General features: G+C 67.6%; 179 protein-coding genes and 2 pseudogenes (1 of these 181 cut by a window edge). 73 read left to right on the top strand and 108 right to left on the bottom strand.

The genetic code is table 11. From position 1 onward, the window contains the following. The 4 genes from NWF34_RS04540 to fdhD form a co-directional block, all read left to right on the top strand. On the top strand, positions 1-77 hold the end of the coding sequence (locus NWF34_RS04540; protein ID WP_159404898.1) for an SIMPL domain-containing protein. It extends 670 nt beyond the left edge of the window; 77 of the gene's 747 nt are visible here — the last part of the coding sequence; the start codon falls outside the window, past its left edge; it ends in the stop codon at positions 75-77. Positions 78-239: 162 nt separating this feature from the next. Then, positions 240-755, top strand: a complete 516-nt coding sequence (locus tag NWF34_RS04535) for a hypothetical protein (protein ID WP_258324302.1) — start codon at positions 240-242, stop codon at positions 753-755. A 55-nt stretch (positions 756-810) separates the two neighbouring features. Next, positions 811-1,260 carry a D-aminoacyl-tRNA deacylase gene (gene dtd / locus NWF34_RS04530; protein WP_159404900.1) on the top strand — a complete coding sequence of 150 codons (450 nt, stop codon included), beginning with the start codon at positions 811-813 and terminating at the stop codon, positions 1,258-1,260. 16 nt (positions 1,261-1,276) lie between these two features. Next, positions 1,277-2,134: a formate dehydrogenase accessory sulfurtransferase FdhD gene (fdhD, locus tag NWF34_RS04525; protein WP_006360186.1), complete on the top strand. Its 858-nt coding sequence runs from the start codon at positions 1,277-1,279 to the stop codon at positions 2,132-2,134. On the opposite strand, the gene NWF34_RS04520 is transcribed toward fdhD, so the two are convergent. The 15 genes from NWF34_RS04520 to rpsH all read right to left on the bottom strand — a co-directional run bounded on the left by NWF34_RS04520 (position 2,124) and on the right by rpsH (position 15,708). Further along, positions 2,124-3,236: an ABC transporter ATP-binding protein gene (locus NWF34_RS04520; protein WP_024497742.1), complete on the bottom strand. Its 1,113-nt coding sequence runs from the start codon at positions 3,234-3,236 to the stop codon at positions 2,124-2,126. The two genes, fdhD and NWF34_RS04520, sit on opposite strands and share 11 nt — an antisense overlap. Positions 3,237-3,292: 56 nt before the next feature. Next, the gene (locus tag NWF34_RS04515; RefSeq protein WP_258324301.1) at positions 3,293-4,609 is read right to left on the bottom strand and encodes an ABC transporter substrate-binding protein; all 1,317 of its coding nucleotides are present in this window, start codon (positions 4,607-4,609) and stop codon (positions 3,293-3,295) included. A gap of 52 nt (positions 4,610-4,661) precedes the next feature. After that, positions 4,662-5,498: a carbohydrate ABC transporter permease gene (locus tag NWF34_RS04510; RefSeq protein WP_024497740.1), complete on the bottom strand. Its 837-nt coding sequence runs from the start codon at positions 5,496-5,498 to the stop codon at positions 4,662-4,664. Beyond that, positions 5,495-6,412 (bottom strand): carbohydrate ABC transporter permease, encoded by a 918-nt coding sequence (locus NWF34_RS04505; protein ID WP_006360190.1) that lies wholly within the window; start codon positions 6,410-6,412, stop codon positions 5,495-5,497. The genes NWF34_RS04510 and NWF34_RS04505 overlap by 4 nt, the downstream gene beginning before the upstream one ends. A 130-nt stretch (positions 6,413-6,542) precedes the next feature. Beyond that, the gene (locus NWF34_RS04500) at positions 6,543-8,636 is read right to left on the bottom strand and encodes a bifunctional lysylphosphatidylglycerol flippase/synthetase MprF (protein ID WP_258324300.1); all 2,094 of its coding nucleotides are present in this window, start codon (positions 8,634-8,636) and stop codon (positions 6,543-6,545) included. Positions 8,637-8,638: 2 nt separating this feature from the next. Next, positions 8,639-10,030: an alpha/beta hydrolase-fold protein gene (locus tag NWF34_RS04495; RefSeq protein WP_309148625.1), complete on the bottom strand. Its 1,392-nt coding sequence runs from the start codon at positions 10,028-10,030 to the stop codon at positions 8,639-8,641. 101 nt (positions 10,031-10,131) lie between these two features. Then, on the bottom strand, positions 10,132-10,926 hold the full coding sequence (gene map, locus NWF34_RS04490) for a type I methionyl aminopeptidase (protein ID WP_024497737.1): 795 nt from the start codon (positions 10,924-10,926) through the stop codon (positions 10,132-10,134). A gap of 23 nt (positions 10,927-10,949) precedes the next feature. Further along, a complete protein-coding gene (locus NWF34_RS04485) occupies positions 10,950-11,504 on the bottom strand; it encodes an adenylate kinase (protein WP_024497736.1) in 555 nt (184 codons plus the stop codon). Beyond that, complete coding sequence (secY, locus tag NWF34_RS04480) at positions 11,501-12,829, bottom strand: preprotein translocase subunit SecY (protein ID WP_024497735.1); 1,329 nt, start codon at positions 12,827-12,829, stop codon at positions 11,501-11,503. The genes NWF34_RS04485 and secY overlap by 4 nt, the downstream gene beginning before the upstream one ends. 202 nt (positions 12,830-13,031) lie before the next feature. Continuing rightward, positions 13,032-13,472, bottom strand: a complete 441-nt coding sequence (gene rplO / locus NWF34_RS04475) for a 50S ribosomal protein L15 (protein WP_004023566.1) — start codon at positions 13,470-13,472, stop codon at positions 13,032-13,034. Positions 13,473-13,475: 3 nt separating this feature from the next. Then, a complete protein-coding gene (rpmD, locus tag NWF34_RS04470; protein WP_005197622.1) occupies positions 13,476-13,655 on the bottom strand; it encodes a 50S ribosomal protein L30 in 180 nt (59 codons plus the stop codon). A gap of 2 nt (positions 13,656-13,657) precedes the next feature. Further along, entirely contained in the window at positions 13,658-14,305 is a 648-nt protein-coding gene (gene rpsE / locus NWF34_RS04465; protein ID WP_006434614.1) for a 30S ribosomal protein S5, read from the bottom strand. 46 nt (positions 14,306-14,351) lie between these two features. Continuing rightward, a complete protein-coding gene (gene rplR / locus NWF34_RS04460) occupies positions 14,352-14,756 on the bottom strand; it encodes a 50S ribosomal protein L18 (RefSeq protein WP_258324298.1) in 405 nt (134 codons plus the stop codon). 3 nt (positions 14,757-14,759) lie between these two features. Beyond that, positions 14,760-15,296 (bottom strand): 50S ribosomal protein L6, encoded by a 537-nt coding sequence (gene rplF / locus NWF34_RS04455; protein ID WP_006434616.1) that lies wholly within the window; start codon positions 15,294-15,296, stop codon positions 14,760-14,762. A gap of 13 nt (positions 15,297-15,309) precedes the next feature. Further along, positions 15,310-15,708 (bottom strand): 30S ribosomal protein S8, encoded by a 399-nt coding sequence (rpsH, locus tag NWF34_RS04450; protein ID WP_005197628.1) that lies wholly within the window; start codon positions 15,706-15,708, stop codon positions 15,310-15,312. Positions 15,709-15,975: 267 nt separating this feature from the next. Between rpsH and NWF34_RS04445 the strand changes: the two are divergent. The 20 genes and pseudogenes from NWF34_RS04445 (at position 15,976) to NWF34_RS04350 (ending at position 41,165) form a co-directional block, all read left to right on the top strand. Further along, positions 15,976-17,054, top strand: a pseudogene (locus tag NWF34_RS04445) (PQQ-dependent sugar dehydrogenase). A 144-nt stretch (positions 17,055-17,198) separates the two neighbouring features. Further along, positions 17,199-17,825: a hypothetical protein gene (locus tag NWF34_RS04440; protein WP_258324297.1), complete on the top strand. Its 627-nt coding sequence runs from the start codon at positions 17,199-17,201 to the stop codon at positions 17,823-17,825. Positions 17,826-18,082: 257 nt separating this feature from the next. After that, the gene (locus tag NWF34_RS04435) at positions 18,083-18,412 is read left to right on the top strand and encodes a cupin domain-containing protein (protein WP_006360202.1); all 330 of its coding nucleotides are present in this window, start codon (positions 18,083-18,085) and stop codon (positions 18,410-18,412) included. Positions 18,413-18,595: 183 nt separating this feature from the next. Beyond that, on the top strand, positions 18,596-22,381 hold the full coding sequence (locus NWF34_RS04430; protein ID WP_258324296.1) for a nitrate reductase subunit alpha: 3,786 nt from the start codon (positions 18,596-18,598) through the stop codon (positions 22,379-22,381). Continuing rightward, a complete protein-coding gene (gene narH / locus NWF34_RS04425; protein WP_258324295.1) occupies positions 22,381-24,072 on the top strand; it encodes a nitrate reductase subunit beta in 1,692 nt (563 codons plus the stop codon). Before NWF34_RS04430 ends, narH begins: the two co-directional genes overlap by 1 nt. Next, a complete protein-coding gene (gene narJ, locus NWF34_RS04420) occupies positions 24,069-24,764 on the top strand; it encodes a nitrate reductase molybdenum cofactor assembly chaperone (RefSeq protein WP_375295621.1) in 696 nt (231 codons plus the stop codon). Before narH ends, narJ begins: the two co-directional genes overlap by 4 nt. 3 nt (positions 24,765-24,767) lie before the next feature. Then, positions 24,768-25,517: a respiratory nitrate reductase subunit gamma gene (gene narI / locus NWF34_RS04415; protein ID WP_258324293.1), complete on the top strand. Its 750-nt coding sequence runs from the start codon at positions 24,768-24,770 to the stop codon at positions 25,515-25,517. Next, the gene (locus NWF34_RS04410; RefSeq protein WP_006360207.1) at positions 25,514-26,722 is read left to right on the top strand and encodes a NarK/NasA family nitrate transporter; all 1,209 of its coding nucleotides are present in this window, start codon (positions 25,514-25,516) and stop codon (positions 26,720-26,722) included. Before narI ends, NWF34_RS04410 begins: the two co-directional genes overlap by 4 nt. 91 nt (positions 26,723-26,813) lie before the next feature. Beyond that, positions 26,814-27,413, top strand: coding sequence for a DUF4262 domain-containing protein (locus NWF34_RS04405; RefSeq protein ID WP_258324292.1), 600 nt, complete (start codon positions 26,814-26,816; stop codon positions 27,411-27,413). Positions 27,414-27,536: 123 nt separating this feature from the next. Continuing rightward, entirely contained in the window at positions 27,537-28,937 is a 1,401-nt protein-coding gene (locus NWF34_RS04400; protein ID WP_258324291.1) for an O-antigen ligase family protein, read from the top strand. 32 nt (positions 28,938-28,969) lie between these two features. Then, positions 28,970-29,935, top strand: coding sequence for a glycosyltransferase family 1 protein (locus tag NWF34_RS04395; protein WP_258324354.1), 966 nt, complete (start codon positions 28,970-28,972; stop codon positions 29,933-29,935). Next, a complete protein-coding gene (locus tag NWF34_RS04390) occupies positions 29,932-31,452 on the top strand; it encodes a flippase (protein WP_258324290.1) in 1,521 nt (506 codons plus the stop codon). Before NWF34_RS04395 ends, NWF34_RS04390 begins: the two co-directional genes overlap by 4 nt. Further along, positions 31,449-32,543: a glycosyltransferase family 4 protein gene (locus NWF34_RS04385; protein ID WP_258324289.1), complete on the top strand. Its 1,095-nt coding sequence runs from the start codon at positions 31,449-31,451 to the stop codon at positions 32,541-32,543. The genes NWF34_RS04390 and NWF34_RS04385 overlap by 4 nt, the downstream gene beginning before the upstream one ends. A gap of 50 nt (positions 32,544-32,593) precedes the next feature. Continuing rightward, the gene (locus tag NWF34_RS04380; RefSeq protein ID WP_024497722.1) at positions 32,594-33,691 is read left to right on the top strand and encodes a cellulase family glycosylhydrolase; all 1,098 of its coding nucleotides are present in this window, start codon (positions 32,594-32,596) and stop codon (positions 33,689-33,691) included. A 114-nt stretch (positions 33,692-33,805) separates the two neighbouring features. Next, on the top strand, positions 33,806-35,281 hold the full coding sequence (locus tag NWF34_RS04375) for a hypothetical protein (protein WP_258324288.1): 1,476 nt from the start codon (positions 33,806-33,808) through the stop codon (positions 35,279-35,281). Next, positions 35,271-36,377 (top strand): glycosyltransferase, encoded by a 1,107-nt coding sequence (locus NWF34_RS04370; protein WP_024497720.1) that lies wholly within the window; start codon positions 35,271-35,273, stop codon positions 36,375-36,377. The genes NWF34_RS04375 and NWF34_RS04370 overlap by 11 nt, the downstream gene beginning before the upstream one ends. Then, positions 36,364-37,617, top strand: coding sequence for a hypothetical protein (locus NWF34_RS04365; RefSeq protein WP_258324287.1), 1,254 nt, complete (start codon positions 36,364-36,366; stop codon positions 37,615-37,617). Before NWF34_RS04370 ends, NWF34_RS04365 begins: the two co-directional genes overlap by 14 nt. Before the next feature lie 83 nt (positions 37,618-37,700). Continuing rightward, a complete protein-coding gene (locus tag NWF34_RS04360) occupies positions 37,701-38,894 on the top strand; it encodes a lipase family protein (RefSeq protein WP_258324286.1) in 1,194 nt (397 codons plus the stop codon). Between the two features lie 55 nt (positions 38,895-38,949). Next, positions 38,950-39,585 (top strand): GAF domain-containing protein, encoded by a 636-nt coding sequence (locus NWF34_RS04355; RefSeq protein WP_035760271.1) that lies wholly within the window; start codon positions 38,950-38,952, stop codon positions 39,583-39,585. 98 nt (positions 39,586-39,683) lie between these two features. Continuing rightward, on the top strand, positions 39,684-41,165 hold the full coding sequence (locus NWF34_RS04350; protein WP_024497716.1) for a sugar transferase: 1,482 nt from the start codon (positions 39,684-39,686) through the stop codon (positions 41,163-41,165). Between the two features lie 17 nt (positions 41,166-41,182). Here the strand turns inward: NWF34_RS04350 and NWF34_RS04345 are convergent, their stop codons facing one another. Both NWF34_RS04345 and NWF34_RS04340 read right to left on the bottom strand, forming a co-directional pair. Next, the gene (locus NWF34_RS04345) at positions 41,183-41,323 is read right to left on the bottom strand and encodes a hypothetical protein (protein ID WP_191834497.1); all 141 of its coding nucleotides are present in this window, start codon (positions 41,321-41,323) and stop codon (positions 41,183-41,185) included. A 257-nt stretch (positions 41,324-41,580) separates the two neighbouring features. Then, positions 41,581-42,391: pseudogene (locus NWF34_RS04340) on the bottom strand (HNH endonuclease). A gap of 145 nt (positions 42,392-42,536) precedes the next feature. Here NWF34_RS04340 and NWF34_RS04335 point away from each other — a divergent pair. Next, positions 42,537-43,928, top strand: coding sequence for an AIM24 family protein (locus NWF34_RS04335; protein WP_258324285.1), 1,392 nt, complete (start codon positions 42,537-42,539; stop codon positions 43,926-43,928). A gap of 15 nt (positions 43,929-43,943) precedes the next feature. Here the strand turns inward: NWF34_RS04335 and NWF34_RS04330 are convergent, their stop codons facing one another. From NWF34_RS04330 to NWF34_RS04310, 5 genes are read right to left on the bottom strand one after another with little or no spacing between them, the layout of a single operon-like run. Further along, entirely contained in the window at positions 43,944-44,435 is a 492-nt protein-coding gene (locus tag NWF34_RS04330; protein WP_258324284.1) for a hypothetical protein, read from the bottom strand. Then, positions 44,432-45,289 carry a ParA family protein gene (locus tag NWF34_RS04325; protein WP_258324283.1) on the bottom strand — a complete coding sequence of 286 codons (858 nt, stop codon included), beginning with the start codon at positions 45,287-45,289 and terminating at the stop codon, positions 44,432-44,434. Before NWF34_RS04325 ends, NWF34_RS04330 begins: the two co-directional genes overlap by 4 nt. Positions 45,290-45,313: 24 nt before the next feature. Further along, a complete protein-coding gene (locus NWF34_RS04320) occupies positions 45,314-48,244 on the bottom strand; it encodes a Z1 domain-containing protein (RefSeq protein WP_096274511.1) in 2,931 nt (976 codons plus the stop codon). Further along, entirely contained in the window at positions 48,241-49,686 is a 1,446-nt protein-coding gene (locus NWF34_RS04315; RefSeq protein ID WP_096275000.1) for an ATP-binding protein, read from the bottom strand. The genes NWF34_RS04320 and NWF34_RS04315 overlap by 4 nt, the downstream gene beginning before the upstream one ends. Beyond that, positions 49,683-51,716 (bottom strand): hypothetical protein, encoded by a 2,034-nt coding sequence (locus tag NWF34_RS04310; protein ID WP_096275001.1) that lies wholly within the window; start codon positions 51,714-51,716, stop codon positions 49,683-49,685. The genes NWF34_RS04315 and NWF34_RS04310 overlap by 4 nt, the downstream gene beginning before the upstream one ends. A gap of 205 nt (positions 51,717-51,921) precedes the next feature. Between NWF34_RS04310 and NWF34_RS04305 the strand changes: the two genes are divergently transcribed. Together NWF34_RS04305 and NWF34_RS04300 are read left to right on the top strand one after the other, a co-directional pair. Then, on the top strand, positions 51,922-52,377 hold the full coding sequence (locus tag NWF34_RS04305; protein ID WP_096274513.1) for an SRPBCC family protein: 456 nt from the start codon (positions 51,922-51,924) through the stop codon (positions 52,375-52,377). 378 nt (positions 52,378-52,755) lie between these two features. Next, the gene (locus NWF34_RS04300; RefSeq protein ID WP_258324282.1) at positions 52,756-56,097 is read left to right on the top strand and encodes a hypothetical protein; all 3,342 of its coding nucleotides are present in this window, start codon (positions 52,756-52,758) and stop codon (positions 56,095-56,097) included. A 320-nt stretch (positions 56,098-56,417) separates the two neighbouring features. On the opposite strand, the gene NWF34_RS04295 is transcribed toward NWF34_RS04300, so the two are convergent. The 4 genes from NWF34_RS04295 to rplN are packed head-to-tail and all read right to left on the bottom strand — an operon-like array spanning position 56,418 to position 57,872. Next, positions 56,418-56,603 carry a type Z 30S ribosomal protein S14 gene (locus NWF34_RS04295; RefSeq protein WP_005197641.1) on the bottom strand — a complete coding sequence of 62 codons (186 nt, stop codon included), beginning with the start codon at positions 56,601-56,603 and terminating at the stop codon, positions 56,418-56,420. A 1-nt stretch (position 56,604) separates the two neighbouring features. Beyond that, positions 56,605-57,183, bottom strand: coding sequence for a 50S ribosomal protein L5 (gene rplE, locus NWF34_RS04290; RefSeq protein ID WP_096274515.1), 579 nt, complete (start codon positions 57,181-57,183; stop codon positions 56,605-56,607). A gap of 1 nt (position 57,184) precedes the next feature. After that, the gene (gene rplX, locus NWF34_RS04285; protein ID WP_005197643.1) at positions 57,185-57,502 is read right to left on the bottom strand and encodes a 50S ribosomal protein L24; all 318 of its coding nucleotides are present in this window, start codon (positions 57,500-57,502) and stop codon (positions 57,185-57,187) included. Position 57,503: 1 nt separating this feature from the next. Further along, positions 57,504-57,872, bottom strand: coding sequence for a 50S ribosomal protein L14 (gene rplN, locus NWF34_RS04280; protein ID WP_006434640.1), 369 nt, complete (start codon positions 57,870-57,872; stop codon positions 57,504-57,506). Between the two features lie 600 nt (positions 57,873-58,472). Here rplN and NWF34_RS04275 point away from each other — a divergent pair. From NWF34_RS04275 to NWF34_RS04245, 7 genes are all read left to right on the top strand, one after another. Further along, positions 58,473-72,281 (top strand): amino acid adenylation domain-containing protein, encoded by a 13,809-nt coding sequence (locus NWF34_RS04275; protein WP_258324281.1) that lies wholly within the window; start codon positions 58,473-58,475, stop codon positions 72,279-72,281. Next, positions 72,278-72,535, top strand: coding sequence for an MbtH family protein (locus NWF34_RS04270; RefSeq protein WP_159404916.1), 258 nt, complete (start codon positions 72,278-72,280; stop codon positions 72,533-72,535). The genes NWF34_RS04275 and NWF34_RS04270 overlap by 4 nt, the downstream gene beginning before the upstream one ends. Further along, positions 72,513-73,766 carry an ABC transporter ATP-binding protein gene (locus NWF34_RS04265; RefSeq protein WP_159404917.1) on the top strand — a complete coding sequence of 418 codons (1,254 nt, stop codon included), beginning with the start codon at positions 72,513-72,515 and terminating at the stop codon, positions 73,764-73,766. Before NWF34_RS04270 ends, NWF34_RS04265 begins: the two co-directional genes overlap by 23 nt. Then, on the top strand, positions 73,756-74,538 hold the full coding sequence (locus NWF34_RS04260) for an ABC transporter permease (protein WP_096274524.1): 783 nt from the start codon (positions 73,756-73,758) through the stop codon (positions 74,536-74,538). Before NWF34_RS04265 ends, NWF34_RS04260 begins: the two co-directional genes overlap by 11 nt. Positions 74,539-74,585: 47 nt before the next feature. Then, positions 74,586-75,194 carry an ECF RNA polymerase sigma factor SigK gene (gene sigK, locus NWF34_RS04255; RefSeq protein ID WP_096274526.1) on the top strand — a complete coding sequence of 203 codons (609 nt, stop codon included), beginning with the start codon at positions 74,586-74,588 and terminating at the stop codon, positions 75,192-75,194. After that, complete coding sequence (locus NWF34_RS04250; protein WP_024497709.1) at positions 75,187-76,023, top strand: anti-sigma factor; 837 nt, start codon at positions 75,187-75,189, stop codon at positions 76,021-76,023. The genes sigK and NWF34_RS04250 overlap by 8 nt, the downstream gene beginning before the upstream one ends. 169 nt (positions 76,024-76,192) lie before the next feature. Further along, positions 76,193-77,152, top strand: a complete 960-nt coding sequence (locus tag NWF34_RS04245; RefSeq protein WP_236577618.1) for an alpha/beta hydrolase family protein — start codon at positions 76,193-76,195, stop codon at positions 77,150-77,152. Positions 77,153-77,194: 42 nt separating this feature from the next. Here the strand turns inward: NWF34_RS04245 and NWF34_RS04240 are convergent, their stop codons facing one another. Continuing rightward, positions 77,195-77,572 carry a LuxR C-terminal-related transcriptional regulator gene (locus NWF34_RS04240; RefSeq protein ID WP_024497707.1) on the bottom strand — a complete coding sequence of 126 codons (378 nt, stop codon included), beginning with the start codon at positions 77,570-77,572 and terminating at the stop codon, positions 77,195-77,197. A 242-nt stretch (positions 77,573-77,814) separates the two neighbouring features. Then, positions 77,815-78,507: a LuxR C-terminal-related transcriptional regulator gene (locus NWF34_RS04235; RefSeq protein ID WP_035760270.1), complete on the bottom strand. Its 693-nt coding sequence runs from the start codon at positions 78,505-78,507 to the stop codon at positions 77,815-77,817. A gap of 368 nt (positions 78,508-78,875) precedes the next feature. On the opposite strand from NWF34_RS04235, the gene NWF34_RS04230 reads away from it, so the two are divergent. Next, on the top strand, positions 78,876-79,631 hold the full coding sequence (locus NWF34_RS04230; RefSeq protein ID WP_024497705.1) for an acetoacetate decarboxylase family protein: 756 nt from the start codon (positions 78,876-78,878) through the stop codon (positions 79,629-79,631). Positions 79,632-79,681: 50 nt separating this feature from the next. After that, on the top strand, positions 79,682-80,689 hold the full coding sequence (locus NWF34_RS04225; protein WP_024497704.1) for a pirin family protein: 1,008 nt from the start codon (positions 79,682-79,684) through the stop codon (positions 80,687-80,689). Here NWF34_RS04225 and NWF34_RS04220 read toward each other — a convergent pair whose 3' ends face one another. Then, complete coding sequence (locus NWF34_RS04220; RefSeq protein WP_024497703.1) at positions 80,690-81,376, bottom strand: FMN reductase; 687 nt, start codon at positions 81,374-81,376, stop codon at positions 80,690-80,692. It abuts the gene before it with no gap. Then, positions 81,373-82,479 carry an LLM class flavin-dependent oxidoreductase gene (locus tag NWF34_RS04215; RefSeq protein WP_024497702.1) on the bottom strand — a complete coding sequence of 369 codons (1,107 nt, stop codon included), beginning with the start codon at positions 82,477-82,479 and terminating at the stop codon, positions 81,373-81,375. The genes NWF34_RS04220 and NWF34_RS04215 overlap by 4 nt, the downstream gene beginning before the upstream one ends. A 179-nt stretch (positions 82,480-82,658) precedes the next feature. Here NWF34_RS04215 and NWF34_RS04210 point away from each other — a divergent pair, with 179 nt between their 5' ends. Beyond that, the gene (locus tag NWF34_RS04210; RefSeq protein WP_024497701.1) at positions 82,659-83,192 is read left to right on the top strand and encodes a DUF4878 domain-containing protein; all 534 of its coding nucleotides are present in this window, start codon (positions 82,659-82,661) and stop codon (positions 83,190-83,192) included. A 78-nt stretch (positions 83,193-83,270) separates the two neighbouring features. Further along, a complete protein-coding gene (locus tag NWF34_RS04205; protein WP_258324280.1) occupies positions 83,271-83,924 on the top strand; it encodes a DUF4190 domain-containing protein in 654 nt (217 codons plus the stop codon). 125 nt (positions 83,925-84,049) lie between these two features. On the opposite strand, the gene NWF34_RS04200 is transcribed toward NWF34_RS04205, so the two are convergent. The 7 genes from NWF34_RS04200 to NWF34_RS04170 all read right to left on the bottom strand — a co-directional run bounded on the left by NWF34_RS04200 (position 84,050) and on the right by NWF34_RS04170 (position 124,959). After that, positions 84,050-84,364 (bottom strand): hypothetical protein, encoded by a 315-nt coding sequence (locus tag NWF34_RS04200; protein WP_024497699.1) that lies wholly within the window; start codon positions 84,362-84,364, stop codon positions 84,050-84,052. Positions 84,365-84,650: 286 nt separating this feature from the next. Next, complete coding sequence (locus tag NWF34_RS04195; RefSeq protein ID WP_024497698.1) at positions 84,651-84,878, bottom strand: MbtH family protein; 228 nt, start codon at positions 84,876-84,878, stop codon at positions 84,651-84,653. A gap of 160 nt (positions 84,879-85,038) precedes the next feature. Continuing rightward, positions 85,039-113,319 (bottom strand): non-ribosomal peptide synthase/polyketide synthase, encoded by a 28,281-nt coding sequence (locus NWF34_RS04190; RefSeq protein WP_375295620.1) that lies wholly within the window; start codon positions 113,317-113,319, stop codon positions 85,039-85,041. Further along, entirely contained in the window at positions 113,316-121,451 is an 8,136-nt protein-coding gene (locus NWF34_RS04185) for an amino acid adenylation domain-containing protein (RefSeq protein WP_258324279.1), read from the bottom strand. Before NWF34_RS04185 ends, NWF34_RS04190 begins: the two co-directional genes overlap by 4 nt. Before the next feature lie 333 nt (positions 121,452-121,784). After that, positions 121,785-122,648: an ABC transporter permease gene (locus NWF34_RS04180; protein WP_258324278.1), complete on the bottom strand. Its 864-nt coding sequence runs from the start codon at positions 122,646-122,648 to the stop codon at positions 121,785-121,787. After that, positions 122,645-123,460, bottom strand: coding sequence for an ABC transporter permease (locus NWF34_RS04175; RefSeq protein ID WP_375295623.1), 816 nt, complete (start codon positions 123,458-123,460; stop codon positions 122,645-122,647). The genes NWF34_RS04180 and NWF34_RS04175 overlap by 4 nt, the downstream gene beginning before the upstream one ends. A gap of 38 nt (positions 123,461-123,498) precedes the next feature. Next, entirely contained in the window at positions 123,499-124,959 is a 1,461-nt protein-coding gene (locus NWF34_RS04170; RefSeq protein ID WP_258324277.1) for an ATP-binding cassette domain-containing protein, read from the bottom strand. A 333-nt stretch (positions 124,960-125,292) separates the two neighbouring features. Here NWF34_RS04170 and NWF34_RS04165 point away from each other — a divergent pair, with 333 nt between their 5' ends. From NWF34_RS04165 to NWF34_RS04140, 6 genes are all read left to right on the top strand, one after another. Further along, the gene (locus NWF34_RS04165) at positions 125,293-126,306 is read left to right on the top strand and encodes a polysaccharide pyruvyl transferase family protein (protein ID WP_258324276.1); all 1,014 of its coding nucleotides are present in this window, start codon (positions 125,293-125,295) and stop codon (positions 126,304-126,306) included. Positions 126,307-126,543: 237 nt separating this feature from the next. Beyond that, positions 126,544-127,428, top strand: a complete 885-nt coding sequence (locus tag NWF34_RS04160) for a glycosyltransferase (protein ID WP_258324275.1) — start codon at positions 126,544-126,546, stop codon at positions 127,426-127,428. Between the two features lie 35 nt (positions 127,429-127,463). Beyond that, the gene (locus tag NWF34_RS04155; protein WP_232513014.1) at positions 127,464-128,537 is read left to right on the top strand and encodes a hypothetical protein; all 1,074 of its coding nucleotides are present in this window, start codon (positions 127,464-127,466) and stop codon (positions 128,535-128,537) included. Positions 128,538-128,637: 100 nt separating this feature from the next. Continuing rightward, a complete protein-coding gene (locus tag NWF34_RS04150; RefSeq protein WP_258324274.1) occupies positions 128,638-129,720 on the top strand; it encodes an asparagine synthase C-terminal domain-containing protein in 1,083 nt (360 codons plus the stop codon). A gap of 72 nt (positions 129,721-129,792) precedes the next feature. Beyond that, positions 129,793-130,284, top strand: coding sequence for a phosphoribosyltransferase (locus NWF34_RS04145; RefSeq protein ID WP_024497689.1), 492 nt, complete (start codon positions 129,793-129,795; stop codon positions 130,282-130,284). Positions 130,285-130,288: 4 nt separating this feature from the next. Further along, complete coding sequence (locus NWF34_RS04140) at positions 130,289-130,672, top strand: GNAT family N-acetyltransferase (protein WP_024497688.1); 384 nt, start codon at positions 130,289-130,291, stop codon at positions 130,670-130,672. On the opposite strand, the gene NWF34_RS04135 is transcribed toward NWF34_RS04140, so the two are convergent. The 4 genes from NWF34_RS04135 to NWF34_RS04120 are packed head-to-tail and all read right to left on the bottom strand — an operon-like array spanning position 130,660 to position 135,498. Next, entirely contained in the window at positions 130,660-131,832 is a 1,173-nt protein-coding gene (locus NWF34_RS04135; RefSeq protein WP_024497687.1) for a hypothetical protein, read from the bottom strand. The two genes, NWF34_RS04140 and NWF34_RS04135, sit on opposite strands and share 13 nt — an antisense overlap. Continuing rightward, on the bottom strand, positions 131,829-133,079 hold the full coding sequence (locus tag NWF34_RS04130) for a sensor histidine kinase (protein ID WP_024497686.1): 1,251 nt from the start codon (positions 133,077-133,079) through the stop codon (positions 131,829-131,831). Before NWF34_RS04130 ends, NWF34_RS04135 begins: the two co-directional genes overlap by 4 nt. After that, positions 133,076-134,173, bottom strand: coding sequence for a hypothetical protein (locus NWF34_RS04125; RefSeq protein ID WP_096274546.1), 1,098 nt, complete (start codon positions 134,171-134,173; stop codon positions 133,076-133,078). The genes NWF34_RS04130 and NWF34_RS04125 overlap by 4 nt, the downstream gene beginning before the upstream one ends. Further along, positions 134,170-135,498: a sensor histidine kinase gene (locus tag NWF34_RS04120; protein ID WP_035760247.1), complete on the bottom strand. Its 1,329-nt coding sequence runs from the start codon at positions 135,496-135,498 to the stop codon at positions 134,170-134,172. Before NWF34_RS04120 ends, NWF34_RS04125 begins: the two co-directional genes overlap by 4 nt. Positions 135,499-135,663: 165 nt before the next feature. Between NWF34_RS04120 and NWF34_RS04115 the strand changes: the two genes are divergently transcribed. Beyond that, positions 135,664-136,428 carry a glycosyltransferase family 2 protein gene (locus tag NWF34_RS04115; protein ID WP_024497683.1) on the top strand — a complete coding sequence of 255 codons (765 nt, stop codon included), beginning with the start codon at positions 135,664-135,666 and terminating at the stop codon, positions 136,426-136,428. Between the two features lie 65 nt (positions 136,429-136,493). On the opposite strand, the gene rpsQ is transcribed toward NWF34_RS04115, so the two are convergent. The 11 genes from rpsQ to rpsJ are packed head-to-tail and all read right to left on the bottom strand — an operon-like array spanning position 136,494 to position 141,808. Beyond that, positions 136,494-136,784, bottom strand: coding sequence for a 30S ribosomal protein S17 (rpsQ, locus tag NWF34_RS04110; protein ID WP_024497682.1), 291 nt, complete (start codon positions 136,782-136,784; stop codon positions 136,494-136,496). After that, positions 136,781-137,014 (bottom strand): 50S ribosomal protein L29, encoded by a 234-nt coding sequence (gene rpmC, locus NWF34_RS04105; RefSeq protein WP_006434677.1) that lies wholly within the window; start codon positions 137,012-137,014, stop codon positions 136,781-136,783. Before rpmC ends, rpsQ begins: the two co-directional genes overlap by 4 nt. Beyond that, positions 137,014-137,430, bottom strand: coding sequence for a 50S ribosomal protein L16 (gene rplP / locus NWF34_RS04100; protein WP_004020548.1), 417 nt, complete (start codon positions 137,428-137,430; stop codon positions 137,014-137,016). The genes rpmC and rplP overlap by 1 nt, the downstream gene beginning before the upstream one ends. A 3-nt stretch (positions 137,431-137,433) precedes the next feature. Beyond that, entirely contained in the window at positions 137,434-138,240 is an 807-nt protein-coding gene (gene rpsC / locus NWF34_RS04095; protein ID WP_004020549.1) for a 30S ribosomal protein S3, read from the bottom strand. A 2-nt stretch (positions 138,241-138,242) separates the two neighbouring features. Beyond that, a complete protein-coding gene (gene rplV / locus NWF34_RS04090) occupies positions 138,243-138,653 on the bottom strand; it encodes a 50S ribosomal protein L22 (RefSeq protein ID WP_006434678.1) in 411 nt (136 codons plus the stop codon). Beyond that, on the bottom strand, positions 138,653-138,934 hold the full coding sequence (rpsS, locus tag NWF34_RS04085) for a 30S ribosomal protein S19 (protein ID WP_004020551.1): 282 nt from the start codon (positions 138,932-138,934) through the stop codon (positions 138,653-138,655). The genes rplV and rpsS overlap by 1 nt, the downstream gene beginning before the upstream one ends. A 17-nt stretch (positions 138,935-138,951) precedes the next feature. Beyond that, positions 138,952-139,788 carry a 50S ribosomal protein L2 gene (gene rplB, locus NWF34_RS04080; RefSeq protein WP_005194639.1) on the bottom strand — a complete coding sequence of 279 codons (837 nt, stop codon included), beginning with the start codon at positions 139,786-139,788 and terminating at the stop codon, positions 138,952-138,954. 30 nt (positions 139,789-139,818) lie between these two features. Next, positions 139,819-140,124, bottom strand: a complete 306-nt coding sequence (gene rplW, locus NWF34_RS04075; RefSeq protein WP_006434679.1) for a 50S ribosomal protein L23 — start codon at positions 140,122-140,124, stop codon at positions 139,819-139,821. A gap of 1 nt (position 140,125) precedes the next feature. Beyond that, the gene (rplD, locus tag NWF34_RS04070; protein ID WP_096274548.1) at positions 140,126-140,827 is read right to left on the bottom strand and encodes a 50S ribosomal protein L4; all 702 of its coding nucleotides are present in this window, start codon (positions 140,825-140,827) and stop codon (positions 140,126-140,128) included. Then, positions 140,824-141,483: a 50S ribosomal protein L3 gene (gene rplC / locus NWF34_RS04065; protein WP_096274550.1), complete on the bottom strand. Its 660-nt coding sequence runs from the start codon at positions 141,481-141,483 to the stop codon at positions 140,824-140,826. Before rplC ends, rplD begins: the two co-directional genes overlap by 4 nt. A gap of 19 nt (positions 141,484-141,502) precedes the next feature. Beyond that, positions 141,503-141,808, bottom strand: coding sequence for a 30S ribosomal protein S10 (gene rpsJ / locus NWF34_RS04060; protein WP_003938093.1), 306 nt, complete (start codon positions 141,806-141,808; stop codon positions 141,503-141,505). Positions 141,809-142,296: 488 nt separating this feature from the next. Between rpsJ and NWF34_RS04055 the strand changes: the two genes are divergently transcribed. Beyond that, positions 142,297-142,773 (top strand): hotdog fold domain-containing protein, encoded by a 477-nt coding sequence (locus NWF34_RS04055; RefSeq protein ID WP_024497680.1) that lies wholly within the window; start codon positions 142,297-142,299, stop codon positions 142,771-142,773. Positions 142,774-143,408: 635 nt separating this feature from the next. On the opposite strand, the gene NWF34_RS04050 is transcribed toward NWF34_RS04055, so the two are convergent. Beyond that, entirely contained in the window at positions 143,409-144,677 is a 1,269-nt protein-coding gene (locus tag NWF34_RS04050) for a hypothetical protein (protein ID WP_159404921.1), read from the bottom strand. 249 nt (positions 144,678-144,926) lie between these two features. On the opposite strand from NWF34_RS04050, the gene NWF34_RS04045 reads away from it, so the two are divergent. From NWF34_RS04045 to NWF34_RS04030, 4 genes are all read left to right on the top strand, one after another. Then, positions 144,927-146,726, top strand: a complete 1,800-nt coding sequence (locus tag NWF34_RS04045) for an N-acetylglutaminylglutamine amidotransferase (protein ID WP_159404922.1) — start codon at positions 144,927-144,929, stop codon at positions 146,724-146,726. Beyond that, positions 146,723-148,636 (top strand): prolyl oligopeptidase family serine peptidase, encoded by a 1,914-nt coding sequence (locus NWF34_RS04040; protein ID WP_159404923.1) that lies wholly within the window; start codon positions 146,723-146,725, stop codon positions 148,634-148,636. The genes NWF34_RS04045 and NWF34_RS04040 overlap by 4 nt, the downstream gene beginning before the upstream one ends. After that, complete coding sequence (locus NWF34_RS04035) at positions 148,633-149,337, top strand: GntR family transcriptional regulator (RefSeq protein WP_236577614.1); 705 nt, start codon at positions 148,633-148,635, stop codon at positions 149,335-149,337. The genes NWF34_RS04040 and NWF34_RS04035 overlap by 4 nt, the downstream gene beginning before the upstream one ends. Positions 149,338-149,477: 140 nt before the next feature. Beyond that, positions 149,478-151,094 carry an NCS1 family nucleobase:cation symporter-1 gene (locus tag NWF34_RS04030; RefSeq protein ID WP_159404924.1) on the top strand — a complete coding sequence of 539 codons (1,617 nt, stop codon included), beginning with the start codon at positions 149,478-149,480 and terminating at the stop codon, positions 151,092-151,094. A gap of 25 nt (positions 151,095-151,119) precedes the next feature. Here the strand turns inward: NWF34_RS04030 and NWF34_RS04025 are convergent, their stop codons facing one another. From NWF34_RS04025 to mftE, 6 genes are read right to left on the bottom strand one after another with little or no spacing between them, the layout of a single operon-like run. Further along, the gene (locus tag NWF34_RS04025) at positions 151,120-151,983 is read right to left on the bottom strand and encodes an LLM class flavin-dependent oxidoreductase (protein ID WP_159404925.1); all 864 of its coding nucleotides are present in this window, start codon (positions 151,981-151,983) and stop codon (positions 151,120-151,122) included. 41 nt (positions 151,984-152,024) lie between these two features. Further along, positions 152,025-152,705 carry a hypothetical protein gene (locus NWF34_RS04020; RefSeq protein ID WP_375295619.1) on the bottom strand — a complete coding sequence of 227 codons (681 nt, stop codon included), beginning with the start codon at positions 152,703-152,705 and terminating at the stop codon, positions 152,025-152,027. After that, on the bottom strand, positions 152,692-153,123 hold the full coding sequence (locus NWF34_RS04015; protein WP_159404926.1) for a PPOX class F420-dependent oxidoreductase: 432 nt from the start codon (positions 153,121-153,123) through the stop codon (positions 152,692-152,694). Before NWF34_RS04015 ends, NWF34_RS04020 begins: the two co-directional genes overlap by 14 nt. Positions 153,124-153,132: 9 nt before the next feature. Beyond that, entirely contained in the window at positions 153,133-154,482 is a 1,350-nt protein-coding gene (gene mftG / locus NWF34_RS04010) for a mycofactocin system GMC family oxidoreductase MftG (RefSeq protein ID WP_258324273.1), read from the bottom strand. Continuing rightward, the gene (gene mftF, locus NWF34_RS04005) at positions 154,479-156,017 is read right to left on the bottom strand and encodes a mycofactocin biosynthesis glycosyltransferase MftF (protein WP_159404928.1); all 1,539 of its coding nucleotides are present in this window, start codon (positions 156,015-156,017) and stop codon (positions 154,479-154,481) included. Before mftF ends, mftG begins: the two co-directional genes overlap by 4 nt. After that, positions 156,014-156,724: a mycofactocin biosynthesis peptidyl-dipeptidase MftE gene (gene mftE / locus NWF34_RS04000; RefSeq protein ID WP_024497675.1), complete on the bottom strand. Its 711-nt coding sequence runs from the start codon at positions 156,722-156,724 to the stop codon at positions 156,014-156,016. The genes mftF and mftE overlap by 4 nt, the downstream gene beginning before the upstream one ends. A 178-nt stretch (positions 156,725-156,902) precedes the next feature. Between mftE and NWF34_RS03995 the strand changes: the two genes are divergently transcribed. Then, positions 156,903-158,012: a CaiB/BaiF CoA-transferase family protein gene (locus NWF34_RS03995; protein ID WP_006434696.1), complete on the top strand. Its 1,110-nt coding sequence runs from the start codon at positions 156,903-156,905 to the stop codon at positions 158,010-158,012. A 190-nt stretch (positions 158,013-158,202) separates the two neighbouring features. Here NWF34_RS03995 and NWF34_RS03990 read toward each other — a convergent pair whose 3' ends face one another. The 5 genes from NWF34_RS03990 to mftA all read right to left on the bottom strand — a co-directional run bounded on the left by NWF34_RS03990 (position 158,203) and on the right by mftA (position 162,282). Then, positions 158,203-159,015 carry a mycofactocin-coupled SDR family oxidoreductase gene (locus NWF34_RS03990; RefSeq protein WP_024497673.1) on the bottom strand — a complete coding sequence of 271 codons (813 nt, stop codon included), beginning with the start codon at positions 159,013-159,015 and terminating at the stop codon, positions 158,203-158,205. 136 nt (positions 159,016-159,151) lie between these two features. After that, a complete protein-coding gene (gene mftD / locus NWF34_RS03985; protein WP_159404930.1) occupies positions 159,152-160,348 on the bottom strand; it encodes a pre-mycofactocin synthase MftD in 1,197 nt (398 codons plus the stop codon). Between the two features lie 95 nt (positions 160,349-160,443). After that, positions 160,444-161,736 (bottom strand): mycofactocin radical SAM maturase, encoded by a 1,293-nt coding sequence (mftC, locus tag NWF34_RS03980; protein ID WP_006434700.1) that lies wholly within the window; start codon positions 161,734-161,736, stop codon positions 160,444-160,446. Positions 161,737-161,806: 70 nt separating this feature from the next. Continuing rightward, a complete protein-coding gene (gene mftB / locus NWF34_RS03975) occupies positions 161,807-162,175 on the bottom strand; it encodes a mycofactocin biosynthesis chaperone MftB (RefSeq protein ID WP_096274557.1) in 369 nt (122 codons plus the stop codon). Beyond that, positions 162,175-162,282, bottom strand: a complete 108-nt coding sequence (gene mftA / locus NWF34_RS03970; RefSeq protein WP_096274559.1) for a mycofactocin precursor MftA — start codon at positions 162,280-162,282, stop codon at positions 162,175-162,177. The genes mftB and mftA overlap by 1 nt, the downstream gene beginning before the upstream one ends. A gap of 160 nt (positions 162,283-162,442) precedes the next feature. On the opposite strand from mftA, the gene mftR reads away from it, so the two are divergent. The 3 genes from mftR (at position 162,443) to NWF34_RS03955 (ending at position 164,697) form a co-directional block, all read left to right on the top strand. Then, positions 162,443-163,072: a mycofactocin system transcriptional regulator gene (gene mftR / locus NWF34_RS03965; protein ID WP_096274561.1), complete on the top strand. Its 630-nt coding sequence runs from the start codon at positions 162,443-162,445 to the stop codon at positions 163,070-163,072. Between the two features lie 127 nt (positions 163,073-163,199). Next, on the top strand, positions 163,200-164,258 hold the full coding sequence (locus NWF34_RS03960; RefSeq protein WP_096274564.1) for a ferredoxin--NADP reductase: 1,059 nt from the start codon (positions 163,200-163,202) through the stop codon (positions 164,256-164,258). A 100-nt stretch (positions 164,259-164,358) separates the two neighbouring features. Further along, on the top strand, positions 164,359-164,697 hold the full coding sequence (locus NWF34_RS03955) for a DoxX-like family protein (protein WP_096275005.1): 339 nt from the start codon (positions 164,359-164,361) through the stop codon (positions 164,695-164,697). A 19-nt stretch (positions 164,698-164,716) separates the two neighbouring features. Here NWF34_RS03955 and NWF34_RS03950 read toward each other — a convergent pair whose 3' ends face one another. The 10 genes from NWF34_RS03950 to NWF34_RS03905 form a co-directional block, all read right to left on the bottom strand. Continuing rightward, positions 164,717-165,463: a DNA alkylation repair protein gene (locus tag NWF34_RS03950; RefSeq protein WP_096274566.1), complete on the bottom strand. Its 747-nt coding sequence runs from the start codon at positions 165,461-165,463 to the stop codon at positions 164,717-164,719. A gap of 5 nt (positions 165,464-165,468) precedes the next feature. Continuing rightward, positions 165,469-166,674, bottom strand: coding sequence for an NAD(P)/FAD-dependent oxidoreductase (locus NWF34_RS03945; RefSeq protein ID WP_096274568.1), 1,206 nt, complete (start codon positions 166,672-166,674; stop codon positions 165,469-165,471). 67 nt (positions 166,675-166,741) lie between these two features. Then, the gene (locus NWF34_RS03940) at positions 166,742-167,305 is read right to left on the bottom strand and encodes a hypothetical protein (RefSeq protein ID WP_096274571.1); all 564 of its coding nucleotides are present in this window, start codon (positions 167,303-167,305) and stop codon (positions 166,742-166,744) included. Beyond that, positions 167,302-167,955 (bottom strand): hypothetical protein, encoded by a 654-nt coding sequence (locus NWF34_RS03935; protein ID WP_096274573.1) that lies wholly within the window; start codon positions 167,953-167,955, stop codon positions 167,302-167,304. The genes NWF34_RS03940 and NWF34_RS03935 overlap by 4 nt, the downstream gene beginning before the upstream one ends. Positions 167,956-167,959: 4 nt before the next feature. Next, positions 167,960-168,469: a hypothetical protein gene (locus NWF34_RS03930; protein ID WP_096274575.1), complete on the bottom strand. Its 510-nt coding sequence runs from the start codon at positions 168,467-168,469 to the stop codon at positions 167,960-167,962. Continuing rightward, positions 168,466-169,062, bottom strand: coding sequence for a hypothetical protein (locus NWF34_RS03925; protein WP_096274577.1), 597 nt, complete (start codon positions 169,060-169,062; stop codon positions 168,466-168,468). Before NWF34_RS03925 ends, NWF34_RS03930 begins: the two co-directional genes overlap by 4 nt. A 14-nt stretch (positions 169,063-169,076) precedes the next feature. Next, complete coding sequence (locus NWF34_RS03920) at positions 169,077-169,976, bottom strand: SDR family oxidoreductase (RefSeq protein WP_096274579.1); 900 nt, start codon at positions 169,974-169,976, stop codon at positions 169,077-169,079. A gap of 99 nt (positions 169,977-170,075) precedes the next feature. Continuing rightward, positions 170,076-170,723, bottom strand: coding sequence for a TetR/AcrR family transcriptional regulator (locus NWF34_RS03915; RefSeq protein ID WP_096274581.1), 648 nt, complete (start codon positions 170,721-170,723; stop codon positions 170,076-170,078). Positions 170,724-170,727: 4 nt separating this feature from the next. After that, positions 170,728-172,065: a cytochrome P450 gene (locus NWF34_RS03910; RefSeq protein ID WP_096274583.1), complete on the bottom strand. Its 1,338-nt coding sequence runs from the start codon at positions 172,063-172,065 to the stop codon at positions 170,728-170,730. A 115-nt stretch (positions 172,066-172,180) separates the two neighbouring features. Then, entirely contained in the window at positions 172,181-173,164 is a 984-nt protein-coding gene (locus NWF34_RS03905) for an o-succinylbenzoate synthase (RefSeq protein ID WP_191835025.1), read from the bottom strand. A gap of 100 nt (positions 173,165-173,264) precedes the next feature. Between NWF34_RS03905 and NWF34_RS03900 the strand changes: the two genes are divergently transcribed. Continuing rightward, on the top strand, positions 173,265-174,200 hold the full coding sequence (locus tag NWF34_RS03900; RefSeq protein WP_096274585.1) for an oxygenase MpaB family protein: 936 nt from the start codon (positions 173,265-173,267) through the stop codon (positions 174,198-174,200). A gap of 69 nt (positions 174,201-174,269) precedes the next feature. On the opposite strand, the gene NWF34_RS03895 is transcribed toward NWF34_RS03900, so the two are convergent. Together NWF34_RS03895 and NWF34_RS03890 are read right to left on the bottom strand one after the other, a co-directional pair. Next, the gene (locus NWF34_RS03895; RefSeq protein ID WP_096274587.1) at positions 174,270-175,025 is read right to left on the bottom strand and encodes an alpha/beta fold hydrolase; all 756 of its coding nucleotides are present in this window, start codon (positions 175,023-175,025) and stop codon (positions 174,270-174,272) included. A gap of 87 nt (positions 175,026-175,112) precedes the next feature. Further along, a complete protein-coding gene (locus NWF34_RS03890) occupies positions 175,113-175,709 on the bottom strand; it encodes a TetR/AcrR family transcriptional regulator (RefSeq protein ID WP_006434717.1) in 597 nt (198 codons plus the stop codon). 145 nt (positions 175,710-175,854) lie between these two features. Between NWF34_RS03890 and NWF34_RS03885 the strand changes: the two genes are divergently transcribed. Beyond that, positions 175,855-177,522 carry a long-chain-fatty-acid--CoA ligase gene (locus NWF34_RS03885; protein ID WP_096274589.1) on the top strand — a complete coding sequence of 556 codons (1,668 nt, stop codon included), beginning with the start codon at positions 175,855-175,857 and terminating at the stop codon, positions 177,520-177,522. A 249-nt stretch (positions 177,523-177,771) separates the two neighbouring features. On the opposite strand, the gene tuf is transcribed toward NWF34_RS03885, so the two are convergent. The 8 genes from tuf to NWF34_RS03845 all read right to left on the bottom strand — a co-directional run bounded on the left by tuf (position 177,772) and on the right by NWF34_RS03845 (position 185,730). Beyond that, positions 177,772-178,962, bottom strand: coding sequence for an elongation factor Tu (gene tuf, locus NWF34_RS03880; protein WP_006434719.1), 1,191 nt, complete (start codon positions 178,960-178,962; stop codon positions 177,772-177,774). A 114-nt stretch (positions 178,963-179,076) separates the two neighbouring features. Continuing rightward, positions 179,077-181,182 carry an elongation factor G gene (gene fusA / locus NWF34_RS03875; RefSeq protein ID WP_096274592.1) on the bottom strand — a complete coding sequence of 702 codons (2,106 nt, stop codon included), beginning with the start codon at positions 181,180-181,182 and terminating at the stop codon, positions 179,077-179,079. 89 nt (positions 181,183-181,271) lie between these two features. Beyond that, positions 181,272-181,742, bottom strand: coding sequence for a 30S ribosomal protein S7 (gene rpsG, locus NWF34_RS03870; RefSeq protein WP_006434721.1), 471 nt, complete (start codon positions 181,740-181,742; stop codon positions 181,272-181,274). A gap of 6 nt (positions 181,743-181,748) precedes the next feature. After that, on the bottom strand, positions 181,749-182,120 hold the full coding sequence (gene rpsL, locus NWF34_RS03865; RefSeq protein ID WP_004020596.1) for a 30S ribosomal protein S12: 372 nt from the start codon (positions 182,118-182,120) through the stop codon (positions 181,749-181,751). A gap of 411 nt (positions 182,121-182,531) precedes the next feature. Continuing rightward, positions 182,532-183,335, bottom strand: coding sequence for a hypothetical protein (locus tag NWF34_RS03860; RefSeq protein WP_096274594.1), 804 nt, complete (start codon positions 183,333-183,335; stop codon positions 182,532-182,534). A gap of 10 nt (positions 183,336-183,345) precedes the next feature. Next, entirely contained in the window at positions 183,346-184,005 is a 660-nt protein-coding gene (locus NWF34_RS03855; protein ID WP_096274596.1) for a class I SAM-dependent methyltransferase, read from the bottom strand. Positions 184,006-184,089: 84 nt separating this feature from the next. Beyond that, positions 184,090-184,692, bottom strand: coding sequence for a hypothetical protein (locus NWF34_RS03850; RefSeq protein WP_258324271.1), 603 nt, complete (start codon positions 184,690-184,692; stop codon positions 184,090-184,092). A gap of 162 nt (positions 184,693-184,854) precedes the next feature. Continuing rightward, positions 184,855-185,730: an exodeoxyribonuclease III gene (locus tag NWF34_RS03845; protein ID WP_258324270.1), complete on the bottom strand. Its 876-nt coding sequence runs from the start codon at positions 185,728-185,730 to the stop codon at positions 184,855-184,857. 68 nt (positions 185,731-185,798) lie between these two features. Between NWF34_RS03845 and NWF34_RS03840 the strand changes: the two genes are divergently transcribed. Beyond that, on the top strand, positions 185,799-187,460 hold the full coding sequence (locus tag NWF34_RS03840; RefSeq protein ID WP_024497653.1) for a sigma-54-dependent Fis family transcriptional regulator: 1,662 nt from the start codon (positions 185,799-185,801) through the stop codon (positions 187,458-187,460). Between the two features lie 27 nt (positions 187,461-187,487). On the opposite strand, the gene NWF34_RS03835 is transcribed toward NWF34_RS03840, so the two are convergent. Next, positions 187,488-188,663 (bottom strand): HPP family protein, encoded by a 1,176-nt coding sequence (locus NWF34_RS03835; protein WP_258324269.1) that lies wholly within the window; start codon positions 188,661-188,663, stop codon positions 187,488-187,490. A 259-nt stretch (positions 188,664-188,922) separates the two neighbouring features. On the opposite strand from NWF34_RS03835, the gene NWF34_RS03830 reads away from it, so the two are divergent. Both NWF34_RS03830 and NWF34_RS03825 read left to right on the top strand, forming a co-directional pair. Then, positions 188,923-190,419 (top strand): aldehyde dehydrogenase family protein, encoded by a 1,497-nt coding sequence (locus NWF34_RS03830; protein WP_258324268.1) that lies wholly within the window; start codon positions 188,923-188,925, stop codon positions 190,417-190,419. 53 nt (positions 190,420-190,472) lie between these two features. Further along, entirely contained in the window at positions 190,473-191,591 is a 1,119-nt protein-coding gene (locus NWF34_RS03825) for an NDMA-dependent alcohol dehydrogenase (RefSeq protein ID WP_258324267.1), read from the top strand. On the opposite strand, the gene NWF34_RS03820 is transcribed toward NWF34_RS03825, so the two are convergent. Further along, positions 191,575-193,740 (bottom strand): FUSC family protein, encoded by a 2,166-nt coding sequence (locus NWF34_RS03820; RefSeq protein ID WP_258324266.1) that lies wholly within the window; start codon positions 193,738-193,740, stop codon positions 191,575-191,577. The two genes, NWF34_RS03825 and NWF34_RS03820, sit on opposite strands and share 17 nt — an antisense overlap. 56 nt (positions 193,741-193,796) lie before the next feature. Here NWF34_RS03820 and NWF34_RS03815 point away from each other — a divergent pair, with 56 nt between their 5' ends. Next, on the top strand, positions 193,797-194,411 hold the full coding sequence (locus NWF34_RS03815) for a Pr6Pr family membrane protein (RefSeq protein ID WP_258324265.1): 615 nt from the start codon (positions 193,797-193,799) through the stop codon (positions 194,409-194,411). Between the two features lie 8 nt (positions 194,412-194,419). Here the strand turns inward: NWF34_RS03815 and NWF34_RS03810 are convergent, their stop codons facing one another. The 5 genes from NWF34_RS03810 to NWF34_RS03790 all read right to left on the bottom strand — a co-directional run bounded on the left by NWF34_RS03810 (position 194,420) and on the right by NWF34_RS03790 (position 199,536). Then, on the bottom strand, positions 194,420-195,097 hold the full coding sequence (locus NWF34_RS03810; RefSeq protein ID WP_096274598.1) for a TetR/AcrR family transcriptional regulator: 678 nt from the start codon (positions 195,095-195,097) through the stop codon (positions 194,420-194,422). A gap of 3 nt (positions 195,098-195,100) precedes the next feature. Next, entirely contained in the window at positions 195,101-196,273 is a 1,173-nt protein-coding gene (locus tag NWF34_RS03805; protein ID WP_006434732.1) for an acyl-CoA dehydrogenase family protein, read from the bottom strand. Between the two features lie 46 nt (positions 196,274-196,319). Then, complete coding sequence (locus NWF34_RS03800; protein WP_258324264.1) at positions 196,320-197,483, bottom strand: acyl-CoA dehydrogenase family protein; 1,164 nt, start codon at positions 197,481-197,483, stop codon at positions 196,320-196,322. Between the two features lie 61 nt (positions 197,484-197,544). Continuing rightward, positions 197,545-198,348, bottom strand: a complete 804-nt coding sequence (locus NWF34_RS03795) for a TIGR03084 family metal-binding protein (RefSeq protein WP_258324263.1) — start codon at positions 198,346-198,348, stop codon at positions 197,545-197,547. Between the two features lie 246 nt (positions 198,349-198,594). After that, positions 198,595-199,536: a PaaI family thioesterase gene (locus tag NWF34_RS03790; protein WP_024497645.1), complete on the bottom strand. Its 942-nt coding sequence runs from the start codon at positions 199,534-199,536 to the stop codon at positions 198,595-198,597. Positions 199,537-199,639: 103 nt separating this feature from the next. Here NWF34_RS03790 and NWF34_RS03785 point away from each other — a divergent pair, with 103 nt between their 5' ends. The 5 genes from NWF34_RS03785 to NWF34_RS03765 all read left to right on the top strand — a co-directional run bounded on the left by NWF34_RS03785 (position 199,640) and on the right by NWF34_RS03765 (position 204,948). After that, positions 199,640-200,101, top strand: a complete 462-nt coding sequence (locus tag NWF34_RS03785; RefSeq protein WP_024497644.1) for a hypothetical protein — start codon at positions 199,640-199,642, stop codon at positions 200,099-200,101. A gap of 112 nt (positions 200,102-200,213) precedes the next feature. Continuing rightward, positions 200,214-201,803 carry a fatty-acid--CoA ligase FadD1 gene (fadD1, locus tag NWF34_RS03780; RefSeq protein WP_024497643.1) on the top strand — a complete coding sequence of 530 codons (1,590 nt, stop codon included), beginning with the start codon at positions 200,214-200,216 and terminating at the stop codon, positions 201,801-201,803. Between the two features lie 4 nt (positions 201,804-201,807). Then, positions 201,808-202,890, top strand: coding sequence for a TIGR03857 family LLM class F420-dependent oxidoreductase (locus NWF34_RS03775; RefSeq protein ID WP_024497642.1), 1,083 nt, complete (start codon positions 201,808-201,810; stop codon positions 202,888-202,890). 13 nt (positions 202,891-202,903) lie between these two features. Beyond that, positions 202,904-203,959 (top strand): phosphotransferase, encoded by a 1,056-nt coding sequence (locus tag NWF34_RS03770; RefSeq protein ID WP_024497641.1) that lies wholly within the window; start codon positions 202,904-202,906, stop codon positions 203,957-203,959. Next, entirely contained in the window at positions 203,956-204,948 is a 993-nt protein-coding gene (locus tag NWF34_RS03765) for an NAD-dependent epimerase/dehydratase family protein (protein WP_024497640.1), read from the top strand. The genes NWF34_RS03770 and NWF34_RS03765 overlap by 4 nt, the downstream gene beginning before the upstream one ends. Before the next feature lie 209 nt (positions 204,949-205,157). On the opposite strand, the gene NWF34_RS03760 is transcribed toward NWF34_RS03765, so the two are convergent. The 8 genes from NWF34_RS03760 to NWF34_RS03725 are packed head-to-tail and all read right to left on the bottom strand — an operon-like array spanning position 205,158 to position 212,096. Further along, a complete protein-coding gene (locus NWF34_RS03760) occupies positions 205,158-206,051 on the bottom strand; it encodes an SDR family NAD(P)-dependent oxidoreductase (RefSeq protein WP_258324262.1) in 894 nt (297 codons plus the stop codon). Beyond that, entirely contained in the window at positions 206,048-207,316 is a 1,269-nt protein-coding gene (locus tag NWF34_RS03755) for a hypothetical protein (protein ID WP_024497638.1), read from the bottom strand. Before NWF34_RS03755 ends, NWF34_RS03760 begins: the two co-directional genes overlap by 4 nt. A gap of 6 nt (positions 207,317-207,322) precedes the next feature. Beyond that, on the bottom strand, positions 207,323-207,868 hold the full coding sequence (locus tag NWF34_RS03750) for a nuclear transport factor 2 family protein (RefSeq protein ID WP_024497637.1): 546 nt from the start codon (positions 207,866-207,868) through the stop codon (positions 207,323-207,325). A gap of 11 nt (positions 207,869-207,879) precedes the next feature. After that, entirely contained in the window at positions 207,880-208,077 is a 198-nt protein-coding gene (locus NWF34_RS03745; RefSeq protein ID WP_024497636.1) for a ferredoxin, read from the bottom strand. Then, positions 208,077-209,444 carry a cytochrome P450 gene (locus NWF34_RS03740; RefSeq protein ID WP_258324261.1) on the bottom strand — a complete coding sequence of 456 codons (1,368 nt, stop codon included), beginning with the start codon at positions 209,442-209,444 and terminating at the stop codon, positions 208,077-208,079. The genes NWF34_RS03745 and NWF34_RS03740 overlap by 1 nt, the downstream gene beginning before the upstream one ends. After that, a complete protein-coding gene (locus tag NWF34_RS03735) occupies positions 209,441-210,271 on the bottom strand; it encodes an SDR family oxidoreductase (protein WP_258324260.1) in 831 nt (276 codons plus the stop codon). The genes NWF34_RS03740 and NWF34_RS03735 overlap by 4 nt, the downstream gene beginning before the upstream one ends. Next, complete coding sequence (locus NWF34_RS03730) at positions 210,271-211,515, bottom strand: cytochrome P450 (protein WP_258324259.1); 1,245 nt, start codon at positions 211,513-211,515, stop codon at positions 210,271-210,273. Before NWF34_RS03730 ends, NWF34_RS03735 begins: the two co-directional genes overlap by 1 nt. After that, positions 211,515-212,096, bottom strand: coding sequence for a TetR/AcrR family transcriptional regulator (locus tag NWF34_RS03725; protein WP_006434747.1), 582 nt, complete (start codon positions 212,094-212,096; stop codon positions 211,515-211,517). Before NWF34_RS03725 ends, NWF34_RS03730 begins: the two co-directional genes overlap by 1 nt. Positions 212,097-212,160: 64 nt before the next feature. On the opposite strand from NWF34_RS03725, the gene NWF34_RS03720 reads away from it, so the two are divergent. The 5 genes from NWF34_RS03720 to NWF34_RS03700 all read left to right on the top strand — a co-directional run bounded on the left by NWF34_RS03720 (position 212,161) and on the right by NWF34_RS03700 (position 217,198). After that, complete coding sequence (locus tag NWF34_RS03720) at positions 212,161-213,627, top strand: aldehyde dehydrogenase (protein ID WP_258324258.1); 1,467 nt, start codon at positions 212,161-212,163, stop codon at positions 213,625-213,627. Between the two features lie 223 nt (positions 213,628-213,850). Continuing rightward, the gene (locus tag NWF34_RS03715) at positions 213,851-214,591 is read left to right on the top strand and encodes an SDR family oxidoreductase (RefSeq protein WP_024497631.1); all 741 of its coding nucleotides are present in this window, start codon (positions 213,851-213,853) and stop codon (positions 214,589-214,591) included. Further along, positions 214,588-215,463 carry an NAD(P)-dependent oxidoreductase gene (locus tag NWF34_RS03710; protein WP_024497630.1) on the top strand — a complete coding sequence of 292 codons (876 nt, stop codon included), beginning with the start codon at positions 214,588-214,590 and terminating at the stop codon, positions 215,461-215,463. The genes NWF34_RS03715 and NWF34_RS03710 overlap by 4 nt, the downstream gene beginning before the upstream one ends. Beyond that, positions 215,460-215,849 carry a carboxymuconolactone decarboxylase family protein gene (locus NWF34_RS03705; RefSeq protein WP_024497629.1) on the top strand — a complete coding sequence of 130 codons (390 nt, stop codon included), beginning with the start codon at positions 215,460-215,462 and terminating at the stop codon, positions 215,847-215,849. Before NWF34_RS03710 ends, NWF34_RS03705 begins: the two co-directional genes overlap by 4 nt. Beyond that, positions 215,846-217,198: an alpha/beta hydrolase domain-containing protein gene (locus NWF34_RS03700; protein ID WP_258324257.1), complete on the top strand. Its 1,353-nt coding sequence runs from the start codon at positions 215,846-215,848 to the stop codon at positions 217,196-217,198. Before NWF34_RS03705 ends, NWF34_RS03700 begins: the two co-directional genes overlap by 4 nt. 307 nt (positions 217,199-217,505) lie before the next feature. On the opposite strand, the gene NWF34_RS03695 is transcribed toward NWF34_RS03700, so the two are convergent. The 4 genes from NWF34_RS03695 to NWF34_RS03680 are packed head-to-tail and all read right to left on the bottom strand — an operon-like array spanning position 217,506 to position 222,590. After that, entirely contained in the window at positions 217,506-218,678 is a 1,173-nt protein-coding gene (locus NWF34_RS03695) for an alpha/beta hydrolase family protein (RefSeq protein ID WP_258324256.1), read from the bottom strand. Then, entirely contained in the window at positions 218,675-220,120 is a 1,446-nt protein-coding gene (locus NWF34_RS03690; RefSeq protein ID WP_191835026.1) for a wax ester/triacylglycerol synthase domain-containing protein, read from the bottom strand. Before NWF34_RS03690 ends, NWF34_RS03695 begins: the two co-directional genes overlap by 4 nt. A 3-nt stretch (positions 220,121-220,123) precedes the next feature. Next, on the bottom strand, positions 220,124-221,773 hold the full coding sequence (locus tag NWF34_RS03685; protein ID WP_258324255.1) for an AMP-binding protein: 1,650 nt from the start codon (positions 221,771-221,773) through the stop codon (positions 220,124-220,126). A gap of 19 nt (positions 221,774-221,792) precedes the next feature. Then, entirely contained in the window at positions 221,793-222,590 is a 798-nt protein-coding gene (locus NWF34_RS03680; RefSeq protein WP_074854327.1) for a lysophospholipid acyltransferase family protein, read from the bottom strand. 194 nt (positions 222,591-222,784) lie between these two features. Between NWF34_RS03680 and NWF34_RS03675 the strand changes: the two genes are divergently transcribed. The 3 genes from NWF34_RS03675 to NWF34_RS03665 all read left to right on the top strand — a co-directional run bounded on the left by NWF34_RS03675 (position 222,785) and on the right by NWF34_RS03665 (position 225,441). Continuing rightward, positions 222,785-223,426: a PaaI family thioesterase gene (locus tag NWF34_RS03675; protein ID WP_258324254.1), complete on the top strand. Its 642-nt coding sequence runs from the start codon at positions 222,785-222,787 to the stop codon at positions 223,424-223,426. 4 nt (positions 223,427-223,430) lie between these two features. Further along, a complete protein-coding gene (locus tag NWF34_RS03670; protein WP_258324253.1) occupies positions 223,431-224,438 on the top strand; it encodes an alcohol dehydrogenase catalytic domain-containing protein in 1,008 nt (335 codons plus the stop codon). A 103-nt stretch (positions 224,439-224,541) separates the two neighbouring features. Beyond that, entirely contained in the window at positions 224,542-225,441 is a 900-nt protein-coding gene (locus NWF34_RS03665; protein ID WP_258324252.1) for an amidohydrolase family protein, read from the top strand. A 122-nt stretch (positions 225,442-225,563) separates the two neighbouring features. On the opposite strand, the gene NWF34_RS03660 is transcribed toward NWF34_RS03665, so the two are convergent. The 5 genes from NWF34_RS03660 to NWF34_RS03640 all read right to left on the bottom strand — a co-directional run. Then, positions 225,564-226,400, bottom strand: coding sequence for a mycofactocin-coupled SDR family oxidoreductase (locus tag NWF34_RS03660; RefSeq protein ID WP_024497620.1), 837 nt, complete (start codon positions 226,398-226,400; stop codon positions 225,564-225,566). 73 nt (positions 226,401-226,473) lie between these two features. Beyond that, on the bottom strand, positions 226,474-227,232 hold the full coding sequence (locus NWF34_RS03655; RefSeq protein ID WP_258324251.1) for an SDR family NAD(P)-dependent oxidoreductase: 759 nt from the start codon (positions 227,230-227,232) through the stop codon (positions 226,474-226,476). A 78-nt stretch (positions 227,233-227,310) separates the two neighbouring features. Continuing rightward, on the bottom strand, positions 227,311-228,579 hold the full coding sequence (locus tag NWF34_RS03650; RefSeq protein WP_024497618.1) for an acyl-CoA dehydrogenase family protein: 1,269 nt from the start codon (positions 228,577-228,579) through the stop codon (positions 227,311-227,313). Next, a complete protein-coding gene (locus NWF34_RS03645) occupies positions 228,576-229,031 on the bottom strand; it encodes a nuclear transport factor 2 family protein (protein WP_024497617.1) in 456 nt (151 codons plus the stop codon). Before NWF34_RS03645 ends, NWF34_RS03650 begins: the two co-directional genes overlap by 4 nt. 234 nt (positions 229,032-229,265) lie before the next feature. After that, a partial coding sequence (locus NWF34_RS03640; RefSeq protein ID WP_258324250.1) for an aldehyde dehydrogenase family protein occupies positions 229,266-230,686 on the bottom strand: 1,421 nt, incomplete at its 5' end.

Here is a 230,686-nt window from a genome sequence, read left to right as displayed (position 1 = left end):
CCGCAGCCCCCGTCCCCATCGAACCCGGCGAGCAGGAGCTGACCTTCACGGTCACGGTGACGTTCGCGCTCAACTGAGCTCGTTCGACGTGATGCGCACCCGAATTGCCCGGTGCGCGAAGAATCTTCGCCACGGATCGACAACAGCTGGGTCACAACCCGATAACACCGCCGGAACGCGGTTTCTACCGTGAGGGGGGCCGGGGAATAGGAGAGCGGAGTCTAGCGAAGGAGATTGTCATGACGGGTATCCGAGTACGCGCACTCACCGCCACCGGTGTCGCCGCAGCGGCCGCACTGGTCGCGACCCTGGGGGTCACCGCGCCGGCCGACGCCGCCGAGACCAAGTCGCTGAAGGTCTCCGGCGAACTCGAGATCGCGCCGGACCTCGAGATCCTCGAGATCACGGCCGAGGGCACCACCGACGCGGAGGGCAAGACCACCGGAACCTACGTCGCGACCCTGCTGGCCGGTGACGACGACAATCCCCTCCCGTTCAAGGTGAAGGGACCGATCACGTGCATCCACACCGAGGGCAACACGGCGTCGCTGGTGTACCCGATCACCGGCACCGAGCCCAACCTCGTCCCCGCTCCGCTGAAGGACGCACTCGCGGTGCAGATCACCGTACGCAAGGGCGCAGGCGAGGACGACAACAAGGTCGGGGTGAACGGCCCGGCACCCACCGCCTCCTTCCGTGGATGCAAGCCCGCGGCCACCCCGTACGAGTTCGACGGGGACATCGAGATCAGGTAGCTCTCCGGGTCTCCCCTGTCGCGAAAGAGCCACGCGCGCCTGGCATCCTGGACCGGTGCGAGCCGTCATCCAGCGAGTCAGTCAAGCCCGCGTGAGCGTCGACGGCGAGGTCGTCGGCGAACTCGACATCCCGGCCGGCGGTTCGGGCCTGGTCGCGCTCGTCGGCGCCACCCACGACGACACCGCCGACCATGCCGCGAAGCTGGCTGACAAGATCTGGCGGTTGCGGATCTTCAACGGCGACGACGGCCCCGAGAAAGCCGCCGCCGACATCGACGCCCCGATCCTGGTCATCAGCCAGTTCACCCTGTACGCCAACACCGCCAAGGGACGACGCCCGTCCTGGAACGCCGCGGCCCCGGGCCCGGTGGCCGAGCCGCTGGTCGACGCGGTCGCCGACGCCCTGCGCGCCGCCGGGGCAACCGTCGCCACCGGCCGGTTCGGAGCGAACATGCAGGTGAGCCTGGTCAACGACGGACCGGTCACCCTGATTCTCGACGTCTGACGACTAGGGTCGAACCGTGGGACGAATAACCGCACGCCGGCGCGTCACCCGCATCCGACGCGATGCGGCCCCGACGCAGCGTGCCGACACCCTCGCCGTCGAGGAACCGTTGGAGATCCGCGTGGGCGGTCGACAGCTGAGCGTCACCATGCGTACCCCCGGCCACGATTTCGAACTCGTGGCCGGATACCTCGTCTCCGAGGGTCTCATCATCGCCGGCAGCGACTACTCCACCGCGCGGTACTGCGCGGGTACCGACTCCACCGGCGCGAACACCTACAACGTCGTCGACGTCTCGCTGGCCGCCCACGTTCGGCCGCCCGCATCCGGCGTCGTCCGCCACAACACCATGACCAGTGCCTGTGGTGTCTGCGGGAAGGACAGCATCGAGTCCGTCCACACCGCGTCGGCCCACGACCCGGCGGCCGACACCTTGACCGTCGACGTCGACACGCTGCTGGGTCTCCCCGACCGTCTACGCGTCGAGCAGGACGTCTTCGACAAGACCGGCGGGCTCCACGCGGCGGCGCTCTTCGACGCCGACGGCGAACTGCTCGTCGTCCGTGAGGACGTGGGCCGGCACAACGCCGTCGACAAGGTCGTCGGCTGGGCGGTCCTCGCCGACCGACTCCCGTTGACCGGCACCGTCCTCCAGGTTTCCGGCCGGGCGAGCTTCGAACTGGTGCAGAAGGCCGCGATGGCGGGCATCCCGATGCTGAGCGCGGTGTCGGCGCCGTCCTCGCTCGCCGCCGATCTCGCCGACGAGCTCGGCATCACCCTGATCGGGTTCTCCCGCGGCGAGTCGATGGTGGTCTACACGCGGCCGGATCGGGTCGTCGCCGTCGACGAACACGCCGGGATCGTCACGAGTTGAGGTCGTGGCGCAGCGGATCGTCGAGTGCGGCACCGGTGACCGGGTCGAACCAGTAGGTCTCGGAGGGCTCCGGCACCAGACCGACCACGTCACCGACATCGATGGTGCGCCGATGGTCGACGCGAACGACGATACGGCTGTTCCGCAGCGGGACATCGGCACTGCAGTAGACGAACTGTTCGGCGCCGAGTTCCTCGACCAGATCAACCGTCCCGCGCAGCGCCCCGTCGTGCGAGACCGTCGAGACCGTCCACGATTCGGCGCGGAGTCCGACGACCACCTCCGAGGAGTTCGCAGCGGCGAGGACGGAGTCGGGCACCGGTAGGTGTGCCGCGCCCAGACGCACGACACCGTCGTCGATGCGGCCGTTGATCAGACACATCTGCGGCGACCCCATGAACGATGCGACGAACAGATTCGACGGCCTGGAGTAGATCTCCCGCGGAGTGCCCACCTGCTGCAACACACCATGGTCGAGGACGGCCACCCGGTGCCCCATGGTCATCGCCTCGATCTGGTCGTGTGTCACGTACAGCGTCGTGACACCCAGTTCCCGCTGCATCGCGGCGATCTGCGCGCGGGTGCTGACCCGCAGCTTCGCGTCGAGGTTGGACAACGGCTCGTCCATGCAGAAGACCTTGGGACGCCGGACGATCGCACGTCCCATCGCCACCCGCTGCCGTTGTCCCCCCGACAGTTTGGCGGGCTTCCGGTCGAGAAGATGTGCGATGTCGAGCATTTCGGCGACTTCGGCCACACGCTTGCCGGTGTCCGGCTTGCTCATACCGGCATTGCGGAGGGCAAAGCCCATGTTGTCGGCGACCGTCATGTTCGGGTACAGCGCATAGTTCTGGAACACCATTGCGACGTCGCGCGCCTTGGGGGCCATCCCGACGACGTCGACGCCGTCGATCAGGATGGCCCCCGATTCGACCGACTCCAGGCCCGCGACCATCCGGAGGCTGGTCGACTTACCGCAACCCGACGGGCCGACGAGCACCATGAACTCGCCGTCGGCGACGTCGAGATCGAGCGAATCCACCGCGGGTGGTAGGTCGTCGGCGAACCGCCGGGTCGCCGCGTCGAAGGTCACTGAAGCCATGAACTATCGAATCCTGCCCTGTGTCTTGCTGTCAGAGATGGTTACGGGGTGCGTGATCAGTTCGGCAGCTTGGACTTGATCTGTCCGTCGTAGATCCGCTGCAGCTGCTGCTGCACATCGCCGAGGGTCTTGGTGACATCGGCGTTGCGCAGACCGATCTGCTCGTAGCCGGTGCCGATCACCTTGTCGGCGCCGGGCAGGAACACCCGGGCGTAATCCTGCGACTTGGTGTTCGGCAGCTGCTCGATGGCGGTCTTGAAGTTCGGGTTCTCGGCCAGGAACTTCTTCATCGACGGGTCGTCGGCCGCCCCGGTCCGCACCGGCATGTAACCGACGTTCTGCGAGAAGTACGCGGTGTTGGCGGTGTTGGTGAAGAAGTCGATGAACCTGAGCGCGTTCACCTTCCGCTCATCGGAGATCTTCGCCGGGATGGCGAGGCCGGCGCCGCCGGTCGGGCAGCCCTTTGTTCCGTCCGGCGCAGGCAGGAAGGCCGTGCCGAAGCTGAACTTGGCATCCTTGGTGACACCGGAGAGGTCACCGGTCGACGCGATGGTGGACGCGATGATCCCGGCACTGAAGTCGGCGGCGATGTCGTTGGAGATCGCGGCGTACTTGTCCTTGTTGATCGAGTCGGACAGATACTGCGCGGCCTCGATCGTCTTGGGATCGGTGAACTTCAGGTCCCACTGGTCGGAGTAGGCACCACCGAAGGTCCAGGTGGGACCCTCGAAGGTCCAGCCCAGGTAGTCGGTGGCGTTACCCCAGCCGTGGGCCTTCTTGCCCGAGCCGACGACCTGCTGGATCCGCGGACCCCACTCACCGAACTCCTGCCAGCTGGCCGGACCGCGATCGGGCAGTCCGGCCTTCGCCCACACGTCCTTGTTGTAGTAGAACAGCGGCGTCGACCGGGCGTACGGCAACGCCCAGTGCTGATCATTCCAGTTGTAGTCTTCGACCAGCGAGGCAACATATTCCGAGGTGTTGACGCCGGCCTTGCCGAACAGGTCGTCGAGCGGCGTGATCGCGCCCTGCAGAGCGAAGTTGAACCACCACACATCCGACAGGACGACGATGTCGGGCACCGATCCGCCGGAGAGCGCCGCATTGAACTTCTGGGCGACCTCTTCGTAGTTCTTGCCGCCGTCCACGAGCTTGACCTTGATGTCGGGGTTGGCGGCCTCGAACCGGCTGATCAGTTCCTTCTCCACATCGGCCGATTTACCGGGGTGATTCGACCAGAAGGTGAGGGTGTTGGCGTCTCCGCCGGCGGAATCGCCCCCGCTGTCTCCGGAACCGGCACAGGCGGCCAGAGTGAGACCGGCGGCTGCGGCGGCTGCCGCGGCGAGAAAGCCCCGGCGCGAGAGATCGGTCATGGTGTCATACCCCTTTGTTCGTTGTTCGTCGGATACGTGGAGCCCGTGCTGGTCATCCTTTGACCGCACCGGAGGTCAGGCCCTTGATCATCTGGCGTTGCAGTACCAGGAACACGATCAGGATCGGGAGCATCGCCAGGACGGTCGCGGCCATCACCGGTCCCCAGTTGGTGACGCCGTCGTTGTTCTGCAGCTGCGTGAGACCTACCGGCAGCGTTGCCACCGAGTAGTCGTCGGCCATCAGGAACGGCCACAGGTACTCATTCCATTCGTTGACCAGGGTGATGAGCGCGAATGCGACCATGGTCGGGATCGAGATCGGCAGTACGACCCGCAGCAACAGCCGGACATGACCCGCGCCGTCCATCCGAGCGGCCTCGATGATCTCGGCGGGGATGGACAGAAAGTGGTTGCGCATCAGGAAGGTGCCGAAGGCGACACCGGCGAGCGGGAGGATGATGCCGATGAAGGTGTTCCGGAAGCCGAGTTGCGCGACCAGGGAATAGTTGGTGATGACGGTGATCTGATTGGGCACCATCAGCGCTGCGATGATGAGGATGAACACGACGTTCTTGAAGGGAAACCGCAAGAACACCAGCCCGTAGGCGCTGAGCACGCCCAGGACGAACTTCGCCACGGTCAGGACACACGTGACGATGACGGAGTTCCGCAGGAACTGCCAGAACGGCACGGATGTCGTTGCCTCCGTGTAGTTCTCGGGGTGCCAGCTGGACGGCCACCAGACCGCCGGCTGGACGTAGATCTCGGAGCGGTCCTTGAACGACGCCAGGACGATCCACACCAAGGGCAGCGCCACCACGACCACCACCAGCACCATGGCCGCGTAGCCGCAGGCGGTCACCAGACGATGCCTGCTCACGTCGTTCATCGACTCTCCCGATCCATGACACGCACCTGCGCAACGGTGATCACCAGCAGGACGACGAACATGATGGTCGCGACCGTGGCACCGTAGCCGGCTCGAAAGTTGCGGAACGACTCCTCGTAGACCTGGTAGACCATCGTGGTGGTGCCGTTACCCAGAGGTCCTCCCCGCGTCATCACGTTGATGATGTCGAAGACCTGTAACGAGTTGAGCATCACGGTGATCGACAGGAAGTACGTCGTCGGACGAAGCTGCGGCAAGAGCACCCGGCGGAAATGGGTTGCCGCACTGGCACCGTCGATCTGGGCGGCTTCGTCGAGGTCGACCCGTCGCGCCTGCAACGCGGCCAGGTAGATGACGAACGTGTAGCCGATGTTCTTCCAGAGATAGGTGACCGTCACCATGAACAGTGCCCAGCCGGGCTGCTGGTAGAAGTCCGGTGCCGAGCCGAGGCCGAATCGGGTCATCAGGTCGTTGATGAGACCGAAATGCGGATCGAAGACGAACTGGAACGCGATGCCGATCGCCGCACCGGAGATCACGAACGGCGCGAAAACCACCGAACGCACCAGGTTCCGACCTCGGAGCGCCCGGTCGAGCAGCATGGCGAGCACCAGTCCGATCAGCATGCTCCCCGCCACCGCGACGACGGTGAAGACGACGGTGTTCGAGACGATCGTCCAGGTATCGGAGCGCGTCGCCCACTCCCGGTAATTCGACCACCCGATGAAGGTTGCCCCCGGCGACGAGATGTTCCAGTCGTAGAACGACATTCGGATGTTCTCGATCAAGGGACGGTAGGTGAACACCCCCAAGAGCACGAGATTGGGGCCCACGATCGCCAGAAAGAGCGCATAGGTGCGCCACGGACGTCGGCGCCCCACTTGGGGAAGGACTCGTTCGGTGACCGCGGGCACCCGGGGGAGTATTCAGATCGATTCGGACATCCCGCGAACGAGTCGGGGGTGATCCGGTGACAACTGGGTGTCCGGTGGGTGTCACAACCGGTACGGTCGTCCAGGTCGAGCATACCGGTTGCCGGGCGGCCTACGCCTCCTTGCCGGCCGCCGCGAGCTTGAGCAACTGCCCGGCGGTGGCGTCGGGCAGATAGGCGCGCGATACGGCCAAACCGATGCGGGGAAGATCACCTTCGTCGCGAACAGCCAGGTACACGGGCTCGTAGCGCGGATTGAACTTCTTCTTGAACGTGTGCAACGACCGGAAGCCGTAGTAAGGTTCGAGCGCTGCGCCGAGCGCGTCGAGCAGTTTGTCGAGCGGCTCGGGATCGAAATCCCCGGTGCGGGCCAGCGGCGCACCCGACAGCGAGATGAACTGTGCGCCCTCGTCTTTGAACGCGACAGCCGAGGAGGCGATGAGGTACTCGACGACGGGACCGAAACCGTCGGTCCGCCGCCGCATGATGTCGAGGGTCCAACCCGCAACCCCGCCGCCGGGCCCGTACACGGGGAGCCACGACAGCACACCGTGGACGTTGCCGTCCGGATCGACGGCGAGGGCGACCCGCACCGCGGGGTCCATCGCCTCCTCCACACTGCCGAGCGTGAAACCCATCTCCGGTAAGCCCTTGTCCCCCACCCATTCCTCGGAGATGGCGCGGACCTGGGTACGCACGGCGAAGGACTCGTCGGCGAGGGTCACCATCTTCATCGAGATGTCCTGCTTGCCGGCCTTGTTCATCGCCGACCGCACGTGTTGCCACGGCTTGCCCTTGAACTCGAGGCCGGGCAGGTCGACGATCGTGTCCTCCGCGATCTGCACGCTGAGCCAACCGCGTTCGGTGACGATCTCCGATGTCGACGACCCGATGGAGAACCAGCACGGCGTCGCACCGGATCGCTCCGCGAGCTCGATGAAGGCGTCGACCGCCGCCTTGCCCCGCTCCGGTGCGCACACCGGATCTGCCAGTGCCAGAAGGGTCCCGACGTGGTTCTGGTAGGTGACCACCGACTGCCCCGCGGAATCATCCGCACTGCCGGTGAACTGATAGGAATTGCCGGGCCAGGTCGTCATCCACGACATCGTGCCGCCGCCGTGTTCACGCAGGAGCGCCTTGACCCGGTCGACCGGGTCGGCGTCGGCGTCATCTCCCGCGCCCACATGCCGCACCCGCCACGGGACGGCGAACGCGAACCGGCCGGGGATCAGGATGGCGAGCAACAACGCCCACAGCAATGTGGTTCCCAGTGTCACCGCCCCCTCGGTGGAGACGTCGGTGAAGATGACGAGGACGACCGTCAACACCGTCGCGACGACGTTCACTGCGCCGATCACGACCGCGACCCACCAGGCCCAGCGCTTTCCCCGCCGCAGCTGGTCGGCGATCAGCACGTTGATCACCAGACCGATCAGCATGGTGAACACGGAGGCGTCGCCCGCGTCGGTCGGGCCCAGCGGGCCGTCCCCGGGGAACAGGAAGACCATCAGGTTCGCCGCCGCGATCACCAGCAGCGCGGCACAGCCCAGCATCCGGACCTCACGCCGAGTGCGCGGCATGTAGCCGCGTTCCTTGGTGGCGAAGAACTTCTCCCCGATCACCAGCATGATGACCGCTGCGAGAACGTATTCGACGGAGGCGAGCGTCCCCTGGAACAGGAAGGCGATGGCGACAACCGCACCCATCAGCACACGCACGCGCAGGCGCCACGGTGACCGGACGGTCGCCGAGGCCACCGCGACCGCGGACACGACCAGGGCGCCGACACCGGTCCCCCGCGAATCGGCCAGCTCCTCGGCCCACCGCCAGGAGGTGACCTCGGTCGACAGCAGCCACAGCAGACCGACGGTCAGGAAGCCGGCGACGAGGTGGCCGCCGACGCCGACCAGGATCGCCTTCACGGTGCCCAGTTGCCACTCGGCCCAACCCATTCCGACGATCACGACCACGAACGCGATGACGTACAGCCACGGGCCGGGTTCGACGAAGGCGGAGCTGATCGGCGTCCACCACTTGCCCTCACGCAGAGCGGGCAGACCGAAGGCCACCTCGTGATACCAGGCCTTGTCGTTCGCCCGGCTCCAGAGCGACCCGGTCGCCACCCCGACGACCGCAAGCGCGATGGCGAGCGCGGCGGTGAACGGCAACCGGCGGACAGCAGAGGACCACGACACGTCGAAGTGCATGGTCAACCGTACGACGGCGCGCTGCCCCGCAGTGCCTCCTTGTTCGGCAATGTCCCGTATTCGATGCGCTCCGGGCGATTTCGGCGCACAACTGGACCATGCGTCGGCTGTCCGGGTGGCCCGAGCCCGAGACGTTGGGCGAGCCATGGCGTCTGTTGCCGGAGAGCAACCGCCCACGCCGTGAAAGTATGCCCACCGGGAACCTCGGAGTAGTGGACGTCCATGCCGGCCGCCCGCGCCGCCCGGTACGACGTCACCACCGCCGGCCGTGTGGAACGGTCACCGCGTCCGACGACGAACGCCCCCGCCGACTCGGGGTAGCGCCGGCTCGCCAACAGATGGAGGGGTGTCACCGCCCGGAAGGCCGCCGCGTCGCCCCCGAACGCCGCGTCGACTGTGGTCTTCGTGGAACCGAGAGACGGTTCGGCGTCGCCGGAGAGGTCCAGGAACGTCGGGTACATCCCCGGACGGGTCGTGGCCAGCTGAAGTGCGCACGTGCCGCCGTACGAAAGCCCGCCGATGGCCCACGCCCGCCGGTCCGTCTCGGCGACGGGAAGTGTCCTGCGCGCCCAGCTCGCGACATCGTCGGTCAGATATGTCGCGACCCTCCCCAGCCGGGAATCCAAGCAGAGCGGGTTGCCGAAGATGCTGCCGGTGCCGTCGGCCAGGATCACGATCGGTGCCAGGCCGTCGTGAGCGCTCGCATAGGAGTCCATGGTCGCCGCCAGCCGGCCCCCGAACAGCCAATCCTCCGGCGAACCGGGCTGACCGGCCAGCAAGACCAGGACCGGAAGCCGAGGTGAGACCGGATCGAAGACGGCCGGCGGCAGGTAGACCTTGGCCGGTCTGGCTCGGAAACCCGAAACGCTACCGGGAATCCCGGCCGTCAGAATCCTCCCGTGACGTCCGATGTCGCGGGACGGGCGCCACTCCGGCAGATCGACGACTCGCTGATGGTGAGCGACCTGCGCCACCGAGACGGTCGGGGCACCCTCGTCGTGAATGAGCGCACCGACGGTCGGGTACCAGGCATAGAACGTGTTGACGTGCGAGAGCCCGAGCACGACAGCCAGCACTGCGGCCAGTACGGTCACAGATCTCTGGACGACGCCGCGTCCGGCGACGAGACGGGGCACCGACAGCAGCAGGCCGAGAACGCCGGCCGCACCCCATGCGCACACCGCCACGGGAACCGATTCGCCCCAGGAATGTTCGATGAAACGACGCACCAGCAGGGCCAGCACGACTGTCACGGCAATTGTCACCGGAACCACCACGAACAGATGGCGCTTCCGGGGCGAGAGAATCAGCCAGAGGACCGCGACCACACCGAGGACCGTCACCGTCAGCGGAATCCAGCCGCCGATGATCGACAGACCTACGGCATCACCCATCGCCATGGACCTCCCCAGCAGATGACCCGGCCAGGTTAGCACTGCGGGACGCCGGCAGCGGGGGGCCGATGGCGGCGTTCAACACCCAGAGGGCGAGAACCTCATTCCGGGCGGGGAGTCAGAATCCGCGGACCGTCGGCGGTGACCGCGACCGTGTGTTCCCAGTGGGCGGCGCGAGATCCGTCGTCGGTGACGACCGTCCAATCGTCGGAGAGGACAGTGGTGTCCACGGTGCCGAGAGTCAGCATCGGCTCGATCGCGAGCGTCGACCCGATCACCAGCAGCGGGCCCTTGCCCGGCGCGCCCTCGTTCGCGAGGAACGGGTCCATGTGCATCTCCCGGCCGATGCCGTGACCGCCGTACCCGTCGACGATGCCGAAGGGACGGCTGAACTTCTCCTCGGCGGCGCGGGTACCGAGTTCGATCGCATGGGAGATGTCGGTCAGGCGGGCGCCGTCGACCATGGCGGCGATACCGGCCTCCATCGAGAGCCTGGTGGCCTCGGACAGCTCCGCATCGGCCTGCGACAGCTCTCCGACACCGAAGGTCCAGGCCGAGTCGCCGTGCCAGCCGTCGAGGACCGCACCACAGTCGATGGACACCAGATCGCCTTCGGCGAGAACGACATCGGCCGACGGGATTCCGTGGACCACGACCTCGTTCACCGAACTGCAGATCGATCCCGGGAAGCCGTGGTAGCCCTTGAAGGACGGCACGGCCCCGGCTTCGCGGATCACCGTCTCGGCGACCTCGTCGAGATCGAGGGTGCTCACCCCCGGCTTCGAGGCGGCGCGAACGGCCACCAGGGCTGCTCCGACGACCGCGCCCGCCGCCGCCATCGCATCCAGCTCGCCGGCAGAGCGGAACGGGACGCGCTTACGTTTACGAAAGCCCATGAGCGGACGCAGTCGGCGGGACGTCAGGAAACGCCGGCGCCGAGAGCGCTCAGCACACGCTGGTGGACATCCTGGATGTCGCCCACCGCGTCGATGGTCTTGACCTGATCGCCGTAGTAGTCGAGCAGGGGCGAGGTCTCCTTGGTGTAGACGTCCATCCGGTTGCGGATGACCTCTTCGGTGTCGTCGGCGCGACCACGGGCCAGCATGCGCTCCACGACGACGTCGGTGTCGACGACGAAGGACAGCACGGCGTCGAGCGAGGCGTCGAGGTTGGCCAGGATCTCCTTGAGCGCGTCGGCCTGCTCGGTCGAACGCGGGAATCCGTCGAGGATGAAGCCCTTGGTCGCATCCGGCTCGCTCACGCGCGCACGGACCATGTCGACGGTGATCTCGGACGGGACCAGGTTGCCTGCGTCGAGGTACTTCTTGGCCTCGATGCCGACCGGGGTGCCCTGGGAGATGTTGGCGCGGAACAGGTCACCGGTGGAGATGTGCGGGATGCCGAGGGCTTCGCTCAGCAGTTCCGCCTGGGTGCCTTTACCTGCGCCGGGGGGGCCGAGAATAACGAGTCTCACTTGAGGAATCCTTCGTACTTGCGTTGCATCAACTGACTGTTGATCTGTTTCATCGTGTCCAGACCCACACCGACCATGATCAACACGGCCGTGCCCCCAAATGGCAGGTTCTGGACGTTGCCGCTGTTACCGATCTCGAGGAACAGGTTCGGCAGCACCGCGATGATACCGAGGTAGATCGAGCCCGGCAGAGTGATGCGGCTGAGCACGTAGCCCAGGTACTCCGCGGTCGGGGCGCCCGGCCTGATGCCCGGGATGAAGCCACCGTACTTCTTCATCTCGTCGGCGCGTTCCTCCGGATTGAACGTCACCGCCACGTAGAAGTACGTGAAGAAGATGATCATCAGGAAGTAGACCGCGATGTAGACCCCGTTGCTGGGATCGGTCAGGTACCTGGTGACGTATTCCTGCCAGGTCGACTGCGTGCCGTCGGTGCTGCGCGTCAGTTCGACGATCAGCTGCGGCAGGTACAGCAGCGACGAGGCGAAGATGACCGGGATGACGCCGGCCTGGTTCACCTTCAGCGGCAGGTAGGTCGACGACCCGCCGTACATCTTGCGGCCGACCATGCGCTTGGCGTACTGCACCGGGATGCGGCGCTGACCCTGCTCGATGAAGACGACGCCGGCCACGATGATCAGCGCGGCGACACACACCAGCGCGAAGACGAGTCCGCCGCGGGAGTTCAGGATGGTGCGACCCTCGGCCGGGATGCGAGCGGCGATACCGGCGAAGATCAGCAGCGACATGCCGTTGCCGATGCCGCGTTCGGTGATGAGCTCGCCGAACCACATGACGACACAGGCGCCGGCGGTCATGACGAGCACGATGATCGCGAGACCGAAGATGCTCGAGTCGTTGAGGACCTCACCGCTGGTCGCACAGGACTGCGGGAGGAGCTGACCGCGGTCGGCGAGGGCGACGATGCCGGTCGACTGGAGAAGTGCCAGCGCCACAGCCAGATAACGCGTGTACTGCGTCATCTTGGCCTGACCGGCCTGGCCTTCCTTGCGCAGCTGCTCGAACCGTGGGATGACCACCGTGAGCAACTGGACGATGATGGACGCCGTGATGTACGGCATGATGCCGATCGCGAACACCGACAGCTGCAGGAGCGCGCCGCCGGAGAACAGGTTGATCAGGGAGTAGACCGAGCTCGACTCACCGTTCGAGACCTCGTCCAGACATGCCCGCACGGCCTGGTAGTCCACGCCGGGCGACGGCACGGTCGCACCGAGGCGATACAGGACGATGATGCCGAGAACGAAGAGGATCTTCTTCCTCAGGTCCGGCGTCCGTATGGCCGCGAAGAGGGGGGAAAGCACTAACTCCTCCTAGGAACGACCACGCGAGGTCTGTGTTCCGGGTCGGTGGCGACCCGATCCCCCGTGTGCTCGGCAGTCGACAATGTTCGGGATGCGGCGATCTGTGCGGATGCGGCAGACAACGTCTGAAACTCTAACAGTGACGCCGAAACGCCCCGGTCGGGCGGCAGCTCTGCTGCCGCCCGACCGCGGGTCTGTTCCGTCAGAGTTCGGTGACGCTGCCTCCGGCAGCGGCGATCTTCTCCTTGGCGGAGGCGGTGAACTTGTCGGCGGTGATGTCGACCTTGACCGACAGGTCGCCGTCGCCGAGCACCTTCACCAACTTGTTCTTGCGCACCGCGCCGGCTGCGACGAGCTCGTCGACGCCGATGGTGCCGCCCTGCGGGAAGAGGCGCGCGATGTCGCCGACGTTGACGACCTGGTACTCGATCCGGTTGCGGTTGGTGAAGCCCTTGAGCTTCGGCAGCCGCATGTGGATCGGCATCTGGCCACCCTCGAAACCGGCCGGCACGTTCTTGCGCGCCTTGGTGCCCTTGGTGCCGCGGCCCGCGGTCTTACCCTTGGATCCCTCACCGCGACCCACGCGGGTCTTGTCGGTCTTCGACCCCGGTGCGGGGCGAAGGTGATGGAGTTTGATGGTCATTGCTTAAACCTCTTCGACTGTCACGAGGTGACGAACCGCGTTGATGAGGCCGCGGTTGATCGGCGTGTCCTCGCGGGTGACGGTCTGGCGGATGCCCTTCAGTCCGAGGGTCCGCAGGCTGTCACGCTGGTTCTTCTTGGTACCGATGGTGCCCTTGACCTGAGTGATCTTCAGCTCTGCCATGATCAGACTCCCTGTCCTGCGCGAGCGCGCAGCATACCGGCCGGAGCGACGTCCTCGATCGGCAGACCGCGGCGGGCCGCGACCTCCTCGGGACGCTGCAGCATCTTGAGAGCGGCGACGGTGGCGTGGACGACGTTGATGGCGTTGTCGGAGCCGAGGCTCTTGGCGAGGACGTCGTGGACGCCCGCGCACTCGAGCACGGCACGCACCGCGCCACCGGCGATCACACCGGTACCGGGGCTGGCCGGGCGCAGCATGACGACACCGGCAGCGGCCTCACCCTGAACCGGGTGGGTGACGGTGCCACCGATCAGCGGCACGCGGAAGAAGTTCTTGCGAGCCTCTTCGACGCCCTTCTGGATCGCGGCCGGGACTTCCTTGGCCTTGCCGTAGCCGACGCCGACCATGCCCTGGCCGTCGCCGACCACCACGAGAGCGGTGAACGAGAAACGACGTCCACCCTTGACCACCTTCGAGACGCGGTTGATGGTCACCACGCGCTCGAGCTGGTTGCGGTCCTGGTCGCGGCCGCCGCGATCGCGGCGATCTCCGCGGCCACCGCCGCGACGGTCGTTGCCGCCACCTGCGGTGTTCTGGTTGCTGTCGTTACCGGCGGGTCCGTTTCCGCCGTCACGCTGACGTCCGGGCATCAGAGGTTCCCTCCGGTCATGTGGGTGTAGCTGGTGAAGATGGTCATCAGAAGCTCAGGCCTCCCTCACGGGCGGCATCCGCGAGCGCGGCGATACGGCCGTGGTAGTCCTTGCCACCACGGTCGAACACGACGGCGTCGAAGCCGGCGGCCTTGGCACGAGCGGCGATGAGCTCGCCGACCTTGCGGGCCTGCGCCGACTTGTCGCCGCCGGCCGCACGCACGTCGGACTCGATCGACGACGCGGCGGCCAGCGTCTTGCCGGCCAAGTCGTCGATGAGCTGCACGTGGATGTGGCGCGAGCTGCGCTTGACGGCGAGACGCGGACGCTCCGGGGTTCCGCTGACCTTCTTGCGGAGACGGAAGTGCCGGTTGGCGGTCGCGGTGCGACGACGCGTCGACACGTCCTTGCCGAGGGGCTTACGGCTGGTCTTGGTAGCTGTGTCACTCATGGCTTACTTACCCGTCTTTCCGACCTTGCGACGGATCTGCTCACCCTCGTAGCGAATGCCCTTGCCCTTGTAGGGGTCCGGACGACGCAGGCGGCGGATGTTCGCCGAGATCTGGCCGACTTTCTGCTTGTCGATACCCGAGACCGAGAACTTGGTCGGGGACTCCACGGCGAAGGTGATGCCTTCGGGGGCCTCGATCGGTACGGGATGGCTGTAACCGAGGGCGAACTCGAGGTCCTTGCCCTTCGCCTGGACGCGGTAGCCGACACCGAAGATCTCCATCTTCGTGGTGTAGCCCTGCGTGACGCCGATGACCAGGTTGTTGATCAGCGAACGGCTCAGGCCGTGCAGCGCGCGGCTGCGACGCTCGTCGTTGGGGCGGGTCACGACGACGGAGTTGTCCTCCTTGGCGACCTCGATGGGCTCGGAGACGGTGAGCGAGAGCTCACCCTTCGGGCCCTTGACGGAGACGCGCTGTCCGTCGACGGTGACGTCGACGCCCGCGGGGATCTCGATGGGGTTCTTACCGATACGCGACATGTCGTTTCCTCCCCTACCAGACGTAGGCGAGGACTTCGCCGCCCACGCCCTGGTTGGCTGCCTGGCGATCGGTGAGCAGACCCGACGACGTGGAGATGATGGCCACGCCGAGGCCGCCCAGCACCTTGGGCAGGTTGGTGGACTTTGCATAAACCCGGAGACCCGGCTTCGAGACGCGGCGCAGACCTGCGATGGAGCGCTCACGGCTGGGGCCGTACTTCAGGGAGACGATGAGGCTCTTGCCGACCTCCGCATCCTCGATGCGGTAGTCGGTGATGTAGCCCTCACGCTTGAGGATCTCGGCGATGTTCACCTTGATCTTCGACGACGGGAGTTTCACCTCGTCGTGGTACGCCGAGTTGGCGTTGCGCAGACGTGTCAAGAAGTCTGCGATCGGGTCAGTCATGGTCATGGGTGACCGTCAACCTTTCTCGTGGCGGTTCCCATACAGCGCCGATGAGAGGGAAATCCCTCTGACCTGCGGTGGGCCTTCCACGAAGTGGATAGTTTTCTGAAGGTTCTCGCCGCCGGTGCCCTTGGCTTTTCGCCGGCACCGGAGACTATTCAGTTGTGTCCCGGGCACCTGAGGTGCACAGGCAACCGGTCTAGTGTAGGGAATCTGCTGGCCAGACCCAAATCGGGCCCGGGAGCGCCACCGAGATCGGGCACCATCGAGGGTATGGATCGCCGCCAGCTTCTCACCGCCGGGCTGCTCGGGTTCACCGGCGCCGTACTCACCTCCGGCTGCTCGGGCGCCGGCGGCGTCCGCCCCTCACCGTCGCGCGACGGGCAGAGAGGCACCGAGGACACGGGGAGGACAGCCGTCGAGGTGATCGCCTCGGGACTGAACGTTCCGTGGGCAATGGGATTCCTCCGCGGCGGCGATGCGTTGGTCACCCAACGCGACGACGCCACGATCGTGCGGGTGTCCGGGTCGGGCGAGGTCCGGACCGTCGGCGAGATCGGCGACGCCGCGCCTCGCGGCGAGGGTGGGCTGCAGGGCATCGCGATCGCCCCGGGCGCCGAGGACGCGGTGTTCGTCTACTACACCACCGACTCCGACAACCGGCTCGTCCGGCTGGACTTCGACGGCCGGCGACTCACCGGTCCGCGCACGCTCCTGCGCGGCCTCGACGCCGCCTACAACCACCACGGCGGTGCGCTCGTCTTCGATGCCGACGGCAGCCTCTTCGTCGCGGTCGGCGATGCAGCCGAACCCGCTGTCGCACAAGACATACGGTCCCTCAACGGCAAGATCCTACGTGTGGACACCGAGGGTCGCCCATGGCCCGGCAACCCGTTCGGCAACGAGGTCTACTCCTACGGCCATCGCAACGTGGAAGGGTTGGCATTCGACGCCTGTGGGCAACCGAGTTCGGCCAGAACAAGCGCGACGAACTCAACCTCATCCGGCGCGGCGGCAACTATGGCTGGCCCGAGTTCGAAGGCGAATCCGACGATCCTCGGTTCATCGCCCCGAAGGTCACCTGGACCCCGCAGGAGGCCTCGCCGGCCGGCCTCGCGATCGTCGGTGATCGCGCGTACGTCGCCGCGTTGCGCGGCCGGAGGCTGTGGGAGGTGTCCCTCGACGGAGAGTCGGCCGGTCAACCGGCGAGTCACCTCACCGACGACTACGGACGGATCCGAGCGGTGGCCGCGGCACCCGACGGTTCGCTCTGGGTGAGCACGAGCAACACCGACGGCCGCGGACAGCCCACCGATGACGACGACCGCATACTGCGCGTGATTGCCGGCTGACACGACGCCGTCGACAGCAGTCTCGCCGAAATGTCCATTCGCCCACCGCGCGTTGGTGCGATGTGTTTACGGTGGGTCTCGGATGAGGGTCCGTCGGACGGGATCTCGCCAACCGCGCGGGACGTCGGACCCAGAGAGGTCGCGATGAACCGAAGGATCACCACCACTCTCATAGCCGGTGCAGCAAGCCTGACAGTCGCCGCATCAACACTCGCCGGCGCGGGCAACGCCGCCGCACAAGGCAAGGGAGTCGAGATCACCGCCGTCGACAACAAGAACTGCACCGCCACCTTCACACTCACCAACTACACGAATTCAACTTTCTACCAACCAGATTGGTGGTTCAAGCAGGAAGCGAACCAGGACTGGATCAATGCCACCGGGAACGTCGGAGACCTGACGGCTCCGTGGCGGTACGTCAACGGGATCCCGTGGCCCATGGCCCGCTGGGTCCAACGAGAAGACGGCACCAAACTGTTTTCCCAACTCGCGCCCGGCGTGCCCCCGGCTGGTGGCGGTGTGCCGTACAACAGCAGTGCCCAACCGGACGGTTTCGTCAGCACGGCGACGGTCAATCTCAAGACCGTCACCAATCCCGCGCCACCGGCACCCTCGCCGGAGGGCACCCAAACCATCTACTACCGCATCAAGTCGGGCCCCCAGACCGCTGACCGGCGGCCGACCCCGCAGGAACTGGTTGTCACCGGCTGCCAGTCGGGATCCGGCTCTCTCGACTGGGGCTCTCTCGATTGGGGCTCTCTGCGTTTCTGACCCGCCACACGGACGCGGCCACGATCGTCGTCCGACCACTCCGTGGCCGGCGCGGGCATCCCCGGCGGTCACCGGTTTCCGCAGGCACCATGACGACATCGCGTATTCAGCGCGAGTTCCGCCCAGGGCAGCGCACTATTCACCAGGCCGCACATGTATATGCCGGCGAAAGCTCCGGCAGTGTTCCGGTCGGCAACAAATCGGCGTCGATCGGCAGAACCACAACCATCGTGCGCGCCGTATGCCATCGTCGAGCCATGCACTCGACCCGGCTGCCCGAACTCGTCGACGAGCTCCTGACCACCGCACATGGGGCCAGGAGCCGTCGCGCTGCGCACACACTGTACGGCGACTCCTCACGGCACCTGCGACAGACGGTTATCGCGCTGGTCGCCGGAGCCACGTTGTCCGATCACGAAAGCCCCACCGAGGCAACCCTTCACGTCCTCCGGGGCCACGTCTCCCTCAAGACGGGCGAGCACAACTGGGATGGCCGGCAGGGCGACCTCGTCACGATCCCTCCCGAGCGTCACGGACTCACCGCCCGCGAGGATTCCGCGGTGCTGCTGACAGTCGCCACGCACTGACCCACGACGCCGAAGCACGTCAGACCTACGCAATCGATGAGCGCAACCTGCCCTGGGGTCCGCAATTGTTCGAGTGTGCGGATTTGATTTCCCGACACACCATTCTTGAGATTGTCTGTCGCATTCGCGTCGAATCGAGGAAATGGCAGATATCGCCTGACACAGATCCGTATCGTTGCGCGCATGGCCCGGTCCGGCGACACTCAGGGCACTGCAGCCACTGCCCTTCTGAACATCGGCAAGTTCTTCACCCGTTGGGACGAGACCGACGACCGTCGCGCAGTATTCCGTGACGGTGGGCGCGCCGGCGACGTCTTCTATCGAGACCGGTGGAGCCACGACAAGATCGTCCGTTCCACGCACGGGGTGAACTGCACCGGTTCGTGCTCGTGGAAGGTCTACGTCAAGGACGGGATCATCACCTGGGAGACCCAGGAAACCGACTACCCGTCGGTGGGACCCGACCGACCCGAGTACGAGCCACGCGGATGTCCGCGCGGCGCCGCATTCTCCTGGTATACCTACTCCCCCACGCGTGTTCGGCACCCGTACGCGCGAGGTGTTCTCGTCGAGATGTACCGCGAGGCGAGAGCCCGGCTCGGTGACCCCGTCCTCGCCTGGGCCGATGTCGTGTCCGATCCGCTCCGGCGCCGCTCCTACCAGCAGGCCCGGGGCAAAGGCGGCCTGGTGCGGGTGAGCTGGGACGAAGCCACCGAGATGGCGGCCGCGGCACATGTCCACACCATCAAGACCTACGGGCCCGACCGGTGTGCGGGATTCTCACCGATCCCCGCGATGTCGATCGTGAGCCACTGCGTCGGCACGCGCTTCATCCAGCTCATCGGCGGCGTCATGACGTCGTTCTACGACTGGTACGCCGACCTGCCCGTGGCGAGTCCGCAGGTGTTCGGCGACCAGACCGACGTCCCGGAATCCGGGGACTGGTGGGACGCGACCTACCTGATGATGTGGGGATCGAACGTGCCCGTCACCCGTACCCCGGACGCACACTGGATGGCCGAGGTTCGCTATCGCGGCACCAAGGTGGTCGCCGTCAGTCCCGATTACGCCGACAACACCAAGTTCGCCGACGAGTGGCTACCGGCGCAGGCCGGCACCGACGCCGCTCTCGCGATGGCCATGGGCCACGTCATCCTGACCGAGTTCTTCCGCGACCGCACGACCGACTTCTTCGACTCCTACGTCCGCACCTACACCGACCTCCCGTTCCTCATCCGCCTCGACGAGCACGACGACCAGGACACGCTGGTGGCGGGCAAGTTCGTCACCGCCGACGAAGTCGGCTCCAGCCCCACCGCCGACGAAGTCGGCTCCAGGCCCACCGCCGACGAAGTCGGCTCCAGCCCCACCGCCGACGAAGTCGGCTCCGGTCACACCGCCGAGGACGTCTGGAAGACCGTGTTCTGGGACGAGGACCGCGACGGTCCCGCGGTGCCGAACGGTTCGGTGGGGTTCCGGTACGCCGAGTCCGGCGTGGGACGGTGGAATCTCGACCTCGAGGGCGTGCGGCCCGCCCTGACTCTCCTGGGTCCCGACGCGGAGCTCGTCTCGGTGTCCTTCCCGGTCTTCGACGCACCGGACGGCAGCGGCTCGGTGGTCCGCCGCGGTGTCCCGGCCCGGCGGATCAACGGCCGCCTCGTCACGACCGTCTTCGACCTGATGCTCGCGCAGTACGGCGTCGCCCGGGACGGGCTTCCCGGCGAGTGGCCCACCGGCTACGACGACGCGACCACGCCATACACCCCGGCGTGGCAGGCCGAGATCACCGGCGTCCCGGCCGAGGCCGCGATCCGCGTCGCCCGCGAATTCGCTGCCAATGCCGAAGAGTCGCAGGGCCGCTCGATGATCATCATGGGCGCCGGAATCTGCCAATGGTTCCACGGCGACGCGACCTACCGCGCGATCCTCTCGCTGCTCATCCTCACCGGCTGTATGGGCCGGAACGGGGGCGGCTGGGCACACTACGTCGGGCAGGAGAAGTGTCGTCCGATCACCGGTTGGGTGTCGCTGGCGAACGCGCTCGACTGGTCGCGTCCGCCTCGGACGATGACCGGGACGTCGTACTGGTACATGCACACCGGGCAGTGGCGCAACGATGGATATTCCACCGCGTCACTCGCCTCGCCGCTGGCGCGCGGCTCGATGAACCACGAGCACACCGCCGACGCGATCGCACAGTCCGCGCGGCTCGGGTGGATGCCCTTCTACCCGCAGTTCTCGGCGAATCCCCTCGACGTCGCCGACGAGGCCACCGCAGCGGTCGACCGTGGAGACGCCGACGACGTGGCCGGTTACGTCGCCGACCGTCTGCACACCGGCGACCTGACACCCGCCATCTCCGATGTCGACGCGCCGGAGAACTGGCCGCGAACTCTCGTCCTGTGGCGGTCGAACCTGCTCGGTTCGTCGGCCAAGGGCAACGAGTACTTCCTGCGGACTCTGCTCGGCACACATCACAACGTGCTGGGGACCGAAGATCCCGAGGCACCGCGTCCGAGCGAGATCCGGTGGCATGACCGGCCTCCCGAGGGGAAACTCGACCTGCTGCTGTCCGCCGACTTCCGCATGACCTCCACGACGCTGTTGTCCGACATCGTGCTGCCTGCGGCGACCTGGTACGAGAAGTACGATCTCTCGTCCACCGACATGCACCCCTTCGTCCACGCGTTCACCCCGGCCATCGCTCCCCCCTGGGAGGCGAAGTCGGACTTCGAGCTGTTCCACCGGCTCGCCCGCAAGTTGTCGGAGCTCGCGCGGACGCACCTCGGGACACGTCACGACCTCGTGAGTGCGCCGATGCAGCACGACACCCCCGGGGAAACCGCCCAACCGCACGGGCGGGTCGTCGACTGGCGCGACACCGGCGTGCGTGGCACACCTGGTCGGAACATGCCGAACTTCAGTGTCGTCGAACGTGATTACACGGCGATCGCCGACAAGCTCGCGACGATCGGACCGCTGGCCGACACTCTGGGCTTCACCGTCAAGAGCGTGACCTACCCTCTCGAGGAACACACGCGGACGCTCGCCGAGGCCAACGGCGTCATGCCGAGCGGTGCCGGCGAAGGCCGCCCGGCGATCGACACCGACGAGAAGCTCGCCGAGGCGATCCTCACGCTGTCCGGCACCACCAACGGCGCACTCGCGGTGGCCGGTTTCGAACAGCTCCAGACCCGCGTGGGTGTGCAACTCGACGACCTCGCACGAGGTTCGGAGGAGAAGCGGATCAGGTTCGCCGACACCCAGAAGGCACCCGTTCCGGTGATCACCTCGCCGGAATGGTCCGGCTCCGAGACCGGCGGTCGGCGGTACGCCCCGTTCACCGTGAACATCGAGCGGCTCAAGCCTTTTCACACACTCACCGGACGCATGCACTTCTACCTCGATCACGACTGGATGATCGACATGGGCGAGTCGCTGCCGATCTACCGACCCCCACTGGACATGCACCGCCTGTTCGGCGAACCGCGACTCGGTCCCGACGGCGCGCGCGAGATCACGGTGCGTTACCTGACGCCGCACAGCAAGTGGTCGATCCACTCCGAGTACCAGGACAACCTGTTCATGCTGTCGCTGTCGCGTGGTGGTCCGGTCGCCTGGCTGAGTCCGCAGGACGCCGCGTCGATCGAGGTGTCCGACAACGACTGGATCGAATGCGTCAACGCCAACGGGGTGTTCGTCTGCCGCGCGATCGTGAGTCACCGGATGCCCGAGGGCGTCTGCTACGTACATCACGCGCAGGAGCGCACCATCGACGTACCCAAGTCGGAGGCGACCGGGCGCCGCGGCGGAATCCACAACTCCCCCACCCGACTTCTCGTCAAACCCACTCACCTCATCGGTGGATACGCCCAGTTGTCCTACGCCTTCAACTATCTCGGCCCCACCGGCAATCAACGCGACATGGTGTCGACGATCCGCAAGCGCAGCCAGGAGGTGACGTACTGATGCGAGTCATGGCCCAGGTCGGGATGGTGATGAATCTCGACAAGTGCATCGGATGCCACACCTGCTCGGTGACCTGCAAGCAGGCCTGGACCAACCGGTCGGGCACCGAGTACGTGTGGTTCAACAACGTCGAAACCCGTCCCGGGCAGGGTTATCCACGGCGTTATGAGGATCAGGACACCTGGCGCGGTGGATGGCGACTCAACCGCAACGGGAAGTTGCGGTTGCGCACCGGGGGACGGCTCCAGAAGCTGTTGACCCTGTTCGCCAGTCCCGTGCAGCCCACGATCAACGACTACTACGAGCCGTGGACCTACGACTACCAGACGCTGATCGATGCCCCGCTCGGTGACGACTTCCCCGTCGCGCGTCCCAAATCCCTGCTCACCGGCGAGGACACCAAGGTGACCTGGTCGGCGAACTGGGACGACAACCTCGGTGGCGCAACAGAACACGTGCCGCACGACCCCATCGTCGAGAAGCTCCGGCGCGACAGCGAGGACGCGGTCAAACTCGGGTTCGAACAGACCTTCATGTTCTATCTGCCGCGGATCTGCGAGCACTGCCTCAATCCTTCGTGCATGGCGTCGTGCCCGTCCGGGGCGATCTACAAGCGCAGCGAGGACGGGATCGTGCTCGTGGACCAGGACCGGTGCCGCGGCTGGCGTCAGTGCATCACCGGATGTCCGTACAAGAAGATCTATTTCAACCACAAGTCCGGTAAGGCCGAGAAGTGCACCCTGTGCTATCCGCGCATCGAGGTGGGTCAACCCACCGTGTGTTCGGAGACCTGCGTCGGACGCCTGCGCTACCTCGGGATCTTCCTGTACGACGCCGACGCCGTCACCGCGGCCGCGTCCACCCCGGATGAGCAGGATCTCTACGAGGCCCAACTCGATCTGATGCTGGACCCCGACGACCCCGAGGTCCTCGCGGCGGCTCGGGCCGACGGGATCCCCGACGACTGGCTGGCGGCGGCGCGCCGCTCACCGGTGTACGCGCTGGCCAAGAAGTATCGGGTCGCACTTCCGCTGCATCCGGAATATCGCACCATGCCGATGGTCTGGTACGTCCCGCCGCTGTCCCCGATCGTCGACCTGCTGGCCGAGCAAGGACACGACGCGGAGAGCCCGGGAACCCTCTTCGGCGCCATCGAGGCGCTGCGTATCCCGGTCGAGTACCTCGCCGAACTGTTCACCGCCGGTGACACCACGGTGGTCGACGCGGTGTTGCGCCGCCTGGCGGCGATGCGTGCCTACATGCGTGATGTCACGCTCGGCCGGGAACCCGACGGTGCCATCCCCGCGGCGGTGGGGATGACCGAGGAACAGATCTACGAGATGTACCGGCTGATGGCCATCGCGAAATACGATGAGCGGTACGTGATCCCGACCGCACATCTCGAACAGGCCGAGAAACTCGACGAAATGGCCTGTGCGCTCGACTACGACGAGGGTCCGGGCATGTTCGACTCGTCCGCGTTCGGTGAGGCGAGTGGCCGTCCGGCACCGGTCTCGGTGGAGACCTTCCACGCGCTGCGGCAGCGACAGACCACCGACACCGCGGCCGGCTCGCACACGCTGGCCGGACGCACCAACCTGCTGAACTGGGACGGGAACGGTGTTCCCGCGGGGATGTTCCCCGACCGCGCGGAGCACGGGCGAGAGAATGAACGGGGCGATCGCGGATGAGGGCCTTCCCCCGGTTCGACCGCGCCGCGAGAACATCGACCGGAGTCCGGGTGATCCACCAGATCAGCTCCTGGTGCCTCAGCTATCCCGACGACGACGTGCTCTCGCGCATCGACCTCATGCGCGCCGCTCTCGACGAACAGCGCCGGGACGCCGCGGTGCAGTTGCTCGGACGCACCGTCGACCACCTCGCCGGCGAGGACGCGATAACCCTGCGTCGCAACTACATCGATCTGTTCGACCTGTCGAAGCGATCCACGCTGTACCTGTCCTATTGGTCGGACGGCGACACCCGCCGGCGCGGATCCTCGCTCGGCGAGTTCAAACAGGTCTACCGGGACAGCGGATTCCTCGTCGACCTCCACGGCGAGCTACCCGACCATCTGCCGATCGTCCTCGAGTTCAGTGCGCGCGCCGATCCCGGACGGGGCGTCGAACTCCTCGAAAAACACCGCGCGGCACTCGAACTCATCAAGTTCTCGTTGCTGGAGGCGGACTCACCGTACGCCGGCGCGGTGGCCGCGGTGTGTACCACCCTGCCCAGTCCGTCCCCGCCCGACCGCGAGACGGCGATGGCACGATGCCGGCCGGTCCCCACCGAGACCGTGGGACTGGAACCCTACGATCCCCGGCTTCTCCCCATCGATCCGACGTCATCACGACCCCCGATCCCGAACCCGACCGTGAGGTGACGCGTGGACATCTTCCTCTGGGGCGTACTGCCGTACGTGACGCTCGGACTGCTGATCGGCGGCACGATCTGGCGATATCGCTATGACAAATTCGGCTGGACCACGAGATCCTCGGAACTCTACGAATCCCGCCTGTTACGAGTGGCCTCGCCGCTGTTCCACTACGGGATACTCGTGGTCATCATCGGACATGCGATGGGTCTGCTGATCCCGGAGTCGTGGACCGACGCGGTCGGTGTCAGCGAGACGACCTACCACTGGGGCGCGGCGATCTTCGGGCTGCTGGCCGCGGTCGCGACGCTCGTCGGAGTGGGCATGCTCGTCTACCGCCGCCGCACCGTCGGCCCGGTGTTCATGGCCACCACCCGCAACGACAAGGCGATGTATCTCGTGCTCACCACGGCGTTGATCGCGGGCACCTACATCACGATCATCGGCGCGACGGACCCGCACGCGCACGGCGTGAACTACCGGGAGACCGTGTCCCCGTGGTTCCGATCGATCTTCGTCCTCCAACCGGACGTCTCGGCGATGGTGCAGGCCCCGTTGCGCTTTCACGTGCACATTCTGATCGGGATGCTCCTGTTCGCGATGGTGCCATTCACCCGGTTGGTACACATCTTCACCGCACCCGTGCACTATCTGTTCCGGCCGTACATCGTCTACCGGAGCCGCGACCGTCGACCGGCACCGGGTAGCCGGCCGTCTCGGCCGGGCTGGGCCCCGGTCGGAGTGAAGGACCGTGATCGATGACCACCGACACCGCAGCCACCCGGGCAGCCACCGGGTCGCAGTCGATCAACCTCACGCTCGCGACGCTGGCCTTCACGATCAGCTTCTGGGCATGGAATCTCATCGGCCCCCTCGGAGTGGTGTACACCGATCAGCTGGACCTGTCGGCAAGCCAGAAGTCGATCCTCGTCGCGATCCCCGTTCTCGTGGGGTCGCTGGGCCGGATCCTGACCGGAGCCCTGACCGACCGGTTCGGTGGTCGTCTCATGTTCACGGTGCTTCTGGTCGTCACGATCCCGTTCGTGTTGCTGGTGGCGGCGGCCGGTCGCCTCGCGAGTTACCCGCTGCTGCTCGTCGCCGGGTTCCTCCTCGGCGTCGCCGGTACGACGTTCGCGGTGGGCATTCCCTTCGTGAACGCCTGGTACGACAAGTCACGTCGTGGCTTCGCGACCGGGGTGTTCGGCGCGGGAATGGGCGGCACCGCGCTGTCGGCGTTCTTCACCCCGCGATTCGTGTCGTGGTTCGGATACGTCGCCACCCACGTCGTCATCGCGGTGGCGCTGGCGGCGACCGCGGCGGTCTGCTGGATGTTCATGCGCGACTCACCGCGCTGGGTTCCGTCCCACGACTCCGTGGTGCCGAAGCTCGCCGCCGCCGCCAAGTTACCCATCACCTGGCAACTCGGTTTCCTCTATGCCGCGACGTTCGGCGGTTTCGTCGCGTTCAGCACCTATCTGCCGACCTACCTCAAGGACGTCTACGACTTCGACCTGCAGGCGGCCGGCACCCGAACCGCGGGTTTCGCGATCGCGGCGGTGCTCGCCCGACCGCTCGGCGGCATCCTGTCCGACCGGTTCGGACCGCGGATCATCACGGTGATCTCGTGCGGCGGCGCGGTGGTCCTCGCCGCCTGGATGATCACCACACCCCCGGTGGAGATCCCGGCAGGCATCGATTTCGTGCTGATGGCGATCTGCATGGGCCTCGGATCGGGGTCCGTGTTCAGCTGGGTCGCACAGGCCGCGCCGGCCGAACGCGTGGGCTCGGTGACCGGGATCGTCGGAGCCGCGGGCGGGGTCGGCGGCTTCTTCCCGCCACTGGTCATGGGGGCCACCTACGACGCCGCCACCCATAGTTACACCACCGGCCTCGTCCTGCTCGCGGTGTTCGCCGCAGGTGCGATGGTGTTCACGATCTTCGGCATCCGCGGAAGGCCGGCCGACTGAGCCCGCGCCCGACCGGCACTCGGCTTCGACGACCAGAGTTGTCGGACCCCCGTGGTGTCATGGTCGCACCCTTCGAACAAAGGAGCGATCCATGTCAGACCACGCTGCCGCAATCCGAGGTCTGCCCCGGTGGCATCCCAATCCCGTCATCCGCTCGACCCTCGAGACCATCCGCCGCTGCGGCTGGCAGGTGACCTCCGTCGGCGAAGGGTTCCCCGAGGCCGGCAGCCGCGAGGCCGACTGCGGGTTCTCCTACACCGCGGGCCTCTCGCTGCACTCGATCCCCGAACTGGCCATCTACGGTGCCGATCCGCTCACCGCGCACCACATCCTGAACGAGCTCGGCGACCTGCTCCACCGCGAGGACTGGCGCGATCTGGTCGCGACCCAGACCGACATCCGTCTGCAGACGGTGGCGGTGTCGGTGCGGCTGATCGAACAGGTCGACAAGGACGAGCTCGTCCTCGCGAATCTGCTGTTCCCGGATTACCCGACGCTGCAAGTCGTCTGGCCCGACGAGTACGGCCGGTTCCCCTGGGAGGAGGGTTACATCCTGCTGCCGATGCATCAGCCCGTGAAGGGCATCCCGGACCTCTCGGCACACGCACGGCGGACCGCTCACCTGGTCACCACCGAGTCGGGCTCCGACCGCACCCGACCCCGCCGGGGCCGCCGGATCTCCGGCCACTGACACGCCGGTGTCGTCCGTGGCGACACGCCCTATCTGGGGGTTGCCACGGACAATCCGGCGCCGAGGTGCCAACATTGTTCACCGGGGGTAACAACCGACGGGGTGCGAGGAAGGCGGACGCGCGTGCAGCACCTCCCCGTCGTGCTCGCCGTTCTGTGTCTCGTCGTCGCCGGCGGAGTTGTCACCGCCGCCATCTATCAACGGCCCCAGCGAGGAATCCTGCTGCTCGCGGCGCTGACCCCTCTCGACGGCCTGCTCGACGTCACACCCGTGCCGGGGATCGCGGCGGCCTGGAAGGAAGGCCTCCTCGCGCTCACCCTGATCTGCGCGGCAAACCGCCGTGTCCGCCCGTCCGCACGGACCGGACCTCCACTCCACATGCCGTGGTGGCCTGCGGCGACCGGGCTCGTGGTCTTCGGATTGATCTCCGCGGCGTGGGTCTACGGACCTGTCGGGCTCTACGGCATCAAGGTGACCTTCTTCTATCTGTTCGCCGTTCTCGCACTGTGGCTGACACCGTTCGACGCCCGCGACCGCGATCGGCTCGTGTCGATCATCATGGCGCTCGGCGTGATCACCACCGTCGTGGGCATCGCGCAGCAGATCATCGGCCCGGCGAAACTCGTCGAACTCGGCTACACCTACGGCGAACAGGTCCGTTCGAGCGGACCGCTGTTCCGTACGTTCAGCACGTTCAACCAGCCGTTCGGTTTCGGGTTGTTCGTGACGATGGCCCTGCTGGTCGGCGGCGCGGTGGCCCTGTCCGACATGACCCGTCGGCGCAATCAGTTGTTCCTCGCCTGCTGGCCGGTCATGGCGATCACGATGGCGACCTCGGTGGTCCGCGCGGCCATTCTCGGCCTCGCCATCGGCGTGATCTGGCTCGCGGCGTTACGATTCCGGCGCCTCGTCGCGCCGATGCTCGCGATCGCCGCGCTCGCCCTGGTGTCCCTGCCGTTCCTGCCGCCATCGATCACGAGCGTGTTCTTCTCGTCGAGCAGCCTGAGCCAGCGCGGTACCGGGTGGAGCGAGATCTTCTCCAGCATCGGCGTGCACCCACTGGGTCGTGGGCTCGGTTCCAGCGGGTCGGCGGCCGATGCGATGTCGGCGGCCCGCGGGGAGGACACCCAGACGGTCACCGCTGGTGCAGGCGGAACCGTTCAGGGGATGTCGTCGAACTATCAGCCGGACAACTACTACGTGAAGCTCCTGCTGGAGCTCGGACCGCTCGGGCTGTGGCTCTTTCTTGCGATGATCGTGACGGCAGTGATCTGGTGTGTGCAGTCCGCCCGCCGGCTCCCCGACCCCGACGGGGCGTTCGTCCTGGGTGTCAGCGCCTCGATCGTCGCGGCGATGGCAGCCAGTCTGGTGGCCACCTATTTCGAGATCTTTCCGCTCGACTTCTACTTCTGGATGCTGTTGGGAGCTGTGGGATGCGCGACTGCACAACACGAATCACGTACGGTGCGCTTGCACTTCGACCCGGAGGAAGCGGCGTCCAGACCTACATCCGCGAACTACTGAGCGCGCTGCCGGCGCATCTCGGTGACATCCCGCTGGCCGCGGTCGTCCAGGACGACGCCACCGGAGAGCTGCCCCCGTCGGTCGCCCCGCTACGCCGGCCGGTGGCCGACGGCGTCCGACGCGCCGTCCACGGGGTACTGCCCACGCGACGCGGCGGGGTGTTCCACGGCTTGGACGTCGATCTCCCGGTCGCCGGCCCGACGACGACCGTGGCCACGGTGCACGATCTGTCGGTGCTGGACATGCCGTCGGCGTCGAGCCGGTTTCGCGCTGCGGGCGAGTCCGTACTGGTCCGCGCCACGCTGCGGCGGGCCGACGTCCTGATCGCGGTTTCCGAGTTCACCGCCGAACGCATCCGCGAAGTCTGCGGACGCGATGCGTACGTCACCGAACTCGCGCCGGCAGCCTGGGCACGGCCGCCCGGCACCGCGGACATCGAGCGGGTCCGTACGAAATACGAACTGCCCGAACGTTTCGTCCTGCAGATCGGCACCGTCGAGCCACGTAAGAACGTGGCGCTGGTCGCGTCCGCCGCCCACCGACTCGGCATCCCGTGTGTTCTGGGTGGTGCCGGATCCACCGGTCCGGACGCCCCGTCGTCCACGCTCGGTCTCGGATACGTCGACGTCGACGATCTTCCCGGGCTCTACGCCGCGGCCACCGTGACCGCATATGCGTCGTTCTACGAGGGCTACGGGCTGCCGCCGGTGGAGGCGATGGCATGTGGCGGCGCCGTCGTCGCGAGCGCCGTCGGCGCACTTCCCCAGGTCGTCGGCGACGGTGCCGTGCTCGTGGAACGACACGACGAGGACGCCTGGGTCCGCGCCCTGGAACCCCTCGTCCGGGACTCGGAGACCCGCCGCGGACTGGTGGATGCGGGCACCCGTGTCGGGGCATCGCTGAGCTGGGACACCACGGCCCGGCGCACGGTCGAGGCGTATCGCGCGGCCGGAATCGACGTGCCCGCCCCGCTCCCGCGTCCGGGGACATCGCCGTGAGCCCGGACGTCACCGGGCCGCTGCCCTCCGACCTCGAGATCGAGCGGCAGGTCCTTGCACCGCCCCCCGCCCATCCGGCATCCGACGCTCGGGCGGCGACGCGCGCCACCGCGGCGATGTTGCTGAGTCGCATCGTGATCGCCGCCCTCGGCTGGACCGGCAGTGTCATCATCGCGCGCACGCTGTCCCCGGAGGACTGGGGCAGCTACTCGTTCGTCTTCGCACTCCTCGGGCTGACCGCGATCGTCACCGACCTCGGCGTGGGCCGGGCGGTGATGGCCCGGCTCATCTCCGACGACGCCGAAGACGTCGCCAGGACCTCGTCCGCCTTCATCGCGTTGCGGATACTCCTGGGACTCGTCGGGTACGTGCTCGCCGTTCTCTACGTCGTCGTGCTGCAGTATCCGGGCGAGGTCATCCGGGCGACCGCGATCGCCGGACTCGTCGTCGTGTTCGCCACTCCGGGGCAGGCACTGACGGTCATCTTCCAGAGCCGGCATCGGCTGCTGCTCACCGCGATCGCCGAGAGCCTCGGCCAGGTCCTGCAACTCGCGATCACCATCGCGGCGGCGTTCGCCGCACCATGGCTGCTGGTGTTCGTCCTCGCGCCCGTCGCCAACGAGATCTTCGCGCTGGTCGTGAAGGTGGCCGGGATCGCCCGCCGATCGTCGGGGCTCCGGCCGTCCCGGGTCGTCGAGTGGTCACGGTGGAAACCGATGCTCGCCGACGCCCTGCCACTGGCGATCGGGTTCGCGCTGACCATCGCACTGCAGAAGATCGACGTGCTGTTGCTGAGCCTGCTCGACTCGCTCGACGCGGTGGGCATCTACAGCATCGGCTACAAGTTCTCCGACATCATGGACACGCTGATCCTCGCTGCCGTCGGGCCGATCAGCACACTGCTGGTGGCGGCCTGGCCGCACCGTCCGGCCGAACTCCGCCGGCAATGCCGAACCGCAGCGATCGCTTTCGGCGCGGCCGGCGCCGTCACGGTGGCGGCGTTCTGGCCGAGCGCCGGACAGATCATCGAACTCCTCTACGGCCGCCGCTTCGTCGACGGCGCCGACGCCGCGCGGTTCCTGGTGCTGGGGGCCGCGATCATGGCCTTCGTCGTACTGGGGATCTTCCTCCTCGCCGCCACCGGATCCGCGAGACGGTATCCATGGATCGCGGTCGCCGGCCTCGCTCTCAACGTGGCCCTCAACGTGGTGCTGATCCCGCGGTACTCCTACACCGGCGCGGCGATCACGACCGTTATCACATTCGGCGTGTGCGCCGTGGCGCTGTGGGTCGTCGTGGCCCGGACGCTGCCCGTCGCCGAGTTGTTGCCCCTCGGCGCACTCATCGCGTTGGCGCTCCTCACCGCCGCCGTCTGCGTCGTTGGGGTCTGGGCCGTCGACCCGGTGCCGTGGCCCGTCGTGTCCGTCATGGCCGCGCTTGTCGTCGCCCTGCCCGCGGCCGCCCTGCTACGGCTGACCACCGTTCCTGCCGGCCGCCACGCAAAGGTGATGCGATGACCGAACCAGTGATGTCCACCGGCACACTCGTCTTCGTCGCACACACCGGGCAGGTGTCGGGGGCGGAGAAGGTGATGCTCGACCTCATCGACGTCGCGCTCGAGCGCGGACGGCGGGTGGTCGTCGTGTGTCCCGACGGCCCCCTGCCCGACCGGTTGCCGGACGGTGTGCAGCACGTGCCGATCCCACCGCTCGGGCTGAGTGGTGAACGCGGGCTCCGCCGTCTGGCCGGGGCCTCGCGTCTCCTGGTGGACTGGGTTCGCGCCGGACGCATCCTCCGCCGCATCACCCGGCACGACGCCACGACGATCGTGAACTCTCTGTTCGCCTTGCCCGCGGCACGGGTCGCGAGTCCTCCCGGCCGCGCGTCGTGGCTGGTGCACGACACGTTGTCCTCCGGGCGTCAGCGTGCGGTGGTGCGTCTCAGCGCGCCGGCGCTCCGACGTGCGGTGGCGGTCTCGGAGGCAACCGCGGCGCCGCTGACGGCGATGGGCCTGCCCACGGTGGTGGCACACAACGGGGTCCGGTGGCCGGTACCCGCACTGTCGACCGAACTCCACGACCCGCCCGTCGTCGGAATCCTCGCGCTGCTCACCCCGTGGAAGGGTCACGCGGTCCTGCTCGAGGCCGTCGCCTCACTCCCCGGAGTCGAACTGGAGTTCGCCGGCGGGTCCTTCCCCGGGGACGCCGACCACGTCGCATTCCTGCACGAGCGTGCCGGACAACCCGATCTCGCCGGTCGCGTGCGATTCCTCGGTCACACCGATCCGGAGGACGCGCTCGAGCGGTGGGATGTCGTCGTGTCGGCCAGCGTGACCCCCGAGGCCGGTCCGCTCTCGGTGCTCGAGGCGATGGCCTACGGTAAGCCGGTCATCGGCACCGATCACGGCGGCACGACCGAGTTTCTCCGCGGAGGCGCCGGAATCCTCGTGCCACCATCTGATGCGCCCGCATTGGCCGCGGCCATCACACGAGTTCTCGACGATGCGGACCTCCGGCGAGCAATGACCGCGCAGGCCCGTGACCGGATCGGCACCAAACACGACAAATCAGTCACCCTGCCGCTTATGCTGCACGAGTTGTCGTCGTGACGACGACACAGAGGTGGCGCGCGCTGCACTCCTTCCTAGATAGGCTGCCCATGAACCAGTCCCTCTCCCGCCGACGGAAGACCTCCCGGTCGGTGCTGGCGTTCACCTGCGTCCTGCTCGCGACCCTCGCCGGCATCGTGTGGGTGCACAGCGACGCCCACTCGGCGCCGGTCACCTGCGCGTTGTCGAGCGGCAGCCACAAGGTGGCGGCCTCGCCCGGAGCCTCGATACTCGCCGCGTCGGACGCCGACCTGAACCGGGAACTGTCGCTCGCCGAGGATCTCGACATGTGGGCGGTTCGGATCGACGTGGACTGGTCGGTCGTCGAACCCCGTCGCGGCCAGCGCAACTGGGCGCCCATCGACCGAGTGGTGAATGCCGTCGTCGCCCACGGCATGTGCCCGGTCGGTCTGGCCACCTACACCCCGCTCTGGGCCGCACGGCCGCTCGACTTCCCGCGCAACTCCCACTACCGGCCCGCCGACCCCAATCTGTTCGCTTCCTTCGCCGCGGCGGCCGCCCAGCGCTACTCACAGTCGATCGCGGTGTGGGAGATCTGGAACGAGCCCAACCTCGCCAACTACTGGCTGCCCCGGTCCAACACCACCGAGTACGGGCAGCTCCTCGCGGCGTCCTACACCGCCATCAAGCGGGCCGTCCCCGAGGCGGCGGTGATCTCGGGCGGCCTCGCCCCCGGGACCGACAACGGTCGCGACATCGCACCGCTGACCTTCGTCCGCAACCTCTATCAGGGCGGATTCAACCGATCCCTCGACGCGCTGAGTGTGCACCCCTACACCTATCCGGCGCTCCCCAATGACCCGGCGGCGGCATCGTGGAGCACGGCCGCACGGATGTGGGACATGCGCGACGTGATGGTCGCGGCGGGTGACGGCGACAAGAAGATCTGGATGACCGAGTTCGGCGCACCCACCGGCAGCGGGACCAACGCGGTGTCCGAGGAGATCCAGGCTCAGAGCATCCAAATCGCGATCGGCGCGCAGAACGATGCGCCGTGGCTCGGGCCGCTGTTCATCTATTCCCTGCGCGACGCGGGGACCGACCCGAACAACCTGGAACACAACTTCGGCCTGGTGCGCCGCGACTGGTCGCCCAAGCAGGCGTACACCTTTCTGGACTCGCGCTAGACGTCACGTCACACATGAGGGCAGGTCGTTAGCTAAAGTGAACCGAAAGTCGACCGACGGCAAGATCATCGGGCGGCGGCCGCCGGGGGGCACCCAACACCACAGGAGAGATGTGTGACCTCCAGTCTGGACTCCGCCGGACGCCGCGACGCGCCACCGTCGGTCGATCTCTTCGGGCATTTCCGCGATCTCGCCCGTGTCGCCCTGCCCGCCATTCTGATCGGTCTGCTCGTCGGCGCGTGCGTGTTCGGTCTGCGCACCGCGCTCGTACCCAAGGAGTACTCGGCGACCGTGGTCGCCGAGATCACCCCGTCCGGCGACATCATCCCGGGAGACGCCTACATCGAACAGATGCGTGCCCCGTTCATCGCGCTCTCGACCGACGAGAACGTGCTCCAGCAGGTCCTGACCCAGGTCGACACCGGTTGGGACACCACCGAACTCCGCGAGCACGTCACCACCGGACCGGGTACGACGCCCTCGCTGCTGCTGTTCACCGCGACGGCACCCTCATCCGATCAGGCCGAGAACGTGGCACGCGCCATGGTGACCGCGATCTCGGCGGCCGCGGTCTCCAACCACGCCCGCGACATCAGCCGGGTCGTCGACCAGCTTCGCGCCCAGATCACCGCCGAGCGGGCACGCAACCGCGCGCTGCCCGATCGGGGCGACTCCAAGGCGGAGTCCAACGCCACCTTGGCGGACCTCAACTCACAACTGACCCGCCTGCAGAACTCCTCGACCGACAGCCTCGCGATCCTCGCCGCCCCCTCGGCGGGCGCGAAGCCGATCGCCCCGAATCCGACGCAGGAAGGTGCCGTGGCCGCCATCGCCGCAACCATCCTCGCCGCCGAACTGCTCGTACTGATCCGGGGCAGAGCCGGGCGGACACCGAATCCCATCTGGGCGAGGAGAATCGCCCACAAGTACGGGGCGCAGCTCTCCTACGACGACGCCACCGCCGGCCCGGGACTGCCGGACACCGTGCTGCCCGCGCTCGCCCAACGACACCGACGCGCACAGGTCGCGCTCATCCTGACCGGCTCCGGTGTGGATGCGGACGGCCTCGTCGACCGGACCGCCCCGCCCGCCGACGACGCCGCTGGACATCCGATGCGCCTCGAACGGCTCCCGCTCACCGAACCGTGGTGGCAGCGTGTCGATCCGGGTGACCTCGCGCTCGCAGTGGTCGCCGTCTCGACCGCCGGCACCGACCGGTCACTCGCCGAGCGGGCGCTCGCCCAGTTCGCCGAGATCGGCATCAACCGTCACCTCGTCGTACTGCGACGTCCTCCCGTCGGTGCCGACGACACTCCGTCCGACGACGCTCCGCCACCGGGTCCCGGTGTCGATGTCCACGCACCGCGAGCCCACGTAGACCCCTTCCCCAGCGGCGACGTGGCCACGACCGCGGTGCCGTCCCAGCCGCCACGCACACCGGCCCACCGGCACTCGCACGGTCGGCCGTTCGACTCCGACCGGTTCCGTGTGTCCCCGCTGGACGCGTCCCCGCGGGACCCTCGTCCTCAGGAGCCGTTCTCCCCGAACCGGAACGGCACCACGTGGGACATGGGTGACCATGCCCGGTGATCGCATCGCCGTCGTCCACGAACGGCTCACCGAGATCGCCGGATCCGAACACGTCGTCGAGCAGCTCGCCGCGACGTGGCGCGAGGTCGAGGTCCACGCACCCATCGCCCGCGCCGAAGGGATCCCGGCGGGTCTGTCCGACCCCCCGGTCACCACGCCACTCAACCGCGCTTACCGGTTGCTCCACGAACGCAGTTACGCCCCGCTGCTTCCCCTGATGCCGTGGGCTTTCCGCCACATGCACCTCCGCGACGCGTCGGCGGTCGTGGCCAGCCACCACGCGTTCGCGACACAGTCGGTGTTCGCCACCGACGCACCCGTCATCGCCTACGTCCACAGTCCCGCCCGGTGGGCCTGGGACCCGTCGCTGCGCGCAGGCGAAGGCGGTGGGGCTGCCGGTGCCGCGATACTGTCGGCCCTGTCGGTCGTCGCGCGCCGGTGTGAGGTCGCCGCCGCACCGGAACTCCACACCGTGGTCGCGAATTCCTCGGCCGTGGCGGCACGTATCCGCGAACACTGGGACCGCGACGCGATCGTCGTCCACCCACCCGTCGACCTCGAGGGATTCACTCCCGATCCGGCGGTGGAACGCGAGGACTTCTACCTCCTCGCCGGGCGCCTGGTGCCCTATAAACGTCCCGATCTCGCCATCGCCGCTGCCGCGAAAGCCGATGTCCGGCTGGTGGTCGCCGGAGACGGCCGCGCCATGCAGCAGTGCCGTGAACTCGCCGGCCCGAAGACCACCTTCCTCGGGCGGGTTCCCCACGAGACGCTCCTGAACCTGCACCGCAGCGCGCGTGCCGTCCTGATGCCCGGCATCGAGGATTTCGGGATCGTGCCGGTCGAGGCCATGGCCACGGGCACGCCGGTCATCGCTCTCGGCGAGGGCGGGGCGCTGGACACCGTCATCCCCGGGTCGACCGGACTCCTCGTCGAACCCGGCTCCGACGAGGACATCGTCGACCGGTTCGCCGCAGCCATGCGCGACTTCGCCGTCGCCGACTACGACCGCACCGAGATACGGGCGTGGGCCGAACGATTCCGCCGGGAACGCTTCCGCGCCGAGATGCGGGAGGTCGTCGGTGCCGCGATCTGACACGACGCGTTCGACGGTCCTCGATCGCGCCCTCGCGACATCTCGCACGATCGCGATGACCGGTCCACTGGCCTCAGTCGACGCCGACCGCATCCGCGAGCGCCTCGCACCCGCGCTGACCCCGACCTCGCGCCTCACCGTCGTCCCCGACCCGGCATCGAAGACGTGGGCCCACGACGTCTCGCCGATCCCCATCTCGGTGCGGCCCGATCTGGCCGAGCTGTCCCCCGGCGAGATCCTGACACGGCTGCGGAACGCTCCGGTACCGGCGGGACGCCCCGAGTATCTGCTGTGCGGGAGCTGGCTCGTTCTCGAACACAGCCACGGGATCGGCGACGGCCGGGTCAGTCTGGAGCAGTTCGCCGGGCTGGCCGGCCGCGACGACGCCGCGATGGCGGCCAACCTGGAACGGTCACTCCCGGCGAACTCGGCGTGGCACGCCGCCCGCAGGTACCTGTTGCGCAACCCCGGACGGCTGCGCGAGATCGCCCGCCTGCGCGCGGCGAACGCGGCCGGCGCTCCGGCGGGCCCCACCCGTTCGCTGTCGGGCTGGCGCACCACGCGCCACGTCGTGGCCACCTCGATGCCCGCCGACCGGGCACGCGCACTACGCGCCGCGGTCGCCGACAGCGGGATGAAGGCGTCCTCGGCCGCCGTGACCGTTGCACTATGGCGTGCCGCCGTCACCGCGCAGGGCGTCGCGATCGACGATCGCACGCAAGTGTTGTTCGACTGCCGGCGCTACCTCGACCCAACACACGCCGCGGATCACGGCAACCTCGCCGTCGGCATCCCGATCCGCTTCCCTGACGGGGCGACGCCGCCCGAGGTCGGCGACCGCATTCGCGCGGTCGCCGGTTCCGGGTGGCCGGCCGCCATCCTGGCCTCGGCGGAACTCCGCGGCCTGCTGCCCAAGTCGGGGGCCGGGATCGAGCCGGAGGCATCCGACGACGTCCAGGTGCCCGACCGACTGCGTCTCTCGGTCAGCGACATGGGGCGGATCGACATGTTCGACGACGTCGACTGGGACCCGACCGCGCCGTCGCACCACCTCTACGCCTCCCTCGAACCGGACGGTCCGGATGCGGCGACCACCTTCGTCAGCGAGATCGGCGGGGTCCGCTCTCTCACCACCACCTTCTACCGCGCCTTCATCGACCCCGCCCTGATCGAAGCCGCCCAGCAGCACCTCTGCGACGATCCGGTGTCGCTTTTCGAACGGCTCCTCACCCGATCATGAGTGCACCCGGCCCCAGGTTCCGTGGCCCACGATCGCTCCGCTCGGGAAGATCCTCACCCCTGCGCTCGGGAACATCCTCACCGTTGCGCTCGGGAATCATCTCGACCGTCCTGTTCCTCACGACCCTGCTGGTCGCCCTCACCGGGACGTCCTGCGCCACCGATGGCTCCTCCGAGTCCGGCCCGTCCGGGAGCACGGTGCCGGAGGGGGCGTCGCCCGGCGACGTCATCGGCACGGCCTCCGACACCAGCGAGTACCGCTCACTGGCCAAGATCGCCGAGCGCGCGCTGCGTTTCCGGTATCGCTCGGAGCATCCCGTCACCGGCGAATTGGTGCCCGTGTCGGCGGCCGCATTCGTGCCCCGTGGAACGGCCCCCGCCGGCGGCTGGCCCGTCATCGCGCTCGGTCACCCGACGACCGGCGTCGCGAACGACTGCGCACCGTCGTTCTACGGCAACCTGCTCGGCACCGTCGATCTCGTCGCCACCCTCCTCGAGCAGGGATTCGTGGTCGTGCAGACCGACTACCAGGGTCTGGGCACCCCGGGTGATCACGCCTACCTCGAACCCACGGTTGCCGCACGCAACATCATCGACTCGGTGCGCGCAGTGCGCTCGATCGTCCACGACACCACCGACGACTGGTGGGGATTCGGTGTGTCCCAAGGTGCGCACGCGGTGTTCCGGGCGAACGAGATCGCCGATTCCTATGGCGACGGACTGAACCTGATGGGGACGGTCAGCATGAGTCCGGCACTCGACATCCGCCCCCTCGCCGACTCCATGGCGGCCGGCACGCTGACACCGGATCAGATCGCGTTCCTTCCGGTCATCCTGACGGGACTGAAGACGGTCCACCCGGAACTGAACATCGACGACTACCTCCGCGGTCCCATCCGCGACACGTTCCGGGTCTTCCTCGAATGCAACGACGCCGCGCGGGTGCAGAAACAGGACATCGTCGAGATCACGGAACCCCCCGACTACCGTCCGATCGACGCCGCTGCCACCGAACGACTGCGGGGGTGGCTGGGTGAGGCGAGTCTGCCGCAGGGTCGGGCGAGCGCTCCGATGCTGATCTCCTACAGCTCCGAGGACAAGGTGATCCGTCCGTCGTGGACCGCGGGCGCGATAGAGCAGGCCTGCGCTCGAGGTGATGTGATCAACACGGTGATCGTCAGGGGGCAATCGCACGGCATACTCGACGTCGGCTCGAAAACAGCAGACTGGGTGAAGGCCGTGTCGAACGGGGATCCCGTCCGGAACGACTGTCGATGACCCACCACCCGCCGTCGGGGCAAGCGCGGTGTGGCTCGCGAAGTGGAGACCTCTCATGAACACCAACCCGAACGAGGCGGACGACCGCGAAGCGGACGCGTCCGCAGATCGACTGTCGTCGGTACTGGGCGTCCCGGGCGACTCGACCATGTCGGCCATCTTCGACGCGGTTCGAGGGGCAGATGAGAAGACCGCGGCGGCATTACGCGAACTGCTGTCCGACCCGGCCCGCGTGCGAGCCATCGAGGAATCGGGGCTTCTCTCCGGTCAGCCACATCCGGCCGTCGATGACGCGATCAGCCTGACGATCAATGCGCTTGGCGTCGCCTACGCGGCACTCAACGTGGTCACCGCCGAAGGACAGACCAACGCGTCGATCGCCTGGCAGTCCGGAAAGCCGGGGCACAAGGGTACGCGGCCGCTGCTGGACTCTCTGTGCGTCTACCCCGTTGTGAGTGACGCAATGCTGGTGATCGACGACATCGCCGACCATCCGGTCCTGTCCGAGCACTCGACCGCACGCAACGGCGAGGTGGCCTCCTACCTCGGCATTCCGCTGCACGCGGGCGACGGACACGTCATCGGTACCTTCTGCGTCTGGGATACCGAACCGCACCACTGGTCGTCGACCGACATCGCCCTGCTCACCGATCTGTCGGTGGTGGTGAGGGAAGCCGTGTTCCGCGACTGAGCGCGACTCGCCGGCAAATGTGAGGCCGAGTCGCATGTTTCCGTTAGCCACCTTTACAATTGGCGGTGACCGGGGGGCCGTTCATCGATGGAGTGGACTTGGCTACCCATACCTCGGAGGTCGAGGCGCTGCCCAGGTCGGGCAGGCCTGCCGACTCCCCTGATTCTCGGCGCTCACTCGGCGACCTGGTGCGCGATGATCCGCTCAGTACCGCCATCACGGTTTCCATCGACGTCGTGACCTCGGCGATCGCCACAGCTGTCGCCATCTGGTGGATCGTCCTTCGCCAGTCCGACTATCCCCCACTCTGGACCATTGCGCTGTACCCGGTCGCCCTCGTGGGCGTCTTCGGGTTACGAAAGATCTACCGGCGCGGACTCAATCGCCGATTCCTGGACGAGGTCGGCAAGGTCATGACCGGTTGCACCGTCGCGGCGATGGTCCTGCTGTCGCTGATGCTCCTGGCCGGCCTCGACGAACGTCCGGGCGCGGCCACGACGAAGCTCTGGATCTCCGCGTTGTTCTGGGTCCCGTTCGGGCGGCTGGTCCGGGATCTCGTTCAGCGCAACCTCCGCCGCCACGGACACCTGATGGCACCGACCCTGATCATCGGCGATGGACCGGTCACCGAGCAGGTGGTCGGGCGCATGGTCGCAGCGCCGGAGCACGGCCTCAAGCCGGTCGGTGTCCTGGCCGCCGGGGCACCGCCGCGTGACCGGGACGAACGCGCGTCCCGGGTTCCTCAGCTCGGGGGTGTCGACGACCTCGACCAGGCGATCCGGGCGACGAATGCCGAAATCCTCGTGGTCGCCTTCGCGGTCACGAACGTCGAGCGATTGACCGCGTCGGTCCGCATCGCACACCGGCACGGGGTCAAGGTGTGGATCGTTCCCCGCATGTTCGACGTCATCGGCCGACGCAGCCGCGTCGACCACATCGGTGGCCTCCCGTTGATGTCGGTTCCTCACACCAATCCGCAGGGATGGCAGTTCCGGACGAAGCACATCGGCGACCGTGTGGTTGCAGCGCTGATCCTCGCCGCGATCTCGCCCGTGTTCCTGACACTCATGTTGCTGGTGCGCCTGAGTTCCCCCGGCCCGATCTTCTTCGCCCAGCCGCGTGTGGGCCGCGACGGCCGGGTCTTCGACTGTCTCAAGTTCCGTTCGATGCGACCCGAGGACCCGACGGCCGAGAAGTTCCGGCCCGCGGCCGGCAACGCCCCCGGCGGCGTCGAGGGCGTCGACCGGCGCACCAGGATCGGCAAGATCATGCGTTCGACGTCGATGGACGAGTTGCCACAGCTGCTCAACGTCGTGCGCGGAGAGATGAGTCTTGTCGGGCCCCGCCCGGAACGCCCCGAGTTCGTGTCCCTGTTCGAGGTGCAGATCCGCCGCTACGGCGAACGGCACCGGGTCAAGGCCGGCGTGACCGGCTGGGCCCAGGTGCACGGTCTCCGCGGTCAGACCTCGATCGCCGACCGCGCCGAATGGGACAACTACTACATCGAGAACTGGTCGCTGTGGCTCGACGTCAAGATCCTGCTGCTGACGGTCCTCGCAGTACTCAAGCGCGCCGAATGATGGCCGGCAGCTGATACTCAGAGGCTCGGACGCCGGGTGTCGTACGCGTCCTGGTACCTCACCCGCCGACGACCGTCGCCGGCGACGACGAGAACCGTGCGGATGATGATCGCGAGCAGGATGAGGCCGCCCACGATCGCCAGTAGAACCACGGTCATGACGACCTCCTCACCGCCGGCCACCACAGACGCGAACTGCGTTGCGGCAGCGTCGAATCACCACGGACATCGCCGTGGACGCACTGTCGGTGAACATGGTGCGGCGTCACCGCCCACGAGCGCCACTGATTTTCCGGCGCCTTCACACTGTGGAGTTGTCAAGGAACAGATGCGGTCCCGACATGTGGCGGACCCCGCTGCTGGTTGAGTACGCGAGGAGCTTGCGACGAGCCGTATCGAAGCCGGCTGCGCGAAAGTCAGGCGGCGTCGTCGAGTCGCATGGTGCGCCGCTTGTAGGCGGGTAGGGCGCGCCGTTGCGGATCGACGTCGGCGGGCGGGATGAGCCGCGGGCGGCGGTCGAAGCCCAGCATGATGTCCCAACCGTTGTGGTGGACCTGGGTGTGGCAGCGTTGACAGAGCAGACACCCGTTGTCGAGGTCGGTATCACCGTCGTCGGACCAGTGCTGGATGTGATGGACCTGCGTATGGGACGGCGGCGCACCGCATTTGATGCAGGTCTCGTCGCGCAGGATGATCGCCTTGCGCAGGTGTGCCGGGAACAGTCGTCGTTCGCGACCCATGGCCAGGGGCACGGTCTCGCCGTCTGTGAATCTCGGTGGGCGTGGCACCCGACAAGGCTTGGGTGAGGAGTTCGGTTTCGTAGATCGTCCGGTCGCCGTCGGAAAGCGCTGCAGATGAACGTCTCTCGATCACCGCGATGCCCCGGACGATGGCATCGACGACTTCACCCGAGAGACGACCATCGGCAGCGCAGGCCTCGACCTTGCTCAGCGCGCCGAGAGCGTCGGCGATCCGAGTGGTGCGAGTAGCCGCTGCGGGCGGGGAACCCCATCTCGATCAGCAGCTTCTTGGTGGTCGAACCCGCCTTTTCCGCGACGCCAAGGTCGTCGAGGTTGCTGCGTGCGTGGCGATCTGGCGATCGGCCACGTTGCGGATCAACCGCCAATACTCCAGCTGCTCGTACGTCAGACGGCCGGTGGGATCGTCGGCGGGCAGGGTGATCTCGACGAGTTGGTCAAGGACCACGTTGAGTGAAGTGGTGTCGATCCGCGGGAGCTCGCGACTCACTGGCCCCTTCACTGACGCACACCGCGTAACTCACGGTGCCGTGGGTCCTGAAACGCCGCGGGACGGCCCACAGGTGACGTCAGTCGGTATACAGGCAGTTCCCTCGCGCGTCCGACTTGGCACAATGGACGACGTGCTCACCCTGTCCGCCGGAGAGAACCGCCCGTTGCCGTCGTCGGCTGTGACGGTCTCGGTGCGTTCGGCATCGCCGGTCAACACCTCGGCGATCCTGCTCACCGATGCCGGTCGCGTCCGCTCCGACGCCGACCTGATCTTCTACAACCAGCCGGCCGGTCCGGGCGTCGGCTACCGGTCCGCCGGGGCGGTCGACATCGTCACCGTCGACACCGCCGCGCTACCCCGCGACATCACGACCGTCGTCGTGGCCGCGAGCCTGGACGGCAGCGGGCCGTCCACCTTCGCGACCGCCGGTGCGCTGACCGCGACGCTGAGCGGCGGCGGCGAGGAACTCACGTTCGCGCCCACGGGCCTCACCAGCGAGGCCGCCGTCGTCTGCCTGGAGATCTACCGCCGCAACGACACCTGGAAGGTCCGCGCCGTCGGTCAGGGCTACGACGCCGGGCTCGCGGGTCTCGTCTCGGCGTTCGGCATCGAGGTCGAGGACGACCCGGCACCACCACCCGAGCCCGGCCGGCCACCGCGGGTGACCGATCCCCAGCCGTGGCCGCCCGCCTCGCAACCACAGTCACCACCCGCGGCCGCGCCGTCACCCGTCACCCCGGCTCCGGCCACCACCCAACCCACGGGAGTCCCCATGCACAGCGATCTGTTCGCCCCGTCCCACGCCGAGGTCAGCGGCCAGGGAATCCAGAAGCAGGGCAGCAAGATGTGCCGTATCGGTCTCTCGGGTGAGGTGATGGCCCGCACCGGGTCGATGGTCGCCTACCAGGGTGACCTCAACTTCGAGGCCCTCGGCTCCGGCGGGCTGGGCCGGATGATGCGCCAGGCCATGACCGGCGAGGGTGTCCCGCTGATGAAGGTCACCGGACGCGGCGACCTGTTCCTCGCCAACGCCGCGTCGGACGTCCATCTCATCGACCTCGACGGCACCGACGGCCTGACCATCAACGGCGCGAACGTCCTGGCGTTCGACTCGACCCTGCGCTACGACATCCAGCGTGTCCAGGGGGCGGGCGCGATGAGCAACGCGGGCCTGTACAACTGCGTGTTCACCGGTCGCGGACGCATCGCCATCACCACCGACGGCACCCCGGTGGTGCTCAACGTCGACGCCGCGACCTACGCCGACCCACAGGCCGCGGTCGCCTGGTCGTCGAGTCTCCGCACCTCGGTGAAGTCCAACGACTCGTTCAACCTCGGCACCCTGATGGGGCGCAGCACCGGCGAACGTTTCACCCTCGCCTTCTCCGGTCAGGGGTTCGTCGTCGTGCAGCCGTCGGAGCTGCCGCCGGGCGGCTTCATCGGCGGCACGGGCGGCGGCGGGGCCGCGGGCTCCGGCGCCGGCGGGATGCTGGGCGGCATCCTCGGGCGCTGACCCCGGCGTCGACTCCTACCGGAAGACGCTCCCCTTGTTCTCCGACGCCTCGACCCGTTCGACGATCCAGGCAACCAGCACCTCGGCCTTCCGCTTGCGGCCGGTTTCCTTACGGGTGTCGAGTTCCTGTTCGGCGATGATGTCCCGGAGCTGCTCGATGGTCAGCTCGCCAAGCCGCGCCGCCAGGTCCTGCCCGCCGCTCTCGCGGTAGACGACGAACGGGTCGAACGCACCCGGTTGACGCGTCACCCGCTTCTTCGGCGCCGCGGCACGCTTCCGCGGCGGCGGCACCGGTGCTGCGCCGAGCACACCGTCGGGCGGACGCAGTGCGTCGACGACTCCGGTCAGCGCGGCGGCGAAGCGGGAGGACCGCTCGGCTTCCGCGACGATCACCGTGGTCAGTCCGGCGATGAGCTGTGCGGCTTGCGGATTCTTGGCGTCCAGCTGCGCGAGCGCCCCGCCGACGGCCTGGTACTCCATTCGACGGCGGGTGTCGTCGGAACTCATCGGATCTTCTCCTGCGCCTCGGTCATCACGTCCATGGCCAGCCCACGGAACTGATCGAACTGTCCTTGATTGCCGTACTTGACCCGGAGCGTCCCGTAGGGCGTGAACTCAGCAGCTGCCGCAACGGAATTCGCCTCATTGATGTAGCTGGGCAGCACATGCTGGATGGTGGGATCACGGCGCAGACGCAGGGCCGTCGACCGGTGCACGGCCGAGTTCGCCTTGTACTTGGTGATCACCACGCCGAGTTCGACGATCGTCCGGCCGATCTCGTCACCGATCTTGCGCACGCGGGTCTGGATCTGGGGAATACCGTACGTGGACAACACATCCGGGATCGTCGGGATGATGTAGGCATCCGCGGCGGCCAGACCGTTCAGCGTGACGGGTCCGATGCTCGGCGGGCAGTCGATCAGCACGTAGTCGTAGAAGTCGACCACCGGTGCGATCGCTTCACGCAGGAACTGGGTTCCGTTGCCTCGAGCGCGCCCCTCCACCCGCAGTGCACTCAGTTCCTCCTGGACCTCGATGAGATCCAGGGACGACGCCAGCAGGTCGACGGTATTCACCTTCTTCACCGGGGAGACACCCCGTTCGATCGCGTCGTTCAGCCGGAAGTACTGGGTACCGTTGATCGCGTCGGAGAACAACGTGGCCAGCGTGCGGCCATTCGTGTTCAGCTCGAACCATCGCTCCTCGCTGATCATCATGGTGGTCAGATTGATCTGCGAGTCGAGATCGATGAGCAAGACCCGCTGCCCGAACTCCGCCGCCATGAACTCGGCCAGCCCGGCGGTCACGGTCGTCTTGCCGACACCGCCTTTCAGGCTGATCGTCGCGATCACCTTCGCCATCGAGAATTCCTACCTTCCATACGGTCATGCATCGACGATTGCCCCCGCCCCTTCCTTGCGTACCGTGAACCCGACCTTCGGGGAGGGATCAGCAAGATACGGAAGCGCATACGAGAACAGGGTCGCCACGTCACGCGGATCGGCCCTGCCTCGCCTGTGCGACTTGAAGTGGCGACTCCCCTTGGGCGGATCGCTGGCGAACAGGAGGATCATCGCTCCGCGGGTGGGCGACCGGAGCGCGTCGGCCAACCGGCCGCCGACGAGCTTGCTCGGGTTGCCCGCGATGTGTTCGATCGCGTCGCGTTCGCGCACCGCGGTTCCGGTGAAACCCGTGCGATAGTCAGCCTCTTCGCGTTTGCGGTTGACGAGCGGAAGTTCCGTCGGGTAGTCGCCGATCGTCGCAGGCTTCTTCGTCTTGGGGATCGGCAGCAGGATCGCCATGTCCTCCAGCGCCCCGCGTTTCATCGCCGATTCGAAGGCCCGACGATGCGGTTCGAAGTCCCAGTTGGCATCCCACACGAACCGGGTGATCGTCTCCAGAACGACCTCGGCGTCGACAATCCCGTACCGCGCATGGAACATCCGTGACGTGGAATCCTTGTCGATGAACGAGAACTCGCCCGACTCGTCAAGGGCATCGAGCAGTGGCCGCACCGCCGCGAAATGGGTGGCGTTGTACGAGCCGTCGCCGCGGGGTGCCTGCATGGTGAAGCTGAAACTCTGGCCGCCGACGCTGCGATAGCTCAGTTCGGCGTTGTACATCTTGTTGGTCGCGGTCGGCCGCAGCCACGGCAACCGCTGGAACACCATCGGTGGTACATCGCGCGGGGTGATCATCGGCTCACCGGCCTCATTCACGCCTTTGAACCGACGGAGTTCGTCGCGGAACTCCTCCTCGTCGGCGACGACGGCCTCGAACGCCTCGTACATGTCCACGATCCGGCCGCCCGGTCCCGGCACCTCCCGGCCGATGAACAGCCGCACCAGATCTCGGTAGCCGGGGCGGAAGCCGAACCAGCGTCCCATCTGCATCAGCGTGTCGGCCTGCGCGGTTCGCCGGGTGTAGTAGGTCGTCGTGAGCCCCTCCACCGTGAACCCGCGGCTCAGCTTGGTTCCGCCGACCAAGATCTTCCACACGGGATGCTCCTGGAAGTCCAGCGGCTCCTGGATGTAGTCCTTGTCGGCCGCTCCGTTCACCACGATGACCGGGCTGACGCCCGAACCGATCCGGTCACACGCCGCGCCGATGAACACCTCGAGCTCACCGAATGACGCCGGACTTGCCGTCGACGGGTCGGCTCGCACCGCGGACACCCGACGGAAGTCGTCGTCCCACAGGTTCTCCAGCCGCGCCAATCCGTGCGGCTGGCTGTACCCGGCTCTCTTCCACACCATTTCGAAGTCGTCGGCCAGCGCCTTGTGCTCGGCCTGCTTCACCGACTCGTGGACCAGCATGGTGTGGTGGTGGAAATCCCCTGGTACACCTCGACTTTGCCGGTACAGTTTGATCGCGCCGGCCAGGACGAACGAGTCCAGCGCACGCCGCATCTCGGCGGTGCGATCCTCATCGCTCTGCGCACGTAGATCCCGGACGAACGCCTTCTCGTTGGAATTCGCGGGCGTTTTCTCGACCCCGTCGTCGAGTTGATCGGCGTCGTGGAAATCGGCTCCGCCCATGTACTTCTCGGGCCGGTCGAGACTCACGATGAAGTCGTTCGGGAAGATGTTCACCGAGTCGTCGGGATCGACGAAGACATTCGCGAACGGCGTTGCCGTGTATCCGATGTACTGGCTGCGTTTGAGGGTGTCGAGTAGACGCGAGATCTGCTCGTTGATGGCGGTCCGTTCGATCCGGCCGGCGGCGAAGTTCTTCGGATTCTGGGTGTTCACCGACGCCTGGTCGGCCTCGTCGTCGATGATGAGGGTCGGGATCTGTTCCAGAGGCGTCGGGATTCTCCCGACGTCGGCGACGAGTTTGCGCAGCACGGCAGCGTTCTTCTTGACCACCGCCACCCGGACGTTGCTCGAGTACAGGTTGACCGGATCGAAGAGCGGCCGTGAATGATCAGCGAATTCGTAGTGCAGGGTGCCGATCCCCTTGGCCAGAGCCTGGTAATCGTCGACGCGGCCGGTCAACCTGCGGATCGCCGGGGCTTCGTTGGAGTGGTTCGGGTCCAGCACATGATCGAGGAACCGACCGGCATGCCAGTCTTCGTCATTTTCGTACTCGGCGTCGTCGATGTTCTGCATGCCGATGAGTTCCATGTCGAGTCGGCGCTGAGTCTGACTGCGCAACAACTCGATCGTGCCGGTCAGCACGATGACCAGCCGGTAGCCGGCGTCGATCGCCTTTGCGATCACCCCGGTGAAATTCGCGGTCTTCCCGCTCTGGACGTGACCCACCACAAGTCCTTTGGACTGGTAGGGCTCGTCACGGGTCGGATCGGCGAGACGCTGGACGACGGCGGTGGTCGCGACGTCGAGACCGGTGATGACCTCGGGTTCCCAGCCCTTAACGGCGAGCACGCGTCGATAGGCCGACCAGTAGAAGTTCTGTGCCACACGACGTTCGGGCACATACCAGGGTTCCCATGGCTGCGGGGCGGCGATCACAGTGGGGCCGACCGCGATCGGGAACGCGGCGGTGAGCGCTTCGAAAGCGACTTCGGGAATGCCCAGGAGTGTGTAGATCAGCGTCCGACGCCCGTCGGTCTGCGGTGCGGTTGCCGCAGTCCACTCCGCGGCTCCTTCCGCGTCCCAGCGTGTGAGCGACGATCGGACGGCCGACCGCACCGCCGAAGCCCGGTCGTCGACGATGATGTCGATCAGGGCTTCCATCGTGACCGGACCTCCGCCGGCGTCCAGGACACGTCCGGCCACGGCACCGAGGAAGCGAGCCGGAGCGAGATCGGTCTTGAACTCGCGCACCAGAGCGTCGATCACCACGTCGATCACTCGTCACCCCCATCCTCTGCAGCCAGTGCAGCGATCAGCACCCGTTGCCAGGCGTCGATCTGCTCGACCTGCCTGGCACTGTGCCGCACCGCGTCGAACATGTCCTGTGCCAGCAGGAACACCAAGGTCCGCAATACCGGGAGGTCAGCGCCGTTCGAACGTCGGCGGCCGCCCAGCTTCCTGCGGAGACGCGCATTCAGCCACAGTGCACGGGATTCGAGATCGATTTCGAAGAAGCGATCCTGCGGCAGTACCCGCCATCCGATCTGGACGGGTTCTGCGGTCTCCACGAAGGTGAAGGTGTCCGCGAACTCGTCTGCCACCTCATCGGGCAGCCCGGTCCCCGGTTCGACCACGGTGATCGGACGACGCTGAACCCGCCGCGCGGCGACGGCGGTCGCCGCCGCGTCGTCGAGGTAGTTGCCCAATGCGTCGTGAAGCGCCGTGGCGAGTGTGGCGTCGAGCGTCACCCCGGCCTTCTCCGGATTGATCGTGATGTGTTCGGCCAGAAGGGGGTCGATGTCTATCGCAACCCGCGCCAGCGCCCACTCGGGTCGTGGACGCAACACGCCCAGCCATCCACCGGCCTGTAACAGTCGGCCATTGCGATACACGAAGAACCCCTGGGAATCCCGGCCGGGTCGCCCATCGAGTTTGTAGTCGGGCGAGGTACTGCGTGCGGGCCAGATGTGTGCGGTCACCACGTCGCTGCCGAGAACGGACACGGACTTCGGATAGCCCGTGCCGCCACTGGTGCGATAACCGAACGGGTCGACCGGCCGCACCGACCTTGGTACACCGGCCCGCCCGGCCAACTCGTCGGCGACATCGACGGTGATGGTGAGGCCGTCGGCGATCAGACGGTGGAACACCAGGCCTAGCCACGCCTGCAGATCGGCGACCGTGACCTCCAGCCAGGCACCCTGTTCCTCGGTGGCGACGCCGTTGGGAAAGGTCCGAATCCCGCGCCATTCGACGATGGTTCCCGACCGGAACGGGAACCGCGGTGCGGCCGTGTCGATCACCCTGGCCGCGTCGGCATCGTCGACGACATCGAGCCGGGGCGCATCGTGGCGAGCCTCGACGGTGAGCCGCCGGCCGACCGGATCACCCTGTACGGCATGCGAATACACCGTGACCTGGTCCGCCTGGCTGAGGGATGCGGCTTTCAGACCGACTCCGAAGTGGCCTTGTTCGTCCCCGCGGTAGGCACGCTGGGTGCCGTACCGCATGGCGGCGTCGATGGTGACCGGATCCATGCCGAGTCCGTCGTCGACGATCCGCAGTCCGCTGACCCGTTGTCCGGACTGCAGGAACCGCACCAGCACATGCTGCGCCCCGGCATCCACGCTGTTGTCGATCAGATCGGCCACTGCCGTGAGCAGGGTGTGGTGCAGCCCGAGCGCGCGGATGGTCGGGGTTTCCGCCGATTCTGCGGTCATCGAACGGCCACCGTCCACGCAGACTCCAGCAGAGTGGCGACCGCGTCGTCCCGTGCCTGGTAGCGACTGAGGATTCGGCGGGGTTTGGCGGAGGCCTCCATCCCGATCGCGCTCGCGAGCAACGGAACCGCCTCGTTGTCGGACACGGTGTCCGGCTGCGCGACACCGACGAGTGCCAGCGCACCCCGGACGGGGTCTTCGAGCGTCGCGACGCAGGGAACAACCCCGAATCCACCGGTGGCCGAGTAAGTGAGGAACACGTAGTCCGTGGGCGCGACCTGTTCCTCCACCAGAAACCGCCGGATGGTCCCGCACGTCGGGTTGATTCCGGTCCACCGGATCATCTGTGGACCGAGCGGACTTCGCAGCTCACGCGTCTCACCCCTGTTGCAGCCGAATGCCTGTGCCACGCCAACCGGAATCGTGAAGCCCGATCCGCGCAGGTGCTCGGTGGTGACCCGCATCCGGAAGCACCAGGTGTCGCCGATTCGGTAGAGGCGTCGCGTGGGACGGACGGAGTCCATGCCGGCGACTCCGTCGACAGCACCGGGTTCACCTGCGACGTCGAGGAGGGCGGGCCGCCTGGGCACGGACCCCACGCCGCCGGCAGCGATTTCCCGTCCGGCCAGACGCCACAGCCCGGAAGCGGTGGTCTCGAACCGTTCGTCGTCGGAGAGCCGGCGGGCGACGTACTGTTCGGAACGATCGGTGTCGACCAGGTCGACCAGTGTGCGGATGTCGACGGGTCCGCCGACCACCTCCAGGACTGCTGCGGCATGGTCGACGAGGCGTCGGGTGGACAGCAGCACATGGTCGTCGAGGACCGGGATCCCGCAGTACTCCAACCACTGTCGTGTCTCGTCGGGCGTCAGCTGCAGCGTTTCGGCGGCATCGTCGACAGGGACGACCCCGTTGCCGGATTCGAACTGCTCGAGCATGACGATCGTGCGCCCGGTGGCCGAACGGAGGTCCGGTGCGATCGCCCACGGCCCGGTGACCTCGAATCCGTCGTCGAGCCGATCGAGCGCCAGCCACAACGGCACGCCCAGTGACGGGACCTCGGTCCGGAGCACGGGCTGCATCTCGAGCAGCCTGATCAACGGGGTCACCGGCCGGATCTGCCCTCGCATGCTCGCCAACAGACCGCCGGCCGTGGTCTCGTACTCACAGGCCGAGGCCAGGTCCTGCCTGAGCTTCGCCACGATCCCCGAAGCACGACTCTTGCTCACGTGCAGCCGTACGCTCAGCTCGCCGATCGTGATCGGGTCGGTGGCCATCACGAAGGCGGTGAGGGCAAGGGTCTCGCGCTCGTCGAGTTGCTCGATCAGGTTCTCGAGTTCGTCGACCGGATTCGACTCAACCGTGCGCGCGAAGTCCCGCCCGGTGATCGCCGAGATACGCGCAGCGACCTCCTGCACCTGCTCGGGCGTCTCGTCCTCGATGTCGATGCGGATCAGGGGTGCGTCCTGCGCACCGCGGAGCCCACGCCATCGCGCCAGTACCCGCAGGTCGTCGACGAGTTGGGTGACGACGGGATCGACGGTGTTCTCGTCCTCGGGCAGACCGTCCTCGGGGTCGACCAGGATCGAGGCACCCAGGACGCCGGTGGCGACGTCCTGCACGGTCTCTGGACTCGTGCCCCTGAGGTCGAACAACGACCCGACGGTCGTCGACAACAAGCCCTCCACCCGGTCCCGGTCGGTGAGTCTCCGCACGACGGTCTCGGCTCGCGGACCCAGACGCAGTGCGACGAGGCTCGCCGACGGGTCGATCCCCGGCGCGAGTTCGCCGAAGGTCGCGGTTCGGTGCCGACGGACGGCCAGACGTGCCAGGCCGGCGACCAGTTCGTCGAGTGAGGTGTCCGCCGCGGTCTCGCGCGGGGAATCGGCGATCCACCAGTCAGGGACGTTCGGCACGAGGGCTTCGAGGTGCGCAGCGTCCGATGACTCGTAGGTGTCGAGCCACGGAAACAGGTCGACCCAGGTGGTTCCGCGCAACGCGGCCGCGCCGATCTCCGAAAACGCGAACATCACCTTCGAGCTCCAACATTCCGCCACCACACACTGCGGTGATGATCCCGTCGTCGGAGCATATCCAATGCCCGCGATCACGCACGACGAGCGGGTGTGGAGCTGTCCCGATTCCCACCATCCTCGCTGCGGTATCCGTCGCGAAAATGCGCGCCATATCCCAACTTTCGCTACGGATTCCGGGGTCACGGGTAACGTCGCGCCCATGCCCGTTGCCTCCGCCTCCGTCGTGATCAAGCAGTCGGTCGAGACCGTCTGGGAGTATTGCCTGGTCCCCGAGCACGTCGCGGCACTCACTCCGGGTGTCGTCGGCATCGTGCCGGTGTCGGACGGGCCCATCCGTGTCGGCACCACGTGGAAGGGCCAGATGAAAGCGCTGGGGCGCACGGTCGGCTGGGTCGGCGAGTTCATCCGCGTCGACCCCGCTGAGGCGACCGAGTTCACCTCCACGGAGTCGCCCGTCGGGTTCACCATCTCCGCCACCTTCGATGACGCGCTGGACGGAGTCCGACTCACCTACCGTGTCCACAACGATGGTGTCGGCGGCGGAGCCATCGGCCGGGTCGCCGACGCGCTCGCCATCCGTGCTTTTCAGCGCTCGTTGTCGGCCAGCGCCCGAGAGCTGCCGCGCCTCGTCGACAACTGGGCGGCAAGACGCTGATCTCTGTCGCGAGACCATCCGGACGACACGATTCGGGTGTCGTCCGCTCGGACGGTTTTCGTGTCGCACGCCGGAGCGATCGGAGGTCGCATCAACGGTCACGTCGCCGGTCGTCGAACTGAGCCGTGGCCCCGCCGAGCACCGGAAGCACTGCACCACAGCACAACCCGGATGGCCCCCGTTCGGGGGACGCCGCGAGCCCGGCGGCGGGTCCATCACACGCGGGACTCCGACCAGGTGAATCGTTCGCGGAACTGTTCGTGACCGCCGCCGCGAACGACTACCGTCAGAGACGTCGGCTGGGTCCGCGGTGGTGATCTGTTCACCCATCGTCGTTCACAGCGATATGTGCTGCTTCGTATCGAAGGTCTCCCGAAGATGACCATGACCACTGCGCGACCCCGCCGCGTCCGGGTGCTCGCGGTCGCAGCTGCCGTGGGTCTGGCGCTCTGCTTCGGCGGGCAGGCACCCGCGACGGCCGAACCGAGCGACTCCGGCGGCGGCTCGCACAGCGTGGACGCCCCTGGTTCCGGAGGGGACTCGAGCAGCGGTGGCGAGTCGGGCAGTGGTGACTCGGCCGGCAGCGCCTCCGGCGGTAGCGGCGCGGGGGGCGGTGGAGACTCCACCGGCAGCGGTTCGGGCGGCACCAGATCCGGCGGCGACTCCAGCAGCGGCGACTCCGGCGGTGGCTCCGCCGACAGCACACCCGACCCCGGGTCGAGCACGGATTCCGATGCCGGCGATTCCCCAGCGGAACCCTCGAGCTCCCTCTCGGAGAACGACGTCGTCCCGGTGGACCCCACCCCACCATCCGAGACCGAGGGGTCCAGCGCGGGCGAGCCCAGCGCGCCACCTGCCGTCGAGGTGACCGAGCCCGACCCGGAACCCTCCTCCGACCCCGCCCCGAACACCGCAGTCGCGGACGTCGACGTCGACATCCACCGAAATCCGGTGCCGGACCAACCCGACGACGCCGACCGCGACGGCGCCGACGGCACTCCGCCGCCCGGAGCCGAACGCCGGCCCGGGGACTCTCCGCTTGCCGCACGATCGGCCGGGGCCACCGGATCACAGTTCGATCGTCGCGTGTCGCCCTCCGGCGACCCGCCTCCGTGGGCCCCCATGCTCAAGACCTCCACCCCGCCGGTCGCCGTGGCCCCGCAGCCGTACAAGACCGGCGCCTTCGGGCTCCTGACGTTCCTGGGGATCCACATCCTCGGAGGAGGAAGCACCGGCGCAGTCAGCCCGGCACCGTGGACCCTCCTGTGGTGGATACGGCGTTTCGGCACCCCCGGCCCGGTCGCCACCGCCGAATCTCCCCTCACCCCCTACACAACCGGCCTGGTGACAACCGATCCCGACCAGTTCCTCGGCTCGGCCGAGGGGTCGGGAACGAACAGTCCCGTCCCACAGTCCGCGCTCGTCGGCGGTCTCGTCTTCGGTTCCGCGCTCCTCACCAGAAAGCGCATGGCGGCCGCGGTGACGGTCACGGCGAACGACCCTGCGTCGACGATCCCGGTACCACGCCACACTCATGCAAAGACGGTGGCAGCACCCGCTCCCTCCGGCGTCCTGCACGGTTCCTTGCGGTTCACCGATCCGGACGGAAACCCGATCCCGACGACGCTGCACGGCGTGACACGGACGAGCGACCAGACCTTCCTCACCGCGAGCGGCAGCGTGCTCGCCTACGACGCGTCGACCGGCACGTACACCTACACGCCCGGCCTGCCGGCCCGCGTTGCAGCAGCCGCACCGGATGCCCCGGAATCCGCTCGCTTCGACTCCGTGGTGATCACGGCGGCCGACGGCCGGGGCGGTACGACACCGATCACCGTCGCCCTGCCGATCACGAGTCCGTACACCCTCGGGCAGGTGACGGTACCCGGCTGTCAGATCGACGACGTGGTCATCGGCCACGACGACGCCGCGTTCGTGACCACCCGACGCGGCGACGGTTGCACCCAGGTCTCCGTGGTCCGGCCGAAGACCATGACGGTGGCAACGGTCCCCATCGCGGGGTCGCCGGCGGAGCCGAACCGTGGCGTCGTCCTCGGCCCCGACGGCCGCGCCCATCAGCTCACAGAACTCGCGGAGATCGCCGACGAGACCCTCAGAACATCGGTGCGCGTCACTCGAGTGGATCCGTCCGGCGCCGCGTCGACCACCCGACCGATCCTCGGCCAACCCGCAGATCACCTACTGTTCGACGGCGCCGGCGTGGGCTACCTGCTGACCACGTGGTCCGACGACGACGGCCGGGCCTACACTTACCTGACCGCCCTGGACCACGACGGCACCGCCTTTACGTTCCCGCGTATCCCCGGCGCCGGCAGCCGCCTCTTCCTGTCCTCGTCGGGAAAGGTGTTCGTCTCGACGTCGGATGCCGATGGAACCAGTCTCTACGAGGCCGGCCTTGCTGGACTCTCGCCCATCGGGCCGGTGTTCGACGGCGAGGGCGGCGACATCTGGGCGCGGCGCGGGGACACGCTGTACTTCGTGCGCCATCACGGCGATCACGTCGGCCGGCCGGTCGCCACCCTCGCGATCCGCGACCTCGGGGGTTCGATGACCACCGTCTGGGAGATCCCCGGGCTCGTGTCCTCCGTGGTGCCGACCGATGCCGCCGTGTATGTGGTCTCACGGTCTCCCGAATCGGTTCATGTCACCGCAGTCCGTTCCGAGGGTCAGATCTCGACGGTCGATCTCGCCGGCACCGACGACGGCGGCGCCGTTGCCGGACCCGGCGACCACCTCTTCCTCGCGCTGACGGACCCCTCAACCGGGATGAGCACCGTCGTCGGGATCTCACCGGACGGCGTCGCGAAGATGGTCGCATCGGGAATCGGGCAGGCGTCCGTCCGGGCAGGCGAGTCCGGCGCAGTCTTGCTGACGGCGACGACCACCACGCCGGCGGGCGAGGACACCACGACGGTCACCCTCATCCGCGGTGACGGCATCGTGGACGACGGGTACGTCGTCCACGGGACCCCGGTCTCGGTCCACTTCGACCGGACCGGCGCCGCGCATATCCCGATGCTCGCCACCGACCCGGTCAGCGGGGCCCCGCTCATCTCCCTCGCGGTGATACGTCCGGACGCCACGACCGTGGTGTCCCCACCGGTCTTCGGGGAGCCGGCCGGCACCCCGGCGATCGCCCACGACGGCCGGACATATCTGCCGCTGACCCGCTTCTGTCCCCAAACCCGGCGACCGACAACGACTCTGGTCGTTTTCCACACCGACGGTTCGGTCGTCGAGGCCGGGGAGTTCCACGGCCATTCGACGCACGGCCCGGTCATCTCACCCGATGGCGACGTCATCCTTCTCACGCACGACGCCGGTACCACGACGATCCGTCCGATCAGGACGACCGCCCACAACAGTCACAGCGTCGAGAACCCGGCCCCCGCCTTGGTTTTCGAACTCAGACCTACCATCTCGGCCATCAACCCGAAAACGGGCGCCGTGTCGGGTTCGGTGGCCGAGACGACCGGCCAGACCTGCGCTCTCCGTTATCTGACCACCGACTCCCAGGTGATACTCGATTCCGGCAGCGGCACATTCGTTTTCACGCCTACCTCAGCGCAGCGCCACTGGACCACGGGGTCGGCCTCACACGATTTCGCCGTTCTGGTCTCCGATGCGTCGGGGTCATCCACGGTGATCTCGGTGAGCGTCCCGATCATGCCTGCGACCACCCTCGATCCACTCGATTAGACTGCGCGGCAACGACTTCGACGCACCGAAACGGATGAGCACACATCCACAAGACGCACTCGAATCTGGAGGAGACCTCCGACGGCGTCCGTATGACCAATCACGTCGAGTCCAACGGTTTCGGCGGTGTCTTCGGCAAGATGGCCGACCCGATCGTCATGCGCATCTAGCAGCGCCCACTCACCGCATCGATCGAGAGCGTCCCTGATCTCATCGAGGAGTGGCTGGCCCGGAAAGGTTGACCACAGGCACGAAACGGCCCCGATCTCCGCCAGACGGAGATCGGGGCCGTTCGTCAAAGCGTCAGCCTCGGGGAAAAGTCACCAGCTGGACTTCTGCACGCCCGGGAGCTCGCCCGCGTGCGCCATCTCGCGCAGGCAGATTCGGCACAGGCCGAACTTGCGGAACACCGAGTGCGGACGGCCGCACTTGTTGCACCGGGTGTAGCCCCGCACGGCGAACTTGGGCTTCTTGTTGGCCTTGTTGACCAGAGCCTTCTTTGCCATGTCAGTTGTCCTTAACGTTGTTGTCCTTGAACGGGAAGCCCAGGGCACGAAGCAGTGCGCGGCCTTCCTCGTCCGTGCGGGCAGACGTCACGACGGTGATGTCCATACCCCGCGGGCGGTCGATGTTGTCGATGTTGATCTCGTGGAACATCGACTGCTCGTTCAGACCGAACGTGTAGTTGCCGTTGCCGTCGAACTGCTGGTCCGACAGACCGCGGAAGTCGCGGATACGCGGGAGGGCGATGGACACGAGGCGGTCCAGGAACTCCCACATGCGGTCGCCGCGCAGGGTCGCGCGGGCACCGATCGGCATGCCCTCACGCAGCTTGAACTGCGCGATGGACTTGCGAGCGCGGCGGATCTCCGGACGCTGACCGGTGATCTTGGCCAGGTCCTCGACAGCGCCGTTGATCAGCTTCGCGTCACGGGCGGCGTCGCCGACGCCCATGTTCACGACGACCTTCACGACGCCGGGGATCAGCATCACGTTGGAGTATTCGAACTCTTTGTTCAGCGCATCCTTGATCTCCTCGCGGTAGCGAGTCTTCAAGCGCGGCTGGATCTTCTCAGTAGTGGTCATCTCAGATGTCCTTCCCGCTCTTGCGCGAGATCCGGACCTTCTTGCCGGTCTCTTCGTCGACGCGGTAGCCGACGCGGGTCGGGTTGCCGTCGGAATCGACGACCATCACGTTCGAGACGTGGATCGAGGCTTCCTGGGTCACGATGCCGCCGGAGGAGGCACCGCGCTCGTTGGCCGATGCGGCGGTGTGCTTCTTGATTCGGTTGACGCCCTCGACGAGGACACGCTGGGTCTTCGGGAAGGCCTGGATGACCTTGCCCTTGGCTCCCTTGTCCTTGCCCGAGATGACGATCACGGTGTCACCCTTGTGCACCTTCATGTCAGATCACCTCCGGTGCCAGCGACACGATCTTCATGAACTTCTTCTCTCGCAGCTCGCGGCCGACCGGGCCGAAGATGCGGGTACCGCGGGGGTCGCTCTCACCCTTGAGGATGACGGCGGCATTCTCGTCGAAGCGGATGTAGCTGCCATCCGCACGACGGCGCTCCTTGGTGGTGCGCACGATGACGGCCTTGACGACCTCACCCTTCTTGATGTTGCCGCCGGGGATGGCGTCCTTGACAGTGGCGACGATCACGTCACCAATGCCGGCGTAGCGCCGCGAGGAACCGCCGAGCACGCGGATGCACAAGATTTCCTTGGCACCGGTGTTGTCGGCGACCCGCAGGCGAGATTCCTGCTGAATCACTCGTTAGTCTCCTTGACCTGGCTTCTTATGTACGGCGGATTTCCGACCCGACGCACACGGTCCGCTGCCACCGAACACACGCCTGCCTGGGGTTTTCCACCAGGCTGTGACACCTGGACGGATCGCCCAGTGGGTTCGTGAGCCGATTCGCGACACAGCAGTGCCGCAGGCAACCCCACAAGTGTAGGGGAACGCCCTGGTCGAGGCCAAATCCGCGGTCCGGCGACTCTGACCGGGGCGCCGGAAGAATCGCCGATGATGCTTCTGAACGGTTTCAGGTATCCCGCTCGGGGGAAAGTTTTTCGGAGACAGACCCATCTGGTGCCCCTCGCCACACGAAGCACCCGTGGGACAAGACCTATCAGCTGGTGAGCCTGTTCCGGATCAAGCAATGATCCGGCGGTTCACCAGCGGGGACGTGACGTGTCGGGGGAGAGCAGCCCCTTTGCGGGCCGAACGATCACTACGTCCTCCCGGAGCTGAAGAAGGTCAGTTCGCTCAGCGCAACCCGACCGCAGCAAGCAAAGCACTCGACGTGGGGCAATGCCCCGTGTTCGTCGATGCCGAGTACGGGGCGCACCGCAGTCAGGGGAGGCATGTGTGACCACAGACGACGCGATCCGGCACATCACCGACACCGATCTCGCGATTCAGATGACAGCCGCACAACGCGGTGTCTTCTATGCGCAGCAGCTCGAACCAGACGTGCCGATGACCATCGATGCCTTCATCGAGTTCCGTGGGGACACTGCGCGTGACGGCGGTGCGGACGGAGACAACCCGCTGGTCGACGTCGACCCGGAGATCATGCAGCGTGCTGCCACACTCACGGAGATGGAGACCGAGGCGTCCATGCTGCGCCTCGTCCCCACCGAGGACGGCGAGCCGTTGATGACGATCGACCATTCGCGGTTGGTCGTGCTGGGCCGGCAGGACTTCTCCGACGAGACCGATCCGCGCGCGGCCGCGCTCGCCTGGATCGATCACCGCCGGTCGCAGGCGACCGACCTGTTCGCCGATCCCCTACTCGAGACCCATCTGCTGAAAGTCGGCCCGGGGCACTCGATCTGGTACTGCCGTGGGCATCACATCGGTTATGACGGATATGCCGCCATGTACCTGATGTTGCGGGTCGCCTCGCACTACACCGCGATCGCCAACGGCACCGAGCCGCCGCTGGCAGACACCGCCACCATGGCCGACATCGCCGAACTCGACCGGGCATACCGCTCCTCGGAGAAGTTCGCCGCCGACCGTGAGCACTGGACCCGGCACCTCGCCGATCTCCCCGAGATCACCACCCTGACGAGCCTCTCCGGCCCGGCGTCTCCGTTGTCGGATGTGCGGTCGGCAGTGCTCGACGACGACCTGGTGGCGCGAATCCGCACCCTGGGCCACGACTTTCGCGTGCGTCCGGCGTCGATCATCGCCGCGGCGGTCGCCGCCTACGTGGCCCGTTTCACCGACCGGGACGAGGCAACGCTCAGCCTCCCGGTCGCCGCACGTGATCGCGACATCCTGCGCACGTCGGCGGGACTCATCTCGAACGTCGTGCCCCTACGCATCCCGCTCGACGATTCGGCCACCATCGCCGAACTGCTGAAGACCGTGAACTGCGAGATCAAATCCGCCGTGCGTCACCAGAAGTTCCGGCACGAGGACATCGTCTCGGAGATTCTCGGTGCCGCCGGCGCACGGCGCGGCTTCTTCGGGCCCCTGGTCAATGTCATGTTGTTCTTCGAACACATCGACTTCGGTCCGCTCCACGGCGAGCTGAACGTCCTGTCCACCGGCCCCACCGAAGACGTGTCGGTGAACGTCTACGACAGCTTCAACGGCGGTATGAGCCTCGATCTCGAGGCCAACCCCAACATCTACTCCCCCGACGAGATCACCAGGCACCACCGCCGTCTCGTCGACTTCGTGTCCGCGCTGGTCACCGCCCCGGTGAGCACCCCGATCTCCCAGCTGCGCATCCTGACCGACGACGAGCGCACAGCCCTCGCCGAACACACCACCGGCGAGCAGGTCGACCTCGGTCAGACGACCCTGGTCGATCTGCTCGACCAGGCAGCGGCCGCACACGCCGATGCCACCGCCGTCGTCGACGCAGACGGCGCACAATCGCTGACCCATCACGAGGTCGCGGCCCGAACACGCTCCATTGCAGCAGCTCTCGCCGATCGTGGCGTCGGCCCGGAGAGTGTCGTCGCAGTGCAGCTCGCGCGCAGCGTCGACCAGGTGCTGGCCCTGCACGGTGTCGTCCGCGCGGGTGCGGCGTTCCTGCCGATCGACCCCGCCGAACCCGCCGACCGCCTCGCGCACATCCTCGAGATCGCCGAACCCGACCTGATCATCACCGACGCAGTCCTCGACGAGTTGCACGCAGCAGGCGACGACATCGCCGGCCGCCCTGCGCCGGACGCGGTCCCCTCCGCCGACCAGGCGGCCTACGTGCTGTTCACCTCCGGCTCGACGGGCAAGCCCAAGGGTGTCGTGATCAGCCATCGCGCCATCGTCAACCGGCTCGCGTGGATGCAGTCGCGTTATCAGCTCACCACCGAAGACCGGGTGCTGCAGAAGACACCGTCGACCTTCGATGTCTCGGTGTGGGAGTTCTTCTGGCCGTTCATCGCCGGTGCCGGCCTCGTCGTCCCGAGCGCCGACGGACACCGCGATCCGTGGTACCTGCGGGACGTGATCGCCGAGAACGGTGTCACCACTGTCCATTTCGTCCCATCGATGCTGGCTGCGTTCACCGCCGCGCTCGATTCGGCGGACGCTTCCCGGCTGACATCTCTTCGTCGGATCTTCACCAGCGGCGAGGCCCTGACAACCTCGACCGTCGGCGCGACCGCACGGCTCACCTCCGCGCCGATCCACAATCTGTACGGTCCCACCGAGGCCGCGATCGACGTGACCCATCACGACTCCTGCCGTCCCGATGCGGCACTCACCCCCATCGGATCACCGGTCTGGAACACCGGCGTCCACGTACTGGATCATCGCCTACGGTCCCAACCGGTCGGCGCGGTCGGCGAGCTCTACCTCAGCGGTGTACAACTCGCTCGCGGATACCGTTCCCGCCCCGACCTCACCGCAGCGCGTTTCGTCGCGTCTCCGGACGGAGATGGTGAACGGCTCTACCGCACCGGCGATCTCGCGCGCATCCTCCCCGACGGTGAACTGGAATACCTGGGTCGAACCGATTCGCAGGTCAAGATCCGCGGTCAGCGAGTCGAACTCGGTGAGATCGAATCCGCCCTCTCCCGCCTCGACGGGGTCACGTCGGTGGCAGCGACCGTCCGCAACGACCTCGCCGGCGACGAACCCGCGATAGCCGGCTACGTCACCGGCGACGGCCTCGACGATCGCGACCTCCGCGCCGAACTCCGGACGGCCCTGCCGGAGCACATGATCCCGGTGGTGGTCATGGCGCTCGACGCACTGCCGACGACAGTGAACGGCAAGCTCGACCGCCGTGCCCTCCCCCGCCCCGAACTTCGCAACGACCGCGAATTCGTCGGGCCGGCAACCGCGTTGGACCGGCTCGTCGTCCGCACCGTCGCCGACGTCCTGGGCGCCGACGAGCTCGCGGACGACGCCTTGGGTCCGGGCTCTGATGCCGACCCATCCTCCATCTCCATGCGCGACCGCTTCTTCGACGTCGGGGGGACATCCCTGTCCGCGACACGCGTCGCGTCCCGTCTGTCCAGGGCCACCGGCAAGCGCATCGGGATCCGGACGATCTTCGATGCCGACGACATCGGCGGTATCGTCGACGCGCTGGCCGAGATGGGCGTCGACCGCGACGAGGCGGGCCGGTCCACCCCGGCCCACCCGGACGCGGAGGTCCGCACGGCCTCCCCTGTCGACTCCGCGGTCCCGCTTTCCCCCGCACAGCACCGGCTGTGGCTCGCGGGGCGGCTCGATCCGGCCGCCGCCGCCACCTACAACATGCCGTTCACGGTCCGCCTGGTCGGCGCACTCGACACCGATGGTCTCCGGCAGGCGCTCGTCGATGTCATCGCCCGGCATGAACCACTGCGAAGCGTGGTCGTCGAGCAGGACGGTGTCGCGTGCATGTCACCGCGCCCGGCGGACCGGGTCGACATCGACCTACCCGTCCTGGACTCCCAGGATCCGAACCTGACCTCCGATCGCGACTTCGCCTCGCGCACATTCGATCTCGATACCGAACTGCCCATCCGTGCGCGCCTCGTCCGCACCTCCGCCGACGATCACCGGCTTACTTTGGTGGTCAATCACATCGCCGCCGACGGATGGTCACTGGCACCGCTCGCCGCCGATCTCGCGACGGCCTACCGCGCCCGGCTGGAGGGCTCCGAACCCGACTGGGCGGCACTGCCGGTCACCTATTCACAGGTCAGCGCCGAACGCCACACCTGGCTCTCCGAGAGCGCCGACGCGACCGCCGAACTCGACCACTGGCGCGACACTCTCGCCGGCGCCCCGAAAGAGACCGATCTGCCCCTCGACCGTCCGCGCACCGGTCGCCAAGACGCCACGGGCGCCGCAGTGACCCGCACGCTCTCACCAGACACCCACCGTGCCATCCGAGAACTGGCGGGCGCGACCGGCACGACCGTGTTCATGGTGTTGCACGCCGCGGTGGCCGCACTCCTGCGCTCGCTGTCCCGGTCATCGGACATCGTCGTCGGGACCCCGGTCTCCGGACGTGGGGACGCCGACCTCGACGGCGTCGTCGGCATGTTCGTCAACACGCTGGCACTGCGCACGTCCGTCGACAAGGATGCCGGGTTCGTCGACCTGCTGGCGCACGTGCGTGACACCGATCTCAGCGCCTTCGACAACGCCGACCTGCCCTTCGACCGGGTGGTCACCGAACTCAATCCGGACCGGTCGTCCCACGTGCACCCGTTCTTCCAGGTGTCCCTCGCCCTGGAGGACCGTTCGGCCATCCGACTCGACTTCGCCGGACTGAGCGCCACCGCGTCGCGGGTCGACACCGGGTACACCACCTTCGACCTCCAACTCACCTTCACCGAGCTGCACGACACCGACGGCGAGCCGGCCGGGCTCGCTCTCGAAATCGGTTATGCCATCGCCCTCTTCGACCGGTCCACGGTGAGCGCGCTGGCCTCACGTCTCGACCGGGTGCTCCGGGCCGCCACCGCTGCCCCGGATTCGGCGGTCGGGGATCTCCCGGTTCTCGATCTCCACGAACGGCTCGATCTCGTCCCTGCGGTCGGCGAGGGCAGCCGTCCGGTCGAACATCTGACGACGCTGTTGTCCACGGCGGCCGAGTCCTCTCCGCATCGAATCGCCATCACCGACGGCAATCGCTCGCTGACGTACCGGGAACTCGACGAGGCGTCGAACCGGCTCGCGCGTCTGCTGATCGACCGCGGCTCCGGACCCGAACGCCATGTCGCGGTGGCACTTCCCCGCGGAGTGGACTGGATGATCGCGATGTGGGCGGTCGCCCGATCAGGCGCTGCGTGGGTGCCCGTGGACCCGGCCTACCCGGCGGCGCGCATCGCGCATATGCTGACCGACTCCGGTTCCTGCCTTCTGCTCACCGACGAGTCGTCGGATCCTCGGGCGGCGCTGGTCGACGAATCCGCCGCAGTGGTCCCGCGGACCGTCGTCCTCGACGATCACGCGGTCGTCGAATCGATCGCCCGGAAGCCCGCCGCACCGGTGTCGCCGTCGGAACGGCCCGGCCCACTGGATGTCGACCAGCCCGCCTACCTGATCTACACGTCCGGCACCACCGGCAGGCCCAAGGGCGTGGTCGTGAGCCATCGCGGCCTCGCGGATTTCGGTGCACAACAGGTCACGCAGTACGGGATCACGGCCGACAGCCAGACCATGCACATGGCGTCGCCCAGCTTCGACGCCTCCGTGCTCGAGATATTGATGGCTGTCGCGGCCGGTTCGACCATGCACATCATCCCGCCCGGCGTCGTGGGTGGAGCCGAACTGGCGCGGCTGATGCGGGAGGGTCGCATCACCCACGCATTCCTGACTCCCTCCGTCCTGACCACCATGGCGCCCGACGATGTCCCGGACCTCGAGGCCCTCGTCATCGGCGGCGAGCATCCGAATCCGGAAGTGGTGCGTACGTGGTCGACCGGGCCGAAACTGTTCAACGCCTACGGGCCCACCGAGACGACGGTCGTCGCGGCGGTGTCGGCACCCATCGAACCCGATTACACGACGCTCACCATCGGCCGACCCATCCGCGGCGTCTCCGCACTCGTACTCGACGAACGCCTGCAGCCAGTCGCTCCCGGCGCGATCGGCGAACTGTACATCGCCGGTGAGCATCTCGCCCGCGGGTATCACGGGGTGCGGCCGCTGACCTCGAAGCGGTTCATCGCCAACCCGTTCGGCGATCCGGGCGAGCGGATGTACCGCACCGGCGATCTGGTGCGATGGACGACCGATCACGAACTCGAGTTCCGCGGACGTGCCGACCACCAGACCAAGATCCGGGGCCACCGCATCGAACTCGGTGAGATCGATGCCGTTCTGGTCGCCGACGCCGCTGTCCGCGGGGCGGTGACCACCACTCACGGCGAAGGCGACCGCGCCCACCTCGTCTCGTACGTGACGATGGGGTACGACACCTCCGACGCGGTCTCCGACGTCCGCGAACGATTGGCCAATCGTCTTCCCCGACACATGATCCCGTCGATGATCGTCGAACTCGACGAGATCCCGACCACGCCGATCGGGAAGATCGACCTACGGGCGCTGCCCGCTCCGGACACCCTGCCGAACGACAACGGCACCGTGTTCGTCGCACCGATCACGCCGATCGAACAGACTGTTGCCGACCTCATCGCCGAACGCCTCGACCTCTCACCCGGCACGGTCGGCCGGCACCACGACTTCTTCGACCTCGGCGGGAACTCCCTGCTGGCGACCCAGATCGTCGGGGCTCTCGAGCACCTGACCGGTCGCCGGGTACCGGTACGTGAGATCTTCGATCATTCAACCGTCGCCGACATCGCCCGGCTCGCGGACGGTGGCGGCCTCGCCCGCCCGGGTGCGGACGAGGCGCGTGTCCCCCGACTCATCCACGACCCCGACGCACCTGCGGAGCCCGGTGCCGCCCAGCAGCAACTCTGGTTCCTCAACCAACTCGCCCTCGGCGCGGTCGCCGAGGAAAACCACTCGGCGACCGCGGGTTACGCGATCGCATTCGCGCTCGACCTCCGCGGTCGACTCGACGTCGACGCGCTCGGTTCCGCGATCCGCCGAGCCGTCGAGCGCCATGTGATGCTGCGAACCGTCTATCCCGACGTCGACGGCAGGCCCGTTCTGGATGTGCGCCCGGCCGAGGAGGTCGCTCTCGACCTGGAGGTCACCGACACCACGGCGGCGCGGTGGCCGGAGCTTGCCCGCGCTCTGGCCGCCCGACCGTTCGATCTGACCACCGACCTGCCCCTGCGGACCGCGCTGCACCGATTCGACGGAGATCCGATGCACCATCGGCTGTCGGTCGTCATCCATCACATCGCCGCCGACGGGTGGTCGATGATCCCGCTGCATCGCGACATCATCCTCGCCTATGGCGAACTCCGGAGTGGAGCTGCGACGAACGCGGAAGCGGGTGCCGACGAGCCCGGCACCGCGATCGACTACCTCGACTACCTGCGGTGGCAGGCCGGGAACCTCGCCGACGACGACGAGCTCGGCCGTTGGTGGCGACACGAGCTCGACGGAGTCGACACCGGTCCCATCCTGATCCCCGACGCCCCGGCCGGCCGGACACGACGCGCCGAGGTCGTCGAGGTGGAGTTCAGCACCGACGTACGACGCCGTCTGACGGCTGTCTCCGCTGGGCGCGCAACCGAATTCATGAGCGTTCACGCACTGTTCGCCGCACTCCTCCACCGTCTGCACGCCGATCCCGGCACCCACGTCGCGGGTGCCGCCTCCGACATCGTCATCGGCACCCCGGTGGCCGGGCGAAACGACCCGCGACTCGCCGACGTCGTCGGGATGTTCGTGAACTCGGTGGTCTTGCGGACCCCGGTGGACGGTCGGGCGAGCTTCACCGAGCTCCTCGACTCCGTCCGCCATCGCGACCTCGAAGCGCTCTCTCAGTCCGACATGCCGTTCGAGCGGATCGTCTCGATGGTCAACCCGCCTCGCAACGGCCGGCATCCGATCTTCCAGGTCGCTCTCGTCTTCGACGCCCAGACATCCGATGCCTCCGCTTCGGGGACGTCCGCGTCCGGGACATCCGGGCTCCTCGACCCTGCCGACCTCGAGGATCTCCGCATCGAGGCGGAGGCGATCGACACCGGCGCAGCCCGTTTCGATCTCGAGCTGCGCATCCGGGACGGCCGCGCGCTGTTCACCTACGCCACCGACGTGCACTCCCGCGACCGCGTCGAGTCCCTGGCCCGGATGTTCGCCGACCTCGCCGAGACCGTGACGGCACACCCCGAGGTCCCGGTGGACGATCTCCCGCTGGCCACGTCGACGATCCACTCCCGCCAACCGGCGGATGAACCCACGATCACCCCGCGCCACCTCGCCGACATCATCACCGCCACCGCGCGCCGGCATCCGGATCAGGTGGCCGTGGAGGACGGCGACCGCCGGCTGACCTACGGCGAGATCGACGAGATCTCGACGGTCTGGGCGCACAACCTGCGAGCCTTCGAGGTCGGCAGCGACGACGTCGTCGCCGTCGCCCTCGACCGCAGCCTCGAGTCGGTGATCGCGACCTGGGCGGTCGCCAAGAGCGGCGCCGCGATCCTCCCCGTCGACACCCGTTACCCCGCTGACCGGATCGCCCACATGATCGCCGATTCCGGGGCGTCGCTGGGCATCACGACCGCGGATCGGTTCGCCGACGTGCCCCAGGACGTCCGGCGGGTGACCCCCGGCACGCTGGGCACCCCCGGGGAGAGCCGAGCCCCGGAGGAGCGAACGAGTCCCCGCCACACCGACTCGCTCGCCTACATCGTCTACACCTCCGGGTCCACCGGAAAGCCCAAGGGCGTCAGCGTGACCCACCGCGGGCTCGCAGCGTACGCGACGACGCAACGCGACCGCTACCGGGTGTCTGCCGGCGACCGCACACTGCACTTCGCGTCGCCGTCCTTCGACGCCGCCATGCTCGAGTTCCTGCTCGCATTCGAGGTCGGCGCGACGATGGTGATCGTCCCGCCGGCGATCTACGGCGGCGACGAACTCGTCGACTTCCTCGACCTGCACGCGGTGACCCACGCATTCATCACCCCGGCCGCGCTGGCCACCGCCGCGCCGCATCCCCTTCCCCATCTGCGCACGCTCGGTGTCGGCGGGGAGGCCTCCACGCCGGACCTGGTGGCGCGCTGGGGCTCCGACCGCAGGTACGTCAACTCCTACGGACCGACCGAGACCACGATCGTCGCCGTCATGTCGTCGCCGCTCCGGCCGGGTATGCCGATCACCATCGGGACACCGGTCACCGACTGCACCGCACTGGTCCTCGACCATCGCCTGCTCCCGGTCCCCGACCATGTCCCCGGTGAGCTGTACCTCAGCGGTCCGGGCGTCGCCCGCGGCTATCTCGATCGTCGTGGACCCACCGCCGCGCGATTCGTCGCCCGGCCCGATGGGTCCGGTGAGGTCATGTACCGCACCGGCGACATCGTCCGGCGCGACGCGGACGGCGCGCTGATCTACCACGGCCGCAGCGACAACCAGGTCAAGGTCCGCGGTTTCCGCATCGAACTCGACGAGGTCACCGCGGCGCTCACCGCCGCCGGGGGGGTCGACTTCGCCACGACCGTCGTCCGCGGCGAGGGCGCCGACGCGGTACTCGTCGGTTACGTCACCCTCACCGGACCGACCGACGCACCGGATTCCGCGGCCATCCTCGACGCCGCCCGGCAACGGCTGCCGCGCCACATGGTCCCGTCCGCGGTTGTCGTACTCGACTCGATCCCGTTGACCCGCAACGGAAAACTCGACCATCGCGCGCTGCCTGATCCCGCGACGACCGCGCAGCCGTCGACCGGCCGAGCTCCGCGTACCGTCGCCGAGTCTGCGCTGACGCGGATCCTCGCCGACGTTCTCGACCTCCGCCCCGACGACGTCGGCGCCACCGACGACTTCTTCCTCCTCGGCGGCACGTCGCTGCAGGCGACCACGCTCGTCAGCCGGATCAACCGGGTCCACGTCGGCGAACGACTGCTGGTCCGGAATGTCTTCGACCACCCGACGCCCGAATCGCTTGCGCCGCTCCTCACCCTTCCGGCGGGCTGGGACGTCACGGCTCTGGACGAGAACGAAGCCGACTCGGCCGAGGCGGCGTCCGAACATCCGGGCGCCGAACACATCTCGGATCGTCCCGCCCAGTTCCCACTGGCACCGATCCAGCGACGGCTCCACTCGATGGCCACGGCGAATCCGGAGTCCACCGAGTACCTGATGCCGTTCGTGCTGCGCCTGCGGGGAGAACTCGATGTGCCGGCCCTACGCGGCGCGCTCGTCGACATCGTCGCCCGGCACACCAGTCTGCGCACGGTCTTCGAACCCGGCGCGAACGGCCCGGTGGGCCGCGTTCTCGACGACCCGGATGTGGTGATCGGCGACCTCCGGGTCCAGCGGACCGACGACGTCCACGCCGAGATCGCCCGGTGCGCAACGCGCCCCGTCGATGTCAGCCGCCAGGCACCGATCACCGCGACGCTCGTCGTGGACCGTCCGACCCCGGGTCCGGAGACCGAACACCTCCTGGTGCTCGTTCTGCATCACATCGCGGCCGACGGGGCCTCGCTGCCAATCCTGGTGGCCGACCTGGCGCGCGCCTACGACGAGCGGCGGCGTGGTCGTACCGGGAACTGGGCCCCGGCCGCCGTCGACTACCGCGACCATGCGCTCGAGAGCGACGATGTGGCTCGTCTGGCCGCAGACCTGCGCTATTGGGAGGAGACCCTCGCCGACGCCCCGGCCGAGACCACCGTCGCATCGCCGGCGATCGATCGACCGCCGTCCGCGGCCGGCGCGCGCTCGGTGAGTCTCGCGCTCCCCGCGCACACCCGGGCGGGCCTGCTCTCCTTCGCCCGCGAACAGTCGACCACGCCGTTCTCGGTTCTGCACACGGCGCTGGCGATCCTGTTGCACCGCCTCGGTATCGGCCACGATCTCGTCGTCGGCAGCCCGGTCGCCAACCGCGACGGTTCCGCCGCGGGCCGCGACTACAGCGGTGTCGTGGGTATGTTCGTCAACGTCGTGCCCCTGCGGACCCGACTCGACGCCGCCGACACGGTGGCGGGGCTCGTCCGCCGGGTTCGTGACGCCGACATCGATGCGCTCGACCATCGGGGTCTGCCCTTCGACGACATCGTCTCGTCGCTGAACCCCCCGCGCACACCCGGGCGTCATCCGCTGTTCCAGGTGGCGCTGTCGGTCCACGACTTCGCGGCCGGGACCACTTCGCAGCCAACCGGCGGCCTGCCCGAGACCACCTTCGAGATGGCTCCCGGACTGCACGCTTCGATCACCGAATTCGAATCCCCGGCCGCCAAATTCGATCTCCAGTTCACCGTCACCGGGATGCGCGACGGCGACGCCGCCCTCCAGGTCACCTACGACACCGCCCGCTACCGTCACCAGGACGCCGAACTCCTCGCCACCCGCCTGATGCGAGTCGTGCGCGGCATGCTGGGTGACCCGGGCCGGTCGGTCGGCGACATCCGGGTCACCGACCCGCTCGAGATCGTCGAGCGCACGCCAGCGCTCGGCCCTCCGGCCCAGATGCCCACCACGCTCGACCGACTGTTCGCGCAGGCGGTGCAGCGGAACCCCGATGGCGTGGCCGCGATGGCGGGATCGCCGGAGGCTCCCGAGACCATCACCTACGCTGAGCTCGATTCCCGTTCGAACCGGCTGGCGCGCGTCTTGTTGGGTCGGGGCGTCGGCGCCCCGGACGCCGAACATGTGGTGGCGATGGCGGTGCAGCGTTCGATCGAGTCCCTCGTGGCGATCTGGGCCATCGTGAAGACCGGTGCGGCCTACGTGCCGATCGACCCGACCTATCCCGCCGACCGGATCGCCCACATGCTCGGCGACAGCGGCGCGCGACTCGTCGTGACCACCTCGGCCGCAAGGGAGTCGATCTCCGCGGGTATGGCCGGGGACCCGATGCCGATGCTCGTCCTCGACGACGCGGCGACGGTCACGCGCATGCAGCACTCGTCTCCGGCGCCGGTCACCGACGCGGAACGCGGGTCGACGATCCGGCCCGATCAGCTCGCGTACATCATCTACACCTCCGGTTCGACCGGTCGCCCGAAGGGTGTACTGGTACCTCACTCCGGACTGCGCCCGGTACACGACGAACTGGCTCATCGCCTGGCACCGGCGCCGGAGTCGCGGGTATTGCACTTCGCCTCGCCGAGTTTCGACGCCTCGGTCCTGGAAATGCTGCTCGCACTGGCCGGTTCGGCAACCCTGGTCATCGTGGGATCGCAGGTGTACGGCGGCGATGCGCTCAGCTCGGTCATCGACTCCGCGCAGGTCACCCATGCGTTCATCACTCCGGCAGCCGTCGCGAGCATGTCGCCGTCCGCGGTGCCCTCGCTACGAGCACTGGCCGTGGGTGGCGAGGACTACGGCGCGGATCTGGTGCGGCGGTGGGCACCCGGACGCACCCTGATCAACGTGTACGGCCCCACCGAGACCACGATCATCATCACCGGTAGTGAATCCCTCACGCCCGAGCGGCAATTGACGATCGGTACACCGAACAACGGGGTGGGTGCGCTCGTTCTGGACGAGCGCCTGCACCCGGTCCCGGCCGGCGTCGTGGGCGAGCTCTATCTCATGGGGCCGCAGATCACCCGCGGATACCACCGACGGCCGGGCCTCACCTCGACCCGGTTCCTGCCGGTGCCGATGGTCAGCGGTCCGCGGTTCGCCGGTCGTCGCATGTACCGCACCGGCGATCTGGTCCGGTGGACCGAGGACGGCCGTCTGGTCTACGCGGGCCGCGGCGACACCCAGGTCCAGGTGCGCGGCTTCCGGATCGAACTCGGCGAGATCGACGACGCCCTCACAACCGAACCGGATGTCGATTTCGCGGCGACCCTCGTCGACGGTGCCGGCGCGACGGCCACGCTCCGCAGCTACGTCACCGCGGCCGACGGAGCCACCCCGGAACCCGCGGACCTACGACGCCGGGTGAGCCGCAGGCTTCCACGGCACATGGTGCCGACCTCGGTGACCCTGCTCGACGCCATCCCGCTGACCCCCACCGGCAAGCTCGATCGCAAGGCCTTGCCCGCGCCCGCCGAGGACGCGAGCAGGCGCGCACCGAGCCCGGGTGGGGAAACGACGATCGCGCAGGTCTTCGCCGAGGTCCTGGAGGTCCGTCCGGACACGATCGGCGCCGACGACGGTTTCTTCGACCTCGGCGGCAACTCGCTACTGGCCACCACCGTGACGTCGCGGCTGACCGAACTCATCGGTCGCCAGGTGTCTGCGCAGTCCCTGTTCGGCGCGCCGAGCCCCGCGGAACTCGCTGCGGCGCTGGGCATGGACGGAGAGAACCCGGACCCGTCGGAGCCGGCCGGCACGCCGGGGTTGGACATACTCCTTCCCCTTCGTCGCAGCCGCAGTACGACCGCCGAGAGTCCCGACGCACCACCGTTGTTCGTCGTCCATCCGGCGATCGGCCTCTCCTGGAGCTTCACCTCGCTCCTACCCCATCTAGCCTCCGGTCGGGCGCTGTACGGACTGCAGCATCCGGCACTGTCCGGAAAGCCGTGTCCGCGCTCGATCGGTGACCTCGCCGCCGAGTACGTCGCACAGATCCGCACCGTGTATCCGGAGGGCCCCTATCACCTGCTGGGCTGGTCACTCGGCGGTCTGATCGCGCACGAGATGGCCGTACAGCTGCGGGAGGCCGGCGATGAGGTCGCCCGGCTCGTCCTGCTCGACAGCTACGTCATCTCCGAGCGACCCGACCTCGACGTCGGGGTCTCGATCACCGCTCTGATGCGCGAATTCGGACTCGACGTCGACACCGAGCTCCCCTCCGGCACCGCCGAACTGACCGTCGACGACGCGTATCGCATCATCTCCTCGATCGGGGGCGCACTTGCCGGTCTCAGCCGGGAGACGCTGGGCACGGTCCACGAGGTCTTCCGCCACGCCTCACCACTGGCGGAAGGGTGGCGGCCACGTCTCTACGACGGCGACCTGACCTTCGTCACCGCGACCGTCGACCCCGAGCCCGGAGCGCCCGCCGTCGAGGCCTGGCATTCGAAGGTGACCGGACGGGTCGTCGACGTCGGGGTACGCAGCACGCATGCACGAATGATGCTGCCCGAGCACGTATCCGACTGGGTACACGCGATCAGTGAACCGCCGGCAACGCCGGCTACCGCCCCACGAGAGGAGAAGCGATGACCAACCCCTTCGACGACACCGACGGAACCTTCCGGGTGCTCGTCAACCACGAGAACCAGCATTCGCTGTGGCCGGACTTCGCACCCGTGCCCGACGGCTGGCGCACCGTCTTCGGCCCGTCGGGTCACGACGAATGCCTCGAGTACGTGGAGCAGAACTGGCGGGACATGAGGCCCGCCAGCCTGATCCGGACGATGGAGAGTTCACCGGACGACGAAAGCGAGGTCACCCGTGGGGCGGCACAGTATCGCTGACGACACGCCGGCCGGGAAGGACACCGGCTACGCGCTGGAACTGCGCGGACTGCACAAGACCTTCCGTACCGGACTGTTCGGCCGCGGGCCACGTGTTCACGCCCTCAACGGGCTGGACCTGACGGTCCCCACCGGAACGGTGCACGCCCTCCTCGGCCCCAACGGTGCCGGGAAGACGACCGCGGTGCGCGCCGTCGCGACCCTGATGACCCCCGACGAGGGTTCGGTGCTCGTCGACGGTGTCGACGCCATCGCCGATCCCGGCGCCGTCCGGAAGATCGTCGGGGTGTCGGGCCAGTACGCGGCCGTGGACGGAAACCTCACCGGCTTCGAGAACCTGCGCATGGTCGGTCAGTTGTACGGGCAACCACGGGCCGTTGCGTCGGAACGCGCGCGTGAACTGATCGCGGAACTGAACCTCGAGGACGCCGCGGATCGACCGATGCGGACCTACTCGGGCGGGATGCGTCGTCGACTGGACCTGGCCGGGGCACTCATCAACCGCCCGTCGCTGGTGATCCTCGACGAGCCGACGACCGGACTCGACCCTCGCGGGCGACGCCAGATGTGGGAGGTCATCGCCGAACAGGTCGGCTCCGGTGCGACGGTTCTGCTGACGACGCAGTACCTCGAGGAAGCCGACGCGCTGGCCGACGAGATCACGGTCATCGACCACGGCACGATCCGGGCCCAGGGAAGCCCGGCCGATCTGAAGGCCTCGACGGGCGGATCGATCCTCACCGTCGAACTCGCCGTCCCCCACACGGACGACCCCCACGACGAGCAGATCTCGGCCTCCCTGACCGAGATCGGTGTCGGGCGACCCGAACGTCTCGAATCGGGCGGCGAAAGTGGCGGCGCCGATGCCGAATCCGTGCGCTGGTCGGTCCCCGTCGCCGACGGGACCCGCAGTGCGGTCGCCGCGGTCCGGGCGCTGTCGTCGGCCGGGATCGAGGTCGTCGACGCGTCCGTCACGACACCGACCCTCGACGACGTCTTCCTGACGCTCACCGAACGCGCCGGCACCACCGATTCGGATACGGCTGTCGATGTCGAGATCGCGGACATATCAAGCGATTCGGACATCACGGTCGCCAAATCGGGCATTAATGGTAAGGCGGTCAACGGTTCTGGGGGGTCGATCGATCACGCTGTCATCGGAACAGGTGACACCGAGGCGGACGTACCGGACACTCTCCCCAACCGAACGGAGCGCGCTAGTGTTCACTGACACCGCGGTACTGGTCGAGCGAAACCTGCTGACCGTCAAACGCATACCCACGCTTCTCATCAGTGCGACGATCCAGCCGCTGATGTTCGTCTTCCTCTTCGCCTATGTCTTCGGCGCGACGTTCGGCGGCGGTTCGTACCGCGAGTTCCTGATGGCCGGGATCTTCACGCAGACCGTCGTGTTCAACGCCGCCTTCACCACTGTCGGCCTGGCGAACGACACCTCCGACGGAATCATCGACCGCCTCCGCTCGCTACCGATGTCGCGACTGGGCGTCATCAGCGGCCGGGTCTCCTCCGACATGCTCCTGTGCGCCGTCGGGCTGGTGGTGATGGTCGCCTGCGGACTTGCCATCGGATGGCGGGTTCAGGGCAGCGCCGCCGACGCCGCGATCGCCTTCGGCATCATCGGACTCTTCGCTGTCGCGATGGCCTGGGTCGGCGCCGTGACCGGTCTTGGAGCCCCGAATGTCGAAGCGGCACAAAGCATCGGCTTTCTCTGGATGTTCCCCCTGACGTTCCTGTCGAGTGCGTTCATCTCCGCACAGAGCCTTCCCGGCCCGCTACGCGCCATCGCGGAGTGGAACCCGGTGACCGCGGTGGCGACCGCATGCCGGCAACTCTTCGCCAACGAGGCGCCACCGAATTTCCCGGCCGCCACCGGGTGGGTGGCCGACCATGCCGTGGGGTATGCGGTGGGCTCGTCTCTGGCCATCCTCGCGGTGTGCATCCCTGTCTCCCTTGTTCTTTACCGACGCTCAGCAAATCGGTGATTGCAGATCGCCGGAGAACTCCCGCCTCTTTTGGTTACCGTGGACCAGTGACATCGGACGACGGCAGCGCGACCCCCGATGCGGACCACGGACGTGGACACGAATCTCGTTTGTTGCGCGATCTTCTCGAATCGGCCTCCACCGGGGACCGAGCCGCGTTCACGCGTCTGTACGACCTGACCAGCTCGCGCATCTACGGACTCGCGTTCCGTGTCATCCGCGACCGCGAGTACGCCGAGGAGATCGTGCAGGAGGCGTATCTGCAGTACTGGCAGAAGGCGAGCGACTACCACCCCGCACGTGGTTCGGTCATCACCTGGATGATGACCATCGCCCACCGTCGCGCCGTCGATCGCGTGCGCACCGAACAGCTCCAGCAGGAGCGGATGTCCGATTACGGCGCCGCTTCCGTCGAAACTCCGCGCAACATTCCGCTCGAGGTGGTTGTCCACGCCGACGAGGCGCGTACGCTACGAACATGTCTCGGCGAGCTCACGGACTTGCAACGGAGCTGTATCGAGATGTCCTACTTCGGCGGCCTGACCTACCCGGAGGTGGCATCACAGACCGAGACCCCCTTGCCCACCATCAAGTCCCGGATCAGAGATGGCTTGCGCCGCCTGAAAAAGTGCTTGGGGACGCAGGAGGATGTCTGAACTGACCATGACAAGAACCGACGCGGACCCCGACGACGGCATGTCCGCCTGGCTCGATGACCACATCGAGTTGTACGCCGTATCCGCCCTGACTCCCGAGGAGACCCTCCGCGCGGAACGGGAACTCGCCGCGCTTCCCGCGGCGAAGCGGTCGTCCTACGAGGCACGCATCGTCGAGATCCACACCGCCATGGCCGGATTCGCCAGCACATACGCCCTGGAGGCGCCGTCCGATCTCCGACGCCGCGTGCTGTCGCACATCTTCGACGGCACCGCGCGGTTCGGCTCGTCGCCATCGGCACAGACAACGACACCCGAGCCCGTGGATCGACACCGTCAGAGGAGCACGCAGGGGCCACGGCGGAAGACGGCCGTGCTCGCGGCGGCCGCGGTGACCGTCGCCGTGGCACTCGGCGCCGGCGTCCTGATCGGCCGTACGACGGCACCGGAACCCTCGCCGTCCGCGACGGCGGTCGGCGGGGGGCAGCAGGAGGTCCTCGAGGTCCTCGCGGCCGGTGACTCGACCGTCACCGCAGAAACCCTGGCGGACGGCCACGGGACGATCACGGTCATCGCCTCCGAGACGGTCGGCCGCGCGGTGACACTCATCCGGAACCAGCGCCGTCCGATCTCGCCGGACAGCGCGTTCCAGCTCTGGCTGGTGGGCGGAGCGGAGAACCCGGTACCCGCCGGCCTGATCCCGGGAGGTGACACCGAACCGGTCGTCGTCGACGGACTCGGCGACGCGCAGGTCCTGGCGGTGACCATCGAACCAGCGAGCGGCTCCGCGCAGCCGACGACGCCGATCCTGGTACAGGTCCCACTCTGAGCCCACGGCACCGAGCAGACGCACGCCTACACTGACGACGGGGGTACTCCGCGGGACGACTGCGGCGTTCTGCGTCGCGACACATCGTTGGGACGGATCGAGGATGACAGGCGGGGACGTGGTGTACGTGCACGGTGGTAGATGGTTCTGGTCGGCCATGCTGGCGACGATGGCGATGCTGGGTGCGCTCGTCGTGGTACCCGCGTCTGCCGCCGACGCGGCGCCGGGATCTCGAGTCGTCGACAGGTACGTCGACGATCCCCAGCAGACGACTCTGCTGGTGCACTCGGCGGCGATGAATCGCACGGTCGCGGTGACCGTACTGACCCCACGCGACCGGTCGCGTCCGGCCCCGGTGCTGTACCTGCTCAACGGTGCCGGCGGTGGCGAGGACTCGGCGACCTGGGATGCGCGGACCACCTACAAGCGGTACTTCGCCGACAAGAACGCCTATGTCGTCACGCCGATCGGCGGCGCCTTCTCCTACTACACCGACTGGCAGCGCGACGACCCGGTACTCGGCCGCAACAAGTGGCAGACGTTCCTGACCAGGGAACTCCCGCCCGTCATCGACGCCGAGTTCCCGACGACGGGCGCGAACGCCATCGCCGGAATCTCGATGGCGGGCACCTCGGTGCTCAACTTGGCCATCGCCGCACCCGGCCTCTACCGGTCCGTCGCTGCGTTCAGCGGATGTGCACGGACGAGCGATCCGGCCGGCCAGCAGTACATCCGGATGGTCGTCGAGGATCGTGGCGGCGGGAACGTGGTGAACATGTGGGGTCCGCTCAACGGTCCCGGCTGGCGTGCGAACGACCCCTATCTGAATGCCGAGAAACTGCGCGGGACCAAGGTGTACATGACCAGCGGGACCGGCGCGCCCGGTGTGCATGAGCAACTCGGGGACCCGGGCATCGACGGCAATGCCTTCGATCTGGCCAATCAGGCCATCGTGGGCGGCGGGATCGAGGTCGCGATCGACATGTGCACCCGCCAGATGGTCCAGCGGATGCGGTCCCTCGGACTGCCCGTTCAGGTGAATCTCCGGCCGACCGGCACCCACTCATGGGGCTACTGGCAGGACGACCTGTACGCGACCTGGCCCAACCTGGCGCGCGACCTGCGCTGACCCCCTTCTCCGAGGATCACCGCAGACCACGCGTGGTGATGATCACCAGCGATCGAGGCTGGTGTACCCGTCCTGGAGGGCGCGCGCGAAGAGATGTGTCTTGGTCGGGGCCGGACGGCCCACCGCGGTGTATTTGGCACGGATTCGTGCGAGGTGGGTGCTCACGGTCGACGCCGAGATGAAGAGTCGGGCTGCCGCCTCTTCTTTCGACTCGGCGGCGAGCCAGGCGAGCAGAACCTCGACCTCACGGTCGGACAGGCTCGGTCGCGGCAGCGCCGACGGTGCGCGGTCACCGGCCGTGCGGTAGTCGGAAAGCCGGGCGATTCCGTTGTGTAGCATCGTTTCCGGCGAGCCGACGCGACGCTGGTCCACGGCCCCCCGGGACTGTGCGGTTCGATAGAACTCTGAAGTGGCCGTCACTGGTCCATCCCCTAATTTCTGGCGCAATGCTCACGTCCCCCGACGCCGTACGCTCCGCGCATCATTCCCAATGATTCTGAAAGTAGTGCTGCTGCCGATGACCCGGTAGACCCAGAATTGGGGACTTCTACTGTTCTGACGTCGATCGACTGCCGATTCCCCACCGTTCCCCTTTTCTGCCTACTGATTCCGCACCTGAGTCGTCCTTTGCTAGGGCCGAAGTTCCCTATTATCAGTGACTTTCACCGACCGGGATCGGTGCCGCGACTCCGGTTCCGCTGGGGCACCGGCAGCCACCCGTCCTCCACCGCACGCTTGAACAGGTCGACCTTGGTCCGGGTCGGCCTGCCGGCGTCGGCGTACTTCTGCCGTATCCGCTTCAGGTACTCGTTCACGGTCTCCGCGGACACACCCAGAGCAGCTCCCACCCGAGCCGACGTCTCCCCCGACGCGTACAGGGCCAGAACCTTCTGCAGCTGTGGCGACAGATCGACTGCGGCCAGCTCGGGGTCGCCGTCGATGGCCGCGGCCCACTCGGTCGTGAGCACCGCCCGACCCTCGGCAGCCGCTCGGATCGCGTCGATGATGACCGATTCATCCGCCGACTTGAGCACGACGCCGAGCGCGCCTGCCCGAGCCGCCGAACGCAGCAGCGCGGTGTGTTCACCGGATGTGTACACGACCGTGGCGACACCGGCAGCGGAGAGCGCGTTGACGTTCTCCCTGGGCGTGGTCCCGTCGTCGAGGCGCAGATCGAGCAGGACGACGTCGAGGGGCATCCCCGCGAGCACACTTGTGACCGTGGATGCCGAACAGACCAGCGAGATGTCGTCGACCGGATCCAGGACCCGCTCGATCCCCCAGATCGGCGAACGGTGATCGTCGACCATCCCGACCCGGATGACGCGATCCACCGGAGCCTCGTCTGCCGTCATCGCGCGCACCACGTCATCGGCACCCGGCCCGGTGCCGCACTCCTCCGGTGTGGCGACGCGACGTTCCCCTCGGGCATCGACGGTGCCCCCTTTCGTCGGCTCACCGTGCAGCCTTCTCGCGCCTTCAGCAATTACACAGCGCTCCGGGGCCACACACTGGGCGAACCGTATACGACAAGTCGGACATCGACCGTTGGATTGCCTGGACCAGCGACAACCCGTCACGTTTTCCACCGTCGATGTCCACAGGATGGGGGACATCCGCCTTCTTCGACCTCTCCGCACCCCGGTCATGCCAGACTAGAACACGTTCTAGTGTTCGTCGATGCGGCCGACCACCCGCATCCGACCAGAAGAAGGAAGTACCGGTGACAGCACCTTCGTCCCACGACATCCTCGGCACCACGGTGACCATGCCCGTGGAGATCCGGCATGCGCGGTGTTTCGTCGCCGGCTTCACCGCCGACGCCGCAGCCGTCCAGCGTGCGATCGACAGCGAGTCCGGACGGCCCGGCACACTGCGTCCGCTGCGGATCCGTCCAGGACGTGCGATGTGCATGCTCGTCTTCGTCGACTACATCGACGGCGACCTCGGGCCGTACAACGAGTTCGGTGTCTGCTTCCTCGTCGACGACCCCTCCCGACCGCCGGCCTCACCCGTCCGAGCGCTCCGCGCTCTTGCGAAGGGCGACGCGCGGGCCCTCGTCCACCGGCTACCGGTGGACGGCGACTTCACCCTGGCCGCCGGACGTGGGATCTGGGGTTTCCCGAAGACGCTGGCCGAGTTCGACGTCGATCACGGCTCATCGGTCCGGCACGGCCGCCTCGAGGCCGACGGCGCGCTGATCGCGGACCTGCGGATCAAGCCCGGCATCAAGGTCCCGGACACGACCGCCGACACCGTCCTGCACGCCTACTCGCAACTCGACGGCATCACCAGGCTCACTCCCTGGCGGCTGACATCGGTGACCGGCACCCGCACCCGTCTCGGCGGGGCGGATCTCGAGCTCGGCGACCACCCGATCGCCGCCGAACTCCGGTCGCTCCGACTCGGGCGACGCGCGCTGATGACCAGCTCGGTGGAGAAGATCACGATGCTGTTCGAGAACCCGACACTCGTCTGAGGACACGCGTCTGGCCACATCGGCCCCCCACCCCGGGGAGAATGGTCGCCATGAGCAATCTGGAAGCCCATCCGGCCGAGGTCGAATGCCACACCGACACCGGCCGGGCGACGGGCGCCGGACACCTCCGCATGGAGGTTCTCACCGCCCGCGACGTGCCCCTCGGCGGCCCTCGCGCGATGACCGTCCACCGAACCCTCCCCCAACGCTCGAGATCACTCATCGGCGCGTGGTGCTTCGTCGACCACTACGGACCCGACGACGTGGCGAGCACCGGCGGGATGGATGTGGCGCCGCATCCGCACACCGGCCTGCAGACGGTCAGCTGGCTGTTCACCGGCGAGGTGGAGCATCGCGACACGATGGGCAACCACGCGATGGTCCGGCCCGGCGAGATCAACCTGATGACCGCGGGACACGGCATCGCGCACACCGAGGTCTCGACCCCACCGACCACCATCCTCCACGGCGTCCAGTTGTGGACCGCGCTTCCCGCCCACGCCGCCGACACCCCAAGGGATTTCGCCCATCATCGCCCGCACGACGTGGTGCTCGAAGGGGTCACGGCCAAGGTGTTCCTCGGCGAGCTGTTCGGCACCCGCTCACCGGTTCACACGTTCACCCCGCTGCTCGGTGCCCAACTCGACTTCGCCCCCGCCGCCACCGTGGACATCGACGTCGATCCCGCCTTCGAACACGGCATCCTCGTCGACGTCGGGACCATCGAGGTCGCCGACACCGGCGCCGCGCCTCTCGAACGCACCGAACTCGGCTACCTCGGGGTGGGTGCCTCACGACTGACGCTCACCAACACCTCCGACGACGCCGCGCGGATGATCCTGCTCGGTGGCACCCCGTTCGGCGAGGACATCGTGATGTGGTGGAACTTCATCGGTCGCACGCACGACGAGATCGTCGGGTTCCGCGAGGAGTGGATGGCCCACAGCGAACGGTTCGGGCAGGTGCAGGGATACGAGGGACCGATCCAGCACCTACCCGCACCCGCACTGCCGCACTCCCGGCTGCGCCCGCGGAAGAACACGCCGGGCAGCGCCTGATCAGGAGCCACCCAGCAACCTCGCGAAGTTGGCGATCCCCGCCGCTTCGATCGCCTGCTGTCGCGCGCCGGGTCCCCCGACGCGCGCGCCCGCCGGTGCGGCCTCGGTTCCCGGACGCGGAGTCGACGCACGCGGCCGGATCAGGGACGCGAGTTCGGTTGCCGCACGGTCGATCCGGTGGTTCAGCCCGGTGTCCCCGGGCCTCTCGGCGCCCGCCCAGTCCTCCGACGCCGCGTACACCCCGGTGGGCACGACGACGGTTCGGAGATACGAGAACAGCGGGCGCAGCGCGTGATCGAGCACCATGGAGTGCCGCGGGCTACCACCGGTGGCGCCGATCAGCACCGGCTTACCGGCCATCGCGTCCACGTCGACCAGGTCGAAGAACATCTTGAACAGGCCGCTGTAGGACGCGTTGAACACCGGCGACGCGACGACCAGCGCGTCGGCGGACTCGATCGCGTCGAGCGCGGCACGGGTCTCCCCGGAGGCGAAGCCGACGGCCGTCGAACGTCCGAGATCAACGGCCAGATCCCGCAGGTCGATCACCTCGACGTCGGCGGCCACCCCGCGACCGCTCAGCACGCCGGTCACCGCCGTCGCCATCCGATCGATCAGCATCCGCGTCGACGACGGCTCGGACAGCCCGGCGTTCACCGCAACGACGCGCAGGACACCCTCGCTCATGACCGCACCTCCACCTTCCCCACTTCGTCGGACTCCTGGCGACCGGCCACCAGGGACGCGTGGGTCGGCGCGTCGGGTACATCGGCGGGCCTGCCCTGAGCGAACCCCTCGCGCAGCTCGGGCAGGACCTCGCCGAGTAGATCGAGCTGTTCGAGCACGACCTTCAACGGCAGTCCCGCGTGATCGACGAGGAACAGCTGGCGCTGGTAGTCCCCGAAGCTCTCGCGGAACGACAGTGTCTTGTCGACGAACTCGGCCGGACTGCCCACCGTCAGCGGCGTCTGCGACGTGAAGTCCTCCAGCGACGGACCGTGGCCGTACACGGGTGCGTTGTCGAAGTACGGACGGAACTCACGCACCGCGTCCTGTGAGCGGGGCCGGATGAAGAACTGGCCGCCCAGGCCGACGATGGCCTGGTGGGACTTGCCGTGGCCGTAGTGTTCGAATCGCTCGCGGTAGAACGTGATGAGCCGCTGGAAGTGTTCCTTGGGCCAGAAGATGTTGTTGGCGAAGAAGCCGTCCCCGTAATACGCGGCCTGCTCGGCGATCTCCGGACTGCGGATCGACCCGTGCCACACGAACGGGGCCACCCCGTCGAGCGGACGCGGGGTCGAGGTGAACGACGTGAGCGGCGTACGGAACCGGCCCTCCCAGTCGACGACGTGCTCGGTCCACAGCCGGTGCAGCAGGTGGTAGTTCTCGATGGCGAGCGGGATACCCTGGCGGATGTCCTGCCCGAACCACGGATAGACGGGCCCGGTGTTCCCACGTCCGAGCATCAGGTCGACCCGGCCGTCGGCGAGGTGCTGGAGCATCGCGAAGTCCTCGGCGATCTTCACCGGATCGTTCGTGGTGATGAGCGTGGTCGCGGTACTGAGCTGAAGACGTCGCGTCTGCGCGGCGATGTAGGCGAGGGTCGTCGTCGGCGAGGACGAGAAGAACGGCTCGTTGTGGTGCTCACCGATCGCGAACACGTCGAGCCCGATGTCCTCGGCCTTCTTCGCGATCTCGACGATCGCCTTGATCCGTTCGTTCTCGCTGGGCGTCCTGCCCGTGGTGGGGTCCGTCGTGATGTCGCTGACGCTGAAGATTCCGAACTGCATGTCGCGCCTTCCGTTTCCTGCCGATAGCGCTGCCGTGGCAGCCTCGTCCACCATAACCGGACCGCGGTCCGATTAATTCCGATGGCCCCGCCGCCTGAACCGAGTGGTCGAGGAGTTGGGTTAGTGTGGGCTCACTACTCCGCGGTACCGATCCGCGGGGGCGTCGTGAAGGGGAATCAATGAAGATCCGGAAGTCCGTCGCCGCCATCACTCTCGCGGGAGCCGCGCTGTTCGTCGCCACCGGCTGCTCTGATTCGTCCGACACCGTCGACGAAGCGACGAGCAAGGTGTCGACCGCAGTCCAGTCGGCCGCGTCCGAGGTCTCCACCGCCGCCGGTGACGCCATCGACCAGGTCACCGGCCTGAACGAGTCCAAGGCTCAGGACATCCTGCGCAAGGCCATCGACCCCGCCACCCCGGCCGAGGAGATCGACAAGGTCGTGGACGTCTCGAACCCGGTCACCAAGACCACCGTCATCGCCTTCGCGAAGGGCGCCTCGGCTGCGGGTTACACGCCCGACAAGTTCGAGGTCAAGGACGTCGCCAAGGACGGTGACACGAAGGCGACCGCAACCGTCGCGGTGACCAGCCCCAACTCCACGGCACCGGTCGACATCCAGCTCGCCTACGTCAAGGTCGACGGAGACTGGAAGCTCAGCAGCGACGCCGTCACCCAGCTCGCGAGCATGGCTCAGGGGCAGCAGGGGAACTGACACACCGAAGCGGACGCACCTCCTCGGTAGACTTGCCCGGACGGCCCGATGCCCGGGCCGACGGGTGAGGAGGTGGGAATGCGCATCGACGATTCGACCCAGCCGTTCCCGCCGGCCGTCACCGATCGCCACGCACTGTGGCCGGCGGTCAACGATCTCGACGACAACGTCCTCCCGAGCCTGGGGGACGCATACGATCCGACGCCACCACCGGCACGAGAGTCGCCCGTGGTGGCGTCGGCGCATCCGTCCACGCGCGTCACGACAGGCACCCGTCTGCATCCGGAGGAATATGCGGCCCTCCCACCGGTCGGAGACTTCTGGGGACTACAGAACGCCGCTCTCCAGAGGCCCGCGGACAACTTCACCGCAGGAACATCCGCTCGGCCATCGGTCCGTCGGCCGGTGCCGGTCACGAGTCTTCGAGAGTCCTCGGCCGTCTCCCTGCCGCCCTACGCCCCGCCGGCCCCGCGTCGCACGGTTGCGCCCGCCGCTTCGCTCGCGCTGACCACCGGCCTGCTCGCGGTCCCGATGACGCTCGCCCTCGGACTCGGTGCCGTTCTGGGAATGATCGCTGTCGTGTCCGGCGCCGTGGCGATCAAGCAGATCAACCGTGAACCCGCCGCGCGTAAAGGGAAGGGTCGTGCGATCACCGGCATCGTGTGCGGTGCCGGAAGCGTTGCGGTCGGGGGTCCGATCCTGCTGTTCCTGGCGTTGCTCGTAGGCCTCTGACCCGACACCGCCGGGCAGAGACAGCAGAAGCGCGGATCGCCGCCGGACGTACGAGAGCACAAGGACGACGAGACCCGCCCGGTGTGCGCCAGGCGGGTCTCGCCGTCGAGACGTGCGTACGCGGTCTAGCTGACGGCGCGAAGGCGGGGCCGCATCGCGGCGACCTCTCCGCGCTCGCGTCCGAGCCACGCCTGGATCTCGCCGATGACCTGCAGCCGTGCCTCTACCGGCCGGATCTCCGCCAGCGACGGCATGCAGTGCAGCAGCGCGGCGTAGAAAGCAGCGGTGTGGGACAGACCCTGCTCGGCGAGCACGATGTCATAGTCCTCGATGCGATCGGCCAACTCACCGTAGGTGAGCGCCGTATCGCCCAGCCGCACCGCAGTAAGGTGCGGCGTGATCGCACCACGATTCTGGATGTCGTGCAGCAGATCGTCCATGGTCAACTACCTTTCCCCCCGCCTAACCGGCGTGACCGCGGCGTCCCCGCCTCCCCAGACGTTGGTACGTTGCGGCCCTTCCACACAGTGTGCCCTACCTCATGGAATTTGAGGACTCTTGCTTCAGCATCTGTGGCACATTCCACAAGCAAACCTGCAAGGAAAATGTAACTTGATGTTACTGCTGTGACTCCAGTTACGGAAGTTCACTGCGAGTCCTTGCTTAACTTGTTATTCACAAGCGATCGTCCCGACATTCCGGTAGATCGATACCAGACAAAGCGGTTTAGGAGCCGGCGCCCTTGTCGGCCTCCATGGCCTCGATGAGGCTCTTGGGCCGGAGGTCGGTCCAGTTCTGTTCGACGTATTCGAGGCACGCCGCACGGCTGTCCTCACCGAACACCTTTGTCCAGCCGGCCGGGATGTCGGCGAAGGTCGGCCACAGCGAGTGCTGGTTCTCGTCGTTGACGAGCACGTAGAAGCGGCCGTCTTCGTCGTCAAATGGATTCGTCATGTGGATCCTTTCTCCATCGGCCGGATACCCGGCCAGTTGTTTCCGTGGGCGACGGCGTCGCCCGTTTCTCGTCGTTCGGTTGTTCCCGGGCCCGCGGGTCCCTCAGGACCCGCTCCCAGGCGTTGGTCGTCGTCATGACGATGATGTCATGGCGAGCTCCTCACTCGGTCGTCCTTCGACCGTCTTCGATCGAGGGGTCGACGGCGGCCAGTTGCCGGTCGAGTTCCGGGCCGATCACGGCCAGGGCCTCGGCGTTGGCCATTCCCAGATGGTGGGTGGGCACGTCGACGTTGTCGACGGACCCGCCGACGAAGGGCCGCCAGGCGGCGGCCAGCTGAGCCGGGTCGTCCTTGTCCTCGGTGGCGGTGAAGACATGCACATCGCCGTCGAAGACATCCGGGCGGTAGTCCAGCACGACCTGCGTCGACGAATCGAAGCTGTCCATGATCCGCTCCACCTGCTCCTCGGCCAGCAGTCCCATGCCTGCGATCTGCGCCCGGATGATCGCGGTGACCTCCTCGGACGTACTGGCTTGCACGTCGTCACCGAGGTCGAACAGATCTCGCCAGCCGCCCAGGACGTCGACCACGGTCGCGGCGTCGGGTTCGATCACGGCCTCCTCAGCCACCGGCCGGTCGTGGCCGACGACGACCGGCTCGTCCTCGGGTCGGGAGTCCATGATCCCCAGGTAGGCCACGGACTCCCCCAGTTCGCGCAGGTGGGTCGCCATCGCGTGCGCGATGACACCGCCGACCGACCACCCGAGCAGGTGGTACGGCCCGTGCGGCTGGATCCGCCGGACCTCCTCGACGTAGCGCCGCGCGAGTTCACGGGCGTCGGTGATGCTCGGTTCGCCGGTCACCACGTGCGGGTCCTGCAGACCGTGGATCGGGCGATCGGTGAGATACGGGGCGAGGCCGCCGTAGAACCACGCGAGACCGCCCGCGGGATGCACGCAGAACAGCGGTGCCTGTGCCCCCTCCGCACGCAGGGTGATCACGATGTCACTGCTGACCTCGTTGTCCGCGGCGATGCGCCGGGCGAGACCGCGCACCGTCGGGTCACTGAACAGCCAGGCCAGTTCGATGTCCAGACCGTGTCCCTCGCGCAGGTGGGCCGCCACCCGGGTGGCCGACAACGAGTTGCCGCCGAGGTCAAAGAAGCTGTCGGACGCACCGACCTCGCCCAGACCCAGCACGTCCGCATAGGCGTCGGCAATGGCCTGTTCGATGGCCGTCTCCGGTGCGACGAACTCGGCGGCAGTGACGTCCGGTTCCGGGAGTGCCGCGCGGTCGAGCTTGCCGACCGGGGTCAGCGGGAACTCGTCCAGGACGGTGATCGACGACGGCACCATGTGCGCGGGCAACCGTCCCACGAGATGTTCACGTACCGATTCGGTCTCGATGCGGTCTCCGACCACATAGGCGGCGAGCGACGTGGCCACCGATCCCCCGATGCCGACGACGACCGCCGACGTCACACCGGGAGCCGACCGCAGCACCGCCTCGATCTCACCGAGTTCGATCCGGAGGCCGCGCAGCTTGACCTGGTCGTCGCTGCGTCCCGAGTACTCGAGCGTCAGCTCTCCGGTCGCGGTGTACCGCCAGCGCACGACGTCGCCCGTGCGGTACATCCGGCTGCGCGTTCCGCCATGGCGGCTCGGGTGCGGACTCGCGACGAACCGCGAGGCCGTCAGCCCGGGCTTGGCGAGGTAACCGCGGGACACGGCGGGCCCGAGCACATAGAGCTCACCGGCCACTCCGACGGGCACGGGCCGCAGTGCCGCGTCGAGCACGAGCAGTTCGACACCGGGCAGGGGTCCGCCGAGACGTACCGGTTCCCCGGGCGCTGCCGGCCTGCCGACGGCAACCATGATCGTGGTCTCGGTCGGCCCGTATCCGTTCTGGATACGCGTGTGCGGGGACCACTCGTCCATCAGCGACTGCGGCACGGCCTCGCCCCCCACCGACACCGCGGCCAGACTCGGCAGGCCCGCCGGGTCGAGGGTCGCCAGCACCGAGGGCGTGAGGAACGTCGTGGCGATCTCGTGCCGGATGATGAAGTCCTGCAGTTCGGTTCCGCCGACAGCGGTTGCCGGACGGTAGACCAGCGCTCCGCCGTTGACGGTCGCGAGCAGGTATTCGAGCACCGACGCGTCGAAGCTCGGTGAGGCGAATCCCATCACCACGACACCGTCCTCGAGACCGAGCGCCTCGGACTTGCGCACCGCGAAGTTGTACAACCCCTCGTGCGAGACCGCGACGCCCTTCGGTCGCCCGGTCGAGCCCGAGGTGTAGATGACGTAGGCGACATTCTCCGGCCGGACCGGAAGCGGGAGTTCGGTGCGTTCCAGTGGTGCCGTGTCGAAACCGGCGATCTCCTCGGCGATCGACTCGTCGTCCAGCCGAGTCCAGCCGAACCCCTGCTCCGGCAGGTCACCCGCCGCGGACACCGACAGTCCCAGGCCGGCGCCGGAGTCCTCGACCATCGTCGCGACGCGCTCCGGCGGATAGTCCGGGTCGACCGGCACGTAGGCACCACCGGTCTTGGCCACCGCCCAGATCGCCACCAGCAACTCCACCGAGCGTGGGATGGCGAGGGCGACAAGGCTTTCGGTGCCCACTCCGCGCCCGATCAGCCACCGCGCGAGCTGGTTGGACCGTTCGTTGAGCGCCGCGTAGGACAGGCTGGCCCCCGACGCGTCCACGACGGCCGTGCGTCGCCGGTAGCGTGCACCGGCGGTCGCGAACATGTCGCCCAGCGTCACCGGGTCGGCCGCGGCGACCGCGCCCACCGGCACGAGCACGTCCGCCTCGCCGTCGAGGAGGATCGACGACGCGGCCACCGGCGATGCGGGGTTCGCGGTCAGAGAGTCCAGCAACTGGTTCAGCCGCGCCGCGAATCCGGCCGCGGTGGACTCGTCGAACAGATCGGTGGCGTATTGCAGAGCCCCCGACCACGGTTGGCCCGCATCGGCTTTCGCCACCGAGAACAGCAGGTCCACCTTCGCGGGCACCTCCCCGGCGTCCACACCGGTCACCGCGATGCCACCGAGGTCGGCGCTCAGATCGCGGCCCGCGAGTTCCGCGACCGCGCTCTGGTCGAACGTCAGCCACACCTGCGCCAACGGCGCGAACGACTCCGACCGCACCGGGTTGAGCCGGTCGACAAGCGTCTCGAAGGGCACGTCGGCGTGCGCGAACGCATCGAGGTCGATGGTGCGGACCTGCTCGAGAACCGCGTCGAAGGTGTCGCCCGGCGTGTGCGCGGTGCGCAGCACGAGGGTGTTCACGAACATGCCGACGAGCGGGTCGAGGACCTCGGCGCCACGACCGGCGACGGGCGTGCCGACCGCGACGTCGTCGGTGCCCGCCAGATCCGCGAGCAGGACCGACAACGCCGCGTGCACCACCATGAACGGTGTGATGCCGTGGCTTTCGGCGATCTGCGCCACGCGCGCGGTGACCTCGCCCGGGATCGTGAACGAGGTACGCGCGCCCCGCTGCGAGGCGACCACCGGACGCGGGCGGTCGGTCGGCAACTCCAGCAGATCGGGGAGCCCGGCCAGTCGCGACGTCCAGTAGGCGAGTTGGGCACCCACCGGCGACGACGGGTCGTCGACCTCGCCGAGGACAGCACGCTGCCACAGTGCGTAATCCGCGTACTGGACGGGCAGCGGGGCGAACGTCGGCGCCCCGCCTGCCGCACGAGCGAGGTAGGCCGTGGTCAGATCGGTCACGAGCGGACCGAGCGACTCCCCGTCCGACGCCACGTGATGCAGCACCACGACGAGGATGTACTCGTCCGCACCGATCTGGACGAGACGCGTCCGCACCGGCCAGTCGACGGAGAGGTCGAACCCGGTGGTGACGGCCCGAGCGACCTCGTCGTTCCAGCTGTTCTCGCCGGCGTCCGCGAGGAGCGGGAGGAACGCGTGGTCGAGGTGACCGGGGATCTGCTCGACCCCGGCGATCGCCTGCACCGGGACTCCCTCGATCTCGGGATACGTCGTGCGCAGGATCTCGTGTCGGGCAACCACATCCGCGATCGCGGACCCCAGCGCCTCGGGGTCGAGGTCGCCGGTCAGGCGCAGGACCGCCGGGATGTTGTAGGCCGCCAGCGACGGATCGAAGCGGTTGATGAACCACATCCGCTGCTGCGCGAAGGACAGCGGGATTCGCTCGGGCCGCGGTCGAACCGCGACGATCGGGGCGAGCCCGCTGCCACGTCCACCGAGTAGCTCGGCGAGGAGCCGCGGCGTCGGCGCCTCGAATACATCGCGGACGGTCACGTCCGCACCGAGTGCCTCACCGATGCGTGCCGCGGCACGCATCGCCGACAGCGAATTGCCGCCGATCTCGAAGAAGTTCGTGGTCGCGCCGACGGCCTCGGTGGACACCGACAAGAGTTCGGCGTACACGGCGGCCACCGCCGCCTCGCGTGGTCCGTCGACCGGGACCACCGCCGACAGGTCGATCTCCGGCGCGGGTAGCTCCTGGCGGACGATCTTGCCCGCGGTGCTGAGGGGCATCTGTTCCAGCAGGACCCACATACCCGGCCGCATGAACTCCGGCAGAGATTGTGCGACATGGTGTTTGACGGCCTCGAGGTCCACGGTCGCGGGCGCGAGGTAGCCGACGAGCTGCTGCCCCGCCGGCGTCTCGACCACCGCGGCCGCGGCGTGCACGACGTGCGGAGCCGAGGCGAGCGCGGACTCGATCTCGCCCAGCTCGATGCGCTGTCCACGCAGCTTCACCTGGAAGTCGGTGCGCCCCAGATACTCCAGGGCGCCATCCGCGCGCCACCGCACGAGATCGCCGGTCCGGTACAGACGCGCACCCGGCTCGCCGTGCGGATCGGGGATGAAACGCTCGGCGGTGAGGACCGGGCGCGACGCGTAGCCGCGCGCGAGCTGGGCGCCGCCGAGGTAGAGCTCGCCGGTGAATCCGGGCGCGACGGGGCGGAGTCGTTCGTCGAGGACGAGGGCCTCGGTGTTGGCGACCGGAACACCGATGGAGACCTCCTGACCGGCGGTCACGGTCCGCGACACGGTCGCGTAGATGGTGGTCTCGGTCGGACCGTACTGGTTGTGCAGACCGACGCCGGGCAGCAGCGTGTGGACGGTGTCGGCGACGCTCTGCGGCAACGCCTCACCGCCGGTGTGCAACCGGAAGGACGACGAGACGCGACGCAGGTCCGCCGGATCGGCGACCTCGGTCAGCACCGACAGCATCGACGGCACGAGCGTCGCCGAGGTGACCCCGAAATCGGTCAGGTAGCGCAGGACGGCCACCGGATCGCGATGCTCCCCCGGCGCCATGACGACGACCCGGCCGCCGCACAGCGACGGCCGCAGGATCTCGCCCGCCGACGGGTCGAAGGTGAGCTCGAGCACCTGGAGGATCACGTCGTCGCGGCCGAATCCGTAACGGCGCAGATCGTATTCGAGGTGCGACCGCAACGCACGATGACTGACGGTGACGCCCTTCGGACGCCCGGTCGAGCCGGACGTGAAGATCGTGTACGCGGCGTTCTCCGCACGCACCGGAGCCAGACGCTCGGTCGGGACGAAGAGGTCTCCGGAGACCGGCACGGACGCGTCGACGCCGAGCACCCGCACGTCGTCACCCAGCACCTCGACACCGGCCGGTACCGCACCCGGACCGACGAGCACGACCGCCACCGCGGCGGTGTCGACGAGGTAGTCGACCCGGTCGGCCGGGGTCTGCGGATCCATCGGCACGAACTGCCCGCCCGCGGTGAGCACGGCGTGCACGGCGACGATCATCTCGATCGAACGCGGGATGCAGACACCGACGGCCACGTCCGGGCCGACGCCGAGCGCCACCAGCCGGCGGGCGAGATCGCTGACGTGCCCACCCAGTTCCCCGTAGGTGAGTTCCTTCGACACGGTCACGACGGCCGGGTCGGCGGGCGCAGCGGCGACTCGATCGAGCAGGAGATCCGCCACATGCGAACCGGGCAGAGCCAGTTCCACACCGGTCGACCATTCGTCGATCCGGGCGATGTCCTCGGCCGACATCGGTTCGATGTCGCCGATCCGGGTCTGCGGTTCGGCGGCGATCGACCGCAGGATCGTCTCGAGGGTGCGGGCGAACACCGCGACCTGGTCGTCGTCGAAGGCGTCGGGCAGGTAGGTCAGCCGCACCGAGATCCCGCCCGCGCTCGGCGAGGTCGCCAGGTTCAGCGGGTAGTGGGTCGCGTCCGAAACCTCGACGTCTCGGATCACCAGTCCGACAGCCGAACTCGCGGCGCCGCTGGAGAGAGACTCGTTGTCGACGGGATAGGACTCGTGGACGGTCAGCGTGTCGAACAGCGCCGGACGGCCGACGTGGGTGAGGATCTCCGGCAGCCCGATGTGCTGATGGTCGAGGACCGCGGTCTTGTCGGACTGCAGCGCACCGAGCACTTCCGCGATCGTCGCGTCCGGGTCCACGTCGACCACCGCGGGGAGCGTGTTGATGAAGAGGCCCACCATCGACTCGACGCCGTCGAGGTCGGCGGGTCGACCCGACACCGTCTCACCGAAGCTGACGACCCGGTTCTCCGTGAGTCGCGACAACAGGACTGCCCAGGCGAGTTGCAGCACCGTCGCCATCGTCGTCCCGGAGGTACGTGCGGTGCGCTCGAGACCGGCTACCAGATCGGTGTCGAGGACCCAACGACGCTCGCGCGGAAGGTGTTCCGCGGAGTCCTGGTCCCCGTCGACGACGACCGGCGCCAGCCCGGGTGCGACCAGGGTCGGACTCTCGATCGGCTGCAGGACGCGCGCCCATGCCGCAAGCCCCTCGGCCTGATCGGTCTCGGCGATGCGCGCCAGGTAGTCGCCGAAGTCGGTGCGGGTACCGGCGTCCTGACCGGTGAACGGACTGCCCGTGGCGTACAGGGCCAGCAGGTCCGCCAGCACCAGCGGCCCCGACCAGCCGTCGAAGAGGATGTGGTGGTTGGTGATGACCACACTCGACCCACGAGCGTGTCGCACGATCACCGCGCGCAGCAGCGGCGGGTCGGACAGGTCGAACGGATCGGTGCGCTCCTGGGCCGCCACCGCTTCCACGGCGACGCGGACGTCGGCGTCCTCGACCTCCCGCAGTCGCCCCGCATCGTCGGCGATGTCGACGACTCGCCACCGCAGCGGGACGGTGGGCGGCACGACGGCCACGACCGCACCGCCGGGGACGTGGACGAAGCCGGACTTCAGGGTGGGATGGTGATCGAGCAGGGCGACGACCGAGTTGCGGAGACGATCGAGATCGACATCGCCCTCGAGGTGCAGAACCGCTTGCGTGACATAGACGTCGAGCTGGTCGTCGCCGGCGAACTGGGACTGGAAGTACAGGCCGCGCTGCAGCGGCGACAGCGACCAGATTCGGGCACCGGGGAACCGCTCGACGACGGAATCGAGGTCCGCCTGGGTGAGTTCGACACCCGGGACGTCGGCCGGGGAGGGGCCGACGTCGGTGCCCGACTCCACGAGACGTGCCACCGACTCGAGTTCGGCCGACCACCGGTCGGCGATCGCCTGCGCGTCCGCCGGCGACAGGATCGCCTCGGGGAACTGGATACTCGCCGACAGCACGCGACCCGCCGATGAACCGGTGACGCTGGCGTTGATGGTCAGCGCACTCATGGCGGCCACCCCGGCCGACACCGTGGCCGGCAGGAATGGTGCGTCGGGCGCCGGGAGGAAGGCGGTCTCCGCCGCCGTGCCCGGCCCGGCCTCGACCTGGTCACCGGCGCCCCCACCCCGGTTGCCGAGGTAGTTGAAGGCGATCGACGGGAGCGGGTGGGCATCGAGCCCGTCGCCGGCGCCGTCGACCGGGTACCGGAGCAGGCCGTAACCCACGCCCTGCCCGGGCATGCCGAGGCGTTCTTCCTTGGCGGCCTTGACCGCGTGGACGATGTCGCCCGCCGGGTCGACGGCCAGCGGTGCGATGGTCGTGAACCAGCCGACCGTGCGCGACAAGTCGGCGCGTCGCGGGTCCTCGCCGTCGAGGAGGACTTCCTCATAGCGTCCGTGACCCTCGGACAGCACCGTCACCGGCGACTCGTCGACGATGCCGGCCGCATGCTGCCAGGACCGCACCGCGCGGGCGAGCGAACCGAGCAGAACATCGGTGACGGACGCCGAAAAGGCTTCGGGCACAATCGTCGTCACGGCTTCGGTGATCGACGGGTCGACCCGGTGGACGATCGTCGTCAGGTTTCCGTAGCGGTCACGGACCGGATCGAGCGGCGCACCGAAGTCGGTGGGCACGAGCGGGGCCCGGTCCGCCCAGTGCGCGAGCTCGGCCCGTCGTGCGTCGGTCTGCGCCGCGAGCGCCTGCTGCCACGCTCGCTGCGAGGTCTCCACGGCGCGGACCGCGATGGGTTGACCGGCGTCCAGCTGTGCGTGAACGGTCAGCAGGTCTTCGATGAGGATCGGCCAGGACACGGCGTCCACACCGAGGTGATGGATGACGAGCACGATCCGACCGGCGCCGTCGGCGCCGGTGACGATGGTGGCGGCCACCAGCCGGCCCGTTGCCGGGTCGAGGCGGCGTGCGGCATCGGCGTGCGCGGCGACGACGGCGTCGGTGAAGTCGTCCGACCCCACTCCTGCGTCGACACCGACCGCGCGCACGGCGGTCCCGGCATCGAAGGGCGTGCCGGTCTGCAGGGTCCAGCGTCCGTCGGTGCGCTGCAACCGTGCCGAGAGCATCGGATGAGCCGTCACGACCGCGGCGAGGATCTCCCCGAGATGTTCGACCGTCAGGCCCGCCGGCGCGGACAGCACCATCGACTGGTTGAAGTCCGCGAGGTCCGCAGGCGTCTGCGCCGCCTCGACGAGCCAGGAGACGATGGGCGGCAACACGACGTCGCCGACCCCCCCGCCCTGGGGTTCGTCGAGCATCGGGACACGGGCCCCCGAGGCCGACGCCACCCGGGCCATACCCCGGACGGTCTTCTCCTCGAAGATCTCTCGCGGCGACAGCGGCAGCCCGGCCGCCTTCGCGGCGGAGGCCAGCTGGATGGACATGATCGAATCGCCGCCGAGGGCGAAGAACGATTCCGTCACCGAGACGGTGTCGACGCCCAGGAGGCCGCCGACGATCGCGGCCAGCGTCTCTTCGGCGTGCGTCGCCGCGGCCACGAGGCCGTCCGCCGGCGCGATGAACTCGGGCGCCGGCAGTGCGCGGCGGTCGAGTTTGCCGCCCGGCGTGACCGGGAGTTCGTCCAGCACCATCGCATGGTGCGGGATCATGTGTCCGGCAAGACGATCCGCGGCACCGGCGAGGACGGCGTCGGCGTCGAGCCCGTCGGACTCGCCCACCAGGTACGCGACCAGGCGGGTGCGCCCGTGCTCGTCGTCGACACCGAGCACGACGACCGAACCGACTCCGGGCTGGTCCCCGAGGACGGACTCGATCTCGCCCAGTTCCACCCGCTGGCCGTTGATCTTGACCTGATGGTCGGCACGACCGGCGAATTCGATCTCGCCATCGGCGGTGATCCGGACGAGGTCGCCGGTGGCATACATCCGGCGGCCCGGCTCGGCGGCAAACGGGTCGGCCACGAACGACGTGGCGGTGAGGTCGGGCCGGCCGAGATATCCGCGAGCCAGTGAGACCGCACTGGACAGATACAGTTCGCCGACGACTCCCTGCGGTACCGGATGCAGCCGGGCGTCGAGAACGTAGGCGGCGAAACCCCGAACGGGTCGGCCGATCGTCACCGGACGACCGACCTCCGAGAGGCCCGTGGTGGCCCAGACGGTCGCCTCCGACGGACCGTAGAAGTTGTACATCGTGCGGCCGGACTCCGCATCCGCCGGCGAGTTCCAGCGCGCCACCAGTTCCGGCGGGCACGCCTCACCACCGGTGACGAGGTTGCGGATGAAGCGCCCGTGTCGCGGGTCGACGGTGGCGAGCACTGTCGGAGTGATGAGAGTGTCGGTCACCCGCTCGCGTTCGAGGACCCGACCCAGCGCCTCGCCGGCGTACTCCGACGCCGGCGCGATGACGAGCGTGTGACCGATCGCGATCGACCACATCATCTCCAGCACCGACGCGTCGAAGCTCGGTGAGGCGACGTGCAGGACACGGGTGTCCGGCGCCTGTTCGGGCGTGCCGGTGACCTCGGTCAGCGCGTCGACGAAGTTGGCGATGCCACGGTGCGTCACGCCGACCGCCTTGGGACGGCCGGTGGAGCCCGAGGTGTAGACGAGGTACGCCAGGTCGTCCAGTCCCACCGGGGCGCGCCGGTCGGCGTCGGTCAGCGGGGTCGCGGTCACCGCGGGATCGTCGAGGTCGTCGAGCGACAGCCAGTCACAGGCGGACTCGCCGAGGCGATGACGCGTCCCGGAGTCCGTGAGGCCGAGTCGCACACCGGAATCGGCGACCATGTAGGCGATCCGGTCGTCCGGATAAGCGGGGTCGATCGGCACGTAGGCCGCGCCCGACTTGATCACGCCGAACACGGCCACGACCGAACCGATCGATCGTTCGAGGCCCACCGCGACCACGTCGCCCGGCCCGACGCCGCGTGAGATCAGTTGCCGGGCAAGACGGTCCGTGCGAGCTTCGAAATCGGCGTAGGAGACCTCGATGCCGTCGAAGACCAGGGCCGCGCGCTGCGGATCGAGAGCTCGACGCGCCAGCAGTTCGGTGAGCGCCACCGGCTCCGAGACACCGCCGTCGGCGGCGGGCTCGAGCCCGCCGACCGAGTTCCGGCTCGGTGCGGACAGCGCAGTGGCATCGATGCCGACGATGTCGATGTCACCGACCGGCAGGGCCGGATCGGTGGCCATCGCGGCGATCACCTGACGGAAGACGTCGGTGAACCGCCGGATGGTGGCGGCGTCGAACAGCGAGGTGGCATAGAGGAAGTCGGCCCGCATCGGCGAGGACGCGGTGCGCTCGGCCACCGAGACGGTGAGGTCGAATTTCGCGACCGGTTCGGCGACGCCGAGCGGTTCGGCACTGAGTCCCGACATCTCGATGCGGTCGAGGTCCTCGGGCCGTCCGCTCCCGGACACCAGGGTGTAGGCGATCTGGACCAGCGGCGGGTAGGAGGTCGAACGCTCCGGTGCGAGTTCCTCGATGAGGTCGTCGAACTGGGCGTCCGCGTGGGCGAACGCGTCGAGGTCGACGGCCCGGACGGCGCCGATGAGGTCGTTCGCCGACGACGCCGGGTCGACGGCCGTCCGCAGCACGAGGGTGTTGACGAACATGCCGACGAGGTCGTGGAGCGCGGCATCGGTCCGGCCGGCGATGGGCGTGCCGATGACGACATCGGTCGTGCTCGCGAGACGCGCGACGGTCACGGCCAGCGCGGCGTGGAGAACCATGAACAGGGTGACGTCGCGTTCCCGCGCGAGTCGTTCGAGCGCTTCGGTGAGCGCGTCGTCGACGGTGACGGTCTCGACCGCCGCCGCGGTGTCGAGCACCGCGGGACGGGGCCGGTCCATCGGCAGATCCGTGACGGCCGGGAGTCCGGCGAGCACGTCGCGCCAGTGGTCGAGTTGACGCCCCATGGGCGCCCCGGGATCGTCGGCCGCGCCCAGGTACTCCTGTTGCCACAGAGCGAAATCGGCGTATTGGATCGCCGGCGCGGCCACCGCCGGACCGCCCTGCGTGCGGTGCAGATAGGAGGCGAGCAGGTCGCGGACGAAGACCGGGGTGGACTCGCCGTCGAAGGCGATGTGGTGGACCGTGATGACCAGGTCGACGGTGCCCTCGTCGCGGCGCCGCACCCGGACGCGTAGCGGAAACTCCCTCGCGACGTCGAAACCCGTTGTCGCGGAGGCGAACAAGTCTCCGTCAGTGTCGACGACCCGCCAGTCGAGGCGTTCGCGCGCGGTCTCGGGATCGGTGACGAGCTGCAGCGGACCCTGGTCGTCACTCGGATACGTGGTGCGCAGGATCTCGTGGTTGGCCACGACGTCGCCGACTGCGCCGGCCAGCGCGTCGAGATCGAGCTCGCCGGTCAACCGCAGCGCCATCGGGATGTTGTAGGCAGCCGATGAGGTGTCGAACTGGTTGATGAACCACATCCGGCTCTGAGCGGTCGACAGCGGCAACCGGTCGGGACGCGGCATGGCGGTGACGCGGGGGACGCTGCGTCCACGGCCCGCCACCAGCGCGGCCAGCTCGCGTACGGACGGCGCGTCGAACAGGTCGCCGACGGAGACATCGACATCGAGCAGATCGGCGACGCGTGCGGCGACCCGCGCCGCGGACAGCGAGTTGCCGCCGAGATCGAAGAACGACTGGGTCACGCTGACGCGATCGGTGCCGAGTACGTCGGCCACGACTGCGGCGATCGAGGTCTCGACGTCGGATTCGGGAGCGGCGAACTCCGCGACGGCGATTTCCGGTGCGGGCAGTTGCCGCCGGGCGACCTTGCCCGCGCTGTTGAGCGGCAGACGCTCGAGACTCATCCAGACCGTGGGCCGCATGTAGGCCGGCAACGACTGTGCGGCAACGGCCTTCACCTGATCGAGATCGGCGGTCTCGGGCGAGATGTAGGCGACGAGGTGGGACTCGCCCGACACCTTGGCGACATTCGCCGCAGCGTGCAGGACACCGGGCGCCGACATGAGGACGGCCTCGACCTCACCGAGTTCGAGACGCTGGCCGCGCAGCTTCACCTGGAAGTCGGTGCGGCCCAGATACTCCAGCTGACCACGCGCGTTCCAGCGCACCAGGTCGCCGGTGCGGTACAACCGCCCACCGTTCTCGCCGAAGGGGTCGGCCACGAAACGTTCCGCGGTCAAGCCGGACCGGGACGCATATCCGCGGGCGAGCTGGACGCCGCCGAGATAGAGCTCACCGGGCACACCCGAGGGGACGAGCTGCAACCGGGAGTCCAGGACGAAGGTGGTCGTGCTCGGGACCGGCACACCGATCGGCACCGACTGCTCCCCCGCCACCACATGATGCGCCGTCACATCCACCGCGGCCTCGGTCGGCCCATACAGGTTGTGCAACTCCACATCCGGCAACACCGACAGCAACGACTGCGCCACCGCCGCCGTCAACGCCTCACCCGAGGTGAACGTCAACCGCAACGACGACAACTCGCCCACCCGATCACCCAGCACATCGAGGAACACCGACAACATCGACGGCACGAAATGGATCACCGAGACCCGCTCCGCAGCAACCAGATCCGCCAGATACCGCGGATCACCATGCCGATCCGGCTCGGCCACCACCAGAGTCGCCCCCACCGCGAACGGCAGGAACAACTCCCACACCGACACATCGAACGTCACCGGCGTCTTCTGCACGAAGACATCCGAATCGGAGATCGAATACCAGTCCCGCATCCACTCCAGACGATTCATCATCGCCCGGTGCGACACGGTCACACCCTTCGGCCGACCCGTCGAACCCGAGGTGAACAGCGTGTACGCGGCATCGTCCGGCCGGATCGCCCGACCGCGTTCGGCATCGGTGACCGGCGCGGCCGTCAGATCGATGACCTCGCCGGCGTCGTAGGTGACGATCTCGACCTCGCCGAGATCCTCGACGGCCGAGGGAATGCGGCCGGCGGCGACCACGACACGTCGTACACCGGCGGTGGTCAGCATGTACTCGACGCGGTCGCGCGGCGCGGCCGGATCGATCGGCACATAGTGCGCGCCCGCCGCGATCGTCGCGTGGACGGCGACGAGCAGTTCCACCGACCGCGGGAGGCACAGTCCCACGGCGTCACCGGGGCGCACCCCGGAGGCGAGCAACGTGCGTGCGAGGCCCCACACCCGTGCACCGAATTCGCCGTAGGAGACCGTGCGTTCGCCGACACGTAGCGCGGGCGCGTCGGGCGTCGCGGCGACGACGTTCGTGAGGTCGTCGTACACCGACGACGGCAGGGTCATCAGGTCGCCCTGCTCGGCAGCGGAGATGACCGCCAGCTGCTCGGCGTCGACCAGCGGGATGTCGCCGACCGGCGCGGCCGGCCTGGTGACGAGGTCGCGCAGGACGTCGACGAAACGGCGTCCGAAGTCGGCGACCGTGGACTCGTCGAACAGTTCTGTCGCGTAGATGACCGAGACGTCCCACGGATTGTCCGCACCGTTCGCGGTGATCGTGAACGTGAGGTCCATCTGTGCCGCCACGGAATCGCGTTCCACCGGAGCGATCCCCAGCTCGGCGACATTCTCCACCGCGGCACCGGCCGATGCGGCCGGGTCGAAGGACAGCATCACCTGGGCGAGTGGCGAGAAGGACTCGGAACGAACGGGATTCAGCTTCTCGACGAGTGCCTCGAAGGGCACGTCCGCGTGTGCGAACGCGTCGAGGTCGGTGGTCCGCACCTCGGCGACGAGGTCGTCGAAACTCATCTTCGGGTCGATGTGCGACCGCAGGACGAGCGTGTTGACGAACATGCCGACGAGCGGATCGAGTTCGCGCTGGCCACGACCGGCGATCGGAGTCGCCACCGCGATATCCTCGGTCGCCGAGAGGCGCGACAGGAGCACGGCGAGCGCCGCGTGCACGACCATGAACGCGGTCACCCCGCGCTCGGCGCGAAGCGCCTCGACGGCGGCGGTCACGTCGGCCGGGATCTGCAGGCCGACCTGTGCGCCGATGTGTGAGGCGACCGCGGGTCGCGGCCGGTCCGCCGGGAGGTCGATCACCTCGGGGAGACCGGCGAGCTGTCCGGTCCAGTAGCTGAGCTGCCGGCCGATGATCGACGAGGCGTCCGAGGGGTCGCCGAGGACGGCGTGCTGCCAGATCGCGTAGTCGGCGAATTGCACCGCCAGCGGCGCGAACTGAGGTTCTTCACCCGAGCGGCGGGCCTGATACGCGGTGATGACATCGGTCACCAGCGGCGCCAGCGACTCACCGTCGGCACCGATGTGGTGGATGACGATCGCCAGGACGGACTCGGTGTCGGAGATCTGCCACAGTCGCACGCGCATCGGCCACTGTGCCGTGACATCGAAGCCGGTGGCGGCGGCCGTCTCGAGGTCGGCCGCGGAGTCGACGATCGCCCAGTCGAGGCGGTCGGCGACGGAGTCCGCCGGGTGGATCAGCTGATACGCCACGCCGGCATCGTCCGGGAAGGTGGTCCGCAGGACCTCGTGCCGGATGACGACGTCGGTGAACGCGGCGCGCAGCGCCTCGATGTCGAGCGGACCGGTCAGCCGCAGGACCGCCGGGATGTTGTAGGCAACCGACTCGGGCTGGAAGCGGTTGATGAACCAGATACGACTCTGCGCGAAGGACAAGGGGATCCGGTCGGGACGAGGCGAGGCCGCGACGACCGGTGGGAGGCTGGCGCCACGTCCGGCGACCGCGAGCACGAGATCACGGACCGAGGGCGACTCGAACACGTCACGCACCGACACCTCGGCACCGAGCGCATCGGCGGCCCGGGAGGCCAGACGGGTGGCCGACAACGAATTGCCGCCCAGGTCGAAGAAGCTCGTGGTCACGCCGATCTCATCGAGGCCGAGGACCTCGGCGAAGACCTGTGCGACGGTCGTCTCCTCCGGAGTTGCCGGGGCCACCACCTCGTCGACGACCGCCCCCGTCTCGGGGATCGGTAACGCGTTCCGGTCGAGCTTCCCGTTCGCGGTCAACGGCAGGGCGCCGATGCCGACGATCTGGTCGGGCACCATGTACGCCGGCACCGATCGGCCGGCGATACGACGGACCTCGGCGGCGTCGACCGGCTCGCCGGCCTCGACATCGTGAACCAGGTAGCCGATGAGTTGTTCACCGCGGCCGGGGATCTCGACGACCCGTGCAGCCGCCGCACTCACCCCGGGCACCGCCAGCAGGGCAGCCTCGATCTCACCGAACTCGATGCGGTAGCCGCGCAACTGCACCTGCGCGTCGCCGCGACCGAGGTATTCGATGTCGCCGGCGACACGGCGGGCGAGGTCGCCGGTGCGGTACATCCGCGTCCCGGGCTCGCCGTAGGGAGACGCCACGAAACGCGTGGCGGAGAGACCGGCGCGCTTCAGGTAGCTCTGTGCCAACTGGCCACCGGTCACGTACATCTCGCCGACGACGCCCTCCGGCACCGGCCGGAGGCGGTCGTCGAGCACGTGGATGCCCAGCGAGACCAGCGGACGTCCGATGAAGCTCGCGTCGTCGGCGGCCACCGATGCCGGATCCAGCGGACGGAAACTGACATGCACCGTCGTCTCGGTGATGCCGTACATGTTGACCAACTGTGTGGTCTCGGCCGGATGGTCGTCGAACCAGCGCCGGACCTGCTCGAAGCTGAGGGCCTCACCACCGAAGACGATGTAGCGCAACGACAGTGCCACCGGTCGACGCCGGCGCGCTTCGGCCAGCTGATAGAACGCCGACGGAGTCTGACTCAGGACCGTGACCTGCTCGCGCACGAGGAGTTCCAGGAACTCCTCCGGGGAACGGGCCAGGTCGCGGTCGACGAGGACCAGACGGCCACCGGTCAGCAGCGGACCCCACAGTTCCCAGACGGAGAAGTCGAACGCGTACGAGTGGAACAGCGTCCACACATCGGTCTCGTCGAAGCTGAAGTCACCTGCGGCGGTGTCCATCAGGGTCACCACGTCGCGATGAGTGATCTCCACGCCCTTGGGGCGCCCGGTCGAGCCGGAGGTGTAGATCACGTACGCCCGGGACTCGGGAAGCACCGAAACCGGGGCCGGGCGCCCACCGGCTCCCTCGGCGGCCAGTTCGGCCACCGAGACCACCGGCGTCGTCTCCAGCTGTGACCACAGCTCGAAGTCCGCGGTGGAGTCGTCGATGATCACCGCACTCGGCGCGGCGTCGGTGACGATGAAGTGCAGGCGGTCGACCGGGTTCGTGGTGTCCAGCGGCAGATAGCCCGCACCACAACGCAACACACCGAGAATCGAGGTGACGAGATCCACCGACCGGGACGGCGCCACCGCCACCAGATCGCCCGGACGGACACCACGCGCCTGAAGAGCGGTCGCGATCTCGGCCGAACGCACGTCGAGCTCGGCATAGTCCACGGTCGAGACCGTGTCGGTCACCGCCGGATGCCGGCCGAACGCGGCGACAGTGCGGCCGAACAACTCGGCCAACGACGAATCGGTGTTGCGGGTACGCGTCTGCGGCGGGGTGAGGCCGCGACGGTACTCCTCCTCGTCGAGAAGCGTGATCGAACCGACCTCGACCGACGGGTCGGCGACCACGGCGGACAGGATCCGGATCAGAGCCTGCGCGTAGACATCGACCTGACGGTCGGTGAAGGCGGCGGGAAGGTATTTGAGCTTCAGCTCGAACCGGTCCCCGATGACTCCGGTGACCAGGTTGAGCGGGTAGTGCGTCGAGTCGCTCGCCTGGAGGTCTTCGACGCCGATGCCGCCGGCGTCGGCGCCCTGTTTGAGCGACTGCGCGTCCACGGGATACGACTCGTGGACCGTCAGGGTGTCGAACAGCTGCCCGCGTCCCACGAGCGCGGTCAGCTCCGGTAGACCCAGATGCTGGTGGTCGAGAACCTTGACCTTGGCAGCCTGCATGGCCGACAGGACCTGCGCGGCGGTCGCGTTCGGATCGACGTCCGCCACCGCGGGCAGGGTGTTGATGAACAGACCCACCATGGTCTCGACCCCGTCGAGATCTGCCGGGCGTCCGGAGACGGTCTCACCGAAGACCACGGCACGCTGACCGGTGATCCGCGACAGCAGAACCGCCCACGCGAACTGCATGACGGTCGACACGGTCACGCCGCTCGCCCGGGTGAGGTCCTCGATGGCTGCGGTCAGCTCCGGCGAGAGCATCGTGCTGGCGTCGCGCGGCAGCTGATCGGTGGTCGCCTCGCGACCGGCGCCGACCAGTGTCGGCTCCTCGACGATCTCGAGGACCGACCGCCATGCGGCGAGGCCGGCCTCGGTGTCGGAGGCCGCGATGTGGCGCAGGTAGTCGAGGTAGTCGCCCTCGCTACCCGACTGCGCCGCAACGGTTCCGGTGTAGGTCTGGCCGGTCGCGTACAGCGCGAACAGGTCGGCGAGGATCAGCGGGCTCGACCAGCCGTCGATGAGGATGTGATGACTGGTGACCACGAGGGTCGAGGTATCGCCACGACGGACGAGCACGAACCGCATGAGCGGTCCGGACTCGAGGTCGAACGGCACGCCGCGCTCGGACTCGGCGACAGCCTCGACCCCGTCCGTGGCGGTCGAGTCGAGATCGACGATGCGCCAGGGGATGTCGACGGTCTCGGGTACCACAGCGACGACCTCGCCGCTCGGGACGCGGACGAAGCTCGACCGCAGGACGCGGTGGTGTGCGAACACCTCGCGCACGGCATCGGACAGGCGCTGCGCGTCGACCTCGCCCCTCAGCGTGAGCACGGCCTGCGCCGTGTACACGTCCACCGCACCGGCATCACGGCCCGCCGCGGCGAGCTCGGCCTGGAACTGGAGGCCGCGCTGCAGCGGCGACAACGGCCAGACATCGGCGCCCGGGAATCGGCGGGCGAGCGTGTCGAGGTCGTCCTGGGTGAGGCGGGCACCCACGACGTCGGACGGCGACAGTCCGGGGTCGCCCACGCGCGCGACCTCGGCGACCACGTCGGCGAGTTCGGCGTCCCAGAGCTGTGCCAGATCGGCTACTGCCTCGACATCGAGAACCGCACGCGGGAAGGAGAATCCGGCCACGAACTCGCGGCCCTGCGCCGACACGGTGGTGCCGGCATTGATGCTGAGGACGTTGGGCGCCACCATCGCCCCGGTCACCGTGCCGGGCAGACGGGGCGCGGCCGGATCGGGCAGGAAGGCGAGTCCCGCGGCATCACTCTCGGCGCCGACCGCGTCGGCACCGGTCCCGGCGACGTTGCCCAGATAGTTGAACCCGATACTCGGCAACGGGCGCCGTGACAGTTCGGTGCCGGCGTAGCGCAACAGCCCGTAGCCGATGCCGTTGTCGGGCTGGCCGACCCGTTCTTCCTTGGCGGCTTTCACGGTTCGGATGGCGGTGCCGTGGACGTCGACGGCCACCGGCGCGATGGTGGTGAACCATCCCACCGTGCGGGAGAGGTCCACCGATCGGGCGCCGGGCCCGTGGAGCAACGCTTCCTCGTAGCGCCCGTGACCTTCGAGCATGATGGTCACCGGATGATCGTCGGCGATACCCCGGGCCTTCTGCCACGCCCGGACGGCGCGCGCGAGAGCGCCGACGAGGGCGTCGTTGACGTTTCCGCGGAACGCGGTGGGAACGGTCGTGAGCAACGCCTCGGTGACCGAGGAGTCGACGGTGTGCACATAGGTCTCGGTGGTCGACATCCGGTCACGGGCGCGATCGAGTTCTCCGCCGAGATCGGTCGCCGTGCGTGGCGAGCGGGCAAGCCAGTAGCCGAGTTCGACTGTGCGGTCGGCACGCTGGGCGTCCAGCGCCGCGACGAATGCGCGCGCCGACGTCCCCTCGGGCCGCAGTTCGTAGGGGGCGCCGCTGTTGCGCTGGGCCCAGGCGGTGAGCAGGTCCTCGATGATCACCCGCCACGAGACGGCGTCGACACCGAGGTGGTGGATCACGACGACGAGTCGTCGGTGTCCGTCGGGGTCGGCGACCAGAACTGCCGAGACCAGCTGTCCGCGAGTGGGATCCAGACGACGCGAGGCCTCCTCGAAGGCCTCCACGAGGACCTCCTCGAAGCCGGCTTCGCCGATGCGGACCGGACTCGTGCGCCCGGACACCGCGGCGGCGTCGAGCGGCGCCACGCCTGTGCGCAGGGCCCACGCACCCGGTTCGTCGCCGGGTTCGACGGCTGCGCCGAGCATCGGGTGAGCCGCGACGACCTGCGCGAGGAGCTCGGCCGCGACGTCGGCGGTCAGCTCGTCCGGTGCGGTCAGGACCATCGACTGGGAGAAATCGGCGAAATCCTCGACACGATCGGTGAGCTCGAGCGCCCAGGAGACCACCGGGGGCACGACCATCGGTCCGGTCCCGCCGCCGGGCAGTTCCTCGAGCGCCGGGACCCGATCGGTCCGGCTGCCGATCGCGCGGGCAATGCCGCGAACGGTCTTGTGCTCGAAGATGTCTCGCGGCGTGACCTCGATGCCCGCCGCGCGGGCGCCCGAGGCGACCTGGATCGACATGATCGAGTCGCCACCCAGGGCGAAGAAGGAATCGGTGACGCTGATCCGCTCGAGCCCGAGAAGGCCGGCGATGATCGCGGCGAGCTGCTGTTCGGTCGGCGTCTCGGGTTCGACGTGATCGGATTCGACGTCGATGGTGGGTGCGGGCAGGGCCCGGCGATCCAGCTTGCCGACCGGGGTCAGCGGGAGCTCGTCGAGGACACCGATGCTGGCAGGCACCATGAACAACGGCAGGCGTGCCGCGAGATGGTCACGCAGCGAGCCGAGTTCGACCTCGGATGCGAGCACGACGTAGGCCGCGAGCGCCGACACCACGGACTGTCCGCTCGACGCCAGCTGACCGTCTGCCCCGACTCCGACGACGACCGCGGAGGCGACCGCGGGATGATCGGTCAGTGCGCTCTCGATCTCGCCGAGTTCGATACGCAGGCCACGGAGCTTGATCTGGTCGTCGCTTCGTCCGACATAGTCCACCGACAGCGTGCCGTCGGCTTCGACGACCCAGCGCACGACGTCGCCGGTGCGGTACATCCGGTCGCCGGGTGTCCCGAACGGGTTCGCGACGAAACGTTCGGCGGTGAGTCCCGGGCGGTTGAGATAACCCTGCGCGAGAGCGGGTCCGCTGACGTAGAGCTCACCCGCGACACCGACGGGCACGGTGTGCAGCCGGGAATCGAGGACGAGGAGGTCGATTCCGTCGATGGGCGGCCCGATGAGGACCGGTTCGTCGGACCGCATCGGCACACCGATGGTGACGCCGATGGTGGTCTCGGTCGGACCGTAGAGGTTCTGGAACCGCATCAGCGGCGCCCACCGCTCACGAAGGGACTCCGGCACCGCCTCGCCGCCGGCGTAGACGGTGTACAGGTCCGGCAGTTCGGCCGGGTCCAGGGACGCGAGCACCGTGGGCGTCAGGAAGGTGTGGGTGATGTGCTGTTCACGCATGAACTCCTGAAGTGGCGCACCCGCCACCGCATCCCGGTGGCGGTAGATGACCGACGCGCCTGCGGTGAAGGCCAGCAGGTACTCCAGGACGAAGGCGTCGAAGCTCGGCGACGCGAAGCCGAGCACCCGTGAGGCCTCGACGATCCCCGACCGCTTGGCCGCCTCGAACCCGAAGTTGCGGAGTCCGCCGTGGGTGACCGTGACGCCCTTGGGGAGACCGGTCGACCCGGACGTGTAGATGACGTAGGCGGTGTCGGCCACGTCGATGCGCGCCCCGCGTTCGGCGTCGGCGATGGTCGTATCCGAGTGCCGGGCAACGCTTGTCACGACATCCGGGGCGTCGAGGTAGGTCCATTCGCCACCGAATGCCTCGACGTCGGCGGCGCCGGACACGGTGAGCCCGACCCCTGCGCCGGAGTCGGTCATCATGTGGGTGACGCGGTCCGCCGGGTAATCGGGGTCGATCGGCACGTAACCGGCCCCGGTCTTGGTGACGGCCCAGATGGCGACCATCAGGTCGACCGAGCGCGGGATCACCAGCGCGACAAGACTTCCGCGGCCGATGCCGCGCGCGAGCAGATACCTTGCGAGACGGTTGGATTCGGCGTCGAGTTCCCCGTAGGTGAGTGCACGGTCGAGATCACCGACCGCCAGGTTCTCCGGGACACGCGCGGCGGTCTCGGCGAACAGTTGGGCGAGCGGCACCGCCGGGGCCGCGGGGACGCGACCCACCGGGGCGAGCTGTGCGTGCTCGGCGGGGTCGAGGAGTGCGACATCACCGACGGCGACGTCCACGTCGGCGACCAGCGCATGGAGCAGCATCGCGTAACGCGCCATCATGCGTTCGACGGTGGTCGCGTCGAACAGGTCCTCGGCGTAGTTGGCGCGGCCGATCCACACTCCGCCTCGGCCACCACGGAGTCCGACCGTGAGGTCGACCTTCGCCGAGGTCTCCGGGGTGTCGACCAGTTCGACGGCGAGATCGTCGATGTCGGCCAGCAGTGCCGACGGTTCGGTGACCTCGGGATCGAAGGTGAGCAGGATCTGGGTGAGGGGCGCGAAGGCCTCCGAACGGACCGGTGCCACGGCGTCGACGACAGCCTCGAAAGGCGCATCCGCGTGTGCAAAGGCGTCGAGGTCCACGACCCGGACGGCGTCGAGCAACTCGGCGAACCGGGCGTCCGCGTCGACCGCGGTCCGCAGGACCAGCGTGTTGACGAACATGCCGACGAGCGGATCGAGCGCGGCGTCGCCGCGTCCCGCGATCGGGGTGCCGATCGCGATGTCGTCGGTGGACGACAGACGCGCGAACAGCACGGCGAGCGCCGCGTGGACGACCATGAACTCGGTGACGCCACGCTCGGCGGCCACCTTCCGCACGAGTTCGGCGGTGGCGGCTGGGATCTCGAATTCGACCTCGGCACCCCGCATCGATGCGACGTGCGGCCGGGGCCGGTCCGTGGGGAGGGCCAGGACGTCGGGCAATCCGGCAAGCTGGGTACGCCAGTAGTCGAGTTGCGCCGCGACCCGGGACTCCGGATCCGACACCAGACCCAGCTCACGCCGCTGCCAGAGCGCGACGTCGGCGAACTGCACGTCGAGTTCGTCGAAGTGCGGTGCGCGACCCTGGGAACGGGCCACATAGGCGGTCACGACATCGGTCACCAGCGGACGCATCGACTCGCCGTCGCCGGCGATGTGGTGCAGGACGATCAGGACGATGTGCTCGAGGTCGTCGACGCGGTGGACGCGAACGCGAATCGGCCGTTCGACGGTGACGTCGAAACCTGTTGCGGCGGCGACGAACAGATCTGACTCGGCATCGACCGTCGCCCAGTCCAGATCGGCTGCGGCAGTGGTGGCGTCACCGATGACCTGGCGCGGTGATCCCTCGACCGACGGGAAGACCGTGCGGAGCACCTCCTGGCGTTCCACCAGATCGACCATCGCCGAGCGCAGCGCGGCCAGGTCGAGCTTGCCCCGCAACCGCAGGGCGATCGGGATGTTGTAGGCCGGCGAGCTGGTGTCGAACTGGTTGATGAACCAGATCCGTTGCTGCGCATAGGACAGCGGGATCTCGTCGGGACGAGGGCGCACCGCCGTGACCGGTGGCAGACCGGGGACCCGGCCGGCCACGCGCTGGGCGAGTTCGCGCACACTGGGCGCTTCGAACAGGTCGCGGACGCTGACCTCGACACCGAGGGCGGCACCAGCTCGGGCAGCGACGCGCATGGCGGCGAGGGAGTTGCCGCCGAGGTCGAAGAACGATTCGACCACGGAAACCTCGGGCACCCCGAGAACCTCCGCCACCACGGCGGCGATGGCACGTTCGGCGGGGGTCGCCGGCTCGACGATCTCGGCCTCACTCACCACCGGCGCGGGCAGGGACAGTCGGTCGACCTTGCCGGAGGCATTGCGCGGCAGGTCCTCGAGAACCATCCACAGGCTCGGGCGCAGGTGTGCGAGAAGACGTTCGGTGGCGTACGCGCGCACCTCGTCGGCGTCGGGAGCGGTACCGGGATGACCCACGAGGTAGGCCACGAGCGCGTCGCCTGCGCCGGTGGCCACGACCGCGGCAACGGCCTGCACCACGCCCGGCGCCGCGCCGAGCACGGCCTCGATCTCGCCGAGTTCGATTCGCTGACCGTGGATCTTGACCTGGAAGTCGCTTCGGCCGAGGTACTCGATCTCGCCGTCCGACCGCCAGCGCGCGAGGTCGCCCGTGCGGTAGAGCCGCGCGCCGGCCGGGCCGGTCGGATCGGCCACGAAGGACGCGGAGGTCAGTCCGGGCGCAGACGCGTAACCGCGCGCCGTCTGGACGCCGCCGAGGTACAGCTCGCCGGCCACACGCGGCGGGACCGGACGTAGACGGGAGTCGAGGATGCGGGCCGTGAGACCGGGCGCGGGACGGCCGATCGTGACGACGTCCACCGGTTCGGAGAACGTGCGGACCGTCGCGTCGACGGTCATCTCGGTGGGACCGTACTGATTGACGATCACCGCACGCGGTGCCGCGGCGAGAGTCTGCTGGGTCAGTGCCGGGGTCAGCGCCTCACCACCGGTGAAGACCTGGCGCACCGACTGCAGAGAGGCAGGGGCGTCGAAGGTCTCGTCGAGGAAGACGGCGAGCAGCGAGGGGACGAACTGGACGCTGGTCACCTGCTGGTCGGCGATCACGCGGGCCAGGTGCGCCGGGTCCCGGTGACCGTCCGGGGCAGCGAGAACTGCTCGCGCGCCGGCGATGAAGGGCCAGAACAACTCCCACACCGAGGCATCGAAGGTGTACGGCGTCTTGACGAGCACACGTTCCTGCGCGGGATCGCCGACGTGCGCCCCGAACCAGCCCAGCATCGCGTTCAGGCCGCGGTGGGTGACGGTGACACCCTTGGGTCGCCCGGTCGAGCCGGAGGTGAACAACGTGTAGGCCGGGCTGTCGAGGTGCGGCGCCGCGCGCCGCCGAGCGGCGGCGGGGGCCGGTTCCGACGCCGCGAGGGACACGGGGTCGACGGTGATGACGGTGACGGTGTCATCGAGATCGGCGACCACGGCGGGCGCCTCGCTCGCGACCACCATGATCTCCGCGCCCGACATCGCGAGCTGGTGACGGACGACGTCCGCCGGTGCCTCGGGATCGACGGGCACGTGGTGTCCACCGGCGAGCACGCTGCCGTGGACGGCGACGAGCATCTCGACCGAACGCGGAACACAAACGGCGACAGCCACATCGGGGCCGACACCGGCGTCGGTCAGGACATCGGCGAAGGCGTTCACCAATGCGCCGTACTCGGCGAAGTTCAGTTCACGACCGCCGTCGTGGACGGCGACCCGGGTCGCGTTCGTCACGAACGACTCGGCCAGGGCCTCCGCGACGGTGCGGACCGGGACCTCGAGTCGCGGTCCGGTCGTCCACGACTCGAGCAGCTGCGATTCGGCGCTCGTGACGAGGTGGATGTCGCCCACGACCGCGCCCGGCCGGGCGGTCAGTTCGTCGAGGACACGCACGAACCGGTCGGCGAAACCGCGAACCGAATCCGCGTCGTAGATGTCGGTGGCGTACACCACCGAACCCGTCCAGGTGTCGCCGTTGTCGGCGATCCCGACGGTGAGATCGACCTTCGCGGCGATGTCGTGCGGCTCGACCGGGGTGACGTGCAGTCCGCCGCTCTCCCCCACCGTCAAGGTCTCCGAGGCCAATTCGGCGATCGCGGACTGATCGAAGGACAGCCAGACCTGCGCCAGCGGTGCGTACGCCTCGGTGCGTACGGGATTGACCCGTTCGACGACGGCCTCGAACGGGATGTCCGCGTTGGCGAATGCCTCGAGATCGGTCCGGCGCACCTGGTCGAGCAACTGCTCGAAGGTCTGCCGTGCGTCGGTGTCGGTCCGGAGGATCAGCGTGTTGACGAACATGCCGACCATCGGGTCGAGGATCGACTGCCCACGGCCTGCGATCGGGGTGCCGACGGTGATGTCCTCGCCGGCCGACAGTTTGCTCAGCAGCACCGCCAGCGCCGCGTGGGCGACCATGAACGGGCTCGCACCGTGGTCACGGGCGATCCGCGAGACGCGCTCCGAGATCTCCTGCGGGACGACGAATTCGATACGGGCGCCGCGCAGTGAGGCGACGGCCGGACGCGGCCGGTCGGTCGGCAGGTCGAGGACATCGGGGGCGCCGTCGAGCTGGCGTGCCCAGTACTCCAACTGGGCACCGATCATCGACGTCTCGTCGGTGGCCGAACCGAGCACGTCCTGCTGCCACAGGGCGACATCGGCCATCTGCACCGGAAGCGGCGCGAACTGCGGCGGCGCACCGGCGACGCGCGCGGTGTACGCCGTGATCAGGTCCGTGACCAGTGGTGCGAGCGATTCGCCGTCGCAGGCGATGTGGTGGGCCACCAGACCCAGGACCGCCTCGGATTCCGACAACCGTGCCAGTCCTACTCGAACCGGCAGTTCGGCGACGAGATCGAATCCGGTCAGCATCAACTCCGGCAGGTCGCCCTCGGAGACCGATCGCCAGTCGAGCATCACCTCCGCGGCATCGGTGTCGTGTACCAGCTGATGGGCGTCACCATCGATCTCCGGGTACGTGGTCCGCAGCACCTCGTGACGCGCCATGACGTCGAGCAGTGCGCGCCGGAGCGCCTCGGCGTCGACGTCGCCGGACAACCGGAGCACCATCGGGATGTTGTAGGCAGGCGACGCCGGATCGAACCGGTTGATGAACCACATCCGTTGCTGGGCAAGGGAAAGCGGAATTCGCGCGGGGCGGTCGGCCACCGGCTCGATCGGGGGCAGTGCCGGCATCTTGGATCCGGCGGCCTCCGCGAGGTCGCGGATGGTCGGTGCGTCGAACAGATCGCGCACGGTCAGGTCGACGCCCAGCGACTCGGTGGCGCGGCCCACGATCCGGGCGGCGAGTAGCGAGTTGCCGCCGACGTCGAACACCGACTCGACGACGCTGATGTCCTCGAGTCCGAGGACATCGACGAAGATCTCCTTGAGAGCCGCTTCGGTGTCGTTCGCCGGTGCGATGAACTCCGTCGTCGCGGCAAGTCGGGGGCGTGGCAGCGACTTACGGTCCAGCTTGCCGTTCTGGGTCAGTGGTATCCGCTCGAGCGACACCACCACATCCGGGACCATGTACTCGGGTACGGCGATGGCCACCCGGCGGCGAACCGCCTGCTCGTCGATCTCGACACCGGGTTCGGCGACCACGTAACCGGCGAGGATCTCGCCGCGCTCGGGCAGCTCGACGACGTGCGCGGCCGCCGCGGCGACACCCTCGACGCCGAGGAGTGCGGCCTCGATCTCGCCGTACTCGATACGGAACCCGCGCAGCTGCACCTGGGCGTCGCCGCGGCCGAGGTATTCGATGTCGTCGCCGACGCGGCGCGCGAGGTCGCCGGTGCGGTACATGCGGCTGCCCGTGGCAGCGGCATCCGCGAACGGGTTGGCGACGAAGCGGGTTGCGGTGAGCCCGTACCGTTCCCGGTAACCCTGTGCGAGCTGGTCACCGGTCACATAGATCTCACCGATGACCCCTTCGGGCACCGGGCGCAACCGTGAGTCGAGGATGTGGATCTCGAGATCGGACAGTGGACGGCCGATGAACGACGCATCTCCCGCCGACACCGATTCACGGTCGAGCGGCCGGTAGCTGACGTGCACCGTGGTCTCGGTGATGCCGTACATGTTGACCAGCTGGGCGCGGTCGTCCGGGTTGTCGTCGAACCAACGCCGTACCTGCTCGAAACTCAGTGCCTCGCCACCGAATACGACATAACGAAGGTCGAGTTCGGCGCGACGGCGACGCTGTGCGGCGATGAGCTGGTAGAACGCCGAGGGCGTCTGGCTGAGCACGGTGACGCCGCGATCGACGAGCAGCTCCAGGAAGGCGTCGGGATCTCGGGTCGTGTCCTGGTCGACAACGACCACGTGACCGCCCGTGATCAAGGGTCCCCAGAGTTCCCACACCGAGAAATCGAAGGCGTAGCTGTGGAAGAGGGTCCACACATCCGTCTCACCGAACGTGAATTCCTCGGCCGCGGCCTTCATCAGGGCGACGACCTCGTGATGGGAGACGACGACGCCCTTGGGCCTACCCGTCGAGCCCGAGGTGTAGATCAGGTAGGCGGGCAGGCGGTCGTCGAGAACCGCGGGCGCGTCATCTCCCTCCGGTCCCCGCGGATTCGCGGCGACGATGTCGGCGGGTGCCGCGAACCGGGTGTCGATCTCGGCCCAGGTGTGCGCGATGTCCTCGTCGGCGAGCACCAGCAGAGGCTGCGCGTCGTCGACGATCGACGCGGCACGGGCGACCGGCTGCGATCGATCGAGCGGGAGGTAGGCCGCTCCGGTCTTCAGGATGGCCAGCAGGGCGACGACCAGTTCGGTCCGCCGGGCCAGTGCGACGCCGACGAGCTCGCCGGGAGCGGCGCCCGCCGCCCGCAGGCCGCGCGCCAGCTCGTCGGTGCGCTCGTCGAGTTCGCGGTAGGTCAGCGGCGTCCCGGCGGAATCACTGACGGCCGGCCGGTCACCGTGCCGGGTGACGGCGGACCGGAACAGTCCGGTGATCGAACCGAGGTCGGGGCTGCCGACGAGTTCGAGAGCACGGGCGCGCATGTGCGCGACGGCGTGGCGGGTGGCGTCGGCGATGTCGGCCGGTGACCGTCCCGCAGCCGCCTCGGTCTGGGTGACGCCGGCACCGACCGCGGCCTCGGTGTCGAGGCCCTGGGCGGCGAAGATCCCGGCCGTGGTCGAGACACGGCTGTAGAGCTCACCGAAGGTGACCGGACCGGACGCCGACTCATAGGCAGTCTGAGCGGGCGCGACGCTGGCCGCGAAAGCGATCAGGTGAAGTGTCGAAGGCCGCGAGCCCCAGGTGAGAGAGATGTCAGAGGCTGTTGATTCGACATCGGTCACGTCTGGGTCATTCCTTCGGTCGGCGGAAAGGCATCGTTGCCGTGCGGAACGCCACCGCCGGCAAAGGACTCGATCGCGGTCGCGGCGTTGGTGCGGAGCCCGGCGAGCACCTCACCGAGTGCATCCGGGGAGGACGCCGCCAGGCCGGGCATGAGGCTCATCAGTGCGGTGGCCAGCGCAGAATCCGGATCCGGGAGCGCGGCGGCCATGGCATCGCACATCGAGGACAGGACCGCGAAGGTCACCTCGGTGCCGCTGTGCGCAGCCGCCACGGCGTCGGGCGCGGCGACGGAGGCGCGGGCGACCAGGTCGGGCAGCGGGATGGTGGTCTCGGAGCGGACCGCCGACTGCGATGCAGCGTCTTCGTCAGCGGTGGCGATGGTGATGTCGCCGACCAGCGCCTGGGGATTCTCCGCGACCTCTTCGAGGACGCGCAGGTAGCGCTGGGCGTAGGTCTCGACGGTGCCCTTGGTGAAGACATCAGCCGCGTAGATCAACTGGCCCGTCATAGAATCAGTGTCCTTTGCTGCAGGTGCGCCGAAGTCGTCGGGGTACAACGTGAGCTGCAAGTCCACCTTGGCTGGGGTCAGCTGCTCGGATATCGGCGCGATCGTCATGTCGTGCATGTCGAGCCTGGGGATGGTGAAGTTCTGGTACGCGAACATCACCTGGTAGATCGGGTTGTAGCTGGTCGGGGGCGAATGAAGAACAGATGACACGATGGTATCGAATGCGATCTCGGCGTTCGCCATGTCCGCCAGGTCCTCGTCACGGACACGATGCAGGAGTTCGGCGAATTTCTCCTCGTCCTGCAGGCGCGTACGCAGGGCCAATGTGTTCACGAACATGCCGATCACACCGTCGAGTTCGGGCTGGCCGCGTCCCGCGAACGGAGTACCGATCACGATGTCGCGCTGGGTGGTGAGACGACTCAGAAGGACCACCAGTGCGGTCTGCATCACCATGAACAGGGTGGCGTTGTTGTGCCGGGCGACCGTGTCGAGTTTGCGGACCAGCGCCCCGTCGATCTCGAAGCGCACCTCGCCGCCGCTGAAGGACGGCGTGCGGGGTCGGGCGTGGTCGGTCGGTAGCTCGAGTCGGGCGGGCGCGTTCCGTAGGCGATCGACCCAGTACGCGAGCTGCCGGTCGGCTTCGGTGGTGTCGTCGGGACCCATGACCGCGAGCGACTCGAGCTGCCAGAGCGTGTAGTCGAGGTACTGGACCTCGAGCGGAGCCCAGCCGGGCCGCTGCCCGGCCACGCGGGCCGAGTACGCCGTCATCACGTCACCGGCCAGCGGCAGCATCGACGCACCGTCGGCGGAGATGTGGTGGACGACGAACACGAGGATGTGCTCCTCGGCGGTCAACCGGAGCAGCACCATCCGCAGCGGCGGCGCCGCCGTCACGTCGAATCCACGACCGGTGAATTCGGCGATCACCGGGATCGGGTCACCCTCGACGTCGACGACACTCCGTTCGAGCAGTTCGAGGGCCGCGCTCGTCTCGAGGACCACCTGCATGGGTTCGCCGTCGACCAGCGGGTACCTGGTGCGCAGCGACTCGTGACGCTCGACGAGGTCCTCGATCGCCGCACGGATCGCAGTCGTGTCGAGCCGCCCAGACAGACGCAGAGCCATCGCCACGTTGTACGCAGGCGAGGCGGGGTCGGCGCGGTTGATCAGCCACATGCCCCGCTGCACCGGCGACAACGGCGCGGTGTGGCCGCCGTGCCGAGGTGCGAGCCGCGGACGGCGAGACGGCGCGCCGTGTTCGGCGAAGGCGGCCATCTGACGTACCGACGGGGCGTCGAAGACCGCGACGACCGGGATCTCGACCTGGAGTTCCGACGACACCCGCGCGGCCACCTTGGTGGCGGACAGCGAGTTGCCGCCGAGGTCGAAGAACGATTCGGTGACGCTGATCTGATCCACGCCGAGGACATCGGCGAAGACGTCGGCGATCGCGTGTTCGGTGTCGGTGGCCGGGGGCACGAACTCGGCGGCCTCGATCACCGGCTCCGGCAACGCTTTGCGGTCGACCTTGCCCGCGGAGTTCAGCGGCATCTGCGCCAGCGGCATCCAGATCGTCGGCACCATGTACTCCGGCACCAACCCGGTCAGATGAGCTTGCGCGACATCCGGTTCCACGGTGTCGGGCGAGTAATAGGCGACCAGACTCTGACCGGCCCGGAGGTCGGCCACGGTCGCAGCCGCATGCACGATGGCCGGAACCGACATGAGGGCGGCCTCGATCTCGCCGAGCTCCAGACGCTGACCGCGCAACTTGACCTGGAAGTCGTTGCGCCCGAGGTACTCGATACCGCCCGCAGAGTTCCACCTCACCAGGTCGCCGGTGCGGTAGAGCCGGTCGCCGGGTTCGCCGAACGGGTCCGCGACGAAGCGCTCGGCGGTCAGCCGGCCCTGGGCCGCGTAGCCGCGCGCGAGTTGCACGCCGCCGAGATACAGCTCGCCCGGGACGCCGATGGGCACGGGACGCAGGTGAGAGTCGAGGATCCGGGTGGTCGTGTTCCACACGGGCCGTCCGATCGGGACCGTGGTCTCCCCCGGCGCGACGGTGTGTTCGGTGACGTCGACCGCGGCCTCGGTGGGCCCGTAGAGGTTGTGGAGTCCGATCTCGGGGAGCGCCGCGATCACGGCCTGCGCGGTCGTCACCGTCAGCGCCTCACCCGAGGTGAACATGAGTCGCAGCGTCGTGAGGTCCGCGAGGGCGTCGCCGAGGACGTCGACGAACGTCGACAGCATCGACGGAACGAAGTGAACCGTGGTGACCCGGTGCCGGTCGATGAGGTCGGCCAGGTATCGGGGATCGCCGTGCCGCCCGGGTTCGGCGATCACGAGTCGAGCGCCGGTCATCAACGGCCAGAACAGTTCCCACACCGAGACGTCGAAGGTGACCGGCGTCTTCTGGAGTACCGTGTCCGCCGCTGACAGCGGATGTCCGTCGTGCATCCAGGCCAACCGGTTCACCAGCGCCTCGTGCGAGACCGTCACCCCCTTGGGCCGACCGGTGGAGCCCGAGGTGAAGAGCGTGTAGACGGCATGGTCGGGACGCAGGACTCCCGGGCGTTCGGACGCGGAGAGCGGTGGGGTCGACAGGTCGACATCGGCGTCGGCGTCCACGGTCACGACGTTCACCCGGTTGCCGAGGTCGGCCACCATCGACGGGAGTACCCCGGGACCGACGACGATCACCTCTGCCCCGGCGGTCGCCACCATGTACTCACCGCGCTCGATCGGTGCCTCGGTATCGATCGGGACATAGTGACCACCCGCCGCGGCGATCGCATGGATGGCCACGAGCAACTCCACCGAGCGCGGAACACACACCGCGACTGCGACATCCGGGCCGACACCGGCAGAGATCAACGAACGGGCGAGGACCGCGACGCGGGCGCCGAACTCGCCGTAGGTCACCGTCCGGTCACCGAAGACCAGAGCGGGCGCATCCGGCGCGGCGCGGACCTGATCGGCCACGGCGTCCGGGATCAGTTGCGGCGACACCTCGACGGACGGGCCGGCCGACCACTCCTCGACGCGGGCCAGTTCACTCGCGGGGAAACGGAACACGTCGGCGACCCGCGCCGAGGCGGTGGCCTCCTGTGAGCCGGCCAAGGCATCGAGAACCTCGTGGAAGTAGCGGGCGAATCGTTCGATCGTCGTGCGGTCGAAGAGATCCTCGGCGTACGTGAAGCTGATCGAGACCTTGTCCGCGTGAGGACCGCTGTCGCCGAAATCGACCACACTCAGCGAGAGGTCGTACTTGGCGAACGGGGTACGTGCGTCGATCAGGTCGAGTTCGGGTTCGGAGTCGAGCAGCTGCTCGACCTGGTCGTGCTGGAGCACCAGCTCGACCTGGAACAGGGGTGAATGCGACCGGGACCGGCGCGCGCCGACGGCGTCTACGACCAGTTCGAACGGGACGTCGGCGTTGCTCAGCGCCTGGGCCCGGGTGTGATGGGCCGACCGCAGCAGTTCCGCGATGGTCGCATCCGGGTCGATACGGGTCCGCAACACCACGGTGTTCACGAACATGCCGATGAGATCGGCGAGTTCGGGTTCGTCGCGACCCGCGATCGCGGTGCCGATGGCGATGTCCCGGGTGTCGGAGACGCGCGACAGCAGCAGTGCGAGGGCGGCGTGGAAGACCGCGAAGATGGTGACCTCGGACTCGGCGGCGACTGCGCGGAGTCGCGCCACCGTCCGGGCGTCGAGCCAGGTGTCGAAGTGCCCGCCCGCGCCGGTGGGCACGGTCGGCCGGGGACGGTCCGCCGGCAAGCTGATGAGCTCCGGCATTCCGTGCAGTTCATTGCGCCAGAACGCGATCTGCTGTCCGGCGAGTGACGACGTGTCGCTCTCGTCCCCCAGCAACTCACGCTGCCACAGGGTGAAGTCGGCGTACTGCACGGGAAGCGGCGACCACACCGGCTCGACGCCGTGTGCGCGCGCGAAGTAAGCGGAGAGCACATCCTTGATGAGCGGCCCCAGCGACGCACCGTCACTGATGATGTGGTGCATCACCAGCACCAGGACATGGTCGGGCTGCCCGTCCTCGTCGATCGTTCGGAGCAGGCGTACCCGGACCGGATAGTCGACGGCGAGATCGAAACCTGCCGATGCCAGTTCGTGGATGGCGGCGTCGACCGCGGACGGTTCCACCTCGTCGACCCCGAACAGACCGGCGGCCGCGGCCTCGGCGACCGGGTGGATCAGCTGGAAGGTCTCGCCGTCGTGGTCCGGGAATGTGGTCCGCAGCGGCTCGTGTCTGGCGACCACGTCCGCGATCGCCGCCGACAGCGCATCGGCATCCACCTCGCGCCCGAGCCGGACGGCACCCGGAACGTTGTATGCGCCACTGGCCGGATCGAGCCGGTTGATGAACCAGACACGATTCTGGGGATAGGACAACGGAATTCGGTCCGGACGGGGCATCGGGGCCAGTTGCCGAACCTGAGCGGCGGCACCCTCGAGCGGCTTGGCCGCCGCGATCAGCGCGCCGACGTCGCGGCTCTCGAAAATGTCGGTGAGACTCACCCCGACGCGACCGACGGTGCGCAGCCGGGATGCCAGACGGGCCGCGACCAGAGAGTCGGCGCCCAGGGTGAAGATGTTGTCGCGCAGGCCGATTCGGTCGACCCCGAGGAGTTCCTCGATCAGTCCGACGACCTTGACCTCGAGCGGGGTCGACGGCGGGACGTAGGGGGTGTCCTCGCTGCGTCCGACCACCGGGGTCGGTAGTGCCTTCCGGTCCAACTTGCCCGAGCTGTTCACCGGGAACCGATCGAGTACGACGACTCCGGCCGGCACCATGTGCGAGGGCAGACGCCGACGGCACCATTCGAGCGCGTCGGCATCCTCGACCCCGTCCGAACCAGCGGTGACGTATGCCACCAGCATGGGCGCGCTCGACAGATCCGTGCGAGCCACGACCACGGCGCCCTCGACGGCCGGCATCTGGCACAGGACCGCCTCGATCTCGCCGAGCTCGACACGCTGACCGCGGATCTTGACCTGGAAGTCGGACCGGCCCAGGTATTCCAGTTCGCCGTCGTGGCTCCACCGTACGAGGTCACCGGTCCGGTACATGAGGTGACCACGCTTGGGTGAATACGGATTGGCAACGAATCTGGATGCGGTCAGGTCGGGGCGGCGCACGTAGCCCGACGCGAGCTGACAGCCCGCGAGATACAACTCGCCCGCAACACCCTTGGGCACCGGTCGAAGTGCTGAATCGAGCACGTACACATCGGAGTTCGCCACCGGAGTGCCGATCGGCACGGTCGGATCGGAAGCAGCGACGACATGTTCGGTGATGTCCACCGCCGCCTCGGTGGGGCCGTAGAGGTTGACCAGCTTCGCGTCGGACTGTTCGAGGACACGATCGGCGAGCTGGCGGCCGAGCGCTTCTCCGGAGGTGAAGATCTGCCGGACGGATTCCCCGAAGGCACGACTGCGTCCGGCGGCGTGGGCGACGTCGACGTAGGCGTGCAGCATCGACGGCACGAAGTGCAGCACACTGATCCGGCGATCCTCGATGAGCCGGGAGAGGTAGTCGGGGTCCCGGTGGCCACCGGGATCGGCGATCACCATCGATGCGCCGATCTGCAGCGGCCACAGGAGTTCCCAGACGGATACATCGAAGGTGAACGGCGTCTTGTAGAGCACGACGTCAGCGGGTGAGATCGGGTGGTTGCGCTGCATCCAGGCCAGGCGGTTGATGACCGCCTCGGCGCGCACCTCGACCCCCTTGGGGGTTCCGGTGGAACCGGAGGTGAAGATCACATAGGCCGGCATGTCCGGCACCTTCGGGCGCGACACCGGACCACTCGGGCGACCGGGCACTCCGCTGCCGGCGTCGAAGCCGACCCGCTCCAGATACTCCTCGTCGATCACGAGAGCCGGCTGGGCGGTGTCGACGATGTGCCAGCGCCGTTCGTCGGGCTGGGTCGGGTCCACCGGAACATAGGCCGCACCGGCAGTCATCACGGCGTAGATCGAACTCACTTGCGCCACACCACGATCCAGCGCGACGACAACCCGGTCACCGGGACGCACACCGTCGGCGATCAACTGGTGGGCCAGCTGATTTCGCAGCACGTCGAAGTCACGGTAGGTCCATTGCCGATCACCGGAGACCAGCGCGACCGCGTCGGGCACCTCGAGTGCGCGAGCGGCGAAGGCGTCGAGTACGTCGCCGTCCAGGGGCCAGTCCACGCGCTCCCCCGTGCCCATGCGGAGCAACGCGGTGCCCTCACCGGGCAGCAGCAACTCGATGTCGGCGACGCGCGCGTCGACATCGTCGATGAAGCGCCGCAGGAAGGCGAGGAAATGCCGGTGATGAGCGGCCATCTGCGCCGAGCTGTACAGATGCGGATTGCCGTGCAGGTCGACGACCAGAGGCGCACCGGGGCTGGACTGGTACAGGTTGATCAGCAGGTCTTCGAGAATGCCGGACGTGAGAATCCGGTACTCCATCGAGGTGCCGTCGATCGCGACGTCATCATCGAAGAAGACCATGTTGATGGTCGGACCGAAGGAGACCGAACTCCCGTCGAGACCGGCATCCCGGCGGATGTCGTCGGAACGATACCGCTGGTGGCGCAGCGCGCCCGTCAGTTCGAGCTGCGCAGATCGGATGAGGTCGCGACCGGAGTGCTGGGAGACGTCACGCAGGCGAATCGGGAGGATGTTGGACAGCATGCCGCCCGCCGCCTTGATCTTCGCGGTCGCGCGGCCGGTCACCGGCAGGCTCATGACGATGTCGTCGGTCCCCGCCATACGGGACAGGAAGGCCCCGAAGGCCGCGGTCAGCACCACCGCGATCGAGCTGTTGAGGTCAGTGGCGATCGCTTCGAGCCGCGCTTGCAGCGCCGGCGCGAGCTCGTCGCCGACGACGACGTTGTCGAAGGACAGCGGCGCGGACGGGACGGATGTGGACAAGGTGACCCGTTCGGGCAGATCGGTCACCCGCTCCAGCCAGTGCTCACGGTCCGTGTCGCGACGTGAGCTGGTGCGGTAGGCGTCCTCGTACGCGACGATGTCGGCCATCGTGGCCGGCAGCTTGTCGTGCGGCTGCTCGCCGCGTCGAAGCGCGTTGTAGCGGTCGACGGTGCGTCGCATGATGGACAGCGCCGCGTAGCCGTCGATGATGATGTGGTGCGCGCGGTTGTACCAGAAGGTGCGATCGTCGGCGACCTTGATGATCGTGATGACGATGTACTGATCGATCAGCAGGTCGACCGGACGGCGGTACTCCTGCTGCATCCACGCCAGGGCCGCAGCCTCGGGGTCTGGCTCATGACGCAAGTCGAGGATGTCGACCTGCTGGTCGAAATCCAGATCGACGTACTGAACCGGAACGCCGTCGACTTCGGCCAGTCGGACGTACGGCGACTCGACCAGTTTGCCGACCTCGACGCAGCAACGGGCGAGCAGGTCGTAGTCGAGCGCACCGGACTCGTGCCGGATGTCGACGTACTGGGCGATGTTCACCGAATAGTCGGAGGAAAGCGACTCGGCAAACCACATGCCGCGCTGCGCCGCAGTGAGAGGAAGGACGTCGTCTGTCCCATCCACGTCACCCGACGTATTCACGCGGAAATTGGCGATTGCCACGTCCTCTGACCACTCCTTCGCTAGTCCTGCCCTCGGTGAAGAACCTCACGACACGCGCGTTGGTGATCCTTCAGATGTGCAATCCAGTTGGTTCGGGCAAGTACTTCATCCTATTTCACATTGAGGAGCATGCCACGTGCGGGAGCAACGACACGGCCGTCGTATTTAATCGTGGCAGCTAGACGTCTCGTTACGCCGAAACGTCGGTTCGACGACGTACCCGATGTGTTGTCTACCCGATTCCCTTCGAGGGCACTCACAGCGAGCTTTTATTCATGATCACAAATCCCCGATCGGATCATAGTTAATACGCCGGATTCCGGTACGCCCCTTTCACCTGTCGCGCGCCGCCTTGCGGTAACCGCGTAGTGCCGGATAGATCGACAGTGAGATGATCAGCACCGTCCAGATCGCGACCTTGACGAGGCTCTCGGTCAGCGGACCACCGGCCGCGAGGCTACGCATGGCGTCGATCGCCGGGGTCATCGGCTGATTGGCCACGATCGGCTGCAACCACGTGGGATACGCCTCGACCGGGGAGAATCCCGAGTTGAAGAACATCAGGAGACTCGAGAAGAGCCCGAGGTACGGCACCAGAGGAGCACCAGGACCGGCGTTGACCGCCAGAGCCAGGGTCATGCAGGCGAACGCCGCGCCGTAGGCCATCGCCACCAGGACCAGGCCGATCGCCGGTCCAACGCCCTGCGTGAAACGGAACCCGATGAGGTGTCCGGCCAGCAGCAGGGCGATCGTCGTCCCCAGGATACGGATCATCTCCGACGCCACCCGTGAGGTCAGATCGGCGGCCCGGTTGATCGGCAGGACGTACAACCGGGCGAGCAGGCCGGTCGATCGTTCCCGGTTGAGGCGTGTCGCGGAGGCAATCGACCCGAACATGGCCGCGACCAGGACCACGAGCGGCACCGTCCGGTAGGCACTGTTCTGGCCGGTCGCCGATCCGATGGCGTCACCGAGGACCACCTTGAACATCACCATGCTCAGCGCCGGGAAGATCAGCGACTGGAGGAGCGTCGGGTAGTCGCGGACGTAGACCATCACCTGGCGTCCGGTCAGGGGCTTGCTGTGCTCCCACCAGCCGCGTATCGACGACTCCGGCACGGGCGAGGTCGTTGGAGCCTGTACATACGGGTGCGCAGCTGTCCCGTGCTCGCGCTCGGCTTCGGGTGCTGTCGTCATGATCGGAGCTTTCGGTTGCCGAGGATGAGCAGCACAACCGCCGCCGCTGCGAGTGCGGCACACCACCACAGCGAGGGACGCACGAGCTCCCAGGTGGCCGTCCCACTGTCGAAGGCGCGCATGGCAGTGGTCAGCTGCGAGATCGGTTGGTTCCGGGCGAAGGGCTGGATCCACTCGGGAAACTGGGTGATCGGGACGAACCCGGTCGACAGCATTCCCAGAATCAGCGTGGGCAACGCCATCGCCTGGCTCGTCGCCTCCGGCGATCCCGCGACGAGCCCGATCCCGTCGGCGAGCAGTGCGAACATCAGACCAAGGAGGGCGACGAGCCCGACCAGCGCGAGCGTCCCCGTCACACCTCCTTCCGGCCGCCAGCCGATGAGCAGGCAGGCCACCGCCCCGCAGACCAGGGAGATCGCCAGAAGCATCGCATTCGTAGCAGTACGGGCGAGCATCGGGACCGCAGCCGGCATCGGCAGGACACGGAACCGTGTGTTGATGCCCTGCGCACCGTCGAACGCGGATCGCATCGCAGCCGACGACGCGGCGAAGCTCACCGACTGCAAGATGATGATCGGCATGAGGAACTGGCCGTAGTTCATGCCCGGCGTCGCGTCCATGATGCTCTTGAGGGGCAGGTAGAAGCACACCGCCAGGAACATCGGGGAGATGAACGCGAAGATCACCTCACCGTTGCGGAAGACCTTGGAGACACCGCGACCGGTCAGCGCCCACCACTGCTGCACGGGCCGGCTCTGCGCTTCGTGCTGACCCGACAACCGCGGCGCGTCGACCGAGTCGGACGGCCGCACCGGATCTCCGGAGCGCTGCTCCGTCGTCACGCCTGCGCTCACGTCGTCGGTCTCCGATCCCGCCGGGGATCGGTGAGAGCGAGGAACACCTCGTCGAGTGACGGACGGCGCAAAGCGATGTCCGACAACGGGATGCCCGCCGCAGCGGTCCGCTGGATCACGTCGACCAGCGTCTCCGGCCCGCGCGGGGCGGGCACCGCGACCATGTGGTCGTACTCGTCGGATACCGCGCCCGCCGGGATCAGGTCGGCGAGCACGTCACGCAGGCGGGGCAGGTCTGCGGTGAGCTCTGGGGTGACCTCGCAGTACGCTGCACCGATCGAGTCCTTGAGCTCGTCGGACGTGCCCTCGGCCACCACCCGGCCCTTGTCGATGACGACGATGTTGTCGGCGAGTGTGTCCGCCTCCTCCAGATACTGCGTCGTCAGCAGGATCGTGACGCCCGATGAGCGCAACTTCTCGACAAGCGACCACACCTCCTGTCGACTGCGCGGATCGAGGCCGGTGGTGGGTTCGTCGAGGAACACCACCTTGGGCGCGGTGACGAGTCCACAGGCGATGTCGATGCGGCGGCGCATGCCGCCGGAGTATTTGCCGACCTTCTTGGCGCCCGCGTCGAGGAGCGAGAAGGTGTCGAGCAACTCATCGGCGCGGGCTCGCGCGGCCGACTTGGACAGGCCGAGCAGACGACCGAACAGGATGAGGTTCTCGCGGCCCGTCAGCGACTCGTCGAGAGCGGCGAACTGACCGGTCAACATGATCGACTTGCGCACCGCCGGCGCCTCGGACACGACGTCGTGCCCGTGCACCGTCGCAGATCCGCCGTCTGGTTTGAGAAGGGTGCACAGCATGTTGACGGTCGTCGTCTTGCCGGCACCGTTGGGCCCGAGGATGGCGACGATGCTCCCCGGCTGGACGGTGAAGCTGACGTCCTCCACCGCGACGGTGTCCTTGAAACGCTTGTGGAGGCTCCTGACCTCGATCGCTGGGGCGGCGCCGCCCGCGGCGAACGGCGCGGTCCGACCCGGGGCGTCGGACTCGGCGGCCCGGTCTGCTCCGGCGACCACCGCCATGCTCTCGGTGACTGCCGAGTCACTCACCGAGCTATCGGGAGCTGCCGGTCCCTCGAAATCTGCGGCCACGGGACCTCTCTCCGACGTCTGCCATTCCGGAATCGTGATCGCGGAAGACTGCCGAGCCTGCCGATCGTAGGGGGCGTCCTCGAACCGGGTAGCATCTCCGTTCCAACCGGGCTCCGCATACGGCGAAGGCGACTCCGTCTCGGACGGCACGGGCTCCGCGGCGTCTGCCGGATCATCTGGCGTCGGCGAGTGGCCGTTGTGGTCAGCACTCGGCTCTTCCCGTTCCGCACGCCAGCGCCGCAATTTTTCCTCGACAGGGTCCGGCATCTCGAACGGGTCGACTCCGGCCTCGGATCCGGCGTCACGTCGGCGATGCCGTGGCTCTTGCGCGGCGACGCGCTCTGTGGCCTCGGGCATGTCTTCCTATCTTTGCACGGACATCACGGCGAACTCTGTCACCAGACTAGCGTTCGCAGACCCTTCGGCGAGAGACCGCGTACTGCTGTTCAATGACACCGATCTTCATCGGTCGGCGGCCGCGAGAAGTTAGCCAGAACGCACTCCAACGCATCCGACCTGGGGAAACACACGTTTCCCGAAGACGCGGCGGATCACTCCGAGCACGGTTGGCGCGCAACGTCTCGGCGTACCGCTCGGGGGATTTCACCTGCCCACCCCGGCGTGCCTCCCCGGGATATCTCCGCCCCCGCACTGCGACGCGGAAGACATCGGCCGTCTATGTTGGTGGGGATGGACGCATCTGCGATCGACCATATACAGCAACGTACGCGAGAAGTCCTGCAAAAGGTGATCGGCCCCGGCTCGGGTGTCGCCCTGCTCGATTTCCCGAATCATGCCAATGCCGGCGACGTGCTGATTTACCGAGGACAACTCGCCTACCTCTCCCAACTCGGGTGTGACGTGCAATACCTTTGCGCCTACAACACCTACGACCGGGCCGTCATGGACGAAAAGGTCCCGAATGGGCCGATTCTGCTTCAGGGCGGCGGGAGCTTCGGCGACAGATATCGCGTGTATCAGGAATTCCGCGAGCGGGTCATCGCCGAGAATCCGGATCGCAAGATCGTCCAGATGCCGCAGACCTTCGAGTTCTCCGACCAGGATTTTCTGGCTCGCACACGCGAGATCTACGCCCGCCACCCCGATCTGACGATCCTGATCAGGCACCGCCACGATCTGGATCGCGTCGCCGAACTCTTCCCGCAGAATCGTGTCGTGTTCTGCCCCGATGCCGCATTCGGCGCGGGACGCCTGCAACCGGCGACGGAACCCGACCACGACCTGGTGATCATGAAGAGGGTCGATACCGAGTCACTCGAAGACCCCGAAGACCTGTCTCCCGACCTCGTAGGTGACGCTTTCGTCACGGACTGGCGGTTGGAGTGGTTCGGCGGTGACCTGCGTTGGTGGCCCCGTTCCTTCCTGATCGTCCTTCTGAGTACGCGGGCTCGCTTTCGCCCCCGTATCGCGGACTTCAGCCGCCGAGCGTTCGATCGGCAGTCAGAGATCATCGTGGATCAGGCGGTACGGACCCTCTCGCGCGGACGGGTGGTGGTGACCGACCGCCTCCACGGGGCCATTTTCGGACTGCTCCTGGGAAAGCCAGTCGTTCTGGTCGACAACGCGAACCGCAAGGTTTCAGCCGCATACCGTGATTACTTCAGAGAAGCCGGCACCGTGCATTTGACAGATGACTTCGACGCCGCGATCACACTCGGCCGTGAATTGGCACACAGCACTTGATCCAATTCACACCTTGAGATCATGAATTGTTTGTCCCTCAATTCGCGACACCTCGGGGCAATTCATTCGCACCCCTAAACGACATCAAACACATGCGATAACCCGTCGCCGATCCCAAAATCTACGCAAACAATACAGTTTGCGACTCGATGTGTGAAACGATCGGAGATGGGGTAAAAAGAGTGACGTTGTCGCCGGAAGCCATCCTCTTGGTCAACGAAAGCTCGAAGGAGCCCCATGTCCACCCTGAGCGTCGCGATTCCTGCATACAACGAGGAAGCCAACCTCGCGGAATGTCTCGACAGACTGCTGGAGCAGACGAAGCCGATCGACGAGATCATTGTCGTCGACAACGGCTCGACGGACCGAACGGCCGAGATCGCCCGTGCCTATTCAGCCAGATTCCATTCCGTTCGGCTGGTCAGGGAGGCGGCCCGCGGCATCCATCACGCCCGCCGCCGCGGCCTCGACTGCGGGACAAGCGAAGTCCTCGCAAAGGTGGACGCTGACACGAGGGTGCCGTCCGACTGGGCAGAGAACGGCATACGGTTCTTCACATCCGGCCAGGGGCACGACACCGACTTCGCAGCACTCACCGGGCCGTTTCTCATGCACGATGCGCCCATGATGGAGCGCCAGAAGCGTCTGGCCGAGAAGAGCTATCGCAAGCTGAAGGACGGAGGGCCCATCGGTTCCGTCCACGGGCCCGCGTACTTCATCCGGCGGGACGTATGGCGCCGGATTCGCGACGACCTCCACGACAACGAGCCGGTCTGGGAGGACCTCGACATCGGCCTGACCCTCGGCAAACACGGATTCCGCGTCTACTTCGATCCCCGTCTACTCGCGGAATCATCCTGTCGCAGACTGCAATACGCGCCCTGGCGGAATATCGGCTACGGCCTCGGCGGACTACGAACCGCACGCGCACACCGCAACCGCCGAATGATCGTCTCGATGTCCGTTGATCTGCCGATCCGGCTCGCCACCTATGCCTACTTCTGGTTGCTCTTCCGCCCCTGGGACCACCAGTCACGGACCTGGCGGCCGCATCGCTACCTGCTCCCGCTCGACAGCACCGCACGCCGGCGGCCCGCGGACGAAGAGCGTCTCGCTGCGTGAATGCTCTCGAGATAATGGATCGCAGGACCGCGACGATGAATGTCGCGCCGTTCTCCCGTGGCCCGCAGCACATCGGCGCGCGGATCACCGCCGCGCAGGGGAAGTCTTTCGTCGTCGACACCGAATCGAACTATTCGCTCGACGATTCCGCCACCCCCTGGTTGTCCGCCGCATTGCCGGTCGCCATGAAGGTGAATGTGCCGATCGAATTCGACGGCACCATTGACGAGGTCGCAGCCGAGAACTCGAACGGCGCTCAGAACATCTTGGCCGAGTGGTATCCGCGCCACTACCATCGGACGACTTTCGGATCCCGGAATGCATCGTCGACGACTGGTCGTGCACCCGGTGTCGGTTGTTTCTTCAGCGGTGGCGTCGACAGTTTCTACTCCGCGATCACTCAACACGACCGCATCACCCACCTGATCTTCGTCCACGGGTACGACATCCGACCCGACGACGAGACTTTGGGAACCCGTGCACTGGAAGGTGCGCGCGCAGCCGCGTCCGAGCTCGGCAAGCCGTTGATCGAGGTCCGCACCACCCTTCGGTCCGCTTTCTCGGACGCGTACCGCGTGCCCTGGGGGCACGTCTACCATGGCGCTGCCCTCGCCCACGTCGCGACTGCATTGTCCCCTCATCTGGGAACGGTCATCGTGCCATCGTCCTATCCCCTGCATGAACTCAGACCGTGGGGCTCTCATCCCGATCTCGACCCCACCTGGTCGACTTCGGCCGTCACCATCGAGCACGGTGAACTCGACGCGGGCCGCTTCGACAAGATCGCCCGGATCGTCGATTCACCGACGGCGATGAACCATCTCCGCGTCTGCTGGGAGAACCGGGATGGACGCTACAACTGCGAACGGTGCTTCAAGTGTTTCCGTACCCGCCTCGGAATCATGCTCGCCGGGGGCGAGTGCGCGACGCTGTCGAGTCCGATCGATCCGACGATGGTACGGCGGATGTACATCGAACCCGCTCGACGGCGACGCTTCCGCGAGGCCCTCGTCGAACTGGACGAGCGCGGCTTCGACGAGCCGGAGCTCGAGAAGGCGATGAGGTCCGCAATCCGGCGAAGCTATCTCCTGCAGTACTTCCCGCGCTGAAACGGCTTCGACGTTCATCCTCCGGTCGGTCGCGGATTCGTCCCAGAATCACCCGCCGGTAGGACATCGGTGGGCGAGCGCCACTGACATACTCGGCCGCGTGACCATCTCTGTCGAGCCGTTCACCAAGGGCTCACACCATATCGGCGCACGGATCGCCGGCCCCGGAGGACGGTCTTTCACCGTCGAGACCGAGTCGAATCACGCGCTCGACGGTTCCGCCACACCGTGGCTGTCGGCAACGCTCCCCGTGGCGATGAAACTCGGCACGACCCTCCGTCTCCGCGGGGCGACCGATTCGGTGGCCTTGGACAATGCCCGTCGGGCTCAACAGATCCTGTCCGGCTGGTATCCCCGCCACTACCGTCCGGTCGAGGTCGAGGTCGAAGCCCAACGACTCCCGGAGACCACCCCCGCGTCCGGCATCGGTTGCTTCTTCAGCGGAGGTGTCGACAGCTTCTACTCCGCGGTGACCCAGCACGACCGCATCACTCACCTGGTCTTTGTCCACGGGTACGACATCAGACCCGACGACGAGGAACTGGGCAGGCTCGCCTTGGACTCCGCCCGCAAGGCCGCCGCCGAGCTCGGCAAGCCACTGATCGAGATCCGCACGACGCTGCGGTCGGACTTCGCGGACCCGATGCGGGTGCCGTGGGACCACGTCTATCACGGTCCGGCGCTCGCCCACGTCGCCGCCCCGCTGTCGTCGCACGTCGGTACGGTCATCGTCCCGTCCTCGGACACCTACGAGACCCTGGAACCATGGGGTTCACATCCGGACCTCGACCCCTGTTGGTCGACGTCGAGCGTCACGCTCGAACACCGCGAACTCGACCACAACCGCAAGCAGAAGACCTTCCGGATCGTCGAATCCCCGGTGGCGATGAACCACTTGCGTGTGTGCTGGGAGAACAAGGGGGGCGGTCTCAACTGCGAGCGGTGTTTCAAGTGTTTCCGGACCCGGCTCCACATCGACCTGGCGGGCGGTCGATGCGCGACCCTGCCGAATCCCATCGACCCGGACACCGTTCGGCGGATGTACATCAATCCCAGCCGACGTGGTCTCCTTCGCAAGTCGCTCGTCGAGATGGACGAACACGGCTACGACGCCCCCGAACTCGAGCAGGCCATCAAGTCGGCGATCCGCCGGAGTTATCTCCTGCAGTTCTTCGTGCGCTGAACGGCGACGAAGCGATGCCGACATCCGGGGTCTCGCGGGGCGCTCGCGCTCTGATGTTGGCAGAGTGTCCCCATGACCACTTCTGACACCGACCGCGAGATCCTCACCTGGGAACTCAACGGCGTCGCCTGCCGGGAACTCGCCCAACAGGTCGCTGACGACGGATTCGTGCCCGACATCATCCTGGGCATCGCCCGCGGCGGCCTGATCCCAGCCGGCGCGATCGCCTACGCCCTGGACTGCAAGCTGATGATCTCGCTGAACGTCGAGTTCTACACCGGTATCGGCGAGACCCTGTCGGAACCGGTCATGCTGCCGTCACTTCTCGAGTCGAGCGGTCTGATCGACCAGCGGGTTCTCGTCGTCGACGACGTCGCCGACACGGGCAAGACTCTCAAGTTGGTCAACGACTTCTGCGAGGAACAGGGCCGCGTCGCCGAAGTACGAAACGCGGTGCTCTACAAGAAGCCGCACACCATCATGGTCCCCGACTACAGCTGGCGCACGACCGACAAGTGGATCAACTTCCCGTGGTCCGTCCAGGGTCCGATCGTGGCAAGGTGACACTGTGACCTCCCATGAGCCGACCACCGACAAGACCGGCGCCGCGACCTCGGTCCGCGACAGCGCCTCCGCCCAGCGCTACGAGATCACCGTCGACGGGACAGCGGACGGCGTCGTCGCCGGCTTCGCCGAGTATCGGGACCGCGTCGACGGCGCCGACACCGAACGGGTCTTCTTCCACACCGAGGTCGCCGACGAGTTCGGCGGCCGCGGACTCGCGACGATCCTGGTCCGGGAGGCACTCGACGACGCCCGCGCACGGGGGCTGGTCATCGTCGGGGTGTGCCCTCTGGTGGCAGCGTTCCTGGAAAAGCACCCGGAATACGCCGACGCCGCCCGGCCGGTCAGCCGCGACGTCCTCGGCTGGCTTCGGCGTCAGCAGTCCTGATCGGCCGTCTCCGCCACGGTGGTGTCCGGGCCCGCGCCCGTCGGAGCCCCGGGCACGCCACCGTCCGGTGGGAGGTCGGTGGTGACACTGCCGTCGGGGTGTACCTCCACCCGGCGCAGGTGCGGACCGACGTCGACCACGATCGAGGCCAGCACCTCGCGCCCGGCCGGGAGAATCCGGGCGGTCACGCTGCCCTGATCTGCCGTCGTCGCGTCGAGCGAGGTCAACTCCTCGACGAGGATCCGACGCGCGAGGTTCCCGCGCGAGTGTTTGTCGTCGGTGTCGTACTCGTCGAGAGCTCCGTCGTCGAGCAACCGCACCGAGACACCTCGACGACGGATGGCCCACACCGACGTGCTCACCTCCGGTGAGTCCCATCCAGGTGCGCGGATGATGTCGCGAAGCTGTGCCTCGATCAGCCGGACGTCGAGCGCCTCGTCGAGACCGAACGCATGTCCGTCCGCGATCTGCTCCAGGATCGGACGGGCTCCGGCATCGAGTCGTTGCAGTTGGCTTCTCCGTTCGGACGCCGCCGCCGCCGTCGCGGCCTCCTCCGCAGCCTGCGCGAACGCCTGTTCCCGCAGGCTGCGGAGACGATCGGGCATCGGGATCGCCATCAGGCCGAACAGTGTCGCGAGCACGAGAACCGGGTAGCAGAAGACGGTGTTGCCGGCACCGACGGCGTAACCGATCCCGGTCAGCTCGCCACCCACCGCGGACAGTCCCGTGGCGCAGAGCGCCCCGACCCACGCGAAACATGGCCGCCGGTAGAGCACCACCATTGCCAGGATGATGGTCATCGCCGAGGTGACCGGCGTGGTCTGCAGGGTGAGGTAGGTGTCCAGTGGCAGACTCCAGAACGACGTCGTCAGACCTGCGACGGTCAACGTCGTCACCAGCGCGGCGGTGCGCCGTGGGAGCGTCGACCGCCCGTAGTGCATGAGCATCGCCGCCGCAGCCACGAACAGGACGAATCCGGCCGTCAACGCGGCCCAGGTGGCGACCGATCGGATCTGCCATCCCGCGCCGATCACCACGATCACGTAGATGCCCGCGAAGATGACCAGTGCCCTGATGAGCAGCGGAGAACCCAGTCCGAAGAGGTTGACGGTCGTCTCGTCGAGATCGATCGGGTCGTCCTCGCGCCTATCCGAGGTCATGGCCGCCTCCACTCGACCGTGACGACTGTGCCGCGTCCGGGCGCGCTCTCGATCTTCGCTCTACCTCCTGGCAGTCCGGCCATCCGCGCGCGAATACCGACCGCGATACCGAATCGGTGGGAATCGATCGATTCGGGATCGAATCCGACTCCGTCGTCGGACACGCTCACCCGCACGGCCCCCTCGCCGAACTCAGCCCTGACGTGGCACTGCGAACTCGGGCCGGCATGACGAACGCAATTCCGCGTCGCCTCGGCCACACAGTCGGCGACGTCGTCCACCACCTGTTCCGGGTAGGTAGCCGAGGGCGAGGAGATCGCGTGCGTGCATGATCCCCGTTCGCCCAAGGCGGCGACGGCCTGATCGATCCGCGCGGCGAACGCCGCCGCCGTGAATTCCGAAGGCGATTCGGTGCTGCGGTCCAGTTCGTCGAGGGCCGAGGCCGCTTGCGCAGCCAGTCGCGGATCGGGCGGCCCCGCGCGTACCGCCAGCAGTGTCGCGATGACGTGGTCGTGGATCAGCGCGGCAAACCGGGAACGTTCCGCCTCCTGCGCCGCGTTGGCGGCGGCCGTGGCCGTCATCGCCAGGACGGCCGGATGCCTCTCATCCAGCGCCCGCACGTTTCGCACCGCGGCCAGCGCAACCGCAAGGAACACCCCGGCGAGCGCCGCCGACAGCGGCACGCTCAACAGCTCGACCGGACGGAGCTCCCCGTAGCGCGCGATCTGATTGGCCGTGTGCACGGCAGCGGTGGCGACGACGAGATTCGTCAGTGCCAGGCCGGTGCGGAGCATGACGACCAGCCCGAAGCTCGGGACCGAGGGGAACTGCAGCAACCAGATCGCCCACCGAGCCGACTCGTCGGGGGCGCCGAGCCAGGCCGGGTACCACAGCAGCGTCGCGGCGAGATATCCCAGGGCGCAGGCACAGACGAGCGTCAACAGCGCTCGTGGCACGGTCAGAAAGGTGGATGCCACCAACATCATCGCCGGCACGACGACCAGCACCAGGCTCACCGGCGTCCACCACGCGGCCGCGAGATCCGCGCGGGCGATCGCGACCGGGAACATCACGGCGCAGAACGCGAGCAGCCCGGAACCGACGAACCTACAGCCGATCCTTTTCTGCCGATCGAGATCGGACGCATCCTCTCGGATGCCTCGACCGAGGCCTCGGCGAATGCGATCGACGACGCGTGTGGCGCTCACCGCCCGGGCCGGTCTGCCGGTCGCGGCCCTGGTGATCATCGGACCAATCCCCGCTCCCCGGAGATCGACTGATGCGCCGAGCCGGTGGTCGTGAACTCGACCAGCTCGACCTGATCGTCGGTGTCGATGCCCACCGATGCCAGGGTCTCACGTCCCGGAGGATGGATGCGGACGGTCACGCGACCGCTCTCGGCGTCCTCGAGCAGCTCGGCAACCGCGGTTCCGAGACGGTCTCGTGCGCGGGCCGCGTCATCGTCGGCGAGGACGGACAGACCGCCGTCATCGAGAAGCACCACCTTGACCCCGCGCCGGCGGGCGCGCCAGGCCGCGTCCCGCACTTCCGGCACATCGAGATCGGACGCCCGGATGCTGTCTCTGAGCTGGGCTTCGATGAGGCGGGCGGCGGCGACCTCCTCGGCACTGAACTCGCGCCTCTCCGCGATCCGGGTGAGGATCGGGCGGGCCCGTTCGTCGAGTGCCGCGAGTCGCCGGTCCCGCACGTCGGCCGCCGCGGCCGCCGCCGCGTCGAGCGCCGCCCGCCGTTCGTTGGCTTCACGCAGCGCGTACAGCTGCCTGGCCATCGGCCGCAGCATGAGCGAGAACAACGACCCCATGATCATGATGGCGTAGCCGGGCAGGGTCACGGCCAGACCCCACATCGCGTCGCCGATCGCGACATGCGCCCAGCCTGCCGCGACCACCGAGATGGCGATGCTGGCGAGCCACGCCGCCAACGGACGGCCGCGCACCGCGACGAACGCGAGGACGATGACCGAGGCCCCCATCGGGGGTCCGGTCTGCATCACGTGCGTCAGTGGGAACGGCAACGAGAACAGCGAGGCGCTCACACCGGCGACGGCGAGGACGGCGCTCACCAGCGTGGTCGGCACGGGCAACGGGTCCCCCGGCGCCTCGACGATGAGTACCGCGCCGGCGGCGAAGAACAGAAAGCCCGCGATGAGCCCGATCCACTGCCACACTCCGGTGCCATCGGCGTTCGCGTACACCGTGACGACGAGGTATCCGCAGCCGAACGCCGACATCGTCAGCCGCAGAGGCAAGGAACCGATCCCGAACGCGTTGTCGACCGCGCCCCGCTCCACGTCCCGTCCGTGCTCGCAGTTCCCGATCACGGACGCTCCCAGCCGATCTGCACGGTGGTGCCGCGGCCCGGGCGACTTCTCAGCACGGTGTGGCCGCCGCGCAGTCGCGACATCCGGCCGTGGATGCTGACCGCGATCCCCACCCGCCCCGGCCCTACGGAGTCCGGGTCGAAACCGGTGCCGTTGTCGACGACCGCCATGCTCAGTGCGTCGGCGGTCAGTTGCACGATCACCGCGCAGTCGGCGTCCGGTCCGGCGTGGCGGAGCACGTTGCGCAGTGCTTCCGACATCGCCTCGACCACTGCCTCCACGACGTCGACCGGATAGCCGACGCGGTCCGACTCGACGTCCCTGGAGTTGTCGGAGGCGGTCGATGCGCCGAGGACCTGGACCTCGAATCGTTCGGACAGGTCCGTGGCCGCCGACCGGATCCGCCGGAGTGTCTCCGCCCGCGAGACGATCTCGGCATCGCCGGGGCTCGGCACGCGCACGAGTTCGTCGAGGGCGGACCGGGCCTGTGCGGCGAGACGGTGGTCCGGCGTCCCCGGCTCGACCGCGAGCAGGGAGGCGATCACGCGATCGTGCACGATGGCGTCGAACCGCGCCTTCTCGACCTCGCGGGCCGACGCCGCGGCGACGTTTGCGGCGGTGCGGTAGGTCTCCTCGCGTGTCTCGTCGAGGTGCCGTCCGGTCCGGGTGGCCACCAGGACCACGGCGAGGAAGACCGCGGTGAATACGACGGACCACATGATCTCGAAGGGGAGATCAGAGGTCAGGCCACCGAACCGTCCCCATTGCTGCGAGACGTGCGCGGCCACGCACGACACGACGAGACTGATCACACCCAGGGGCGCGTGGACGAGCATCAACACCATGCTGGGCATGCCGCAGAACGCGATCATCCACTGCGCCACGTCTTCCGGATCGGTCAACGTCGATCCCGTCCACGCCGGGAACCACAGGGCGATGGCCAGGAGGTAACCCGCCCAGGTGCCGAGTGCCAGCGGCCGCAGCCACGACGTTCCCCGTCGAAAACTCCCGACGACGAGGAGGATGCCGGGACCGACGGACAGCACGATGCTCAACGGAATCCACCACGAGGCCGTCACCGATCCCGACGAGGCGATCGCGGCGACCGAGACCACCGGATAGCCGATGAACCCGAGCCCCAGGAAACGCGCGCCGATCCGGCGGACGTGGTCGAGATCCGGCTCGGCCGAGTCGGATTCGAAGATCCGACGCACCCAAGCGGGCCCCCGCCCCGAGCCCGACGTGTTACGAACGGCCGCCGCACTTCCTGCTGCAGCATTCGGGGACGGGTCCGCCGGGGTCGAGAACGAGGCGGGCACGGACATTCCGCTAACACTCGCACCGGGTGGCATGGGGGTCAATACTCCGCTGAGACGAACTCGTCGACCATCCGCGAATCAAGGTCGCCGAAGCACCCCGGTTGACTTCGTCAGTGGTCGGGTAAGGCGGAGGTCGGTGACAGACCGGCATCAACCAGAAAGGGAGAACGAGTGGGTGGACAACTGCTGATCGCTGTCCCCGTCTACGGACAACAGGACATGACCCACGATCTGGTCCGAGACCTGCAGCGCGAGGAGGCGGACTTCGTGATCATCGACAACCGCGGCGATTACCGCCCGCTGGGCGACGAACGCGTCGAGCGGCCGGGCCAGAACCTCGGCTGGGCCGGCGGGTCCAACCTCGGCTTCCGACTGGCCTTCTCGGAGGGTTATGCGAACGCGATGACGTTGAACAACGACACCCGCCTCTCGCTGGGATATGTCGCGGCCCTTCTCGACCCGGCGCTGCCGGCCGACCTGGGAATGGTCGCGACGGTCTACGACGACAAGTACGCCATCTCGAAGATGCTGTCTGACTACGACGGACCGGCCGAACAGTACGTGCCCCGGCACCGATACCGCGAGATGACGTTCATCGACGGCACCGGGCTTCTGATCACGCGGGACGCCTGGCGCGCCGTCGGCGGACTGGACGAGCGCACCTTCGGGGATTACGCGTGGGGCGCGGATCGCGATCTCAGTGCGCGGGTGCGAGACGCCGGTTTCAAGATCTACGTCACCGAGCGGGGTTTCATGAATCATCTACGCCAGAAGACCGTGTCGACCATGACGTCGGCCTCGCGCTACAAGCTGCGTGCGTACCGCGAGATGACGGCAGGAATGCGTCGTATCGGCATGAGGCACAGGCTGAAGGCGGACGACGAAGCGCCGTATGTGGTTCACGACTTCGATCACCGGGTCGATCAGATTCGATGACGAACGGCCCGTCCCCCTCGAAAGGGGAACGGGCCGTTCGGGTGTAGATCTCGCTGGGAGTCGGCTTACTTGGCCTTCTCCAGCACCTCGACCAGACGCCAGTGCTTGGTCGCCGACAGCGGGCGGGTCTCCATGATCCGCACGCGGTCACCGACGCCGGCATCGCCGTTCTCGTCGTGTGCCTTGACCTTGCTCGTGGTCCGGATGATCTTGCCGTAGAGCTTGTGGCTCTTACGATCTTCCAGCTCGACCACGATGGTCTTCTGCATCTTGTCACTGACCACGTAGCCGATGCGCTCCTTGCGGCGTGCGCGCTCGGTGGTCTGGGTTTCGCTCACCTTCTGGTCCTCACTCATGCGTCGTCACCTTCCGGTCCGGACGCCAGGCCCAGCTCACGCTCGCGCATGACCGTGTAGATACGTGCGATCTCGCGACGCACGGTCCGCAGGCGACGGTTGTTGTCGAGCTGGCCGGTGGCCATCTGGAACCGAAGGTTGAACAGTTCTTCCTTCGACTCTTTCAGGCGGTCGACCAGATCAGCGTCGTTGAGCTCGCGGAGCTCGTTCGCAGCAACTCCGAGGGACATCAGAACTGCTCCTCTCTGGTCACGATCCGGGTCTTGATGGGGAGCTTGTGCTGTGCGCGGCGCAGGGCCTCGCGAGCAATCTCCTCGTTCGGGTAGGTCATCTCGAACAGCACGCGACCCGGCTTGACCGGGGCGACCCACCACTCGGGCGAACCCTTACCCGAACCCATGCGGGTTTCGGCCGGCTTCTTGGTGAGCGGGCGGTCCGGGAAGATGTTGATCCAGACCTTGCCGCCACGCTTGATGTGCCGGTTGATCGCGATACGAGCGGACTCGATCTGACGGTTGGTGATGTACGCGCCTTCCAGAGCCTGGATGCCGTAATCGCCGAACGTCACCTTGGTGCCGCCCTTGGCCTGCCCCTTGAGGCTGGGGTGATGCTGCTTGCGGTGCTTGACCCGACGTGGGATCAACATGGCCTAGCCCTCCTGCTTCTCAGCCGCACCAGCAGTGGCCTCGGCGGGAGCGGCCTCGGCCGCGCGTGCGGCGTCGGTGCTCGTCGCAGTGGTGCCCGAGGCACCGCTACGCCGGGGCCGGCTGGGCCGGCGCGGACGGCGATCCTCGGCTGCCGGAGCGGCCGCAGCCAGCTCGCGGCGTCCACCGACGATGTCGCCCTTGTAGATCCACACCTTCACGCCGATCCGGCCGAAGGTGGTCTTGGCTTCGTAGAGTCCGTAGTCGATGTCGGCGCGCAGCGTGTGCAGCGGCACGCGACCCTCGCGGTAGAACTCACTGCGGCTCATCTCAGCGCCGCCCAGACGACCCGAGCACTGGACCCGGATGCCCTTCACGTTCGGCTGACGCATCGCCGACTGGATCGCCTTGCGCATCGCGCGGCGGAAGGCCACACGGTTGCTCAGCTGCTCGGCGACGCCCTGGGCCACCAGCTGGGCCTCGGACTCTGCGTTCTTGACCTCGAGGATGTTCAGCTGGACCTGCTTACCGGTCAGCTTCTCCAGGTCGCCGCGGATGCGATCGGCCTCGGCGCCACGGCGACCGATGACGATGCCCGGACGCGCGGTGTGGATGTCGACGCGAACCCGGTCACGGGTGCGCTCGATCTCCACCTTCGCGATGCCGGCGCGCTCGAGCCCCGTGGAGAGGAGCTTGCGGATGGCGACATCCTCTTTAACGTAGTCCGCGTACTGCTTGTCGGCGTACCACCGCGACTTCCAGTCGGTGGTGATGCCCAGACGGAAGCCGTGCGGGTTGATTTTCTGGCCCACTACTAGGCTCCCTTCTTCTTCGGCTGACGCGAACGGCCACGGCCGGCGGCTGCCTTCTCCGGCAGGCTCTCCACGACCACGGTGATGTGGCTGGTGCGCTTGCGGATACGGAATGCGCGGCCCTGGGCACGCGGCTGGAAGCGCTTGAGGGTCGGGCCCTCGTCGGCGAACGCGGTGGCGACGACCAGGGTCCGGCGATCCAGATCCAGGTTGTTCTCGGCGTTCGCGACAGCGCTGGCCAGCACCTTGTACACGGGCTCGGACGCCGACTGCGGGGCGAACCGCAGGATGTCCAGGGCCTCGTCCACGTTCTTGCCGCGGATGAGGTCCAGCACACGGCGGGCCTTCATCGGCGTGACGCGCACGAAGCGTGCGGTGGCCTTGGCGGTCGGATTATCGGTCTGCGTAGTCATCAGCGGCGCTTCGCTTTCCGGTCATCCTTGATGTGACCCTTGAAGGTGCGGGTGGGGGCGAACTCGCCCAGCTTGTGCCCGACCATCGAGTCCGAGATGAACACCGGCACGTGCTTGCGTCCGTCATGGACGGCAAAGGTGTGACCGATGAAATCGGGGATGATGGTCGAACGACGGGACCAGGTCTTGATGACCTGCTTGGTGCCCTTTTCGTTCTGAACGTCCACCTTCTTCAGGAGGTGGTCGTCGACGAACGGGCCCTTCTTGAGGCTGCGTGGCATTCTCTTACCTCCTCCTGTTATCGCTTGTTCTTGCCGGTGCGACGGCGACGGACGATCAGCTTGTCGCTGGCCTTGTTCTTACGGGTGCGGCCCTCGGGCTTACCCCACGGCGAGACCGGGTGGCGACCACCGGAGGTCTTGCCCTCACCACCACCATGCGGGTGGTCAACCGGGTTCATGACGACACCGCGGACGGTCGGGCGCTTGCCCTTCCAGCGCATACGGCCGGCCTTGCCCCAGTTGATGTTGCTCTGCTCGGCGTTGCCCACCTCGCCGACGGTGGCGCGGCAGCGCACGTCGACACGGCGGATTTCGCCGGAAGGCATACGCAGCGTGGCGTAGGCGCCTTCCTTACCGAGCAGCTGGATCGACGCGCCGGCGCTACGTGCCATCTTGGCGCCGCCGCCCGGGCGCAGCTCCACGGCGTGGACCTGGGTACCGGTCGGGATGTTGCGCAGCGGCAGGTTGTTGCCGGGCTTGATGTCGGCGGCCGGACCGCTCTCGACGATGTCGCCCTGCTTCAGGTTCTTCGGCGCGATGATGTAGCGCTTCTCGCCGTCGACGTAGTGCAGCAGCGCGATTCGCGCGGTGCGGTTGGGGTCGTACTCGATGTGAGCGACCTTGGCGTTGATGCCGTCCTTGTCGTTACGACGGAAGTCGATCAGACGGTAGGCACGCTTGTGGCCGCCACCCTTGTGACGAGTGGTGATGCGGCCGTGAGCGTTACGGCCACCGCGCCCGTGAAGCGGACGCACCAGCGACTTCTCCGGATGGTCACGGGTGACCTCGGCGAAGTCGGAGCCGCTGGCCCCACGACGACCCGGGGTCGTCGGCTTGTACTTACGAATAGCCATGAGTCTCTAGTCCTTCTCTGGAAGCCCCGGTCAGCTGACCGAGCCTCCGAAGATCTCGATGGGCTTGCTGTCTGCGGTCAGCGACACGATGGCGCGCTTGGTGGACTTGCGCTGGCCGTAGCCGAAGCGGGTCCGCTTGCGCTTGCCCTGTCGGTTCGCCGTGTTGACGCTGGCAACCTTCACACCGAAGATCTTCTCGATCGCGATCTTGATCTCGGTCTTGTTGGACTCCGGGTGCACCAGGAAGGTGTACACGTTGTCCTCCATGAGTCCGTAGGACTTCTCGGAGATCACGGGCGCCAGGATGATGTCGCGCGGATCGGCAACGGTCGTCATGTCAGGCCTCCTCTGCTGTCTTCTCGACGGCAGCCTTGGCATCCGCCGTGTTCTGCTCGATGAAGGCGTTGAGCGTCTCGACGCTGAACACCACCTCGTCCGAATCCAGGACGTCGTAGGTGTTGAGCTGATCGGGCGCGATCGGCAGCACGTTGTTCAGGTTTGCCACGCTCTTCCACGCCGTCAGGTCCTCACGGCCGAGCACGACCAGGAACTTGCGACGATCGGAGAGGCTCTCCAGGAACTCGCGAGCCGACTTGGTCGAGGGGGCCTGCCCCGCAACCAGTTCGGTGATCACGTGGATGCGCTCGTTGCGAGCGCGATCGCTCAGCGCACCGCGGAGAGCGGCGGCCTTCATCTTCTTGGGGGTGCGCTGGCTGTAGTCACGCGGCTGCGGGCCGTGGACGGTGCCACCACCGGTGAACTGCGGTGCACGGGTCGAGCCCTGGCGTGCGCGGCCGGTGCCCTTCTGGCGGTACGGCTTGGCGCCACCGCCGCGGACCTCGCCGCGGGTCTTGGTGGCGTGCGTGCCCTGGCGAGCCGCGGCCTGCTGGGCCACGACGACCTGGTGCATCAGCGCGATGTTGGCGGGGGCGTCGAACAGCGCGGCCGGCAGGTCAACGGTTCCGTTGGTCTTGCCGTCGGCGGTCTTGACGTCCAGCGTCAACTTGGTCGTGGTCTCGGTGCTCGCTGTGTTGCTCATTTCTGGGCACCACCCTTCACTGCGTCGCGGACCATCACGATGCCGCCCTTGCGACCCGGGATCGCTCCCTTGATCAGCAGCAGGCCGGCCTCGGCGTCCACCTTGTGGACGGTGAGGTTCTGCGTGGTCACCTTGTCGTTACCCATACGACCGGCCATCCGCATGCCCTTGAACACGCGACCCGGGGTGGCACAGCCACCGATCGAGCCCGGTGCGCGGTGCACGCGGTGAGCGCCGTGGCTGGCGCCCAGACCGGCGAAGCCGTGGCGCTTCATGACGCCGGCGAAACCCTTGCCCTTCGAGGTGCCGGTGACGTCGACCAGCGCGCCGTCGGCGAAGATCTCGGCGGTCAGTTCCTGACCGACCTCGAACTCGCTGACATCGTTGACGCGGATCTCGGCCAGGTGGCGGCGCGGGGTGACCCCGGCCTTCTCGTACTGGCCGGCGACCGGCTTGGTCACCTTGCGGGGATCGATGGCACCGTAGGCGAGCTGGACGGCGGTGTAGCCGTCACGGTCCTGCGTACGGAGCTGGGTGATCACGTTCGGGCCGGCCTGGATGACCGTGACCGGAACGACGCGGTTGTTCTCGTCGAAAACCTGGGTCATGCCGAGCTTGGTGCCCAGGATGCCCTTGGATGAACTCTGGTTGCTCATGATTTATCTCGCCCCCGTCCTACTGGATGTTGACGTCGACACTTGCCGGCAGGTCGATGCGCATGAGCGCGTCGACCGTCTTCGGGGTCGGGTCGAGGATGTCGATGAGTCGCTTGTGTGTACGCATCTCGAAATGTTCGCGGCTGTCCTTGTACTTGTGCGGCGAACGGATGACGCAGTACACGTTCTTCTCGGTGGGCAACGGCACCGGGCCAACGACACGTGCACCCGTACGGGTCACGGTCTCCACGATCTTGCGCGCCGAAGCGTCGATCGCCTCGTGGTCGTAGGCCTTGAGCCTGATGCGGATCTTCTGTCCCGCCACGCTGTGTCCTCTTCCGTCAGTTGTTCTCGACAGACAAACACCGCGTGACCAGGGGCAGGCTCTCGCCGGCTGAGCACATGACCACCGTGTGAGATACGGCAATCGACGCTGTTCATCTGTCGTTGTACGTTGGCTCGTCGCTGGTACGAGCCGGTTTGCTCCGGCACCCGCGGTCGGGCGTGTCGAGTCCGTGAACCTGATTCGGAGCACGCGTTACACGCCCAGTCCCCGTAAACCGGGCCTGGGAGTCATTCACCTGACGGCTTCCGCGGTGTCGGCACAGAGTGCGACCTGCGTCCGCCGGTCAAGGCAACCCGACAAGTATGCAACAGAGCCGGTGCCGATTCAAATCCGGCTTGGTCACACCCCTGCTCCTGGCGATCGCTCACCGAATCCGTTCCCGCTCACCCCTGCCTGCAGGCTGAGCGGGAACGGACATCGTGAGCGCGCGCGGGCGCACCTAACTGACCGGTGAGTAAGATACGCGCATGGCTGCACTCAACCCCACCTTCGCCCTGCGCAAGAAACTCCCCGCCAACCCGCTCGGCAACGTGCTCTTCTCGCTCGGCATGGTCGCGAAGGTCCCCTACTTCGGCACCGTCCTCCCCCTGGTCCAGGAGATGGAGCCCGGGTACTGCAAGGTCACCGCACCCAACTGGTTCGGCGTGCACAACCACATCGGCACCTTCCACGCGATCGCTGCCTGCAACCTCGCCGAAGCTGCGATGGGCATGCTGATGGAGGCCACCACCCCGACCACACACCGATGGATCCCGAAGGCGATGCAGACGAGCTACCTGACCAAGGCGACCACGCGGCTGACCGCCGAAGCGCGTCTCGCCGACCCCGTCGACTTCGGCGCCATCACCACTGGGACCGACGTCACGGTGTCGGTGAGCATCGTCGACACCAAGGGCGTCGAGGTCGTCCACTGCGACATCACCACCTGGGTGACGCCGAAGTAGCGGTCTCTGCTCGACGTCTCTGTACTCGCAACTGCCGGATCAGGACCCCTACCACCGAGACGAGGACCCACAGCAGCGGCGCCCAGGCATAGCAGGACATTCCGTACCAAGCAGAGACGACGACCAGGCCCTCGGCGGCGCTCGTCGTCGCGGTGTCGGCCGCGACAACATAGGTCCATCCCCAGAACGCTACGAAAACCAGGTAGCTCAACGGCAAGCAAACGACCGCGAGCCTGAGTGAGTACGGGCGGAACCATCGTCGGATCAATTACCGCCCACCTTCACGTCGTGGTGCCCCGGCAGGTGCATCAGGGGACCCCACGGGTCGGTCGGGTCCGGCATATGACCGTAGACCTGTGTCGGAACTCCAGAGTCGGAGTCTGCGTAGACCTCCCAGGCTGGATAGTTGGTGAGCTGACCTTCCAATCTTGGCTCCACACCGTCGTATGGTTCTGCAACCAGGGTTCCTCGCACGCTGGCCCCCACCGTGCTCGAAGCCCACTTGCCAACTTCCTGGTCGTAGAACGGACATTGTATATGCGCCCGACGCCACGCCTACGTGTCCATCCACAAGCGTTCCGGGTGCAACGTACGAACAGCCCCCCGCTCCACCGGTGACGGTCACCCCGAAGTAGCTACCGGTAGCAGGCCGGCCACCCTGCCGATCGCACCGTCTCCGCCGAACAATAGGTCGCGCGCGGATAGTAAGGACCCATCGTCGACGCCGGCGGTGCGCCCGAGTCCTGAGATGCCTGTACCGATCGCGGATAGAACTGCGGCGACGGCAGCATGTGGCGCAGGAACACGATCTTGCGCTCGACGGAGGTGGTCCCCCACGGAATCACCGTCAGATCCGACGACGCGACCTGTTGGGGCGTCAGGTCCGCGGGCGCCGCGATCACGTAAGTGTAGTAACCGTCCGCGTCGAGTCGGGTCTGGAAGTCGGCCGCGCACGCCACCACCGGGTAGGGGGTGACCTTGTCGTTCTGGCACATCGACCAGTACCGCACCTGGAGACCGGGGGTGGCCGGCGACTGGCCGGCACGGCTGTCGGGGAACGTCGGCGCCTTGCCGCGGATGACGGCCACGCGGCCGGGACGGTAGGTCAGAGGGGATCCGACGTACTTGTTGTCGCCGTTGGGGAAGAGTCCCGCGGTCGTCGCCGGGTTGGTGAAGGTGACCTCGGCCGCGTTGTCGGGGAACGACGCCGCTGCGGCCCGCTCGATGAAGTCGTCGAAGACACGCGTGAGAGCCGCGGCGATCGGTCCCTGGTACCGCCGGGGGTTGAACGGCTGCGCGCACGGCTGCAGCGGAATCGACTGCCCGCCGACGGAGAAGGTGACCGTCGGCAAGGTGACACCACCGTTCGGCGAGGCGGCGTCGTCGGGCACGTAGATCCGGACGAGCAGGAATCCGACGGGGGCCTGTTGTCCGGCGGGCAACCCCCGGATCTCGTTCCGCGAGTGGTCGGCGGCACCGGAGACGACCGTCGCATGCCAGCGCCGCTCGGCCGGCGCAGGCATGGCCACGGGAGCGACATAGGGGTTGATGCTGCCCGGGTCAGGTCGGATGGCGTCGTCACGCAGGGTGTCGACGGTGTCGAGATCCGTCCCGTAGGTATTGAGTGAGAAATACCGGGCGGCCGGGAAGGTCCCCGACAAACGGATCGAATCCCCCGGACCGAGGGCGTAGGGCAGCACCCAGTAGGTCGCATTGGCGTCGGGAAAGGCGACGTTGAGGTCGGTGCTGTTGGACATCAGCTGCCACGCGCATCCCGGGCCGGGTGCATAGCCCTGCGGGGCTGCCGATGCCGGAGCCGGCACCATACCGGCCACCACCGTGAGCACCGTGCCGATGACGGCACCGGCGAGCGCTCGAATCACAACATGGACCTGTGCTGACATTGGTCTTTCCCTCCGCCGTGGAGATAGTAGCCAGAGGTCACCTGTGTGTCGGGCCGATTGCACGACACCGTCTCGGCCTGCCACCCGGCGGGGATGCTCATAGGGTGAGGGATGGCCCCGTCGTCGATGCCGCCCCCGGTGCGGTGCAGACCTTCGGGGTCCGCGCCCGGAGTGCGGCAGTATCGAAGAGGGACGGTTTGTCACAGCAGAGCCGACCGGCAGGCGCCACCGAGCAGGAGGACAGACATCATGTGCGGAATATGCGGCGAGATCCGTTTCGACGGCAGCGTGCCCGACGTCTCGACCGTCGATGCGATGACCTGCGAGATGGCGCGCCGCGGCCCCGACGGGAGCGGCGTCTTCGCGAAAGGGGCTGTCGCTCTCGGGCATCGGCGGCTGAAGATCATCGATCTGTCCGAGAAGGGCAGCCAGCCGATGATCGATCCGACGCTGGGGCTGGCACTCGTGTTCAACGGTTGCATCTACAACCACCACGAACTGCGGGCCGAACTCGAGGGGAAGGGGTACTCCTTCTTCTCCCACGCCGACAGCGAGGTGATCCTGAAGGCCTTCCACGCCTGGGGCCCTGACTGCGTGGACCATTTCATCGGCATGTTCGCGTTTGCGATCGTGAACACCGACACCGGCGTCGTGACCCTCGGCCGCGACCGCCTCGGCATCAAGCCGCTGTACCTCGCCGACACGCCCGGACGACTCCGCTTCGCCTCGTCGGTGCAGGCCCTGCTCCGCGCCGGTGACGTCGACACCTCGATCGATCGTGTTGCGCTGCACCACTATTTCAGCTTCCACGCAGTGGTCCCGGCGCCACACACCATCTACAACGGCATCCGCAAACTGCCGCCCGCCACGGTCATGACGATCAACCCCAACGGGCGGCGCACCGAGCGGAAGTACTGGGAGCCGACCTTCGCGCCCCACCCCGACCGTGCCGACTGGGACGAGGAACGCTGGCATGCCGAACTACTGGACTCGCTGCGCACCTCGGTCAAGCGCCGCATGGTGGCCGACGTCCCGGTCGGCGTGCTCTTGTCCGGCGGTGTCGACTCGTCACTCGTGGTCGCCCTGCTCGCCGAGCAGGGCCAGAGCGACCTGGCCACCTTCAGCATCGGATTCGATTCGGCGGCAGGAGAATCCGGCGACGAGTACGCCTATTCCGACCTGATTGCGGACACCTTCGCGACCGACCACCACAAGATCCACATCGGTACCGACCGGTTGCTGCCCGCGATCCCCGACACCGTCGCGGCGATGGGTGAGCCGATGGTCAGTCACGACTGCGTGGCCTTCTACCTGTTGTCGCAGGAGGTCAGCAAGTCCATCAAGGTGGTCCAGTCCGGGCAGGGCGCTGACGAGATCCTCGGCGGGTACAGCTGGTATCCACCGCTGCGCGGGGTGCCGCGGAAGGACACGACCCGCGCCTATGCGAACGTCTTCTTCGACCGTGACGACTCCGACATCCGCAGCATCCTCGCCGACGAGTACCTCCTCGAGGCCGGCTACGATCCCAGTTTCGCCTTCGCGCATGCACATCAGTCCGCACCGGGTGCCGACACCTCCGTCGACGCGGCGCTGCGCCTCGACACCACCGTCATGCTCGTCGACGATCCGGTGAAACGAGTCGACACGATGACGATGGCGTGGGGGCTCGAGGCGCGGGTGCCCTTCCTCGATCACGAGTTCGTCGAACTCGCCGCGACCTGTCCGGCGGAACTCAAACTCGCACACGGCGGCAAAGGTGTTCTCAAGGAGGCCAGCCGGGCGCTCCTCCCCTCGGCGGTGATCGACCGGACCAAGGGCTATTTCCCCGTGCCGGGCATCCGCCATCTGACCGGCGGAGTCCTCGACCTCGTCACCGACACCCTCCGCTCGCAGGCCGCGGTCGACCGCGGCCTCTATCGACCCGAGGCCCTCGAGAAGCTCTTCGGCGACCCCAACGGCATCCGGACCCGACTCGACGGCAACGAGCTGTGGCAGGCCGCCCTCCTCGAGATGTGGCTCCAGACGATGGAAGCGAATTCCCGACGGTGACCATCCTTCGTTTCGACGACCGCGGTTGGAAGACATATGGCGCCTCACTCTCCCCCGACGGGAGTGCGTTCGCCTATATCGTCGACGACGGCAACGGTTATCCCCGTGCGGCGCAACGATCCCTGTCCCGTGACGGTGTCGGCGACCTGCGCTGGGTTAAGGTGCGGTCCACCGGCCCGGTCCGGAAGATCGTGCATTCCACCGACAGCCGGTGGCTGGCCGTCGAGATCGCCCCGAGTGGCGGTGAGCACCACCAGGTCTGGGTCGTCACCACCGACCCCGACGACGACACCGCGCACCGGATCGCGGCCACCCGCCCGGACGGCCGGTCCTACGGGACCGTCCGCCTCGTCGGCTGGGACACCGACTGGGTTCTGCTCACCGCGATCGACCACGACGGCACGACGCATGCGTTGCGCGTCCATCCCGGCACCCAGGCCACCCGCACTCTCGACCTGCGGGTCGGCAGCGAACTGATCGACTCCTGGAAGGGGGCGACGCTCGTCCGGGTCGGTCCGCGCGGCTATCACGACATGCTCCTGATCCGGCGCCACCCCGATGCGCCGGACGACGAGGTCACGATGACCCCGCTGCTCCCTCAGGACCCCGGCGCGGTCACCGATCAGGGTTACGTGCTCGACCAGGGTTTCGACCATCCGTCGCTGGTCTTCGTCCCCGCGCCCAACGAACCGATCCGCGACCTCGACAGCGTCCAGGCGCTGGTGCGCAGCGACTTCGACGCGAAATTCCCGCGGCTCCTCGGCGTCGAGGTGAGCAAGTTCGGCGTGCGGTTCCGGGTGATGGCGCAACGCGTCGACATCGGGCTCGACGAGTTCGCGGTCAGCCACGACCAGTCCACCGTCGCCCTCCTGTGGAATGTGAAGGGCCGCAGCGAGTTGCAGATTCTGACACTCCCCGACCAGACGCTGCACCCACCGGTCGAGCTGCCCGGCGAGGTCGCCTCCGATCTCTCGATCAGCGCGGCGGGTTCGGTGGTGTCGGTGACCGTCTCGAGCCCACAGCATTCCCCGATCGTCCACCTGATCGACGTCGCGAACCGGACGGTGACACCCGTCCGCGACGACGTCGTCACCGGCGAGGGTCCCTCGAGTCTCCTCCGCCCCGAACTCGTGGAGTTCTTCGCGCGAGACGGCATGCCGCTCTCGGGTTTTCTCTATCGGTCCGCGAGGAAGAGCCGCGACGAGCGGCCCGGCCCGACCCTGCTCTACTTCCACGGCGGCCCCGAGGGCCAGACCCGGCCGGACTACCAGTTCCTTTTCGGGCCCCTCGTCGACGCCGGGATAACCGTCTTCGCGCCCAACGTCCGCGGATCGTCGGGCTACGGACGCCTCTTCTCCCATGCCGACGACCGGTACGGCCGCTACGCGGGCATCGACGACGCCGCGGATTGTGCGGAACTGCTGTGCCGGCTGGGTATCGCCGATCCGGACTCGGTGTATTGTTCGGGCCGCTCCTATGGCGGCTACCTGACACTCGCCTGCCTGACCTTCCACCCCGACGTGTTCGCCGCCGGCATCGCCATCTGCGGCATGAGCGACCTCGAATCCTTCTTCCGCAACACCGAACCGTGGATCGCCGTCGCCGCCTACACCAAGTACGGCCACCCCGAGTCAGACCGCGAGCTGCTCGCCGACCTCTCCCCAATCCACCGAATCGACGATGTGCGAGCCCCTCTACTCGTGGTCCACGGCGCACACGACACCAACGTCCCGGTCAGTGAGTCACAACAGATCGTCGCCGAACTGCAGGCCCGCGGCGCGGTCGCCGAGATGTTGATGTTCGACGACGAGGGCCACGAGATCGTCAAGCGCAGCAACCAGCATCGATTGACCGAGGCCGTCGCCGAGTGGATCGCGAAGTACCCGAGCCGCTCCGGAGTGATGCGATGACCCGGCGGATGACCGACCGGTTGCTCGCACAGCTCGCGGAGACCCGCACGGGCAACGAGCGCGCCAATGTCCTCGAGGAGCTCCGCCGGCTGATCCTGTCCGGTGGCGCGCCTCCCGGCACCCAGATCCCACCCGCCGAGATCGCCGACGTCTTCCAGGTCAGCCCGATACCGGTACGCGAGGCGCTGAAGACGCTCGTCGGCGAGGGTCTCGTGGTGCACCGGCCCCATGCCGGATACCGCGTGAGCCAACCGTCCACCGACGAGCTCCGCGAGATCTACTTCGTTCGTGGAACCCTCGAACAGGCCGCCCTCGCCCGATCTGTCGAACTCATCGACGAGTCGTCACTCCAGATCGCCCGAGACCGGCACGCCGAACTCCTCGTCGCGGTGAAGTTCAACGACGGCAAGGCATTTCACGATGTGTCCCGCGAGTTCCACCGCGCACTCACCACGCCGTGCGCGATGCCGCGACTGCTCAACATGTTCGAGGCGACCTGGAACCTCACCGAACCCTTCCAGATGATGCGATCGGTACCGTCGGAGACGCAGGCGGCACTCAACGCCGATCACGAAGACCTGCTCGACGCCTTCGCCGCCCGCGACACCTCAGCGGTCCTCGAGGTCGCGCACCGGCATCATCGGCGACTCGAGAGCGCGATCATCGAGAACGCAGACCTCCTCGACGTCCGCCACGACTGACACGCCCGGCCCCGCTGCTCACCCGTTGGAATATATCCACGCGTTCATCGGCAGGTAACAAACCGTTCCTATTTTTGTCCCATCAGCATTTCCGCACCTGAGGGCGGTTTTCCGCGCTGAGAGACACACCGGGAGAACACATGTCCACACCGACCCCTGCCGAGGCGGCACAGTCGCATCACGGCGCCGCGGGCGAGAGCGTCATCAAAGCCGGCTACGACGAGCGACTCACCAACACCGATCTCGCGCCACTGAAGGAACAGAAGTGGACCTGGTACAACATCTTCGCGTTCTGGATGTCCGACGTGCACAGCGTCGGCGGCTACGTCTTCGCCGGCAGCCTGTTCGCGCTGGGTATCGCCGCCTGGCAGGTCCTCGTCGCCCTCCTGGTGGGCATCGTGGCCGTCAATCTCCTGTGCAACCTCGTCGCCAAGCCATCGCAGATCGCGGGCGTTCCGTATCCGGTGACGACGCGAGTGTCCTTCGGCGTCAAGGGTGCCAACATCCCGGCGATCATCCGCGGCGCGATAGCGGTCGTCTGGTACGGCATCCAGACCTACCTCGCCTCGGTCGCGTTCGGCCTGCTGGCATTGAAGTTCTGGCCGGGTCTCGAACCGTGGGGTGACGTCGACCAGCACGGTTTCCTGGGGCTGTCGGTCCTCGGCTGGGCCGGTTTCCTCCTGATGTGGGTCCTGCAGGCGTTCGTGTTCTGGAACGGCATGGACACCATCCGCAAGTTCATCGACTTCTGCGGGCCGGCGGTCTATGTGGTGATGATCGTGCTCGCCGGCTACCTGATCGTGAAGGCCGGCTGGGACAACGTGAGCCTCGATCTCTCGGTGGGTGAAGGTCTGTCCGGCTGGTCGTCGATCACCATGATGTTCAGTGCGTTCGCGCTGGTGGTCTCCTACTTCTCCGGCCCGATGCTCAACTTCGGCGACTTCTCGCGCTACGGAAGGAGTTTCGGCGAGGTCAAGAAGGGCAACTTCTGGGGCCTGCCGGTCAACTTCCTGTTCTTCTCGCTGCTCGTCGTGTGCACCGTCTCGGCGGCGGTGACGGTGATCGGCACGGACGAGGACGGCAACATCATCACCGACCCGGTCCATATCGTCGACAAGATCGACAACACCACCGCCGCCGTGCTCGGCGTGCTGACCTTCGCCATCGCCACCATCGGTATCAACATCGTCGCCAACTTCGTGTCCCCCGCCTTCGACTTCTCGAATGTGGCCCCCACCAAGATCAGCTGGCGTACCGGCGGCATGATCGCGGCGGTCGGCTCGGTGCTCATCACCCCGTGGAACCTCTTCAACAATCCGACCGCGATCCACTACACGATGGACACACTCGGCGCGGTGATCGGTCCGCTGTTCGGCATCCTGATCGCCGATTTCTACCTGGTCAAGAAGCAGAAGATCGTCGTCGACGACCTGTTCACCATGAAGCCCGAAGGCACCTACTGGTACCGCAACGGCTGGAATCCGGTGGCGGTGGCCTCGACCGTCATCGCCTCCATCCTGCCGATCTGCGTCGTCGTCTTCGGCACCGCCTACCAGGCCAGCTTCACCTGGTTCATCGGCGCCGGACTCGGCCTGGCGGTCTACACGCTGGGCATGAAATTCGTTCCCGCGCATCTGATCCACGGGTCGGTACCCGCGGCACACATCACCACCGACATCGCGGTCGACGCCGCGGGTGACCCCGTCGTCGACCCGACGCCGGAGCCGGCGGTCGCCCAGGAGACCACCACCAGCTGATCCGTGGGGCGCCGCGGTCTCGGGATCACGAGGCCTGACCGAGCCCGCGCTCCGCGATCGACTCCAGGACACCCATCGGCGCCTCGTACGGTTCGGCCTCGCGGGGCCAGTGCACGATGACGTCGGTGAATCCCAGTTCGGTTGCTCGCCCGACCATGTCGTCGAACAGACCGACGCTCTCGAGCGCATTGCGCGGAGACGCGTCGAGACTGAGGTATCGGTCGATCCGACGGCCGGGGTACCGGCTCAGCTCCTCGTCGAGGATGTCGACGGTTCGTCCGACCGCCGCGAACCAGTCGCCCAGCGTTTCCGCCGCTTGGCCGGTGGTCACCCAGGCCTCACCGTGGCGGGCCGCGAACCGCGCCGAGCGGGGTCCGTTGCCGGCGAGGAGAAACGGGACCCGGTCGCGTACGGGTCCACGCCCCAGCCGCATGTCTCGCGCCCGGTAGTACTCGCCGTCGGCGTCGACGTGGTCCTCGCGCAGGGTCCGGTCGAGGAGGCCGACGAACTCCTGGAATCGATCGACGCGCTGCCGGGCGGTCAGCTCGGGCTGCCCGAGCACGACATCGTCCGGTGTGCCGCCGGCGCCCAACCCCAGCAGAAAGCGACCGTCCGAGATGTCGACGAGGGTCTCTACCTCACGCGAAAACGACACCGGGTGACGGAAATTGGGCGAGACCACGAACGCTCCGAGTTGGATGACGCTGGTCACCGCGGCGGCTGCCGACAGCAGTGGCATACAGCCCGACCAGCGCGAGTCCGGCAGACGACCCCAGACGAGGTGATCGTAGGTCCAGGCGTGATCGAAACCCATCTCCTCGGCCAGAATCCACCGCGGACGGGACTGTTCCCAGGTCAGGTCGGGCAGTATGCAGATACCGTGGCGCACGCCTCGAACACTACTGCGTCGTCCCGGTTCTCCCGGCCGGCTCAGCGATGCCTGGCCCCGGGCAGCACGACCGCCGACGCCACGAAGAAGCAGAGCGCGCCGACGAAGGTCCCGGCGGTGGCGGCGACGGCGTCGGCGGTGACACCGTCCTCGGTGACGAAAGCGCCGACCGCGGACACCCCGAACGCCACGCATCCCACCCAGTTCACCAGCACCGACCACCAGTCCCGGTCCCGGATGTCGAGGCCACTGCCCGACGATCGCGAGTACGCGACGAAGGCGACCGCGCCGCTGATGAGGAAGGCGATCGAGCCGCCGGCATCGGGCGACCACACCAGGTGACGCTCACCGGCGACCGTCTGGGCGAACAGCGCACTCGTCGTGGAGATGTTGAACAGGATGGTGCCGACGGACTGGGTTGCGGCACTCAGCCATTCGGCCCGGGTGGCCGATCCCGGCAGCGACGCCTCCAGCTCAGCGGGCGGGCCGCTACGCACCAACTGGATGAAGCCGGCCCCGGTGAAGAACCACGCGCCGATGAAGTAGCACAGATTGACGACGTCGGCACCGGCGAGCTGCCCGAATCCGGGTGCCGACCCCAGGGCGAACAGCGCGGAACCAACCATGAAGCCCCAGCACTGCTTCGGCAGGGTGGGTGCGAACGCCGCGGCGGGCCAGACTCGACGCCGTGCGGTCGCCACCGACGCATCACGCGGTGACATCGAGGACCGCGATGACCTTGCTCGGTTCGATCCACACGCCCAGTTCGCCCGGGACGCCGTTGCGCGTACCGAACTCCTCGGCCCGGTCGGCACCCATGTACCGCGCCCCGCACATCGTGGCGATCCGACGCACCTCGTCGAGATCCTCGGTCACCACCGCGCGCCCTTGCACCTGGACGAACCCGTACGGGGGCTCCGGCAGGTCCACCGACATCACGGCCCGCGGATCACGCAGAAGCGCACGACCTTTCGCGGTGGTGGCACCGGTGTTGAAAGCGAGACGGTCACCGTCGACGACGAACCACACCGGGATGACGAGGGGCCGCCCGTCGGCGGCGAGATAGCCCAGATGCCCGGTCTTGGTTCCGGACGCGAGGAATTCACGGACGGTCGGATCGGACAGCGAGGTGGCAGACATGCACCCACCCTAGATCCGTGACGCTATGTGCACCGCCATCATCATGATCGTGGCATGCGGACCGCTGTGGCCGCCGGTGGGCAGGATCGACCCGTCGACGATGCGCAACCCCTCGGTCCCGTACACGGCGCCGAGTGCGTCGGTCCACACACCCATCGGCATGGTGCCCCACGCATGCTGGGAGAACCCGGGCACCGCGGCCACCGAGACGCTGCCCGGCACGACGATGCCGGCGAAGTCGGGCGAACGCAGCATCTCCACGACGCGGTCGGCACCCGCACGCATCGATGCGGTGGCCTCGGGCGACGGTTCGCCGAACTCGAGTCGGACCCGTCCCCGGTCGGCGACGAGCTTCACCGGCGACCGGCGCATCGCGGTCACCTCGACCATCGTCCCACTGGGCGGCACGCCCTCGATGTAGACCGCGAAATCATCTCGATAACAACGGATCTCGAGTCCATCGACGGTGTGGAGCACGGTCGGCAGCACCATACCGGGTTCGGCCGGATCCGTCCGCCGATAAGAGACGACCAACCCGCGATGCTCACCGGCCTCCAGAAACCCCGCCCCACCGAGCACCTCGAGATCCGAACCGAGCAGGAGCCGCGCGGTGCCCAGGGTGCCGGCGGCGAGTATCACCTCACCGGCGCTCACGGCGAACCGGTCGGTCGCGACACCGGTGACGCGCCGCCCGTCGGAGACCTCGAGCCGTCGGACCTCACAGTCGGCCACGACACGGAGGTTCGGCCGGCGGAGGGCCGGCTCGAGATAGGCCTCGGCCGCGGTCCGGCGCAGCATCCCGGACCGGTTGCCGAGCACCCGGTTCACGCCGATGACCGGCCACCGGACACCGAGCGGCCGAGTCACCCCCCGCGACGACCAATACCGCTCGAAAGCCGTTCCGGCATCGCCGAGTTCGTCGTCGGACACCGGAGAGACGCCCATCGTACCGTCGCTTCCGTCCAGCTCGGAGTAGGCGGCGTCGATCGCCTCGAGGCCCCAACCTTCCGGCCAGTCCGCGAAGTCGTCCTGGTGCCAGCGGAGGAAGTAGCCGCCGTTGACCACCGAGGAACCACCGACCGCACATCCCCGCGCCGCGGTCAGACCGTCGAGATCGGTGGCGTGCCGGACCGCGTAGGGCGCGCGGTCGCCGATCGGGAGACGCCGGAGGTCCCGGTCTTCCGGTCCCGGCCAGCGCCCGGGTCCCCGCTCGAGCAGCACGACGTCGCGCCCGGATTCCCTCGACAGCTTCTCCGCGAGGACGCATCCCGCGCTCCCGGCACCGACGATGACGACATCCGCGGTCAGACGACCATTGTCGGCCGACTTCAGCGCGGGATGGCGGGATCGACGGGTCATCGGGAGATGACCGGGCGCAATGCCTCCGCGTCTCGGTGGGTGATGACGCCCTGCCACAGACCCGCACCGTAGGCCAGATCGTCGAGGCGACGCATCACCAGATAACGGAACGGGCCCAGGGCCGGCGGGGTCGTCGGGTCCGCGAGCAGGTCCCGGAACCAGGACACCACCCCCTCGACGACCGCCACCTGGACCACGAGTATGCGGAAGCGTCTCGACACCAGAGCCATCAGCAATGCCACCGGCCAGTAGTGCCGGCAGATCGCATCGGCCGCCTGCAGTAACCCGAACCCGGCCGCTCGTCCGGTCAGTTGCGCCGAGACGAGAGGTGCCGAGGGCAGATCGCCCAACCGCTTGCGGAGCCGGGTCGCGAGGTGGGTCAGGATGAGCATCGCCAGCGCGGTGCCGAAGCGGGTTCGCGACAGCAGTGCGACGACGGCCGCGGCCATCGGCACCGACAACACCAGCGGGGCGGCTCGATCGCCGTGACGTGCCGCGAGGTGGGCGGCCCCGGTTCCGTAGAAGCATCGGCGAGACAGCACCGAACGCAGGTCGGTGCGGTGGTCGTGGGCCACCCGCGCGACCGGGTCGTAGCGGATCCGCCATCCCGCGGCATGCATGCGCCAGCACGCGTCGACATCCTCGGCCACCCGGAGCGACTCGTCGAATCCACAGAATGCACTGCGCCGCACCACGATTGCCGCGCTGGGGACGTATGGGACCCGGGTCGAGGGCAGGACCGCCGACTCCTCCGGCCCCATGTCCAGGGACGACCAGCCGTTCTCGTAACGCTCCGCCAGCGAGGACGACTCGTCAGCCGATCGGAGGCCGACGATGCGAGGGGCCACGACCCCCACCGTCGGGTCGGAGAAGTGGGTCAGCAGCACGGTCAGCCAGTCCGGGTCGGGAACGACGTCGGAGTCGAGGAAGGCCACGAAATCGGTGGTGGCGGCCGCCGCCCCGGCGTTCCGGGCAGCGGCCGGACCACGATTGTCCTCGAAGCGGATCACACGAACGCCGGGCCGCTCGGCCACGATCGGGACGTCCGAGCCGTCGTCGACGACCACGACCGTCAGACCGTCGAGGGCATCGAGCAACCGGTCGACACCGGCCTGGTTGTCCTTGACCGGCACCACCACGGTGACATCGGCGGGTTGCGGCCCGAACATCGGACGGGGGTTGGCGATCCCGGCGTCGAGAAGTGCACGCGCGAGACGGCGGGTCACGTTGTCGCACACCTCGATTCGACCGTCATCGGAAGTCATCCCGAGCGCGGTGTCCGACATGCGCAGCAGTCGCGTCGGAGATCCGCCGACGAGATACCGGAAGTCACCGCCGCGCGCGGAGCGCAGATCGATCTGAACCTGGAAACCGTCGGGCAGATCAGTGCGGTTCTCCGGCGCCGCTTCCTCCGACGTGCCGGCGCCCTCATCTACGTTTTCGTCCGAAACCGATTGTGCACCAACGGCTTCTTCGCCACTGATGCCCTGGGCCGTGGCGCCGCCGCGGGGTGCGGAATCGTCGAGCGCGGTCATCCGATCCGCCCCTGCTCGTCGACCTCCCAGGAGACAAGCGCGGCAGCGAGTCGATCGGTCACCTCGGCCACCAGTCGACGTCCCTCGTCGGCGGTGGCCTCGGTGGGATCTCCCAGCACGCCGTTCGGGCTGACCGCGGCGACACCTCCCTCACGCATGACCGGCAGAAGTGCGCCGACCGGCTCGCGATTGCCGGCGGCCGCCCGTGCGGGGTCGACCAACGACGGCGAGACATGCAGCAGCACAGAGGTTTCAGTGAATCCGGCATGCGCATCCGCCCCTGGGAAGGCACAAGGGAACCAGGCGGCATCACGCCCCTCGTACCGGAGTCGGGTCACCGCGTCGATCAACGTCCGAGTGTTACCGCCGTGTCCGTTGACGAACACGATGCGTCTGGCCCATCTGCAGGCGCTGCGCCCGTATTCGACGAGCATCCCGCGAAGAGCGTCATGCCCGATGGAGATCGTCCCGGCGAAGCCTTCGTGTTCGCCGCTCGCGCCGTAGTTGAGGTCCGGCGCGCGGAGGATGTCGGAATCCCCGAGGCGCTCGCAGACGACGTCGGCCACCGCCGCGGCGATACGCGTGTCGGTGTCCAGAGGCAGGTGCGGACCGTGTTGCTCGACAGAACCGAGGGGTACCACGAGAGTGATCACCTTCCCATCGAGGTCCGGCCAGCTGCACTGCCCCAGCGTCGACGGTCCTGTCATCTGACCAATGCTAGCCATCGCGCCCTCAAGCTTCTGCCCCTCGGCCCAAAAACAGGAAGAAAAACGCGCCGAAATTGTCGTGCCGCCCGGCTTGACGAGCGTTCGATCGGTTGTGGAATGCTAATGCCTACGCGTGACGCCTGACACAGGTGGCAGTACAACGACCGGAGGACGACACATGAGCAGTACGACACCCCATAACAGTGGAAAACCCGGCCCACTCAGTTCGATCCGGGTCATCGAGTTCGCCGGCATCGGTCCGGGACCCCATGCGGCCATGTTGCTCGCCGATCTGGGTGCCGACGTGGTCCGGGTCCAGCGCCCCGGTTCACTCCCCAAGCCGGGCGTGAACGCCGATGCGCTGTTGCGCGGGCGTCGCGTCGTCGAGGCAAACCTGAAGGACGAGACCGATCGTGCGACGATCCTCGACCTGGTGGCCAAGGCCGACGTCATCCTCGAGGGTTTCCGCCCCGGCGTCATGGAGCGTCTCGGATTCGGGCCCGACGACCTCACCGAGGTCAATCCCGGCCTCGTCTACGGCCGGATGACCGGCTGGGGCCAGGACGGCCCCCGCGCGAACCTCGCCGGCCACGACATCAACTACATCTCGCTCACCGGTCTGCTCCACGCGATCGGCCGCAAGGATGATCGTCCGGTGCCGCCGCTCAACCTCGCGGGCGACTTCGGCGGCGGATCCATGTTCCTCGTCGTGGGCGTGCTGGCCGCACTGCTCGAGCGCGGCATCTCCGGCAAGGGGCAGGTCGTCGACGCAGCGATGGTCGACGGCGCTTCCGTTCTGGGACAGATGATGTGGGCGTTCCGCGGCACCGGCCTGTGGAGTGACACACGCGGCACCAACATGCTCGACACCGGCGCCCCCTACTACGAGGTCTACGAGACCTCGGACGGCAAGTACATGGCCGTCGGCGCCATCGAGCCGCAGTTCTACGCCGAGCTGCTGAAGGGCCTCGGCCTGGCCGACGCCGACCTTCCGGCACAGAACGACATCGCGAACTGGGGCAAGCTGAAGGAGATCTTCACCGAGACCTTCAAGTCCCGCACCCGCGACGAGTGGGCCAAGGTCTTCGACGGCACCGACGCCTGCACCTCGCCGGTGCTGACCTTCGCCGAGGCGCCCGGCGACCCGCACATGGCCGCCCGCGCCAACCTCGTCGACATCGACGGGGTCACCCAGGCACAGGTCGCCCCGCGCTTCTCGCGCACCCAGCCGGAGACCCCGGCCGGACCCGCCACCGAGGCCGTCGACCCGAAGACCCTCTGGGCCTGATCCGGCACCACGGAGAATCGCCACTCCCCGGACGGATGCGCTGGTTCCAGCCGGCGCTCCTGAATGGGAAGTGGCGATTTTCGTTTCTCACGATTCGCTTCGTGACGATCTCGCTCCCTGAGGTGCGAGGAGCGTAGCGACCTCCCGCGCTCCCTGAGGTGCGAGGAGCGTAGCGACGAGCCTCGAAGGGTCAGACCTTCGAGTGCCCCATGTCGATCTGGAACTCGGCACCGGTGATGCCCTTGGCGCTGTCGGAGGCCAGATACAGCACGGCATCGGAGATCTCGTCGAGCGACGCGACCGGGTGGTAGTCCAGGATCGACGTGAAATGCGGGTTGACCCAAGGAATCCCGAAGATGCGATGTGCCTCGGTGTCGGCCACGCCCATCGGGGTGTCCACCGCGTAGGGGTGCACGCTGTTGACCCGGATGCGATGGTGGCCGAGCTCCTTCGCGGCCGTCTGCGCCAGACCGACCAGGCCGTGCTTCGACGCCGAATACGACGCCTGCAGGGGCATCGCCTTCAGCCCGGCGACGGAGCTGATGATGGCGATCGAACCGCCGTTACCGGCCTCGAGCATCGCCGGGACCGTGGCCTTCAGCGTCTTCCAGGCGCCGACGAGGTTGATGTCGACGACGTCGGTGAACTGTTCCTCGGACAGCTCCCACACCTTGCCCCAGGTGAGCACGCCCGCATTGGCGATCACGTGGTCCAGCCGTCCGAACTGTTCGACGGCATCCGCGACGAGCTGCTGCTGGAAGCCCAGGTCACGCGTATCTCCCTGCCGCGCAAGGATCTTACCCCCGACGCCCTCGACGAGCCGGATGGTCTCGGCGAGGTCCTCGGCGGTGGCGGGCGGATAGGTCGCGTGGTCGATGATCGGACCCGCGATGTCGAGACCGACGATCGCGGCTCCCTCCCGGGCGAACCGGACCGCGTGATTGCGGCCCTGACCACGGGCGATGCCGGTGATGTAGACGACCTTGCCGTCGAACTGTCCCATGGCAGAACTGTAACACGTTCTAGTTCTGCCCACGTTCTAGTTCTACCCACATCCGGTCCGGCACCGAGAGGCGTTCACGAACTCGCCCGCCGACCGGAGATCCGGTCGGCGGGCGGGAATCGGCGGGTGCGACGCGTCAGGCGCCGAAGGACCTGGTGAAGTCGTCGGGGATGATCAGGTCGTCGGCCGAGAGCTCATGCACGCTCCTGTGCCCCAGACCCATCAGCACGCCGTCGAGCCCCATGCGCATGAGGTCGAGGACGTTCTCGACGCCGGCCTGGCCGTTGGCAGCGAGACCCCAGAGGTACGCCCGGCCGATCATCACAGCCCGGGCACCCAGCGCGAGCGCCTTGGCCACGTCACTACCGCGACGGATGCCGCCGTCGAGAAGCACCTCGATGTCGTCGCCGACCGCGCTGGCGATGTCGGGCAGCAAGCGGATGGTCGCGGGGGTGCCGTCGAGGTTGTTGCCGCCGTGGTTGGAGACCGAGATGGCCGACGCACCGATGTCGACCGCGCGCTTGGCGTCGTCGAGCCGGGTGATGCCCTTGACCATGAACGGACCGTCCCAGTGCTCACGTAGCCACTGCAGGTCTTCCCACGTGGGCGGCGGGGTGCCCATCCACTCGCCGTAGGCACCGAAGAAGGTCGGGCCGGGGACGCCCTGCGGGGTGAGGTTGGGCGCCGTGAGATCAGGGATGACGACCTTGCCGCCCTTGACCCAGTCCAGCGCGTAGCGCGGCTTGACCGCGATCTCCGGACCCAGACGCACGAGCGCCTTCAGGTTCACCTTCTCCGGGATCTCCGGACTGCCCCAGTCGCGTCCGACGTTGAAGACCCAGTCGGTGGTGACGATCAGCCCTTTGGCGCCGGCCGCCTTCGCCCGCTCGGCCCGCCGGAGGATGTCCTCACGGCTGCCGAGCCAGTAGATCTGGAAGAAGACCTTGTCGTTGACCGCGGTCACCTCTTCGACGGCGTGGGAGGCGAAACTCGACAAGCCCATCGCGGTACCGCGGGCGGCCGCTGCACGTGCGACGGCGACCTCACCGTCCGGATCGACGGCCTGGACACCGGTCGGCGAGATCATGACCGGGAAGGAGAGCTCCTGCCCCATCACCGACGTGGTCATCTCCCGCTCCGGCTGGGCACCGACAACGTGTGGTGCCCAACCCAATTCGGAAAAGGCCTGCACGTTGTCGTCGAGGGTCACACCGGCCTGGGTGCCGGCGACCAGCGATGCGTAGACCGACTTCGGCAGCCGTTTCTTCGCACGACGCTGAGCCTCGGTGACCGTTTCGAACCAGGGGTTTCTCGCCCAGGGGTTGAGAGCCATTCTCTTACTCACTCACTCTTCTCGGATGCGGGCCGTCGCCCGCGGGATATGTTCGATGCCCCGCGATGACTCGACACACGGTGGGGCCGCATGGATTACCGCGCGGCGGGGGTGAACCCGGCCAGCGGGTTCTCGTCACAGGACTTGGTGGGTCGTCCACCCACCGGGGTCAGGTCGCCGTCGGGGCGACGGGTCATCAGCGTCAGGGGGGTGCCGCGCGAATGATCCTTGTTGGCCGTCGGTTTGGTGCGATCGCCGGCGAGCAGTTCTTCGCCGTAACCCTGCACGCACTCGGGGTCCGGTCCGGCCAGCGGCAGGCCGGTGAAGAACTTGGCCGCCATGCAGCCACCGCGGCAGGCGTCGAAGTGCGCACACTTGGTGCAGGCACCGGCGTTCTGCGGCTCGCGCAACTCGGTGAACAGATCCGAACGCTGCCAGATCTCCTGGAATCCGCCGTCGGACAAGATGTTGCCGGCGAGGAAGTTCTCGTGGATCGCGAACGGGCAGGCGTACACGTCGCCCACCGGGTCGATCAGGCACACCACGCGCCCGGCACCGCAGAGATTGAGGCCGGGCAGGCCGCCGCCGGAATCCCCGCCGAAGGCCGACAGGTGGAAGAACGAGTCACCGGTCAGCACACGATCCCCGTGGGCGACAAGCCAGTCATAGAGTTCGCGCTGCTGCTCGGGCAGCGGGTGCAGGTCGTCCCAGACGTCGGCGCCACGGCCGGACGGACGCAGCCGGGTGATGCGCAGGGTGGCGTTGTAGCGGTCGGCGAGTGCCTTGAACTCGTCGAGCTGCGCGACGTTCTGCCGGGTCATGACGACGCTGATCTTGGCGTCGGCGAACCCGGCCTCGGCCAGGTTCTCGAGCGCCCGGACCGCCATGTCGAAAGAACCCGGGCCGCGCACGGCGTCGTTGACCTCCGCGGTCGCGCCGTCGAGCGAGATCTGAACGTCGACGTAATCCGATGCCGCGAGCCGCGCCGCGACCTTCTTGTCGATGCGCAAACCGTTGGTGGAGAACTTGACTCCCACCTGATGGCTGGTGGCGTAGTCGACGAGTTCCCAGAAATCCGGGCGGACGGTCGGCTCGCCGCCGCCGATGTTCACGTAGAAGACCTGCATGCGCTGCAGTTCGTCGATGATCGCCTTGCACTGTTCGGTCGACAGCTCGCGCGGGTCGCGCTTGCCGGACGACGACAGGCAGTGCACGCACGCCAGGTTGCAGGCGTAGGTGAGCTCCCAGGTCAGGCAGATCGGTGCGTCGAGGCCGCGCTCGAACTGGTCGACGAGGCGTCCGACCTTGGGCACCTGGTCGGCGGGCGCGCTCGGACGCTCGGAGGTCACGAGTTCGGCTGCGGTGGGCGGCATCTCGATGGTCGTCATCGTGTCGGTCCTAGGGTCGGGGCTGAATGCGGGGTGTCGATCGGGGCTGGCGATCGGGACGGATTCTGGATCAGGCCGCGCGGGGCGTGATCATCGCGCTGTCGGCCAGCGCCCTGAGCGCCTGCACATACAGCGGACGCTGCGCGGGCGTGATCCCCGCGGCGAGAAGGGCTGCCTCGGCGGAGTCGTGATCGGCGAGGGACTGCACGATTCCCACCACCGTGAGGTTCTTGAGGAAGGACAGCTTACGGGTACCGAAGTGGTACAGCAGGGCGCCGAAGGGCTCGGGGCGCAGCGCCACCTTCGGGTTGAGCTCCCACGCGACGAACGTGTCGAAGCCGGCTCGGGAATCGGGGGAATCGGGACCGGGGGTGTCGAACCGGACCCCGGCGACCGCAGAACGGCCGCCGGAGGTCGGATTCGATGTCGGGGCAGACATCAGTAGACCCCGCACATCCCATCGATCGACACCTCTTCGACGAGCGACTCGGCGATGAGTTCGGTCTCGTTCGAGTTTCCAGCGGTAGCGGCGGACTGGTCGGCCATGATCCATACCTCCTGATCTTCTTAGTGACTCGGATCACGAAGGACTATAGTGGCACTCAGTGCAGATTTCTACTGCTAGAGCAAAGCTGCCCGTTCGGGCAGGTGATCCGCACGTGTTCCGTCGGCCGCGCGGAAGTGCATCCCATATGGTGAGGTCTCGATGACGTCGACAACACAGCAGGACGCGAACCCGGGGCGCACCGCGCCCGGGCGACGCCCGATCTCCTCGCGCGCGCGGATCAGCGCGCTCGCGATCAGCCTGTTCACCACGCGGGGCTTCGAGGAGACCAGCGTCGACGACATCGCCGAGGCCGCGGGCATCGCGCGCCGCACACTGTTCCGGTACTACTCGTCGAAGAACGAGATCCCTTGGGGAGAGTTCGACGACCACCTCGGCGAATTGCGCGGACTTCTCGCACAGATACCCACCGACATCCCCATGGCCGACGCCCTCGTCGATGCGCTGGTCGCTTTCAACCGGGTGCCACCGGAGGAACTCGAGAACCATCGCAGGCGCATGTCCCTGCTGCTCGGAGTTCCGGCGCTCCAAGCGCATTCGATGATCATGTATGCCGATTGGCGCCATGTCATCGCCGGGTTCTGCGCAGCCCGACTCGGCCTGGACGAGAACGACCACATCCCCCAGACGATCGGCTGGCTGTGCCTGGGCGCGGCCCTCGCCGCCTACGAGCAGTGGCTGGCCGACCCCGATGCCGACCTCGAGGCACTCATCGCCGCCGGTGCGCGGACCGTCGCGAACGGGGTCGCGTCACTCGCCCGGACGGCATGACCACCGCGGCGACTACGCTGGCGACGGCATGGCCTCGTGGGACGCCCACAGATTGGGCTATCCTGAAGTAGAACGTGTTCTAATTCGGTCCGGTTCAACCCGGTCCTCGACGTCGGAGAGCTGCTACATGTCTGACCTGACCCCTCATGGCTCACGAAGCGTGATCCTCACGGTGGCCGAGGTGATCGATGAGACGTCCGATGCCAAATCCATCGCCTTCGAGGTCCCCGAGACGTCGTCGGCCGCCTTCACCGACTACAAGCCGGGGCAGTTCCTCACGCTCCGCATCCCCAGTGAGCAGACCGGGTCGGTGGCCCGCTGCTACTCCCTGGCATCGTCGCCGTACACCGACGCCCGTCCCAAGGTGACCGTGAAGCGCACCGTCGACGGCTACGGGTCCAACTGGGTGTGCGACAACCTCTCCCCCGGTTCCCAGGTCGAGGTGCTGCCCCCGTCCGGGGTCTTCACGCCGAAGTCCTACAACGACCCGCTGCTGCTCATCGCCGCCGGCAGCGGCGTGACGCCGGTGATGTCGATCCTCAAGGCGGCGTTGAAGAAGAGCGACGCGCCGATCGTCTTCTTCTACGCCAATCGCAGCGAGGACGACGTGATCTTCGCCGCCGAGCTGCGCGACCTGCTCCACGCGCACGCCGACCGCCTCACCGTCGTCCATTGGCTCGAGACCCTGCAGGGGCTGCCCACCGCGGCAGCCCTGACATCGGTGTTCGCGCCGTACTCGACCACCCACACCGCCTACATGTGCGGTCCCGGACCGTTCATGGACGCCGTCCACAAAGCCTTGGCGCAGGCGAACTTTCCGCACCACAACGTCCACACCGAGGTCTACAACTCGCTGTCCGGCGACCCGTTCGCCGACGTCGAACTCGAGGAGGTCAGCGAGGAGGACCAGGCTTCCGCGGCCACCGTCGAGGTCGAACTCGACGGCGAGACCCACACTCTGAGCTGGCCGCGCAAGCGCACCCTGATCGAAATCATGCTGGCAGCCGGGCTCGACGCCCCGTACTCCTGCCAGGAGGGCGAGTGCGGTTCGTGCGCATGCACTCTCACCGAGGGCACCGTCGACATGGACAACGCCGGCGCGCTCGACCCCGAGGACATCGAGGACGGTTACATCCTGGGCTGCCAGGCACATCCGACCTCGGATTCACTCAAGATCGAATTCTGACCGGCAGTTCCGACCATCGAAGGGGAGCACCGACGTGACGACCATCCTCAGTTCCCGGCGTGAACGCTCCCGATTCAGTCCGGCGCAGCTCGCCCGCGGTATGGCCGTGATGCTCCTCGGTATCGGGGCACTCCACTTCGTGGCACCCAAACCGTTCGACGAGATCATCCCGGAGGAGATCCCCGGCGACCCGCGAACACTGACGTATCTGTCCGGGGTTGCCGAGATCGGCTTGGGCGCCGGACTTCTCGTGCCACGGACCCGCCGCCTCTCCGGTGCGCTGGCGGCGCTGCTGTTCCTCGCCGTCTACCCCGCGAACCTCAACATGGTGCGGATCTGGTGGGACAAACCGCTGCCATACCGGGTCGCCGCACTGGCGCGCCTGCCGTTTCAGTTCCCGATGATCTGGGCGGCGATACGCGTGGCGCGCGAGAGCTGATCCTCTCCTCGGCGTCTCCTCACCTCAGCGCACGGAAGTGCGCGCGCTCCTCGGGCGTCCGGTGTTCGATCGCGTAACTCAGTGCGGTGCGGCCCATTCGGGCGGCATTCTCCTCGAGGTACGCCAGAAGTGTCTGCTCGTCGACGCGCTTACCGATCTCGCGAAGCATCCACCCGAAGGCCTTCTGGATGAGGTCCCGCGGGTCGTCCCGGACGAGTGGCGCCACCGACAGAAGCACTGATGCGTCAGCGTGTTTGATGTGGGCGAAGGTCGCGATGATCCCCACGCGTCGCCGCCAGAGGTCGCCGTCGGCGGCGTGGGCGAGGATGACGTCGATGTCGCCCCGCCGGCGGCAGTATTCGCCGAGGACGGAATCGGCGGACGAGTCCACGAGATCCCAGTTGTTCACCCGTCCCCGACGGACCGCGTCGAGGTACAGACCGACCCACCCCGCAGCCTCGTCCCAATCCGGGCCCGAGCGCGGCCGCAGGGCCCGTTCGAACTCGCCGCGCAGCAGGAACAAGGCGATGAGCCGATGCTCGTGAACCGGCGAGTCCAGAAGCGCGACAACCTCATCAGCGCCGATGCCACGGAAGCGTTTGGCGATCGCCCGTTGCTGGGGCACGCGCAGGCCGAGGAATTCGTCACCCTCCCCGTAGCCGCCGGGCCGGACCTGGAAGAACCGCGCCAGGTCGACCGCACACTGGGGATCGGCGATCTCGGCCGCCGCCGCGCGTACCGAAGCGGCGTTCAACTCGGCGCCCACCGACGCTACAGCAGATCGGCGATGGGCGTCGGTGTCTGGAGTTTCGATCGGGTCTTCATGACGGCACCGACCTTGCCCGCACCGACGACGCCGGTGAGGACGCCATCGCGGCTGTAGTAAGCCACGAACTTCTTGCCGTCGTCGTCGACGACGTGCACGGTGTCGTCGGCGCGTGGGGAACCGAGCACCTGGATCTTCAGATCGAACTGGTCGCTCCAGAAGTACGAGACCCCGGCGGTGACGGCGTCGCCACCGGCGATCTGGTGGGCGACGACGGAGGCCTGTTCGACCGTGTGGTTCCAGTGCTCGACACGGTGCGGGGTGCCGTCCTGGTCTCGCCAGTTGGCGACGTCGCCAACTGCGTAGACGTTCTCGGCACTGGTGTGTCCGGTTGCATCGCAGGCGATCCCGCCACCCGCTTCGCGCGGCGCGAGTTCGATCCCGGAACCGTCGAGATAGCCGGTCACCGGTGTCGATCCGATACCGACGACCACGATGTCCGCGGACAGTTCGGTGCCGTCGTCGAGCTTGACCGCGGTGACCTTCGGTCCGGTCGGGTCCTCGACGACGACGATCTCGGCAACGCCGACCCCGGTGCGCAGGTCGACCCCGTTGGCGGTGTGGAGGCGTGAGACCAGCGTGCCGATCTCTTCACCGAGAGCCACCGCGAGCGGAGTGGGGGCGGGCTCGACGAGGCTCACGCTCAACCCTCGGGAGGTGAGGCTCGCGGCCACCTCGCAGCCGATGAACCCGGCACCGATCACCACAGCGGTCGAGGCGGCATCGATCTCGCCGCGCAACGCCACCGCGTCGTCGTAGGTCCGGATCATGTGCACGCCGGCCACGGCGTCGGCAAGACCCGGGAACGGTCGCGGGTTCAGCCCCGTGGCCAGGACCAGCGTGTCGTAGGCGAGAGTGTCGCCGGATGCCAGCGTGATGGTCTTTCCTGCCGGCGACACCGAGGTCACCGCGGAACCCAGGCGAAGGGTGATGCCGGATTCGCCGTAGAACTCCTCGGGTTTGAGGTCGACCCGATCGTCTTTGCCGAGCAGGACAGACTTCGACAGCGGTGGACGGTCGTAGGGCGGATGATCCTCGGCCCCCACCAGGGTGATCGGATCGGTGAACCCGTGGTTGCGGAGGCTCTCCGCAACCCTGATCCCACCCAGGCCCGCCCCGACGACCACGACGCCCGCGCCTGATCCACTCATCTTCGTCCTCTCTCACCGCGGACACCGTTCAACTCGGAATGCCCGACGACATTCCGAGGACAGTGCCTCAGCGGGTTACGTCTCCGACCGGTTGCAGGTCGGACAGCAGCCAATTCCCGTCGACCTTACGCATAAGTGCCCACCTCGCGGTAGGGGTTGTCTCACCGTCCGCGTCGGCAGGCACCCTAAAGCCTATAGGTTTTTGTCCGTCGGCGACAGACACCGTCTGGTCGACGAACACGAGGACCCGCGCGCGTTCGTCGGCGCTGTCGTCCAGACCGGCGCCCACGACCCGTCCGACCATCGAGATCGCCGCGGCCCGCGCCCCGGGAAGGACGACGTCGGCGCCCCGGTTGCGGTATTCGAGACGCAACGGGTCGGCAAGCAGCGCATCCGTGCGCCGCCGCTGGTCGGGTGGGTCATCCGGCCCGAATGTCATCAGTGCACCGACCGCGCCGCCCGCCGCGGACAGGATCGCGGCACGCTCATCCTCGCTGGGCTGTGGGTCGGACCGCAACACCGCGATCCCGGCGATCAGCGCGACAACGAGTGCCACGACGGTGACGACGGTCAGCGCAGCGATGCGATGGCGTTGCCGGCGTGTCGGGCGCGGTTCCAGGAGTTCGGTCACGACAGACGCGCCTCGGCGATCTTCCAGCCGTCACCGGTGCGTTCCATGGTGATCAGCGCCGTGATGCGTTCGGCGGTCGCGTCGACGGCGGCCGGGTCCGCCGCCCTCTCCGACCCCAGCAACAGCGGGTTCGTGGCGTCGGCGACGACGAGCACGTCCACGGTGGTGCCGGTGTCGTCCGACGCCGGGTCGGTGACCAGGCCGGCCGAGACCACCTGTCCGACACTGCGTCCGGTCTGCGTGCGCACTTCGGTGACGAGAGCGTCACGGGCCTTGTCGATGCGATCCCGCTGCGAGCCGGTGCTCACCGCGAGCACTCCGTCCACATAGGCACCGGCCTCGGCCGGGTCGGCGGTGAGCATGGCCGTGACCGCAGCACGCGCCGAATCCAGCACTTCGCCCTGCAGATCGACTTCGGCCCGCTGCCCGCGGATCTGCCATCCCAGGACAACGCCCGCGACGACGAGGATCGCGACGATCGCCGCCACGGCCAGAAGACCCGCTCGTAGGCGGCGCGTCCGTCGCACGGCACGCTCGCGGAGCGCGGGTGCGGCGGCGATCCGGGCTGTGCGCGCACTCCGCGTCGCCTCGTCGACCCGGCTGCGGGCAAGCCGCACGCGGGCGGAGGTCGAGTCGTCTGCCTGCGTCACCGTCTCACCCGATCACATCGGCCGCGGCGAGCAGCCACGAATCATCGGCACGGACGAAGCGAGCCAGCACCGATCGCCGGACCGTCGCCGCATCAGGTTCGGATCCGGCACGAACATCGGACCGTACGGTCACCGCCACCCGCATCAGTGCCTGCCCTTCGACGGCGTCGGCGTCGACCACGCTGACGATCTCGGGCCGCCACACGACCGAGATCGTCCCCGGCTCCGGCGGCCGGGTGAGCTGTGCTCCGTAGCTGTCGAGAAACTGGCGAGCGACCAGCTCCCGGGCCCGCGCCCGATCCTGTTGCCACCGAGACGAATCGACCGAGAAGACGTCGGCCACGATCGTTCGCGCACGGCTGCGGAGCTGCTCACGGCTGTCCTGCAACTCGTCTCCCGCGGCGTGGGCACGCCACGCGGACCCCGCGGCGACCAGCGCAGCCGCGAGCACCAGCGCCGCCACCAGAATTCGGAGAGCGCCGGCCCGCGCCGAGAGGTAACCCAGTGAGGTCATGGAAGGTATTGCACCGCCCCGAGTTTCAGCGAGCCGTCGTCGGGTGTGACCAGTACCCGTAACCGGAATCGGCGTGCCTGCCCCGGACCCGTCCCGTCATCGGCGTCGAACACGACGGTCGCCGCGACGAGAACCGTTGCGCTGTCGCCCTCCCGGGCCGAGACACCCGTGCCGTCGACCGAGGACTCGGACACCGAGCCATTGGCCTGCACGAAAGCGCTGTAGCTGTCCGCGGACTGGGCGAACTCGTCGTAGAAGGTGCCGGTGGCGCCCGCGAGGATCTTGCGCGCCCGGCCCGGATCGCGATGGTCCGGCGCGATCAGCACGGCGACGCGTTCGGCGGCGGCACGTTCGAAATCGTCGTCGGTGTAGGCGTTCCGCGCGTCGGACCAGGCCGCGACCGCGATCCCGGCGCCGACGACCGCGACGACCGTCACCAGAATCGTCAGAATCCACCGCCACCGCGGCACCGGGCGTCGCAGGCCCGCGTCGACCTCCACGGCATGCAGTTCGTCGAGCGCCTCGCGCAGTTCACGCCGAGCGCTGCGTGCGGACGCGATTTCCGCCGCACCGGACCGCGACCCCTCGCTCAAAGCCGGGCTCTCCTCTACGACGACAGGCGGGTGTTCGCTTTGTTCTCGACCTTCTCACCGCGGATTCGGCTCGAGTAGGCGGCGCGCGCCTCCTGGTCGGGGCTCAGGAAGATCGAGTCCAACTTGGTGAGCTTCCGGCTGAACCGCTTCATCGCCTGTGGGAACAGGGGACTCGAGTCCGCCCAGCGCATCGACCGCGGGGCGTACACGCGCGTCACCGGGCGGGCGATCGTCTCCACGACGATGGCCGCCACTTCTTCCGGCGACACGGTCTGGATGAACTTGTTGGTCTGGAGTCCGGAGATCAGCGCGGTCCGGGTGAAGGTCGGGAGGACGGCGCTGACGGTGACACCCTCCGGCTCGAGCTCGGCGCCCAGCGCCTCGGAGAACTCGATCACCGCGGCCTTGGCGCCGTTGTAGATGGTCAGACCCGGGGTCGGGATGCGGCCGGCCGTCGACGCGATGTTGACGATGTGGCCGGTCCGTCGCGGGGCCATCCGGCGAGCTGCTTCCTGGCAGCCGATGATGACGCCGAGGACGTCGATGTCGAAGGTCCGGCGGATGATCGTGTCGTCGTAGGACAAGAACGGACCGACCGGCATGATCCCGGCGTTGTTGACCAGGACGTCGATCGGTCCGAGCCGGCTCTCGACCTCGGAGAGGAACGCGTCGAAGGACTCCCGCCTGGTGACGTCGACCTCGACGCCCTCGATGCCGAGATCGGCAGCGGCCTTGCCGACCGCCTCGCCGTCGACGTCGCCGATGGCCACCTTCGCGCCCGCTCGGAACAGCTGGGTCGCGGTCTCGAATCCGATACCGCGCGCGCCGCCGGTGATGACCACCACCTTGTCCTTCAGCGCCGCGCGGACGGCATCGTGGTCGGGCTTCCGAGACAGTTTGTCACGCAGGCTCATTGGTTCCCCCTCGGGTGATTGTTGTTGATTGGTCTCGACAGTGGGCGGCGCGCACGGCCACCGCACAGGAGGTCGTCGCCGTAGTGCGTCGGGCTCCGGTCACCAGATCATCGGGGCGAGGAACTTCGCCGCGAAGTCGCGAACCCGCTGCGGTTCGGTGCGGGCCGGATCCGACGGCGGCGTCTCGAGGAGCGAGATCACCAGGCGCACATGGATCTCGACCGCCTCGAGCAGATCCTCGACCGGCATCTGGGCGCCCTCGTCGCGCAGCGTGGCGGCAACCCGATCGGTGACCATGTCGATGAACAGCGACGTCATCTTCGCGGTGACGCTCTTGATCTCGGAGTCGGTGAGGACGATCCGGCTCAACAGCGGGTCCGACATGACGAGCTCGGCACCGACCGCGAACGCCTCGACGAGCGCTTCCTTGGGTCCCATCCCCTTGACCGAGGCCTCGAGTTTCTGCATGCCGCGTTCGTAGGCATCGTTGGCCACGGCATAGAGGAGCGCCTCCTTGTTCGGGAAGCGGCGGTACAGGGTGCTGCGGCTGACGCCGGCACGCGCTGCGACCTCGTCGATGTTGGCGCGGCGCACACCGACCTCGGCGAACTCTGACGCCGCGGCCGCGAGGATCGCCGCCTCCTGGTCGGCCGGGCTCGCGGTGTTGCGCACCTTCCGGGTGGACGTGCGGGCGCCCTTCCCCTTCACGACGCTCTTCACGGTCTCCTTCACGAGATTGTCCGACACTCGATCACCTGCGCCGAAGGGTCACAGGGAGCTTGTCCTTGGGCACGGGCAGCGCGCTGTAGTCCATCGGCAACGTGTAGTCGGCCGGCACCGACCATTCGTACCCACGCAGCAGGTGATGCATGATCGTCTTGATCTCCATCTGGCCAAAATACAGGCCGATACATTTGTGAACGCCACCACCAAATGGCATCCAGGCGAACCGGTGGGACTTGTCCTCCGCGCGCTCCGGACCGAACCTCTCCGGGTCGAACATGTCGGGATTGGTGAAGAACTCCGGGTCCCGCTGGCCGGACAAGGAGGAAGTGGTGACGATGGTGCCCTCGGGGATGTGGAAACCCTGGACCGAGGTGTCCTTGATGGCCATGCGGGGCTGGGCCGGCACCGGCGGACAGAGCCGCAGCGACTCCTTCATCACCAGGTCCAGCGCAGTCATGCTCCCGAGGCTGTCGTATCCGAGTTCGGGTCCGAGTTCGAGCGACTCCGACCGGGCACGTTCCTGCCACTCGGGCGCCTTGGCCATGTGGTAGGCCATCTGGGTCATCGTGATCGTCGACGTGTCGTGCGCGGCCATGAGCACGAAGATCATGTGGTTGACCACGTCCTCGTCGGAGAAGCGATCTCCCTCATCGCTCTCCGCGTGACAGAGAACCGAGAAGAGATCCGGGGTCTCCCGTGCCCGCTTCGCCGCGATGTTGGCGTAGAAGAACTCCTCGAGGACCTTGCGCGAGCGCAGCCCCTTCCACCAGCGACCGCCCGGAACGGGTTTGCGCACGTAGGCGACACCTGCACGGACGGTGTCGATGAACGCCTTGTTGATCCGGTCGGCCTCGTCCCTGGGAAGGTTCAGGCCGAGGAAGACCTCGAGCGCGACGTCGAGAGTGAGCGCCTTGAACTGTTCGAACAGTTTCACCGAGCCGACCGGGAACTCCCCGACGCGCTCGGCGATCATGGGCTGCATCTCCTGCATGTAGCCCTTGAGCGCAGAGGTGCTGAACGCCTGCTGCAGGATGTGCCGATGGTGACGGTGCTCGTCGAAGTCGAGGAGCATGACGCCGCGGTTGAAGAAGGGACCGATGAAGTAGCTCCACGCCGGACCGTTGGCGAACGCCCGGTCCTTGTTCATCAGGATCTCCTGCGCGGCGCGGGGGTCTCCCGTCACCACCATCTGCACGCCGAAGGCATCGAGTCCCGACACGTTGCCGAACCGGGCGCGGCGGCGGTCGGCGAAGGCGAACGGGTCGCGCCGCATCGACATGATCTCGAGGATGCTGTTACGACCCGAACACGGCACGGCCTGCAAGCCGCTCCCCGTGGGAGGGGTCGCGAGTACCGACGCCATGACCGTCTCCCGTCCAGTCGAGTCGTGCAGAATGTGATCCACATCGCATACTAGACCATGTTGAGACAATCTGGGAAAAGCGTTCCTAACTCGCCTCCGATCGGCCGGCGAGCGCTCAGCCCTCGACGAGCAGTCGATGACAGCGTCGAAGCCGGTGCCGCCACCACTGTTGACGGTCCTCCGGCGCAGCATGACTCACGACGTCGACGTCGAACCCGGCACCGAACCAGCGTGGTTCGACGACGCCGTCCCGCATCAGGAACGACGGTGCGACGTCGGCGGTGAAGAGCGAACCGGTGCCGAGGCCGCAAGCGAGGTCGAGACGCGGTAGTGCGGCCGCGGCCGCGACCCCGGCTGCCATGCCGATCGCGCTGTCGAGGGCGCTCGACACGACGACGTCGAGACCGAGGGTGTCGGCGAGTTCGAGCGTCGCCCGCATCCCGCCGAGCGGTGCCACCTTCACCACGGCGACGTCGGCGGCCTCCGCGGCGACCACCCGCAGCGGATCGTCGGCCCGGCGGATGGATTCGTCGGCGGCGATCGGCACGTCCACCGAACGCCGCACCTGCGCCAGTTCTTCGACCGTGCGGCACGGTTGTTCGGCGTATTCGACGTCGCCGATCGCGCGGAGAGCGGTGATCGCCTCGTCCACCGACCAGCCGCCGTTGGCGTCGACGCGCACCCGACCGATCACCTCACGTGTCGCGGCGACCCGCGCGACGTCGTCGTCGAGGGTCTGGCCCGGTTCGGCGACCTTCACCTTGGCCGTACCCGCGCCCGGATACCGCTTGAGCAGTTCGGCAACATCCTCGGCCGGGATCGCGGGCACGGTCGCGTTGACCGGCACCGTGTCCCGCACCGCGGGGGGCGGACCGAGGTAGGCGGCCTCGATGCCGGCCCGCAGCCATGCGGACGCCTCGTCGTCGTCGTACTCGACGAAGGGACCGAACTCGCCCCAGCCCGCCGGCCCGGCGAAGACCATCGTCTCGCGGGCGGTCAGTCCACGGAACCGGGTTCGCATGGGGAGGCGAACCACCACGGCCGTCGCGAGCAGGTCCTCCACATCCGGGAGCTCCCACTCACCGTTCACGCCGGGCATCACATCCTCCTGGGTCACTCGCGTCGACTTTGAACGAGGGTTATGTGAATTCGATGGAACAACCTTCCCACTTTGTTCCAAGTGCGCTACCCTCGCCCTCATGTCAGTCAACCAGGGATTCGATGCCGGTATCCGCGAGGCGGAGCCGATGATCGTCGACGACACCCCGGACACCGCCGGCGAGATCGTGCGGCCTCGGCTCGGAGCCGATTCACTCGTGTGGAAGTTCTACGGCGATTCCCGGGGCATCCTCGGCTTCCAGCGGCTGGCCGGTACCGAGAACTGCATCGAGCAGCTCGGGCAGGCGGTCCTCGACCATTCGGTGATCTTTTCCGACTTCCTCGGTCGCGCCAAGCGGACCGGGCCGCCCGTGATGAAGACCGTCTACAGCACCGAACCCGAGAAGTGGGGCCGGACGGTCCGTGACTTCCATCGCGACATCAAGGGCACCATCAGCGACGGCTCGCGCTATCACGCGCTCAACCCGGAGCTGTTCTACTGGGCGCACGCGACCTTCGTCGACCAGGTCCTCTACATCACCGACACGTTCATCCGTCGCCTCAGCTACGCCGAGAAGGTGCAGATCTTCGAGGAGAGCAAGGTCTGGTACCAGCTCTACGGTGTCAGCGACCGTGGTCAGCCCCAGACCTACGAGGAGTTCCTCGCGTACTGGGAGGACATGCTCGACCGCTTCGTCCCCCACAAGACGATCGTCTACGCGACCGGCTACATCCGTCAGGGGCTGCCTCGCCCCAAGAAGATCCCGGGCCCGGTGTGGAAGGTTCTGTCGGCTCCGCTCAACGCGTTCATCCGCACGGTCATCGTGGGGACGCTCCCCCAGCAGATGCGTGATGTCTGCGACCTGGAGTGGAACGACAAGAAGGAGAAGAACTTCCAGCGCTTCGCGGCTTTCATGCGCGCCATCAACCCGCTGGTCAACCGACTGCCGCTGAAGTACCTCTACGTCCCGTGGGCGCATGAGGCGTGGACGAAGGTGGGCGTCGACCCGCGGCCGCTGCACAACAAGCCGGCCTAACGACCCAGGCCCTTCGAGGCTCGCTCCGCTCGCACCTCAGGGAACGGTGGGTCTCGCTCCGCTCGCACCTCAGGGAACGGTGGGTCCCAGGAACTCCTCGACGTGCCGAATGAACTCCGCACGTCGGTCGCGGTGCACGCTGTGTCCGGCATCGATGGTGACGAACCGTGAATCCGGCAGGGCCTCGCTGACCGTCCGCAGGTGACGAGGCGGCAGGAAGCTGCGTTCCCCGCCCGAGATGACCATCGTCGAGGCGCTCACGCGCGGCAGTTCCGACCACCACTGTGGTGCACAGACATCGAACTCGGCGACGATCTCGTCGCCCATCCGGCCGTCGAACCGGATGACCGGGAAGGGGTTTCCCACCAGGGCGAGGAGTCCGCGGACCTGTTCGCCCAGGGTCGCCTTCATGGTGATGCCCTCGGAGAGGTCGGCCTCGTCGCGGGGCATGGGCGGTACCTCCTCGAGGACCAGACGCCGCACCCGCGACGGCTCGTGCATCGCCAGGCGGAGCGCGGTGTGCGCACCGAGCGAGTGCCCGACCACGTCTGCACTGTGAATGCCGAGGACGTCGAGCACGTAGACGAGGTCGTCCCGGAAGTCGTCGAGCCGATAGGCCCCCTGCGCGCGACCGCTGCGGCCGTGTCCGCGGAGGTCGACGCTCACGACCGGTCGACCCTGCCGGCGCAACGCCGATGCGAGGGGACGCCATGTCGAATGGTCCGACGCCATCCCGTGGACGAGTACCACCGGCAACCCCCTGTTGGGTTCGCCGGCCACCCGGACCGCGAGGGCCGGCTCGGCCCGCCGCTTCAGCACGCGCATGAAAATCAGCCTACGGCCGGCCGCGGTGCGCGCCGCGTCACACCATGTCCTTCCCACCTGTACCGCAGCCATCGTGGGCCACCCGGACTACCGCTCGACGATGGACACGCTCAGGGAAGGTTTCTCCGAGTCGGCGGTGTCGAGCCCACCCGCGCCCGCCCAGATCGCGTCGACCATCGGCTGCAGGAACAGGCCACCGAGCTGGCGCACCATCACCCGGACCACCTGCACGGCCTCGGACCGGTCGGTGGATGCCAGACCGCTCTCGCGCGATTTGGTCACCTCCGACCTGGTCAGTTCCGTGAGACGCCCGATCAGCGCCCCGTGCTCACCCGCCGGATCGAGCACGGCGCGTCGGAGGTAGTCGACCACCGGCGGGTGTTCGAGAAGCATCCGTTGAACCGCCCGGTCCCGTTCGGCTATCACCTCACCGGGAGTGCCGTCGGTGGGCGCCGACGCGATGGCCTGGGCGTGGTAGTCGACGATGAGCTGCTCGACCGCATTGCGCAGGCCCTCTTTGGTCTTGAAATGATGCTGGACCAGCCCCACCGTCACCCCGGCCGCCGCGGCGACAGCGCGCATCGAGACACGCCCCTCCCCCTGATCCGCGTACAGGTCGAGTGCCGCGTTGCGAATCTTCGCCTTCGCGGTGAGATCACCAGGACTCGCGCGTGGATCTGACATGACTGTGTACCTCCCGCAGGCCGACGTCGATTGTACAAAGAGATGGGTTTCCATACATCAGAATTGCCAACTGTACAGTTGTATCGGCTGTCTGGTCGTGATCCTCAGGACAGCACGATCGACCAACGAATCCGAAGGGACCGTCATGACCACCGAGATCGTCCGGGGCCTGCCCTCGACGCACGGCGACTCCTACCAGCTCAACACCACCACGCTGATCCGCCACAGCGCTCGCACCTACCCGGAGCAGGAGATCGTCTCCCGCGCCGCCGACGGTTCCTGGGATCGCTACACCTACGCCGACTGCTATGCCCGCACCCAGCGCGCCGCCAACGTGCTGACCGGCCTCGGTGTGAAGCCGGCCGACGTCGTCGGCGTCCTCGACTGGAACAGCAGACGTCATTTCGAGCTGTACTGGGCCATCCCGGGTACCGGTGCGGTCATGCTGCAGATGAATCTGCGACTCGCCCCGGAGGATCTCGGCTTCGTGACCTCGCACTCCGAGGCATCGGTGGTGCTCGTCGACGAGTCGCTGCTCCCGGTCGCCGAGGCCATCGCCCCACACGCACCCGGTGTGCGTCAGTGGGTCGTCATGACGGATCGCCCGTCGGCCGAGATCTCCACCAGCCTGCCCGACGTCGTGTTCTTCGAGGACCTGATGGCCGCCGCCGAACCGTCCTTCGACTGGCCGGTGATCGAGGAGAAGTCCTCCTACAGTGCGTGTTACACCACCGGCACCACCGGTCGGCCCAAAGGCGTCTACTACTCGCATCGCGGGATCTACCTGCACACACTGGCCGAGGCCGCCAACCTCGGCATGGATGCCTCGGACGCGGTCATGCTGATCACCCCGATGTTCCACTCCTCGTGCTGGGGACTTCCCCAGTCGGCGATCTTCAGTGCCGCCAAAGTGGTTCTGCCCGGGCGATACCAGGCCGACGACACCGCGATGCTCGTCGACACGATGATCGACGAAGGTGTGACCATCGCCAACGGAGCACCGGCGATCTTCCAGCCGATGCTCGACTACATCACCACACTCGACGAGAAGCCCGACTTCAGTCGCGCCCGACTCCTCTGTGGCGCAACCGAACCCGCCCTGTCTCTGATGCGCGGCTTCGCCGACCTGACGGGCGCCGACATCATCCACGCCTACGGCGCCACCGAGACCACCCCGATGGTGACCATCAACCGCGGCCTCAAGTACACCCTGCAGGGCAGGATTTCCGACGAAGAGAAGTGGGATCTGAAGCGCTCCCAGGGACTTCCGCTCAACGGCATCGATGTACGAGTCGTCGACGCCGACGGCAACGACCTGCCGCATGACGGGGTCAGCCAGGGTGAACTGCTCTTCCGCGGTCCCTGGATCACCGAGCGCTACCACAACCTCGACGACGACGCCGACAAGTTCCTCGACGGTTACTGGCGCAGCGGCGACGTCGGCGTGATCGACGAGAACGGGTACATGAAGCTCACCGACCGTCTCAAGGACGTCGTCAAGAGCGGAGGTGAGTGGATCTCCTCGATCGACATGGAGAACGCCATCGTCGCTCACCCGCGCGTGGCCGAGGCAGCCGTCATCGGCGTCGAACACCCGAAGTGGCAGGAACGACCGGTCGTGCTGGTGGCCACGACCGACGGCGAGGACATCGACATCGACGAGGTGCACGCGCTACTCGTCGACCGCTTCGCCAAATGGCAGCTCCCCGACACGATCATCCGGGTCGACCGGTTGCCGCGCACCAGCGTCGGCAAACTGGACAAGAAGAACATGCGCGGCGAGTACGGAGATCTCTACACGAACACGCAGTAGGACATTCTAGGAAAGCCCGCCGGCGATCGACTGCGATCGCCGGCGGGCTTTTCTCGTCTCGTCAGAGTTCGTCGACGATCCGTTCACGGTCGCGTGATGACAAAGGCGCCCCAACCGCTTTCGCGGCTGGGGCGCCTTTGCGACTCAGAGAGTCAGTGCGTCAAGACAGGATCACTTGGTGATCCGTGACGCAGGCCCCCGCCCCGAGGACGACGCTCGCACGTCACCACCGAGGGCCGGGGGAAATCGTCACTTGGTGATCTTGGTGACTCGACCCGCACCAACGGTGCGGCCACCCTCGCGGATGGCGAAGCGCAGGCCCTCGTCCATGGCGACCGGCTGGATGAGCTTGACGCTCATCTCGGTGTTGTCGCCCGGCATGACCATTTCGGTGCCCTCGGGGAGGGTCACGACGCCGGTCACGTCCGTGGTACGGAAGTAGAACTGCGGACGGTAGTTGTTGAAGAACGGGGTGTGACGGCCGCCCTCGTCCTTGGACAGGATGTACGCCTGGCCCTCGAACTCGGTGTGCGGGGTCGTGGTGCCCGGCTTCACGATGACCTGACCGCGCTCGACGTCCTCACGCTTGAGGCCGCGGAGCAGCAGACCGGCGTTGTCGCCTGCCTGTGCGGAATCGAGGAGCTTGTGGAACATCTCGATACCGGTGACGGTGGTCTTGGTGCTCTTCTCGCGGATGCCGACGATCTCGACTTCCTCGTTCACGTTGACCTCGCCGCGCTCCACACGACCGGTGACCACGGTGCCGCGGCCGGTGATGGTGAAGACGTCCTCGACGGGCATGAGGAACGGCTTGTCGGTCTCGCGAACCGGATCCGGGATCGACTCGTCGACAGCAGCCATGAGCTCTTCGATCGACTTGGCCCACTCGGCGTCACCCTCGAGCGCCTTGAGCGCCGAGACCTTGACGACCGGTGCTTCCTCGTCGAAGTCCTGGGCGGCCAGCAGTTCGCGGACCTCCATCTCGACGAGCTCGATGATCTCTTCGTCGTCGACCATGTCGGCCTTGTTCAGGGCGACGAGGATGTAGGGCACACCGACCTGGCGGGCCAGCAGCACGTGCTCGCGGGTCTGCGGCATCGGACCGTCGGTGGCGGCAACCACGAGGATCGCGCCGTCCATCTGAGCCGCACCGGTGATCATGTTCTTGATGTAGTCGGCGTGACCCGGAGCGTCCACGTGAGCGTAGTGACGCTTCTCGGTCTCGTACTCAACATGCGAGATGTTGATCGTGATACCGCGAGCCTTCTCCTCAGGAGCCTTGTCGATCTGGTCGAACGCGAAGCTCTTGTTGAGTTCCGGGTACTTGTCGTGCAGCACCTTGGTGATGGCCGCGGTCAGGGTGGTCTTGCCGTGGTCGACGTGACCGATGGTGCCGATGTTCACGTGCGGCTTGGTCCGCTCGAACTTCGCCTTCGCCACTTGATTGTCCTCCTGGACTGTTGTTGCTCTACTGGGCGGATCCCAGCAGGGGTTTTCATTTACGTTGGTGCGCCCGCTTGTCGGCCAGCGCGTGTCGCCAGGGCGACCGGGGAATTACTCTCCGGTGGCCTTCGCGATGATTTCCTTCGACACGTTCGCGGGAACTTCCGCGTACGAGTCGAACACCATGGAGTAGTTTGCCCGGCCCTGGGTCTTCGACCGAAGGTCTCCGATGTAGCCGAACATCTCCGACAGCGGCACCTGTGCCTTCACGACACGTGCACCACTGCGCTCCTCCATGGCCTGGATCTGGCCACGGCGGGAGTTCAGGTCGCCGATGACGTCGCCCATGTAGTCCTCAGGAGTCGTGACCTCGACGGCCATGATCGGCTCCAGGATGACCGGGCCGGCCATCCTCGCAGCTTCCTTGAGGGCCTGCGAGCCGGCGATCTTGAAGGCCATTTCCGACGAGTCGACGTCGTGGTACTGACCGTCGAGCAGGGTGACCTTCAGGTTGACCAGCGGGTAACCGGCGAGGACACCGTACTGCATGGCGTCCTGGGCACCGGCATCCACCGACGGGATGTACTCGCGCGGGACTCGACCACCGGTGACGGCGTTGGCGAACTCGTAGGTCGCACCGTCCTCGGCATCCACGAGGGGCTCGAGCTTGATGATGACCTTCGCGAACTGACCCGAACCACCGGTCTGCTTCTTGTGGGTGTACTCGTGCTTCTCGACCGTCTTGCGGATGGTCTCGCGGTACGCCACCTGCGGCTTGCCGACGTTGGCCTCGACCTTGAACTCGCGCTTCATGCGGTCGACCAGGATGTCGAGGTGGAGCTCGCCCATACCGCCGATGACGGTCTGGCCGGTCTCCTCGTCGAGCTGGACCGAGAAGGTCGGGTCCTCTTCGGCGAGCTTCTGGATCGCGGTGCCGAGCTTCTCCTGGTCGGACTTGGTCTTCGGCTCGATCGAGACGTTGATGACCGGGTCCGGGAAGCTCATGGACTCGAGCACGATGGGCGCTGCCGCATCACACAGGGTGTCACCGGTGGTGGTGTCCTTGAGGCCGATCATCGCGTAGATGTGACCGGCGGTGGCGTCCTCGACCGGGTTCTCCTTGTTGGCATGCATCTGGAAGAGCTTGCCGATGCGCTCCTTCTTGCCCTTGGTGGCGTTGAGCACCTGGGTGCCGGCGTTGATCTTGCCGGAGTACACGCGCACGAAGGTGAGCTTGCCGAAGAAGGGGTGGGCCGCGATCTTGAACGCGAGAGCCGAGAACGGCTCGTCGGCGGACGGCTTGCGCGAGAGGATCTCTTCCTCGTCGCCCACGGCGTGGCCCTCGACCGACGGCACGTCCAGCGGGGACGGCAGGTAGTCGATGACCGCGTCCAGCATCGGCTGGACACCCTTGTTCTTGAAGGCCGAGCCACAGAGAACCGGGTAGAGCTCACGGGAGACGGTCAGCTTGCGGATCGCAGCCTTGATCTCCTCGACGGTGAGCTCTTCGCCGCCGAAGTACTTCTCCATGAGGGCTTCGTCGGACTCGGCGACCGTCTCGAGCAGCTGCTCGCGGTACTCCGCAGCCTTCTCGACCAGGTCGGCCGGGATCTCCTCGATGGTCGGCTCGGCACCGGTCGGCACGACGCCGCGCCAGGTGATGGCCTTCTGCTCGATGAGGTCGACGACGCCGTCGAAGTTGTCCTCGGCACCGATCGGGAGCTGCAGGACCAGCGGCTTGGCGCCGAGGCGGTCCTTGATGGTCTGAACGGTGAAGTAGAAGTCCGCGCCCAGCTTGTCCATCTTGTTGACGAAGCAGATACGGGGGACTTCGTACTTCTCGGCCTGACGCCACACCTGCTCGGACTGCGGCTCGACGCCTTCCTTGCCGTCGAACACGGCGACCGCGCCGTCGAGGACGCGGAGGCTGCGCTCCACCTCGACGGTGAAGTCGACGTGGCCGGGGGTGTCGATGATGTTGATCTGGTTCTTGTTCCAGAAACAGGTCACGGCCGCGGAGGTGATGGTGATACCACGCTCCTTCTCCTGCTCCATCCAGTCGGTGGTCGAGGCACCGTCGTGGGTTTCACCGATCTTGTAGTTCACACCGGTGTAGAAGAGGATTCGCTCGGTCGTGGTGGTCTTGCCGGCATCGATGTGGGCCATGATGCCGATGTTGCGCACCTTGTTCAGGTCGCTGAGCACTTCCTGTGCCACTTAATCGCCTCGCATTTTCGCTAGAGCTGTTGGGTCTGAGGTGGGTCCGGCCGCGGCGACCCGGAAAGGGCCACCGCGGCCGACAGTGATCACCAGCGGTAGTGCGCGAACGCCCGGTTGGCCTCGGCCATCTTGTGGGTGTCCTCGCGGCGCTTCACCGAAGCACCGAGGCCGTTGGACGCGTCGAGCAGCTCGTTGGCCAGGCGCTCGACCATCGTCTTCTCGCGACGCTGACGGCTGAAGGTCACGAGCCAGCGGAGCGCCAGGGTGTTGGCGCGACCCGGCTTGACCTCGATCGGCACCTGGTAGGTGGCGCCACCGACGCGGCGGCTCTTCACCTCGAGGGTGGGCTTGACGTTGTCGAGCGCACGCTTGAGGGTGACGACCGGATCGGTGCCGGTCTTCTCGCGGGCCTGCTCGAGCGCGCCGTAGACGATGCGCTCAGCGGTCGACTTCTTGCCGTCCAGCAGGATCTTGTTGACCAGCTGGGTGACCAGCGGCGAACCGTAGACCGGGTCGTTGATCAGCGGGCGCTTGGGTGCGGGTCCTTTACGTGGCATGACTTATCAGTTCCCCTTCTTCGCGCCGTAGCGGCTACGGGCCTGCTTGCGGTCCTTGACACCCTGGGTGTCGAGCGAGCCGCGGATGATCTTGTAGCGCACACCCGGGAGGTCCTTCACACGACCGCCGCGGACGAGCACCATCGAGTGCTCCTGCAGGTTGTGGCCTTCGCCGGGGATGTAGGCGGTGACCTCCACCGAGCTGGTCAGACGCACACGGGCGACCTTGCGCAGCGCGGAGTTCGGCTTCTTGGGGGTGGTGGTGTACACGCGGGTGCACACGCCGCGACGCTGCGGGCTTCCCTTGAGGGCCGCGGTCTTGGTCTTCGCAGCCTTGTCATGACGGCCCTTGCGGACCAGCTGATTGATGGTTGGCACTAGGTGTTCATTCCTCTTTGTTGTCCGTTGTGGTTGGTGCTCCGGGCAAGCTCGTGGAAACCGGTCTCCAGACCGACTTCCGGCGCGCTTCCACAACTCGCCCCACCAGCGCATACACACTGGTCAGTACATTTTCGCTACCCCGGGGTCGGGCGTGTCATACACTCGACAGCGGATTCGCCTGTCAGGCCGCGGTGCCGCCCTGCCCCGAGTTCACTCGATCTCGGGGCCGGCTCGAGAGCCATTGGCCGGGCATGCGGACTGGCCCAGCATTGGCCGGGCACCGACGATCCACTCTACCGATCGGGTTTGCACAGGTCAAAAAACGGATCCTCCGCGCGACCTGCAGGTGAACAGGTCGTGTGCGCTGGGGCCCGAACACACTGCGACATGGCATTACCTTCTCCACTCTTACACCCCCGGACCCGGCACGTCGAGGCTTCGTCCGGCCCGATCTCGCCGACCGTTTCCCTTGGCCGGAATCGGTGCCCGGACCTGCGCGATCAGGGGCGCAAAAGGACTGTCAGGATCCATCGGCCGGCGCGACGGTGAGCTCTGACCTCCGTACCAGCGGTCGACGATCGTCGCCTGGCGTTCGAGGTTGTGATCGGCCCATCCGTGGTGAGCATCACCCGGCCCGCGGAGGCGGTAGACGTTCTCGCCGAGTTCGTGCCGCGCTTGAACCGCGAGCGCGTCGGCCAGGAACGACGCCGACGACCCGGCGCCGACGATCTGCCGGACGTGCACGAGCTCGTGGATCAGCAGCTGGCCGGGCGCCGGATAAGCCGCGGGCCCGGGCCCCAGCGGCGCGTCGAACATCGCGCCGACGTGACAGAAGACCAGGCCGTCCACCGCGGGCAGCGTGAAGGCTCGTCCCCCGCGTCCGGAGAGGTCGGTGAGGATCACGTCGTCGAGCCACTCGGCAGGCCCGAACACACGCTCGGCGGCTCGACGTTCCTCGTCGGACAGCGGGCGGTGCCGGATCCCGAGGCGAGCGACCACCCCGGCGGCGACACCCGCCACGGCAGCGATCGCGACCCCGAGGGGACCGAACCAGACCGTCACGATCAGGACGTGGGCGGCTGCGAGCACACCGGCGGTCGATGCGGGACCCGCGGGCCACCACCGGCCGCCGGCTCGCCGCGCGAGTGACAGCACGACACCGAGAAACCATCCGTAACCACGGGCCATCCGAACGAGGAGTCGTCTCGACATCGAGTGACCCTCAGTCCCGTACGGCCATGACGACCAGACCGGGCCCGACGTGTTCGTCGGCGGGCAGCCGGAGCTCGGCGACCGGGCGCAGGCCGGCCTGCTCGATCAATCCGACGTACTTCTCCGGCGACCACTGATGGGTCGTCCACTCGACCGGACCGCCGTAGGCCTCGGTGCGTCGCACGTCCTCCTCGCCCGTGTGGGTGCCGGTGATGAAGCATCCGCCCGGCATCAATGCGCGGGCGAATGAGGCCAGCACCTGCGGGAGAACGTGCCGCGGGAGGTTGAATAACGACCACCATCCCAGGACGCCGCCCAGCGATGCGTCGGCGAGATCCAGGTCGGTCGCCGAGCCGACCCCGAAACGGCAGGACGGGTGCAGACGACGCGCGTTGTCGATCATGCGCGGCGAGAGGTCCACGCCGGTCACGTCGAGTCCGCGCTCGGCGAGATAGGCGGTGACGGTCCCGGGTCCACAGCCGACGTCGAGCACGGGACCGATGCCCGCGACCGATTCGGCGAACGCGTCGAGTGCGGCCTTCAGCCACGGCCGGCACCGGGGGTCGCCGATTCCCGTGTCCACCACCAGTCGGACGTAGTCGTCGGCCACCCGGTCATAGGACGCGCGGACGGCGTCGAGGTCGGCCGGTCGATCGATGGGTTCGCGCATGCGCCCACGATATGACCCGGATACGACACCGCCCCCGGTCCGAGGCCATCGGACCGGGGGCGGCAGCGTGTCGATCCGAGTCGACTACGGGGTGTTGAACCAGGCGACGACCGACGGCCACGCCTTCGGGTTCGACTCGCCGTAGCCGATGTAGGCACCGATGAACGCACCGACGCCGGCGCCGATCCAGCCGAAGACGATGAAGCCGATGAGGCCACCGACCAGCGTGTACAAGGGTGTGTTCCCCCGCCAGCCCTTGTTCAGTTCCGCCCACATGATGTCGTAGCGCTGCTGCTTGGTCAGGCGCTGCTTGGCCGCCTTCGTCTCGGCGGCGTCGAGCACAGCCCGGAAGTCCGTTCCGACGACCGGAGTGAGGGTGACCGACGACTTGTCCGCGCTGACCGCGGCGCGCAGCGGAACGGTGAACCCGTCCATCTGTCCCGAGAGCGGCATCGACGAGACAGTGCGACCGCGACCGTCGAGGATCTGGAGCGCCCCCGCCGGGCTGACCACGACGCTGCCCCCGCGCACGTCGACGATCACGCTCTTGTGGTCCGCGGCGATCGCCGCGGACGCCGTCGGGAGTGCCACCGTCGCCGGTGCCGCGTGTGCCGTCGCAACGGGGACGGCGACGAGTACTGCACCCATCATGGCCAGCGCCATGATCCCTGCCCTGAGGTGCTTCATGTGTGAATTCTCTTTCTCACGAGGATCTTTGGCCCGTGCTCGGGCCGCGGTGATCATATCGGAGTAGAGACAGGTTGCCGCAATCGTCTCAACAGGCCAATCCCGTGTGCGCACCCGACGAATCACGTTGCGGCGCAGCAGATGTGAAAACAGTGAGCGGGATCACTCCGGCGTCTGGGGGAGTTTCACCTTCGAACCACCGCGCCTGGCCGGATTCGACGGGGGCGGGACCACCGGGCCGATGTCCCCGTCGGGGGCCTCGTCGAGGTCGACGATGACCGGCGCATGATCGCTGGGTTTGCTGCCCTTGCGCGCCTTGCGGTCGATCCAGGCCGCCTCGACCCGGCCGGCGGCGGACTCGCCGGCCAGGATCAGGTCGATCCGCATGCCGAGGTCCTTGTGGAACATTCCGGCACGGTAGTCCCAGTAACTGAAAACCCGGTCGTCCGGCCAGCGGTCACGGACGACGTCCCGCAGACCCAGAGCCGCGAACTCGGCGAGTGCCGCCCGTTCCGGCGGGGTGACGTGCGTGTGCCCGACGTAGGCGTCCGGGTCGAAGACGTCGGCGTCGGCGGGAGCGATGTTCATGTCGCCGCAGAGAAGCGTCGACGACGGGTCCGTGACCGCGCGCACGAGAGCTGCCAGCCACTCGAGCTTGTACGTGTAGTGATCGGAGTCCGGGGTGCGGCCGTTGGGCACGTAGAGCGAGTAGATGCGCAGGCCGCCGCACACCGCCGAGACCGCCCGCGCCTCCAGCGTCTCCGGGCTCGGGTAGCCGGGCATGCCGTCGAATCCGATTCGCACGTCATCGAGCCCGACCCGCGAGAGCAGGGCGACGCCGTTCCACTGCCCCTGCCCCGCATGCGCGATCTCATAACCGCGTTCGGCGAGATCGGCGCCGAGCGTCTCGTGGAATGCGGCATCGGACAGCTTGGTCTCCTGCAGGCAGACGACGTCGGGACGCCGTTCGTCGAGCCACGGCAGCAGGCGCGGAATCCGCTGTTTCACCGAGTTCACGTTCCAGGTCGCGACGCGCATGGGCCCACGGTAGTACGACCCACCGACGCCGCTCCGGCCCGGGAGCCGGGCTTTCCTTCGTCGGTGATGTGTGTCACGTTGGTGTCATCGACACTCTCTCGTTCCGGCCCGATCGAACGCCACACCGCCCTGTCATCGAGCACTCGTGGCGACGGTCGGCGCTGTCGGGAGTCAGGCCGGAGGACAACACCCCCGCCCGCCTCCGGGACATCGGATCCGCCGATCCGCTGCTCGATGCGGCGCGCCCCGTCCTCGACGACGCCGCGGCCCGTCTCGCCGACACCGACGTGTCGCTGCTGCTCGTCGACCACGAGTGCCGCATGGTCACCCGGGTGGCTTTCGGGACGACCGTCGAACGCCGGCTCGATGCGATCGGTGCGACGCCCGGTGTCCCGTTCGGCGAGGACATCGTCGGGACCACCGCGCTCGGCACCCCCGCCGAGACGCGCGGCGGTGTGATCGTCAACAGCACCGAGCACTACCTCGAACAGTTCCGGACGATCAGCTGCTTCGGCCAGCCGATCATCCATCCCGCGACCCGACGGCTCGCGGGGATCATCTGCATGTCCGAGATCGCCGACCGCATCAACCCGCTCGCGGTGCCGGTGGTCAACGGCATCGTCGCCGACATCGCGGACCGGTTGCTCGACCGATCCCGTGCGCACCAGCGACGCGTGCTCGACGCCTTCCAGCGCGCCGCCCCACGTCGCGACATAGCGGTGGCCGCCATCGGCGACGATCTGCAACTCACCAATGCCCTGGCCGCCGAGCTGCTCTCCCCCACCGACATCGGCGCACTCCGCGTGATCGCCACCGATCCCGCGCTTCGTACGACGACGCTGCCCCTCACGCTCGTCTCCGGGGCGGCGGTCGAGGTCGCCGTCGAACCGGTGGCCGGTACCCGCGGGGCCGCACTGTTCCGCTTCCGCGCCCTCAGCACACCGACGACGCCGACGCGGTCCACTCCGGTCCGGCCGTCACGCACGACCGTCGCCGTCTCCGGTGAGCCGGGCACCGGACGCACGACGCTGGCTCTCGAACTTGCCGCCGAATCATCGGACGAGTCCGGCCGAGCCGTGGTCGTCGACGTCGCCGACGAGTTGATCAACGGTCGGCAGCCGGATGTCGCCGGTCAGCTCGCACGAGCTCGATCGTCGGGGGTCCCGCTGGTGATCGACGGTGTCGACCTGCTCGACGACCGGTCGATCGCCCTGGTCACGCGGGCCACGGCATCGACCCCGGCGGCGGCGCCGTTGATTCTCGTCAGCGGTCCTCGCGCGCAGGCGGGTCCCGCGGTCGCGGCGCTGCTCGGCCGGTGCGCAACCCGCATCGATCCCGCGCCACTGCGTCACCGGACCTCGGAGCTCGCGGCCGTCGCGAGCGGCGTCCTCGGTGAGATCGATCCTGAACTCACGCTGTCCGGACCGGCGACCGACGCCCTGCTCAGCCAGGACTGGCCCGGGAACTTCACCGAGCTGATCGCGGTCCTGCGGGAGGCCGCGGCGTCGTGCCGGGAGCGGGCGGCACGCGTGATCGAAACCGCGGATCTCCCGGCCACCTACCGGACGACGAGTCGGGCGGCCCATCTCTCCGGACGAGAACAGGCCGAGCGAACGGCGATCGTCGACGCGCTCGACCGAGCGGGCGGCAACAAGGTCCGCGCCGCCCGGGACCTCGGGATCAGCCGCACCACGTTGTACGCGCGGATGCGAGCACTCGGGATCCAGTAGGGGCCGCGATGTGGCCGGGCCGGTACGTCAGTCGACGAGCGGATCGGCCAGCGTGTGTCGTGCTAGCGGATCGGCCAGCGTGTGCCGTGCGAGCGCGGCGATGAGGTCGGTCTGCGTGACGATGCCGACCAGCAGGTCCCCTTCGAGCACCGGCACGGCACCGCATCCGCTGTCGGCGAGCATCGGCAACAACGCGGTCACCGGCGCGTCCGGCGCCGCGATCGGCAGCGTCGTGTCCATGACATCGGCGGCCGTCAGGACGCTGCCGTCCCGGCGCAGCAGCCGGGCGAACATCCGGTCCGATCCGCGCGCCGAGCCCACGCGAAGGCGGGAGACGAGATGGATCTGGAAGACGACACCCAGGAACCGGCCGCCGCGCGTCACCACGGGCAACGAGGTGAAGCGGTGGATGTCGAACATCTGCGCCAGGTCGGGAAGTGTCGCGTCCGGTCCCACTGTCACCAGATCCCCGGACATGACGTCTCCGGCGACGAGCGGGTCGGCGCGATGGCCCGCAGCCTGGAGTTCGGCCGCCCCGATGAGTCGTGCGAGATCGGCGACACCGAGATTGAGGGACTGGCTGTACCGGTTGAGGATGTCGGTCAGCTCGTCCTCGTCCAGTCCGATCCGCGCGGTGGCCGACGACTCGTCGTCGAACCGACGGTACGGATACCGGCGTCCGGTGACCCGTGCGTATCCGACCGCGAGCACGACCAGCGCGATCGTCCCCACGGCGACGGGGGCCAGGGCGAACCGGAACCCGAGCGCGTGGACCACGTCCGGGCTGAGCCCGGCGGTCATCGCGACGGCGCCGCCGGGCGGATGCACTGCGCGACAGACCACCATGGCGAGGACCGCCACACCGACTGCGAGCGGGACGCGCAGCTCACTCGGCGACACCAGCAGGGTCACCACGACGCCGGCGAACGCCGACACGGTGTTGCCGACGACCGCCGACCAGGGCTGTGCGAGCGGACTGTTGGGCGCGGCGAACATCAGGACCGCCGACGCCCCGAACGGTGCGATCAGGAACAGACCCGTCCGCAGATCGACTTCGGACGTCGCGAGCACGAGTCCGACGAGCCCGAGACCCAGCACCGATCCGACTCCGGCACGTACCGCCTCGCGCAGCGACACCGACGTTCCCGGCGGTCCCACCGACTGCAGCGCACCGCGAAGACGATCGGCCATGCGCGCTGCCATCGGTTCCCTCTCCGGATGTGGAGGCGGCGCTCGCCACCCCCGGACACGCTAGCGACGGCGCCGGACGCACTTTCCGCGACCCCGGATCACCGCATCCGTCCACGACGAGGTGAAGGTGTTCAGTTTCTGGACACGGCGACCGCCCCGATCGGTGGCAGAAATGAGTCAGGTCACAGCTATGACCCAGATCACCCTGACCGGCTCGTCTCGACCCGCTCGCCTCGCCACCGGCGTTCGAGCACTTTCCCAGGAGGTACCCATGACCGCAGTCGCCACCGACCTGCTCCCGAAGGTCCGCGACTTCATCGGCCACGACCGCCCGATGCTGATCGGCGGTGAATGGGTGTGGTCGGCGTCCGGCCGCACCTTCGAGACCATCGACCCCGCCACCGCCCGTCCCCTCACCTCGGTCGCTCACGGTGACGCGACCGACGTCGACCGCGCGGTCCGCGCCGCCCGCGAGGCCTTCGACTCCGGACCGTGCACGCGGATGAAGCCGAACGAACGCGAACGGCTGCTCTGGCGCGTCGGCGATCTGCTCACCGAACGCGCGGCCGAGTTCGGTCAGCTCGAAGCACTCGACAACGGCAAGGCCGCGACCATCGCGACCGCCGTCGACACCGCCTGGGCCGCCGACATCTTCCGCTACAACGCGGGCCTGGCCACCAAGATCACCGGTTCGACGGTCGACGTGTCGATGCCGTTCGTGCCGGGTGGCGAGTTCCACGCCTACACGCTGCGCGAACCGGTCGGGGTGTGCGGGTTGATCGTCCCGTGGAACTTCCCGCTGCTGATGGCCGCCTTCAAACTGGCGCCGGCGCTCGCGGCGGGCAACACCGTCATCCTCAAACCCGCCGAGCAGACTCCCCTCACCGCACTGCTGCTCGGTGAGATCTTCGACGAGGCGGGCTTCCCGCCCGGCGTGGTCAACATCGTCACCGGATACGGCGAGGCAGGCGCCGCCCTCGCCGCACACGACGACGTCGACAAGATCGCCTTCACCGGTTCCACCGAGGTCGGCAAGAAGATCGTCGAGGCGGCGAAGGGCAATCTCAAGAAGGTGTCGCTCGAACTGGGCGGCAAGAGCCCCAACATCGTCTTCGCCGACGCCGACTTCGAGAAGGCGGTCGCCGGATCGGTGGCCGCGTGGATGTTCAACCACGGCCAGTGCTGCGTCGCCGGCACCCGGTTGTTCGTCGAGCGTCCGATCTTCGACGACTTCACCGCGGCGGTCGCCGAGGCCGCATCCCAGGCGAAGATCGGCCCCGGCCTCGATCCGGCCACCGAACTCGGACCGCTGGTGAGTCAGGAGCAGTTCGACCGCGTGTCCGGCTACCTGGCGGCCGGACTCGCCGACGGTGCGCGCGCATTGACCGGCGGAAAGCGTTGGGGCGATGAGGGATTCTTCATCGAGCCGACCGTGTTCGTCGACGTCGAACCCGACTTCTCCATCGTGCGCGAGGAGATCTTCGGACCGGTCGTCGCCGCGCTGCCGTTCGACGCCGACACCGGGGTCGCGGCCGCGGCCAACGACTCCATCTACGGTCTCGCGGCGGGCATCTGGACGACCGACCTGTCGAAGGCGCACCGGACGGCTCGCCAGATCAAGGCCGGATCGGTGTGGGTCAACCAGTACAACGGCTTCGACACGGCGATGCCCTTCGGTGGCTACAAGCAGTCGGGCTGGGGCCGCGAACTCGGCTCCTCGGCCATCGACCTCTACACGCAGACCAAGGCCGTCAACATCGCGCTGTGACCGGCCATCCCTGATTCACACCAGAGTTCCCATCAAGTGCAAAGGAGCACGTCATGACACTCACCACCAAGGCCGCCGTTCTCACCGCCCCCGGAAAGCCCTTCGAGATCGTCGAACTCGATCTCGACGAACCCCGCGAGGGTGAGGTCCTGATCAAGTACACCGCCGCGGGCCTGTGCCATTCCGACCTCCACCTCACCGACGGCGACCTGCCGCCCCGCTACCCGATCGTGGGTGGTCACGAGGGCTCCGGGATCATCGAGGCCGTCGGACCCGGTGTGACCAAGGTGAAGCCGGGTGACCACGTCGTGTGCAGCTTCATCCCCAACGGCGGCACGTGTCGTTACTGCTCGACGGGACGACAGAACCTGTGTGACATGGGCGCGACCATCCTCGAGGGTTCGATGCCCGACGGCACCTTCCGATTCCATTCGGGCAAGGATGATTTCGGCGCCATGTGCATGCTGGGCACGTTCTCCGAACGCGCCACCATCTCGCAGCACTCGGTGGTGAAGGTCGACGACTGGCTGCCCTTGGACAAGGCCGTCCTCGTCGGCTGCGGCGTGCCGTCGGGCTGGGGGACCTCGGTGTACGCCGGCGGCGTGCGAGCCGGTGACACGGTGGTCATCTACGGCATCGGCGGCCTCGGCATCAACGCCGTCCAGGGTGCGGTGTCGGCCGGCGCCAAGTTCGTCGTGGTCGTCGACCCGGTGGACATGAAGCGCGACGCCGCACTGAAATTCGGTGCGACGCACGCCTATGCGGACCCGCAGGAGGCCGCCGCCAAGGTCAACGAACTGACGTGGGGTCAAGGCGCCGATCAGGCCCTGATCCTGGTGGGTACGGTCGACGAGGAAGTCGTGTCGAACGCGACGGCCGTCATCGGCAAGGGCGGCACAGTGGTCATCACCGGTCTCGCAGATCCGGCCAAACTGACCGTGCACGTGTCGGGCACCGACCTCACCCTCAATCAGAAAACGATCAAGGGCAGCCTGTTCGGCTCGGCCAACCCCCAGTACGACATCGTCAAACTGCTCCGTCTCTACGATCAGGGCCAGCTCAAGCTCGACGAGCTGATCACCACCACCTACACCCTCGATCAGGTCAACGAGGGCTACCAGGATCTCCGTGACGGCAAGAACCTCCGCGGGGTGATCATCCACGGCGAGTGACACGGTCGGAGCTCGCCCGGGGGACTCGACCCCGGGCGAGTTCGCGTGTCCGCAGTCCGGTCCGGGCCGGGACGGCCGCCGATCCCATCCGGGACACCGACTCGGCGATCCGCTCGACCTGCCGTGCCGGCGTGGGATCGGCCGGAGCGGTCGCGGCGCGGGGGTCGGGCACCGGTACGGCCGCCGTGGTTTCCGCGCGCCGGTCCGGGTGCTCGACGGCCGACAACGTGGCGGCGACCGCGTTCCGCAGTTCCTCGAGCGCTCCATCATCGGCGTCCGAGTTCGGCGGAGTCGCTGTCCGATGGTCTTCGGACAACCGGTTCCCGACCACCGACCAGGCGAGTCCGCGCGCCTCCCTGGTGGTGGCGCGCAGCTCTGGTCGGAGACGGCGGACCATTGCGCGGTGGGTACGACTCAGGGCGAAGATCGCCGACGCCGCGGCGTCGAGAATGGCCGCTTCCGCGGCGTCGAGCCTGGACGCGGCCGCCAGTACCGCGTCGGGTCCAGACGGACCCGACTCATTTGTCGAAGATGGTTGCGGCACGGCGTGATCGGAACCCCGTCGCAGAGCCGCCTCCGCGGTGTCGACCAGCGCATCGAAGTAGGCACGCAACTTGGTGTCGAGGACCGGCGTCGTCGGTGAACTGAGAACGAGGAACGCGGCGGCCGAACCCACGAGAGCACCCGCGAGCGTCTCCTCGACCCGCCACTCGATCACCTGCCGGTCGAGCACGCCGAGCAGATCGAAGGTCGTGGTCAGCAGGATGGTGATGAACAGGATCGTCCACGTGTAGGAGATCGAGGCGAGGTAGAAGGCCAGGAACACCGAACAGACGATGATCGCGTACTGCACCGGTGGGTGATGGCCGATGAGGTACACCGCCACCACTCCGACCACGAGTCCGACGATCGTGCCCTGGACCCGCCGGACCGCCTTGGTGAGAATCGCTCCGCGCGTGGCCATCCCGTTGAAGACCATGAACGCACTGAGGACCGCCCAGTACCATCGGCTGGCCGAGATGAGTCCGCCCACGCCGACGGCCACCGACGTGGCCACCATGACCTGCAGGGCGAAGCGGGTCGTGTCGGGCCGTGCCGCACGGTGGACGGGCTCCGCCGGCGGCACATCGACTGTCGCGGACATCGATCGTCCACCACGTAAGTGTGGCCGGAAGGTGATGGCCCGCAACTCGATCGTCGCGTCGACCGCTGTCCCGATCGCCTCGATCGCACTCCGGGCGCCCGCCGACCCGGCAGCCGGGACCGTCTCCCCGGTACCGGTGCTCTCGACGACCTCCTCGACCGACCGGGCGCGCAGAACCTGCCGTAACCGTCCCACCTCGTGGAGCACTCGGACATCGGTGCGGTTCAGCGACACCCCGTAGGCGGATTGCTCACATGCGAGCTGTGTCACCGACATCCGCTGTGCGAGCGTCGACGCACCGACGTCCACGTACCGCTCCGTCCCGTAGTGGTGCTGCCAGTCGGCGACGACGCCGGTGGCCGCCGCCAGACGGGTGACCGCGGCGGCCAGCCGATCCGGACCGGTCGTCGGCCGGGATGCGAGGCGCAGCAGGTCGTCGGCGCAGACCCGGACGCCGCGCAGCGCGCGGGCCAGCTCTCCGGCCGGCCGGTCCCGGATGAGGACGAGTCGCACGAACAGCGCACTGCAGACGGCGATGACAACGAGTCCGGCCAGTACGGGGAACTCGGCCATCCCGGCGTTCATGACCACTCCGAAGAAGAAGGTGAAGAAGCCGAAGAAGCCGAGGGCACTCCCCCGCGGTCCGTACCGCGTACTCCAGGCCGCGGCGCCCGCGACCATGATGAACGCGACGGCGCGCGCCGCCGGCCACGGGTGCATCAGGCACGCCAGGGCGCCGGCGGCGAAGCCGGGGATCAGCAGCAGCAGGGTCGTGGCGATCCGCGCCCGTGACGTGGTGTCCTTGACCGCGCCGACGGTCGCCCACAGTCCCAGGAACCCACCGCTGAGTTCGGCAGCCGCGGGTAGGTCCACGAATGTACGGAGCACCAGAACGGCCGAGGCCGCGATCGCCATGGCCGAGGCACCGCGTGCAGCCTTCCGGAGTCGCGCCGCGGCGGGATCGCGCGTCGTGAACAGAGCGGTCGGTGCAAAGGGCGGCGCCATGTCCGAAATCATCGCATTGACCGAATCGGCGGGACGAAGAGTGCTTGAATCACCGTGTGACAGCGACCTGGTGGATTCGTGTACTCCGTATCTCGTTCGCGGCGCTCGGCACCTCGGCACTCATCTATCAGGTGATGGTCCGCCTCGACGACCCCGACTTCACGCTGTGGAACTTCTTCTCCTACTTCACGGTGTTGAGCAACATCGCCGCCGCGGTGGTCCTGCTCGTCGGTGGACTGCTGGCCCCCACCGGTCCCGCCTGGGAGTGGCTCCGCGGAGCGGTGACCACCTGCATGGTGATCACCGGAATCGTGTACGCGCTGCTGCTCAGCGGGGTCGATGTGGACGTCACCTACGGCTGGGTCAACGACGTGCTGCACCGCATCATCCCCCTGGTGATGCTGGTGGACTGGATCCTGGTGCGCGCCAGGCGGCTTCCCGAACGCAGTTGGCTCACCTGGCTGGCCGTCCCGCTGGTGTACGGCGTGTACACCCTGATCCGCGGACCCATCGTCGACTGGTACCCGTATCCGTTCATCGATCCCCGTGGGCAGGGCTATGTCTCGATGAGCATCTCGCTGGTCGTGGTGTTCGTCGGGATGGCACTCATGTCCTTCGGCGTCTGCTGGGCCGGAACCCGAGGCAGGTCCCACGACGAGGTCGCCGCCTGAGGCGGTGATCAGGGACGGGAGTCGACGCCCAGCGACACGGCGATCTGCTCGCACCAGGTGTCGACCACCTGGGCGCGTCGTGTCGAATCATCCGACAGAGTGTCGGCGAGACCGAGTCCGCGAGCGAAGTCGAGTGTCGCCTGCACGAGCCGGTGGCCCTTCTGGTCATCGGCCGAGACACCCATCGCCGCCATCGTCCGCTGATGGGCGGCCCGGGCGAACTTCGCCTCGAGGGGCAGGATCAGTGTGCGCAGCGCAGGGTCGGACGCTGCCGCGGCCCACACCTGAAGTGCTGCCTTGAATTCCGTGCCGGTGTACACCGCCACCGCGCGCTGGACCGCGGCGCTCACCCGTGCCGGGGTGATCGCCTCGTCGGGGCCGGGTGCCTCGATCTCGCTGCCCGCCGCCGCGGTCAGGTCGTCGAAGACCTGCTCGAGCGCAGCGGTGATGAGCGCTTCACGCGTCGGGAAGTGATGTTGGGCAGCACCTCGCGACACTCCGGCACGTTCGGCGACGGCAGCAACCGTGGCGGCCGCCCATCCGTCCGCCGCGAGCACGTCGACCGTGGACCGCAGCAGTCGCTCACGGGTCAGACGTGAGCGTTCCTGCTGCGGGCCACGCGAATTCGACGACCCGGCATTCGATGACCCCGGGTTCGGGGACACTGCCGTGGACACCGGCGTCACACCTCAGTACGACTTGGGAAGGCCGAGGCTGGCCTGCGCGACGAAGTTGAGGATCATCTCCCGGCTGACCGGCGCGACGCGGGCGATACGGACGAGGCTCAGCATCGGCGCGATACCGTACTCGGAGGTCAATCCGTTCCCGCCCATCGAGTGCACGGCCTGATCGACGATCTTCACCGCGGCCTCGGCCGCGGCGTACTTCGCCATGTTCGCCGGCTCGGCCGCGCCCCAGTCGTCGCCCGCGTCGTACATCGTCGCGGCCTTCTGCATCATGAGCTTGGCCATCTCGAGCTCGATCTTGCCCTGCGCCAACGGATGGGCGATGGCCTGGTGCGCACCGATCGGCGTCTTCCACACCGTCCGTTCCTTGACGTACGACACCGCCTTGTCGAGCGCGAACCGGCCCATGCCGACCGCCGACGCGGCGGCCATGATCCGTTCCGGGTTCAGCCCGGCGAACAGCTGACTGAGTGCTGCGTCCTCGTCGCCCACGAGTGCGTCGGCCGGCAGCCGGACGTCGTCGAGGAACAGTTGGAACTGCTTCTCCGGGTTCTGCAGTTCCATGTCGATCATGGTGTAGGAGAAGTTCTCCGCATCGGTCGGCACGATGAACAGCGCCGGCTTGAGCTTGCCGGTCTTGGCATCCTCGGTACGCGCCACGATCAGGACCGCCTGGGCCTGGTCGACTCCCGAGATGTAGACCTTCTGGCCGGACAGCAGCCAGTCCGCGCCGTCACGACGAGCGGTGGTGGTGATGTTGTGCGAGTTCGACCCGGCGTCGGGTTCGGTGATACCGAACGCCATCGTGATCGAGCCGTCCGCCAGTCCGGGCAACCACCGCTGCTTCTGCTCGTCGGTGCCGAAGCGCGCGATCACATTGCCGCAGATTGCCGGTGAGACCACCAGCATCAGCAGTCCGGTGCCGGACGCGGCGATCTCCTCCATGACGATCGCCAGCTCGTACATGCCGGCTCCGCCGCCGCCGTACTCTTCGGGAAGGTTGACCCCGATGAAGCCGAGCTTGCCGGCTTCCTGCCAGAGTTCGTCGGTCTTGCGTCCCTCACGGGCGCACTGCCGGAAGTACTCCTGGCCGTATTTGGCCGCCAGACCGGCCACCGCGGAACGCAGTTGGGCGCGTTCCGGGGTTTCCACGAAGGGGTTGTCCAGGGTTGTCATCGCGTCGTTCCCTCTCGGTCGTGTCGGTTCGGATGTTCGCAGCGGTTCAGGCGTGGAAGCCGAGTCGCTTGGCGGCCAGACCGTTGAGGATCTCGGTGGTGCCGCCGCCGATACCGATGATGCGCATGTCGCGGTACTGCCGCTCGACCTCGGTGCCGGTCATGTACCCCAGTCCGCCGTGGAGCTGAACGGCCTTGTCGGCCACCCATTCTCCCGCTTCGACAGCGGTGTTCTTGGCGAAACACACCTCGGCGATGAGGTCGTCGTGTGAGGTCACCTTGCGTTCCACCACGGCGCGTGTGTAGGTGCGGGCGATGTCGATACGACGCGCCATCTCGGTGAGGCTGTCCTGCACCGACTGCCGCGCGATGATCGGCTTGCCGAAGGTCTCGCGGTCGCGCGCCCACTGCACGGTGAGATCGAGACAACGCTGCGCGCTGGCGTAGGCCTGCACCGCGAGTCCGGACCGCTCGGTGACGAAAGCCATGGCGATCTGGGCGAATCCGGAGTTCTCCGGGCCGACGAGGTTCTTGACCGGCACACGTGCGTCGACGAACGACAGCTCCGCGGTGTCCGAGCAGCGCCAGCCCATCTTGTCGAGCTTCCGCGTGACGGTGAATCCGGGTGTGTCCTTGTCGATGACGAGCAGCGATACGCCGCCCGCGCCCGGACCGCCGGTGCGCACCGCCGCGACGACGAAGTCCGCCCGGACAGCCGAGGTGATGTAGGTCTTGGAGCCGTTGACGACGAAGTGGTCGCCGTCCCGCTCGGCCTTCGTGGTCAGGTGGCCGACGTCGCTGCCACCGCCGGGCTCGGTGATCGCGAGGCTGCCGATCTTCTCGCCGGCCAGGGTCGGGCGCACCCAACGGTCGATCTGTTCCGGATCGCCGGCGGCGATCAGGTGCGGCAGGGCGATGCCGTGAGTGAACAGCGAGGCGAAGATGCCGCCGGCCGCACCCGCGTAGTGCAGTTCCTCAGCGAGGATCGTCGTGTCGATGTGATCGCCACCGGAACCGCCGACCTCCTCGGGGATCCCGAGGCCGAACAATCCGAGCTTCGCGGCCTCGAGGTGGAGCGAACGCGGGATCTCGCCGTCACGCTCCCAGTCGTCCTGGAAGGGCAGGATGTGCTTCTCGACGAATCTGCGGACCGTCGAACGCAGTTCGAGACGTTCCGGCGTGTCCCAGACGTCGGGGCTGACAATGGGCACCCAAGGCTCCTTCGTGTGATGTGACTGTGATGTGTTGGGGTCGGGTCGTCGGTGCGGTGGTTCAGGCCCCGCGCCGCTCGCGGCCCTCTCCCGGCGGACCGGCGAAACATTGTGCGATGCCGGACCATTCGAGCGCGTCGTGACCGACGATCTCCAGGTCGAGGTCGGCGAGGGCGCGACGCTGGGTCACCAGCTGACAGAAGTCGAGCGCCGAACCGCGGATGACGTCGGACGCATCATCGGGCCCCCACGTCCACAGCTCCCCCGACGGCGATGTCAGCGCATAGTGGAACGGTTCGGCCGGCGGGGTCCTGCCGTTGACGATGTAGGCGAAATCGCGTGTGCGCACCCCGATGTGCGCGACGTGGCGGATGCGGTCGCTGGGCAGCATGGTCACCCCGAGGGCATCGGCGACGTCGAGGCCGTGGGCCCACGTCTCCATCAATCGCGCGGTGGCCATGGAGGCGGCCGACATCGGCGGGCCGAACCACGGGATCTTCACACCCGGTGGCACGTTCCGGAGCGCATCCGCGAGCTTGCCGCGGGCGAGGCGCCAGCCGGCGAGGATCTCCTCGGCCGGGGCACCCGCCCCGGCCTCGGCGGCGTCGTCGACGTAGCTCTCCGGATTGTTCTGCAGGGCCTCGGTGACGAGATCGGTGAAGCGATCGGGATCGGTTGCCGCGATGGCCGCGACCTCATCGGTCCACGCCAGATGAGCGATCTGGTGGGCGATCGTCCACCCCGGTGCGGGTGTGGGCGTCGCCCATCCCGCGTCGTCGAGGTCGGCGACCAGCGCATCGAGCTGCTCCGACTCGGCCTCGAGATGTGCCACCACGCCGTGGACGGCCGCTGCCCGATCAGTCATGCGGTCAGCCTCACACAGGTTCCCAGAAGAATCAAGCGCGCTTGATTGTTTTTCGGACCGAAACGCTGAAAGCCGCCCCTGGAAACCGCCCTCCGGACCGCGTCGGGCGACGATATGTCGCCGACTCCGCTGCTCAGGGCTGTTTTCCGGGGCAGATCTCAGGGGCGGTTTTCAGGGGCAGGTCTCAGGGGCAGGTCTCAGGGGCAGATCTCAGGGGCGGTTTCCAGGCAGTGGCGCGACGGACTCTCAGTGATAGTGGACGTCGAGCGTCGCGCGACTGAGCAGCACGTCGTCGTATGACGTCATGGTGGCCTCGAAGGACGAGATGCGACGCCCGGTCTTGATCGGCGTCACCTCGACGGTGACCTCGCCGCCGTCCACCGCGGGCGAGCGGTAGAAGCCGATGGCCATGTCACCGATCGAGTAGTCCTGCCCCGGCCCGGCGTGCAGGTGGCCGGCGAACGAGCCCGCCTGGCCGACGATCGTGGCGATGACACCGCCGTGCATGGTGCCGAACATGTTGCCCATCCAGGGATCGGTGGCGCTGCGGAAGCGGATGCCGGCGTCCCGGTCGGTGGCACCGTCGAGCACCTCGACCGTGCCGTTGAGCATCTCGACGAGCGGCCCCGGGTCACGCTGCTTGGTGGCGATCTCCTCGACCACCGCCCGTCCCGTCAGACCCGAGGGAATCGTCGGCGGGAGCGTCACCCCGTGGTCGTCGTTGCACCGGGGCATCGGCATCCCGATCTCCGCGGACGGTGTCTGCCCCGTCGGGGCGCGTCCGACGCGGACGTTGCGTGCGGAACCGACACAGCAGAGTTGCCCTGCGCCGGAACGGATCTCGACGCTCGTCGACCCCCAGCCGTCGTCGTGCATCACAACCTCGGCACGCGCCGCCAGCATGTCCCCGATACGCGCGCGACCGTGCGTCGAGAGCGACAGCCGAGCCTGCAGCGTGGCGGCCGCCGGATCGTTGTGGACGCGATGGAACGGGATTCCGCCGCAGTGATCGAAGAGAACGGCGAGGGCGGGCAACTCGATGAGGCCGCGATGGTCGGCGAACTGCGAGCACAGGAGTTGGGCGGCACGCACACCGTTGGGCTCGACGGCCAGGTCGCCGAGGTGGAATGCGGACAGTGGGTCATGCGGCCCCGGATTCGGTGACTCGGCGTGGTGCAGATCGCTCATGCATCTTCTGTATCAGCAGAATGCGGCCGACCTCACCTTGAGGAGTCCAACATCACTCCCGTACGCTGTGGGTTCGAAGTGTCCAAAGTGACGGGAGATACACATGGGACGCAAGACTGTTGCTGGATTCGGAGCCGCCGCGGCATTCGCTGCACTGACCCTCGGCACTGCCACCGCGCAGGCGGCCCCCGGCGAGCAGCCACTGAGCGTCGATCAGATCCCGAACGCCGGCATCACCGTGGGCTCCAACGGTGTCACCGGAGGTTTCGTCGCCTCGATCCTCGCATCCGCAACCGAACCCGGGATCACCCACGTCTCACTGAACACCACCCCGACCGAGACCTGCTCGACGAACCTGAAGGACGCGCGCATCGGCATCTCCTGGACGAACCGGTCGACCGGGAAGTCCGGCAGCGAGGTCTTCGCCACATGCACCGACGGACGCCCGTCGGACGGGGTCTCGATCGCGACCGGCGCCGGGCCTGTCGAGTTCACCACGACGATCATCGGTCAGAACGACCAGACGTTCACCGTCGTACCCGGCAGCGGTTCCTTCACCCGCTAGAGCACACCCACACAAGCCTGTCGGGGACGCTCCGGCGTCCCCGACAGTCGTGCCGTAGACAATATTTCAAATCTGTGCACAGACCGGGTGAACACGTTCTAGATTTGGCCGCATGGCCGAGACAGTCACCCAGCTCCTTCAGGAACGCGCCGACGACGACAACCTGGCAATCACCTACGAGGACAGCCGTTGGACGTGGCGCGAGTACATCCGCGACGCGGAGAAGACCGCGGCCGCAATGCTGTCCGTGGCCGACACGTCTCGCCCGATGCACATCGGCACTCTGCTCGGGAACACCCCGGACATGCTCATCGCCCTGGCCGCCGGGGCTCTCGGTGGCTACGTCACCGCGGGCATCAACAACACCCGACGGGGCGAGGGCCTGGCCGCCGACATCCTGCGCGCCGACTGCCAGATCCTGATCACCGACGCCGAGCACCGCCCTCTCCTCGAGGGCCTGGACCTGCCCGGCGTCACCGTCCTGGACACCTCGACCCCCCGGTGGGCCGACCTGGTCGCCGGAGCCGGCGAGCTGACCCCGCATTCAGTGCCGGGTGCCATGGACACGTTCATGCTGATCTTCACCTCGGGCACCAGCGGCAACCCGAAACCGGTTCAGTTCGCGCACATGATGATTCCGTTCGCCGGCCCCGTACTCGTCGACAAGTACGACATCGGCCCGGCCGACGTCTGCTACCTCTCGATGCCACTCTTCCACAGCGCGGCACTGATGGGTGGCTACTGCGTCGCCCTGTGCGGTGGCGCGGCGATCGCCCCGGCCAAGTTCTCGGCGTCGACCTTCCTCGACGACATCCGCCGCTACCGGGCGACGTACATGAACTACGTCGGCAAGCCGCTCGCCTATATCCTCGCCACCGAGGAGAAGCCCGACGATGCCGACAACCCGCTGCGCGTCGCCTTCGGCAACGAGGCCACCGACCGCGACATCGACGAATTCTCGCGTCGGTTCGGTTGCACGGTCTGGGACGGATTCGGCTCCACCGAACTCGCGATCATCATCACCCGCGAACCCGGTACCCCGCACGGCTCGATCGGCCGCGGTTTCCCCAACGTCGCGGTCTACGACCCCTCGACGATCACCGAGTGTCCCCCAGCCCGATTCGACGACACCGGAACACTTCTCAACTCCGACGAGGCGATCGGCGAGCTGGTCAACGTCGAGGGCGGCGGGATGTTCATGGGCTACTACAACGACTCCGACGCCACCAACGAGCGACTGCGTCACGGGATGTACTGGTCCGGCGACCTCGCCTACAAGGATTCCGACGGGTGGATCTATCTCGCCGGACGTACCGGCGACTGGATGCGCGTCGACGGCGAGAACCTCGCCGCCGGACCGATCGAACGCATCCTGCTCCGGATACCGGAGATCAACCGCGTCGCGGTGTACGCGGTCCCCGACGAACAGGTCGGTGACGCCGTGATGGCGGCCGTCGTACTGCAGGACGGCGCTTCGCTGAGCCCGGAGTCCTTCGCCGAACAGCTTGCCGCACAGGCAGACCTGTCACCGAAGGCCTGGCCGCGCTACGTACGGGTCGCGGAGGACCTGCCGACGACCGCCACCAACAAGATCCTCAAGCGCACCCTGAAGCAGGAGGGTGCGACCGCCGGTGACGGCATCCTGTGGGTCCGGGAGCCGCGATCACGCACGTACGGGGAGGCCGTCGGGGCGAGTGCCTGAGACGTTGGATCAGCTCACCGAGCTCGGCTACTACGCACTCTCCCGGCACCCCGTCACCCCGAGCGATCTCGCCGCCGAAGCACGCTTCGCCGACGAGATCGGACTCGGCACCGCTTTCGTCTCGGAACGGTTCAACATCAAGGATGCCGCCGCACTGTGCGGGGCTCTCGCCGGTGCGACCGAGAATCTCGGAATCGCCACGGCGGCAACCAATCACAACACCCGGCATCCTATCGTCACCGCGACCATGGGGGCGACGCTCAGCGAACTCTCGGCGGGGCGGTTCGCTCTGGGTCTCGGCCGCGGGATCACCCCCCAGTGGCAGATACTCGGACTTCCCCTCGTCACCGGCGCCGGCCTGCGTGACATCACCGGACTCCTCCGGAGGCTGTGGACGGGCGAGATGGTGATCGGTCACGACGGACCGGCCGGCTCCTATCCCCTGCTGAATCTCGGTGTGACACTCGAGCCTCCCCCACCGATCCTGCTGGTCACCATGAGTCCCAGGACTCTCGAGCTGGCCGGTGAGATCGCCGACGGCGTCGTCCTGCACACGTATTTCAGCGACGACGCGACCCGCCGGGCAGTCGCCCATGTCCGAGGAGCAGCGGAGCGGGCCGGGCGCGATCCCGCCTCGATCCGGATCTGGTCGGTCGTGGCGACGGTGGGGGACCACCTGGACGAGACCGACCGCCTGCGCAGACTGTACGGGCGGCTCGCCACCTATCTCCAGGGGTATCCGGATCAACTCATGGCGGCCAACGCCTGGGACCCGACAGACCTGGAACGAGTCCGGGCCACCGCGGCTTTCAGCGGTGCGCGCGGTCCCATCGACGCCACCGCCACCGCCGATGAACTCGCCGACCTGGCCGCCGTGATCCCGAACGCGTGGGTCGCCCACTCGGCGACCGGCTCGCCGTCGGACTGCGCGAAGACCGTCGCCGCGCAGTTCGACCTGGGCGTCGACTCGGTGATCCTGCACGGTGCGACACCGACCGAACTCGCGCCGGTGGTCTCGGCATACCGCGACATACGTCCCGACCGCGCGATCGGACTACCGGCCAACCCGGGAAGGGTGCCCTCGTGACGGAGATGCCCGCATGACAGAAACCATCGAGATACCCACGAGCGTCGAGCAACTCACGCCCGCCTGGCTGACGGGCTTCCTCGGCGAGAACGGCCACGACGATACGATCACCGCCGTCACCGCCATGGCCGTGGGAACCGGGCAGATGGCCGGGTCGTACCGCCTCACCCTCGACTACTCCGGACCGGCCGAACTCCCGGCCACGATGATCGCCAAGTTGGCGACCGGCGAACCGGAGCAGCGGGCATTCGGTTCCGGCGTGTTCCGAAACGAGGTCCGGTTCTACCGTGATCTGGCGTCGGCTTTCACCGTGCCGATGCCGAGGTGTTACGCCGCGACGATCTCGGATACCGGCACCGAGTTCGTCCTCCTGCTCGAGGACATGGGCGCGGCGGTGCAAGGTGACCAGATCATCGGATGTACGGCGGCACAGGCGGAGTCGGTCGCGATAGCGGCGGCCGGGTTGCACGCGCCCCGCTGGAACGACCCCGCACTGCTCGCAGAGATGCCACTGCCCGGTGAAGCGGAACGCGAGATGATGGAGTCATTGCTCGCGCCGATGGCCGACGTCTATCGCGAGCGCTTCTCCCCTGACGCACAGAGTTCGGCCGCCATCGACTGGCTGGTGCGTGAGGCCGGCGACTGGCTCGTCGCCCCGCTGCGCAACACGGCGCTGATCCACGGTGACCTGCGCGTGGACAATGTGCTGTTCGGGCCGTCCGGTGAGGTGACGGTGATCGACTGGCAGACGATCACCACCGGGAACCCGCTGCGCGACATCGCTTTTCTGCTCAGCACCAGCCTGACCCCCGAGGATCGTCGCAAGCACGAACGCGGCATCGTGGCGTCGTATCATCGCGCGGTCGTCACCGCCGGGGTGACCGGGTACACCCTCGACGAGTGCTGGGACGACTACGTCGGCAACCTCATCCAGGCCCCGCTGATCATCGTCTTCGGCTCGGCCGCCGCCCAGCCCACCGAGCGTGGCACCGCCATGTTCGACGCCATGCTGTCCCGCAGTGCGGCGGCGATCGACGACCTCGTACCCGGAGGGCTGGCCGGACGATGAAGCTCGTCATCGGCGGCAACGGTTTCCTGGGTTCCCGGCTGGTCCGCCGGCTCGTCGAGAACGGCGACGACGTCCGCGTCCTCACCCGCGCGACGAGCGACCTCCGCACGCTGTCCGGACTCGACGTCCACCATGTCACCGGCGATCTGTTCGACCAGGATTCCGTGCGCGCCGCGATGGCCGGCTGCGACGTGGTGTTCCACTGCGCAGTCGACACCCGGGCCTGGTTACGGGATCCGGCTCCGCTGTACCGCACCAATGTCCACGGATTGCGAGCCGTGCTCGACGTCGCCGCCCGTCAGCCGTTGCGCAAGTTCGTGTTCACCAGCAGTGTCGCCACCATCGGTCGGGTGGAGGGTCGTCGAGCCACCGAGGGCGACGCGTTCAACTGGTCTCGGCACGCTCCCGAGTACGTGCGGAGTCGTGTCGCGGCGGAGAACCTGTTGCTGGACTACGCGCGCGACGGGGCCGTGCCGGGAGTCGCCATGTGCGTCGCCAACACCTATGGCGCGGGCGACTGGCAGCCCACGCCGCATGGATCCTTCGTCGCCGGCGCGGCTCTCGGCAAGTTGCCGTTCACGATTCGCGGATGCCGCGCCGAGTCGGTCGGTATCGACGACGCCGCTCGCGCGCTTGGCCTGGCAGCCGATCGGGGTGAGGTGGGCGAACGCTACATCGTGTCCGAACGGTCCATCGACATGGGTGAGATCGTGGCGATCGCTGCCCGCGCCGCGGGTCGGCAGCCGCCACGCCTCGTGCTCCGTCGTGCCGCGTTGTACGGTGCCGGCGCGGTGGGCTCGGCTCGGGCAGCGATCACCCGCAGGCCGGTCCGGTTGACCGTTCCGTCGGTGCGGCTCATGCATTTCATGTCGGAGATGGACCACTCCAAGGCCGAACGCGACCTGAACTGGCGCCCGCGCCCGGTCACCGAAGCCATCGAGGAGGGGGCGCGGTTCTGGGTGGAGCGCCGAGCCGCCCTCCGTTCCTGACGCCCTCCGCCGCCTGAGGTGCGAGGAGCGATAGCCGCCGGGCTGAGTAGCGACGAAGGAGCGTATCGAAGTCGACGAGCCTCGAAGGCCTGGCGAGTCGACGTCGGCAACCCTTCGTGGCTCGCTTCGCTCACACCTCAGGGAACGAAGAACCACGCTCCCGCTCCCTGAGGAGCGTCCGGAGCTTGCGGAGGACGCATCACGACGGGTCAGCCGAGTAGCTCAGCGAGCTCGGCGAGGCTGTACGGAGAGGTGTCCTTGTGGTCGCGGTAGGCGACGAAGCTCGCCTGCTGTGACTCGAACCGGCCGATGAAACCACCTGCGGCGCTGAAGATGTTGCCGGTGATGTGCTCGGCCGCGTCGCTGGCGAGGAAGACGTACAGCGACGCCACGTACTCGGGCGGCGCCGGGTCCAAGGCCGCGTCGCGGGTGAGGTCGTCGAGAATCCCGCGCCGATGCAGCCCCTCGATGTGCGCGACATAGTCGTCGCCGGTCGACAACCGCGACTTGGCTCCGGGCATCACCACGTTCACCCGAACGTGGTGATCGGCAAGATCAGCGGCCGCGGCGAGTGCGAGAGCATTGACGCCACCCTTCGCCGCGGGATAGCCGCTGCCACCGAACATTCCGAGCGATGCCGCCGAGCCGGTGAGCACGATCGACCCGGACGCCTGCTCGACGAAGACCCGCCCGGCGGCCTGGACCAGATGGAACGCGCTCATCAGATGGGCGTCCACCTGGGCACGGAATTCGTCCGGGGCGATGGTCAGCACCGTCGAACCCGGGGGCTCGGCGATGCCGGCGCAGTTGATGGCGATGTCCAGTGCGCCGAACTCGGCGAGCGCGGCGTCGACCATCTGCTGGGCGACGCCGTCGTCACCGGCCGAACCGCAGACGCCGACAGCCTGACCGCCGCCGCCGCGGATCTCCGCGACCGTCTCCTCCAGCGCATCACCGTCACGGCCGTTGGCGACGACCGAAACCCCCTGTCCCGCGAGTGCATACGCGACCGCGAGACCGATGCCGCGGGTGGCGCCGGCGATCACGGCGACCCGGCCACCCAGTCCGGCGGCACCGGGAGACCAGCCGCCGTCCGGATTCACGTCGAGCTACCGACCGGCGTGATCGGGATCGAGCGGCCGCGGTCGACGAACTCGAAACTCGCACCACCGCTGAACCGAGCGATCGCCACCTCGCCGCTCTCCTTCTGTGCGGTGTCCGACGTGACGATCCGGATCTCGAGCGCGTCGTCGGTCTCGACGGCACCCTCGACACTCAGGTAGGGATTCACCGCGGTCGCGGCCGCCTGCAGCGGTTCCAGATGATCCGGGCTGATGATCGACATCCACCCGCCGTCGGCCGTCGCATCGGACTCACGCGGAATCCGTACGACGATGGCGTCGCCATCGACGGTCGCGGTCAGGCCGGTGTACTGCGCCGGACCGAAGCACGGGTGCAGGGCCAGGACCTGGGCCAGACCTGCGGCGCCGGTGGGGAGATCGAGCGCCGCGCGAATGCGGTCCGCCGCGAGTCCGGCGATCCCGATCAGCTGTTTGCGGAAGATCTCGACGACCTGATCCTCGCTCTCGGCACACCGCCGCAAACCGATCAGGAAGCCGAGGGACAACAGCTGATGCTGCAGCGCAACCTCTTCGGCGATCCGCGCCAATGCGGAGGCGGACCACTCGGCGAACTGGAGATCCTCGACGAGCGGGCCTCGATAGTCGACCCAGCCGTCGGTTGCCGAGCTGTCGATCGCGGACAGCTGGATCTGGCCGGCGCGGGTGCCGAACATCTCCTCGGCGTCCGGAGGGAGCGGCAGTTCCTCGCGGTCGGGTTCGATGGTGACCGTCCACTCGCAGTGCGGAGTCCGGTCGGCGGGACGACGAGGTGGACGATGCACCGGCCGGATTCGCGCCCGCCGGTTGGTGGCGATGGCCGTCGCGTCGAAGGTCGGGTCCTCGATGTCGTGGCACATCGTAGTGACGTAGTCGTCGCCGAGCGGTTCGACGTCGAGCAGCGCACCGCAGTGATCGAGCACGAACGACCCGTGATACTTGTCGTCGACCCGATACCGGAAATCCATGAACTGCGGCGGCGCGCCGATGTCGAGCTGGAGGCATTTGAACATGTCCTCGACGCCGTCACCGTCGATACCGAGCGCGGTCCGGATCCGGTGTGTGTAGACCGGACTCGCGGCCATCCACTCCTCGATGGCGATCCGGCCCATCACGTCTCGTCCGAATGCGCCGATGAGATGGGCCATTCCGCTGCGGTCGATCATCTGACCGGACAGCAGGAGTTCGGGTACCAGGACGGCGAGCTGTTCCTGACTCAGACCTTGGTAGGTCGGGGCTGCAGGTGTCATCTCAGTTCACCAGAACGCGACCGGCGCCGTGCCGAAGTCATACCAGCCCGGCAGATTCCCCGGCGCCGCCTTCTCCACCCGCTTGAGCATGCCCTCGCTCATCGCGTTGTTCTGCATCATCTCGATGAAGAGTGCGGAGACGTTGCCGTAGTCGAAGAAGTCACGTTGCCAAGAGAACTGGAAGTTGCCGCCGTACTTGAACCAGCTGCCCTGGATACCTTCGAGCGCATAGTGGGTGCCGTCGTCGCGGGTGCCCTCGTAGATCTGCTTCCAGAGCCCGATCATGTCGCCGGTCTTCTCGTCGATGACCCACGCCTGGTACGGGTACTCCCACCCTTCGAGGCCCTCCATCTCCTGACCGAGCGCGAGTTCGCGGATCTCCTCGCGACCCACGGCCATGAAGTCCTTCTTCGGGCCGTAATTCCAGCCGTAAGTGGCGTCCTCGGTGTAGAACTCGGCGAGCGGCTTCCAGTCTCCCGCCTTCTCCGCCTCGATGTTGGCGGCGAGCCACCGTTCTTTCATCTCTTCTAGTTCGGCACGGTCAAAGGACATGTGTTCCACCTTCACTCGTCATCTTCGATGAGACGCAACGCTTGCGTCGGGCAGTACTGCACGGCCGCCTCGACCTCGGCGCGCCGGGATTCGTCGGGAGTCGCGTCGAGGATCTCGACATGGTCGGTCTTCGTCGCGAAGACCTCGGGAGCTTCGAGCTCGCACATGCCGTGCCCCTGGCACAGATCCAGATCGACCTCGATGCGCATCAGCGGTCCTGACGCTTTCGGTAGGCAACGCGGCACGGCTGCTGGAGCTGAACGACCATCTTCGAGTGGTCGTTCCGGTAGCTCTCGGACGGCTGCAGCATCTCGAACTCGTAGTTCTGGAACAGCACCGAGAAGATCGCCTTGAGCTGCATGATCGCGAATTGCGCACCGACGCAACGATGCCGGCCCGCCCCGAACGGAATCCAGGTCCAGCGGTTGACCAGATCCTCCTGCCGAGGCTTGTCGTACCGGTCGGGGTCGAAGGTGTCCGCGTCCGGGAAGTCCTCCGGCAGGCGGTTGGAGATCGCCGGCGACACCGCGATCGACTGGCCGGCGGAGATCTCGTAGTCCTCGACGTGGAAGTCCTTCTGCACCACACGCATCAGGATGATCAGCGGCGGGTGCAGGCGCAACGCCTCTTTGAGGGCGTTCTCGAGCCGAGGCATCTGCCGGGTGTGGGCGAAGGTGTACTCGGGACGTTGACCGGCCGGGGTGTCGCCGTAGATCTCGTCGAGCTCGTCGTAGACGCGCGACATGTAGTCCGGGTTGCGCAACAGCTCGATCAGCGTCCACGCGGCGGTGCCCGACGTCGTGTGATGGCCCGCGAACATCATCGAGATGAACATGCCGGTGATCGTGTTGGCGTCGAAGCCGACCTGGACGAGCACGTCCATCAGGTCGCGATCGTCTTTGTCCTCGGTCGGGTTCGCGATGCGCTCGTCCATCACGCCCTGGATGAACTCGACGAGTTCGGCACGCGCCTCGTCGCGTTTGCGGAAGCTCTCGATGTCGGCCTTGTAGTCGACATACGCGATCGGGTCGGTGCCCTTCTCCAGGTCATGGAAGAGATGGGCGATGCGCCCGCTGAGCCGCTCCCGGAACTTGCGTCCGATCAGGCACGACGACGAGGTGTAGAGCGTGAGTTCGGAGAAGAAGTCGAGCAGGTCGATCTCGCCCTCGTCGCCCCACTCGGCGATGATGCGCTCCACCTCGTTCGGGATCGTCACCGCGTGTTGTTTCATGTGGGCGCCCTTGAGCGCTGAGTTGTGGATCGCCTTGGACCGCTCCTCGGGGCTCGCGTCGAACACGACGCCCTCGCCGAACACCGGGGTCATGAACGGGTAGGCGGCAGCCTGATCGAGGTCTTCCTCGGGCGCGCGGAAGAACTCCTCGTTGGCCGCGGCCCCGGACACCAGCACCACCTCGCGGTCGGCGAGCTGGAACATGCCGACGTCGCCGCATTCCTGGCGGACTCGCCAGAACAGCGAGATCGGGTCGCTCGCGAGTTCGTCGAGATGGCCGTGTTCGCTCTCGCCGCCCGAGACTCGATGCGGCTTCTTCAGGCCTGATGCGGTGGTGGCGGTCATCGATGGGTCCCCTTGTCCTTCGTCGACTGTGGGTCTTCTGGTGTCGTGGCCCGGTCCCGGGAGACCGCGCCCTCGGCCTCCACCTCGACCGCGCGCATGTGGGCACCGCGCGGCATGGTGACCATCGCCGCGACGGCCAGCGCGATGTGCTGGGGCTCGAGGAAGTTGCCGTGGCGGGCCAAGCCGTGCTTGATCCAGTCGTTGAGCATGTCCTCGGTGGTCTTCTGGTCGAGGTTCATGCCCATGCCGGTCAGCGTCTGTCCCGGTCGGACCACACCTGCTCGCACACCGGTGCCCTCGAGTTCGAGCTGGATGGTGGCGACCAGTCCGTCGATCCCCGACTTCGCCGCGACATAGGCCGACGACCAGGGCCGCGGGTGGAGTACGACATCGGAACCGATGAACACGAAATCGCCTCGGGCACGGTCGATCATGCCACCGATGACGGCCCGGTAGATCCGGTAGGCGCCGGTGAGATGGATGTTGACCTGATCGGCGAAATGCTCCGGGCTCGTCTCGTAGGAGAGCCCGACCGCGAGGTCGCCGGCCCCGGCGACCACGATCTCGAGTTCGCCGAGTGCGGCCTCCGCTTTGGCGACGCAGTCGACCACGGACTGTTCGTCGGTCACGTCGAGCGGCACGGCGACCGCCTCGCCGCCCGCGGCGATGATCTTGTCGGCCAGCTCCTGGAGCTTCTCGACGCGGCGGGCCGCCAGGGCCACGGGATGGCCGGCCGCCGCGAGGTGTTCGGCCGTCGCCGCTCCGATGCCCGACGAGGCACCCGCGACGAGGACCGGCCGACGTTCGGGATGAGGACGAAAACCCATCAGCGCACCGTCACTTTCACGGGGAGTTCGGCGAAGCCGCGCACGTTGACCGAGTGCACGCGCACGGCTTTGTCGATGTCGATGTCGACCGCGCGGATCGACCGGATCACCTCGCCGAGACCGATGTTGGCCTCGAGACGGGCGAGATGTGCGCCGAGGCAGAAGTGCGCTCCGAGACCGAAGCTCATCAACGCCTGGCCGTTGTCGCGCCCGATGTCGTACTTGTCGGCATCCGGCCCGAAGACCTCCTGGTCACGGTTCGCCGAACCCACGAGGAGGAGGACGCGGTCACCGGCCGGGATCACGTGGTCGCCGTAGGGCGCATCCTCGATCACGCGCCGCACGACGATCTGGGTCGAGTTGTCGTAGCGCAACGTCTCCTCGGTCCACTGCGGGACCGCGAGTTCGGGGTCGGCGAACACCTTGGCCAGTTCGTCGGGATTACGCCAGCCCCAATAGAGCGCATTGGCAAGGAGTTTCGTCGTGGTCTCGTTACCCGCGACCACCATCAGGACCATGAAACCGACGATCTCGTCCTCGGTGAGCCTGATCTTCTCGCCGGTCGCGTCGTCGTCGATCTCGGCCTCGATCAATGCCGAGACCAGATCCTCGCCGGGACTCTTCCGCCGGTCGGCGATGAGTTCCGAATAGTACTTGTGCAGTTCGATGTACGCGTGGATCGCGGCCTCGGGGATGTCGAGGACACCGTCCTCGCGATGCAACAGCAGATCGGACTGGTGCCGCAGATGTGTCCGGTCGGCTTCGGGGACTCCCAGGAGCTCGGAGACGACGTCCATGGGCAACAGTGCGGCGAAGTCGTGGACGTAGTCGAACTCGCCCCTGTCGAGGCACTTGCTCCAGTGCTGGTGCGTCAGCGCGGTGATCCGGCCGGCGAGGTCGTTGACGCGGCGCGGCGTGAAGCCCTTCGAGACCAGCTTGCGGATGCGCATGTGTTTGGGGTCGTCCATCGCGAGGAAGGACATCGATTTGTGTGCGTCGGGCCCGTACGCCGACGGGTCCATCGACACGCCCCAGCTGTTGGAGAACCGTTGCACGTCACGGAATCCCGCGCGGACATCGGCGTGATTCGCCAGTGCCCAGAAGTTCATCTCGGCGTTGTAGTAGACCGGCGACTCCCGACGGAGCCGGGCGTAGGTCGGATACGGATCCTCGTGGAAGTCATAGGCATACGGGTCGAAGGGGAGGGCCCGCTCCATCCCCGGCACCGATGTCGTTTCGGTCATCACTTCTCCATCAGTAGATGCGCGGCAGCGACAAGGCGTTCAGAGGTCTGCTCATAGGTCATGTGCCCCATGCCGGCGTAGACGAGGCCGCCGGAGTAGATCATCTCCAGGGTGTCGAGGAGCGGCCCGGGATTCTCCGGATCCTCCTCGAGCGCGGCGGCCAGACGCCGGCGGATGAACGCACCGATGCGGACGCGGAGGTGCTCGACGTCGGGGTCGGTCCCCAGCAGCGCAACGGTGACCGCACCACCGAGCTGCCCCTCCCCCGCCACGACGAGCGCCACCTCGCGGAGCACCTGCGCGACCCGCTCGCTCGGCGCGGCGGCGGGATCCGGTTCGGAGACGCCCGCGGACAACCGCCGCCAGAAGACCTCGGCGACCAGATGACTCTTCGACGAGAAGTACGTGTACGCCGTCGCCGGCGCGACACCCGCGATCTTGGCCACCGACCGCACCGTGAGCCCGTCGAAACCCTCGGCGTTCAGCACGTCGACCGCGGCCTCGGTGAGCCGCGAGACCGTCTCCGCCTGCTGCTGCGTGAGGCGGCGACGTGTGGATTCCTGGGATACGGGGCTGGACATGTGAGCCACGCTACACTAGGTTTGAACGCGAGTCCAGACACCTGTCCAGATGGAGTTCCAGCTCATGCCCCTTCGCCCCGAAACCGCGTCGGATCTGTTGATCGACGGCAAGCTCACCCCCGGCAGTGGCGGTGTCTTCGACGTCGTCAACCCCGCGACCGAGGAGGTCATCGGGCAGGCCGCCGAGGCCACCGCCGCCGACATGGACGCCGCGATCGCCGCCGCCCGCACCGCTTTCGACACCACCGAGTGGTCGCGCGACCACGCCTTCCGCGCCCGCTGCCTACGACAACTGCGCGATGCCCTCCTCGCCCACGCCGACGAGTTCCGCGAACTGACGATCGCCGAGGTCGGCTGCCCGTCGTTCCTCACCCACGGCCCGCAGTTCGAGGGACCGGTGACCGATCTCGGCTACTTCGCCGACCTCGCCGAGAGCTACGAGTGGTCCCGCGATCTCGGCGAGGCCAAGCCGATGGGTATCAAGAACCATCGTGAGCTGCGGTCGGAGGCCGTCGGCGTCGTCGGTGCGATCACGCCGTGGAACTTCCCCCACCAGATCAACTTCGCCAAGATCGGGCCGGCCCTCGCCGCCGGATGCACCGTCGTCCTCAAGCCGGCACCCGACACCCCCTGGTGCGCGGCGCTCGTCGGCAAGGTCGTCGCCGAGGAAACCGACTTCCCGCCTGGCGTCCTGAACATCGTCACCTCCACCGATCACCGCCTCGGCGAGCAACTGTCCACCGACCCCCGCGTCGACCTCGTCTCCTTCACCGGCTCCACCGCGACCGGCAAGAAGGTGATGGCCGCGGCGTCGGAGTCGCTGAAGAAGGTGTTCCTCGAACTCGGCGGCAAGTCCGCGTTCATCGTGCTCGACGACGCCGACATCGGTTCGGCGTGCGCGATGGCGGCGTTCAACGTCGTCACCCATGCCGGTCAGGGCTGTGCGATCACCACGCGCCTCGTCGTCCCTCGTCCCAGCTTCGACGAGGCGATCACCGCGACCCGCGACGCGCTGGCCGGCCTCCCGGCCGGCGACCCCACGAGTTCGGGCACCATCTGCGGACCGTTGATCTCCGAGCGGCAGCGTCAGCGCGTCGAGTCCTACATCGAACTCGCCAAGCAGGAGGGCGGCACCATCGAGATCGGTGGTGGCCGCCCGGCCGACAAGCCCAACGGCTTCTTCGTGGAGCCGACGCTGATCTCCGGACTCGACAACTCGGCACGCGTCGCGCAGGAGGAGATCTTCGGTCCGGTCCTGGTGATCATCGCCCACGACGGCGACGACGACGCCGTTCGCATCGCCAACGACTCCCCCTACGGACTGTCGGGCATGGTCTACGGCACCGACGAGGACCGGATCAACAAGGTGGTCAACGGTGTTCGCACCGGGACCATGGGCGTCAACGGCGGCATCTGGTACTCCGCCGACGTCCCGTTCGGCGGCTACAAACAGTCCGGCATCGGCCGCGAGATGGGCGTCGCCGGCTTCGAGGAATACCTGGAGACCAAGGCCGTCGCGCGACCCGCGTGACCTCCCCCGCCGACTGAGCCGGCACCCCCACGCCGGCTGAGCCGGTACCGAGCGAAGCGAGGCACCGCGTCGAAGCCCCCGCCGGCTGAGCCGGCAACCCCACCGCCGGCTGAGCCGGTACCGAGCGAAGCGAGGCACCGCGTCGAAGCCCCGAAGCGGACCCGAAGCTCGCGGAGGCCCGTCACGAAGTCCACCCCCCACCACCTACACAGAAAGCAGGACAATGAGTTCCCAGCGTTTCGAGAACAAGACCGTCATCGTGACCGGCGCCGCCGGCGGGATCGGCGAAGCCTACGCGCGGGCACTGGCCGCCGAGGGCGCCAACGTCGTGGTCGCCGACCTCGCCGACGAGAAGGGCAAGCAGGTTGCGGCGGACATCGGCGGACTGTACGTCAGCACCGATGTGGCCGACGAGGAGTCGGCGAAGGCACTCGCCGCGGCGACGGTCGACGCCTACGGCTCCATCGACGGTCTGGTCAACAATGCGGCGATCTACGGCGGCATGAAGCTCGACTTCCTCATCACCGTGCCGTGGGACTACTACAAGAAGTTCATGTCCGTGAACCTCGACGGTGCGCTCAACGTCACTCGCGCCGTCTACCCGCACATGACCAACGGCGGCGGCGCCATCGTCAACCAGTCCTCCACCGCCGCATGGCTGTACAGCGGTTTCTACGGTCTCGCCAAGGTCGGCGTCAACGGCCTGACCCAGCAGCTCGCCACCGAACTCGGCGGGCAGAACATCCGGGTGAACGCCATCGCGCCCGGCCCCATCGACACCGAGGCCACCCGCACGACCACCCCGAAGGAGATGGTCGCCGATATCGTGAACCGGTTGCCGCTCAAACGGTTCGGCAAGCCCGAAGATCTCGTCGGGATGTGCCTGTTCCTGCTCTCCGAGGAGGCCGGCTGGATCACCGGGCAGATCTTCAACGTCGACGGCGGGCAGGTCATCCGGTCATGAGTGCCCCGATCCGGCTCGGGTACGTCGGTCTCGGCAACATCGGCGGCCCGATGGCGGGCAGCCTGGCCGCCTGGCCGGGCGGCCTGACGGTGTTCGACCTGTCCGACGAGGCGATCGGCAAGGTCGTCGACAAGGGCGCGAAGGCGGCCGGTTCACTCGCCGAACTCGCCGCCGGGACCGACATCGTCGGCATCTGCGTCCTGAACGACGAGCAGGTGAGGTCGGTGGTCACCGGGCCCGACGGACTGTTGTCGACGGCCCGTCCGGGCACCATCATCACCGTCCATTCCACGATCGGACCGGACACCGCGGTCGACCTCGCCGAACAGTGCGCGGCCCGCGACGTGGTCCTGCTCGACGCCCCGATCTCCGGTGGCGCGATGGGAGCGGCGTCGGGACGGCTGGCGATCATGGTCGGCGGCCCGCGCGACGCCTACGAGAAACTGAAGGAGCCCTTCCGGCTCACCGCCGACCTGCTCGTGCACGCGGGACCCGAGGTCGGCGCGGGCACCAAGATGAAGCTCGCCCGGAACCTCCTGCACTTCATCTCGTTCACCGCCACCACCGAGGCGGCGCGCCTCGCCGAGGCTGCCGGGCTCGATATCACCAAGCTGGGCAAGGTCGTTCGACACACCGACGCCGTCACCGGCGGTGCCGGGGCGATCATGCTGCGGGAGACCACGGCGACGCTCGACACCGACGATCCGTGGTACGGCATCTTCACCGGCGTTCGTACACTGGGCGAGAAGGACCTGTCGCTGGCGCTCGCGCTCGCCGACGAACTCGGCGTAGACCTGCCTCTCGGCCGGATCGCACTCCGCGAGCTGGCCCCCGGACTCGGCGTCCCCCATCTCGAAGGAGAAACCGCATGACCCGATCCAATGTCTCCGACGACGCACCCGACGAGGTGCGCAAGCGCGGCCTGAGGCGGATGTCCGAGGTATACGGCTGGGAGGTGAGCGATGGTCCCGGCGACTACTTCGCGCACACTGCCGACCAGGTGTTCGGCAACGTATGGGCTCGCGAGGGTCTCTCCGACCGGGATCGGCGACTGATCCTGCTCGGCGCACTCGCGGCGAGCAACAACATCGACGTCGCCGAGATCCAGGCCGGGGCCGCTCTGGGCAACGGCGAACTGACGCCCGAACAGCTCGAGGAGATCAGTCTCTTCCTCTGCTATTACATCGGCTGGCCCCAGGGCACCAAGATGCACTTCATGTTCGGTGAGGTCATCAAGAAGCACCGGAAGCAGAAGTGAACAAGCACATCGTGTTCCGCCCGCTGGCCGACGGCAAGGGTCCCTCGTTGCTGAGTGCCTCGCCGGTGCCCGACCTCGCCGCCGCCGGATACACCGACACCGAATACGCCGCGTCGGGGATCGCCGACCGGCTCGTCGGCGACGGAGACACACCTCCGGCCGAGTTCACGACCCGGCTGGTCGTCCGGCGCCCCGCGGACGCGGCCGCGTTCAACGGCTGTGCCGTGGTGGAGTGGCTGAACGTGAGCAGCGGCAGTGATGCCGCGCCCGAGTATTCCTATCTCGCCGCCGAATTGGTGCGCGCGGGTTACGCCTGGGTGGGGGTCTCGGCGCAGTACGTCGGTGTCGAGGGCGGCACCGGATCGGTGGGCGTCGCCACCGGTGAACCCCAGAGTCTGTCCGCCAAGGACCCGGGCCGCTACGACGGGCTACATCACCCCGGTGACGCCTACTGCTACGACATCTTCCGCTCGATCGGACACGCGGTTCGTGGTGACCACTCCGGAGAGGCACCGACCCCGTATCACCCGCTCGCCGGACTCTCCGTCGGCACGGTGCTCGCGGTCGGCGAATCGCAATCCGCGATGGCGCTGACCACCTATGTCAACGCGGTGGCCGCCGCCGGGGACTTCGACGGGTTCCTCATCCACAGTCGTGCGGCTGCAGGTCTACCCGCCGGCGACGTGGGTACGGGCATCGATGTGGGTACCGTGTTCAGCGGCGAACCCACCAGGATCCGTACCGATCTCGACGCACCGGTCCTCGTCGTGCAGACCGAGACCGATCTGCTGACCAACTTCCGCTACCACCTCGTTCGTCAGCCGGACACGGACCGTCTGCGGGTGTGGGAGATCGCCGGTACCTCACACGCCGACCTGCATCAGATCGGCGACTTCGAGGAGTTCCTCGGCTGCCCCGATCCGGTGAACCGCGGCCAGCAGCGCTTCGTGTTGCGCGCCGGGCTGCGCCATCTCCGCGCGTGGGCCGACGGCGGGGATCCGCCACCGGTCGCCGATCCGCTGCGTCTGCGCGGGGTGACGACGGCCGAACCCGAGTTCGAGGTCGACGACATCGGCAACGTCCTCGGCGGCGTCCGCACGCCGTGCGTCGACGCGCCGACGCATGTGTTGAGTGGCGTTGTCCCCGATCCGATCTCTCGCATCTGCCTACTGTTCGGATCGACCCACCCCGTCCCCGCGCATCTGCTCGCCGAGCGCTACGGCACACGCGACGAATACGAGAAGCACTACCGTGACGCCGCCGACGCGGCCATCAACGCCGGGTTCGTCCTGGTCGAGGACCGGGACGAGCTGATCGCCGACGCGAATCCGGACCTGTTGCCCGAGTAGGTTTTCCGCTCCCTGAGGTGCGAGCGCAGCGAGCCTTTGAAGTGCTCCCGAGGCCGTCTCACCGAGCCCTTCGAGGCTCGTCGCTAACGCTCCTCACACCTCAGGGAGCACAGTAGGCTCGTCGCTAACGCTCCTCACACCTCAGGGAGCACAGTAGGCTCGTCGCTAACGCTCCTCACACCTCAGGGAGCACAGTAGGCTCGTCGCTAACGCTCCTCACACCTCAGTGAGCACAGTAGGCTCGTCGCTAACGCTCCTCACACCTCAGGGAGCGTAAGGGACTCGGCACGCACTTCGCATAGGGTCCTCAGAACGCCGCGCGCTTGCCCTCCTCGGCCGGGCCGGCCGGGCGCGCGCGTTCACTCAGGAATCCGTCCGTCGCGTGCCGGATACCTGTCGAGATGGCATGCCCGACATGGCTTCCGGGATACCAGTGGATGCGTCCACCCCAGTGTTCGTGGAGCTGCTGTGCAGCCGACACCCAGGTCACGCGGTCGTTGAGTGCCGCGACCACCATCCGGCGGTCCGGGGTTGCGATCGGTTGCACCGACAGCGGACTGATGACGCTCGCCACCTCGCGCACCGACTCGTCGCGCATCAACGATGCGAGGCGCTGCCCCTTGGGTCCGCCGCGAGACATGTGATGGGCGAGCGTCGCATGCATGTCCAGCATCGGCACCACCGCGAGCACTGCGGCGATCCGCGGGTCCATCGACGCGGCCACGGCGGCGATGGGGCCACCCAGAGACGTTCCGGCGATCGAGATCTCGGCTGGTTCGTGACTCTCGATCCAGGTGATCAGCGACCGGATCTCGGCGACGGCGCGGACCGTGATGAGGGTGTTCACCAGCGGGTCGAAACCCGGATAGGACACCTTCGTCACGCGCCGGGGTCCGTGCGCGGGGAGCACCGGGAACGCGACGTCGTAGCCGAGCTTCTTGTGGAGATGCGCCGCCCGGAACGCATACAGGTCATCCGGTCGTCCCTGCGCGGCACCATGCACCCAGATCAGCCATCGGGCGCCGGCCCGGCGCTTCGTCATCACCCGAACCGACGAGATGCCGTCGGCGTACGGGTCCAGCGACGCCACCGATGCCGGCAACTTCGCGTCGACGGCATAGTCGATGTGCTCGAACGACGTGGTGCCGAAGACCTTGCGGTCGCGCGACAGGATTCTGGGCGCACCGGGATCCCGGTGTATCCCAGCGGGTCCCAGTCGGAGGAATTCGTCGGCCACGTCGGCGCATCGCGCCACCATGTCCTCGACCGTCTCCATCGGCGGGATGTCCCGGATCACCGAGTTGACCGCGATGAACAGTTCGTCGATCGCGGTCTCCCCGACCTGCCGCGGCCCGCACCCGGCTGCCGGGATACCCGTCTTCGGGTTTCCTCGTCCCGCCGCGATCGAGCTGCCGATCGCCCGAGGCAGTACGCCGGCGAACAGTCCGAGCCGGGCTCGTTCGGTCTCCCAGTCGATCAACTGGCCTCCCGTGCCATCTCGCCGATACCGAGCGCATCGGTCGCCTCGTCGACCGCCCGCACGACCCGGCGGAGGAACCCGGCCGGGTCCGGCATGGATTCCGGTGTCGCGATGAGTCCCATGCTGAGCCGTCCGGCGTAGCTGTAGGTCGTCAGGTTCACGTCGGCCGGCGCGATCGCCAGGGCGAAGGAGATCCAGTCGACAACCTCGATGTCGCCGATCCAGCGCGTGGTCCGGGGGCCGGGCATGTTGGCGGTGGTGATGTTGTTCATCACCAGCGGTGCCCGGTTGGCGGCCAGCCCGCGGAAGAACGGACCGAGCCGTCCGGTATAGGTCGCCAGCTTCTCGGTCAGTTCGAAGCCGACGTCCCGTCGGCACGCCACGGTGGCCGCGCAGCTCTCGCCGGTCGCGACGATCCGTTCGACGGGATCGGCCAGATCGGAGCGCAGATACGCCATGGCGGTGGCGATCTCGTTGCCGTGAACCCGGTTGGACCCGAGGTCTTTGCAGACCCCGAAGATCGTGACCGAGGTGCCCGGCTCCTCGCCGCGCGCGATGAGCTCGTCCCTGATCGCACCGGCGATCACACCGTGCAGGGCACCGTTCACCGTGGTGCCGGCGGCCAGGGCGATCCGCTGGATGTCGGCGAGCGCGATGTCGGCCGACGCACACACCCGGTTCGCCCCGCTACGTGCATTGAAGCTGGTACGGCGCACCGTCAGCGGTTTCGGGATCAGCTCGCCGTGGGACGCCTTGCGCCGCGCTGCCACCGCGTGCCGGGCCGCGGAGACCACGGACGGGAGTCGACGGACCAGTCGACGCGACTCTGTGCGCGCCGCCTTCGTGAGGGCCCTCGTGTCCTGCACGAGAGCCTCGGGGACAGGTGCCATGGAAACACGATCGCCCGGTTCGGCGGTGGCAGCCATGAAGGTGTTGAGCGCCGCGAGTCCGTCGGCCACCGCGTGGTGGACCCGGACCACGACCGCTTGCCGACCGCCGTCGAGACCGTGAACCAGGGTGAGTGCCCACAGCGGACGGTTGCGGTCGAGTTGCGCGACCGCGAGTTCGGACAGCACGGCGTCGAGTTCGGTGCGTCCACCCGGGGCGCCGACCCACACCTCGTCGATGTGGTCGGCGACGTCGAAACCGTTGTCCTGCACCCAGAAGGGGCGCGCCGAACAACCGGGCACCCAGCGCACCCGCTGGGTGGCACGCGGGAACATTCCGAGAAAGCGCGGCAGGACGTCGGCGATCTCGGCGAGTGACAGTGGACGACCGTGTCGGGACGTGTCGAGCACCGCGACCTTGAGAGTGTGCATCGGGTTCGACGGGGTCTCCATGTTGAGCATCAGTGCGTCCGGCCCCGTCATGCGCTCGGCACCCGAACCGGCATCGGCACCGGCGAACAACTCGGTGACGTCAGGTGTGTTGCGTGCGTTCATCATTCAGCTCACCTTCCGTTCCGGTCCGGCCGACTCCAGGTCGCGCTTGAGGATCTTGCCGGTGGCGTTGCGGGGCAGTTCGTCGAGGAACTCGACGTCGCGCGGAACCTTGAACCCGGCGAGCTGTTCCTTGACGTGCCGGCGGATCTGGTCGGCACCGATGAGGGTCTGCGGAGTCCGCACCACGTACGCGGCCAGACGTTGACCGAACTTGTCGTCGTCGACCCCGATGACGGCGACCTCGTGCACCTCGTCGAGGGCACCGATGACCTGCTCGACCTCGAGCGGATAGACGTTCTCGCCGCCGGAGACGATCATCTCGTCGTCGCGGCCGACCACGAACAGCCGGCCGTTCTCGTCGAGCCGCCCGACGTCGCCGGACACCATGTGCCCATCGCTGAAGGATTTGGTGTCCGAGGTCGTGTATCCGTCGAATCCGGAGTTGTTGGCGACCACGATGCGACCGATCTCGCCGACCGGGAGTTCGCGATCGTCGTCGTCGAGAATCCGGACGCTGGTGCCGGTCAGCGGCCGGCCGGCGGTGTCCGGGCTGATGCGCAGGTCCTCGGGTGTCGCGGTACTGATCAATCCGGCCTCGGTGGCGTTGTAGCTGTTGTAGACGACGTCGCCGAAGCGGTCGAGGAAGGCGATCAGGGCATCGGTACGCATCCGCGAACCGCTCGCCGTGGCGAATCGCAGACTGGGCATCGGATGCGCGTCGAGAACCTCGTCGGGCAGGTCCATGATGCGTTCGAGCATCACGGGGACGACGGCGAGTCCGGTCGCGTCGTGGTCGCGGACGAGGTCGAGGGTCGCGACCGGGTCGAAGCGGCGGCGCATGATCATCGTGCACGTCATGGTCGCCGAGATGGCGACCTGCCCGAATCCCCAGGCGTGGAAGATCGGTGCCGCGATCACCGTGGATTCTCCTGCGCGCCAGGGAATGCGATCGAGCATCGCGGCCAGCGACGCGATGTCGGTACTCCCACCGCGACGCGCGCCCTTCGGGGTACCCGTGGTGCCCGAGGTCAGCAGCACGATGCGTCCGGCCCGCTCCGGCCGTGCGGGTCGCCGGCCGAGGTTCGCGTCGATGAGCGAGTCGGTCGTGAAACCCGAGACCGGCCCGGTCTCGGTCCAGGCGTGGATGCGGCGCATCCCCGGAAGCCGTTCCGCCGCCGGAGCGATGACCTCGTCGAACTCGTCGTCGGCGATGAGGACGTCGGCACCCTCCCGCTCGAGGACGTCGGCGAGCTGAGGTCCGGCGAAGCCGGTGTTGAGCAGCACCGCGTCGGCACCGAGCCGCGACGTCGCGGCGAGTGCCTCGATCAGTCCGCGGTGGTTGCGGCAGAGAATTGCTACGGTCGTGACCGGAGCGCCGGGGAGCTCACGCAGTCCGACGGCCAGGGCGTCGCAGCGCGCGTCCAGCTCGCCCCACGTGAGCCGGCCCGCCTCGTCGATCAGGGCCAGGGCCTTCGGGGCACGGGCGGCGGCCAGACCGATTCCGCTCACCGGTGACGCACCACCGTGGCGACGCAGGTTGAGACCCATCCGGATGTAGCGGTCGAGTCGCAGCGTGCCGAGGAAGCCGCTGCGGACGAGGGTGCGAACGAGCCACGTGTAGGTGCTGACGCGATCGCGGAACCGAGTGATCATCGTCGATCTCCTTTCGTGGTCAGCCGAGAACCGGGAACCGGCGCTCGCGGGCGAGCCCGTCGAGGGCATGCTGCATGTGCTTGCGGATCATCTGGTCCACCTCGGCGTGGTCGGGATCGGTCCCGAACTCGGCCGTGATGTCGATGGGGTCGAGGACCTGGGTGACCAGCTTCGACGGCAGCGGCACGTTCGGCGGGAAGTGGGCGGTGAGCCCGAACGGGAAGCCGAACGCGAACGGTGCACTGTCGACCCGGAGCAGCTTCTGCAATCCGAGCAGCTTGGCGAGGCTGTCGCCGCGGTTCAGGAAGAGCTGTGTCTCCTGGCCGCCGATGGTGACGATCGGGACGATCGGGACGCCCGCTTCGAGAGCGGTGCGGATGTAGCCGGTGCGTCCGTGGAAGTCGATCGTCGCGGACTGGCTGGTGGGACGCAGCGCTTCCCATTCGCCGCCGGGGAACACGATGGTCGCGGCACCGGCTCTGAGTGCGGCGACGGCGTTCTTGGGGTGGGCCGGCAGGAAGCCGACCTTGCCGAAGATCTGTTTGCCCGCGCCGGTGAAGATGAGGTCGTGGGCGAGGGTGTACAGCGGCCGGTCGGGTCCGAACTCGTCGGCGAATGCGACGCTGATCACCGGGACGTCGAAGGCCATCAGCCCGCCGGAATGGTTGGAGACCAGCAGGGCGCCCCCGTCGGGAACCTTGTCCATGCCCCGGACCTCGGAGCGGAAGTAGGTCTTGGCCACGAGCTTCAGGACGGGTAGCACCCGTTTGACCCAGGTCTCGTCGCGAGCGGTGAGGTCGAAGGTATCGGCACTCATCGTGGAGCACTCCTGTGGTTGGGTTTCCGCCTCGCGCGGATCACCGCCGGAGGTCGCCCGTGAGCTGGATGACCTGGTGGTCGATGTCCACGAAAACAGAAACGAGAACACGTTCTAATGCTTGAATTAGAACACGTTCTACTGCAGGCCTCCACCCTTCGTTACCTATGCCACACCTACTGATCGGTAGACACATGGAGTTCATCCTCGAGGACATAACCGAAGACGAAGTCGCTCGTCGCCGCGGCGTCTACACGCCCCTGACCGACACCGTGCGCGACCTCGTCGACGCCGTGATCCGCACCGAGGTGGGCGAGGATGCACTCGCCGACGCGCAGCGGCGGATCGCGGAGATCGTCGCCGACCTGCGCACCGAGCAGATGGACGGCCCATACGGCGTCCGGCACACGCGCGAGAACACCGGCATGGCCTGGGGGAATGCCGTGATCGGCGTCCGCAACGCCCTGGCGCCCCCGCTCGACATCGAACACGTCCCCGACGGCGTGCGCAGCGAGTTCACCCTGGGTGCCGCCTACGAGGGACCGCCGGGGCAGGTCCACGGCGGCGTCTGCGCCATGCTCCTCGACCACCTGCTCGGCAACGCGGCCAGTTACTCCTCACCGTGCTACACGGGCACCATCACCGTCCGCTACCTGCGGCCCACTCCCCTCGGCGCGCTGGTGGCCCAGGCGTGGGTGACCGAGCAGAACGGGCGCAAACGCATCGCACGCGGCACCATCTCCGACGCCGAGGGCGTGACCTGCGAGGCCGAGGGCGTCTTCATCGTCCCGCGATCCGCGGTCGACGGACCCGTGGTGCGCTGGTCGGAGGGCTGAGCGGATGCGTGCCGCGGTGACCACCGCAGACGGATTCGAGGTCGTCGAGGTCCCCGACCCCACGCCGGGACCCGGTGAGCTCGTCCTCCGGGTCGCCGCGAACGGCATCTGCGGCTCCGACCTGTCGACCGCCCCGTTTCTCCCACCCGGCACCATCCTGGGACACGAGTTCGCCGGGGAGGTCGTCGCGGTCGGTCCACCCGACCCCGCCGATGGCACAGACCACGGTTTCCGCCTCGGCGATCATGTCGCGTCGATGCCCGTCCGCGGCTGCCGACGATGTCGCGCCTGCCTGGTCGGAGACATCGCTCGCTGCCCGTCCGCACGCACGCTGGGGCTGGGCGTCCTCCCCGGGGCACTGGCCGAGTTCGTCGTCGTCGGTGCGGCCGAGAGTGTGCGGGTCGATGGCATCGACCCGGTGGACGGCGCCCTCGTCGAACCCCTCGCGGTCGGTCTGCACACCGTGATGCGGGCCGGGATCGAACCCGCCGACCGCGTCCTCGTGCTGGGTGCCGGTCCGGTGGGAACGGCAGTGCTGCACTGGTTGTCGCGCGGCGTGGCCGGTGAGGTGATCAGCTCCGACCCCTCGCCCGGTCGGCGTGCCGCGGCCCTCGACGCCGGCGCATCCGCGGTGCACACCCCGGAGCAGCTGTCCGGGGAGGTCCGCGACGGCTTCGACGTCGTCATCGAGTGCGTCGGCAAACCCGGGATGATCGCCGCGGCGCTCGACGCCGTACGAACCCAGGGCCGCATCGTCGTCGCCGGTGTGTGCCTCGGCGACGATCACTTCATGCCCGTCGCCGGCATCGTCAAGGAGGCGTCCATGCACTTCGTCTCGTACTACACCAAGACCGAGTTCTGCACCGCTGCCGCCGAACTGAACCGCGGCGCGGTGGGCTCGTCGACGCTGGTCAGCCAGATCGTCGGGCTCGACGAGGTGGACCGCGTGTTCGCCGAGTTGTCGGCGCCCAATGATCATCGGAAGGTGCTGATCTCGCCCGCCGTCGGCTGACCGGCCGAGATGCCCTGCGACCTCCGCCGGGCGTACCGTCGTACGGGTGAACAGTGCCGTTCCCGAAGCCCCCAGACCCGACAGCCCCAGACCTGAGGGCCCTGTGCCGTTCAGCTCCCACGAGGCGGATCGGGTGCGCGCGGTCTGGCAGGACCTCGACCTGCCGGGCATCGTCGACGTCCACACCCACTTCATGCCGCGTCCGGTCATGGACAAGGTGTGGTCGTACTTCGACTCCGCGGGGCCGCTGGTCGGGCGGGAGTGGCCGATCACCTACCGTGCCGACGAGGACGTCCGGGTGTCGACGCTGCGCGAATTCGGTATCCGCGCCTACTCGTCGCTGGTCTACCCGCACAAGCCGAACATGGCGGAGTGGCTGAACGGCTGGGCCAACGACTTCGCCGCCAACCACGAGGACTGCCTGCACACCGCGACGTTCTACCCGGAGGAATCGGCCACCACCTACGTCTCTCGTGCGATCCAGGCCGGAACGCAGGTCTTCAAGAGCCACATCCAGGTCGGCGACTACTCCCCCATGGATTCCCTGCTCGACGGAGTCTGGTCGCAGATCGCCGACTCCCAGGTGCCGGTGATCATCCACTGCGGCTCGGGTCCCGCACCCGGCCGGCACACCGGCCCGGAACCCGTTCGCGCTCTACTGCATCGGTTCCCGTCGTTGCCACTGATCATCGCGCACATGGGCATGCCCGAATACGCGGCCTTCCTCGACCTCGCGGGCGAGTACCCCAACGTGCACCTGGACACCACGATGGCGTTCACCGACTTCGCCGAGGAGGACGCCCCGTTCCCCGCGGACCTCCGTTCGCGTCTCGTCGACGCCGGGGACAGGATTCTGTTCGGCAGCGACTTCCCCAACATCCCCTACGGTTACACACACGCCCTCGAAGTCGTCACCGACCTGGGATTCGACGACGACTGGCAGCGCAATGTGTTGTACCGCAACGCTGCTCGGCTGTTCGGGCTCGATCGTCCCAGCAAATGACGATGTCGGTGTCCGCGCCACGGAGCACGGACACCGACATCGCAGAGATCCACCACGGGGGCCGGCGGATCCCGACCCGGGGACAGATGGGAATGACGTCCCCGGGAGTTCAGGAGGGGGTGTCAGCCACGACCGTACTGACCGCCGTCGACGGTCAGCGCGACGCCGGTGATGACACGCGCGTGATCCGATGCCAGCCACACAACGGCCTCGCTGACGTCCTCGGGTTCGAGGTAACTGATCGGGAGGACCTGGAAGGTCTCGAACAGCTCCATGGTGTCGTCCTTGGTCGGCTTCTCCAGGTCGGGACGCCAGACGTCGTAGGTCGGCTGGTTCATCATCATGTCGGTGTTCACCAGACCCGGACAGATGGAGTTGACCCGGATGTTGTGCGGGCCGAGCTCATTTGCGAGAACCTTCATCAGGCCGTTCACGCCGTGCTTCGACGACGAGTAGTGGGCGAGGTGCTGGTAGCCCTTCAGACCCGCCAGCGACGAGGTGAGGATGTACGCACCGCCGCGGCCACCGTCGATGATCGCGGGCGCGGTCGCCTTGATGGTGCGCCACACGCCGGTCAGGTTGACGTCGAGAGCGTTGAACCAGTCGTCGTCGGTCAGCTCCCAGGTCTTGGCGAGGGTGGTGCCGATGCCGGCGTTCGCGACGACGATGTCGAGGCGGCCGAACTCCTCGAGCGCCTCCCGGACCACCTCGTCGAGCTGTTCCTGCGACCGCGTGTCGGCCTTGCGCGCCATCGCGGTGCCGCCGATCGCCTCGATCTCCTTGACGGTCTGCTCGAGGTCGGCAGGCGTGGCCAGATCGTAGTAGACACGATCGATGTTCTCGCAGAGGTCTACCGCGACCACCTTCGCACCCGCCTTGGCGAGTGCGATCGAGTGAGCGCGCCCCTGGCCTCGTGCCGCACCGGTGACCAGTGCGACCTTTCCTTCCAGATCTGCCATCTCAATCCCTTTCTCACAACGGCCCCGTCGGGGGGCCTGAGTCTTCTGCGTTGAATTCGGTTGCGCCGGTATGTCAGCCGATCGCCATGCGCCCGCCGTCGACCGGGAGCAGCGCGCCCGTGGTGTACGAGGACGTTGCACCTGCGAAATACAGGACCGCGCCGACGATCTCGGCCGGATCGCCGCCGCGGGAGATCGGCCACGCCGACGCGAGGTCGTCGAATGCCTCACGGTCCCAGCCCTTGGCGATGTCGGTGAAGAAGGCGCCGCACATGATCGTGTTGACCCGGACGGTCGGCCCGTAGGTGGCCGCGAGTCCCTTGGTCAGCGAGTTGAGCGCGGCCTTCGCAGCGCCGTAGGGCACGTACTCCGGCGCCGGACGTTCCGAGGCGTTGCTCGAGATGTTGATGATCGAACCGCCGCCGGCGGCGACCATGCGCGGGGCGATGAGCGACGACAGGCGGAACGGGCCCTTGATGTTGACGTCGAAGATCTTGTCGAACAGCGCCTCGCTCACCTCGTCGAGGCTCGGGTACAGCGGCGAGATTCCCGCGTTGTTGATCAGGACGTCCACGCGGCCGAAGGCGTCATATGCCTTGGTGGCGAGTTCGGTGACCGAATCCCACTCGCCGACGTGAACTCCGAGGCCGACCGCGTCGACACCGGTCTCCCGGGTGATCTCCTCGGCGAGTTCGCGGCACGACTCTTCCTTTCGGCTGGCGATGATGACGTGCGCGCCCTCCCGGGCCAGTGCCCACGACATCTCCTTGCCTAGACCGCGACTGCCTCCGGTCACCAGCGCGACCTTGCCGTTCAGATCATGTCCGACCATCGTTGCTGCCTCTTTCGTTCACTGCTCGTGGGTGCCGTTCGTCGGAACGTCACCGATGTCCTTGTGTTGGTACGTCACTCAGCGCGGTATGGCGGACCAGGGAGTGTTCTTGTCGACCCGCGGTTCGGCGGGAAGTCCGAGGATTCGTTCGCCGATGATGTTGCGCTGGATCTCATCCGACCCACCGGCGATCCGGTAACCGGGTGCGCCCAGGACGTGTTGATGCCAGGCGAACGTGCCCCATTCCCCGGAGTCGACCGCCAGGCGCCGGCCCAGCGCAGCCCGGGCGAACTCCGACGTCGCGCTCAACCTGTTGACCCACTGCATCTTGCGGATGGATCCGATCGCACCCGGCGCCGCATTCCCGGAGTTCGCATCGGCCCGGTCCCGGTGAACGGCGATGTCGGCGAGGCGATCTCCGATCAGCACCGCGGCCAGGCGCTGACGGGCGATGGGGTCCTGATCAGCACCGGACCAGGCCGCCAGCTCGCGGCACTGACGTGCGCTGCCGCCGACGGCGGACATGTCGGAACTCGCCCCGCGCTCGAAGCCGAGGGTCGTCAGACCGACCTTCCATCCGTCCCCGACCTCGCCGATCCGGAGATCGTCGGTGAGGCGGACGTTGTCGAGGAAGACCTCGTTGAAGCTCGATCCCCCGGTCATCTGCTGCAGCGGGCGGATCTCCACGCCGGGCGTGTCCATCGGGATCATGAAGGCGGTCATGCCTTTGTGCTTGGGCACCGTCGGGTCGGTGCGGACGAGGATCTCGCCCCAGTCGGCGAACTGCGCTCCCGACGTCCACACCTTCTGCCCGTCGAGAACCCATTCGTCGCCGTCGCGAACCGCCTTCGTCCCCAGTGCCGCGAGGTCGCTGCCCGCACCGGGCTCGGAGAACAGCTGGCACGCGAGGATCTCGGCGCGCATCATCGGCGCGATCAGTGAACGCAGGCGTTCACCGGAGGCCAGCAGACGCAGCGTCGGGCCGATCAGGTTGATCGTCACCCCGACCAGTTCGTGCGGCGCGGGCACATCGTAGGCGGACTCGAGGTCGGCGAAAGCGGCTTCGAATTCCTCGGCAAGTCCCTGACCGCCGTCGGCGACGGGCCAGGTGATCGCCCCGTATCCGGCGTCGTACTTGGCACGCTCCCAGGCACACCGCTCCGCGATCAGCGCGCGCTCCTCGGCGTCGGAGAGAGCGTGGAACACCGACACGTCGTCACTGCCCGTGCCCCAACCCTCTGCCTGCGTACCGGCCGCGAGCCGGCGCCCCTGGGATTCGATCCAGTCGCGTGCGGCATCCACGAACCCGGCGACGCTCTCCCGCGTCCCGATCGTCACGTCTGTCATGTCGCTTCCTTGTGTGTGCGTCCGATGCGCGGCCCCAGCCGCGCCGGCCGTTGTTCGGTGATCCCCACCTCGAGATCGAGTTCGACTATCCGCCAACGCTTTTCCGCATTCGCCAGGACCAGGTCGTACCTGCTCACCATCGTGGTGACGTGGGAGGTGTCGGCCGCGGCGACCTGATGCGAGGTCAGGTAGGCGACCACGTCGGCGCGGGCCCCGTCGATCTGCACGTTCATCACCTGCGCCGAATGCTGCTGCCACGCGAGGTGTGCGGTGGCCTCGCAGATCCAGGCGGCGATCGGAGAGGCGCCGCGGAGTTCGTCGGCGTCGTCGTAGGTGGCACGGGCGTCGGCGTCGAAGAGCTCCAGCAGGCTTCGCCGATCACGCGTGTCACAGGCGAGGCAGTAGTCGGCGACCAGGGCCGCGATCTCGGCACGCTGCTCCGCGATGCTCATCGGCCCTCCTCGCCTCCACGTGATCCCCTCCGGTGTCCCGGCGGGGTGTGTCTCACACCACTTCGATTACAGTCGACGCCTCGCCGCCTGTCAATCCTCTGTAGGAATATTCCTCATAATTAATTCCGCCGGCAATGCGTGGCCTTCCGCTACGCACGGCGGCCCCGCGGAACCCCGATCCTGCTGTTCCACAGCGCAAACCGGGGCCCGCGTGCATCACTCCTCGGCGAACCCTCAGTTCGGCGACTCGGTGGGATAGGCCGTCCAGACCGACTTGATGGTCGTCAGTTCGTGCACCATCTCCTCGCCCAGGGTTCGGCCGAATCCCGAGTTCTTCACACCGCCGTACGACACCGTCGGATAACCCATCTGATAGGTGTTGATCCACACGGTGCCGGCGCGCAGCTTCTGCGCCAGCCGTTGCGAGCGGCCCACGTCCGAGGTGAAGACGCCCGCGGCGAGGCCGAACTCGACATCGTTCGCAATTCGGATGGCCTCGGTCTCGCCGTCGAACGGCAGCACCGACATGACCGGGCCGAAGATCTCCTCCTGGGCGATCCGCATGTCGTTGCGGACGCCGGTGAAGATGACGGGTGCGTGGAAGAAGCCGGCGTCACCGACACGACCGCCGTCGAGCGCCACCGAAGCACCTTCGGACCGCCCGATGTCGACGTATCCGCTGACGCGCTCGAGCTGGGCCGACGACACGAGCGGGCCCAGGTCGGTGGACGGATCGAACGGCGAACCGACGGAGAGGCGTTCGCTGGCGGCAATGACTTTGGAGACGAATTCGTCGTGGATCGAGCGGTCGACGAGCACGCGTGAACCGGCCGTGCAGATCTGGCCCTGCCCACTCCAGACCCCGGCGGCGGCCGCAGCCGCGGCGGCATCGAGATCGGCGTCGGCGAAGACGATGAACGGGCTCTTGCCGCCGAGTTCGAGCGAGACCGGCTTGGGCCCCTTGGCCGCCGCAGCCGCGATGGCACGTCCGGTCTCGACCGAGCCGGTGAACGACACGAGGCTGACATCCCGATGTTCGACGAGTGCCGCACCCACGTCGTGCCCGTGGCCCTGGACCACGTTGAACACGCCCTCGGGGATTCCGGCCTCGGCAACCAGCTCGCCCATCAGCACGGCCGACATCGGGGTGTTCTCGGCCGGCTTGAGGACAACACTGTTCCCCGCGGCCAGGGCGGCTGCGACGAAACCGATGACGGCGGTCGGACCGTTCCACGGCACGACGATGCCCACCACACCGACCGGCTCACGCCAGTGCTGCGCGGAGAACCCCGGCGGGACCGGCGGCACCGTACCCTGCAGTTTCGACGGCCAGCCCGAGAAGTAGTTCGTCGCGTTGATCGCGAACTCCTCGAGGAACACGGTGTAGGAGCGCAGGAGGCCCGCGTCGAAGGCGTCGAGGTCACCGAAGATCGTGCGGTCGCGCTCGATCAGCTGTGCGAGCCGGCGGAGTCGGTTCTCCTTCTCCAGCGGCGCCAGCGACCGCCAGCGACCGTCGTCGAATGCGGCGCGGGCCGAGGTGACCGCGACGTCGACGTCGACCGCCGATCCCTTGGCGGCGGTGGCGATCTGCGCGCCGGTGGCCGGGTCGATGACCGGCATCGTGGTGCCGGCGGCCGACGGCACCACCGTTCCGT

The sequence above is a fragment of the Gordonia sp. GONU genome (genome assembly GCF_024733855.1).
Lineage (GTDB): Bacteria > Actinomycetota > Actinomycetes > Mycobacteriales > Mycobacteriaceae > Gordonia > Gordonia amicalis.
The sequence above is the reverse complement of the archived record's forward strand: the minus strand, read 5'-3'. Positions and strand labels throughout refer to the sequence as shown.

Coding starts and splice junctions, on each gene's coding strand:
- NWF34_RS03900 (WP_096274585.1), top strand. CDS start 173,265: ATGTCAGTCAACCAGGGATTCGATGCCGGTATCCGCGAGGCGGAGCCG.
- NWF34_RS03790 (WP_024497645.1), bottom strand. CDS start 199,536: ATGAGCGATCTGCACCACGCCGAGTCACCGAATCCGGGGCCGCATGAC.
- NWF34_RS04165 (WP_258324276.1), top strand. CDS start 125,293: ATGGACGCATCTGCGATCGACCATATACAGCAACGTACGCGAGAAGTC.
- NWF34_RS03725 (WP_006434747.1), bottom strand. CDS start 212,096: ATGTCCAGCCCCGTATCCCAGGAATCCACACGTCGCCGCCTCACGCAG.
- NWF34_RS04535 (WP_258324302.1), top strand. CDS start 240: ATGACGGGTATCCGAGTACGCGCACTCACCGCCACCGGTGTCGCCGCA.
- rpmD (WP_005197622.1), bottom strand. CDS start 13,655: ATGGCAGAGCTGAAGATCACTCAGGTCAAGGGCACCATCGGTACCAAG.
- NWF34_RS04300 (WP_258324282.1), top strand. CDS start 52,756: ATGACCATGACCACTGCGCGACCCCGCCGCGTCCGGGTGCTCGCGGTC.
- NWF34_RS03830 (WP_258324268.1), top strand. CDS start 188,923: ATGACCGCAGTCGCCACCGACCTGCTCCCGAAGGTCCGCGACTTCATC.
- NWF34_RS03705 (WP_024497629.1), top strand. CDS start 215,460: ATGACCCGATCCAATGTCTCCGACGACGCACCCGACGAGGTGCGCAAG.
- rplW (WP_006434679.1), bottom strand. CDS start 140,124: ATGACGACCGTTGCCGATCCGCGCGACATCATCCTGGCGCCCGTGATC.
- NWF34_RS03910 (WP_096274583.1), bottom strand. CDS start 172,065: ATGGCGTCGGTACTCGCGACCCCTCCCACGGGGAGCGGCTTGCAGGCC.
- mftB (WP_096274557.1), bottom strand. CDS start 162,175: ATGTCTGCCCCGACATCGAATCCGACCTCCGGCGGCCGTTCTGCGGTC.
- NWF34_RS04405 (WP_258324292.1), top strand. CDS start 26,814: ATGTCAGACCACGCTGCCGCAATCCGAGGTCTGCCCCGGTGGCATCCC.
- NWF34_RS03745 (WP_024497636.1), bottom strand. CDS start 208,077: ATGCGCATCGAGGTCGATCTGGATCTGTGCCAGGGGCACGGCATGTGC.
- NWF34_RS04515 (WP_258324301.1), bottom strand. CDS start 4,609: ATGACCGATCTCTCGCGCCGGGGCTTTCTCGCCGCGGCAGCCGCCGCA.
- rplO (WP_004023566.1), bottom strand. CDS start 13,472: ATGACCATCAAACTCCATCACCTTCGCCCCGCACCGGGGTCGAAGACC.
- NWF34_RS04495 (WP_309148625.1), bottom strand. CDS start 10,030: ATGGGTGATGCCGTAGGTCTGTCGATCATCGGCGGCTGGATTCCGCTG.
- NWF34_RS03750 (WP_024497637.1), bottom strand. CDS start 207,868: ATGTCCTTTGACCGTGCCGAACTAGAAGAGATGAAAGAACGGTGGCTC.
- NWF34_RS03805 (WP_006434732.1), bottom strand. CDS start 196,273: ATGACAACCCTGGACAACCCCTTCGTGGAAACCCCGGAACGCGCCCAA.
- NWF34_RS04030 (WP_159404924.1), top strand. CDS start 149,478: ATGTCCACACCGACCCCTGCCGAGGCGGCACAGTCGCATCACGGCGCC.
- NWF34_RS04270 (WP_159404916.1), top strand. CDS start 72,278: ATGACCAACCCCTTCGACGACACCGACGGAACCTTCCGGGTGCTCGTC.
- NWF34_RS03850 (WP_258324271.1), bottom strand. CDS start 184,692: ATGAAGCACCTCAGGGCAGGGATCATGGCGCTGGCCATGATGGGTGCA.
- NWF34_RS03855 (WP_096274596.1), bottom strand. CDS start 184,005: ATGCGCGAACCCATCGATCGACCGGCCGACCTCGACGCCGTCCGCGCG.
- rplF (WP_006434616.1), bottom strand. CDS start 15,296: ATGTCGCGTATCGGTAAGAACCCCATCGAGATCCCCGCGGGCGTCGAC.
- NWF34_RS03765 (WP_024497640.1), top strand. CDS start 203,956: ATGAAGCTCGTCATCGGCGGCAACGGTTTCCTGGGTTCCCGGCTGGTC.
- NWF34_RS04250 (WP_024497709.1), top strand. CDS start 75,187: ATGTCTGAACTGACCATGACAAGAACCGACGCGGACCCCGACGACGGC.
- rpsE (WP_006434614.1), bottom strand. CDS start 14,305: ATGCCCGGACGTCAGCGTGACGGCGGAAACGGACCCGCCGGTAACGAC.
- NWF34_RS03995 (WP_006434696.1), top strand. CDS start 156,903: ATGAGCAGTACGACACCCCATAACAGTGGAAAACCCGGCCCACTCAGT.
- NWF34_RS04120 (WP_035760247.1), bottom strand. CDS start 135,498: ATGTCCGTGCCCGCCTCGTTCTCGACCCCGGCGGACCCGTCCCCGAAT.
- NWF34_RS04130 (WP_024497686.1), bottom strand. CDS start 133,079: ATGATCACCAGGGCCGCGACCGGCAGACCGGCCCGGGCGGTGAGCGCC.
- rplR (WP_258324298.1), bottom strand. CDS start 14,756: ATGAGTGACACAGCTACCAAGACCAGCCGTAAGCCCCTCGGCAAGGAC.
- NWF34_RS04205 (WP_258324280.1), top strand. CDS start 83,271: ATGCGCATCGACGATTCGACCCAGCCGTTCCCGCCGGCCGTCACCGAT.
- NWF34_RS03945 (WP_096274568.1), bottom strand. CDS start 166,674: ATGAGTGGATCAGGCGCGGGCGTCGTGGTCGTCGGGGCGGGCCTGGGT.
- NWF34_RS03720 (WP_258324258.1), top strand. CDS start 212,161: ATGCCCCTTCGCCCCGAAACCGCGTCGGATCTGTTGATCGACGGCAAG.
- rplC (WP_096274550.1), bottom strand. CDS start 141,483: ATGAGCAACCAGAGTTCATCCAAGGGCATCCTGGGCACCAAGCTCGGC.
- rplV (WP_006434678.1), bottom strand. CDS start 138,653: ATGACTACGCAGACCGATAATCCGACCGCCAAGGCCACCGCACGCTTC.
- NWF34_RS03895 (WP_096274587.1), bottom strand. CDS start 175,025: ATGCGCGTGCTGAAGCGGCGGGCCGAGCCGGCCCTCGCGGTCCGGGTG.
- NWF34_RS03920 (WP_096274579.1), bottom strand. CDS start 169,976: ATGAGCCTGCGTGACAAACTGTCTCGGAAGCCCGACCACGATGCCGTC.
- rpsH (WP_005197628.1), bottom strand. CDS start 15,708: ATGACCATGACTGACCCGATCGCAGACTTCTTGACACGTCTGCGCAAC.
- NWF34_RS03645 (WP_024497617.1), bottom strand. CDS start 229,031: ATGAGCATCGCGGAGCAGCGTGCCGAGATCGCGGCCCTGGTCGCCGAC.
- NWF34_RS03670 (WP_258324253.1), top strand. CDS start 223,431: ATGCGTGCCGCGGTGACCACCGCAGACGGATTCGAGGTCGTCGAGGTC.
- NWF34_RS04295 (WP_005197641.1), bottom strand. CDS start 56,603: ATGGCAAAGAAGGCTCTGGTCAACAAGGCCAACAAGAAGCCCAAGTTC.
- NWF34_RS03715 (WP_024497631.1), top strand. CDS start 213,851: ATGAGTTCCCAGCGTTTCGAGAACAAGACCGTCATCGTGACCGGCGCC.
- NWF34_RS03825 (WP_258324267.1), top strand. CDS start 190,473: ATGACACTCACCACCAAGGCCGCCGTTCTCACCGCCCCCGGAAAGCCC.
- NWF34_RS04385 (WP_258324289.1), top strand. CDS start 31,449: ATGACCGAACCAGTGATGTCCACCGGCACACTCGTCTTCGTCGCACAC.
- NWF34_RS03660 (WP_024497620.1), bottom strand. CDS start 226,400: ATGGCAGATCTGGAAGGAAAGGTCGCACTGGTCACCGGTGCGGCACGA.
- NWF34_RS04145 (WP_024497689.1), top strand. CDS start 129,793: ATGACCACTTCTGACACCGACCGCGAGATCCTCACCTGGGAACTCAAC.
- NWF34_RS04050 (WP_159404921.1), bottom strand. CDS start 144,677: ATGTCAGCACAGGTCCATGTTGTGATTCGAGCGCTCGCCGGTGCCGTC.
- NWF34_RS04045 (WP_159404922.1), top strand. CDS start 144,927: ATGTGCGGAATATGCGGCGAGATCCGTTTCGACGGCAGCGTGCCCGAC.
- NWF34_RS04440 (WP_258324297.1), top strand. CDS start 17,199: ATGAACCGAAGGATCACCACCACTCTCATAGCCGGTGCAGCAAGCCTG.
- NWF34_RS03795 (WP_258324263.1), bottom strand. CDS start 198,348: ATGACTGATCGGGCAGCGGCCGTCCACGGCGTGGTGGCACATCTCGAG.
- rplP (WP_004020548.1), bottom strand. CDS start 137,430: ATGTTGATCCCACGTCGGGTCAAGCACCGCAAGCAGCATCACCCCAGC.
- rpsQ (WP_024497682.1), bottom strand. CDS start 136,784: ATGAGTGAGGACCAGAAGGTGAGCGAAACCCAGACCACCGAGCGCGCA.
- mftR (WP_096274561.1), top strand. CDS start 162,443: ATGACGTCGACAACACAGCAGGACGCGAACCCGGGGCGCACCGCGCCC.
- NWF34_RS03955 (WP_096275005.1), top strand. CDS start 164,359: ATGGCCGTGATGCTCCTCGGTATCGGGGCACTCCACTTCGTGGCACCC.
- NWF34_RS03785 (WP_024497644.1), top strand. CDS start 199,640: ATGGGACGCAAGACTGTTGCTGGATTCGGAGCCGCCGCGGCATTCGCT.
- NWF34_RS04160 (WP_258324275.1), top strand. CDS start 126,544: ATGTCCACCCTGAGCGTCGCGATTCCTGCATACAACGAGGAAGCCAAC.
- NWF34_RS03930 (WP_096274575.1), bottom strand. CDS start 168,469: ATGACCTCACTGGGTTACCTCTCGGCGCGGGCCGGCGCTCTCCGAATT.
- NWF34_RS04035 (WP_236577614.1), top strand. CDS start 148,633: ATGACCCGGCGGATGACCGACCGGTTGCTCGCACAGCTCGCGGAGACC.
- NWF34_RS04410 (WP_006360207.1), top strand. CDS start 25,514: ATGACCACCGACACCGCAGCCACCCGGGCAGCCACCGGGTCGCAGTCG.
- NWF34_RS03685 (WP_258324255.1), bottom strand. CDS start 221,773: ATGATCACTCGGTTCCGCGATCGCGTCAGCACCTACACGTGGCTCGTT.
- NWF34_RS04155 (WP_232513014.1), top strand. CDS start 127,464: ATGAATGTCGCGCCGTTCTCCCGTGGCCCGCAGCACATCGGCGCGCGG.
- NWF34_RS03680 (WP_074854327.1), bottom strand. CDS start 222,590: ATGAGTGCCGATACCTTCGACCTCACCGCTCGCGACGAGACCTGGGTC.
- rplE (WP_096274515.1), bottom strand. CDS start 57,183: ATGACCACTACTGAGAAGATCCAGCCGCGCTTGAAGACTCGCTACCGC.
- NWF34_RS03675 (WP_258324254.1), top strand. CDS start 222,785: ATGGAGTTCATCCTCGAGGACATAACCGAAGACGAAGTCGCTCGTCGC.
- NWF34_RS03835 (WP_258324269.1), bottom strand. CDS start 188,663: ATGGCAGCGCGCATGGCCGATCGTCTTCGCGGTGCGCTGCAGTCGGTG.
- NWF34_RS04335 (WP_258324285.1), top strand. CDS start 42,537: ATGGACGACGTGCTCACCCTGTCCGCCGGAGAGAACCGCCCGTTGCCG.
- mftD (WP_159404930.1), bottom strand. CDS start 160,348: ATGGCTCTCAACCCCTGGGCGAGAAACCCCTGGTTCGAAACGGTCACC.
- rpsS (WP_004020551.1), bottom strand. CDS start 138,934: ATGCCACGCAGCCTCAAGAAGGGCCCGTTCGTCGACGACCACCTCCTG.
- NWF34_RS04210 (WP_024497701.1), top strand. CDS start 82,659: ATGAAGATCCGGAAGTCCGTCGCCGCCATCACTCTCGCGGGAGCCGCG.
- NWF34_RS04510 (WP_024497740.1), bottom strand. CDS start 5,498: ATGAACGACGTGAGCAGGCATCGTCTGGTGACCGCCTGCGGCTACGCG.
- NWF34_RS03905 (WP_191835025.1), bottom strand. CDS start 173,164: ATGCCCGGCGTGAACGGTGAGTGGGAGCTCCCGGATGTGGAGGACCTG.
- NWF34_RS03710 (WP_024497630.1), top strand. CDS start 214,588: ATGAGTGCCCCGATCCGGCTCGGGTACGTCGGTCTCGGCAACATCGGC.
- NWF34_RS04380 (WP_024497722.1), top strand. CDS start 32,594: ATGAACCAGTCCCTCTCCCGCCGACGGAAGACCTCCCGGTCGGTGCTG.
- NWF34_RS04430 (WP_258324296.1), top strand. CDS start 18,596: ATGGCCCGGTCCGGCGACACTCAGGGCACTGCAGCCACTGCCCTTCTG.
- rpsG (WP_006434721.1), bottom strand. CDS start 181,742: ATGCCACGTAAAGGACCCGCACCCAAGCGCCCGCTGATCAACGACCCG.
- mftF (WP_159404928.1), bottom strand. CDS start 156,017: ATGACCGCGCTCGACGATTCCGCACCCCGCGGCGGCGCCACGGCCCAG.
- NWF34_RS04315 (WP_096275000.1), bottom strand. CDS start 49,686: ATGACCGCAGAATCGGCGGAAACCCCGACCATCCGCGCGCTCGGGCTG.
- NWF34_RS04055 (WP_024497680.1), top strand. CDS start 142,297: ATGGCTGCACTCAACCCCACCTTCGCCCTGCGCAAGAAACTCCCCGCC.
- mftA (WP_096274559.1), bottom strand. CDS start 162,282: ATGGCCGACCAGTCCGCCGCTACCGCTGGAAACTCGAACGAGACCGAA.
- mftC (WP_006434700.1), bottom strand. CDS start 161,736: ATGACGACCATCGAGATGCCGCCCACCGCAGCCGAACTCGTGACCTCC.
- NWF34_RS03890 (WP_006434717.1), bottom strand. CDS start 175,709: ATGTCAGATCCACGCGCGAGTCCTGGTGATCTCACCGCGAAGGCGAAG.
- NWF34_RS04020 (WP_375295619.1), bottom strand. CDS start 152,705: ATGTCACCGCGTGATGCGTCGGTGGCGACCGCACGGCGTCGAGTCTGG.
- NWF34_RS03770 (WP_024497641.1), top strand. CDS start 202,904: ATGACAGAAACCATCGAGATACCCACGAGCGTCGAGCAACTCACGCCC.
- narH (WP_258324295.1), top strand. CDS start 22,381: ATGCGAGTCATGGCCCAGGTCGGGATGGTGATGAATCTCGACAAGTGC.
- rplB (WP_005194639.1), bottom strand. CDS start 139,788: ATGGCTATTCGTAAGTACAAGCCGACGACCCCGGGTCGTCGTGGGGCC.
- NWF34_RS04355 (WP_035760271.1), top strand. CDS start 38,950: ATGAACACCAACCCGAACGAGGCGGACGACCGCGAAGCGGACGCGTCC.
- NWF34_RS04435 (WP_006360202.1), top strand. CDS start 18,083: ATGCACTCGACCCGGCTGCCCGAACTCGTCGACGAGCTCCTGACCACC.
- NWF34_RS03755 (WP_024497638.1), bottom strand. CDS start 207,316: ATGACACCTGCAGCCCCGACCTACCAAGGTCTGAGTCAGGAACAGCTC.
- NWF34_RS04195 (WP_024497698.1), bottom strand. CDS start 84,878: ATGACGAATCCATTTGACGACGAAGACGGCCGCTTCTACGTGCTCGTC.
- NWF34_RS04330 (WP_258324284.1), bottom strand. CDS start 44,435: ATGAGTTCCGACGACACCCGCCGTCGAATGGAGTACCAGGCCGTCGGC.
- NWF34_RS04325 (WP_258324283.1), bottom strand. CDS start 45,289: ATGGCGAAGGTGATCGCGACGATCAGCCTGAAAGGCGGTGTCGGCAAG.
- NWF34_RS03650 (WP_024497618.1), bottom strand. CDS start 228,579: ATGACAGACGTGACGATCGGGACGCGGGAGAGCGTCGCCGGGTTCGTG.
- NWF34_RS03885 (WP_096274589.1), top strand. CDS start 175,855: ATGACCACCGAGATCGTCCGGGGCCTGCCCTCGACGCACGGCGACTCC.
- NWF34_RS04500 (WP_258324300.1), bottom strand. CDS start 8,636: ATGCACTTCGACGTGTCGTGGTCCTCTGCTGTCCGCCGGTTGCCGTTC.
- NWF34_RS04520 (WP_024497742.1), bottom strand. CDS start 3,236: ATGGCTTCAGTGACCTTCGACGCGGCGACCCGGCGGTTCGCCGACGAC.
- rplD (WP_096274548.1), bottom strand. CDS start 140,827: ATGAGCAACACAGCGAGCACCGAGACCACGACCAAGTTGACGCTGGAC.
- NWF34_RS03820 (WP_258324266.1), bottom strand. CDS start 193,740: ATGGCGCCGCCCTTTGCACCGACCGCTCTGTTCACGACGCGCGATCCC.
- NWF34_RS04180 (WP_258324278.1), bottom strand. CDS start 122,648: ATGACGACAGCACCCGAAGCCGAGCGCGAGCACGGGACAGCTGCGCAC.
- mftE (WP_024497675.1), bottom strand. CDS start 156,724: ATGACAGGACCGTCGACGCTGGGGCAGTGCAGCTGGCCGGACCTCGAT.
- narJ (WP_375295621.1), top strand. CDS start 24,069: ATGAGGGCCTTCCCCCGGTTCGACCGCGCCGCGAGAACATCGACCGGA.
- NWF34_RS03960 (WP_096274564.1), top strand. CDS start 163,200: ATGTCTGACCTGACCCCTCATGGCTCACGAAGCGTGATCCTCACGGTG.
- NWF34_RS04345 (WP_191834497.1), bottom strand. CDS start 41,323: ATGACCGTGGTTCTACTGGCGATCGTGGGCGGCCTCATCCTGCTCGCG.
- fadD1 (WP_024497643.1), top strand. CDS start 200,214: ATGGCCGAGACAGTCACCCAGCTCCTTCAGGAACGCGCCGACGACGAC.
- NWF34_RS04225 (WP_024497704.1), top strand. CDS start 79,682: ATGAGCAATCTGGAAGCCCATCCGGCCGAGGTCGAATGCCACACCGAC.
- NWF34_RS03655 (WP_258324251.1), bottom strand. CDS start 227,232: ATGGTCGGACATGATCTGAACGGCAAGGTCGCGCTGGTGACCGGAGGC.
- NWF34_RS03690 (WP_191835026.1), bottom strand. CDS start 220,120: ATGAACGCACGCAACACACCTGACGTCACCGAGTTGTTCGCCGGTGCC.
- NWF34_RS03845 (WP_258324270.1), bottom strand. CDS start 185,730: ATGCGCGTCGCGACCTGGAACGTGAACTCGGTGAAACAGCGGATTCCG.
- NWF34_RS03990 (WP_024497673.1), bottom strand. CDS start 159,015: ATGGGACAGTTCGACGGCAAGGTCGTCTACATCACCGGCATCGCCCGT.
- NWF34_RS04200 (WP_024497699.1), bottom strand. CDS start 84,364: ATGGACGATCTGCTGCACGACATCCAGAATCGTGGTGCGATCACGCCG.
- NWF34_RS04215 (WP_024497702.1), bottom strand. CDS start 82,479: ATGCAGTTCGGAATCTTCAGCGTCAGCGACATCACGACGGACCCCACC.
- NWF34_RS04245 (WP_236577618.1), top strand. CDS start 76,193: ATGGCGATGCTGGGTGCGCTCGTCGTGGTACCCGCGTCTGCCGCCGAC.
- NWF34_RS04310 (WP_096275001.1), bottom strand. CDS start 51,716: ATGTTCGCGTTTTCGGAGATCGGCGCGGCCGCGTTGCGCGGAACCACC.
- NWF34_RS04370 (WP_024497720.1), top strand. CDS start 35,271: ATGCCCGGTGATCGCATCGCCGTCGTCCACGAACGGCTCACCGAGATC.
- NWF34_RS03860 (WP_096274594.1), bottom strand. CDS start 183,335: ATGTCGAGACGACTCCTCGTTCGGATGGCCCGTGGTTACGGATGGTTT.
- rplX (WP_005197643.1), bottom strand. CDS start 57,502: ATGAAGGTGCACAAGGGTGACACCGTGATCGTCATCTCGGGCAAGGAC.
- NWF34_RS04235 (WP_035760270.1), bottom strand. CDS start 78,507: ATGACGGCAGACGAGGCTCCGGTGGATCGCGTCATCCGGGTCGGGATG.
- NWF34_RS04015 (WP_159404926.1), bottom strand. CDS start 153,123: ATGTCTGCCACCTCGCTGTCCGATCCGACCGTCCGTGAATTCCTCGCG.
- mftG (WP_258324273.1), bottom strand. CDS start 154,482: ATGACCCGTCGATCCCGCCATCCCGCGCTGAAGTCGGCCGACAATGGT.
- NWF34_RS04220 (WP_024497703.1), bottom strand. CDS start 81,376: ATGAGCGAGGGTGTCCTGCGCGTCGTTGCGGTGAACGCCGGGCTGTCC.
- map (WP_024497737.1), bottom strand. CDS start 10,926: ATGGGCTTTCGTAAACGTAAGCGCGTCCCGTTCCGCTCTGCCGGCGAG.
- NWF34_RS03740 (WP_258324261.1), bottom strand. CDS start 209,444: ATGACCGCCACCACCGCATCAGGCCTGAAGAAGCCGCATCGAGTCTCG.
- rpmC (WP_006434677.1), bottom strand. CDS start 137,014: ATGTCCCTCGGAGTTGCTGCGAACGAGCTCCGCGAGCTCAACGACGCT.
- NWF34_RS04170 (WP_258324277.1), bottom strand. CDS start 124,959: ATGCCCGAGGCCACAGAGCGCGTCGCCGCGCAAGAGCCACGGCATCGC.
- NWF34_RS03730 (WP_258324259.1), bottom strand. CDS start 211,515: ATGACCGAAACGACATCGGTGCCGGGGATGGAGCGGGCCCTCCCCTTC.
- NWF34_RS04135 (WP_024497687.1), bottom strand. CDS start 131,832: ATGACCTCGGATAGGCGCGAGGACGACCCGATCGATCTCGACGAGACG.
- NWF34_RS04305 (WP_096274513.1), top strand. CDS start 51,922: ATGCCCGTTGCCTCCGCCTCCGTCGTGATCAAGCAGTCGGTCGAGACC.
- NWF34_RS03735 (WP_258324260.1), bottom strand. CDS start 210,271: ATGGGTTTTCGTCCTCATCCCGAACGTCGGCCGGTCCTCGTCGCGGGT.